This is a genomic window from Desulfitobacterium sp. LBE (genome assembly GCF_007830365.1).
Classification (GTDB): Bacteria; Bacillota; Desulfitobacteriia; order Desulfitobacteriales; family Desulfitobacteriaceae; genus Desulfitobacterium; species Desulfitobacterium hafniense.
The window spans coordinates 4,118,313-4,348,998 of record NZ_VLKD01000001.1; the positions used below are offsets into that span (position 1 = coordinate 4,118,313).

A 230,686-nucleotide genomic window follows, 5' to 3' on the forward strand; every position below is an offset into this window, starting at 1 on the left:
GGAACCGCCACCGAACCCATCCTGGATTTTCTGGCTGAATGCTTGCGCTACGGGGTTTCCACCTGTGTGGCGGGAGCGACTTCATCCGGTAAGACTACCTTGCTCGGCTGGCTGCTGACCACCATTCCCGACGGAAAAAGAACTTTTACCATCGAAAACGGCTCCCGAGAACTGGCCATGGTGCGCCGGAAGAACGGCAAGGTCATCAACAGCGTTATCCATACCTTGACCCGGGACAGCGAGAATGAGCGGCAGCGGATTACCCAGACCACCCTGCTGGATATGGCCCTGCGCTTTAATCCGGATTATGTGGTGGTGGGGGAGATGCGCAGTGCGGAAGCCAATGCGGCCCAGGAAGCAGCGCGCACAGGGATCACCGTGCTGACCACGATTCACTCCAACAGCTGCGAAGCCACCTGGCGCCGGATGGTCTCCCTTTGCAAGCGGGCTGTCGATATGTCCGACGAAACCCTGCTGGGCTATGTCACGGAAGCGTACCCGCTGGTAGTGTTCTGCAAGCAGCTGGAAAACAAAGCGCGCCGGGTTATGGAGGTTATGGAGTGCGAAATCCGGCCGGACGGCACCCGGAATTTTCGGCCGCTGTTCCGCTACCAGATCACCGAGAACCGCATCGAGGATGGAAAGTTCATCATCAGCGGCCGGCATAGTGTGGTGCAGGGCATTTCGGAAAGCCTGCAAAGGCGCCTGCTGGAAAACGGCATGCCTCAGAGTACCCTGAAGCGAATCTTAGCGATGGGCGGTGGCATGGGATGACTGAATTTTTGCTCTTGGCCTGCATTGGCATGATTGCCGGTTTTTTTTTATTGCTGAGGATTACCCCGCTGGAGTTTACTGACGGGTTGTTCGGGTTTTTGACCCGGCCCAATAAGAGTATCCGGTCGGAGATCAATGAAGCCACCCGGCGGAAAAAGGCCGGTCTCCTGCGCCGGGAAATCACCGAGGTGCAGGAAATCCTCAAGCTGACCGGGCGCGGCGGCCGCTTCTCCATGATCTGCGCCGCGGCACTGCTGCTCTTTGCCGTGGGAGCGAGCCTGGCTATCCTGCTGGGCAATCTCTTTCTCATCCCCGTGCTGGCGGCCGGATTGATGTTCCTGCCCTTCTGGGCTATCCGGCTGACGGCGGCTCATTACCATAAGAGCGTGGCCGCCGAGCTGGAAACGGCGCTCTCCATCATCACCACCTCTTATCTGCGCAATGAAAACATCCTCACGGCAGTGGAGGAAAGCGTCCAATATCTGAACCCGCCTGTCCGCAATGTGTTTGCCGGTTTTCTGACTCAGGTAAAACTGGTTGATCCGGATGTGGAAACAGCTCTTCAGGCCTTAAAGCCGAAAATCCAAAACCAGGTCTTCCAGGAGTGGACCGATGCCGTCAGCGCCTGCCAGTACGACCGCAGCCTCAAGACCACCTTGACCCCGATTGTGGCCAAGCTCAGCGATATGCGCATCGTCAACGCGGACCTGGAATATCTAGTCTCTGAGCCCCGCAAGGAGTTCATCATCATGGCCCTGCTGGTGGTTGGCAATGTGCCAATCATGTATTTTCTCAACAAAGGCTGGTACCACACCCTGATGTACACCCCCGTGGGGCAGATCATCCTGGCGGTTTGCGCGGCGGCGATTTTTATCTCGGCGGCCTGGGTGATTAAGCTGACCAAGCCCATTGAGTACAGGAGGTGACGGAGATGCTGGCACAGCTGTTTATAACTGGAATCCTCCTGGCTGCCGGGCTGTTTCTGATTCTGGCCGATGTGCTGAAGCTTCCTGCAATGGGCGCCGCCAAAGCCATGCTGGGGGTGGGCAAAGAGAACAGGAGAGCTGCCAAAACCACGGAAGCCTGGCTGATGTCCGGTGCGGTGAGACTCGCCAACTCTATCCGGATGGATGAATACAAGCGAAGCCGTATGGCCAATGTCCTGAAAGCCGCCGGCATTGCCATGACTCCGGAGATCTATACATCCTATGCCATAGTCAAGGCTGGCACTATCCTGTTGGGTGCGCTGCCCTGCCTGTTCCTGCTGCCCCTGCTTGCTCCGGTGTTCATGATCCTGGGAATTCTGACCTATTTCAAGGAAACCAAAAGGGCGGAGGAGCAGCTCCGTGAGAAACGGGAAGAGATTGAGGGAGAGCTGCCCCGCTTTGTCGCTACGGTCGAGCAGACCCTGAAAGCCAGCCGGGATGTGCTGGCGATGCTCGAAGCCTATAAGAAAAACGCCGGTCCCGCCTTTGCTCATGAGCTGGACGTCCTGACAGCCGATATGCGGTCATCATCCTATGAAGCCGCGCTGATCCGGTTTGAAGCAAGGCTCAACTCGCCCATGCTGTCCGATGTGGTCAGGGGGCTGATCGGAGTTTTGCGGGGCGACGACAGCGCTGTCTATTTTCAGATGCTGGCCCATGATTTCAAAGCCCTGGAGCTCCGGCGGCTGAAAGGAGAGGCCCGGAAAATCCCGCCAAAAATCCGGGTGTTTTCTTTTGTCATGCTGATGTGCTTTTTGTTGACCTATTTGGTCATTATTGCCCTGGAGATTATGAATTCCTTCAGCAGCATGTTTTAAGGGCGCGCTGTTTTGGAAAGGAGAGAACCCATGGACCAAAATGATGGAATGAACATCCAGCGGGAGAAGCGGGACAAAAGCTTTCTTCCCACTCGAACAGTCGGCGCGCCTATAGTGAAACGGTTGCGTTCCCAACAGGGAGAAGGGTATATCGACGTGGCGGTACTGGTGCTGTGCGTGATGCTGGTCATTGCTGTTGCCGTCAGTGTCCTGCCGGTGTTCATGACCAAGAACAAGTTGGATACTTATGCGGCAGAGCTGTGTCGGGAAGCGGAGATCGCTGGCCGCGTGGGCAGTGAAACCACGCTGCGGGCACAGGTGCTCAGCGAAAAGACCGGCCTCAGCCCCGTGATTTCCTGGTCGAAAACCGGCAGGTTCCAGCTCAACGAGGAATTCACCCTCACGGTGACATCAGAAGCAGATCTGGGGCTGTTCGGCGGCTTCGGACACTTTCCTGTCACCCTCCAGGCCCGAGCCAGCGGCAAAAGCGAGGTGTACTGGAAGTGACAAATGGAAAATTATGCGTTATATTAAAAGATAAAAAAGGAACATCCTTCCCGCTCATCATCGCGGTTGCTCTGGTGTTTATCCTCATTTTCTGCGGCATATCCGAATATATCCGGCTGATCATCATTGCTCAGGGCGTTCGGGACGCGGTGCAGTCTGCCGTAATTTCTACCGTGAACGACAGCTATGACGATGTCTTTCACGGGGTTCGGGAAGGCTATGCCGGAGCTTATCGGCCCTCAGCGGCTGATTTTGAAGAAAGTTTGGATTATGGGGATATCTACGGCCGGCTGGACGAGCTGCTGGGACTTCAAGCCTCTGGGGGCTATCATGTGAAATACACGGGAGATGTGCTGGAATTTAAACTCTCAGAACTGACGGTGGACCTGAACAACGTGCCGCTGGCTCCCCACAACCCTGATAATAGTAACGGCTTTCTGGCCGATGCCGTGATCCGGCTGGAGGTTCCTGTCCGTTTCGGCGGCAGAATCCTGCCGGCGATGGACATCCGGCTTAAGGTGCAGGCTAAATATATGCCCCTGTTTTAATGAATGTAGGATTTCTCTAGACTTCCGAAAAAACCTGTAGTATGGTGTGTCATAAAAAACATCTATACTTTTACCCGAAGGAGGAATTTCCAATGAAACTGACAGACAAAACGAAAAAGTGGCTCAGCCTCGCCGGACTCGGCGCGGTGGGCGTGGTACTTGTAATAGCCATAGTCTCGCAATTTGGAACTGAGGAACCCAATGAAGCGGTAATCCAGCCATCACCGGCAGTCTCGGGAGACGTCAACCCCGGTGCAGAAATCCCTACCTCCTCAGATCCGGCCAAGGCGCCGGAGGTCAGTGTTCCACCCATTGATCCAACAACAGTACCGAATGCCGGCAGGGATACGGCTGATTCCAGCGGCATGGAGCAAAGTCTGCAGGTGGAGCCCAGCAAGCCCGCAGTTCCCGCGGCCCCGACACCCAAGCCGGAAAATTCCGTAACAAACCCCGGCAAGCCGCCTGAATATAAGCCTGATGATACGGTCAAAACCCAGCCCACCGAACCCAAGGGAGGGGAGACCAATAACCAAGGGCAGATCTGGGTACCCGGCTTTGGCTGGGTAGATGATGAAGGCGGAGGAGTTGAACAAAGAACTGTGGACGGAGAAGGCGATATAAACAAACCGGTAGGAATCATGGAATAAAGACCAATAAGAAAATATCAGAATAGAGTAGGGAAACCATTCTCATGGCTTCCCCCTCATCAAACCGCACGTGCCCTACTAAGGCATACGGCTTACCAATTGTGTTTTGTCGTTGGTTTAGGTGTATGACGCGATGCGCCAAGCATAGTTCATTTTGCGAACAAGGTCAGGAGTGTAGTACTCTTGACCTTTCTCTTTTGCTCGTTGGATTACCTTCGCTTTCTTTTCTTTGGCTTTTCGGGTTGTGTATTGGATATACTGTTCAATGCTATACCCGAATTGCTTGCTGTAGTACAACCAGTGTGCGGGGAGTAATCCAATATGTGCGAAGAATTCATTGTTCCATTTAACCTTCATCGCGTGACCTTTTCTCTGACTTGGATGGTGATGTAGCATTACTACTCTCAGTCTTTGGCGTGTGTAGGAGTCAATAGTTTGGAGTTCTCTTCCGTAAGAGTTGAGAAAACAACGACTCTCTTGCCCGTACTTTTCATTCTCTTTTATCGCTTTATAGACATTAAGGAAGAAATTGACCTTGCCTCGAATTATTGGATTGACCTGTTCAAGCCACCTCTTCTGACTAAGGGTTAAGGTCTTTCTCGTTCTATCCTTAATCTTTTGTTTGAAGTCTTTCCAGTTAGCTTCTGTTGGTTTCACTAGAAAGTATGCTTTTCCATCTTTCTTTCGATTCCTCCAGTGTTCAAAGGTAAAACCAACGAAATTAAAGTCGCCTTTATTGAAATCGACAAAACGAGTCTTCTCCATAGAGACTTCTAATCCTAATTCGTTAATTGTTTCCTTTGCTACTTTAGCTGCCTTTTCAATATCTTCTTTGGATTTTGCGAATAAGAGAAAATCGTCCGCATAACGAACAAATCGTATCCCATGTTCTTCAAGTGCCCAATCCAATTCATTGAGGTATAGATTCGCAAGTATTGGTGAGATGACTCCACCCTGAGGGGTTCCAGAGTCAGTTGTGTGGTACTTTCCTTCTTCCATATACCCTGCTTTAAGCCATGACCATATCATGTCTAAGACTGTTCCATCCGCTATATACTTCGTCAGCACCTTCATCAGTTTCTTATGAGGGATGTTGTCGAAAAAGCCTTTGATGTCGCAGTCATAGATGTGATTGTACCCCGTCTCAATGTTCCAAAGGATAATCTGCATTACTCTTTGTATTCCGAGATTGGTTCGGTATCCACAGGACCATTTATGGAAAATGTGTTCTTCACATTTTGGACTGATGACATTAACCACCGCTTGCTGTACAATTCTGTCCTCAATATTGGGAATACCCAGGGGGCGAAGTTTTCCATTCTTCTTGGGAATGTATTGTCTTCGTACTGGGGAGGGCTTGTAGGTTTTGGTTCTGAGCTTGTTGAGTAGGTCTGCTATTTTCTCTTCCTCGCGCTTCTCAAAACTCTTGATGGTTTCTCCATCAATTCCACCGGCACCGCCATTTTCTCTAACTTTCTGCCACGCTTCGTTAAGCTTTCGCTCAAATAGAATTTGTCCATAGATACTATGCCACTTGAGTTTAAGTTCCTTATTCAACGTCTTATTCCTTACCTTTCGCGCATCCTTTCGGGTCGTTTTTACCGAAGTAACGTTACCGTTTTCATGACACGTGAGTCCAGCAGGAGCCACAAAGGTCGGCTCCCTTCCGTTCAGCTACCGTTTGGTCAGTAGCTTACTTCCGTACTATAGAGCCGTCTGACTTCTCCTTCCGTGACAGCAACTTCGGCGTAACCTTATATGCCATCACCCTTTTTCAGGAATGGAGGAGATCTCACAGGGTCATCGCATCTTCCTTCTTGACATACCAAACACCATCACTCGATAAGTTACCCACTACTCGGCTGGCTCATTTGAGTAGCGGTCATCCCTTGGTATGGAGAGCTTCCCGTTATGCTCGCACAGTCGCTAACTTACCTAGCCGTTGTGTTTTACGCTTTCGCATTTCGGTCTGCCAAGCCGCTTATGGGTCTCTCGACTTTCCACGTCTCCTTCAGACAACACCTCACGATGTTGCCCTAGACTAAGCTTCCTGGTTCGCGCCAGCGCTCCCAGTGGAGGACTCTCACCTCCGAGAACTTCAGTGTTTCAGAACTCTTGGTCCGTTCTTACCAAAGGTAACGTAACCGCTGTTCCTAATAAACAAAGTGCCTCGTTAAACGGGGCGATGCGACTGCCTGTCGCACAAGCAAGAGCACCGAATCATCGGTGCTTTTGTTGTTCAAGGAGGTATTAAATGAAACGACAACTCAGTATTTTTCTCGTACTGATGCTAGTGCTTTCTGTGCTTCTGCCTGTTAAAACCTATGCCGAAGGCGATGGAAACATAGATCATGGAGGCGGTGGAGTTGGCGGCGGTACCAGCGAAAGCTACTGGGAACCCGGAAACGAGGGTGTCAGGATAACTGTTATTCGGGTAAGTAACAGGACCGCGGTCACCACTCCGGTTGATTTTACCAATAATACACCTGCGGTGGATGTTCATTTTGGGAAAGTGTCAAAGATTGCATATACCAATGGAAGATCGATTGCACCGACTACTTCAACGTATACATGTATAAATATTGAAATACCGCTTCCCCGCATCATCAGCTCCGCCAGTGGACAAGCCAGCATCGAGGAAATAAAACGCTATTTCTGCTCGGAGTATGTTCTGATGCGGATTGCCGACGTGACCGGTTTTGCCTATGATACCCTGATCAACGGCGACTACAAGCTTTTGCTGGAGCCCATCGTTTATCTGAGATTTCAAGGGATCGACATGGCAATGACTGCAACCGAAGCTGCGCTCTATGACCAGCAACTGGGTGGCGGGTTGAGGAACACAATGGGTTCGCTCACTCATAAAAACCTGCCGCTGGCCATGTTTCTGGAGGTTCCCGATCTGGGCTATCCGGCCTGGTCAGGTTCACGGACATCGTCAGCTGCTAATGCGGATATTATCTCAGCCCTTGGTATCGGCATCGTTCGGTTTAGGGAGGCACCGGCAGATCCGCCGGAAGTTACCACTTACGACTACGAATACAGAACTAATACCGAAGTGCTCACTTCCGTCACGGTACGCGGCGGCCAGGCGGATCCTGACCATCCGGTAACGGTGCATTTTACGATTGGCGGACAGACCTATACCGTAAGTGGCGTATATTATCCGGAAGGCGACAGCCAACTGGTCTGGGTGCGCTGGCGCACACCTTCCACACCGCAAACCATGAACATCAGTGTGTCGGTATCGGGCGGGGGCTCCGTAAGCCAGGGAAACATCACAGCGAGAATCGTCGATCTTTCCGGAAACGACCCGCCTAATCCGGTTGCCGATGACCGTAATGACAGCTATGTTAGGCCGGCCATTCCCAATAAGGTCCAGCTGACCTCGGCCTCCTGGGGTATCTGGCGGCCATGGTGGTATGCCTATTGGGTCTGGCACAGCAACTGGAACTGGTACAGCGACGGCAACGGCGGCGGTTTTTGGGTAGATAACGGTCAATGGGTGGATGAGGGCTGGTGGGAGTTTGATTGGGATGCCTACCAGGCCAGCCTTTCCGCAGCCATGAGCATTGTTCCGGACGCCAAAAATCCCACAGCCTCCGGAAAAAATATGAAATCCGGCTATGGCGTCAACCAGACCACAACGGCCAATGTCAGCACCAATCAGTCTTCGGCGGTGACCGGGGCGCAAACGGCTCTCACTTATTTTCCGGAATTTCTGTATGCTACGTATTGGCGGCTGCTGGAGCGCACCCAGAACGGTTATGGCTCCAAGTTTGAATTTGCCCCCAACAAGTACTCGACCTACAAGCGCAGGACGCATTTCACACCGGTCTATTTTCTCGATGGTGCCTACACGCCGTATACTTGGCTGGCCGATTGCTGGACACCCACAGGAATGCTCAGCGTCAACCTTTCCGACTCAGTGACTATCCACGGAACCTTATGGGATGACTGGCATATTGGGCCGGTCAAGCCATAACCAACAGAAGAAGAAACAGGATCCCAAGGCCCTGCGCTTTGAGATCCTGTTTCTTTTACAACGTTAATGAAAGGGAGGTGCCCTATGAAGCCCAAACAAACTCTAACAGTCCTCGGCCTGGCGCTCCTGCTGGTCTGTGTATTCAGTGCGGCTGTCTATGCCGCGCCTACCGGTGATGTGGCAGGGGCCATTGAAGGTACCTGGAACGAGGCTTCCGGACAGATCAAGACCGTGGTCAATAAGGTTGTCTTTCCGGCAATCGATCTGATTCTGGCCGTGTTTTTCTTTGCCAAATTGGCCATGGCCTATTTCGACTACCGAAAGCATGGTCAATTTGAGTGGGGTGCGACGCGTTCCTAGCTGAAAAGGTTAGGCACTAAATAATGAACGTGTAAATGTTCAGTTTAGGAGAACTGATATTCCGACAGGTGGAATGAAGGAGTAACGCCCGGAAACGCCTGCCTTGATACTCCGACGTGCAAAACGGCGTGTAATAGCTGTGTTGTACGAAGCTCGGTGAAGTCGGCAGAGAGCAACCGTAAGCAGATTATATATTCTATCTGCACGAAAGCTGTTCAGAGGTGAATGGTGTTGCCTATATGCCGGAGGTCAACAAATTGCCTATGGTGAGGATGTGAAAAATGGTTCACGGACGAACACCCGATGTAAAAAGTCTAAACGAATGGTGCATAGAAATGTGCATACGCCAAAACTGGCGGGTATGTGAGGTAAAGTAAGACACCATTTATGAAATACCTTATGCCGTTACAGGCGGCATCCAGCATACAGGCTTAGAGGGACACCTAAGGGCGATATGAAAATGATAGGAATATCGGAACGTGGAAAGGTTGGAACGTGGAGCGGATTACAGCGCTATGAGGCGTTTGCAGGGAAAGCTGTCCAAAACAGTATAACCTGCATTTATCCAACTGAAAGTAGAGCCGTGGTACCGATGAAGCGGTGATAATAAGCCGTGGAGGGACGGGCTCGAGTCGTTAAGGAATAAAACAAGTAAACACACAATCTCAAAGGTTCGAGTATGACTAAGAAAAGCAAAATCCCCCCGAGAGAGAGGATAATGCTGACTTTGACAAGAGCAAAACCGACAAAACGATCTGCCTTGCGTAATGCAGAATATTATGATTTCCAGGAGGTTTTCGACAAGCTGTATGCGGATAGCGAAAAAGACTGTCAGTTTAAAAAGCTGACCGAACTGATTTGCAGTCCTGAAAATATCTTGCTTGCCTTTCGGAACATCAAGAAAAACAGCGGAAGTAAAACCGCAGGAGTAGACAAAAAGACCATTACCCATTTACAGCAATGGGAAAATGCACAGCTCATAGCCTATATTCAGAAAAGACTAAGCAATTACATTCCTCAACCAGTGCGCCGTGTAGAAATCCCAAAAGGCAACGGAAAAACCAGGCCGCTTGGCATTCCGACTATTATGGACAGGCTGATACAGCAATGTATTCTGCAAATCCTTGAACCCATTTGTGAAGCGAAGTTCTTCAAACGAAGCAACGGTTTTCGCCCAAATAGGAGTGCAGAACATGCAATATCCCAATCCTACAAATTTATTCAGGGGCAAAATCTTCATTTCGTGGTAGACATCGACATCAAAGGATTTTTCGATAATGTCAGTCACGGAAAATTGTTGAAACAGATGTGGTCTCTCGGGATTCGGGATAAAAAGCTGTTGTCGATCATCTCTGCAATGCTAAAAGCAGAGGTGGCAGGCATTGGTTTTCCCGAAAAGGGAACGCCACAGGGTGGGATTATATCCCCCCTGCTGTCAAACATCGTCTTGAATGAGTTGGACTGGTGGGTGGCAAGCCAATGGGAAACTCTGCCTACACGAGTAGCGTATAAATGCAGGGTGCTGAAAAACGGGACTCTGGATAAAAGCAATGTCTATGCGGAGCTTAGAAACACTGGGTTAAAGGAATGTTACATCGTAAGGTACGCCGATGATTTTAAAATCTTTTGCCGATACCGCAGTGATGCCCAAAAGATATTCATGGCTGTAAAAGCCTGGCTGCACGATAGATTGGGACTTGAAATCAGTCCCGAGAAATCTAAGATAGTCAATCTGAAACGGCAGTATTCCGAATTCTTAGGGTTCAAAGTGAAAGCGGTCAAGAAGGGGAAGAAGTCAAACGGTAAAACCAAATATGTTGTGAAATCCCATATTTCTGATAAGGCAAAAGAGAAAGTCAAGCAAAAGGCTGTTGCTGCTGTAAATGAGTTGAAGAAAGTAGACGCAAAAGGAAATACCATTTTAAGATACAATGCATTGGTCATGGGCTGGCATAATTACTATCAATATGCAACACATGTCAGCCATGATTTCAGAGAAATTGCTTTCTTGGTCAAATCGTCTGCGAAAGGCAAGCTCGAACATCAGATGAAGAAGAAAATCGCAAAACCCATTACCAGTCCGATTTACATTAAATACAGTAAAAGCAGAGAAATAAGGTTTATTGGAGAAACTCCGGTACTGCCAATCGCTTATGTGAGGCACAAAAATCCCATTGACAAAAAGCGTAGCATTAACAGCTATACTGCTGAGGGACGTGCTGAAATACACAAAAAGTTGGCAACTGTCAACGTGACTATTCTCCATTATCTCATGAGGAATCCTGTCCGTGACAGGAGTGTAGAATACAACGACAACAGGTTGTCTCTGTATTGTTCACAGCAAGGGAAATGTGCTGTGACAGGCAGAATTTTGGAAATTGACAGGATACATTGCCATCATAAAACGGCAACATATCTTGGTGGTGATGACAGCTATGAAAATCTGGTGTTAATTGACGTTGATGTTCATATGCTTGTTCACGCTACACAGGAGAAAACAATAAGAAAATATCTTTCATCTCTGCAACTGAATGAAAAGCAACTGGGAAAGGTTAATAAACTGCGAGCTATTCTCTGTCTAAATAAAATACCCAAGTAACGGTTAAAAGCTACTTGTAAATTGTGTGAATTACTTTAAAACCCTTAACGATGGAACGCCGTATGAGGGGAAACTCTCACGTACGGTGTGGAGTGGGGGAAAATCCTGCGATTGTATCAAGGGATTACCTATCACTATCCGCGCCGGCAATATTGTTTGCCTGCCTGGTGTTTGCCCTGACGTGTCCATTATATATCTGGACTATTCTTGGCATGTAGACAAAGCAAGAGCCGTCGCGTCAAGTTAGATGCAACGGCTCAATTTCGTGATAAGTCAGATTTTATTGTGTAGGTGAAGTTAAACACTAACAGAGGGTGTGCTCATACCCTTACACAATGTTTTCACCCAAAATAATTTTTGGCATAGTGGTTAAGCATCTGTTCCACCGCTTGTAAAAATGCTCTAACCCTAACTTTGACACCCTTGCGTGAGTTTCTTCATCTCTAACAGTCCAATGTAAAACATAAGTGACTTTGCCTACATTGCGTGTGAGGCGAACAGGCAATGCCCCTTCTTTAACGGCATTAAAATCTGTTTGGCGGTGGGTGCGTTTGATATATCTAACTTCAATAACACCATCTTGCTCCATATAAAAGGCGGCAACCTCTTTCATAAGTTGCTCAATTTCCTCTTGCTTTTCAATCTTTGCCTCATAGATACAAATTTCATTAAACATTTATTGCACCACCTCGCACATTATATAAACTTGCTCACCGGGCGTTAATTTCCCATGCTACCGTTTCACAAAAGTTTTACACGGTAGATATATAAAGTGAGTTTACCATAGTAAATCGGAACTTTCAATCAAACAAATATGAACAATGGAAAGGACACAGATACTATGAAAAAAGTCCGTTCACCACCCTTATGCAAGGATACTCTGGCAGATACTTGGGATGTAGGCAAAAAAGAGCAGGCTGTCTCCACGCAATAGGAGTCAGCCCGCCCGCTAAATTGAAATTTATTGATAGTGTCTCTAAACAAAAATAATTATTAGGTCCTACGCCTTCTTTAAAAAGCCTAAACATTTCTAAATGTATTTAATAATCTTCCGATACAACCCGTTTAGTCTCGGCTGGCACATACTACTCAAGGCTTTTAAGCCAATATTTTCATGAACATTCCTACCTTCAACTTCAAATAGTCTATGAAAATCATCCTCTGCTCCAACATAGACTGATTTATCATAATTTAAGAAATTCGGATTATCTCTAAATTGCTCGCCAGTGATATCTATAATAGTCTGATTATCGGTCAATAACCATGCATGAGACTGAACGTTTTCAAAGGAACCATCCCTATACATACCACAGACATAATATGTTCTGATACCGTTTTCCAACAAAAACTGAGCTAACAAATCACAAGCATCACCACAGCATCCACGCGGGAATTTGTAAAATGAAAAGTCTTTATCAAACTCACCTGCATCCCTAGCTACATCTATAGCATCTCGAAATTGATTGACCAATCGTTTAATATCCATCATCATATCCCCTGACAAATTCCTGTTTGTCAATATCGTACCATATGTTACAGCTTCTTGCCAAAGCCTTTACTCGGTATCACCTGACTCTCGGCATGTAGCTGTATACGAATATTCGGGAGCCTGCAGAATTCAGGCTCCTATTTTTATGTACAAAAAGGGAGGAAAGGACCGTGTTTATCTGGGACTTCGCGGCCGATGTCGTGCTGGAACAGATCCTCGACTGGATCTATGGACAGCTCATCGGCTTCCTTGGCAACTTCTTTGCCGAGATGGGCAACATGGGCGCCGACCTCTTTAAAATGAGCTGGGTCCAGTCCATCATCCTGTTCTTCGTTTATCTCGCTTGGACGCTCTATGTCATCGGGCTGGTGGTCTCGGCATTTGAGTGTGCCATCGAATACCAGTCCGGCCGGGGCAGCGTCAAAGATGCTGCCCTCAATGCCTTGAAGGGTTTTATGGCGGTGGGTTTGTTTTCCACTGTGCCGGTGGAGCTGTATAAGCTGGCGATTTCCCTGCAGGGAAGTCTGACCGCCGGGATCACCGGCTTTGGGTCGGGTATCGATACCGTCGCCGTGAACATCATCCGTGATTTGTCCTCAGCAGGAAGCCTGGAAAGTGCGGGCAGTGCCGGTGTTTTCGGCGGGATTGGAACCGTCACCAGTCCCGTCATGATGCTGTTTATTTTAATTCTGATGGGCTATGCAGTCATCAAGATTTTTTTCAGCAATCTGAAACGCGGAGGGATTCTGTTGATCCAGATTGCTGTGGGCAGCCTGTATATGTTTTCTGTTCCCCGCGGGTACATTGACGGCTTTACTTCCTGGTGCAAACAGATCGTCGGTCTGTGTCTGACAGCCTTTCTGCAGGCCACTATTCTCACAGCCGGACTCATGGTGGTCACGGACCATGCCTTGCTGGGACTGGGGCTGATGCTGTCTGCTGGAGAAATCCCCCGCATCGCCGGGGCTTTTGGCCTGGATACCAGCACCAGAGCTAATTTCATGAGCGCCGCCTACACCGCCCAGGCCGCGGTTAATATGAGCCGGACGGTTATCAGGACGGTGACGGCTAAATAAAGAAGCCGGTATATCTGTTCCCTCGATGACATCCCCATCCGAAACATTTCCACTCACCAAATCCAAGGAGGGATCCCCATGAAACAACACGGTATCCAGGTGCGCCGGAGTGCCGCCTTAGCTTGTGATCCGGCAGAAGTATCTTCCACCGGTTTGGAACCGCGGCCTTGAACATTACCTTGACTCTCGGCAGCCTGTTTGACGGGATCGGAGGATTTCCTCTGGCAGGCAGTCGCCAAGGCTTTATTCCCCTATGGGCCAGCGAAATCGAACCTTTTCCCATTGCAGTCACCAAAACCAGATTTCCCGAAATGATTCATCTGGGGGATATCATGCAGCTGAAGGGTTGGGAACTGCCACCCGTGGATGCTGTCTGCGGGGGTTCACCCTGCCAGGATCTCAGTGTGGCCGGCAAGCGAGCCGGCCTTCAGGGCCAACGCTCCGGGCTGTTTATGGAACAGATCCGCATCATAAAGGAGATGAGGGCCTATGACAAAGCATGCGGCAGGGCAGATGTCGCTGTTCGACCTCGGTATATGGTCTGGGAAAATGTACCCGGAGCCTTCTCCAGTGCAGATGGGGAAGACTTCCGGGCGGTCCTTGAAGAAACCTGCCGAATTGCTGACAGTACCGTATCTGTACCTCGACCTCCGGGAGGGGTATGGAAGTCTGCTGGGGCCATATTGGGATATGAATTCTCTGTTGCTTGGAGAGTTTACGATGCTCAATACTGGTCCGTCCCCCAGAGGCGCAGGCGTATCTTCCTTGTCGCAGATTTTGGAGGCCGCACCGCACCCCAAATACTATTTGAGCAAGACCGCCTGCTTGGGGATTTTGCGCCGGGCGGAGAAACGGGGCAAGGAGCTGCCCCCGGTTCTCAGGCAGGCGCTGGAGATCCAAGCCGGTATCCGGCCGGTGACAGAGGAACAGACAGAGAAAGCCTGACATCGGGGAAGCGGCAGTACCCGGTTGCTTTCGCCTGCAATCAGCGGGACGAGGTCCGGGACTTGCACGATGTGGCCGGAGCGGTTCAGGCCCAACCCGGCTTGAAACAGCAGACTTTTATCGCCGCTTTTTCCGCAGGGCAGGGAGCGAAGGCCGGCGGCATCGGGTATCAGGAAGAATGTGCGCCAACCCTGAAAGCTTCGGAAAGCGGCACCAACATGGTGCCAAGCATCCTCTGCCTCAACGACCAGGGCGGCAACCGCATGGATGTGACCGAAAATATTACGGCAACTTTACGGGCCCAGATGGACGGACACCCACCCCTTGTCTTGGGCGGCGAGCCGGAGCTGTTTGAAAATCACGGTATTGACTCCCGCTATACCGGGCCCCATGAAGTGGCGCCAACCATGTCCGCGCGGTACGGTACCGGCGGCAACAACGTGCCGCTGGTATCGCAGCCTTCTGTATTTCCTAGGGATTCCGGGAAAGATACGCCGCCTGAGGAAACTTACTGCATTGCCGGAAATACCATCGACCGGCAGGATCATAACGGCGGCAACGGCATAGGTTTCCAGCCTGATGCCAGCGATACCTTAAACGCCGCAAACCGGCATTGCGTCTTTTCCCAGCAGCGCAGTGACGAGTACCTGCCCAATCAGGTGACCAGCACCCAAAGTGCCCGGCAGCACAAGGAGGCGACGGACCCTGTGTGTGCGACGGATATTGCCGGGTTGGATTGCCGCAACGGGACGGAAAACGGAGGTCTGTGCGGGACACTCCAGTCCAAAACGGACGGAGGATATTCCCTCAATAATGTGCACCCTGTCCGGATCGGCAAGCTGATCCGGCGACTGACTCCACGTGAGTGTGAACGGCTCCAAGGATTCCCCGACTATTGGACGGATATCCCCAGCGCCTCGGACAGTGCAAGATACAAAGCCCTGGGCAATAGTGTAGCGATTCCCTGTGTGGAGCATGTCCTCCGGGGGATCGCTTATTTTTTGCGCCAGGCCAAAGAAGAATGGGAGGAATCCAAATGTACACCTACATCTACCCCGACAATCTGAAATCCAGGGCCGTGTTGTGGCTCTGGCAGCTCCGAGATATCGGCATCATCGGCATCGGTCTGCTACTTTCTGTGTTTGCCCTGGCCCAGCTGAAGTTTCTGCCACCCCTTGTTATCACAGCCCTTTATGCTTTCTTGACGATCCGTTTTGATGACACCAGTATCCTGGATTTTATCCGCTATGCCGGCGCTTTTTTCCTGACTAAACAGCAGCTCTATGAATGGGGGTATGACGAACCATGAGTATAGCAGAAAAGAAAAGGGGGAAGCAGAAGCAGCATACCCGCCAGCTTATCAATACCAAGGCCGTCACCGACCACAGCCTGGCAACCTTCAGGGGAGATGAGCTGGTGTATTTCATGATCAAACCGACGAACATTTCCGTTTTATCCGAAGCCAGCGTAGCGGCACGGATTTATGCCCTGATGACGGTGCTCAAGGGGATGGCGGAGCTGGAATTTCTGTGCCTCAACAGCCGAGAAAGCTTTGAGGGCAACAAACAATTTTTGAAAAACCGCATGATCCAGGAGAATAATCCGGCTGTCCGCAAGCTGCTGGAGCATGATCAGAACCACCTCGACCGGATCCAAGTCCAGATGGCGACAGCAAGGGAATTTCTGGTGGTCATCCGGCTCCGCAATGAGAAAGAAAGCGAAGTGCTTTCTTATCTAAGCCGTATTGAAAAAACGCTGCAGGATCAGGGGTTTGCCACCAAGCGCGCCGGCAAAGAGGACATCAAACGCCTGCTGGCCATCTATTTTGAACAGAATGTCACCACCGAACGGTTTGAGGACTTTGACGGGGAACGCTGGATGATCCCGAACGATTGAGCCGGGGTATGCTATAGGCTGGGCTTTTATCATCGAAGTAAAGCCCAGCCTACGTCTTAAATGGAGGATATGTGTTGTCATTTTTCAAAGCCTTTTAGGAATTAAATTAAAATCTGAGCTCAATTCATCAAAAATCATTTTGTATACAGGTATTTGTAATGTATTCGCAATTTTAATTATCCTGTCTGCATAGGTCGGCATGCAGTTCATACCAATATATATTTCTTTTGGTACTGCTGACAGGTAGGGCATTCCTTCTGCCGTTGCCCCTGTAGTACATCTGAATTCATTTTCATAACTCCATGAAAGGTGTTTTATATTACAAAAAAGTGTTGACACAAATACTAATGATAAATCATCCAATAATATCTGTTTTTTTCCTTTTGCCGATTGAATTTCAATTTCTCGAATCATTTTTTCCACTTGTTGAACCATTAAGCTCGTGATATCAATGCGTTGGTCAGTATATTGAACTGGAAAGGTACAACTGGATAATGGCATATTCTTTTTCATATCATATGAAACACAAAAGCCTGTATGGTTGTTTGCATAATGTGCCCACATTGGCATTGAGTTTACATGGTTAGATGTTAATGCCGATATTTTGGAAAGGGATGAAAAATCATCAATCAGCTTCCCATCATGGGCAGCCAACCTTTCATATTTTTTTAGCTCGTCAGATTTATAAAAATAAGCTTTATTATCAAACGGATCATTCAAATATCTTGTGTCAGACATAAAAATTTTCTTTTGTTCCAATGTACGGAGTTTTTGTTCATTTAAAGAAATATTATCTGTTAATGAATAATATTTGAACAATATGTCTGGTATGTATAGACGCGTAACTTTATAAATAGTTTTAAAAACTTCGCTTTTATTTGTGGATGTATTAATTAAAAACATTGCTTTAAGATAATCCATTGGATTGTCTATTCGCCATTTCTCAATATCGAAATCCTTCTCATCAATTGGTTTTTCTGGAATTGTATATTGAATATCTTCTAATTTCACAGACATCTCTCCTCACAGGATAATAATCCAATATCTTAACTTTGCAGATATAAATAATTGGGAATGTGATTATTCAATAAAAACTACATTGTTAGTCTCATTATACCTCAGTTTTATATATAAGTAAGCCAATTTTCCTTGGGCTGCCACAAAGTGTGGCGGCTTTTTCTTTGTCTAAAAACAAATTCAGAAAGGAAAAATTTCTATGGCAAGAAAAACCAAACCACAGTTTTCAGCACAAGAAGATGCTCGTATCCAAGAATTCCTCGACATGATAGCCCCGTCCGTGATCAAGTTCTTCACAGACTACTTCATCTGCGGAAGCACCTTCCGGAGTGTGTGGGCCTTGCGTGAATATCCGACTGCCACCGAAGAACAGGCGATTCTCCGCTACCTTGGGGAAAAAGATGGTGTCACCCTGCATATTTACACCCGCCATGTGACCCCTGTTGAGGAGCGAAAAATTATCAGCAATGCCGCCAATAAAAATCGCATGCAAAGAAGCAGCACCCAGGATCTGCAACAAACGGTGACGGCTGAATCCAATCTTCAGGACGTCACCACCATCGTGGCCCAGATGCACCGAAGTAAGGAACCGCTCCTTCACGCTGCGGTCTATATCGAGTTGTCCGCCCATGATCCCGACCAATTGAAACTTCTCCAGACCGAGGTGCTGACCGAACTGGTGCGGAGCAAACTCAATGTAGACCGGCTTCTGCTCCGCCAGCAGCAGGGCTTTCTCTCAGTCATGCCTTCCGGCTGGAATGTGTTCGGGGAACAGTTTGAACGGGTGCTGCCCGCCAGCTCCGTCGCCAATCTCTATCCCTTTAACTACAGCGGTAAGACCGATCCCAACGGCTTCTATCTGGGGAGAGATAAATTCGGCAGCAATATTCTGGTGGATTTCAACCGGCGTGACGATGACAAGACCAACGCCAACATTCTGATTCTCGGGAATTCCGGCCAGGGTAAATCTCATCTGCTTAAGCTCATTTTATGTAATCTCAGGGAATCCGGCATGCATGTGATCAGCCTGGATAGTGAAATGGAGTTTGAGGAGCTGACCCTGAATCTAGGCGGCTGCTTTATCGATCTGATGAGTGGCGAATTCATCATCAATGTGCTGGAACCCAAGACCTGGGATGAATCCGGCGACCCTAAGGATACGGAAGCACCACAAGCCTTCCGCCAGGCCTCCAAGCTCAGCCAGCACATCAGTTTTCTCAAGGATTTCTTCAGAGCCTACAAGGATTTCAGTGACCGTGAGATCGACACCATCGAGATTATGCTGGGCAAGCTCTACCACAAGTGGGGCATCACCGATCACAGTAATTTCGATCGTCTCAAATCCGTAGATTATCCCATCTTGTCGGACTTGTATGAACTAATCGAAGAAGAATACAAAACCTTCGATGAAAGTCACCGCCAACTCTATACCGCAGATATCCTGCGGGAAATTTGTCTTGGACTTCACTCCCTGTGCAAGGGAGCGGAGTCTAAATTCTTTAATGGGCATACCAACATCACAAACAGCGAGTTCATAACCTTCGGCGTCAAAGGGCTTTTGCAGAGCAGCAAAAATCTGAGAAACGCCATGCTGTTCAACATCCTGTCCTACATGAGCAACGAGCTTCTGACTACCGGTAACACAGCCGCTTCCATCGATGAATTCTACCTGTTCCTTTCCAACCTAACCGCGGTGGAATACGTCCGCAACTTTATGAAGCGGGTCAGAAAGAAAGACAGCGCTGTAATCCTCTCCTCCCAGAACCTTGAAGATTTCAATGTCGAAGGCATCAGAGAGTACACTAAGCCGCTGTTCTCTATTCCAACCCACCAGTTTCTGTTCAATGCGGGTACGATTGATGCTAAATTCTATACCGATACCCTTCAGCTGGAACCAAGCGAATACAATCTTATCCGCTATCCCCAACGGGGTGTTTGCCTCTACAAATGTGGTAATGAGCGCTATAATCTCAGGGTTCAGGCTCCGGAACACAAGGCGGCTCTTTTCGGAAATGCGGGCGGACGATAAAAATCTGACAAGCAATTTCCGATCGGAAAGGGGGTGATCAATCATGGACATGAAGGAGCAGCGCTTTGGCATAGAGATCGAAATGACAGGTCTGTCCCGCCAGCGTGCCGCAGATGTACTGTCGAATTACTTCGGACGGCCAGTCAACTATAGCAGCGGACACGATGTATACTCCGTACTGGATGACAAAAACCGGCGCTGGAAGGTTGTGAGTGACGGCAGTATAGCCCCAGAAAGAAGAGAAGGGCGGCAGGTAATACAAGCTGACCGGACCTACCGCGTAGAGTTGGTAAGCCCCATCTGCCGTTACGAGGATATCCAGACTATCCAGGAGCTTGTGCGTAGGCTAAGGGGCGCCGGAATGCGGGTTAACAAATCCTGCGGCATCCATATTCATTTGGATGCCTTACCTCACAATGCCAGCACCCTGCGCAATATCACCAATATCATGGCCTCCAAAGAGGATCTGATCTACAAAGCCATGCAGGTGGAGGTGGCAAGAGAGCGGCAGTATTGCAGGAAGGTGGAGCAGAGCTTTCTGGAAGAACTGAACCGGAAAAAGCCCCGGACCCTGGACGAGGTCAGCCGTATCTGGTACCAGGGCAATGACGGCCGCCGGGAGCACTACCACGACAGCCGATATCATTGTCTGAATCTGCACAGCGTGTTCCAGAAAGGTACTATTGAATTCCGGCTTTTTAACTCCACCACCCACGCAGGCAAGATCAAAGCGTATATCCAGCTTTGTCTGGCTATTTCGGCTCAGGCTCTCAACCAGCGCTGCGCCAGCCGCCAGAAAACCCGAAGCACCAACGAAAAATATACTTTCCGTACCTGGCTCCTGCGGCTGGGGCTGATCGGGGATGAATTCAAAACCGCAAGACTTCATCTGCTGGAACATCTGGACGGCTGTATCGCCTGGAAGGACCCGGCCCAAGCTGAACAGCAGAAGCAAAGACTAAAAGAGAGGAAAGAGAGGGAGCTGGCTGAAGCGGCACAAACAACAGCGGCCCAGCAGGAGCAGGCAACTGAAAATGCACAGGATCTAGCCGGGGTGGTGGATGAAAGCCCCGGCTTTTCCCTGTCAATGTAGCAAGGAGGAATGGACAAGAAATGAAATCTGAAACCCTTTGTATTGCCTATGGCAGCAATCTCAATCTACCACATATGGCATCCCGCTGTCCCACAGCCAAGGTCATTGGGGCGAGTGAAATCAAGGATTACGAACTGCTGTTCCGAGGAGGGCGCGAGAGATCCATCGCAACGGTGGAGCCGCTCAAAGGATCCAGGGTTCCAGTATTGGTATGGTCCCTGCAGGAAAGGGACCTGCAGGCCCTCGACCGTTATGAGGGATATCCCCATCTTTACCGCAAGGAAATCCTGGATCTTGAACTGAAAGGCGGAACGCTTTCGGCCATGGTCTATGTTATGAACGAAGTCCGCCCTTACGGTTCACCCTCGGATTACTACCTTAATGCTATTATGGAGGGCTACCATGCTGCGGGCTTTGACACCGATCTGTTGGAGCGCGCCGTGGAAAGATCTGTCCAGCTGGCACAGGAGCAACAGAAAGCAGAACCGGAGCAGGGCACAATGTTCGGTCCGAAATGGGGGTGATGATCCTTGGCAGATCCTGCAGCACTCGCTCTGGCAGTCAAAACCGCCATCGGTGCCGCCAGGGATGAGCGGAGCTGGAAGACCATCAGTGTGGTCATCGCAGCCATCCTGACTCCTTTTATCCTCATCATCGTGATGATTACCAGCCTTCTCTCCGGCACGGCTGGCCACAACAATACGGCAGTTCAGCAGGTTTTTCATAGCGGTGTAATTAACGGGAAAGTACCGGAGGACTTCCGCCGGTGCATCGAAGAGATGCGGGAAGCTTTTACCGAATTGGATGCCGCTATTTCCGAAATGACACTCGTGAGCGAGGAAGGCAGTCTTGACCTTACCCAGGTCAAGGCCATTTTTTATGCTCTGTTTTTCGGCACCGGCTCGCTGCACGGCATGGATTACCGGGCATTCGCCGACTGTTTTGTGCGGTATGAAGAACGCACCCGAAGTGGAACGGGCCAGGATGGCGGTGAAACCGTGGAGTCCTGTATTGTGGCTGTTCCGCTAGAAAGCCTGCTGGAAATCTACGCTAACCTTGAGAGGACTCTCGGCAGGGGGATCTCTTCTGAGGATCAGGCCAATGCTGCGGAAATCTATGACCGTGCGCTGTACGGCACCGGCAAAACAGCATCCGCCGGTGAATTCATCTCTCCACTGGGAAGCGGCTGGCGGTCCATGGTCACCTCGGAATTCGGCGGCAGGATAGACCCATTTACCGGATCATGGTCGGGGCATACCGGCCTTGACCTCGGCGCTGCCAAGGGTACAGCCATCCGGGCGGCTCAAGGAGGTACTGTAGAAAAGGTGAGCTATGACAGCCGCGGATATGGTTATTACCTGACCATTGCTCACGGCGGCGGGATGGTAACTCTATACGGTCATTGCTCTCAAATTCTTGTGGTCGAAGGGCAGGCCGTGAACGTCGGGGATGTTGTTGCCAAGGTAGGTTCCACCGGACGAAGCACCGGAAATCACCTGCACTTTGAAGTCATCGTGAACGGCATCAAGGAGAATCCGAGGAATTACCTGCCTTAAAGTCGCCAGCTCTTTGAACTTGGCACTAGATAAAAATCTTGGGCAATTCCGGTAGCTTTCTTGTTTTTGATGTTATATAGTAATGCTAACTAAAGAGAAGCTTGGAGATGAAGCCAATGATCTTCCACAACATAAAACCGGAACGGGTCGCTCCCTATGGATACAAATGGACAGACCAAGGCTTGGTGCCTGATCTTTACCAGAGCAAGGTTGTTACCCTGATTTTCAGCTTGGCGGGTGCGGGAGTGACCTCCGACGAAATATATTATCTTCTCCGTAAATACAAGGTATCCAAACTTACGGAAGAAAGAGAACTAGATTTTGAACAGCTCCGAAGGGAAATGCTTGAACTGATACAGGCATGGAGGATTGAATCGGGCGCCAGGCCCATCGAGATGAATTAATGGACGCCTGATTTTTATACGTTAACATAATGCTTAAAGCGATCTGTAAAAGGATCGCTTTTTTTATGCCCTTTTTTATACCCATGAAAAAGAGGATGAAATATTTGGGTCAGCCAGGAGCCGGACGCTCCCGACACGACCCTAAAATTTGAAGGAGGAAAAACCTATGAGTATGACGGAATTGAAACTTACTTTCCCCACGGAGAAGCTGAATGCTCTCCGTTTTTTTATGGAAAAGAAGCAGCAAACCCCTGAGCAGGACCTGCAGGAGTACCTCGATAAGGCCTATGAAAAGATGGTTCCCGCTCAGGTAAGAGAGTATGTGGAGAGCCATATGGAGCAGCCCGCGGTGCAGCAGCCAACCCAGGAAGCAGGACAGACTCCTGCCGGCAGGGGACGCCCGGCGCGTCAGAGCCGCCGTCAGCGGGAACAAACCATCTCCTCAACACCTAACGCTACGGAGGTTCAGGTCGGAATGGAAGGTCCGGGTGAAGAAGAAACTCCGGGCATGACCATGAGCATGTAACCCCAGAAAAGAAAGAAGGAGGGTCTGCTCATGATCAAGCTTGGCGTGGACAATGGAAACTATAACACCAAATCCTCGGAGGGGATGCTCTATGCCTCCGGTTTCGCGATAAGTGACAAGGAATTCGTCACACCGGAGATGCAGGTTTATTTCCAGGGCAAATATTACGCTGTTGGGGAACGGCGCATGCGTTTCCAGCAGGATAAGACCAAAGAAGAGGATGCGTTTATTCTGACTCTGCCGGCTATCGCGGATGCTATGAAAAAAGCCGGAGTGACTTATGGGGAAATCACCCTTGGCGTTGGGCTGCCTATTGACAGCTACGGCATGCAGAAGGATGCCTTCCGGCGCTATTTTCTTCGGGATAACCTATCGTTCCGGTTCGAGGGAGAATTTTACCGTTGCCGGATTGCAGAGTGCAGGGTGTTCGCCCAGGGCCATGCGGCGCTGTGCCGGTATTACTCCCAGCTGAAAAATTACCGCAGCATTACGCTGGTGGACATCGGCGGGTATACGGTGGATATTCTTACCCTCCATGACTTCCGGCTGGACCGGTCCAGCTGCGCCAGCCTGCGTATGGGCACCATCACCCTGTACAGCCGGATTCAGGATACCCTTCAGCGCAGTGGCATCATCCTGTCGGACGAACTCATCACCGATGCCATCCGTGGGGAGAGCCAGCATGCTGACAGCAAGCTGATCGGGGCAGTGGTGGAGCAGGCCGTGGCAGCCTACTGCAAGGAACTGCTTAACGCTCTACGGGAACGCGGGCTGGATTTGCGGCTCCCCACGGTGTTCGCGGGCGGCGGCGCTGAACTCCTGAAGCCCATGCTGTACAGAGATGATCTCAATACAGTGGCTGTGCTGGACCGGTTTGCCAATGCCGACGGCTACAAGCTCCTGATGGGGTGAGCCTATGTCCAGGAGAAAACGCTACTATCTATCCTTTGATCTGGATAACCCAATGCATCGGGAAGCTGAGGCCCTGTTGGCGGGTCAGGCCAGCCGGCGGCGTACGGAATTTGTGGTTACTTGTATTCTGGCGGCAAGTCAGAAGGAAGGTCTGGAGCAGACCATCCGACAGGCGGTCAGGGACGAGCTGCGCCATATCAAGCTGCCGCTATCCAATAGACTAACGGAAGAAACAGACAGGGATGTTCAGCTGTCCGACCTCCCCGGCAGCCTTATTCATGCGCTGGAGGAATTGTGACCATGTTGGCTCACTTTCCCGTCCCTGATAAAAGTGCATACAGGAAAATACACCAAGATGGCTCACTTTCCGATGAACCCGCAAAGGAGTGAAATTGCTATGAAAGTGTCAAGCATCCTAATCCAGTATGACAAGGAGAAACTTGAAGCCATCCGCCGCTGTCTGAAGGATGAAGCAGAGTTGCAGACTGAGCTGACTGGCCGGCTTCAGACCCTGTATGAAAAGCATGTCCCGGAAGAAGTCCGCCAGGGCATCGAAAATCGGGAAGGATGATGTAACTGGTGAAAGAGTATAAAGGAAAGACAGGAAGCACAGCGAGAACTATGCGGACCCTTTTTATATCTGCCGTTCGCCCCTGCGGTCAAAAATGTCAGTACTGGGTGATAGGTTACGATGGATTTTTAAACCAATTGGAGCAGCAGGTGCCCCATCGGCGTCCAGGTAGCACCCCAAGTAAGCAGGCCTTCCGGGTTGGATTATGCTGCACCAAAGACAGCCCGCTGTGGCCGCCTGTTTGCCCCCGTGTGGCTTTAGGCGGCGGGGGTGGCACAGTAACACCTGCAGGCAGAGCCATGCACAATGTCAGGGCTTTGTGAAGGAGCCGGGGGAACTATCCTCCGGGCATTGGCTCATAAATTGATCTCTTTCAACTGCCGGTTTTAGGGGTGAACCATGGGGTCGAAAACGATGCTGGTTAAAGGCAGGTGGTCGCTTCGCGCCCACCTGCCGCCTCACACCGCCCCGCAATGCGGGTCGGGGACGTTCCGCCGGGTACACCTAAATAGGGTGTTGGTCACCTCCTGGGTGGTCAAAACCCTCTCAAACCTGCCGCTTGCCCTAGAAAACAAAGGTCTTTCGGAGGTACACCTGTTAGGTGGTTCCGGAGCTTTTTGGATAAGGAGGATCTGCTATGACTGAAGAAATCAAAACCCGCATCCCGCTTTGGCTCTATCCCAGCACCATAGAGGGTATGGATGCGATCCTGGCAAAGAATAACTGCAAAAGCCGCAGTGAATTTATTGAAAAAGCGATCCATTTTTACAGCGGATATATTTCCGCAGGAGACGGTATGAAGTATCTGCCGACCGCCATTACCTCGGCTATGTCGGGCATTGTCAGCTCATCGGAAAACCGTATGGCACGGCTGATCTTCAAGCTGGCGGTTGAAATGTCCATGATGATGAATATCCTCGCAACCACTGCGGACTTAGATGAAAACACCTTGCATCGGTTGCGGGGCAAATGCGTAAATGACGTGAAAAAATCGGTCGGCTCTGTTACCTTCGAGGATGTCGTAAAATTCCAGAAGGGTGATTGACCATGCCAAGGATTATCTTCAAATGCAGCTACATCAAAAATAATCCGGAGCATGTAAAGAACCTAATCGAGTATGTAGGAACGCGGGAAGGCGTGGAAAAGCTCCCACAGTTCAAACGGGACCAACCCGCTACCTCAAAGCAAATAGAGCGTATCGAGGATATACTTACCTGCTTCCCTGATTCCAAAAGCCTGTTTGAATATGAGGACTATAAAAATAAGCCGACTCCCGAAAATGCATCGGCGTTTATTACCGCCGCCATTGACCATAACCTGGATCAGCTGACACACCAAGAGGTCTATGTCAACTACATTGCCACCCGTCCCCGGGCCGAAAAGCTGGGCGGCCACGGCCTGTTTACAGATGAGGATGGGCCGCTGGCGCTGTCTCAGGTAGCCGAAAGAGTGGCGGAGCATACCGGAAACATCTGGACACCCATCATTTCCATGCGGCGAGAGAACGCGGCCCGGCTGGGATACGATAACGCCTCCGCATGGATAGCTCTCCTCCGTCAACAACGCAATATATTTGCCGAGCAGATGAAAATCGCACCGGAAAACCTCCGCTGGTATGCCGCCTTTCATGACGGTGCAGCGACACGTTGTCGCAAATAAACTTGAAGCGGGACTTACCCTGTGACAAGGCAAAAGTGACGGGGAAACAGTTTGTTTTCCTAACTGGTATTTTGAAGAGTGGAATGAGAGGGTAACGCCTTGAAACGCTCTCCCTGAATTGCGGCAAAAGGAATGGTGCGCAACCGCCAACCCTGATGCAGCCCGCTGAAGTCGGCTGAATGCACTCGCTGTGTACGTTATTGGAAACAAGACGATACGGCAAAAGCGAGCCAGAGGTGGCCGCGAGTGTTAGGCCGGGGGTCTATAAAATATCTATGGTGAGAATGCGGTCATGACCCGCTGACAAATGCCCGGATGTACGAGTCTAAAGGAAGAAGTTGTAGAAAATGCGACTGCTGTGAAAACAGCGCGTGTGGGGTAAAGTAAAAATCGTTGTTATGAAATACCCTGCGGTGTTACAGGCGCCGCCCAGCACGCAGGCTCATAGGGCAGCCTAAGGATATATGCAAAGATAGAAATACCGGAACGTGGTAAGGTTCGGAACGTGGAGCGGTTGCACGCTATGAAGCGTTGATTGGGAAAGCGGTCTCCAAAGACTGTATAACCAACCTTAATCCGGCTGAAAGCGCAGCCACAGTACCGATGAAGCCATAGAAATATGGTGGAGGGATAGGCTGTAGTCATTGGCATATTGTAAACATTTATCATTCTAAGCAAACACTCATAGGTTCGAGTAAGACTAAGAAAGGCCGAAATCATTAGAAAGTAGGTCGACTATGGCAACAAAAGGCAAGGTAAGAAAGCGTTCAAATCTGCGCCATGCGGAATATTACGATTTTCAGATGATTCAGGATGAACTGTATGCGGAGAGTTTAGGCGGCAAAGTCTTCAAAAATCTCGTTTCCATCATAACGCTGCCGGAAAATATAAAACTCGCATATCGTAACATCAAGAAAAATCATGGCAGTATGACTGCTGGCACAGACGGAAGAAACATCAAAAATTTAGAAAAGCTCTCTGATGAAAAGCTCATATCAATCGTTCAGCAAAAATTCGCATGGTATGTACCGCAATTCATAAGGCGTGTGGAGATTCCCAAAAGCAACGGAAAAATAAGACCGCTCGGCATCCCGACGATTTTGGACAGGCTGATACAGCAATGTATATTACAGGTGATGGAGCCTATCTGCGAAGCTAAGTTTCACGAGCACAGCTATGGCTTTCGTCCAAATCGCAACCAAGGCCATGCCATTGCGGAAGTAAACAGGAAAATGCAGATGCATGGTCTGCACTATGTTGTGGACATTGACATCAAGGGATTCTTTGATAATGTCAGTCACGGAAAATTGCTAAAACAGCTATGGACGCTCGGAATACGCGACAAAAAGCTGCTCAGTATTCTTTCGGCTATGCTTAAAGCAGAAGTGGCCGGAATCGGGTTCCCCGAAGCCGGTGTTCCACAGGGCGGTATCATCAGTCCGCTGTTATCGAACGTAGTGCTCAATGAATTTGACTGGTGGATTGCCAGCCAATGGGAAGAAATCCCCACGCGACACGCATATACGCGGTATGCAAAATCAAATGGCCTTCTCGACCACGGCAGCAAGTTTCGTTTTCTGCGTCAAACCAATCTGAAAGAATGCTGGTCAGTAAGATTTGCTGATGACTTCAAAATCTTTGCGCGGAGTTATCAGGATGCAGTCAAGCTGTTCCATGCGGTGAAAGGTTGGCTGAAAGACCGTCTCGGACTGGAAATCAGTCCTGAAAAATCCAAAGTCGTAAATCTCAAAGAAGAGTATTCTGAATTTCTTGGATTTAAGATGAGAGTAATCAAACGGGGCAAGCAGAAAAACGGAAAACCCAAATATGTGGTCGAAAGTCACATCAGAGAGAAGTCCCAGGAACTCATTGTTAAAAATCTTCGGAAACTGATTCATGATATGGAATTTCCAAGTCAGGGGTCAAGAAGTGAATATGCAGCGCTGTCGAGGTACAACTCCTATGTCTTAGGCATTCATAATTACTACAGCCTTGCGACGCGCATCTCCGAAGACTGTGCGAAAATTGCCTTTCGAATCCAAAAGAGCCTTGAAGTGAGGTTGCGAGGGCGAATCAAATCTGCCAAGCAAATGAAAAAGCGAAATATTCCATGTAAAACCCCACTATACATTCAGGAAAGGTATGGGACAAGCCAGCAACTGCGATTTGTGGATAAATGTGCGCTCATTCCTATGGGATACGCTCAGCACCGCGTCGCTATCAGCAGAAAACGCAGCATTAACGCATATACGCCGGATGGAAGAAGTGAAATCCACAAGCAGCTACAAAATATTAATATGGATACACTTCACTATTTGATGAGAAATCCGGTCATAAACCGGTCGGTCGAGTATAACGACAACCGGCTGTCACTGTATGCTGCGCAGTCAGGTAAGTGTGCGATCACAGGAGAAATTCTGGATAGGCACAACATCCACTGCCACCACAAAGTTCCACGATATATGGGTGGCAATGATACTTACCAAAACTTGATGTTGGTCACTGAAACTGTTCACCGTCTCATTCACGCCCAAAACGCGATTACCATTCAAAAATACATGGACATGATTCATCTAACCAAAAAGCAGACTGATAAGCTCAATCACCTCAGAAACCTTGCAAATGTTGAGAGTTGCTTAAATGTAACACAATAATGTCAATGATGGAAAGCCGTGTGAGCCGAAAGGTTCATGCACGGTTTGGGACGGGGGAAAATCTGAAGATAACATCAAAGGATTACCTATCGTCATAGAGCCATCACCCGCACTGCCATATGATCATTTACTCGACCGATCCCCGCAAGGGATACGTTACAAAGTCCGCGATTGAAAACATGCGGAGCAGTCTGGCACGGGAAATTTTTCGGCAGGACTTACTTCAAATTTACTCAGAGCAGACGATCCAGCGCAACACGCTGACAGAGCAGAGCCGGAATACCCTGCGGGAGCATTTGGAGCAGATGCGTACAGGAACCTATAGGAACACGGTGATTGAGGATCTGATGTCCAGGCTAGCGGAGAAACTGAAGCATACCACAGGAAAAAAGCAATATGGCTACCTGCAGATCCCGCTGAAAGAGCTGGTCAATAAGATTGTGGATGAGCTGGCAAAGGATGAGCGAGTCGCGGCAGCTTATGCTAAGTGGTATGAGCTGCGAAATGAAGTTCTCCGCACCTACAAGGACAAGTTGCCAGGGCCGATCCCGCTCTCACAGCAGAAGGAATTCAAGCAAATCAAAAACATCGTGATTGCCGAGGCAATAGACCTCGGCAATCATCGTCTCACTTTTGAAGGGGATGAAAATGCCGAGCCAACCCATGAGGAAGAAACCGCCGGCGGAGATGACACACCGGGTCCGCCCATGGCAGAGCCGGAAGTTGTACTGCATGAGGTGGTGGAAGATCAGGATTACAACTTTTATGATACCCCAAGCCCTACACCCGCATCGGATTCTGGTGACGAAGAACCTGGCAAACTGCATATTGCTTGGAACGACCGATATAAAGAGGCCCGAACACTTCTCTATGGCAACGATGATATGGAGCCGAACTTCGAGCAAGCCCTACAGCTGTTTTCGGAGGAAGCCGAGGACGGCAATGCTCTCGCCATGCACGACCTTGGCCGGATGTATATGGACGGGTTGGGTGTGGAGATGGATACAGATGCAGCCTCTTGCTGGTATGAAAAAACTCTATCGGCCTTTATGGATATCGAAACAGAAAAAGAAAACCGGTACATAGAATACCGCATCGGCAAAATGTATGCGGCTGGACTTGGCACTGCACAGGACTATGAGGAAGCGGCCGGCTGGTTTAATACGGCTGTTTTACAAAATCACAAATATGCGCAGTATTCGCTTGCCGGACTTTACTACCGGGGGCAGGGTGCTGCGCAGGATTTTTACACCGCCTTCGAGTTGTACCGCCGAGCCGCAAGGCAGCAGGTACCTTATGCCGATTACGAGCTGGCGAAAATGTACCGGGATGGGGTTGGTACCGAAAGGAATGCTGAGGAAGCGGAGCTGCATTTTGAAGAAGCCTTTTACGGATTTAGGAAGCTGGAAGAACAAAACCACGACGATAAGCTCCAATACCGTCTGGGACAGATGCTCTACACCGGTACCGGGACGGAGAAGGATGTGGAAGCAGCCATCGGCTATTTTGAAAAATCGGCACGACTCGGCAATGTTCATGCACAGTACATGCTTGGGAGGATTTATCTCGACGCAGACAGCGGTCATGAAAACGTCCTGCAGGCTATCCTGTGGTTGACAAAGGCTGCGGATAATGGCAACGATCTGGCGCAATACGCCCTCGGCAAGCTATACCGGGACGGAAATCATGTAGAAATGGATATACAGAAAGCCATTTCTCTGTTTACCCTTTCAGCCGAACAGGACAATTCCTACGCGGCATATGCCCTTGGTAAGCTGTATCTTACCGGAGTCGAGGTTCCCAAGGATATCGACTCCGCTATTAAATGGCTGACGCTGTCCGCTGAGCTTGGAAACCAATTTGCTCAATATACGCTGGCGAAGCTGTACCTTGCCGGCGAGGATGTAGTAAGTGACATCCCAAAAGTATTGGAGTTGTTCCTAAAATCGGCGGAGCAAGGCAATCAGTACGCCCAATATCAGCTGGGCCGGTTCTACCTGAAGGGCGAACATATTCCCAAGGATGCGAAGGCCGCCATTAAATGGTTAACCGCCTCCGCAGAACAAGACAATCAATACGCACAATACCAGCTAGGCAAGCTCTACCTGTTGGGCAAGGATGTTTCCCCTGATCGGGAAACTGCAGTCCACTGGCTTACGCACTCCGCCGAACAAGGCAATATCTATGCGCAGTTTTTTCTTGATCATCTGGACTCATTCCGTGATCCTTCCCTTCTTCTTGCGGCTACAAGGCTTCTGCATCATTTAAGCCGGATTTTCCATGAAGAAGAACGTAGGCTTCCTGGTGGACCGAGTATACAAGTTGAGAGCAAGCTGCGGCGGAAGATCAGGGAGAAAAAGCTTGCCCAAGGCCATGCTCCGGACGATCATGAACAGAAGATCACCACTTATTAAAGCAAAGGAGGGCTCCCATGAAGAAAAGATATCTTAGTCGGCAGGAAAGGAAAATGCCGCCTGATGAGAAAGCCAATCGTCTTACATTTACACCACCCGCTAGGCAGCGGGTGGCTTTTTTTCGCCGTTGCGGAAAACGCAGGTATTGATGAAAGGGGTGCTAAGGAATGGCATATGTTCATTTTACCGACGAAGAAAAACAGCGCGCCAACTCCGTCGACCTAGTGGATTTTCTTAAACGCCAGGGGGAGCAGCTCATCCGCTCCGGCCCGGAGTGGCGCTGGAAACGTCATGATAGCGTGACCATCCGCGGTAGCGAGTGGTTCCGCCACAGCCGGAAGGAAGGCGGTCGCGCTATTGATTTTGTTCAGGGGTTCTATAACTTGAGTTTTCCTGAAGCAGTACAATGGTTACTTGGTGGTGAAGCCGGTGTGGAATGGAACCAGACCTCCAAAAGCTCACCGGCACCTAAAAGGGAATTCGCGCTGCCGGGAGTCAATTCTGATATGCGCCGGGTCTTTGCCTATCTTATCAAGCAGCGGTTCATTGACCGAGATGTGATTACGCATTTCGCCCATGAAAAACTCATTTATGAGGATAAGGAATACCACAACGCCGTATTCGTAGGTTTGGACGAAAATGGTACCGCCCGGCATGCCCATAAACGCGGTACCTATACCCAAGGCGAAGCTTACAAGGGCAATGTGGAGGGCAGTGATCCGAGGTACAGCTTTCACTGGATCGGCAGGAGCAGTAAGCTGTATGTTTTTGAGGCCCCTGTGGATATGCTGTCTTTCATCACGCTCCACCGGCCGGGCTGGAAAGAACACAGCTATGTCACGCTGGACGGGGTATCAGAACATGCTATGCTTCAGCAGCTCCGGCAAAATTCCCACTTAAAGGACGTTATTCTCTGCCTGGACCATGATGAGGCGGGAATCGAAGCCAACGGAAGGCTGAAGGACATGCTTGCGGAGGATGGGTACACAAACACGGCGGTCAGGCAATCCATCTATAAGGACTGGAACGAGGACTTAAAAGCCAAACACGGTATGGAGCCGATTCCTGCCGAAGAACATCCTAAGCTGATACTCCTTCCGCAGGTGTGCGCCGTTTTGCCCGATTTGTGCTCGGCCCTTGGAACGCACAGGGATATCCGCACATTCCTGATCGATTGCTTTCAGAGATTGGAGTCTCTCGTAAATTCTCGAAAAACCGCACCGGAGAACACTGACACCGTTAAAGAATGTCTGGAGTGCATGGCGGCAGGTTCGCTGTTTTTGGCTAAGGAGTTATGCCGGCAGATGGGGCGTCCTGTGACTGCAGAACAGCTCGTTCAAAAACTGCAATCCAGCTACCGCCCCCATGTGGACAGGGGTTGGCTGCGCACCCGGATGGAGGATATACGACGGGATCTAACAGATATAGACCGTATCACACATAAGCCCGGAATCCGGGGGGTGGAAGACCAGAGGTACCTTGGCAGTTCCTATCTTCGCCTTGCTTTGGACTGTGTTAGGACGAGGATGTTCATTGAACTGGGGCCACAGGTTATGCTGCCGAAACAAGACCAAACCCGAAATTTGACCATGACAATGTAAGGAGGGAGCACCGTGCAGGCATCCCAAATCATTACGCTGGTCGCCGTGGCGCTGACCATGTTCGGCGTGATCGGCTTTTTATCCTTGCTGGCCCACTATTACACACTCAACGGTATAAAGTCCAAAACCGTAGGTGACGGGCAACACGGAACAGCTCGCTGGGCATCAAAGGGAGAAATCAAAACCACCTATACGGAAGTCCGGTTCGAACCGGAAAAATGGCGTAAGGGAGAGAATCTCCCTACTGCCCAGGGTCTGGTTGTTGGCTGGCGAAGGGCCTCACTGTTCGATCACACAGCGCCCCATGGCTATGCCCTGGTGGATGACGATGACATCCATTGTCTGATGATCGGCGCGGCTGGCGTCGGCAAGACTGCCAATTTTCTCTACCCCAACCTGGAATATACCTGCGCCTGCGGTATGAGTTTTATCACGACGGATACCAAAGGTGATCTCTACCGCAATTACGGTAGCATCGCCAAGGAGTTCTATGGCTACCAGGTAGCCGTCATTGACCTGAGAAACCCCACCCGCTCGGACGGCAATAACCTTCTCCATCTCGTCAACCGGTACATGGATTTGTATCTTGCCAATCCTCAGAATCTGGCGTACAAAGCCGGAGCAGAAAAATACGCCAAGATCACCGCCAAAACCATCATCAACTCCGGAGGCTTTGATGTGGCGTCTGCAGGGCAAAACGCCTTCTTCTACGATGCGGCAGAGGGGCTTCTGACCTCTGTCATCCTTTTGATTGCTGAATACTGCGAACCAAAGCAGCGGCACATTGTGTCTGTGTTCAAGCTCATTCAGGATCTGCTGGCACCCAGCGGCGTTAAGGGACGCACCCTGTTCCAGCTCCTTCTGGCTCACCTGCCGGACGAACACAAAACCAAATGGTTTGCAGGCGCGGCTCTCAATTCCGCGGAACAGGCCATGCAGAGCGTCCTCTCTACCGCCCTTTCAAGGCTCAACGCCTTTCTGGACTCCGAACTGGAGCAGGTGCTGTGTTTTGATACGGCTATCGACGCTGAAAGGTTTTGCACAGAAAAAAGCGCTATTTTTTTAGTTATGCCGGAAGAAGATAACACGAAGTATTTCATCATCAGTCTGATCGTTCAGCAGCTCTACAGGGAAATCCTCTCGGTGGCCGACGAGTATGGCGGCAGGCTCCCCAACCGGGTGATGATGTTCCTTGATGAAATCGGCACCATTCCTAAGATTGAATCCGCTGAAATGATGTTTTCCGCCAGCCGCTCAAGACGTATGTCCATCGTTGCCATCATCCAGAGCTTTGCACAGTTAGAGAAAAACTACGGACGCGAGGGTTCCGCAATCATCATCGACAACTGCCAGGATACAGTGTTCGGCGGCTTTGCACCCAACAGTGAATCGGCACAAATATTGTCGAAGGCCCTCGGCAGTAAGACGGTTATGAGCGGCTCTGTCAGCCGCGGGAAGAACGATCCCAGCCAATCCCTGCAGATGATCGAACGGCCACTGATGACCCCCGACGAGCTGAAATCCATGCCCAAGGGCCATTTTATCGTGACTAAAACCGGGGCCTATCCAATGCGGACACGGCTAAAGCTCTTCCTTACATGGGGGATCGTCTTCGGCAAGCCCTATGAGATTGCGGAGCAATCCGCCAGAAGAGTGGAGTACGCCGACCGGTTCACCCTGGAGGAAGAAATCATCCGGCGCCACGCCGCCTGTGTTGACGTGCCGAAAGAGCCAAAAGCTCCCGAGTCCGGATCAGGTGGAATGCTTCATACGCCGGGACCAGCAATCAATCTTGATCCGTTTGTTCAAAAGCAGGAGTCCACAAGGAGGTGACGCTATGGGGTACTTTACCTCCCTTTATTCCTCCGAACTGCCGCACCGCGCAAGGTCCGTCTATATGTATCTTTCCGACCGCTCCGATAAGGAAGGCAAATGCTATCCGGCGATTGGTACCATCGCCAGGGAGCTGAAGCTGTCCCGGAGCACCGTCAAGCGCGCCATTGCTGACCTGGAGAAGAACGGATATCTTCGAAAGGAGCAGCGGTGGCGCGAAAACGGTGGAAAGAGCAGTAATATGTACTATGTGAAGCGGCCAGATTCCGGGTAGGCGGGTATAAAATACAGACCTTCCCGTCAAGGGGAAGGTCTGACTTGTAAGTGAACTAAGGAAGGGTTCACGGTGAACCGTGAAGGTGAACCGCTCACTTTACGATATTTTATCAGCAGAAAAAGAATAATAAAAGGTAGATTATTAGAGATTAGCTTTTTCCCTAATGGAGGCCACCTCTGTAATATTTAGATGGATGGAGATGCTCTCCTCTTTTTCTGCCTGATTACACACCCCAATCATATCGAAATCAGGAATACAAAGGTCACTCTGCATACGTTGGTAAAGGCAATAGAGTGGGGATTGTTTTTTATTAAAATAATCTAAGTCAATACACAAGCAGAAAGCATATTGACGAAGATCGATATGAAGCATATACTATAACATATCGATAAAAATAGATGTGATGTGAAATTTATCGGAACCAATTATAAATAATCGACTATGAGAGAAATTGCAATAATTGAAGGTTTTGGAAAATAGAAATTACTTGCGCCCTGTTTAATTTTGCTGCGTCGTTATATAAAAATAAATAATACAAGGAGTTGGTTCATGGTGTTAAGGAGTAATGGTTCAACAAGCTGCGACTGTGGCCCTAGTTGCTGTGATGCCTCAAAAGATGTCAAAATGGGAAAAAGACGCATCATAATAGATTTTTTGTTTCTTGATGTAAGTGTCTGTACACGCTGCCAGGAAACAGATACAAGCCTTGATGAAGCTCTTTCAGAAGTATCAGCGGTTCTCAAGGCAACGGCTGTTGAAGTGGTTGTAAATAAAATCAATGTAATTACTGAAGAGCTCGCTAAACAATATAAGTTCGTCAGTTCCCCTACCATTCGAGTGAACGGTCATGATATTCAAATGGAGGTCAAAGAGAGTTTATGCGAATCTTGCGGCGATTTATGCGGCGAAGAAGTTGACTGCCGGGTTTGGGTATATCAAGGAAAGAACTATACGGTTCCACCAAAAGCAATGATCATTGAAGCAATATTAAAAGAAGTGTATGGAGGAGACAGCAAGGAGCAAGAAGTAGTGAAGGAGTACTCTCTTCCAGATAACTTGAAAAAATTCTATGAAGCAATGAAGAATAAATAGAAATTTATAACCGATACGGAAGTGGCTGTCGCTTGGCTGACCGTATCAGCGGAGCAGAGCAATCAGTATGCACAATATGCTCTCGGCATTGATGAAAAAGTTGTATCGTATAGGAAGGTTTAAAACCTAAAGATATTGTCAAGATAATAGGAAACGCAAAGTAGAGGTTTGTGTCATCACTAGGGCTGCTATTTTTATTACTAAGACTGATCAAAAATCGCCCTTATTGAATTAGGGAATATCCTGACATGACAGGTTTTTCCCTGATTGTTAAATGAAGAAAAGTCCGTTAAAATACCCTTGTGATATTGGCACGAAACAAAGAAAGAACCTTTTCGGACCCGGAAAGCTTTTCGATGTTGGAAAGGCCTTAGGATGGGGAATTAAGGAGTTCAAAGCTGAACCGAATGGGGAAAATGCTGTGAAAAATGAAATGAAAGATAAGCTGCAAGATCAAAATGACAATGTAGCGAGCTGAAAAACAGGATGATCGGCCCGAGCCTCGTAGCTAACTACTGGGTTCGGGTTCTTTACTACACGGAGATAATTGTGACCCTGTTTGGTATCCTATCATTACAAATAGTTAAGGCCTAAAAAGAATGATATACTTGTTGTGAAAGTTATTATGAAGAAGGAAAATATCTTTATAAAGACTTGGCTAAAGCCTGTTCTAGAAAGAAGGTTGGTACCGGTGAATAAATGCAGATCCGGTTTCTATGTCAAGCTCGTTATTCTACTCGTCTTTTCGATGCTGATTCTATCCGGTTGTCAAGGAACGGCGAATTTACCCCAAGTGAGTATCAAGCCGTCGGATCATTCCCAAACGAATCCACAACCGCTTGAGAATAAGGATGTCTTGAAGGTGGGGATATCCTCCGTCCTCTCGCCGAGAGAAACGGTTGAAAATTATCAACCCTTTGCGGATTATCTCCAAAAGAAGATTGGACGTACGGTTCAACTGGTGCAGCGTCAGACGTATCAAGAAATTAATGAATTAGTCAAGAACCAAGAGGTAGATGTTGCTTTCATTTGTTCGGGTGCTTATGTTGTCGGGGAAAAGGATAATCTGGAGTTGCTCGCAGTCCCGGAAGTAAACGGTAAATCGACCTATCAATCGTATATTATTGTGAATGCCAACAGCTCGATCCAGCAAATTATGGATTTAAAAGGTCAAGTTTTTGGTTTTACTGATCCGATTTCATTTTCCGGGACCATTGCACCCACTTATATGGTTACTCAGCTTAAAACAACGCCTAAGGATTTTTTTGGCCGGGTTGTTTATACCTACAGTCATGATAATTCGATTAAAGCCGTTTTAGATAATGTCGTAAGCGCGGCAGGGGTGGATTCCTTAGTCTATCAGTATGCCGTGAGCAAGGATCCAACGCTTAAGAACAAATTGAGGATTATCGTTGAGTCACCGGAAGTGGGGAGTCCTCCTGTTGTCGTGAATCATCAAATTGACCCCAATCTTAAAACAGCCTTACAGGAAGCCTTACTCCAGATGGATAGTGATCCAATCGGGCGGAAGGCTTTAAAAGCACTGCTATATGATCGGTTCGTTCTCCCCAACCCTAAGGCTTATGAGCCGATTGAAACAATGGTTAATGCCATTCCTGCCCTTGCTCAACAGGAGCCGAAAGGATAAGTTGATTTATGAAACAACGAATGACTCAACGAGTAATTCAATTTTTGATGAAAATAAAAATTCAATATAAAATCCTTGGTTTAGTGGTTGGGGTTGTTGTGCTTTTAACAACTATGATGGTTTGGCAAATGGGAAATGTTTTAACGACGAATCTGCGGGATCAACTGGATAAACGGGCCGTTTCAATTGGGAGTGATGTAGCTGCCCGGGCGACCAACGATTTGCTCATTAATAATACGTATTCGGTCTATGAGATGATTAAAGAAACTGTTAAAAACAATCAGGACGTTCAGTATATTTTTATTGTTGATCCTCAGGGAAATGTTCTGGCCCATACTTTTGGGGAGGCTTTTCCGGCAGAACTACTGAAAGCCAACCCCGTGGATTTACAAGAGAGATATCACCTAACGGCTTTTCAGACAGAAGTAGGGGTTATTCGGGATGTCGCGGTTCCTATTCTTAACGGAAAGTTAGGGATAGCCCGGGTGGGGATGGAAGAGGCTGGGCTGCGCAAGGCCGTTTTATCGATGGTTTGGAGTTTCCTGGCCATTGCTTTATTTGTGTCGGCTGTAGGTATTATGGCAGCGGTTATTTTAACACGGGTTTTAACCCATCCAATTCATAACTTGGTTTCTCTCACTCAAAAGGTTGCCCAGGGCGATTTAAAGGTTCAAGGTATTGTGCATTCGGTAGATGAAATCGGCGTTTTGACGAAAGCCTTTAATCAGATGACGACAAGCTTAAGTGAAAACGACCAAGAACGTGAGGAACTTCTCCAACAGCTTAGAGAAAAAGAGGAGATGCGGGTTCAACTTCTGGAAAAAGTGATGACAGCACAGGAAGAAGAGCGAAAGCGAATCTCCCGTGAACTTCACGATGAAACGAGTCAGGCACTGACATCGTTAATGGTCAGTTTAAAAGTGCTTGAATCCGAGGCTACTTTGCGGTCAGTAGGTGAGCGGCTTCAAGAGATGCGGCAAGTGGTTTCTCAGACGCTGGAGGAGGTTCATCATCTGGCCCGTGAGCTTCGACCGAGTATTTTAGATGATATGGGTCTTGTTCCGGCACTTGAACGCTATATCCGGGATTATGCCCAGAAGTACGGGACTGAGGTGGATTTCCATACAACCGGTTTTGAGGGGCAGAGAGTTTCAGGCCCTGCTGAGGTCGCTCTCTACCGGATGATTCAAGAAGCTCTAACCAATGCAGCCAAATACGCGAAGGCTCAATCGATTTCCGTCCTCTTAAACTGGAGAGAAAACTGGGTTACGGCCATTATCGAAGATGATGGGGTTGGGTTTGATCCGGGAAATGTGACATCGAGTCCCAGTCATGGATTAGGGCTTTTCGGCATGCAAGAACGAGCGTCCTTATTAGGAGGCTCTCTAAAAATAGAATCGCAGCCCGGCACAGGAACCACGGTTTTTATCAAGATCCCTGTCAAGGCCGACCTTGCTGAGTAGCGGAAAGGGGGTATGAGAATGGATAAAAAATTGAGAATCCTTTTAGCAGATGATCATGCGGTGCTTCGGGCTGGCTTAAAGGTTCTTCTCAATGCCGAGCCGGATTTTCAAGTGATTGGAGAAGCGGCTGACGGAGAGGAAGCAATCGCCCAAGTGGAGGCACTGCGACCGGACCTGCTGCTTCTGGATTTGACGATGCCGAAGTTAAACGGAGTGGAGTGCATTGAAACACTTGTTAAGAAACATCCGGATCTGAAGATTTTAGTACTCACGATGCACGACGATGAAGAATACCTTAAGGCGGTGCTCAGAGTTGGGGCAAAAGGGTATGTCTTAAAAAAGGCCGCAGATGTCGAACTTCTATCCGCCATTCGTACCGTCGCTCGTGGCGAGATGTTTATTTACCCTACGATGGCAGCCGCTATTATGTATCGCCAGCTAGTCGGCCCGGCTGAACCGAAAAGGAAAGATAAGAAGCTCAAGCAGCTGAGTGAACGGGAGGAAGAGGTTTTGCGGTATCTAGCTTTGGGGCATACCAATCAGGAAATCGCCGACTTGCTTCATGTGAGTGTTAAAACGGTCGAAACGTATAAAGCCCGTCTTATGGAAAAGCTTGAAATGCGCAAGCGTGCTGATTTGGTACGCTATGCGATAGATCATGGAATTATCGAATAAGTGCAATGTCTTGTTCGAGTCAGGAAAAAGCGCTTAATATCAGGGAAATACCTGACATTAAGCGCTTTTTTTTATCGGGAGAAGGGGAACTTTTTATAGGAGTTTACCTGCTACATAACTCTGCAGAAGAATTTAGAATAAGGGTTGATGAGAACATTCATCAGCCTCCGAGTTCATTTCAACGACATGTAGAAATGAACCGATAGGGTGCAAAATCAAGGTTTTGTGCCTGCCCGTATTTGGCGAAGGTGGCGAAAAAACATAAGGAGTTGAGAAAATGGGAAAACGGTATGCTATGGTGATTGACCTACGCAGATGCGTAGGCTGTCACGCCTGCCAAGTGGCTTGTAAGAGCGAGAATAATGTACCCCTTGGCGTCTTCCGTAACTGGGTTGATGAGCTTGAGACCGGCAAATTCCCCAATGTCTCCCGCCATCGTCTGCCCCGCCTCTGTAACCACTGTGAGAACCCGTCCTGTGTGAAGGTTTGTCCGGTGAATGCCACAACACAAAAAGAGGACGGAACGGTGGTTATTGACTACAGTCGTTGCATCGGGTGCAAATACTGTATCGCAGCCTGCCCTTATGATGCAAGGTTTATCAATCCTGAGAGAAAAACAGCTGAAAAATGTGACTACTGCTATGCCCGGGTAGAAGCAGGGTTGCTTCCTGCCTGTGTCAATACGTGCATCGGTGGGGCTCGTGTTTTCGGTGACTTAAATGACCCAACCAGTGAGGTTGCCAAATTAGTCGCTACCCAGCCGGTGAAAGTCTTAAAACCGGAAACCAACAACGCTCCTCAGACCTATTACATTGGGGCCGATGAAAAAGCGATTCGTCCTAACTATACTGAGATAGTGGGAGGTAAGAGATAATGCCTACTATTCATTTGTTCCAGATAACCCATGAGATGCCTTGGGGCTTACTGATCGCCATGTACCTTTTCTACACGGGAATTAGTGCCGGTGCGGTACTAGTTACGAGTTTAGGACCTGTCTTTGGGGTCAAGGAGCTCAAGAAAACGGCTCAAGTCGGTGCCATCATTGGACTCTCCTTACTCATCATTGCTCCGATTCATTTGATCTTCGACTTGGAGCAGCCGCAACGTTTTATTAGTCTCTTGTTTAATTTCCATGCGACTTCGCCTATGTCCTACGGAGTCTTTATTCTCCTTCTTTATGGAATCGCGTTACTCTTCTATCTTTTGAACTTGAAGCAAGGGAATGAAAAGAATATCAAAACCTTTGGTATGGCTTCTTTCGTATTAGCTTTAGGCTTAGAAGCGTACACCGGTTTCCTCATTGGTAACGTCCAGGCTCACGCCCTTTGGAATACCGCATTAATGCCTGTGATCTTTCTTTTCTCTGCTCTCGCTTCAGGGACAGCAATGGTTCTTATTGTTCTGAATTTCTATGAAAAAACGTCAGGAAGTTCCTTGGCGAATGAACGACAAACCTTAGCCCAATTTTTCAAGTGGTTTACTCTTGCAGACTTTTTACTGATGGTTATCCTTGTCATTGTTCTTCTTAACGGAAACGATGCTCAATATGCCAATGCATACTATCTCCTTCACCAAGAAGGTCTTACATTTATTGGCTTAGAAAACGGGATCGGTCTACTTTTACCGTTTGTTCTTCTCTCACTTGGTTCTTCAAAAAAGTCCTTTGTCAATGTATCGGCCGTTTTAGTCATTTTAAGTGCTTTGGTTATGAGAATTACCTTTGTCGTCGGAGGTCAAACACTCCCCATGACGGGCAATTCGCTGATGGAATACTCCCTTAAGTCCAGCCACCTTATTATTGCGATTGTTTTGGCAATTGTGGGACTTGGCGCGATGGGTATACTTCTTAAAACCTTCGTCGCAAATAAGCAATCGACCATCTCGAATACCAAGAAGGGGGTTGTTTCTCAATGATTGTTACACGCCGTAAGTTCTTACAGGGAGCTGCTGCTTTAGGTACCTCCTTAGCCGTTGCTCCATTGGCCTTTGCCAAGTCGGATTCGGATATTCCCAGTTGGAAACAAGGTTCCCCAGTAAGTGATACGTTAGATACCGATTCCGGTGTTCAATTAGTCTATTCTACGTGTTTAGGCTGCCGCAGCGACTGTAGTCTTCGCGCTAAGATTAAAGACGGTGTCCTCTTAAAGCTTGATGGTAATCCCTATAGCCAGATGACCCTGGATAATCCATTGCCCTATGCTGCCGATCCTCAAGAAGCTCGTAAAGCTGCCGGTAAGCTATGCTCCAGAGGTCAAGCGGGTTTACAGCTTTTATATGATCCTTTACGAGTTCAACAACCCCTTAAAAGAGTTGGTAAACGCGGCGAAAACAAATGGCAAGCCATCAGTTGGGAACAAGCCTACAAAGAGATCATTGAGGGCGGAGACCTTTTTGGTGAAGGGAACGTTGAAGGGTTAAAAGCGGTTCGCGATTTGGAAACTCCCATTGACCCGGCAGCCCCTGAACTTGGGCCGAAGGCAAACCAATTTATTTTCTTAGCGGGTCGGATTGAAAATGCAAGGGCTGATTTTTCCAAACGATTTGTCAATAATGGTCTTGGTTCGATAAACTGGTTTGATCACACCACTGCGTGTGAACAGAGTCATCATATTTCATCTGCTCAAACCTTTGCCGGGAAAAATAACTTAAAACCGGACTTCGAAAACGCAAAATATATTGTAAACTTCGGTGCCAACTACGGAGAAGCCAATTTCCCGATGAACGGACTTAGCCGAAAGTTAGCTAACTTTCGTGCCAAAGGCGGAAAGCTGGTCACTGTTGATCCTCGTTTCTCTGTCTCAGCATCCCAATCGGATGTTTGGGTGCCCATTCTTCCTGGCGCGGATGCGGCCTTAGCTCTAGGTATGGTTCAATGGATCATTGATAACAAGCGCTATGATAAACCCTTCTTGGAAGCACCTTCTAAAGATGCCGCCGCCAAAAAAGGTGAAAGCAGCTGGACCGATGCGACGTACCTGATCCGCGAAGATAATGGAAAGTTCTTACGCGGGGATGAGCCTGGCCTCGGCGGGACGAAAGAGGATTATGTCATTTTGGTGGGCGGAACACCGACACTCGCGGGGAAGGCTGATGCTGGGGACCTGCTTGGTGAAGTGGCTGTCAATGGCCTCGCTTGTAAAACGGTCTTCCAGAGACTCAGTGAACGTGCCAAGGAAAAATCCCTTGAAGAATACGCTAAACTCTGCGGAATTCCCAAAGAACAGCTCATTCAAGTTGCGGATGAATTTAGTTCTTATGGAAAATTAGCTGTGGCCGACTATTATCGCGGACCGGTCCAGCATACCAATGGCTTCCAGAATGGTCGGGCAATTTGCATCCTCAATCTCCTTGTAGGGAATATTGATCATAAAGGAGGGTATCAGGTTGGCGGAAGCAACGTAAGTTACGCCGGAGATAAAGGACCTTATACCATCTCTAAACTTAACCCTGGTTCGGTCGCACCGAAAGGGATTCGCATCTCCCGGGAGCAGGCAAAGTATGAAGACAGCTCGGAATTCAAGGCTAAGGGTTACCCGGCTAAACGTCCTTGGTTCCCCCTGACGAGCAATGTTTATCAAGAAGTTATTGCAGGAATCGCGGATGGATATCCCTATCCCTGTAAGATCCTTTGGCTGCATATGGGTACGCCGCTCTATACTGTACCGGCCATTAAAGAAGCTTTGACACCGGCACTCAAGGATACGAAAAAAGTTCCACTCTTTATCTCGACAGATATTGTCATCGGCGATACCACGATGTATGCAGACTATGTCCTGCCCGATGTTACCTATCTGGAACAGTGGTGTGTTACAGGGGCTGCTCCGACAATCTTGGGTACATCGACTTCGGTTCGTCAGCCTTTGACCAAGGTTTTCCCGAACGCGAAATCAGTAGAGAACATGATGATCGATATTGGAAAAATCATGGGTCTTTCCAACTTTGGGGATAACGGATTCGGCCCAGGAATGCCTCTCAATAAGGAAGAGGACTGGTATCTGAAATTAGTGGCTAATCTTGCTAACACTTACGCTAAGATTCCGGGTGCAAGTGAAGCCGAACAAATTAAATACATTCTGGACCGTGGTGGAATATTTGCTCCAGATGGGGCCTACGACGGTTCGCTGATGAAAAACAAGATTGGAAATCTTTGTAGCCTTTATGCAGAGAAAGTTGCCACAACGAAAGATTCGATGACGGGCCAAAACTTTGATGGGCTACCGCTTTATCAACCGATCATGAATGCCAAAGATGAAGAGATTAAAGATGATGACTATCCGTTTATTGCTACGACGTACAAGACTGCTTTCCATACTCAAAGTCGTACTGTAAGTGCTCCCTGGCTGATGGAAATTCTTCCTGAGAATTTCATTGAAATGAATGACGAGGATGGCACCAAACTTGGACTGAACAATGGAGATACGGTGAAGGTGAGCGGCCCAACGAGTAAAGAGGGAGTCCTGGGCAAAGTCCTCCTTCGCCCAGGAATTCGCCCAGGGGTCATCAGCGCTTGTGTGGGATTTGGTCACTGGCATTACGGCGCTGCGGATACCATCATCGATGGCAAAACGGTAGCCGGCGATAAGACTCGTGGTAAAGGAGTTAATATCAACTACGCGATGCGTCTTGATGAGTCCATCGGGAACGTTTGCCTGGAAGATAAGATCGGCGGGAGCTGTTCCTTCTATGATTCCCGAGTTAAGGTTGAAAAGGTATAATCAACGTCAAAGGATAATGATACCGAAATAAGTAAACCCCATAAATTGCACCCCATTATTTGCAAGGGATCCAATAAGTCAATTAAGATGGTGCAGAGAGGGCTCTGCACCATCATTGCATCTAAGTGGAAAAGGGAGATTTTGTGTTATTAATGGTATTGCGGGATACTATCGTTATAGATATAAATCGGGGAGGGTCCCAGTATGGAGCATGAAAATACGGAGCAAACATCTTTGCCGGGAATTAAAGAAGCGGAGACTTCTCGTGCAGTCCTCTATAATCTCTTCGCCACACTTCTCGCTCGTAAGACAGATGATACTTGGCTAAATCCTCATTTTCAAAAGCAACTTCAGTTCGGACTTCCTGATTCCGAAGGGAAAACAGAGGTTTTAAGCGCCCTGGAAAGGGCTCGAAAGGATTTGGGCTATTATCAGGAGCTTCAACTCGATTATGATCGATTGTTTATCGTACCCGGACCGAATCTGACCTTTCCCTATGAATCGTGCTACATCTGTCGGAATATCGACGGAACGTTTGGCCGGCTCTGGCAGGAACCGGCTCAGGATATGCAACGAATTCTTAAGGAGTGGGAGATTGAATTCGCTGAGGGTTGGGATCTAATTCCGGATCATATAGCTGTTGAGCTATTCTTTATGTCTGAGCTTTGTCAAAGACGTGCGAATGCTAAGGGACCGGATGATGGAGCGGCTATCAGGAATTGGCAGGTAAACTTTTTCCGTAAGCATTTGTCGCCTTGGGTTTTTGAATTTCTTAATAGTCTGGAAGAGAAGGCTGAAACGGCTTTTTATCGAGGTGGAGCGAGACTTCTGTATGAGTTTCTGACAGAGGAAAAGATAGATCTTGTTTTGGATGAAGAAGAATAGTTAATCCGAAGAATGTCCATTTAGAAGGTATACAGCAGTGGGATGTTAAGCTTTCTTGGTGTAGTGAACGTTGCTCGGAAAGGGATGCTAACCAAGCAATATATAGAAAAGTTAAAGATGACAGTGGTCGTGAGTATGTCTATCTTTTGGATGAAGCAAGCGGGAGTCATGTAAGTTATATCTTATTTTGTCATAACTTATAACTATAATTGTCGTAAAATATCATAACCGTTTGTCATAGAAGCTACTAATCCCATAACGATGAGTCACTCACCGTTATGTTTTTTTTATTAAATAACTATTTTATGGAATTACTAATTTAAAAATGATTGCTGTTGACATTATGAAAACCTGTATGAACCAAGAACGATCTAGATTAAAGTAGTAAATTAGGCTATTATTAGCCTGATGGGAGGTGGAATGATGTCCAATAAGCTTTTTACACGCAGGGAGGCAATCTGGATTGGGACCCTTAGCCTGTTACAGGTGGGTATTCTTACTTCTACTTCTGTAGGCTGGTGGGACCTTAAGCCTAAAAAAAGTCAAACTGAAATAAGCTTTACAGATCTGAAAGAACCCCCGAAAAGCCAATCGCATAGTGAACAGGCACTTCTTCGTATCGCCGTTGCATCAGTTATTTCCCCCATGGAAAATGTGGATCTTTACGGGGATTTATTAAATTTGCTCGGTGAACGGCTTGATATGCAGGCGCAAATGGTCCAACGAGGAAATTATTCGGATACTAACCTTCTCATTGAGAATGGGGATGTTCAAGTTGCATTTATATGCTCTGGTGCCTTACTTGGTAAAGAGAAGGCCGAACAAGCCGAACGAATCTTGGTTGCCCCGGAGATTGCAGGGTCATCCAAGTATAGATCCTATATTATTGTTCCTTCCCATTCGCAGGCTCATTTTTTAAAGGATTTACGTGGACAGACCTTTGCTTATACTGATCCACTCTCTTTCTCTGGCCGCATCGCTCCTCAATATATGATAAAAAAGGCCGGATTCAATCCTACTACCTTTTTTAATAATACAATTTACACTTACAGCCATGATAATTCTATAAAAGCTGTTGCCGAAGGACTTGTTCAAGGGGCTGCGGTAGACAGCTTAATATATGACCTTACCATGTCTCGACGGCCGGAACTTTTGGACAAAATAAAGATTATCGACCAGTCAGAGGAAGTAGGCAATCCTCCCGTTGTGGTTTCCTCTCAAATCGATCCAGAGCTGCGGGCTCGTATCAAAAACGTCCTCCTCACCTTGCACTTAGATGATGAAGGACGTAAAGCCTTAAGACTCCTTCAATTTGACCGGTTTGTTCACGCAGATTTAGATCTTTATGATCAGGTCTGGGAAATGTCCCGTGAAGTGGGGGGAGGTTAATGGTCATTATTAAGAAATTATTTTATTGGCCCCAGTCTGCCCCCATTAAAATAAAGATTATGGGCATTGTTATGCTTTTTGTCTCTTTATTGGGATTGATCGTAATAATGGAAACTCGCTCACATATGCAGCAGATTTTGAGAGAGCAGTTAGAGCAAAGGGGACGTGCCATTGCCAGTGATGTAGCAGCAAGAAGCGCTAATCCCTTGTTGGTAGGGGATTCCTTTAGCCTATATGAAATCGTTCAAGGACTTTCATCCCATTATGAAGATGTCCGATATCTTATGATCTTTGATAAGAATGGTGAGCTTTTGACGGATACTTTTGGCGATGGTATCCCTAGTGGGCTCACTAATTTAAGATCTATTCCAGCTAACCTTTCTTATGATGACACCTTCTCCTTTAACTCAGATGAGGGAGAAATTATCGATGTTCTTGTCCCTATCGCTGAGGGAAAAGTAGGTTGGCTGCGGCTTGGTATGTCAGAAATCAGCATTTATAGCAGTATTGATCAATTATCTCAGCTGCTCCTTATTACGACCGTCATTATTTCGCTATTAGGAATCTTAGGTGCAATTCTTATCTCTCATTTAGTGACAAAACCGATTCGCGATCTGGCCACCGCTAGCCAGGGAATTGCCTTAGGTGACTACAGCTTACGTGTATCCACTTATGGTGCCGATGAAATAGCCGATTTAGGACACAATTTCAACGCAATGGCCTCCAGCATACAAACTTACGCCAAGGAAAGGGAAGCTTTGGTAGAGGAGCTACAAGCCAAGGAGATTGTCCGCCAAGAATTGCTCAAGAAGGTCATTTCTGCCCAAGAGGATGAGCGTAAGCGCATTTCTCGGGAGCTACATGATGAAACCAGCCAAAGTCTAACCTCTTTGATTCTTGGCCTAAAATATCTCAGTGAACTAGAGGAACCAGTCAAAAATACAGCAATGGCTTCTGAACTTAAGGATCTGGCTTCCTCAACCTTAAAGGAAGTCCACCGCATTGCTGTGGAACTTCGTCCAACAGTCCTTGATGATATGGGCTTGATTCCAGCCATTGAACGATTTGTAAACTTTTTCAAAAGTCAATACCGCATAGATGTGGATTTCCACGTCCAAAATCGCATTGAAAGCCGTTTACCTAACGAAATCGAAATCACTCTTTATCGGATTGTTCAGGAAGCCCTCACAAATGTGGCCAAGTATGCGGAAGCTCAAAACGCAAGTGTTGTCTTGGAGATCAAGCCTGAATATGTAAATCTCATAGTGGAAGATGATGGAAGAGGCTTTGATATAGATCTTGACTATAAGTCTTCGGCCAGCGATAATCATCTGGGAATTGCCGGCATGCAGGAACGAACTTCACTCTTAGGAGGTGAGTTCACCATCGAGTCCTCCCCAGGTCAAGGAACTACGGTGTATACCCGTATACCTATGGAAAGGAGATAGATAGATGACTCGTCAAATCAGACTATTCCTAGTAGATGATCACTCTGTTTTGCGTAGCGGACTGAAGATGATTCTTAATTCCCAAAAGGATATGGTGGTCATCGGAGAAGCAGAATCCGGTTCAGATGCCATCGCTAAGATCAAGCAAATCAATCCAGATATAGTTTTATTGGATATTTCCATGCCTAAGATGAGCGGCTTAGAAGCTTTAGAGAAGTTATCAAAAGTTAGCTCGGCAAAGATTTTGATGCTCACCATGCATGCTGATGAAAAGTATCTGCAGGAAGCTTTAAAAGCTGGAGCCAGTGGCTATGTGCTTAAGCAGGCCGCTGATACTGAATTACTTCAAGCCATACGAGATATCGCCCAAGGCGAGATCTACCTGGACTCTAATTTGGCACAGAACCTGGTAAAGTCTATTTATAGCCCCCGGAAAGAAAGCAACAGCTCGGATTCAAATCTGACTGAACGTGAAAAAGAAGTCTTGCGCTATATCGCTTTAGGCTATACTAATAAGGAGATTGGGGAATCTCTATTAGTCAGTGTTAAAACTGTAGAAACGCATAAAGCCCGCATCATGGAAAAACTTCAATGTCACAAACGATCCGATCTAGTCCGCTATGCTCTTGAACACGGGTATATTTCCACCTAAATATTAAGATTTTAGTAAAAATTATTAAAATAATTTTGGTTTAACGAGTAGGGGTTTTCCCCTATTCGTTTTTTTGTATCCTTAATCTAAAGTCCATGAACAGCAGATTTCCATGAATAGTTTTCGGGTTAACTAGCGAACCACACTGTTTTGCAGTCAGGGTATTCCCTGACCCTTCGGGGTTCTTACCGATTTATCTTACTTTTATAATTGATAAAATCAAATATGAAAGTAATCACAAAATATTAAAGGAGGTCACAGTATGGAATTGCATGCACCATGGGACATCCGTGTAACACTGGATTTGTTCCTCGGTGGGTTGGGAGTCGGATTATTCCTCCTCTCAGTCCTGCTCACAGTCTATGACAAAAATCGTTATCACAAACTCGCTGCAATGGGGGCCTACTTGGCACCGGTGCTAGTCGGTGGAGGGGTTCTTTTCCTTCTATCGGAACTTGGTCGACCAGCACGTTTCATTTACACACTTCTTAATTTCAATCCCCAATCTATAACCTCCTGGGGAAGCGTTGTCCAAATGATCTTCGTTGTTCTTTCCCTCATCTACGCCTGGCTTTATTTCAAAAACAATACCTCCGGCTCTCTATTTAAGGGTGTAATGGGATTGGGTGCAGTATTCGCTCTCTTTGTCGGGGGATATCATGGTCTTTTACTTTCATCCCTTGGTCGTCCCCTTTGGGTAGGAGGTATGGTAACCGCTCTTTTCTTAGTTTCCTCTTTATTAGGAGGCACTGCCCTCATGTTGCTTATCAAGGCACTTGGTCTATCCGTTGGAGTTCCCAAAAGCGCCTCCAGCGAAGTCGCTTCTGCATCGGAAGTCAAAGGCTTTAATTTCGGTTTCTTGGTGTGCATTCTCAGTGCACTGCAGCTGGTTCTATTAATAAGCTGGCAGGTCTCTCTGACCAGTAGTGGTTTGGAACCAGCCGCCACTTATAGCAGTCTCATGGACCAATATAGCGGCCTATGGATAGGTTTGGTCCTGATCTGTGGTTTGATTCTTCCCCTTTCCGGCAGCCTCTATTCCTTAATCAAAGATAAGACGGCAGAAATGTCCAAGGGGATGGGCCTCGTGCTTTCAGTCCTTATTATCGTTGGCGGCTTTACCTTCAAGCATCTTGTCCTGTTAACCGGTCAGATTAGGCTGCCTTTCTTCTTCTAAAACCCCTAATCAATAAAACACTTGCATGAATGCAATACCCGTGAGCAATAAGAAAATAATGTGAGGTGGACTCAATGAAAATTACACGCAGAAGATTTCTGCAAGCTTCGGCAGCGACAGGGCTCTTAGTTGCTGGAACCGCAGGTCTTCCAGCACTGCAAGCTCTCGCCCAAGGCGAGAGTACAGCCTCCAGTGAAGGAAAATGGGTGAGCACCCTCTGCCAAGGCTGTACCTCCTGGTGCGCCATGCAAGCCTATGTGGTCAATGGCCGGGTGGTCAAAGTCAGAGGAAACGAAAACAGTAAAGCCAGTCACGGCAAAATCTGTCCAAGACCTCATCTGGCTATCCAACAGGTCTATGATCCAGATCGGGTCAAGGTTCCCATGAAGCGCACTAACCCTGTCAAGGGACGTAATGAAGATCCAAAGTTTGTCCCCATCACCTGGGAAGAAGCCATCGATACCATTACCGACAAAATGATGGAACTCCGTGAGAATAACGAACCCGAGAAATATGTCTATTTCCGGGGCCGCTATGGGGGAGCCACCGATATCTCCTATGATGCCACCACCAAGGTCTTTGGCTCTCCTAATAATATCTCCCACAGCTCCATCTGTGCGGAAGCAGAGAAATTCGGCCCCTACTATACAGAAGCTTATTGGGACTATCGGGATTACGATTTAGCAGAAACCCGCTATGTCCTCAACTGGGGAGCAGATCCCGTTGCCTCTAACCGCCAAGTCCCCCATGTCATGAATATATGGGGTAATGTCGCGGATCAAGCAACGATTGTAACCATAGACCCGCGTCTTTCCGCCTCGGCCGCTAAATCCCAGGAGTGGATGCCGGTTATTCCAGGGGAAGATGGTGCCCTGGCTGTAGCTATTGCTCATGTTATTCTTACTGAAGGGCTATGGTATAAGGACTTTGTCGGAGACTTCAACGAGGGCGTCAATCTCTTCCAAAAAGGAGTGACCGTTCCTGAAGAAGCCTTTACCGAAAAATATACTTCCGGCGTAGTTAGGTGGTGGAATCTGGAGCTGAAGGATCGCACACCGGAGTGGGCAGCTGAACGTGCCGGAGTACCTGCAGAGCAAATCATCCGCGTTGCTCGAGGATTCGCTAAAGCCGCACCCCGTGCCATTTCCTGGCTGTCCCCCGGCACTTCTATGCAGGTTCGTGGAGCTTATTCCACTATGGCGGCTCATGCCCTCAATGGTTTGGTAGGCTCAGTCGATAACGTGGGAGGAACCTTAAGAGGCTCCAGTGTACCCACCGGCAAAATCCCTAGTTATGAAGCTTACCAGGACGATATCTCCAAAAAGGGAACCAAGGCTAAAAAGATTGACCAAAGGGGTACTAAAGAATTCCCAGCCTTGAAGGATGGTAAGTCCGGTGGTGGTGTTCTTACAAACCGTGTAGCCGATGCCATGCTGGATAAAAATCCTTATGAAATCAAAATGGCGATTGCCGATTGGTGTAACCTTCCCTTCTCCTGTACCGGTGCTCAGCGCTGGGAAAAAGCCCTGGAGCAGCTCCCCTTCCTGGCCCATATTACCACTAATCCTTCTGAAATGACCCAGTATGCAGATATCGTTCTTCCCGCACCGATGCATGTCTTCGAGAAGTGGTCCTTCAACAAGAGCAAAGCCAATAAATATGGATTTGCCTCCATTCAGCAACAGGTTATCGAACCTCTTTGGGATGTAGTCAATGATGAAACCGGTGTCTCCTGGCTTATAGCCGAGTCTTTGGCTAAGAAAGGCTTCCCCAACCTCCTGGATTATTTCAGCAACGAATTTAAAGATCCCGAAACCGGTAAAGCACCAAGCAATCACGAGGAATTCACGATGATAACTCTCAAGATGCTAACTCATACCCTCTGGGATCCCAGTGCCGAAAAAAAGGGAGATAAACTCAATGGCTGGCTGGATTTCGTGGACAAGGGAGTTTGGAATAGCGTCGAACCACCTTATTTTAAAAACTGGGAAAGCTTTGGCACCAAGACAGCCAAGTTTGAGTTCTATAGTGAAACTCTAAAAGCGGCTCTCGAAGGTCATGCTGAAAAGCATAATACTACAATCGATGATGTTATGCAGGCAACCCACTACCTGGCCCGGGGAGAGCAAGCCTTTGTTCCCCACTATGAAGAGCCCTTGCGCCATGGAGATGCCGCAGAATACCCCTTCATTTTCTTCGAGCATCGTTCAAGACTGAATCGGGAAGGCCGCTCGGCCAATACACTTTGGTATCAAGAATTCAAGGATGTTGATCCCGGTGATGAGCCTTGGGATGACGTTGCTAAAATCAACCCTGCAGACGGAGCAAGCTTGGGTATCAAAACCGGAGATGCCATCCGTATTACCTCTCCACAGGGAAGCATCACTTGTACCGCCAAGCTCTGGGAGGGTGTTCGCCCCGGAACAGTGGGCAAATGCTATGGCCAAGGACACTGGGCCTATGGCAAGATTGCCTCTTTGGAATATGGCAAAAAGCCCCGGGGAGGCAACAACAACGAAATTCTTCCCTCAGACTTCGAGCGCTTAAGCGGAAGCACTGCCCGTCACGGTGGCGTAACCCGCATCAAAATTGAAAAAGTTTAATTCACAAAACGCGGAGGTGAATAACATTGGCACGATATGGAATGGTCATTAACTTGCATAAATGCGTCGGCTGCGGAGCTTGCGGCATTGCCTGCAAGAATGAAAATAACGTGGATCAGGGGATGTTTTGGGCCCATCACATTAAACAGACAACCGGTGTCTTCCCCAATGTAACCTACGAATATGTCCCTACTCTTTGCAACCACTGTGATCATGCTGCCTGCGTCAGAGCTTGCCCCACCAAAGCCATGTATAAGGATAATCAAGGGCTGACCCTTCATAATCCTAATAAATGCATTGGCTGTAAGAGCTGTATGCAAGCCTGCCCCTATGAAGTGATTAACTACAACTCTAAGGAGCCCCATGGTCATTGGCGGGATAAAACCTCTGTCATTGCGCAGTGTACAACCAATGGTGCTGAAACAGCCGAAAAAGTCGGCGAAAAAATCCCCTACTACAACCCTGACCGGGCAGCTACCTATGACGGCATTCGCCCCAAGGGCATCGTTGAAAAATGCACCCTGTGTGATCACCGCCTGGCCAAGGGAGAAATCCCCTACTGTGCTGCTTCTTGCCCTGCTGATGCTCGAACTGTTGGTGATTTTGATGACCCCACAAGTGAAGTTAGCCAGCTAATCGGCAAGTATGGTTATAAGCAATTAAAACCAAATGCCGGCACTCAGCCCAAAGTATTTTACATCAGGAACTTCCACCATTCATAAAGATTCATGAAAAATTGCAAACGGGTCAAAATCGGCCCGTTTGCACAATGCTTAATTGAAAGGTTGGGTTAGGAATGGTTACTCACCTAGATACTGGCACTATAACCCAAGCAGCAAACTCCTATAAGCTTCTCTCCTTGCTGTATGGTTTCCCCTCTGAGGCAATGGAAGAAGTGCTATCCCTTCTTAAAGAAACTCTTAAAGAGCATAGACCTGATTTGATTCCTGTGGTATCCGAAATGGAAGACTACCTTGTTGGCATAACAGATTTTGAAGTTCTGAAAATAGAGCATGCAAAATTATTTGTTGGACCTTTTGATCTATTAGCACCACCCTATGGCTCAATTTATATAGATGGGCAGCGCAGACTCATGGGCGATTCCACTATTAAGGTATTAGAAGCCTATGGAGACGCTGGGCTTAAGTTATCTGATGAATTTAAACAACCTCCTGATCACATTATTACTGAGCTTGAGTTCGTCTATTACCTTATAGCGAAATACCTTGAGACGAAGGATAATCAATGGCTTACTATGAAAGATACTTTTATGGACAAATATCTAAAGTCTTGGATAGCTGACTTTACCAACAGAATTGAAGAAAATGCCCAAAGTCCTTTTTACAAAGGATTAGCAAATTTAACTTTAGAATTGGTCAGCTAATTAAGACATTAGATAAATATATGGGGTTAAGCAGAGTGCTGAGTAATGTTAACAGCATAGACAAAGGCCAGAAAAAACGACATAAATGTGCCGTTTAATCTGGCCTGTTTTATATCTTTTCATAAGGTAGTGATTGCATTCTGGAATGCCAGATCCGTTCAGCCGTGCAGCCTATTGTGAGTGGAAATAATTCGCGTTAAGAATATATTTGTTGGACTAATTTCTTCATATTGACGCTCTTCGATATGAGGCGTATAATAGACATATCGATAAAAATGGATATGAGGTGTCGACATGAATATGGAAAATAAATATCAAAATAACGCAAAAGTCTTTAAAGCGCTTTGCGATCCGAATCGGCTGATGATTATGGAAATGTTGCAAAGTGCTGAGAGATGTGCCTGTGAAATCCTTGAGGATTTGCAGATCGGACAATCAACCTTATCACACCACATGAAGATTCTCTGTGAATCAGGACTTGTGGATAGTCGGAGAGAAGGAAAGTGGATGTACTATTCTTTTAATAAGGAGGGGTGTGAAGCTGCAAAGAATCTGTTGGCTGAAATAACAAGTCAAAAAGAAAATAATAATGTGGGAGGTCGTAAATGTGAATGTTAAGGCTCCAGCGAAGTTATCTATTCTCGATCGCTTTCTAACTCTATGGATTTTTCTTGCCATGGGGATAGGGGTGTTAGGGGGATACCTCTTTCCAGGCCTTGCTAAGACTTTAGAGAGTATGAGTACTGGTACGATTTCATGGCCTATAGCCATCGGTCTTATTATTATGATGTATCCACCGCTGGCAAAGATAAAGTATGAGGAAATAGGCAAAGTAGCCCAAAATAAAAAGGTTCTCCTACTGTCCTTGGTTCAAAACTGGATAATCGGCCCTGCGTTGATGTTTATCTTGGCTGTCTTATTGTTACCTGATATGCCGAATTATGCCATTGGTCTTATTATTATTGGTCTAGCACGTTGTATAGCCATGGTTATTGTCTGGAATACGTTGGCCAAAGGAGATAATGAATATTGCGCTGCTCTAGTCGCCTTGAATTCTATCTTCCAGATCCTACTGTATTCGGTATATATATATTTCTTTGTCACCGTCTTACCTCAATGGTTAGGACTTTCCTGGGGTGGGCAAGTGGTTCATGTTGCCATGGGGGATGTAGCTAAGAGCGTTTTAATCTATTTAGGAATTCCTTTTGCAGCTGGTTTTTTAACCCGATTTATTTTCTTAAGAATTAAGAACAAAGAGTGGTATGAAAAGGTCTTTATTCCTAAAATATCGCCTCTTGCTTTAATAGCTTTGTTATACACCATTATTGTGATGTTTGTCTTAAAAGGACAATTTATCGTGGCACTTCCTTTTCATGTGGTTCGTATTGCCATTCCGCTGTTAATCTATTTTGCCATTATGTTCTTGATCAGTTTTTATATGTCCTATAAGCAAGGTGTCAACTATGAGCAGACAGTAACCCTTGCCTTTACCGCAGCCAGCAATAACTTTGAGCTTGCCATTGCTGTTGCAGTTGCTGTTTTTGGAATCGCATCGGATCAAGCCTTCGCAGCCGTTATTGGGCCACTCGTTGAAGTGCCTGTGATGATTGCTTTGGTTAATCTCGCTTTTTACTTTAAGAGAAAGTACTTCGATAGAAAAGGGGTTGCAAATTCTAGTATCTAAAGAAAAGAAAAATAATGTTTGGGTATTAAATAATTTTACAAATAAATAGGAGTGATTAAAATGAAGAAAATACAAATCTTTGAACCGGCGATGTGCTGTCCTACAGGCCTTTGTGGTGTCGGCGTTGACCAAGAACTCCTCAGAATTTCAACGGTCCTCAGTGCCTTGAATAAAAAAGGTATCGAGGTTGAGCGATTCAATCTTACAAGTGCCCCAATGGAATTCGTTAATAATAAAACCATTAATGACCTCCTTAATACTAAAGGAGTCGATGATCTACCGGCTATCGTACTTGACGGGGAAATTGTCTTAACAGGAAGATATCCTTCCAATGATGAATTTTGTAAAATTTTGGATTTACCCAGTGGAACTTTAAACGAAAAATCTAATCCATTTGAAGTCACTACCAAAAGTAGTTCAGGTTCCTGTGATTGTTCAGATGGGGGATGTTGTTAAAATGAAGGCATTTACTCCTGAAAAGATTAAATTGACAAAATATCTTTTCTATACGGGTAAAGGTGGTGTCGGCAAGACTTCAACAGCCTGCGCTACCGCGGTGAGCCTTGCGGATAATGGCAAAAAAGTTTTGCTTATTAGTACTGATCCTGCCTCCAATCTTCAAGATGTTTTCAAAACTGATCTTAGTAATAAGGGTGTGGCAATTAAAGAGGTACCTAATCTTGTAGTGGCTAACCTTGATCCTGTACAAGCGGCTGATGAATACCGCGAAAGCGTGATTGCACCTTATCGGGGTAAACTTCCCGAGGTCGTTATCAAAAATATGGAGGAACAGCTTTCAGGGTCTTGCACCGTTGAGATTGCAGCTTTTAACGAGTTTTCGCAATTTATAACGGATGAAACAATGCAAGAAGAGTATGATCATATCATTTTCGATACGGCACCGACAGGTCATACGCTGAGAATGCTTCAGCTTCCCTCGGCGTGGAGTCAATTCATCAGTGAAAGCACGCATGGGGCATCTTGTTTAGGGCAACTCTCTGGTTTGGAGAGTAAAAAGGAAATGTATAAAAAAGCTGTAGAAACCTTAGCAGACGGTGACTTGACAACCCTTATTCTGGTTTCGCGTCCCGAAGAAACTCCGCTAAAAGAGGCTGTGCGAGCGTCGAAGGAGCTGGCGGATTTAGGAGTAAACAATCAAGTATTGATATTAAACGGAGTCCTTGCTTCCTATGATGATGCAATTTCCGAAAGTCTTTATCTCAAGCAACAGAAGGCACTTGAAGAAATGCCAAAGGGTTTACAGAACTTACTCACCTATACGGTGCCACTCAGAGCGTATAATGTCACGGGGATAGAAAATGTCCGAGCTTTGCTCACCCAGGATAACTTGATTATTCATAAAGAAAGAATTCAGGAAGAAACCATTCCGCAGCTTAAAGATGTCATTGATGATCTGCATGACACCCATAAAAAGGTCATTTTTACGATGGGGAAGGGCGGGGTCGGTAAGACAACGATTGCAGCGGCCGTTGCCTTGGGATTATCGGAAAGAGGGAAAAAGGTGCATCTTACGACCACAGATCCTGCGGCCCACCTCCGATTTGTCATCAATGAGAAGAGCGGGATTACCTTAAGCCACATTGATGAGCAGGCAGAACTCCAAAAATATCAAGAGGAAGTCCTTTCTAAGGCAAGAGAAACAATGTCGGAGGAGGATATTGCCTATATCGAGGAAGACTTGCGTTCTCCTTGTACCCAAGAGATTGCAGTATTCAGAGCGTTTGCCCAAATTGTCGAGAAAGCCGAAGATCAAGTGGTGGTTATCGACACCGCGCCGACAGGGCACACTTTACTTTTACTGGATTCCACCCAGAGCTATCACCAAGAAATTAAACGTTCACAAGGCGATATTCCGGAATCGGTGAAAAAACTTCTTCCGAGACTTCGCAATTCAGAGGAGACGGAAGTCATCATTGTTACCCTTGCGGAAGCTACACCGGTCTACGAAGCGATGCGTCTTGAAGGAGATTTGAAACGGGCAGGGATTGCGACGAAATGGTGGGTTATTAACTCTTCTCTGTATCGTACAGGAACCACCAACCAATTATTGGCGGCAAAGGCAAGCCATGAGATCGAGTGGATCAATAAGGTCGATGAACATGCAAAGGGGAATTTTGCTGTGATCCCGTGGAGCGCCGAAGACATTAAAGGAGATAAACTGCTTGAACTCTAATTTTCACCAATGACTAAGTGAGGGAACTAATAATGAGTAAAGTAAAGGTTGCTTTTGTCTGTGTACACAATTCTTGTCGTTCACAGATGGCTGAGGCTCTGGGTAAAAGATTCGCTTCAGATGTTTTTGAGTCGTACTCAGCCGGTACCGAGACAAAGCCTGCTATTAATAAAGACGCCATTCGGATCGTAAAACAGCTTTATGATATTGATATGGAAAAGACTCAAGTTTCCAAGTTGATTCAAGATATCCCAAAGCCGGATATTGTGATTACGATGGGGTGCAATGTTAATTGTCCGTATGTACCGTGTAAGTACCGAGAAGACTGGGGTCTTGAAGATCCAACAGGAAAAAGCGATGATGAGTTTATCGAAACGGCAAAAGTCATCGAAGATAAAGTTTTGAAACTTAAAGAACGGATAATGAGCGGTGAAATTAGTGCTTAAGTATTAAAAAAGAATTATCTGGCTTGGACACTTGGATTCTAATCCCTGATACCAAGGTATTATTGTATGGTGTGCTGCTGGTAAAGGGATCGTTGGAACGACCGAAATCTTAAATCCTCTGGCCATTGCAACTCGATAAAGCGATCTCTCATCGAACGCTGATCTTACCCCAGTTGGGTGCACCGGGCGTAAGTGCTCATGAGGTAACCCGGCATTCTGGGTTGAAGGTTGTTTACGGTTCGATAGAGGCCATGGCAGAGATGTGTTTAGTAAAACTGAATAAAGTCAAGGGCAAACCTGCCTAAAGGCAGGGACGCAAAACCGTAGGATCTAAGGTGCTTAAAAGGCGCTATGATAGCCTGGTTGCCAATGTTGCAAGCCTGTCTTTTAGACAGGCTTTTGTTGTATATGCTTTACAACATTGATTAATGCTTCTCAGGTCTGCCTTTTGCTGACATTTGTACTTGGCGAAAGGGGGCCTCAGGATTCATTGCCGCGCTTACCGTTATCAATTCATCAGGAGGTCGAAATAAAGACAGAGCACTTTGTCTATACGGCCTCCCATCAATTCAATACCGCCGAAAACCAGCACTTCGCTTATTGCAAAGTGCTGGTTTTTTCTTAGCGGTTAATTTCACAATATTCAGGCAATTGGGTGCGAAAAACTTTACATGCTGCACCGCTTTCTGCAAAAGCACATCAGTTCCGAATTGCCGCTCACCTCCGCTTGTTCTTCATTTCCAGATTTAAAAGATCGCGAAATGGAGGACAAGCCGATGGCTAAATTAGAAAAAAGGGTGAACTATCGTAAACAGTATCCCGGTTTAAGCGATGAACAGATTGAGGCACTGGAAAAAAGCGACCGCAAGATGGAGTACCAACAATACGACCTGAAAGCAGAGCGGTACCGGATTGACTATGTTAAGCGGACCGTTGCATTCGTTCCCAGCCGGGAAGACTCCTATGAACGGCTGCTGGAGGAAAACCGGCAGTTTGCCGATGAGCGGGTAAGCGTAGAGAATGCTGCAGTGAAAGCGGTCATGCTTGAGAAAATGCAGACTTGCCTGGAACTCCTGGCACCGAAGGAAAAGGAGCTGATCACTGAGCTGTTTCTTAAAGGCAAGAGCGAACGGCAGCTGTCAAGGGAAACCGGTATTCCTTATATGACCATTCATGACCGGAAGATTAAGATTCTGGGCAAATTAAAAAAACTCATGGATAAGTAAAAATAGTTCCGTGCAACCCCCTCACTCAACGTGGAAATAAGTGAGGGGGTTTCTTTATGCCCTTTCTGTTCTTTGAAAACTAAAAATCCGGCAGCATAAATACATGAACTGTCCAGCCGTGCTGAGCGGCAGCGACGTTGACAGGCGCGCCAAGACTACCTGCGGATGGGTGACAGGTATCCGTCGAACCGATGGCATCGAAGGCGACGAGCGGGAATGCCCGGTCATAAAACAGCCCGTGGTGGGCTGTTTCGCAAGGAAATGGACAGGGATAATGCTACTTCCGTCCAGCCACAGCCCTGCTGCAAGCAGGATCAGGCAATGGGGGCGGCTCGCAGAGATCCTGGGAGAGGTGAGATTCCTATGGTGTTTGCTTAACCGGCAGACTGTTTATGCTGCCGCCCTGTAAGAATCATGGATTCTTTTGTGCTTCGGGAAGTAGTGTCGAATAGAGGCACGGCAACTGTTTTGGAAATGAAGAACAAACTCATCACTTTGATCTTAGATACTGCGCGGCGGGGCTTAAAAGTTCCGCCGTGTAGAATCTAAGCTAAATCTTATATATTGGTGGGATAAAAATGACGGATGATAAACAAAAGGCCTGGGCTTACCTGCGAGTTGGAGCTTCCGGGGATGCAAATTATTGCCTGAAAAAGCAAAGCGAGGTACTCTCGGACTATGCTAAATGGCAGGGATATGAGGTCGTCGGAATAGCTCAGGATATCGGCAGTGGCCCGGATTTTAAGCGCAACGGTCTGGCTATAGTGGCGGAAGCCGCTGCTGCAGGCGAGATGAAGGCTCTGTTCATTGCAAGTCTTTCCCGGCTTGGCAGGGATGAAGTTCCAACCATTGACTTTCTCCGGCGGCTGAATGAACAGGGCATTAAGATTTTTTCGGCCAAAGAGGGTGAGATCAATGCTGCTCTCTTTAAGATACTTTCCCCGCAAGTGGTTGACGCTTTGATGAATTTAGCGAATCCGCGAGTCCTGGAACATCCTTATTTAGTGGCTTATTCTGAGCGGGATGACATCTACGTTCCCCATGTCTTAAAGGTAACTCCGAAAAATATCGCAGCCTTTATTGCTCAAAGTACGACCGGAGAAGGAGGTGACGTGCTTATCACCACACCCAGTGATGTGGCCGTTATTTCAACCCATGATGGCGTTATCGAATATTGCTCGGATCGGGATTTTTTAGAAAATAAACTACTTCCTATGCTTACTTCTATGCAGCAGGGGGATATGGAGATCCCTGATGTGGAGGAAATGGCTGAGGGAGGTGTTCTTGATTCCCGGCAGGAAGCTGATCCGGAACGGACGGAAACAGATGATCAGACTCTGGAGGATAATCCGAGCATGACTCTTAAAATGGAATATTAGGCGTTGGGCTAAAATCTTACTTCCGTCCGGTCACTGTCTGCCTAGAATCAGGAGCGGTCAATGGGTTATTTTCGGAGGTTCCGGGGTATCACTCATTGCCGGATCCTGGATGAGTTGCAGTTTCTAAGGGGGGGATGAATCGGCAGCCCGTTTATACTGTCGCTCTCCAAGATTAGGGATTCTTATGCTGTTTTGGAAAGTAGGCGTATTGAAGCGCGGTAATTGTTTTGGAAATGCCTGCAGGGAGATCCCTTTGATCTCAGATAGCCGCGGCAGAGGAAATTCTCCTGCCGCATCCATGTGAGATTAAAGGCCGAAACTAAGGAGGAATCGCAATGAAAACGTCAAGACAGAACGAGATTATAGACGAAGACCGGGTTATTGGCTATGTATACGGCTATGACTGAAATCTGAGGGCATTTTATTTTGAAAATACCATGGCCAGCATCACTAACTTTATTATGCTCCACGGGGAAGATGAGGATAAAATGATTTTGACGGACAGACTCGATCGTCTGACTCTAAATACCTTCGGAGCAATCATCAACCGCTGCCCGGATCAGACACTGCTTCAGGAAATTCTGCAAGACCTGATCCCCATGCAGATGGGGAAAAAGAGCCTGAGAAAATTCTGTGCGCGGATGAAGCAGATTTCCAAGCTCTTCTGGCGGGGGAAGAAGAGCAGTTTGCTGAAAGTGAGCTTGGATGCTGTAACGACAACTGTCACCGGAAAGCACGGAATATGAAAATAGCTGAAGCGGCAGGAGAGAGTGCTCCTGCCGCTTTCCCATTAAGTAAGAAAATAAAAATGGGGGAGATTGTGATGAAGGAATGGACACGCGCCTGGACCTATGGCCGAATTGATGCGCCGGAAGATACCCGCGGCAGTTTAAAAGGCCAGCGGGATGACCTGTTTGATTATGCCCGACAGATGGACCTGGAGGTTGTGGGATCTTCTCAGGATACCGGAAGCAGTCTGGAGTGCAGCCAGAACGGGCTGCTGGAGATGATGAAGGCTGCCAGGGACGGCAAATTTGAGGTACTGCTGATCATAAAGATTGACTGCCTAAGCCGGTATCCCGGAAAAACCCTTGGGTTACTCCGGGAGCTGGAGAGGTTGAACATCCAGGTTTTCTCCCCGCTAGAGGGCCAAATCCATTCGGACTCGTTTAAGATTTTTGCTGTGCTCAGGGGAGGTGAGTTGGGTGTCCAAGACCCAGGAAGCCAATGAAGTGAAATACAAGGTGGCACTCAAACTGCTGGATATCATGCTGAGCAAGGGCCTGATTACCCTTGCTGAATACCGGAAAATAGACGCTTTGAACCGGCAAACCTTCACACCGGAACTTGCCGAAGTATATGCGTAATAACACTAGCTATCCTGAAAATGGTGTGGTAATGTGTGTTGCTGACAGAGGTCAAAAAAGGTCAAACCAGAAGGGAAGGAGAAAGCCATGGCCAAGAAGATCACGAAAATTGAGCCTGTTCAGCACCAGATTGCCCTGCAGTTACAGCCGAAAAAGCGGGTTTGCGCCTACTGCCGGGTCAGCAGCGACTCCTGGGAACAGCAGAATTCTTTCACCGCCCAGTTGGAATATTATCAGCCCCTGATCAAAGGGCGGGAAGACTGGGAATTCGCCGGGATCTATGCCGATGAAGCAAGAAGCGGAATGAAGCTGCAAAAAAGAGATGACTTTTTAAGGATGATGAAGGACTGCGAAAAGGGCCGGATCGACATGATTATCACGAAATCCGTGACCCGCTTCGCCCGAAACACCGTAGACAGCATCCAAGCGATCCGAAGATTAAAGGAACTTGGCATTGCTGTCTTTTTTGAAAAGGAAAACATTAACAGCTTGTCAGAGAAAAGCGAACAGATGCTGACCATCTTAAGCTCGCTGGCCCAGGGGGAAGCCGAAAGCGTCTCCACCAACAACAAATGGGGTATTCTCAAACGTTTTCAGGACGGCACCTATATCATCAGTACACCGGCTTACGGCTATACCAACAATGGAAATGGAGAACTGACCATTCAGGAGGTAGAAGCTGTCGTGGTCCGCCGTATTTTCCGGGACTACCTGAACGGCAAGGGGACCCACATAATCGCTAAAGAGTTATCGGAAGAAGGCGTCCCCACCATCTGCGGGGCTGAAACATGGCAGGCCGCAGTGATCAAGGAGATTCTCATTAATCCGGTTTATACCGGAAATTTGCTTCAGCAGAAAACCCTGACCACAGAAGTGATTCCCTTTAAGCGCAAAAGAAACCGGGGCCAGTTGCCTCAGTACCTCATCGAGCATAACCATGCGGCGATTATCCCTCAAGAGGCGGCCAATGCGGTGATTGACATCTTTGCTTACCGTCGCAAGCAGATGGGCTTGGATGATCCGGCGAAGTGCCAGAACCGCTATGCCTTCAGCAGCAAAATACACTGCGGTGAATGCGGCGGTATTTTCCATAGACTGAAGCTTTACGTCGGCAAGCCTTACGAAACGATCCAATGGGGTTGTATCCGGCATATTAAGAACGGCGAGCAATGTGGTCAGAAGGCGATCCGGGAAGATGCCATCCAAGGCGCTTTCACCGTGATGTGGAATAAACTCATAACCAATTCTGACAAGATCCTCATCCCGCTGCTGGAGATGCTTAAAAAGCTCCGGGTCGATGAGGCGCAGGAACAAGAAATCGGCGCATGCCATAACCGCATCATGGAACTGACAGAGCAGGTCCATATCCTCAGCCGCTTGGCCGCGAAAGGATATATGGACCCCGCTGTTTTAATCGAGCGGCAGAATGCTCTGGCCATCGAGCTTGCCGCAGTGAAAAAGAAAAGAAACCAGCTTCTGGATAATAACGGCTTTGACCGGGAAATCGCCGGGACGGAATTGATGCTGGAGCTGATCAGAATAAATCCTCACGTGATTGAAAAATACCGTGAGGATTTATTTTTGCAGGTCATAGATAAAGTCATCATCCAGAAAAACGGGCAAATCACCTTCCGCCTTATCAACCAGCTGGAGCTGTCCGAATCCTGTCGGAAGGAGGGAGCACAAGATGATACAAGGCAATATGCCGTTCGGCTATAAGCTGGCGGAGGGAAAAATTCAGTTTGATGAACCCAAAGCCACGGTGGTCAAAACAATATTTGCCGATTATCTCGCCGGAAAATCCACTCGTCGGATTGCCAAACAGCTGGCCGAAAGGGGATGTTTGAATGGAAATAACAAGCCCTCATGGAGTCATGGGTCTGTGGGCAATGTCCTGGAGAATGTCAACTATCTGGGAGATGAATTCTACCCGCAGCTGATTGAGCGCGGATGCTTTGAACAGGTCCAGAAACTCCGGAAAGAACGCCGTGTACAGCTGGGAAGAGGCATTCACCCCAACAGCACCAATCACCAAGAGACTTTCAGCGGCATGCTCCGGTGCGGACAATGCGGAGAGGGTTACCGCAAGTACAAAGAACGCAGCAGTCGTAAGGCCAAAAAGTCCGTCTGGAGATGCAAACGGTATCTCATCAAAGACAGAGTGTGCTGCCGCTGCGGTTTCCTCACGGATGAACAGATCGAAAAGGCGTTTGTGGCTGTGGCCAACCGCATTTTGACCCGTATGCAAATCCTTGACCGCAAGCCAGCCAAAGCCCCTGTCCTTTATAACCGTGAATTTCATCGCTTGAACCAGCGCATTCAGGAGCTGGAAGCCGAAGGGCGGTATTCGTCCCCGGAGCTTCCGGCTCTTCTTTTTAAACGGGCCCAGGCTTGCTATCAAACAGCACAGATTGATGACACGGATTATCAGACCGGGAAGCTGAAACAGGCGTTTTCAGGCCGGCAGCTGCTCGGAGCATTTGACCGGGAGCTGTTTCGGGCAACGGTCAAGCAAGCCACAGTCTATACCGGCCAGCGGCTGGTGTTTGAATGGATCAATGGTTTAACCATGGAAACCGGATATTGAGCAAGGAAAGGATGAGAGCATGCACAAGCGCAAGCCTGAAGCAGAAAAAAAGGCTCAGCCCTCAAGGATAGCCTGCTATGCCAGGACCGGCAAAGTTGAGCAATTAAGCCCTGAAGCTCAGAGGGGTTATGTTAACGAACGGCCCGAAATTGGCGGGAAAGGAGCACACCATGATGCAGACGGCGGCAGTTAAGAAGAACATCTCCGTGATACCGCCCCAGCCGGAATATGACCGGAGCATCAAGCCTCAGTTTAAGGCTCTGCGGGTTGCGGCCTACTGCCGCGTCAGCACTACTATGGAACAGCAGGAAACCAGTTACGAAGCCCAGATCTCATACTATACGGAAAAAATCAAAAGCAATCCCAACTGGAAGTTCGCCGGGATCTATGCCGATGACGGAAAGTCTGCAACCAATACCAAAAAGCGCGATGATTTCAAGGCTATGATTGGGGACTGTCTGGCCGGAAAAATCGACATGGTCATCACCAAGTCGGTGAGCCGCTTCGCCCGAAACACCGTGGACAGTCTGCAGAATATCCGCAAACTCAAGGAGAAAAACATCGCCGTCTTCTTTGAAAAAGAGGGTGTCAATACGCTGGAGGGCAGTGGAGAGCTTCTGATCACCATCTTAAGCAGCCAGGCTCAGGAAGAGAGCCGGAACCTGAGTGAAAACACCCGCTGGGGCCTGGTCAGGCGCTTTGAAAAGGGCATCGTCTCGATCAACCATAATAAATTCTTAGGCTACACTAAGGACAAAAACGGCGAGCTGGTCATTGTGCCGGAGGAAGCGGTGCTGGTCCGGCGGATTTTCCGGCTTTATCTTGAAGGGAAAAGCCTTGCTAAAATCTGCAAGATTTTAGAGTCGGAAGGGATCAGAACCGTCACTGGTTTAAAGAAATGGCGCTCCGGCGTCATTTATAAGATGCTGAGCAACGAAAAATACATGGGTGATGTCCTCCAGCAAAAGACCTATACCATTGATTACCTCAATAAAAAGCGGGTCGAGAATAACGGCATTGTTCCACAGTATTACATCGAGGATGATCATGAAGCCATCATCCCCAAAGAGCTTTTTTACAGAGTACAGGAGGAAAAGGCCAGACGGGCTGGTCTAAACAAAACTACCGCTGCCCGCAGGGCAAAGCAGGAGAAGGAGAAAAGCAAATACAGCTCTATATACGCCCTGTCGGATATCATGGTCTGCAAGGAGTGCGGCCAGCCATACCGCAGGCAAATCTGGTCGAAATACGGACGGAAAAGTGCCGTGTGGCGCTGCGAGAACCGCCTGAAGAACGGCACCAAACACTGCAGGCACTCTCCGACCTTAAAAGAGGAGGTCCTGCAAGGTGCAGTCATGACCGCCATCAACAGTGTGGTGGAGAATCGCGGTGAGTTTGTCGGGGCCTTTCGGGAAAATGTGATCCGGGTCATCGGCAGTTACTCCACTAAAAACGTACCCACCCAATATGACGGGGAGATTGAAAAACTGCAGAGCCAGATGCTGGCCTTAATTGAGGAGAATGCCAGGAAGGGCTCGGTCGCGGAAGAGTTTGACCAACAGTATCAGGGAATCGCGATGCAGATCAAGGACCTCAAGCAGAAGAAGCTGGAGCTGGCCCGGGAACGAAAGCAGGCGGAAAACGTTCAACAGAGAGTGGTCGGTATGGATGCCTACCTGAACAGGACCACCTGGGAGGTGCGGGAGTTTGATGACGACTTAGTCCGCAGGCTTTTGCAGAACATCAGGGTCATCAATGATGAACTGCTGGAAATCCAGTTCAGGTCCGGGATTGTCATGAAGCAGCGGGTGTCTTATTTCGATTGATCCAAACGGCAGGAAGGGCTGACCCTAGCTGTTCCTGCCGTTTTATTCATGGAGAAGGTGGTATGGAACATGATGTGTGACTCTAAAAAAGTGGGGCGGCTTAAAGAACGATATCCCGAAGGAACCCGCATCCGGTTAGCAGCCATGTCCGGAGAAGCGGATATGCCATCGGGACTGCAGGGTACCGTGGATCTTGTGGATGATATCGGTCAGCTTCATATGAAATGGGACAACGGCCGTTCCCTGGCCCTCGTTCCCGGTGAGGATCACTTTACAGTTATCTCAAGACCGGAGCTGAGGCAAGGGCAGAAACGGAAACCGGATGCGCCGCTCATCGGTGCCAACGGCAATATATTCAACCTGATGGGCATCGCTTCCCGGACTTTGAAAGAAGCCGGACTAGGAAAGGAGGCTAATGAGATGTTCGGGAGAGCCAGTGCCTCCGGCAGCTATGCGGAGGCGCTGAGTATCATCGGGGAATATGTGCATTTCACCGAAGTGAAAGGGCTGGATCAGTCAGAAAATGAGGTCGAACAATTCGGCCTGAACATGGAATGAGAGGATGCATTACTAATGAAGAAAAAAGATTTGCAGGTAACCTATATTGAGCGCTTAAATACTGTGCTCCCGACGGTGGATCTGAGGAAACTGGATCAGTCCTGCAATTCCACCAAGGATGAGTATGCCAAAGCTATACTGAAGCAGATGCATGATATGTTTGTCGAAGTCTATGGTACAGACTATCTGGAAGTCGGGGGATATGAGTTTGCTGAGCTTCCGGCGGTGATACAGGGGCGCAACACCGGACATATCGGCCTGGGGATCGTCACCCTTGACCTGGAATCCTCCGGAGAGCATTGGGGCACTTTCTTTTTGACGCCGCTGGGCGTAATTGATCAGGAAAGAAAGACCCCCGCCCAAGCCAAATACTTGTCCACGGTTTATATCCCTTATGACTATTGGTACACCGTGTCCCTGGAACGTGATCATCATGTGGATTTTGACAATGTGCCGGAAAAGATAGCGGACTTGCTTAGGGCGTGCTATGGGGGGCAGCAGGAAATGGAAGATAGCCTCACCCGGGCTGATGAGCAGGGCAAAGCAAGCATTCCGGAATCGGAGCAGCCGAATGGACCCGTTATGAAATGAGGAAGGAACTGTTGATAGAAAAACGATGCAACGACCATCTGGCTGGGGTTATGCTGCGTCCGAGTCCGAAAAGGTATGACTTGAAAAAAAGGATGGCCCAGATGTCCTCAAAGAAAAGCATGGGATGCGCTACACCCAGTTGCATGGACTGAAAAGAGTTAAGATGCAGGTCACGCTTACATTTGCGTGTATGAATTTAAAAATGTTGGCCATCTAGAAACGAAGAAAGCGGATGCTTCCGCGGATTTTGTTATCTCTTGAAGGGTGAACCCAGCTTTTGTATTAATTCAGGTTCATTCTAAGACAAAGCCTCCAGTTAAACATTAACTGGAGGTTTTAGGTTTCAGGTAACTAAAAGTTAATATTCAAATCAAAGTCAATATGCCCCGAAAAAATAATAGATCCTTTATCAAGAGATAGTGCAGTTGCCTTAAATGAAACCCCTACTTCATCAAAAATTGCACTTTCGATACAGAATTCGCCAGCCTCGTCCCCAACGGTTGCTTTATAAGCCGGTTCGATGTGTGACTTTAATAAGTCCTCCGCCGCAAATTGGGCGTCTTTACCGATCATTTTAGCATCCATCTCGTCGCTCCAATGCCACGGTATCATCTTTCGTCCTTTACGCCATCTCTCAACAAGGTGTACATTCTCGAGGCCGTTTGCAACGCTCTGACCTGCGTGTTCACTTACAATGACCTGCAAAATTCCATTTGTTCTTTTGATACCTGAAGTTAATGCTTGAAAAACTTTGTTTACAGCCTGTAATTCTTCATTCTCTGAATCCTCTTCAGTATCATCAGGAAAGTGAGTTTGACTCGGCTGATCAATAACTAATAAGCTCGGCACATAAGGGATTTCTTGGCTGATGAAAAGTTCATGCAAAGCTAATAATGTGGTCACATGATATCCTAGCCAGTTAGCCCCACTACCAATTTCACGTAGCCATGCGGTGCCGCCCTTATCGTTAATGACGCGTATGGTTAGCTTATTAGTATCAAGTTGGATTAGATCGTCACCTGTTTCAAGATCCAAAATCTCCCCATAATGACCAGCAAATCTTGAGAACTTAAATAGGGCTGTTTCTTTCCGTTGAGCAAATGCTTCGAGGTCGACCTCTTTCAGCAACTGTTCCTCTTCTTCTTTCAAAGCTGCAATTTCTTCTGCAAATATCCCTTCATCTGTAAGTGACTCGTACAGACTAATGAACTCTGCGGTTCTTCCGATAAACATTGCGCGTTGTTCTCTGGTAGCCTGCATTTCTTCGGTTTCTTGCTGAATATACCCTCGTTCCAACCTAACCTGGCGGAGTTCAGAGTCCTTAGCTGTAATTTGCTTCTGAAGAGCCACCTCTTCTGCATCCAACATTGGCGGAACAAGTTCCACTGCTTTCCATTGGGCTTCAACTTTTTGAGTGGACTCAATCAGCTTTTTTAGCTCTTTGGTGGGCGAATCATTGTTGTTTCCACAGAGTGGACAAGTATGATCAGAACTAAGTCGTTCGACAAGCCATGATGTTGAGGAAAGTCTATCGCGTTTTCTAGAGATATTAATTTCCGAAGTTGCCCGTGCTAAGGAAAGCTCCCTTAATTGAGTAAGCCTTACCTTTAGTGTTGTAATTTCTGAATAAAAGGCGGCTTCCCGTTCAAGTAACCATGATAATCTTTCGATATTGATATGCTGACCATCTGAATCCCAGTAAGTCGGATCTTTCTTCCATGTAGCGACGATATCCTTTAGTCGTTCAAATAAAACCTGTGTACTTATACCATCTACCTGTAAAAATGACACTAAGCCATATTGTGCCGCGGCTACGTATCTGCCTCTTACTTCACCTGAGAAGTTCTCAATGTTTATTTTTAACGCTTCAAGCTGCCTTTGTTTCCGCTCAATTAAGCGTCTAACCTCTTGCAGGCGATGTTGTTTTATCAAGGTCTCAGCATCTACTACACCTAAAACCAATGGGAAGACTTCGCGTAACTTTCTGGCGTGCTCCTCAACATCTGCTTCAAAGAACATCGTCTCATTGTTAGCAACTATCCGTTGTGGCTGAAACATAAAGGCAGTCATATCTGCGATTGATGCTCTTCCTTTAAAGCCACTACTTGTTTCATTAAAGTCGGAATTGGATTGAGGTATTTTTGCCAGCCTTTCTAAGATACCTTTGGCATTGTCACGGTTAGCATTCTTCTCAGGAACGTCCGGAATCGAAACTGTTACCCCTTCGGCGATCATGTAATCATCGGTGGAGTTCTGCCCACCAGGATCTCTACGCGCAAATAGCTTCTCTCCCTCTACCGTACTAAACAACAACCCATACCACGATGAAGTGCGTCGAATTGGACCGATCTTAGGAATGGAGCAACCTCCCGATCCAAGACAATAATCGATTATTTCAATAATTGCTGATTTCCCGCTTCGACTCGAACCTGTTATATAGTTTATTGCTCCTGGTTTAAACTCAAGAATACGCGGAGCCTTATTTGAATTTTTAGACCATATGATAATTTTTAAAATAGAAAATTTCATTTTAACGGCTGCACTCCTAGTATTGTCAGATATTCAAAAGAGGACATACTTCCTGCCCATACTCCTAGCTTGTAAGCTGCCTTTAAAACATTCTTTGTTTCATCGGATATCTGCTTAGGAAGTTTGTAGGGGACATTCGACGTAAAATATCCCTCTTCAAGGGCAATAAGATTACAAGCAATGGCTAAGTTTAAGGAGCGGAATGTTCTATTCTCCATTGCCTTCAACCGGTTATCAATATTAAATATGGTCTCATTCTGTGCTATTGAACTCGCAGGATCGCGGTCAAGAATAGAACGTAATCCAGAGGTTTGTTTTCTTTTTATAATCATTTTGCGACTCGTGTCATGAAATACCAAGGGAAGCACACTGACTAAGTGCCACAAAGTCAAAGGCTGAAGTTCCTCTTCTGGATGGGAGATGAACCCTTGAGTAAATGCCCAGAGTGCATTTGCCCCTAGAGCAGGATTCTGCATTATTTCATACTCGCGTAAAAGGGCTCCACTCATGACTTAGGGCTTCCTTTCGAAAAACTTTTGAAGTTAGGGTGCCATCCTATAACCGGGTCCTGATCATCGATGAAGTGTGCCAAGGTGTGAAAATTACCACAGGAGATTGATTTTGGCATGATCTCATTATGAATAAATGTGTTCTGTTCCAAGGTTAGATCTAAACATTCTTGTCCTTTTAGTTCGTCTGTAGGGAAGTGTTGTCGATAAGCTCGCCTACTTGCAGTTTCCCAGCATTTTTTCAAGTCCTTCTCGTATTGTTGAAGTGCTGTCTCGGAGACCACATTATTATCTGACCATTTTAATCGCGTATCTTGTGCATGTAAAAAGTCTAAAATGGCTTCTCTTATTACATCTTCATTCACGCTAATCCAATCTAGCTGTTTTACAAAGCCATGCGATTCATATTGACTGATGTCAACATCCATGTCGAATGGTTCAATGATTGCAGACAACCGAGCTACTGTCACTTTTCTGAATAAACCCTGCAACTCTTTATCAAAATCAGCTCGGGTTATTCGAGGTTGTTTGCCGGTCTCAACCAGTTCTCTAATCTTACGTTTTACCCAGCCGTTCATTTGGTCGAAAAGCCCAACCTTCATGCCTGGCTCAAATACCCTAAGAGCCTGAAGCTCTTCAATGTTACCCCCGAACTTCGCGCTCAACTTATCGAAAACAGAAATCTTTATGATTAAATTACATAGCTGTTCGTCACTTAGTATACTTAGTGTCTTTCCGAAAGGAATTAGATCCTCCCTTAGGCTCGGAATCATATCCCTTAATTCTCTGCAAATAACTTTTGTGGATTCTTTATCTGTTGCTCGATTGATCCGACGCGCTAAACATTTTGCTGAGAGTGAACCGTTTGTAGCGAGATGAAATTCTGTAGTATCTATAATCGATGGTGCATCGAGAATCATCTCTGCCCAGATGTGAAGAGTCTTCCATAATGCAACACTTCGATCGGAGAGTGGCGATCCTGAATTGACTGTAGACTTGTCCTGTTCCAGGATCACACCGTTATCAAGATGAACACTTACATCATCTATATCTTCGACTCCTATTTCGACAACATCAACGCCAGACTGGAAGAGTCTATACGTTGCACGATCAAACTGATACACATATCCTAGAGCTTGACTTGAAGCAGAATGATCGGTACTCATCGGTTACCTCCAAATAATGAAGATCAAAAGTCCTATATACTTAAATACGACATTTTACTTATATTTCCTGCCTGGTAAGCGAAATTTCCAATATAATGAACACATGGGGGATATAACATCCCAAACAAAAAATTACCGGTTTTCTCGGCAGCCGCAGAACGCCATAAATGACAAATTATGCGATCTCTTGTCTTCAAAGTAATGCTCAGCGTTTCAATTGCAAAGCTTATATAAGTCCATCATCTCCGGCAGAACTTTAGGTTGAAATGTGCAAGTCTATTTGGACCAGAAAATATAAGGGGAAACGGGCTTTCTAAGAGCAATTCAGGAAGCCCGTTTCCCTATGGATGGAGGAACTCAAGCTGGGCCAATTCTTCACTGGTGACGCCTGCACGGCCATCAGGTGAATCCAACGCCTCAGAAATGTGGTAGCCGTCGAAGCTTGAAATGCCAGCCGGTTCGTCATTTACAATGGCGGTGTCGCGGAGTAGCCGTTTGAGACGGGATGTCTTAATATCATTGAAATCCATCTCGACGACTTGGAAAGCTGCGCGAGGCCGTCGGGCCTCCAGAAGGCAGTCGATTAGTTCGGTAAACTCGGTGAGTATATACCGATCCCAGGACGGCGGGATATCGTCGCGGATGTTTTCACCATAACCGGCCAGAAGGCGCCAAGAGGATCCCTGAAATATTATTCTGAACACTATGTGGGCATTGTTCGCCAGAGAAATCAATGATGATATTCTGAAAACTTAGTCAAATACATTGACGTTCAACAAGTTTTACCAGAATCTATGATATAATTATGTCTATGTGAACATGAATTAGGCTTATACGAAAGTAATAAAGGAGAAAATCATGAAAATTAGCAAACTAAAGATATGTAGATTTCGTTGTTTCGGTGATGAAGAAGAGACCATCCAATTTGATGAATTGACTAGTTTAATCGGAAATAATAGTTCAGGAAAAACCGCGGCATTACAGGCTTTACTAAAATTATTTTCTGATAACTCTGGCGATAGAAGTTTTCAAAGAAGTGATTTTTACTTGCCAAAAGGCGTTAAGCCTGATGAGCTGAAAGAGCAGAATCTTTACATTGAAGCTGTGTTCAATTTCCCTGAGTTAAAGACTGAGGGAGAAGAAGGCAAATATGTTGTACCTGTATACTTTGAACATTTTGTAGTGGAAGAACCGGGTGGTGCACCATATTTGAGAGTAAGGGTTGAGGCTTCCTGGGAAAAAGGAAATAATGCTGAAGGTTCAATAGAAAATAAAATCTATTACATACTCTGTGCAGAGGATGAAGAAATAAAAGAAGAAAACAAACGGAGTACAAATCGTCATGACTTAGATAAGATCAGAATGGTATATGTTCCTGCTGTACGAGATCCATCTAAACAGTTAAGGAATGTTTCAGGAACCATGATGTATCGTATTATGGAAAGCATAAATTGGAGTGAGGAGATTAAAACATCTGTTGAAACAAAAGTTGGAGAGTTGAATGAGGCTTTTATTCAAGAATCAGGTGTCTCAATATTAAAAAATGCAATTCATACTCAATGGAAGAACTATGATGCTGATTATAGGTATACAAATGCAGAAATGAGATTCAACAATACTGATATGGATTCCATATTGAAAAAATCAGAAGTAGTGTTTTCTCCATCTGTTACAGGAAGAAAATATGGTATAGATGATATGGGTGATGGCTTACGCTCACTGTTTTATATCTCGATGGTTGATAGCATGCTTGAAGTGGAAAATGAAATTAGAAAAGAAGTTGCGGAAGGAAAAGAAAAGCGGTCGTTTAACACCACTCCACCTGTTCTGACTATTGTTGCGGTTGAGGAACCTGAAAATCATATCTCTCCCCATTTAGTAGGCAAACTAATCAATAAATTCAAAAATATTTCTAAAAGGGAAAATGCACAAACAATCATTGCGACCCATTCTCCTGCTATAGTTAAAAGGATAGATCCCGAAAACATCAGATATTTAAGAATGAGTATCGATGATCTATCAACTAAAGTTAAGACGATAAGTTTCCCATCAAAAGAAAAACATGAGGATAAGTATAAATATGTAAAAGAAGCCGTACAAGCTTATCCAGAACTCTACTTTGCAAAGCTTGTAGTTTTGGGTGAAGGAGATAGTGAAGAAATACTGATTCCTAAATTGCTGGAACTATGTGGTAGAAATATTGACAGCAGTGGTATTTCTGTCGTTCCTCTTGGAGGAAGGCACGTAAATCACTTTTGGCGGTTATTGAATGATTTAGAGATTCCGTTTGTTACATTACTAGATCTGGATACGGAACGAGTTGGAGGTGGTTGGGGCAGAGTAAAATATGTTCTGTCTCAGCTTTTAGAGATTGGGGTGCCGAGAAAAGATTTACTAAAAGTAGAAAATGGTATTCTTTCTAAGGATGAGTTCGAAAAAATGCATACATGGGATTTAGAAAAAGATAATAAAATCCTTAAAGGATGGGTTAATTATTTGGAGTATTATAATGTCTTTTTTTCTTCGCCATTAGATCTTGATTTTATGATGCTTGAGAACTTCGGTGATTGCTACAAGGATATTTTAGAAGAGAGTGAAGGTCCTTATATTCAGGGCAAAAAAAAGGGAGAAAACAAGATTTCTTATATTGAAGTTAACGATCCATTGGATAAAGATTATATAGCTAGAGTTTTAAATGATGTGCATTGTACATTAAAAGAGAATGGTGGCGATGGTTTTACATATAGTGATGCTCAAAAGCGGTTGATGGTTTGGTACAATTATTTTTTCTTGAATAGAGGAAAGCCTAGCACACATATTCTTGCTCTATCAAAAATAAATGATGCAAATTTAAAAGATAATGCACCTGATGTCCTAAAAAGAATGATATCAAAAATCGAAGAATTTCTGGTAACTGCTGAATAAGTATAGGAGTTTTGGCATGACCAATAAGATAGTTAGGGATACAGAATGGAAGCCGATTGATGGAATGAAATTGGAAGAAAGTGCATTGAGCGCGGTTCGAGAAAATAATAATGTACTGGTTACTGCCGGACCTGGAGCCGGAAAGACTGAACTATTAGCTCAAAAGGCATGTTATTTATTGCAAACAGATAAATGTATTAACCCGAGAAAAATTCTTGCAATAAGCCTTAAGACAGATGCCGCCGATAACTTAAAGAAGAGAGTAGAAAAACGTGCAAAAGAAACATCTGAACGATTTATTTCCATGACATACGATGCCTTTGCTAAAGGATTATTAGATCGTTTCAGAAAGGGATTGCCAGAAAAATACCGCCCAAAACCAAATTATTTAATCGGCGAAGATGCAGATATACATATACAATTAGCATTTGAAAAAGCTGGATTTGTAAACAGGAAGAGACTGTCGCCCAGTAAACTGAAGTCTTATTTTCACAATCAACTTGCAGCGGTAACGTTACCAATAACAAGTAATACAATGAGAGAAAAAGTTTGGCTCTTATTAATAAAGGGTGATGCTGATATTAGACCATGTCTAACATTTCAAATGGTCTCAAGGTTAACTGAATATATAATTAAAACTAATCCGACCTTGAAATATTCAATATTATTAACCTATTCCCATGTTTTTTTAGATGAATTTCAAGACACAACGGAAATTCAATATGAATTAGTAAAAACCTGCTTTATGAATACAAATACAAATATTACTGCAGTTGGCGACAATAAGCAAAGAATCATGGTATGGGCGGGCGCGTTGGAAACAGCCTTTAACGATTATCGTTCAGATTTTTCATCAATAGACAAAACTTTATTGATGAACCATAGATCTGCTCCAAAACTTGTCGAATTGCAAAGAATGATGTATGCATCTTTACAAGATGATCCTAAGGAAATATATTGCTCGGATAAGTGGAAGCAAGATGAGGGTGAAGTAAGGCTTTTTAAATTTGACAACACAGTTACAGAAGCTAAAAATATTGCTGCAGATATTATTAATTTGTATACCCAAGGGGTTGAATTAAAAGATATTTGCATTCTTACAAAGCAACAACCCGAAAAATACACTGTGGATCTGATTAAAACATTAGCTGAAAATGGCATTAGGGCGAGAGTCGAGACTGAATATCAGGATCTGTTGAAAGAGCCAATTTCGTTACTTATCATCAATTCACTATATTTAATAGTTAAAAAGAAAAACCCCGACAGCTGGGAGGTAATAACAAATTACCTTAACAAAGCATATTCAGGACAAATAAGTTGTAATTTTGATTATCTTATTGATAAACAAACTGAGTTGACAGCTATATTAAAAGGCCATAAAAAAGACTTGCTTCAATGTGAAGAAGATAAATTATTTATAGATATAATTGATAGCATATTGGACTTCTTCAATGTTGATATTATTAAGTCTATGTACCCCGCTTACGCTCAAGGAGCCTATTTTGAAAAGACGAAGAAAAAACTGATAAGTTTATTATGGAATGAATATGAAGGGGCAAATCATAAGTGGGAAATTGCATTGGAAAACTTTGAGGGAATACATTCTATCCCTATAATGACTATACATAAGAGCAAAGGGCTAGAGTATGATACCATCTATTTTATAGGATTAGAGGATAGTGCCTTTTGGAACTTCAGAAACCAACCGATGGAAGATAGATGTGCCTTTTTTGTTGCACTCTCTAGAGCGAAAAGAAATGTTAATTTTACGTTTAGCGAGGATAGAAAAGTTGGATTTAACGATGTTCAAACTCATATAGTTATAAACGAGTTCTATGAATTATTAGAGAAGTCAAAAATAGTTGATGTAATAGAACTACAGAGTATGTAATTTAAAGAACAATGGTTGAGAAAAGATGTACAATTTAGTAATTAATTAAGATAAAGGGAAGAGTGCTGACATTGAATCATAAAGATGAATTTATTGATATTTATAATAGATATATAAAACGCGATGGTTCAGAAAAGTTACTAGAATACTTATTATCTAAATCAAGCGATTTTTTCGTGTCACCGGCTAGTACTAGATATCATGGCTCTTATAAAGGTGGTCTTGTCGAGCATAGTCTTAATGTGTACAGTTGTTTGACGGATTATTTATCGAGAGAACGGACTAAAGATAAATACAATATGCGCTATGATGATGAGAGCATTGCTATAGTTGCACTATTACATGATATTTGTAAAATTAATTGTTATAAGCCGGGGACTAGAAATGTAAAAGACGAAAACGGGGTATGGAAGTCGGTTGCAACATATGAATATGAAGACAATTTACCATATGGGCATGGTGAGAAATCTGTCTATATAATTTCAGGTTTCATGAAACTAACAAGGGAAGAGGCTTTTGCAATTAGATATCATATGGGTTTTTCAGGGACTGAGGATAAGCGAAGTATTGGGGATACATTCAAAATGTTTCCTTTGGCATTCGCATTATCTACAGCTGATATGGAGGCCACTTACTTTCTTGAGTCTAAAAGTAATTAAAAGCGCATTTTTTCGCTTGGCATAGGCCTTAGTATCTTTTCTTCATAGCAAAATTTGATATGGATGCCACCCTATTGCTTGGGATAGGTTTACGTTAAAATAATATTTCCTCTGTCATATATTACTCCGCATTGGAGGGAAATAAGATTGTTTTATCATCAAATTTTGTGGGAGAAAATGGAGGGGAGTATCTCTCGTTCGAGAAGATATTTACACTTATATCTTTCATAGATGGAATACCATTTGGAGAATTTCATAATCGGGATATAAATTAGGACTCGAAGAATGGATTACCAGGAGAGTAGCGATTCCGGGACTGAGTGAACTTGATGTCCAGCATTGCTATCGTGCTAGGATTTTCTTTTGGAATCTGAAGAAGAGCTTCAGCGTGAAATTTTCAACGCGGTTGCAGATCTATTCAATTTAGAAGTCGATCTTCTCTTCACGTCAACCTATTTCGAAATGGATGAGTGGGATGACGAAGAGTTTAAGCTGCAAGACCACTCGAAGGATAGCCGTCCAGATCTTCCTCAAATTGTGATTGGATTGGCCGTTACACGGGATGGAAATCCCATCCGCTGTTGGTCATGGCCGGGGAATACTTCCGATATGTCGGTTATCCCTGAGATTAAACGAGAGCTTGTGGGATGGAAACTTGGCCGAGTTATAACAGTGGCCGATCGCGGTTTCTCTTCTGAAGTTAATCTGCGGACATTACAACAAGCAGGCGGTCATTATATTGTCGGCGAACGTTTAAGCGCAGGAAAGCCTGAGGTTGAAAAGGCTTTATCTCATCCAGGTCGTTTCCGTAGTGGGGTAAAGGCACTGATAATGTAAGCATACAGGATAAAATTTCAGGAGGAGAAGCATGGGTAATAGAGAACAACTTACAGGCAAAGAATTTAAAGAAATCAAAATGCTGGCCGATAAAGCTGTAAGTGCTAATAATAAAAAATCAGCTGAGCTTTTTATAAAGCGCTTAGATTTTATGCAAAGAACTCTGGATATTGAGCCTTATAAGAGGAATGTGCTCGCTGAACTTATATCCTATGTAAGAGCTGCATCAGGACGAGTAAGCGACAAAGAACATTGGATAGATGCTATGAATCAAAGCCTTTTCAAGTTAGAACCTTCTACAGAGGATATGGGAGAGACATAAAATGAGATACTCAAAAAAAGAGTTGGAAGGTCTGCCGATTCCCAAAGAGATAGTTGTAAGGGATTTAGCAGAGTATATAAACTTGTTTTCAAATAATGAATTTGAAAACTACATATTTCGTGGTGAGCCCACGAATTACCATGATACAATATCCTCTGCACTTAGAAATAAGGAGTATCCTTTCATTCAAATGAAAAATGAGTTTAGACGAGAGATATTCCATAGACTTACCCCTGATGAGCGCAGTAACTTTTTGGCTTTTGCTCAACACCACGGAATACCAACAAACCTTATTGATTTTACAAGGTCGCCTTTGGTTGCATTGTTTTTTTCGTGTCAACCGTTTCATAGTTCAAATAGATCGTTTGAACAAGAAAGAGGATTTGTATATCTACTGAAAGATGAACTGATTGATATCACAGATTTGCTTTCACGTAATGAGGATAAGAATTTCCTTGATCTTTTTATACGAAATGAAAATAATATTATTTTGGATTTGTATAGGGGATTTGCTGATTTCTATAAACGACATCCTGAAAAATTCTACTATTATTTCAAGCAGTTAGCTGATGACTGGCAGTATTACTTTGTTGATAGGCAACCCCGTATCCCTAAAAACTCTAAATTCCCTTTGTACAATAATGGGGAATATTTAAGAGGGTTGCCCTATGAATATGTAAAAGACAGCAAAGAATTAATTGCCGAAATAAAGCGTCAATATGGGTCAATAGAATTGGTTGCGCTTGAATACACATTAAAACTGCAATCCTTCTTAAAACAAACTCTGGCCTTTGAAGCAACAGTTTGGTGGCTTAACTGTATTCCCAATTTCCTATACACGCCAATATTATCCTTTGAAAGAGGACGAAATCAGCAAGGTTTATTTATCTATCAGGCATACCTTTCCTTTGACGAAAGGACTTATAAAACACGCATCCTTTCCCAGCAAAGGGTCTGGCCTGATGTTATAATTGTTATTGAGAATAAGGAAAAAGTACTGCATGAGTTGGATTTTATGGGTATCAATGAAAAGCTCATATATGGTGATTATGATAGCATTGCAAGGTATATAAAGAAAAAGTATGACTGAAGAAATGAACGGGGATACACCAGCCAATTGGTGGTCGTTGTATCCTCTGTTTTTATATAATGCTTCACAAAGAATGACCTATAAGAATTCTCCTTCAATGACGGGTTTATAATGGAATGAAGTCGGTATTAAGTATTTAATAAGTTTAGGCTTGTGTGGGTTCGGTGCGATATTTACAGACAATCAAAGGTTAGCTTCATTTGGTTAACTATGAAATGAGGGCAGTTGAACAATGAACCGAATTAGTGAGATAACCAAACGAGACATTCTCGATTTGTTTCGTAGTGGGATTGATATCGGCGATTTTTTTGATAAGAAAAGAGTCACCTATCTTTATTTTTGTGAATGTCAACGAATTTCTTTACCACGTGACAGCGAATTAGTTTACCAGTAATGACAATGAATTTGTTTACCATGTTTAAGTTTTTGACAGTGAAAAAGTTTACCACTTAGCTTCTAAAGATAGGGAAACACCCTTGCAGGTATTTCCCTTGGCTTTAATTACTCGTGTTAGAATACTCGGCTCTATACGGATGATCAGAATTCATATTCAATACATGGGATCTGAACGTCAGTCGGTCAATAAGAGCCGTAACCATGGTGGTGTTTTCAAACATGGTGACCCAATCGGAGAACTTTAGGTTGGTTGAGACGATCACACTCCGGCGTTCAGCTCTGTCCGCAATAACTTTGAACAATAATTCCGATTGATGCCGATTAAAGGTCAGGTAACTTAATTCATCAATAATTAGCAGGTCAGCCTTAGCAAGCTGCTTCTCAATCTTAAGGAGCTTCTTGTATTCCTGAGCTTCTATCAGCTCATTAGAAAGGTTAGCTGCAGTATAAAACTTCACATTCATCCCTTGCATACACGCTTTAACACCGAGAGCTATACTCAGGTGGGATTTACCTGTCCCGGGGTTTCCAATCATCACGATGTTCTGTCGTTTACTCACAAAGTCGCAGCTTCCCAGTTCATGGATAAAGGCTTCGGTAAGATGTTCAAAGTAACTGCAGTCCAGCTCGTCAATGGTCTTGATGTAAGGAAAATGAGCTGTTTTAATTTTTCGGCGCTGGCTGCTTTCCATGCGAGAATCCAGTTCCATTTTCATAAGGGCGAGAAGAAATTCGTCATAGCTTTTGTTACTTCCCAGTTGACGAATGACATTCTCATAATGATTGAAGGTAGGTAGCCTTAATTGCTTGGCATAAAGTTCAATGGTCTGAGACTGGATGGTGATCATTGGCTTGCTACCCCGTATTTCTCATCATATTTCCGCAAATCTGTTTGGGTAATACTAATCTCATTTTTAAGATAGATGATAGACGATTCAGCGGGTTCGTTTAGATAGGTTCTGACCATATCCACAGTAGGAACCATCTGGCCAGGGATGCGTTTTTTAATGGCCAGAATTCGATCTTCTCCATAATCTACACAGAGCCTCAGAAGCTTAACCATTTCTTTATTCCCACCCGGCAATTGACTTCCCCAGGTCAGAAGCTCTTGGGTCAGTGTCTCCTTGACCGGCTTAGCGTTTTGAACAGAACGAGGCTTCCTTTCTAAAAGATCGATGTAATGCTCTAAACAATATCGAGTGTTACCTGAGCCATACTGACGGGAGAAGGTAGCGATTTCTGTTCCTTCATGGAGAATGCGAAGGGTATTGGCGTATCCCTTAACGGTCACATTCTTTCGAAGATATCTTGTGGGAACGGAGTAGTTGTTTTTCTCATAGCGTACTGTGGAGAAATCGTCAACTTTGGCTAGCGCCGTTTTGCTCGTATCAAATCTAAATCGGGGTAGGGGATTTAAGAGATTCGCTTCTTCCTGGTACATTCGGTTTACAGGGTGAGTGCGGTGTTGTACCTTATGGTTCTCACGGTAATGGATACAGGCCTCCCGAAGCTTACGATTCAGTTGCTCAATATCTGCTACTCTGGGAACCGGGACGAGGAAGTTTCTTCTGGAATATCCTACAAGATTTTCAACCAGGCTTTTTTCATTACCCCTTGCAGGATTACAAAAGTCTAGGGAAAAGGCATAATGGGCGCTAAAGGAAAGGTATTTGTTCTGGGGTTTGGCATACATCCCAAAGCCCTCTTTTACAGCCACCTTGGCATTATCAAAGATGAGTCGTCTCGGAACTCCGCCAAAGAAATCGAACATAAGCTGTTGAGCCTCTAAGAAGGTTTCTTCATTGCTGGCTTTGTAGACCTGAACAAAGATGTCGCAACTGTAGCATAATCGCCCACAAAAGGTATATAACTTGGTTTTCTGTCCATCAAGGTATACTGTCGCTTCGCCCCAGTCAATTTGTACTGCCTCTCCTGGTGCATAAGAAAGTGGGATACTGCTTTGCGGGGGAACTGTTCTTTCGGTTTTTAGAAGTCTAACGGCTGTTCGTATGGAGGAGTAAGATCCTTCAAAGCTCTCTTCTGCGACCAATCGGTCATAAATTCGTTTGGCTGTATGTTTTTGCTTTTTAAGATTCTCAGCTTCATCTTCTTTGAAGCAGCTCAGGATGAACGATTTGACCTCATCATTGACGACTTCGGATTCTCTTTGGTAGGTTTTCCGTACTTCTGGATGGGTTGAGCCTTCGCAATATTTTTTTACAGTTTGTCTGGAAATACCCAGGATTTTGGCAATTGAGCGAATGGATTCGCCGTCGGTATATCGAGTACGGATGACTGAGTATAGGTCCACTCCAATGATCACACCTTTCATTCCTCCTTGCAAAATATTAGATACTATTTTACAAGGATTCTTATGTTAGGTGGTAAACTAATTCATTGTCAAAAGGTCTTGGAGTGGTACACTTTTACATTATCATTTACATTTATTTTGGTCGGATGGAAGAGATTGAGTTTATCAAAAGATTATATGATTTGAAAAGTATGCAGAGTTTTGACTCAAGGTTTCCGGATGCTGAAGGTGATATCTGGCAGCATACTGTAAATAATGATGATTATCCATTGTGTTGGGTATTTGAAGATGAACGGTTTCAACTGCAAAATGGAAGCGATGAATTGTACTTGAAATTCCTGTGTGAAATCTTTCATCCAACAGTTAGGGTTGAGAAAGGATATTGGAAAGAGTTTCTTGCTGAGGTAAATAGATTGTTAAAAAATGATGGGTACGAATTTTATCCAGCAGAAAAAATATCTAACCGTGATGTCTATGGATGGAGAATCTTTCAGCCAGAAGAAAATAAGATGTTTATTCCTTACTCTCAACGAAATGAAAAGGCTATAAAAGAGAAAAAAATAAAGTTTACCATTAAGCGCAGTGCAAGACATCAGATTTACCAACTTCTAGAAAGGTATAATGACATTTATCAAGAAACTAGTGAAACAGGATGGTGCTATAACATCTCAACAAGCGATGAAGTTTTTAAGGATATGCGGCAGTTTTATACCCCTAAGTACTTTAATAAACAAAAGCAGTATGTTAAAACAAACAGTCTACAGGATTTTATATACTCCAGTTCTCCTTATTGTGTAATAGATGCAATAGAGTTTTTCGAGAAATACAATCGCTCCAACGATTTTGAAACGCAAATTAATGAAATATTGAAGCTGAATGAATTTGCTTTGAAATTAGATAATGGTAAAATCTTAAACACTCTTGATAGTCCAATTAAAAACACTATGCTAGCTTCAATTCAAGAAGCCGGGCTCAAAGAATTGTTTCAAGAAGCCAATACATATTACGAAGACGGGAATTTAAAAATTGCTGTTGAGAAATTATGGGATGCTTTTGAAAGACTGAAATCATATTATTCTCCAACTTTAGATAAGAAGAAATCCATAGATAGAATCATTTGCGATATGAGCGGCAATAAAGCCCCTTATAAAGAACTGTTTGAAGAGGAGTTCCGCGAGCTTACGACAATTGGGAATAATTTTAGAATACGTCATCATGAGATGACAAAAACAGATATTGAAGACAATAGGCATTACGACTATTTTTATAAACGCTGCCTATCATTAATTTCAGTTGCTATTCAATATTTAGACAATGGTAAAGGCCCAATGAAATCTTCAATCAAGTCATTAGAAAAAAATGAATGAAAACAATTGTTTCCGTTAAGGCAGTAGATTAGACAAAATAACCTGGATCGTTCGGAGGTGTGATTTTGCAAACCAATCTGATTGCTCACAACAATCATTATATCCCGCAATTTTACCTGAAAAATTGGAGCCAAGACGGCAATAGTATTTTTGTTTATAATTTGCTTGTATCTGATTCCAGAATCCCTCATTGGAACCGTAAAAAAATAAAATCGACTGCCGTATGGAATGATTTCTATACGCGAAATGAGGGTGAAAAGGAAGTCGACGATTTTGAAAAGTGGTTTGATAAAGAATTTGAATCGCCTGTAAAAACGGTTTTTGATAATCTGATAAAAGGTCATAACTTGGATGAAGATGAATCAAAGAAGCTGTCTCGCTTTGTTGGCGCTCAATATTTAAGGACGCCGGCACGTCTTAACGCTTTAATGGCACAATGGCGTACAGAAATGCCCCAAATACTTGAAGGCGTTTTGCAAAAAATATCGACACAGTTTGAAATAGAATCAACTTCTCAGATAATTAGCAGCCAACCACAAATATATGAAGACGCAAAACTGTTACCAATTAAAGTATCGGTTGATAAAGAAATGAGCCAGGTGAAAGTTGATTCACTTGTTGGTAAAGGAATGTATCTATTTGCATTGAAGCATCTGCTTACAAAAACGGTAAGCGTTTTAGGGAAGCACCGTTGGCGCGTTATTCACGCCTCAGACAGCGTATCATTTCCGACGTCAGATGATCCTGTAATATGCTTAAACTATAGTAGTGAACATGAATATGATTTCAAGGGTGGATGGGGCAAGAAAAACGGTAATATCATTATGCCGCTTTCGCCAAAGCTCTTATTGATAACTCAAATAGGTAGTTATATGCCTATTAAACAATTGGATTATTCAGAGCGTTGGAGTAAGTTTTTTCGTAAAATTATTATTGAGCATGCTCATCGTCATGTATATGCAATCGAACCGCAAAAAGGGATGCTTGCTATTAATCCCAGGAGGGTTGATGCAATTTTGTTCGAAAGGGAAAAGAGCATCATGGGTGGTTGGCATGGAGAACAAATGGAAATGGAAGCTCAACTAAGATAGATTAAAAGTAAGACTGGTGATAACTGCTAAATGTAAACTGTAACGAATAAAGCCTTCAAGATTTGAAGGTTTTATTGCTTACAATTGCTTGAATTGTAAAGCTTAAGTGGACTTATATTCCCAGCAAAAAATGGATAGATGCAATGAATTCTGAAACTTACCATGCCGCCAAGGGAATACCAGACGTGTACGGCATCTTTTTTGTATCCTCAAGGCAGGAGGGAGAGAAAGAATTCATGGATGGAGAGCCGAATTCCGGACCCAAAGCCATTGCCTTTCAGGATGAAAACCGTGATTCTGAGTAAGGAAGGAGACGTGTCTGAATTTTCCTTGAGTTTTAAGGATTAAGATCATACAATTATAATAAGAAGTAACCGTCATAGTTCCCATGGAGCAAAAGATCGGCAAATGAGAAGGAGAATGGTTCAATGACTCAAGAGGATAAAAAATTGAGCTGCACGGATTGTGCACTTTTAAATTGCCATAAGAAAGATAAGACCTTTCCTCATTTCTGTTTAACAACCCATACCCCTGAAGAAACCATCGAGGGGGTAAATGAGCTGTACCGTAAGGACGACTTCGTGGCCAAATTCTCCAATGCGGCCGCCGAAATCGAAGGGACCTATTATGGCAAACTCACCCGGGTGGAAGAAATCATGGCCTTTGCCAAACGAATCGGGGCGAAAAAGATCGGTATAGCTACCTGTGTGGGACTGATGAGCGAAGCCAAGATCTTTGCCAAAATTCTCAAAGCAAAGGGACTGGAAAGCTACGGTATCATCTGTAAAGTAGGTGCGGTGGACAAAACCCAAGTGGGAGTGCCTGAAGAGCTCAAGGTGAATAAGGGCTGTCATGAGTCCTTATGCAACCCTGTCCTGCAAGCCACTCTTCTCAATGAGGAAAAAACCGATCTCAATGTGATCGTAGGGCTATGTGTGGGGCATGATTCCCTGTTTATCAAATATTCCGAAGCCCCTGTCACCACCCTGATCACCAAAGACAGAGTGTTGGGGCATAATCCGGCGGCAGCTTTATACGCCAGCGGCTTTTACTACAGAAGATTGCTCCAGGAAGGGGACCTATAATTAATATTGTTCCATGAGTGATTTAAACCACATATTAAGTGCGAAAAATTGTGTATCCTAAAGGAGAGGCGACAACTATCTGAGCGTAGTGACCGTCCCTCCTTTTTGCAGTGGTCAAGAGGGAGCTCAGTTTTTACAGTGGAAAATCAAAACTTTAGAATAATTATAAAATAGTGTATAATGATCTTAAAAGAGAGCTCAGGGAGGAGGAAGGTTATGATGGTCGAAGAATCCTTGCAACTGCAAAACGAACTATTGAATAAGCTGGTTCAAGGTGGTGGTCTTAAAGAGCTTGTCGACAGCGCTGCTCACTTTGTTCAGAGAGAAGTTGTGATCGCCAACACCTCAAACCGGGTTTTGGAATCCACCTTCAGCGAAGGATTCGGTCAAGGAGAATTCTTCGCAGTCTTGCCTCTCCAGCCACCCGTTCCTGGTCGGGTTCAACTCCAGGCCGGGGAGAAAAAGGCAGAGGCTCTGGTTGTTGAGCTTAGTCATGACGCCAAACGCTTGGGCTTTCTGTTTATATGCGATCCGGGAGCCGATGAAGACAACCGGCTCAAAGTGCTGATTCATCAGGCTCGCAATGTCTTTGTTCTGGAACTGCAAAAAAAGGCGGAGCTTTTGGAGAACAGCCGCAACTATCAGGATGCTTTTCTGTTTGATTTGCTCTATGGCAATATAGAAGATAATGCGGATATTATCGCCAGAGGGAAGCTATGGGGCTGGGATTTGAGTCTGCCCCATGTGGTCACAGCTTTTGAGCTGGAGGATTACGAGTCCTATTCTCAGGATCATTATCTTGTCACCACCTTGCATGACATTATTCAATCCGTAGCCCAATCCCTGGATAAGACGGTGATTCTTATGGAGAAAAACGAAGAAGTCGTCTTAGCCCTGCCTGTTGAAGCCAGAAAGCGCCGTGATTTTAAGGCGTATTTAAATATGATTATCAATCAAGTGCTGGCTCAGGCAGAAGAACGCCTGGCACCCCGGGTGATTCGGGTGGGAGTGGGCAGGAGATATGAGCAGCCTTCGGAACTGTTTCGCAGCTATCAGGAGGCCAAGGTAGCCGTTAAGCTTAGTGCCCTCCTTAAAGATAAAGGTCCCATCGTTTATTTTCGGGAACTGGGAGTAGAAAGAATTCTTTACAGCCATGATAAACAGGAGCTGCTGGAGTTCTATCGCGAGATTTTAGCTGAACTGGAAGCTCAGGATAAACAAAAGAATGAACTGATCGAAACCCTGGAGAACTATCTCGTCTATCATTGTGATTTGAAGGCTACGGCCGACGCTCTTTTCCTTCACCCTAATTCCCTGCGCTATCGGCTCAAACGGATCGAGGAGATTTTGGATCTGGATCTGGAGGACTTTGATACCAGGGTATCCCTGGTCATCGCCTTTAAGATCAAACATTTAATCCATTCTAAGGAGAGGTTATAAACATGGATAAGCAAATTTTCCATAATGTCTGCCCTCGTAATTGTTATGGAACTTGCGGGATTCTCTCCACTGTGGAAAACGGGAAGCTCCTTAAGGTTGAGGGGAATCCTAAGCATAGTTATACCCGCGGCCGGCTCTGTGCCAAAGGCTATGCCTACACGGAATATGTCTACAGCCCGCGGCGCCTCAAGTATCCTTTGCGCCAATTCCCCAGAGGTTCAGGAAATTGGCAGCGCCTAAGCTGGGATGAGGCCTTGGAGATCATAGCCTCGAAAATGATCGAGCTTCACGACCGTTACGGTTCGAATCTGGCCTGCGGCTATAATAAATTCTCCGGCAACCTGGGAATTCTTCATTACGCCACGGAAGGAATGTTCAGGGGCTTGGGATCTTACACCAAGGTCCATGGCGATTTATGCTTGTCGGCCGGAGGGGATGCACTGAACTATAATCGGGGCCGGGGGGAGCTGCTGCGGGATCCTGAAGATATGGCCAAAGCCAGGGGCATTGTGCTGTGGGGGGTTAATCCCGCCCGCACCGCTGTCCATCAGTGGAGTTTTATCAACCGGGCCAGAGATAAAGGGGCTAAGCTGTTGGTCGTCGACACCCTGTTTACCCCCACGGCTGCTCAAGGGGACAGTTACCTGCAGATTCGGCCGGGTACCGACGGGCTGCTGGCCATGGCTGCTCTTAAATATTTATGGCAAATGGATCGCCTGGATATGGATTATATTCAGGAGCATGTTCATGGCTGGGAGGCTTTTGCAAGCTATCTGCAGGAGGAGGTCTCCCTTGAAGAAGCCAGTGCCATCACCGGAGTGCCTCTTGAGGGAATCAAAGAACTGGCTGAAATGTATCTGGAATCCCCCTGCGCTACCTGGGTAGGATTCGGTCTGCAGCGTTATTCCAATGGGGGCCAGAGCGTGCGGGGCATCGATGCTTTGGTTACATTAACCAAGAATCAGAACCAACCAGGCGGGGGATTATACTATTTTAATTTCCTCGATATCTTTCCCCTTCATATTAAAAACTTTCCCCGCCCCACTGAGCAGGAAAAGGCCTCTGTACGAAGCCTCAATATTATCCATTTTGCTCAAGAGGCGTTGGCATTGGAAAATCCCCCCTTAAAGCTCCTCTGGCTGGCAGGCCATAATCCTTTCAGCCAGGGCCAGAATTTTCAATATTGGCAAAAGCTTGTCAACCAATTGGAACTCATGGTGGTAGTGGATTTGTTCATGAATGAAACCACGGCCCAGGCCGACATCGTTTTGCCGGCGGCCAGCCCTTTTGAAGAGTATGATTTGCATGCCGGTTACTGGCACCAATGGATCGCCATCAATCAAAAAGCTATCCCGCCTTTCTATGAAGCCCGCAGTGACTTGGAGATCGCCCGCAGTCTGACCCAAGTCCTGAACAAGCTCCGGCCCGGCTTCTCCAGCTTTCCCTGGCAATTAAGCGCTTTGGACTGGATTGAAGGAGAGCTGACCCCGGAGATCCTGGCACGATTGGAGATCGACACTTGGCAGGAGCTCCTTCAGGGTCCCCGCAAATACAAGCTGAACGGGAGCCGGGGCGGCCAAAGCTATCCCACGGAGACCGGGAAATTCCAGCTGATGTCCAGAGATGCTAAAGAGAGCCAACTCCCCGCCTTGGTGCGTTTTCAGGAACAAAGAATTGAGCCTCCCTATCCTTTGCGTTTGCTCACCCCCCAAAGCCTGTTAAGGCTTCACTCCCAATACCGGGAGTTAAGCTGGCTGAACCTTGAAGAAAAGACGGACACCGTGGAGATTAACCCTCAGGACGCAGAGCAGCGGGGGCTCAAAGCCAAGGATCATGTCACAGTATTCAATGATCGGGGCTCCTGTTCCCGCAGGGTGGAGATCAATGCTTACCTACCCCAGGGAGTTGTGGTCATGGCTCAAGGGGAAACCACCAACCAATTGCTGACCGGACAAAATACCGATATGGGGATTCATACGACGGGAGCCCGCGGGGCAGCCTTTTATGATTCCTGGGTAGAGGTGAAAAAGAAATGACAAAGCTCAACACCAAAGGGTTTCTTTTCAATGTGGATCGCTGTATTGGCTGCCATGCCTGTGTCCTCGCCTGCAAAAATGAAAACAAGACAGCGGCGGGAGTATCCTGGCGCCGCGTCACCAACACCGGCGAAGGGCACTACCTCTCCATTTCCTGCAATCACTGCTCAAGTCCGGAGTGTTTTCGGGTCTGTCCGGAGCATGCCTATATAAAAAGAAGGGATGGCATCGTTCTGATCGATTCCAATCGCTGTGCAGGTTGCCAAACCTGTGTGGGAGCCTGCCCTTATGGGGCGCCCCAGTTCGACCCCGTCGCCGACAGAACCAGCAAATGCGATTACTGTATTGACCGGCAAAAGGCCGGCCTGCTTCCAGCCTGTGTAACCGCTTGCCCTACCGGGGCCCTGCAGGTCCATGAGTTCGATAAATACAGTGAGAAGGATACAGTGCCGACCGTAGAAGGATTTCCGGATATCCGCCTCACCAAACCCTCCATCCGCTTTTATCCTCCTAAAGAAAAAAAGCGGTACTGGCTTAAAAATTAAGCCATGAAATCTTCAAGGCTGTAGTCAAAAGAAAGGATACATTTCTTCTGACTACGGCTTTTCTGTATTTCCAATAAATAAGGAGTGATTTAGATTTTGTATTAATTCTAAATATTCAAAGAAAATACAAAAAAATATGCCGTAATTTTTGTAACTTCGTACAAATCCTTTTCTGGGATAATGAGATTACAAAGGGGGGTGAAAAAATGAACAAAGACAATATTTCACAGATTGAACCCTTACTTGAAACCCGAGCCTTTATTTATGATGTATTACGAAGAGCTTTTCTCCAGGAACCTACTCTTGAATTTCTCACCTTTTTAAATGATGGAAGTTTACTTGAGAATTTTCCTTTTCAGGAGGAGCAGCAAGATATCAGAGAAGGGGTAGAGCAAATTCTTGCTTTGATTCATGAGAAGGATTTAACAAAAGCGGAAGTTTTTGACTCTCTGCATTGGGATTATACCCGCATGTTCATCGGGCCTGACCGGCTCCCTGCCCCACTATGGGAATCAGCCTATCTGAGCAAAGAACGGCTTCTTTTCCAGGAACAGACTCTCAAAGTCCGGCAGGCCTATCTCAAGTATCAATTCCTGCCCAGAAATTTTATGCAGGAAGCCGATGATCATCTGGGGCTGGAGCTGGACTTTATGTATCAGCTCACCTTGCAGGCCCGGCAAGCCATGAATGAAGGGAATATAGAGAAACTGCAGCAGATCTTTACCGATCAAAAAGATTTTTTGGAAAACCATTTACTGCAGTGGGTTCCCGAATTGGCCCTTAAGATCAGGGAAAATGCTCAATCCAGTTTTTATCCTGGCATCGCTAAGATTCTTAAGGGATTCCTGACTTTGGATCTAGAGGCTCTTGAAGAGCTTATGGATAGTACTCAGTGTTGTGTGAAATAATTTGGAGGTGAATAAGGTGGCTAATCTCATTGATAAAGCAAAGAACTATACAATGAACAGAAGACGTTTTCTGGGATGGACAGCAACCGTGACAGCCGGAGCGGCAGCAGCGGTGACCCTTCCCGGGTGCGGATTGACTGCTGTAGATTCCACCACAGCTTCAGCGGATCTGGCTGGAAAAGAAGGGGAATGGGTACCGGTAGCCTGTTGGCATAACTGTGGAGGCCGTTGCTCCAACAAAGCCTATGTGGTGGATGGTGTTGTGGTTCGTCAAAAAACCGATGACACTCACCAGGATACTCCCGACTATCCTCAGCAAAGAGGTTGTAACCGGGGGCGTTCCCAAAGAATGCAGGTATTCGGCGTGGATCGCCTTAAGTACCCCATGAAGCGGAAGAATTGGGAGCCTGGCGGCGGCAAAAAAGAACTTCGCGGCCGTGATGAATGGGTCCGCATTTCCTGGGATGAAGCTTATGAAATCGTCGCCAGTGAAATCAACCGCATTAAAGATCAGTACGGCAACCGGGGCATCTTTGCTTCCAATGCCGGAGATTTCGGCCGGCTCCTTTCTTTAGCCGGCGGATATATCGGTTCCTGGGGAACCAGCTCCTGGGGATCCTGGCGTTGGGGTCCGGAAAAGTTTGGTATGGCCGAAGGATTTTTTGAGCAAAGTATCAACGACCGGATGGATCTGCGCAACTCTGAGCTGATCGTCATCGTCGGCGGCAACTCCTCCTGGAGTGCCGGTGGCAATCCCACTTATCACTATCTCCAGGCTAAAAAGGCCGGAGCGGAATTTGTTTTCATCGATCCTATCTATTCCGACACCGTGGAATTGCTGGATGCCGAGTGGTTTCCGATTATGCCCAGCACAGACCATGCTATGTTCCTGGGAATGGCCTATACCCTGCTGAAAGAGGATAACCCCGCCACCAATCCCTTGGTTGACTGGGATTTCTTAAACAAATACACGGTTGGTTTTGACAGCGATCATATGCCGGAGGGTGCGGATCCTAAAGAGAACTTCAAGGATTATGTCCTCGGCACCTATGACAACACACCGAAAACCCCGGAATGGGCAGCGGAGCTTTGCGGAGTGCCTGCCGACAGAATCCGCGGCTTAGCCTTAAAGATTGCCAAAAAGGATCGGGTAGCCCTTTTAACGGCTTGGGGACCGGCTCGTACCCATAATTCCGACTCCTGGCCGCAAATGTTCATGACCTTCGGCGCTATGACCGGCAACATGGGCAGATCCGGCGCTATGACCGGAGTAAGCTGCCACTATGCCACAGCCAATGGCGGACCCAGCCTTATTCCCCCCGGAGCCACCGGACTTCCCCCTGTGGCCAACCCTATTAAAGAAACCATCAACGATAATGAAATGTGGCTGGCTATCCTTGACGGGCATTATGTGGCCGGAAAAGGCGATGTCCGGGATGTCAATATCCAAATGATCTACCATGGCCCGGAAGCCCATCTCCAAACCCGTTCCGGTCAAACCAAGGGGATTGAAGCTCACCGTCATGTGGAGTTTGTTCTTTCCACCAGCCATTTCTTAACCACTAACAGCAAGTTTGCCGATGTAGTGCTCCCGGTGACCACGGAATGGGAAAAAGTCGGCGGTTTCGGCAGCTTCATCAACCGGGAGGCTCTCGTTTTCTGGCGTCAAGTGACCGATCCTCTTTATGAAGCGAAAAGCGATCTTCGTATTGCTTACGAATTAGCTGAAAAAATGGGCCTGGATGCCAAAAAGGTTCTGCCTATCGATGAAAAGCAAATGTTCTACAACCAAATCGCCGGAGCTAAGGTAGTCGGTGCCGACGGCAAGACCATGGAGACTTTGGTGACCTTGACCGAAGCCGATATCAAAGAGATTGGCGCCACCGGAATTCCCCAGCAGGGCCGCATCTCCTATCAGGAGCTGAAGACGAAAGGGGTTTACCAGATCGAGCGCAAGCCCGGAGATAATTTTGGTTTCATCGCCTATGAAGACTTTGTCAAAGACCCTGTGGCCAATCCCCTTAAAACAGCCAGCGGAAAACTGGAAATTCATTGCCAGGCTTTGGTTGACTTCGTCAACGGCAAAGGGTTCAGCGAAATCCGCCCCATTCCCACCTACAATCCGGCACTGGAAGGCTATGAAGCAACCTATAAAGACTTCAAGAACAAAGTCAAAGGGGATTATCCTCTGCAGGTGATCAATCCTCACTACCTGAGACGTTCCCACAGTATCTTCGATAATGTATCCTGGCTGAGAGAAGCATGGCCCAACCCTGTCTTCCTGGCTGCTAAGGATGCGGTCGAACGGGGCATCAAAGAAGGGGACACCGTCCTTATCTTCAGCAGTCATGGTAAAACCTTGCGTCCTGCCCATATCGTCGAATGGATTGCCCCGGGAGTCGTCGGTCTGCCCCATGGAACATGGGTGGAAATCGATGAAAAGACTCAAGTGGATAAAGCAGGATCCGATAATATCCTCACCGGACCTCTTCCCACCGGACAGGGAATAGGTGCTTGGAACTCCACCATTTGCCAAGTGGAAAAATGGAACGGAGAACCTTTGCAAGAAGACGTAAAATGGCCCCATCGGATCGTTTTATAGAAAGGAGTGAGTGATCTTGGCACAAAAAGGATTTTACTACGACCAAACTACCTGTATCGGCTGCAAAGCTTGCCAAGTGGCCTGTAAAGATAAAAACGACTCAGCCGTCGGCGTTCGTTATCGCCGGGTCTATGATGTCGAGACCGGAAAATTCCCTAATCCTCGTCGTCTCCATTTCTCCATCAGCTGCAACCATTGTGAGGAACCCAAATGTGTAGCGAACTGCCCCACAGGTGCCTTGGAAAAGCGCAAAGAGGATGGCATTGTCATTCATCACTACGATAAATGCATCGGCTGCCGTCTTTGCACCTGGTCCTGTCCTTACGGCGCTCCCCAATACAGGGAGGAAGAAGGAAAGGTCGGTAAATGCGATATGTGTGCTGACCTGTTGGCTAAAGGAGAAAACCCCGCTTGTGTGGATGCTTGTGTCATGAGATGTCTCGACTATGGAGACATTGATGAGCTCCGCCAGAAACACGGCCAAAATGCCGATGCTCCCGCATTGCCGAGCTCCAAGACGACCAAACCCAACATCGTGATTAACGTAAAGTCTTAGGAATTGAATGGAGGTAATGCTATGATATTCGCAGAAGAATGGCCATTGATGACCTTTACTTTATTAAGTCAGTTGGCTATCGGTATGTTCATCGTGCTGATGCTGGTCAAGGCCGGCGTAGGCAACCAGGATTCCCAGGTCTCCAAAGCAATCCGCAGCGGATTTACTGCTGTAGGTCCCCTTACAGCGTTGGCTTTAGTTTTCTCACTGTTCCATCTCGGCGATCCCTTGGGAGCACCCCGCTCCATCTTGAATCTGGGGTCCTCCTGGTTAAGCCGGGAAATCATGACCGCCGGCGGATTCTTCGCCCTTTGGTTAGTGTTCTGGTGGTTATCCCGCAAAGGCAAAGAAAGCAACGCCTTAGGCTGGGTTACTGTTCTGATGGGGTTAGCTGCCGTCTTCAGCATGGCCAGTATTTACAGCTCTTCCATCCGGCCTGCCTGGGATAATGTGAACACCTATATCGCCTTCTATGGTGCAACCTTAGCCATGGGCGTCTTAGGTGCAGCCGCTGCCACTGCCTTTGGGCTTAAAGGACAAACCTCGGCAGGACTTATTAAAACCTTGAGAAATATGGCCTACCTGGGAGCGGCTTCCGTCCTCCTGCCCCTGGCTTATCTTCCCGTCTTCACCTCCGGCTTAAATGGGGGTGGAACTGCGGCAGAAGCTTCTGCCCAAATTCTGACCGACAGCATGGGTGTGTTGGCCGGCAGAGGAGTTCTCTCCATAGCGGGCGTAATCCTGCTGGTAGCGGCTCTTAACAAAGGAGCAAAAGGAAAAACCCTTTCCACAGGCACCGTTTATCTCGCTTTGGTCCTGGTTATCGCAGGTGAATTCATCGGACGATATCTCTTCTACGCCATGGGAGTTACGCCGATGATTGGAACCTAAGTCTCACTGGACGAGACAGCTTTCCATGATAGTTTCTTTTAAGATAAGATGGAGTTATGAGTCCCAGGACTTATAGCTCCATCTTTTTGTGGTTTTTAGCCGCGATTCCAAATTTCGGACAGGCAGAAAGAAAAGAAATACTAAAAACTATTGACATTTATAATAATTATAATATAATAATATATGTAATGAGCGACAACAACATAGCTCACCATTTAATCAATGTAAGATAAAAGGAGAGAATTGAAAGATGAAAAAATTTGTTTGTGCAGTTTGTGGTTATATTTATGAAGGCATGGAAGCTCCCGAGCAATGTCCACAATGTAAAGTAGGTAAAGAGAAGTTCATTGAAAAAAGCGAAGAAAACCTTCAATGGGCCGATGAGCATAGAATTGGGGTTGCCGAAGGTGTGGATCCGGAAGTGATCGAAGGCCTGAGAGCCAATTTTATGGGCGAATGCACTGAAGTGGGAATGTACCTGGCCATGAGCCGTCAAGCCGATCGTGAAGGGTATCCTGAAGTAGCTGAAGCTTATAAACGGATCGCTTTCGAAGAAGCGGAACACGCTGCCAAATTCGCCGAACTTTTAGGCGAAGTGGTCGTGGCCGATACCAAGAAAAATCTCGAAATGAGAGTGGAAGCTGAATACGGTGCTACTCAAGGCAAAAAAGACCTGGCAACCTTGGCTAAGAAGCTCAATCTGGATGCCATTCATGATACCGTTCATGAAATGTGCAAAGATGAAGCTCGTCATGGCAAAGCTTTCTTGGGACTGCTTAACCGTTACTTCAAATAAGATTAGACAAGCAATATTAGTCGAATAATATTAGCCAAGCGGGCATAGGGAACATCCTTCTGGGGACAGTTCCCTATTTTTTTATCTATATCAGGCATGGGCGTTTTTTTAAGAATGGATAGAATTACCGGGAATTTCAGCCTGCTCGTTAAAATCTTTACACCCTTCACTAAAAAAATCTATGGTATAATCAACTATATTTTTTGTTTCAATCTGTAAAACTCAACAGAGAGAAAATCTAAAACCTTAAGTATGAGGGGAGATAAAAGTGAGTAAGATGATGAAATTTGAATCTGGATTCAGTCAGGAAGAAGCTCTTGCCGAAGCCTCACGTTGTCTCCAATGCAAAAAACCCTTATGCCGTCAAGGTTGCCCGGTGAACAATGCCATACCCCAGTTCATCCGGGCCTTAAAAGAGGGAGAGTATGCTCAAGGTTTGGAAGCTATCTATCGTCACAGCTATTTACCGGCCGTTTGCGGCCGGGTATGTCCTCAGGAAAAACAGTGTGAGGCAAGCTGCATTTTAGCCCGCAAGGGTAAAGCAATTCGCATTGGTAAGCTGGAGCAGTTTATTGCTGACAACGCCACCGAGGTAGGGTTTCCTAAAGTGGCTGCCACCATGGGGGCCATTGCCGTCATTGGCTCCGGACCGGCAGGTTTAGCGGCGGCAGTCCAACTGGCCCAGCTTGGCTATGCCGTTACCATCTTCGAAGGAGAGTCGGAGCCCGGGGGAGTGCTGCTCCACGGCATACCGGAGTATCGCTTGCCTAAGGATGTTGTACGCCGTGATATAAAAAAGATTGAGAACCTGGGTGTGGAATTCAGGCTCAATACTTTAGTCGGTGTGGATCTCTTTCTGGACGATCTGCTGACCCAGGGGTATCAGGCGGTCTTTATCGGTACAGGTGCCGGGCTGCCGAAAACTCTGGAACTTCCCGGAGAGTATTTGGAAGGGGTCATATCGGCCCTTTATGTCCTGCAGACCATTAATCTCTATAATTCAGGCCAATTGCCTGAGCAGGAACTTCCGGTGGAAAAAGGAGAACATGTGGTGGTGATCGGTGCCGGCAATGTGGCCATGGATGCTGCCCGCACTGCCAGCCGTTTAGGAGCGGAGGTAACCGTCCTGGCGCGCAGAGGCTTGAATGACATGGCCGCCCGGGATATTGAGCGGGACGAGGCCATAGCCGATGGTGTTAAGATCCGCACCTATGCGGCTCCTTTGGCCATATTGGGAGAGGAGAATGTAACGGGCATAAAATGCGTCAACACCATGGTGTCCCCAGAGGGTAAAGCTATCATTAAGGAAGAGGAAAGCTTTGTTTTGCCGGCGGATAAAGTCATTTTTGCCATTGGCCAAAGGCCCTACGCCCGGATCGTGACCACTTCCCAAGGCTTTGAGATTAATAAGCAGGGCTTACTGATTTGCAATGAGCACGGCATGACCACCCGGGAGGGGGTCTTTGCAGCAGGTGATGTGGTTCATGGCCCGGCTACCGTAGTCAAGGCTATGGGGGAAGGAAGACGGATTGCCATAGAGATGCACGCTTACCTTTTAAGGAAGAGATTGCAAAGTGCCAAGTGAATCTCGCCGACCTAAATGCGCTAAGAGGATCTTGCTTGAGATTCACTTGAATCTCAAGCTTTTTTGGTTTTAAAATGCTAAGGGCATCATAATGTTTTCTAGGAGTTAAAGTTTTGTGAATTTTCTAACCACATAGGAAAAATGAGCAGGAATATGAATTTGCTTGAAGAAGTTTAGCGTTGGGAATCAATAGAATCTGGCAACCAGAGGATCATTACCGTGATGGAGGAATGAGAATGCAACAGGATGTCCAGGATGTCAAGCTCATAGCTGTGCTCAACCTTCTTAATCAACTCAGCAACAAAAACTCTCTTGAAGAGTACCTCAACGGAGTTATTGATTTTCTCTCAGGATGGACCGGATGTGAGAATATTGGTATTCGGGTGCTTAGAGAGGCCGGCCTTGCTCCCTATGTAGTGCATCGGGGGTTCGATAAGGATTTTATTGCTTCGGAAAGCTGCATCTCTGTCGAAGGGGATGAGTGCGTCTGTTTGCGGGTCTTAAAGCAGCAATTTAAAAGTGAGGATCAAGATCATATCTCGGCAGCGGGCACCTACTATGCACCGAACTTCTATCGCTATGTCGAAGAGTTGAGAGAGGACCAGCTTTTAAATTTCCGCGGCCTCTGTGCCCATAAGCAATTCAAAAGCTTAGCCGTTATCCCCCTCCTTCATCAAGGGAAGGTCGTAGGGGCTATACATATTGCCGACGTCAAGGATGGGGTGTTTTCTGAGGAAGATATCCAGTTCATCGAGACCATACGACCTCTTGTTGCGGAAGCTATCTATCGGCACAACCTGGAGAAGGCCTTGGAAAGCACTGTTCGCCGGTATGAAGCTGAGGAAATGGTGATTCGCAAACTGAAGTTTGAAGAGAGATTGGCCAGTATCTCCGCCCGCTTTAATCAGCAAGAGGATTTTAAAGCAGCTGCGGAAGAGTCCCTTAAGGATATTTTAAAGTTATTTAAGGCCGAGGAAGTCTGCCTCTATCTCGGCGGGAATTTGAAAGAATACGTCAGCGTCCGTGAACATGGCCAGCAAGCTTGCGGATGTGCGATTCCTTCCGACACCTTTGCCGAGTTAAGAGGGCGCTGGAAACAGGGCGAAATCTTATGCCAGAAACCTGCTCTTCAGGATGAGTTCAAAGAGATCGAGTATTTTGCCCAGGAAGTGTTCAGTAAAGACTCCATTTTAACCATCCCTCTTAATTTTAAAGGCTCCTTGCTCGGTGTGCTGATCATCGTTAACATATCTTCTGGCGGGCTGCCTTTTAAAGAAATCCTCAATCCCCTGAAGCTGGTTACAGAGACCTTTGCCAATGCAGTAGAGCAAGGCAGGATTCAATATCAATTAATGTGGTCGGAAAATCGCTACCGCACCATATTTAATCATTCAGGGAGCGCCTTTTTAATCGTTGACGAAAACTTAAAAATACTGCTCTCCAATCCTCAAGCCGAAAGGCTTTTAGATTTACCCAGCGCCAAAATTGACAATATAGCTTATCTTACGGATTTTCTGCCCGACACTGAAGTAGGGCGGCTGAAAGAATATAACCGGAGAAGACTCCAAAAAGATCCGCAGATACCCCGTCAGTATGAAATGAAGTATAAAGACAGCCGGGGCAATCTAAAAGATGTCATCGTTTCCGCGGAGGTCATCCCCCAGACCACGCAAACGGTTCTCTCCATTATCGATATTACCGAATGGAAGAAAACCGAAGCCGAGCTGCAATTCTTAAACCTGCATGATCGATTGACAGGGCTCTATAACCGTGTCTACTTTGAGCAGGAGCTGCGTAGGTATGAGACAGACCCCGGCCAGGAAGTTGGCTTAATTATGGCCGATGTCAACGGCTTGAAGCTGATCAACACAACCTTCGGCAGCGAAGCGGGAGACCAGGTCTTAGTGACGACGGCAAGGCTTTTGAACGAGTGCTTTGAGGAACATCTTGTCGCCCGCATCGGGGGGGATGAATTCGCGGTGCTCATCGAAAAAGATAAGAATGTGGATCTGGAACAAGCCTGCCAGCTATTCCGCAGGAATGTAGAAAAATATAATAAGGATCATGACGGATATCCTTTGGATATCTCCCTGGGGTATGCCTGCTCCGGAGCCGACGGCGTGAACATGAGCGAGCTGCTGAGAAAAGCCGATGATGCTATGGGCAGGGAAAAGCTGCACAGCAATAACAGCACGCGGAATTCCCAGGTTCAGATCCTTTCTAAAGCTTTGGAATGCCGGGACTTCATTACGGAAGGCCATGCGGAGCGGGTGCAGAACCTGATTATCAGCACAGGGCAATTGGCCGGCTTATCCGAACAGAGACTCTCCGATTTGAAGCTTTTTGCTCAGTTCCACGATATCGGCAAAGTAGGAATTCCCGATCAGATCCTGTTTAAGAAGGGGCGCCTGACTGGGGATGAGTGGGAGATCATGAAACAACATTGTGAAATCGGTTATCGCATCGCCCAATCTACGCCGGATATTTATCCTATCGCCGATTGGATTCTCAAGCATCATGAGAATTGGGACGGTTTGGGGTATCCTTTAGGCATAGCAGGAGAAGAGATTCCTATTGAGTGCCGGATTCTGGCCGTCGCCGATACCTTTGACGCCATGACCAATGATCGGCCCTATCGGAAAGCCCAATCCACTCAAGCCGCCATAGAAGAAATCCTGCGCTGTGCCGGGACCCAATTTGATCCCCATATTGTTGAGCTTTTTGTCAAGACAGTTTAGAGCTCAGGTTTATCGGTGGGTTAGCCAGCTGTTAAAACGGAATAAAAGCAGCCCCTGGAAACAAATCTGAACTTTTAAGGGTTCGCATATCTCCTGTGTACGGCCAACATCCCATCGACCAAGCAACGCCCTAATCTCACCATAAAAGTGGGACTAGGGCGTTTAGAATTCACTCAAGCGTTTTCCAGGGAAAAAATCCTCAGGGAAGAGTTGCAAAAAGACGGGAAATAATACTATAATTTATAACAATACATCGTAATTCATAATAATACATCAAAATGCATCATGTGCTAAGTCACAGGAGTTTTCGCGGTGTATAAGGCCGACCAACACGAAGCGGCGTTTTCGGGGGTTACTTCGGGGGTTACGATAAGAAAGGGGACTGGAACTATGGCTCAGATCAATGAGAATTACTTAAAGCTGCCGGGGAGTTATTTGTTTTCGGAAATAGCACGGAGAGTCAATGAATTTAAGGTTCAAAATCCTGATGCGGATATTATCCGCCTGGGAATCGGTGATGTGACGAGACCCCTTGCTCCCGTCGTTGTCGAAGCCATGAAGCAGGCTGTGGAGGAGATGGGCAGGGCGGAGACTTTCCGGGGATACGGCCCTGAGCAAGGGTATGATTTTTTGATTGAGAAGATCATTGCCAATGATTATGCCCCTCGGGGAGTTCAGCTGGGAATGGATGAAGTCTTTGTCAGTGACGGTGCCAAAAGCGATACAGCCAATTTCCAGGAGATCTTTGGCGTGGATAATATCATGGCTGTGACCGATCCGGTCTATCCCGTCTATGTCGACAGCAATGTCATGGCGGGAAGAACAGGGAACTATGATACAGAGAAAGGGCAGTATGGCAGAATTATCTATCTGCCCTGTACTGAAGAAGGGGACATGAAGCCTGAATTGCCCACGGCACCTGTGGATATGATCTACCTTTGCTTCCCCAACAATCCTACGGGAATGACCTTGACCAAAGAAGAACTGAAGGTATGGGTGGATTATGCGCGGGAAAATAAGGCCATCATTCTTTTTGACTCCGCCTATGAGGCCTTCATCCGGGAAGAAGGAGTGCCCCGCAGCATTTACGAAGTAGAAGGAGCGCGCGAAGTGGCTGTAGAATTCCGCAGCTTCTCCAAAACCGCAGGCTTTACCGGAACCCGCTGCGCTTATACTGTCGTTCCTAAGGATATTATGATCTATGACTCCACAGGCGAAGGACATAGCTTGAATAAACTTTGGCTGAGAAGACAGACCACCAAGTTCAACGGAGTCTCCTACCCTGTCCAAGCGGGAGCCGCAGCTGTCTATACTGAGGAAGGAAAAAAACAGATCCAGGCCACCATCGATTATTATATGGAAAATGCCCGTATCATCCGGGAAGGCCTCCAGGAAGCCGGCTTTAAAGTCTTTGGCGGGGTAAACGCCCCCTATATCTGGATGAAGACCCCCGGCACTATGGGATCCTGGGAGTTTTTTGATAAACTGATGACAGAAGCCCATGTGGTCGGCACCCCCGGTGCAGGCTTCGGAGCCAACGGCGAAGGATTCTTCCGCCTCACAGCCTTTGGAACCCGTGAGAATACCGAAAAAGCCATCGAGCGCATTAAAGCTCGGATGAAGTAAAGCCGCTCGGATCAAGTAACTTGCACTCTATCTCCCACAACGCCCCGCTCACTCAAGCCCGAAAAGCAGCCCAAGGATTTTGCTTTACAAAAGGGAGCGAATTTAAGCGAGCGGAAACAAAACTTCGCGAAAAGCACGCAGCGGAGTCGGGTTGGAAACAGGACGTTTCCAACCGGCTATGAGGCAGGAGCCGATTTAGCCGGGAACCCGACGGAGCGGAGTGCTTTTCGCGTTAGTTTTGTCCGCGCAGCTTATGGAGCGACCGGTGTAAAGCAAAATTCTGGAGACTCCGGACTCTCTCAGAACCGCAAGAGCCTTTTCCAGCACAACAAAAAAGCCAGTCCTCTTCAAGCTAAGGGGGCTGGCTTTAACTATTAGGCCCGGAAGGAAGCTAAGCTTCCCCCATAACCTTACCCATATCGGTGATATCATACCCGCCAATTCCTGCGACTTCATTGCGGAAACTTTCGGACTTCAAAATACTCAGCAGAGCCTGGAAATGAGGCTTCGCCAAATCCTCCTTGCGAAGCACCAGGTCGTAGCGTTCCTTGTGCAGAGGTACAAAATCCAAAGAGCTGACTTGCATGGCGGCCTTTTCAATACCCAGCCCCACATCGGCTTCACCCCGGGCTACCCGGCTGGCCACGGCCATATGCGACATCTCTTCATCCTCATAGCCCCGGACACCGGCATGGGGAATATGAGCAAGACGCAGCTGCTCGTCCAGAAGTACCCGCGCCCCCGAGCCCCGTTCACGGTTGACAAAACGAACATCGGCTCGTCCTAAGTCACTCCAGGTCAGAATCTGCTTAGGGTTTCCTTTGGCTACATAGAAACCTTCCATGCGGTAGACCAGGTTGATAATAAGGGCCGGGTGCCCAGGCAACAATCTCCGCACATAGGGAGTGTTGTATTCGTTGGTGTCGCTATCCCATAAATGAGTGGTAACCACATTAGCCTGACCCCGATAGAGAGCGATCAAACCATCAATACTGCCGCTGTATTGGCGAAGAAAACGGACTTGAGAAAATTGTTTTTCCAGATGCCGGGTCAAAATATCCAGGACGATATCCTGACCGCAGATGACCAGGCCTTGCTCCAGAAGTGTAGAACCTGAAAAGGCAGAATGCGGGTCAGGAGTGATTCTCTCTTCACTGCCTGTAAAGCCTGACAGAGCATTGGCCGGCAAAGCAAGGTTCGTTGTATTCCCGGCAGTGGGTGTGGAACAGTCTCCCTTGGATTTACGGATGTAATTCTCTAAATCCGTGTTCTCGATGCGAAATTTGCGACCGATGCGGTAAGCGCTGAGATCGCCCCGCTTAATCATTTCGTATACTGTAAATTTAGAGATTTTTAGAATGCCTGCAACTTCCTCAGGAGTATAAGTCACATTGGACAAGGAAATCTCTCCCCCCATATTTGCACTTTTAAACAATTGAGTAAAAGACTGGCGAGTGCTTGCATTAATATCTTGATAATGATTATACCATACTATATAATAGACCTGAAGTTCAGTTGTGTTTATTTATGTTGATTGATAAATAGTATTCGTTGAGGATGATTTATATTTTGATTCTGGTAGTAGTTTGATTATGTTGGATTTAATTGTTTGATTTAGGGTTTACTCCTTTAATTTGCAGTTTTTTTAACATTTTAATACTAGAACAAAAATTGAGGCCGAAATGAAAAATATTGAGGGCTTGGCTTTTTAATGCCGGAGCCGATCAATTTACATAAATAAACGAAGGGAAGAAAAAAGATGATTTTCAGGAGGTTTAAGGATGAAAAAGTGGATTAAAGCCCTATTGATTTCCGGTATGGTACTTTCTTTAGGCTTAACCGGATGCGCCAACAACGGCGGCAGCAGTCCTAACAGCGGAGATAGCGGTGATAAGGGAGCAGCTCCCCAAGAGCCTGCGAAACAAGTTGAGCTGATTGTTTCCGCAGCAGCCAGTTTAAAAAATTCCTTGGAGGAGATTCAGAAGGATTATGCTGCCAAAGAGCCTAATGTCAAACTGACCTTTAACATGGGTGCTTCAGGAACCCTGCAACAGCAAATTGAACAGGGAGCTCCGGCCGATCTGTTTATTTCAGCGGGAAAATCCCAGGTGGACGCTCTCTTGGAAAAGAACTTAATGGATAAAGACAGTGTTGTCGATCTGCTGGGCAATGATTTGGTTCTTGTCGTCGGCGCCAACGATACCAATGTTAACTCCATACAGGATCTGTCCAAGGAAAGTGTGAAGCAGATCGGTATCGGCACTCCGGAATCCGTCCCCGCCGGCAAATATGCCAAAGAGGCCTTCACCTCCCTTAAGCTTTGGGATACCCTGGAACCCAAATTTGTTCAGGCTAAAGATGTCACTCAGGTGTTGAACTATGTGGAGACCGGCAACGCTGAAGCGGGAGTCGTCTATAAATCTGACGCTCAAGGCTCAACAAAAGTCAAAGTAGTGGAAGCTTTCCCCGCCGACAGCCATAAAGCCATAACCTATCCGGCCGGAATTGTTTCGGCAACCAAGGAAAAGGAAGCGGCTAATGCCTTCTTAACCTATCTGAAAAGCTCAGACGCTCAGGACATCTTCGCCAAATTCGGTTTTAAAACCAACTTAAGCAAATAAAAACTGGAAATTACTTTAGATAAAAGACAAAATAAAGTACAAATACAGTGCATTTAAAGGTATAATTGGTCTTGGCATTGTTTTTCTTGCTGAGGCTGATTATACCTATGGTTTTTACTGACTTCCGATAAATTTGAGGGAAAATTTGAGGGAATAGAGATGAATTTTAATGTTTCACCCATTATCTTATCTGTAAAAGTTGCCGTGGCCGCTGTAGTGATTGTGGTCTGCTTTGCTATTCCCATTGCCACGCTGATGGCCAAGCGCCAGTTCACAGGAAAGGCCGTTGTGGAATCCATTCTGACCTTACCCCTGGTTCTGCCGCCCTCTGTGGTCGGATTTGTCTTGCTCTATACTTTTGGCAAGAATGGACCTGTCGGCAAGCTCCTGGGAGAGGTGTTTGGTGTGACGGTGGTCTTCACCATTTGGGGAGCGATTATCGCCGCGGCGGTGGTATCCTTCCCGATGATGTACCAGTCTGTCAAAGCAGCCATCGAGAGCGTGGATCCCCAACTGGAGAAAGCGGCCCGAACCCTGGGGGCCGGGGAGTTAAGGGTCTTCTTCACCGTCACCATTCCTTTAGCATGGAATGGCTGTGTGGCAGGTTTTGTATTGGCTTTCGCCCGTTCCCTCGGCGAATTTGGAGCAACCCTCATGCTGGCCGGCAATATTCCTGGCCGGACCTCCACCATGCCTTTGGCCATTTATTTTGCCAGTGAAGCCGGAGACACCCGTCAGGCCTGGATTCTCGTCTCGATTATGGTGTTGTTCAGCTTTCTGGTCATTTTCGGACTTAATCATTGGGGAAAAGGTAAGAGCAACCAGACCAAGCCTGACAGGAGGATAGCTTGATGATCAAGGTGAATTTCCAGAAAAAGCTGCCCTCCTTTACCTTGGCAGTGGATTTTGAGGTGGATAACCATATCCTGGCCATTGTCGGTCCCTCGGGAGCAGGGAAGACCACGGTCCTCCAGTGCTTGGCAGGGTTGCAGAACCCTACCCGGGGAGATATTTGGATCAATGGTAAAACCATCTTTTCTTCTGATCAGAAAATCAATATCCCGGTTCGCAAACGCCGGATTGGCTATGTCTTTCAGGATTACGCCCTGTTTCCTCATATGACCATCGAAAAAAATGTCCTCTATGGCAAGCCTAAGCCGGCAGAAGCGGCCGCAGCCTCCCATAAAGCCATGGGTGTGACGGAGCTTCTGGACATCCTTAAAATCGGTCACTTGCGGAAGCGTTATCCTTCGCAGATATCTGGAGGAGAAAAACAGCGGGTGGCTTTAGCCCGGGCGCTGATGACGGAGCCGGAACTCCTCCTCCTGGATGAATCCCTCTCGGCCCTGGATCCCGATACCCGGGCCCTTCTCCAGCAAGAACTTTTAAAAGTCCAGAAGCACTGGCAGATCCCTTTTATTATGGTCACCCATGATCCCCGGGAAGCGGAGATCCTCGGCAGCCAAATCATGAGAATCGATAAAGGTGTTCAGGAAATACTCAAGCCGACCAAGGCGTAGGTGAAAAAAGGGGACAGGTCCCGCTTTTCAGAACGAAAAGCGGGACCTGTCCCCTTTTTTCACTTTTTTATGTCTTAAACACTCACCCATCTTCGGGGGATTCAATACACTATTACAGATAGTGAAAGTGCTGAGTGCAAAAAGAAGGGGGGAGGGGCCTTGAGAAAGGTTGTGGAATTGCATAACCTTGGCATGAAATATCAATCCCTTAACGGAGAAATCACAGCCCTTGAAGAGATCAACCTTGATGTTTATGAAGGTGAGTTTGTCAGTATTGTCGGTCCCAGCGGCTGCGGCAAATCAACCCTTCTATCCATTATCTGCGGATTGATTTCCCCCACAGCAGGAAGAGTTCTTGTGGAGGGTGAGGTGGTCGCAGGAACATCGCCCAAGATTGGCTATATGCTGCAGAAGGACCATCTCTTTGAGTGGCGGACTATTTTACAGAACATCAAGCTGGGGCTGGAGATTCAAAAAGCCCTGACACCGGAGGCCAAAGCCTACACAGAGCACCTCCTGCAGACTTACGGGCTTTATGAATTTCGTAATAAATACCCCAATCAGCTCTCGGGAGGGATGAGGCAAAGAGCAGCCCTTATCCGCACCCTGGTCACCAATCCGCAAATCCTGCTTTTAGATGAAGCCTTCTCGGCTTTGGATTATCAGACCCGCCTGGCTGTTAACGAAGATATTTACACTATTATTAAGAAAGAGAACAAAACAGCCATTATGGTCACTCATGATATTGCCGAGAGCATCAGTATGGCGGATCGGGTGGTAGTGCTCAGCAAACGGCCGGGTACGGTCAAGAAAATCTATGAGATTCACATGAATTGCGGAAAGAGAACCCCTTTAAAATCCAGGGATATGCCGGAATTCCAGACCTACTTTCAAGAAATATGGAAGGAGCTGGATGTCCATGTCTAATAGTTCTCCGGAACATAGAGCCTATCTGAAAAAGGTAAGACATGAAAAAGTCAAAGTCAGAGTGACTCAGGCTTTAATTCTGATCATCGCCCTGGGCTTATGGGAGATCTGTGCCCGGGCCGGCATTGTGGATCCCTTCATTACCAGTCAGCCCAGCCGTGTGCTGAAAACCATGATCAACCTTCATCAAGAAGGTGTATTGCTTCATCATATAGCCATTACCTGTATGGAAACCATCGTCGGCTTTATCCTGGGAACGGTCTTGGGAACGATGATCGCCATCGTCCTGTGGTGGTCTGAATTTATCTCCAAAGTCTCAGAACCTTATCTCGTTATTCTTAACAGTCTGCCCAAAATTGCCCTGGGTCCCATCTTCATTGTCTGGATCGGCGCCGGTCCGGCAGCCATTATCGTCATGACCCTGGCTATTTCCCTGATTGTCACTATTCTGGAAGTGCTCAACGGTTTTTTATCCATAGACCAAGAGAAAATCAAGCTGGTTCAGACCTTTGGCGGCACAAAGATTCAGGTGCTCACCAAAGTTCTTCTGCCGGCCTCCTTTCCCACCATCGTCAATGCTCTGAAAATAAATGTCGGACTCTCCTGGGTTGGGGTTATCGTCGGTGAATTCCTCGTCTCCAAAGCGGGGCTGGGCTATCTCATCGTTTATGGAGGTCAGGTGTTTAAGCTGGATTTGGTTATGACCAGCGTCTTCATCCTGGGCATAGCTGCGGCATTAATGTATCAGGGGGTGGTTTTGTTCGAAAAGATCCTGGTCAAGAATTCAGATTCATAAAGGGAGGGTTACTATGAAACGCCGATTAGGCCTACTTATGTTCCTTGTGTTAGTGGTATCTCTAATATTAACAGGGTGCGGCAACACCGGTGGCAAACAAGACCAACTCACCAAAATCCGAGTCTCGGAGGTCACCCATTCCATCTTCTATGCACCCCAATATGTGGCCCTGTCTCAAGGCCTTTTTGAAGAAGAAGGACTGGAGATTGAGCTGACCAACGGAGGCGGAGCGGATAAAGTCATGACCGCCGTCTTGACGGGTCAGGTGGAGGTTGGTCTTGCCGGTCCGGAAGCCACCATTTACGTGTACAATGAAGGGAAAGAGGATAATGCCATCGTCTTCGCTCAGCTGACCAACGGGGACGGAACCTTCCTCATCGGCAGGGAGGAGGACCCTGACTTCAGCTGGAGCGATCTTAAAGGAAAAACCATTATTGGCGGCAGAAAAGGGGGCATGCCCGAAATTATCCTGCAATATGTGCTCCGCAATAACGGATTGACCCCGGGAAAGGATGTTTTCATCGATACCACCATGCAATTTAACGCCATGCCCGGAGCTTTCCTGGGTGGTCAAGGGGATTATGTCATTCTTTTCGAACCTACAGGCTCCATGATGGAGAAGGAGGGGAAAGCTTACATTGTGGCTTCCCTGGGCAAGGAAAGCGGCGAAGTGCCTTACACGGCTTATTTTGCCAAGAAGAGCTATATGGAGAGAAACCCTAATATCATCCAGAAGTTTACCAATGCAGTCTACAAAGGCCAACTCTGGATAGAATCCCACTCACCGGAGGAAATCGCCCAAGCGATTAAAGCTCATTTTCCAGATACAGAAGAAGAGGTTTTGACCACGGTTGTGAAACGCTACAAGGAGCAAAACAGCTGGAAGAAGGATCCCATCTTGCTGGAAAAAGATCTCCATGTTCTGCAAAAAGCTCTGCAGGATGCCGGCGAATTGAGTAAAACCGCACCTTATGAAAAAATTGTCACCCCCGTCTTTGGCGATGCTGCCATAAAAAATATTAAATAAGTATTTGAATAATTCTTGAGAGAGAAGAGCTGTTTGATTCTATTTCAAATAGTTCTCTCCTCTCTTATTCAGCCGGATAGCGCGGGCTCGGCCCCTTTTTCCAACAGCCGAATTGTTAATGATTTGTTAAGGATTAGCTGATTTTCAAAACAATGGTTTTGAGATAGAATTAAGGTATACAATCAGCATAGGTATTTTAGAGGGTGTTCTTATGTCTTATGGGCTTATCATCGTTTTGATGATTATCCTTGGCATCGGCTTATGGCATACTAAAAAGTATCACCGGGCCGTGGTCAACCAGGTTGCTCACGTATGGATTACGAAAAATGCCTTTGAACACACGGCGTTAGGGATGGCGATAGTCAGCCCTGATTGCCGTTTCCTGAAAGTCAACCGGGCCTATGGGGAGATTACCGGCTATACGCGGCCAGAGTTGTTGAAGATGGCTGTTAAAGAACTGACTCACCCGGAAGATCAGGAAAAAGATACTCCCTACCTTCAAGAAGTCTTTGCCGGCAATATCCATTCCTTTACCACGGTTAAGCGCTATATCCATAAAAATGGCAGCACCATTTGGGTCAGATCAACTATTTCCGCCGTCCGCACCGAACGGGGCAACCTCAAGTATTTTGTCGCCCAGATCCAGGATATGACCATTGCCAAAAATGCCGAGGATGAGCTGCGTAAGTCCCGGGATAATGCTGAAGTCCTGGCCCGTACCGATTATCTGACCAAGACCCTGAACCGCAGGGCTTTTATCGAACGGCTTCAGGAAGAGTTGGAACGAACCAAGCGCACTCAGGAAGGCTTTGCTATGATCTTGGTCGATATTGACTATTTTAAGAAAGTCAACGACCAATTTGGGCATTTGGCAGGAGATTATGTTCTTCAGAAATTTGCGGATTGCTTAAGCAATAACGTAAGGCCTTATGATTTTATCGGGCGTTACGGAGGAGAAGAGTTTATTATTTGTTTGCCGGATACCGATGTTGAGCAGGCTGCCCTGGTGGCGGAACGCATGAGGGAAAGTGTGGAAGCCCTTGAGGTAGATTATCTGCATGCCCAGATTAAAGTCACAGGCAGCTTTGGAGTAGCGGTTTACGACAGCCATTCCTCCGATACCCTTGACGAGCTCATAGAAAAAGCCGATGGGGCCATGTATGTGGCCAAGAACCATAAAAACACGGTCTATCAGTGGGTGTCATAAGAAATTTTTTATCTGAAAAATTTTATTGATTCCCTCGCCATAGTATGATAAGATGTTCTAAACTGTTGATGGGGAAGTAAAACCGCAAGACCAGCTTTAAAGAGAGCCGGGGAAGGTGGAAGCCTGGCAAGTAACGGAGCGGGTAAATGGGCCCCTGAGGGCGGAGCGAAAAGCAATGAGTAGCTTACGACGCATAGCCAGCGTTATTGGGCTAAGGGTGTGATGGCACCCTGCAAGAGAGGATGTATGGTTTATTCATGCATCAATTAAGGTGGTACCGCAGGTTATACGCCTGTCCTTAAGTTTTGACTTAGGGGCAGGCGTTTTTGCTTTGGTACGGCCTGATCCCGGACATTTCCGCGGATGGAAGGGATATTGCAGGGAAGAACCCTCGATCTTAATCTTAATCAAAAGAAAGAGTGGAGGAATCTTCAAATGAAAAAGAAATTTGCGGTGATGTTAAGCGGACTATTAGCCCTATCGTTACTTCTCACAGGCTGTGGTTCGGCACAAGGAAAAGCGGATAGCGGCAAAAAAACCGTAGGGATTGTGCAAATTGTGGAACACCCTTCCCTGAATACCATTCGTGAGGCCACGATTGCCGAACTGGCAGCCCAGGGATTTAAAGATGGCGAAAACATCATCATTGATTATAAAAATGCCCAAGGGGATCAAACCAATCTCAAAACCATCGCCCAGCAATTTGTCAAAAATAATTATGATTTGATCATTGCTATCGCCACCCCCTCAGCCCAAGCGGTAGTCAGTGAGACCAAGGAGATTCCCATCGTATTTTCAGCAGCCACCGATCCTGTGGGTTCAGGGCTTGTCAGCGACATGGAAAAACCCGGCGGCAATGTGACCGGCACCTCGGACCGGGTTTCCGCCGAGAAGATCATGGAATTGGCAGAGCAAATCACCCCGGGGATCGAAACCGTCGGAGCCCTGTACAACACCAGTGAGACCAATTCCGTTTCCGTAATCGATAATCTCAAGGAATATGCTGCCCGGAAAAATATCCAGGTAGTTGAGGCCACAGTAACCAATAGCTCCGAGGTGCTCCAGGCCGTCAATTCCCTGACCGGCAAAGCCGATGCCATCTTCATTCCGATCGATAACGCTGTGGCCAGTGCCATGCCCGCAGTAGCCCAATCCGCCAACAAAGCGCAAATCCCCGTTTATGTGGGAGCAGACTCCATGGTTAAAGACGGAGGCCTGGCCACTTATGGCATCAACTACACTGTGCTTGGTCAAGAAACCGCTAAAATGGCGGCCGAAATTCTCAACGGGAAAAAACCCGGCGATATCCCCGTAAAATCCATGACCGATATGGACATTTACCTCAATCAAAAAACAGCCGATACCATCGGCATAACCATCCCGGAAGACGTTCTCCAGAAAGCTGCCGAGGTCTTTACCGAATAAAACGGGACCTGTCCCCTTGGTTCACACAACTGTTAAAGGAGAGACCATCACCTTATGAGTATCTTAGCCTTGCAAGGCTCCTTTGAACTGGGAATAATCTATGCCATCATGGCCCTGGGGGTATTCTTATCCTTTCGTACCTTGAACATGCCCGATTTGACGGTGGACGGGAGCTTTGTCACAGGGGCGGCCATCTCTGTTGTTTTATGCATGAGCGGCCACCCTTTCCTCGGGCTGCTGCTGGCCTTTGTTTTTGGCTGCGGTGCCGGGTGCATCGCCGCCTTTCTCTACACCAAACTCAAGATTCAGGCCCTGCTGGCAGGGATTCTGGCTATGCTGGCCCTCTACTCCATTAATTTAAAGATTCTCAGCGGCCGGGCCAATATCGCCCTTTTAAACAAGGCCACTGTCTTCAGTGAATTTGAAAAGATAATGAGCGGAGAATACAGCCGGCTGACCCTTGCCCTGCTGGTGATGCTTCTCTGCCTGATCCTGCTTTTTCTTTTTCTGAATACCCGTTTGGGCTTCCTGGTAAGGGCTACAGGAGATAACGATCAAATGGTCAGAGCTTTAGGTGTGAATACGGATCTGACCGTATTTGTCGGTCTGGCCGGGGCCAATGGCTTTGTAGCCCTCTCCGGGGCTATGATCGCCCAATACCAATCCTTTGTGGATGTAAGCATGGGTGTGGGCATGGTGGTTATCGGGTTGGCTTCCGTGATCATCGGTGAAGTGGTTTTCGGAATACGGACCCTGCTGCGCCGGCTCATTGCCGTGGTTTTGGGCTCCGTACTCTATCGCCTGATTATTGCCTTTGCTCTGGAATTAGGAATGCCGGCTACCGATCTCAAACTGGTATCCGCCATTATCGTGGCCTTAGCTATGTCCACTCCTGTTTTGAAAAAGCAGTTTGCGGTCATGAAACGTAAGTTTTTTTCTCACCGGGGAAGCAGCAAAGGGAATGGGCAGTGGCAGTGAAAGGAGTGAAGGAGCGCATGCTTAAGCTCAGAGGAGTCGGCAAAACCTTTGGCATCGGAAGCAGCAATGAAAAGAGGGCTCTGGACCATATAGACCTTTCCTTGCAGTCCGGTGAATTTGTGACGGTCATCGGTGGCAACGGAGCAGGAAAATCCACCCTCTTTAACTGTATTTCCGGAGTCTATGAAATAGAGGAAGGGCAGATTTTGCTTGATGACCTGGATATTACCTATCATCCCGAATATAAACGTTCCAGGATGATTGGCAGAGTTTTTCAGGATCCCCTCAAAGGCACTGCCTTTGATATGACCATTGAACAGAACTTAGCCATTGCCCTGGCCAAAGGGCAGCCTGTCAGCCTGCGCCCCGGGGCAACCAAAAAGGAATTGGCCCTGCTTAGAGAACGGCTTGCTGTACTGGATCTTGGCTTAGAGGATCGTATGAAGCATAAGGTCGGGCTTTTATCCGGAGGGCAGAGGCAAGCCTTAACCCTGCTGATGGCCACCTTGGTTAAGCCTAAAATTTTGCTGCTGGATGAACATACCGCAGCTCTTGATCCCGCGATTGCCAAAAAGGTGATGGTCTTGACCCGTCAGATCGTCGAAGAGGATAAGCTGTGCACCCTGATGATCACCCATAATATGAAGGCTTCCCTGGAATTTGGCTCACGGACGATGATGATGCATGAAGGAAGAATCATCATGGACCTTCAGGGGGAGGAAAGACGGCAAATGACTGTGGACCACCTCATCGAGCAGTTTGAGAAGCGCAGTGGGACCGAGTTGGCTAACGACCGCATGCTCCTGGCCTGAAAATAAATAAAATCCTATAAAAAAGGACGAAATCATAAGCATGATTCAGCAAAACAAGTCTATCCTGCAATAATGTGCCGGTTTACCCTTTTATCTCTTTAGCGTATTAAAGTAAAATAGCATCAAGATATAGTGAGAGAGAAGGGGTTGTTCCTAATGAAGAAGTGGGTAGCAGTTGCCATGACTGTCCTTATGTCAGGATTATTATTAGCGGGTTGTGGAAGCTCCAGCAGTGCGGGAGACGCCAATGAGCCGGGCAAGGCGAATACAGAGCCGGAAAAAGGCGCCGTACAGCAAAAGATTGTCATCGGGCTGGACGATACCTTTGCTCCGATGGGCTTTAGAGATGACGGCGGCAATCTGGTGGGCTTCGATGTCGATATGGCCAAAGAAGTGGCCTCACGCCTGGATATGGAAGTTGAGTTCAAGCCCATCGACTGGAACAGCAAAGAAGTGGAGCTTAACAGCAAAAAGATTGATATGATTTGGAACGGGCTGACCATCACCAAAGAAAGATTGGAGAAAATAGCTTTTTCCAAGCCCTATATGGCCAATCGTCAGATCGTCGTTGTTCTGTCCGGTTCAGACATTAAGACCAAAGCAGATTTAGCCGGTAAGGTCGTCGGTACCCAGGAAGGAAGCTCCAGTGTGGATGCCCTCAATGCCGAACCCGAAGTGACAGGCACCTTTAAGGAGTTAAGAACCTATGCGGACTTTGTGGCGGTTTTAAATGAATTGTCCATCGGCCGGGTTGAGGCTGTGGTTGGGGATGAAGTTGTTTTAAAGTATTACATGAACAAAAAGCCGGGTACGTTTACAGCTATTGAGGATAATTTTGGCGAAGAAGAATACGGTGTTGGTTTGCGCAAAGATGACACCGAGCTCTTAGGCAAGCTTCAAGGGGCCTTGGATGCTATGAAGGCGGACGGTAAGTCCGCTGAAATCTCCAAGAAGTGGTTCGGAGAAGATATCGTCAAGTAACAGGAACCAAGGGAAGGGTAGGGAACGCCTCCTGGCATAGAGGCGCTCCCTACCCTTTGAAAACTCATGAGGAGAGAAGTCATGGACTATATTTTGCAAATACTGGGCCCCATGTTAAACGGTACAGGAGTCACTTTAAAAATGTTCTTCGTCACCATCGTCATGTCCGTACCCTTGGGATTGATGCTTAGCCTGGGCCGTATATCCCGGTTTGGAGTGCTTCGCTCAGCGATAGGGGTCTATATATGGGTTTTTAGAGGCACCCCTCTCATGCTTCAGCTCTTATTTGTCTATTTTGGCCTGCCCTTTATTCCGGTTATTGGGGAAATTCTTATTCTCACAGATTTTCAAGCCGCCATACTGGCTTTCGTCCTGAATTATGCCGCTTATTTTGCAGAAATTTTCCGGGCGGGAATTCAGTCTATCGAACGTGGGCAATATGAGGGAGCCAGGGCTTTGGGCATGACCTATGGTCAGCTCATGCGCCGCATTATCCTTCCTCAAGTCGTTAAACGGGTACTGCCGCCGGTAAGCAATGAGACCATCACCCTGGTCAAAGACACCTCCCTGATTTATGTACTGGCCATGAATGATTTGCTGCGTACTACGAGAGCCCTGGTTCAGAGAGACTTTACCATGACCCCCTTTATCGTCGCCGGAGTGTTCTATCTGCTGATGACCCTGGTTCTGACCTGGGGCTTCCAAAGGCTTGAGAAACGCTATGCGGCCTATGATGAATAGGGAAAGAAGGTGAATGGAATGAAAATGATCAGTGCCTTAAATATTGAGAAGAACTTCGATAAGCTGGAAGTTCTCAAAGGAGTCTCCCTGGAAGTGTTCAAGGGAGAAGTAGTAGCTGTCATCGGCCCTTCCGGCTCAGGCAAAAGCACTTTTTTACGCTGCCTGAACCGGCTGGAAATGATTGACGGAGGAAGCATCACCATCGAAGGGGATGAATTGGTCTCCACCACGGCAGAAGGAAAAGTGGCTTATGCAGAAGAATCCCAAGCGCGCATGATCTGCCGCAGAATGGGCATGGTCTTTCAGCAGTTTAACCTGTTTCCTCATCTCACCGTTTTAGAAAATGTTATTGAAGCCCCCTTAACGGTTAAAGGGGTAAAAAAAGACGAGATCATCCCTGTAGCCAAGGAATTGCTTGGCAAGGTGGGCCTTCTCGATAAGCTGGATTGCTATCCGTCCAGGCTGTCCGGCGGGCAGAAACAACGGGTAGCCATCGCCCGCGCTTTGGCCATGAATCCTGATATTATGCTTTTTGATGAACCCACTTCAGCCCTTGATCCCGAATTGACCGGTGAAGTGCTGAAGGCTATGCGGCAGTTAGCTGAAGAGCATATGACTATGATTGTGGTGACCCATGAAATGAGCTTTGCCCGTGAAGTAGCCAATCGCGTTATCTTCATGGACAAGGGAGAGATCGTCGAACAAGGGGACCCGGAAGCCGTGTTTGGAGATCCTAAGCAGCAAAGGACCCAGGCTTTTCTCAATCACATGAGCGCCAAGTAGACACTATTCACCAATAAGAATGTTCAGGCCAGCAAATAATTTTTGCTGGCATTCTTTTATCAGGAGACAATATAATTACTTATGGTGAAAAAAAGGATTATTTAAGAATATGGCGAATTATCAGAGGAATTAGGAATTACTTATTATTTGGTTGATATTAGAATAATTATAAAAAACTGCTAAAAAACTATTTTTGATCTATAGCGATTTAAGTGATGTTTAGAACAAGCATAAGGGCTAAGCCGAAAGGGAGAGTGAGTGGCTTGAAAAAATTTGTTCAGATCTTTACCAAGCTGTTCATGAGCCATGCCCCTTTGATTCTCTCCCTATTGGGTATCTTACTGTGGCTCTTAGCCTATTTTATTTATTGGTTTTTCCCTCTGCATCAGGCACGCTGGGTTTGGCTGTCCGTCGTGGTCGTTTTAATTTTTAATGGCATCTCCCTGGGTGAATTTGTTAAGACTTTGGCGGTTAAGGGGTATACAGACTCCATGACGGGGTTGCCCAATAAGGGTTTTATGTACCTGCGCCTGAATATTGATATGGAAAAATACGCAAAGCAAGAAAAAGAATACTCCCTGGCCATGATTGATATCGATCGCTTTAAGAATATCAACGATACTTATGGCCATCTTGCCGGGGATAAGGTGATTAAGGAAGTCGCCGGGCTCCTGCGTAAAAATGTCAGGGCCAGTGATGAAGTCATCCGCTGGGGCGGCGAAGAGTTTGCGATTTTATTGCCTGAAACCAGCGAAGAGGGAGCGGCTAATCTCATTGAGAGAATCCGCAACCTTATGGAAAATCATGACTTTGGCCCGGAGATAGCTTCCCAAAAAGTAACCTTTAGTGCAGGCGTGGTTTCTTATAAGAAGCTGGAAGAAGTCAAAGCCAGAGAGAACAGGCTTACCAACAATACGGATCTCATCGTAAATTTCTCCGACCAGGCTTTGTACCAGGCCAAGAAGACCCGCAATACCGTCTGGCGCTTTAGTCAAGGGATTATTGCTTAAGGATTTGTTGACAATTTTGCTTATAAGCTTTTAGAGGGACTGGACCCTGAATGGGTTTAGTCCCTTTATTATTCATCAAAAATTGGTTTAAGCCCACACCATAAGCTGATGAACCAATACGAAAAACCGCTCTCCTTGAGGGCGGTTTAATTATATGTGGAAAACTTTCCACATATGCGGCTAAAAATAAAGGCTGCTCTTATTCCGCCTCATTAAAGTGCGTTGATTCCAGATCAATGGGTTTGCTTTTATGTAAAGGTTGTTTTGCCAACTTAGAATAATCAGTGGACAAGAGAAATGCTGCGTTAGCCATAAGAATCTGCTGCTCCATACCATTCATGAGATTGAACATCTCGATTAACCTTTCGTGTTCAGCATTTAGATAAATGGGCAGAGCCGGTGTATTTCCGGTTAATAACCAATCGGCTGAAACATTGAAAAATGAGGAGATTTCATAAATGAATATAGCCGACGGCATAACCTCACCATTTTCGATCCGTCCCAAATTTGCGCGAGAAATACTGGGAAGATGTCTTGAAAGATCCGCTAAGGACAATTTGCCATTTTTTCTAAGCTGTTTGATTCTGGTGCCTAGAGCTTTTTTAAATGATTCAGCATTCATAAACTTTCCTCCATCCAATACGGTGCAGAGATATAAGACGTACAATTGTCTAATATTTGCGCTATTATCTATTGTATCGTCCCACATATGAGCCTATAATATTCATAGGGAAATTCTTCCGCAAGACAAGTGTAATACAGCACCAGCTAAGGTACAATGGTTGAATTTGTCGGTATCTGGTAAAGAAAAAATGTGACACCTGAAGATCTGTGTAAACCGATGCTGCCGAAATGGAAAATTTATCTCATATATGGGAGGTAGTGATCTGTGCGCTTAAAAGAACTGACCCCGTTCGGAGTTGAAGTGAAAAAGAGACTAATCGACAGGCGAATGAGCAACAGCGAATTTTGCAAGAAGTACAACATACCCATGAACCGCTTCAGCGAAATTCTCTACGGCAGCCGCCCCGGCAATAAATACCGGGACAGGATAGCTGCGCTGCTGGGGATTGAAGAAGCGGCCTAGCCTGACAGTAATGATGTTCTAGGCTCAAAGAGATGAAGAAGGTAAATGTCGTAATATGTCGCAAAAAGAATTATCTGGTAATTAAAGATAGTATTGACATATTTATAGTAGTATTAAATAATAAATCGTGTAGCAAAAGAGAGTGAGTGATTACTTACCTGGCTTGAGGATGTAACTTAAAATCGATTAGATACAGGGGTTTCCCGATGAAAGGATCAAATCATGAGGAAGAGTAGTATATTGGCCCGGAATAAAACCATTGCTAAAAACGAAAAGAAACACAATCCTGGCGAAAGTTATGCATTAAAGAACCTGCAAAGACGCTTTCAAGTATTAGTGCAAGACTCTCATGATGTGTTTGAGATTATCAACTCTGATGGGACCATTCAATACATAAGCCCTGCTGTTGAAAAGATACTCGGTTACAAACCCGAAGAGCGGATAGGTAAGCCGGCCTACGAACTTCTTGAACCAACAGAAAAATATAAATTTAAGCAGATGCTGAGTTTAGCCTTCAATCATCCTGATCAAGTGGTGCAAGAGGAAATAAAGATAAAGACGAAAGCGGGACAGGAAATTATCTTATCCTGCGATATGCGCAATAAGCTATCGGAACCCTCCATACAAGGGGTAATCCTCAATTGGCGAGTGTCTTCTTCAGATCGCAACAGAGAGGATAGCCAGGCCAAAGCCCCGGCAACCCTGGATGAACTGACCAGGCTTCCCGCTCGGGGCGCCTTTGAATCACTGCTGAGCCAGCATATGGCGGAGGCCAGGGGAGAAGAAGCCTTGGCACTGATCATTGTGGACATTGATCGATTCAAATACATCAACAGCTACTTAGGCTATGAGCATGGGGACCAGTTGCTCAGGCAAATCAGCCGGCGTCTGCGCTTGCTGTGCACGGATCAGGTGCTGCTTTGCCGCTTTTCCGGGGACCAGTATGCCATAGTGGCTGCCCGGGGAGAGGGGCAGGATGATTATCTCCCTTTGGTTGAAGAGGTTCTGCGCCTTTTTGATGCCCCCTTTATAGTGGATGAGCATAAACTGGATATTAGTGTGAGCCTGGGTATTAGTCTCTATCCTCATGATGCCCAAGATAGTGAGACTCTTGTTAAGTCTGCTTACGCCGCTTTATTACGGGGCAAAGCGGCCGGCAAAAAGCACTACCAATTTTATTCAGCTGATGTGGAGCATAAGAATTACAGAGAATTTCTCCTGCGCCGTGACATGCAGAAGGCCCTTAAGGAAGGTCAGTTTGCGGTGCATTATCAACCTATAGTCAATCTATATACCAATGAAGTCCTGGCCGTAGAGGCTTTGCTGCGCTGGAAACACCCTTTATGCGGAATGATTTCCCCCGCTGAATTTATCCCGATCATGGAAGAAACCGGTTTTATAGTGGATATGGGAAAATGGCTGTTGGAAGAAGTATGCCGCAGCCATAAGCAATGGCAAAAGGAAGGACTGCCTCCCCTTAAAGTATCCATCAATTGCTCCTCCGTGCAGTTTGCGGAGGAGTGCTTTGTGGAGAGCATCCAGGCCATTCTTGACAAGATGCAGCTCGATCCCCGCTATCTCATTATAGAAATCACGGAAAGTGTCCTCATCGATAATGCCAAGAAGGTCATTGCCGATCTGCAAAAACTTCAGGAGATCGGCATTTTGGTTGCCGTGGATGACTTCGGTACAGGTTTTTCATCCTTATCGTATTTGCTTACCTTTAATATAGATATTATAAAAATCGACAGCTCCTTTATACAGAACATCCCTACCAATAAAACCAGCACGATTATTACCCATTCTGTGATCAATCTGGCTCGTGAACTCAATATCAAGCTGGTGGCCGAGGGAATTGAAAGTCCGGAGCAGCTGTCCCACCTGAAGCGGTTCAACTGTCACACCGGTCAGGGGTATCTCTATAGTAAGCCCATACCACAGCATCAGCTTGCTGAAATTATGGCCAATAAAAAATGCGAGCCCCAAATCAACGCCGAGGCTCTGGGGATTTAATTAAAATGAAATTGGAGGACTGTGTGTTGAAAAGTATCAGAACACAACTGGTCATTTATTTTTCCATACTTGTATTGCTATCATCTTTAGCCCTGGGATATCTGTCTTTAGCCAAGGCCAGCAATGCCCTGACGGCTGAAGCAGAAAAAGCTTTAGGCACCCTTGCCGCCGACTCGGCTAAACTCACGGAAAGCCGCTTGGAAACCCAAAAGAAAACCTTGGAGATGATCGCCTTAAGGGAAGATATGCAAACCATGGATTGGCAGGTACAACAACCTATCTTGCAAAGACAACTCCCCAACACCAATTTTCTTGATCTTGGGGTCGTTCAGCTGGACGGTTCCGTCAGCTATTCCGATGGGTCAACCAACCAACTGGGAGACCGGGACTATGTGCAAAAGGCCTTAAAAGGGGAAACCAATGTATCCGACCTGATCATCAGCAGGGTGACCAACAGCCTGGTTATTATGTATGCCACACCGATTGTCAACGAAGGGAAAGTGGTGGGGGCATTGATCGGGCGCCGTGACGGCAATGCTTTAAGCCTGATCGCGGAAGACACAGGATATGGTCAAAATGGTTATGGATATATGGTTAATAGCCAGGGAACGGTTATTGCCCACCCGGACAGGGAAAAAGTGTTCGCTCAATTCAATCCTATCGAAGCAGTCAAAGAGGACCAAAGTTTAATGTCCACGGCGACGATGATTGAAAACCTGCTGCAGAGCGGTCAGGGAGTCAGCTCCTATACTTATAACGGTCAGGACTTATATGCGGGATATGCTCCTATTCAGGGCAGCGATTGGACCTTCGTTATTACGGCCAGTCAGGAAGAAGTTCTGTCAGCCATCCCTGCTCTCCAAAAGGATATTTTAGTTACCGGAGTGATTATTTTTTTCATAGCTATGGGCTTTGTCACCCTGATTGGAAATTCTCTGGCTAAGCCCATTATGAAAGTGACGGAGAGTGCCGAGAGAATTGCCCGCTTGGATGTGACCCAGGATGTACCTGAAGGGTTGCTCAAAAAAGCCAATGAGATCGGAGCCTTGGCCAAAGGAATCCAAGTCATCACCGCCAGCCTGAGAGAGTTTATAGGGGACGTCAAAGAGTCCTCTGAGAAAGTCGCCGCTGTGTCTGTGCAGCTGACAGCGTCAACCCAGCAAAGTGCCATCACTGCGGAAGAAGTATCGAGAGCAGTTACGGAAATTGCCAGAGGAGCATCCGAGCAAGCCGGCAATACGGAAGAGGGAGCGCTGAAAGCCGTCCGTCTCGGACAAGCCATTGAGAAAGATCTTGAGTTGGTGGAAGCCTTAAATGTGGCATCGAACAGGGTTTCCGCTGTTGTGGAGGAAGGCCTGCAAGAGATCGATAACCTCACCCGTATCTCTCAGGAAAACAACGGAGCCACTGAGGAAATCCGTCAAGTAATTTTTAAAACCAATGAAAGTTCCCAAAAGATTGAGCAAGCCAGCAATGTCATTGCTTCCATAGCAGAACAGACCAATCTCCTGGCCTTGAACGCAGCTATCGAAGCAGCCCGGGCAGGGGAAGCCGGACGGGGATTTTCCGTGGTGGCCGAAGAGATTCGCAAGCTGGCTGAGCAATCTTCCGCTTCCACTAAATCCATTGATCTCATGGTGAAGGAGCTGCAAAATAACTCTCAGGATGCGGTCAAAAACATGGAGAGAGTATCCCAGATAGCCAAGGAACAAGCGGGAAGCGTTATGACCTGCCAGGATAAATATCGGGTGATTGCCCAATCCATGGAGGAAGCTATCCAGGCCGTGAACGAGCTCAATGCTTCGGAAGCGGCAATGGACAAAATTAAGGATGACATCCATTCCACATTACAAGCTCTCTCGGCTATCGCCGAAGAGAATTCTGCCGCCACAGAGGAAGTCACCGCTTCCATGGAAGAGCAAACCGCATCTGTCCAGGAAATCGCGGCTTCCAGTGAAGGGCTGTCAGAATTAGCCCAAAGTCTTCAAACGGTTATCATGAAATTTAAACTATAAAGCAGCTGGTCTTTGGAAAAATGTGCTACAATGAAGAAAGGTTACGAGTTTTGACGAAATAAGGAGAATTGATGTGGATAGCAATCTTATACACAGAAAAGAGAGCCTGGTCATTACAGCTATCTCCCTGATCAATGAAAAGGGCTTGCAAGGCCTTTCCACAAGAGAAGTGGCCAAACGGGAAGGGGTTTCCGAAGCCACTATCTTCAAGCATTTTAAATCGAAAAACGAACTCGTATCAGCCGTTCTTGAGCACTCTTCCCAATATGATCATGCTTTGTTGGAAGCAGCCCTGACGAAGGACTTAACTCCCAAAGAGAAGGTTCTTCATCTTATCGACAGCTATATAACCTACTGTGAGAACTATCCGGAAATTACGGCGATCCTTCTGGCCTACAATGGCTTGTTGTACGAAGAAGAGCTTAAGGACAAGGTTATGGAGATTATTTGCCGACGGTCAAAAGACATCCAATCTTTAATTCATAGCTCCATCGCAATGGGTGAACTGAATCCATCCGTTCATAGTGAAAGTTTAACCAATATCATTCTGGGGATGCTCCATGAGATCATTCTCAAGTGGCGAATGGCGGAGTTCAGCTTTTCCTTGCGGGAGCAGACTCTTGCTTCGGCAACCATGCTTTTAGAGGCTTTCACCATGAGACATGAAGCCAAACTATAGAGAGGAGATAGAGAAGGGTGGATTCCAGGCTGCATTTAGTGGATAATCTCCCAGCCCTGCTCTGGAGCAGCGACCGGGCAGGAAACTATGACTATGTTAATCAGGCCTGGTTGGAATTCACGGGGCTGACCTTTGCGGAAGTCCGTGGTGAGGGTTGGTTGAGCTGTGTTCATCCTGAAGATTCTCCGGGGGTCATGAACGTGCTGGAGCATAGCCGCAGACATAAGGCGCCCTTTGAGGCGGAGTACCGTTTGCGGCGGTATGATGGGGAATACCGTCATTGCCTGAGCCGTGGTCAGCCTTATGATGATCCTAAGGGAGAGCTGGCCGGCTACACCGGTGTGATCATAGATATCACAGAGCGCAAAGCAGCGGAAATTATGACACGAGAAAACGCAGAAAAATTCAGGGAGATTTTTAATCGCATTACGGACTGCGTGTTTATCCATGAAGTTAAGGATGATGGACAGATCGGCAAAATTCAGGAAGTCAATGATATGGCTTGTGAGCTTATTGGCTTGACCAGGGCGGAGATTATCGATCTAAGCCGAGAGGTGATCAAAGTCAAGAGCCCTCTGACACTGGCCAATGAGTTCACCCAGAAATTATTGAGCAAAAATTACCTGGTTTTTGAAGGAATGCTCTTGACCCATCAGGGCAAGGAGATCCCTGTGGAAGTCAAGGCCCATTACCATGTCTTAAACGGCCGCAGGATGCTGCTTTCCATTGCCAGGGATATCAGCAATCAAAAACGGATCCATAAAATCTTATTGGCAAGCCATAATAAATACCGCCAGCTTTTTGATAACATCACCGATGCGGTTTTTGTCTATGAACTGCAAAAGGATGGCTATCCCGGGCTGTTGATCGAAATAAACGAAAAGGCCAGGAGGCTTATGGGTTATCATGAAGAAACATTCATGTTTTCTGCAGGACCCTGTATCCGGCCATCCTCACCTCAATTAACCCTGGACGACGTGTGGCAAAGCCTGGAAAGAACCCATTCAGCAAGTTTCGAAGGGATCTGTACCAATCTGGAGGGCGAGGATATTCCCGTCGAAGTCAATTGCCATACCTTCCCTTTAAACGGCAGCAAGGTGATGCTGACCCTTCTTCGCGATATTACCGAGAGAAAGCAAATCGAACAGGAACGCAAACGGACTGAGGCGGAGTTTCAGCAGGCCAAGGAGAAGGCTGAAGCAGCCAATCGGGCCAAAAGTGAATTTCTGGCCAATATGAGTCATGAAATTCGTACACCGATCAATGGGATCATCGGCATGATCGATCTCACCCTCTTAACCTCCTTAGAGAAGACCCAAAGGGAGAATCTGAAGATTGCCAAAAACTGCGCTTACTCTCTGTTCAAAATCATCAATGATATTTTGGATTTTTCCAAAATCGAAGCCGGAAAACTAACGGTTGAAGAGATTGAATTTAACCTTAAGGAAGTCATCGAACAGATTATCAAAACCCATAGTCCTGAAGCTGAACGCAAAGGTCTGGATTTGGCCTACACCCTCTCGGCCAACCTCCCCGATTACTATAAAGGAGATCCGGAACGGATTAAGCAAGTCCTCAATAACCTGCTCAGCAATGCTCTCAAGTTTACCGAGCGGGGAGAGGTTTCCCTGGCGGTCAAACGCCTGCAAGGGGACGAGGACGTTTCGGATTTAAAATTTACTGTCATGGACACGGGAATCGGCATAGCCGAAGAGGATCAGCTGCATCTTTTTGAAGAGTTTAACCAAGTGGACGGCTCCATTACCCGCAAATATGGAGGAACCGGTTTAGGGTTAGCCATATCCAGAAAACTGGTTGAAATGATGGGGGGAAGAGTCTGGGTCGAAAGTGAAAAAGGGAAGGGGAGTTCCTTTGGCGTTGTTTTAAGGCTGAAACATGGCGACAAAGACACGCTGCGCTTCAAGTCCACCCAGAATAACGATCAGTCAAGGGAAGGATCAACCGCAAGGTCTTACCGAATCCTTTTAGCTGAAGATCATATCGTGAATTCCATCGTCATCACGGAAATGCTCAAAATCCAAGGCCATCGGGTGGATATCGCCATGGATGGAGAAGAGGCCTTAGCCCTTTATCACCAAAATCCTTATGATGTCATCCTGATGGACATTCAGTTGCCCCGTCTGGATGGGATCGAAGTGACGAAAAGAATTCGGGCAAGTGAAGGGGCTCAAAGCCGCACTCCGATCATTGCTTTAACCGCCTACGCCTTGCAAGGGGATCGGGAAGGATTTCTCCAGGCCGGTATGGATGAATACATCCCCAAGCCCGTAATGATGGAGGAGCTGATCATGGTCTTGGATAGAGTGGTGACCAAGTTCGCTTCCCCGGAGGGCCAAACCCAGCAGGAAGAGGTTGTTATTACCGATGAGGGTGTCTATTTCAAGGATATGCCCTCCTCCCCGGAGAGCGTCAATAAGGACCTTGAACTCAGCGAAATGGCCTATGATTTTAAAAAACTGCGCATCGCCCTCCACAATGGCGACAGTGTCGCTCTGGAGCATATCGCCCATCGCATCAAAGAACGGTGTTCCGTAATCGGAGCCCATAAATTAAAGGCCCTGGCCTTTAAGATTGAACTGGCCGCCCGACGTGGCAATCCCGGGGAAGCAAAGGACTATCTGCACGATTTGGATAGTGAATACAATCAATTGAGTGGAGGAATGTTGAATGAAAATACTCGTAGCTGAAGATGATTTAGCCAGCAGCGCTTTTTTGGTCCAATTCCTCACCCAATATGGAGAAGTCGACCGGGCGGTGGATGGCTTGGAAGCACTTGAAGCCTATTCCATGTGCAGGCAGGAGCTGAGGCCTTATGACATCATCTTTCTGGATATCATGATGCCCAAAGTCGATGGAGTCACGGTCTTAAAGGCCATAAGAAATTATGAAACCAAAAAGAGGGTTAAACCGGAAAATAAAACCAAGGTTATCTTGACCAGCGCCTTAACAGAAACCGATTATGTCAAAAAAGCCAGGGAAGTCGGTTACGAAGGCTGCCTATCCAAACCCCTCGATACACAAGAAGTCCACAATATCATGCAGCAACTCATATGAATCAAGGGGACAGGTCCCGTTTTTCAAAAATGAAAAACGGGACCTGTCCCCTTGATTCAGTGTGAGTTTTATCACACTCCTAAAAAACTGAAGTCACAGAATTGTTCCTCACCTTGCGATAAGATAATTGCAGACGGTTGGCATAAGGCTGACCTGTCAAATGACACAATTCATGATCAAAATTTATTAATAATGGATAGGGAGGATTCGCAAAGATGAGTATGTTCTGTTTTCAATGTCAGGAAACCGCTAAAGGAACCGGCTGTACCATCAAAGGAGTATGTGGAAAGACTGCAGATGTCGCTAACCTGCAGGATCTTCTGCTCTATGTCATGAAAGGAATCGCCATCAACAGCCTGCAAGCCCGTGAACTGGGGATTGTCCGCCAGGACGTAGACAAATTCGTTATGGAAGGCTTATTCGCCACCATTACCAACGCTAACTTTGATAACGCTCGTTTCGTAGCTCTGGTTCGTGAAGGTCTTGCTTTACGCGACAGCTTAAAAGCCGACATCGTCAAAGCCGGGGGAGTTCTGCCCGCTAATCTTCATGATTCAGCGACTTGGACTGCAGATTCTGCGGAAGAATTTGATCAAAAGGCAGCACAAGTAGGTATCTTAGCCACTGAAAACGAAGATGTACGCTCCCTTCGTGAACTTTTAATCTATGGACTTAAAGGAATGGCAGCTTACGCAGAGCATGCCTTCGCTCTTGGCTATGAAGATAACAGCATCTTTGCCTTTATGATGAAAGGCCTGGCTGCTACTACCGATGACAGCCTTTCGGCAGACCAACTGGTCGCTCTGGTACTCGAAGCTGGAAAATACGGCGTCGATGTCATGGCTCTGCTGGATAAAGCCAACACAACTTCTTACGGCAACCCCGAAATCACCAAGGTCAATATCGGCGTACGCAATAACCCTGCCATCCTCATCAGCGGCCATGATTTGAGAGATTTGGAAGATCTCTTGAAGCAAACAGAAGGAACCGGGGTGGATGTTTATACACACGGCGAAATGCTCCCCGCTCACTACTATCCGGCCTTCAAAAAGTATGCTCACTTTGTGGGTAACTATGGCAATGCCTGGTGGAAACAAGACAAAGAATTTGATTCCTTTAACGGAGCTATTCTTCTCACCACCAACTGTTTAGTACCCCCCAAGGATTCCTATAAAGACCGTCTCTTCACCACCAGTGTCGTTGGCTACGAAGGTGTAAAACACATCCCTGCCCGTGAAGCGGGCAAAGTCAAAGACTTCTCGGCAGTGATCGAATTAGCCAAAACCCTGCCGGCACCTACCGAGATCGAAACCGGAGAAATCGTCGGCGGCTTTGCTCATAATCAAGTCTTTGCCGTAGCTGATAAAGTGGTTGAAGCTGTAAAATCCGGAGCTGTAAAACGCTTCTTCGTCATGGCCGGTTGTGACGGACGGATGAAGAGCCGCGATTACTACACAGAATTCGCCAAAGCCCTTCCCCAAGACACCATCATCCTCACTGCAGGTTGTGCAAAATATAAATACAACAAACTGGCACTGGGAGACATCGGTGGTATTCCCAGAGTCCTGGATGCCGGACAATGCAACGACTCCTACTCCCTGGCCGTTATTGCTCTTAAGCTTAAAGAAGTCTTCGGCCTTGACGATGTCAACCAGCTTCCTATCTCCTACAACATTGCCTGGTATGAGCAAAAAGCAGTCATCGTACTCCTGGCGCTCCTCTACCTGGGCGTGAAGAATATCCACTTAGGACCCACTTTGCCTGGATTCCTCTCTCCCAACGTAGCCAAAGTTCTGGTTGAGAACTTCGGAATCGCCGGTATCACTACCGTCGAAGACGACGTCAACCTCTTCATGGGTGCATAATCGAATCAAGGGGACAGGTACCATTTTTCAAAGAAAAATGGTACCTGTCCTTGTTTTTTGTAGGAAGCACCAGGCATTAATGTTATAATCTTACTGAGGTGGTGGGAATGCCAAGGACACCGAGAGAGAAAAGTCCGACGGGTATTTATCATATCATCATGCGCGGGGTTAACCGGCAACGGATTTTTGAAGATCATGAAGATCGGCAGAAGTTGCTTGAAAAACTGTTTAAGTTTCGCGGGGTCAGTGGATACAGAATTTTTGCTTATTGTTTAATGGACAACCATATCCATATTCTAATTCAAGAAAACAAGGAGCCCCTCGGCAGGGCGATGAAAAGGCTCAGTTCAAGCTATGTCATGTATTTCAATCATAAGTATGAAAGGGTAGGGCATTTGTTTCAGGAGAGATACAGGAGTGAAGTGGTGGATAATGACCGATACTTATTGACGGCGTTGCGCTATATTCATCAAAATCCGCTCAAGGCGAAAATGGTGGAGGATGTCACCTCGTATCGTTGGTCCAGCTATAATGAGTACCTTAACGACGGTTATCTGGTGGATAAAGATTTTGTCCTGGAGCTCTTTGGCCCTAGCCGTGAAAAAGCCCTTGCGCAATTTATAGCATTTCATGGTGAAATCAATGATGACAAATGTATAGAGATTGAAGAACCGAGAATGAATGATGGACGCCTTAAGGAGATAATAAGGGATCGGATTGGCATGGATGCCTCGGATATCGAAAATGAGGATAAAATGCGGCAAATCTCTATTTTAAGAAAGCTTAAGACTATTGACGGAATCAATACCCGGCAGCTTTCACGCCTTACCGGTATTCCTTATATCCGGGTTTGGCGGGCATAAAAGAAAAAGCGGATGAAGCCATGTGTACGGCGTGTTCACATGCTTCATCCGCTTTTTTTGCCTGATCGAGAAGACTTATTGTCATAAAAAGACCTGTTGTAATAAGCAAAGGGAAATTAAAATGAAAAACGGGACCTGTCCCCTTGATTCACCCTTGTCCCGCCCTAGCGGCCGTGGAATTTGGGTTCGCGTTTTTCAAGGATGGAGTCGACGGCCTCTTTTTTGTCTTCCGTACCCATACAGAAGGTGGAGCCGGCCTCCTCATACATCAGCCCTATTTCTAAAGGAGCATCCACAGCCAGGTTAATGGCCTTCTTGGCAAAGCGGATGGCATAGGGAGGCATGCCGGCGATCTGCTCCGCCATCTTTAAAGCCTCATTCAATAAATTCTCCGGCTCCACCAAAATATCCACAAGCCCGATGCGGGCTGCCTCCTGGGCATCGATCCGCTCGGCGGTAAAGATGAGGCGCTTGGCCTGGCTGGGGCCGACGGTCCGTGTCAGACGCTGGGTTCCTCCCATATCCGGGTTAAGGCCAATCCGCACTTCGTTAATGGAAAAAAGTGAGGAACTCGAAGCAATGCGGATATCCCCGCATAAGGCCAGTTCTAAACCGCTTCCTACGGTAATGCCGTTGATTGCCATGATCACCGGTTTGATAAAACGATCCCAACGGGTGTTGATCCCTTGATAGCGATACAGATCACGGGAGATAAAATGAGGGGTAAGCTTGGCTAAAAGGGAAAGATCGGCCCCGGCACAGAAGAATTTATCCCCGGCCCCGGTAAAGATAACCACCCGCACCTCATCATCATAGTGCAGGTCCTCCTGAATTTTCTCCATCTCCTGGTAAGTATCCAGGGTCCAGGAATTCCCCTTATGGGGACGGTTTAAAGTAACCAGGGCAATAGCCCCTTTTTTCTCCACTGTGAAGTCATTGTATGAACTCATCAATCTTACCCCTCTCATGGGTTGGCAACCCTATTTATTTAGTGTATCAACTTTAGTGTATCAACGTTCCTTATTCCTGGGCATATCCGGCCCGCCCCAAACTAAGTGCTGCCTTATATCCGGCATGGACTGCATCCAGAACTTTGGCTGGCTTAGTGGCGTCTCCGATCTGCTGCAGGGTCACATGGGCAGGCAGCTTATCCTGGAGAGCCTTCAGCAGCTCTTGATTAGCCACAGAGCCAATGGCCGCTACCACGGTATCTCCGGGGATCAGGCTTTCACCCTCCGGACCCTCCACCCAGACCCCATCGGCACGGACCGCTTTCACCATGGTATTGGTTAAAACCTTGACCTGATGACGCTGGAGATCGGCCAGCATTGCCCAGCGGGTGCTTGAACCCAGATCCCGGCCCACGCCCTTGGTCATTTCCACCAGAGTAACCCGTTTTCTTCCCTGGAAAAGCAATCTGGCCAAGGTCTCCGTGCTCTCCGCCTGATTGACGATCAGAAAGCGGAGGGTTTCGGCATCCAGGGTTCCCTGACCGGCCAGATAGAGGGCTGTTTCTACCCCCACCGAGCCGCCTCCGACAATCACCACATGTTCCCCGGTTTCTTTTCCGGCCAGGACATCCCAGGCCTGGGCAATCCCCACCCCTTCCTCCACAGGGAAGGGAGGGGCCATGGGCAGGGCACCGGTAGCAAGGATAATGTCGGTAAAGCCCTCCTCCGCAATACCTGCCAAAATATTCTCCACATCAGCTTCTTGGTTGGTATAGATATTGACTCCCTGAGCCTTACAAGCCTGAGCCAAGTATTCCGTAAAGCGATGGAAATCCTGGCGATCAGGGGGCGCCGCAGCCAAATTAAGCTGCCCGCCCAGCAGGCCGGATTTTTCCCAGACCGTTATATTATGTCCCTGTGAGCTGGCTGCCCGCGCGAACTCCAGTCCGGCGGGACCGGCCCCTACGACGAGAACCTTCCTGGAGGATGAAGAAGCTCGCCGGACCTTGAGCTCAGCTTCCCGTCCGGCCTCCGCATTGACCAGGCAAGCTACGGGTATTCCCCGGAACACATGATCCAGGCACCCCTGGTTGCAGGCGACACAGGGACGGAGGGGTGAAGGATCTAAGCCCTGGGCTTTTAAGGGCAGGTTGGGATCCGCCAGAATCGGCCGGGCGAACCCTACCAAATCCGCATCCCCGGAAGTAAGGATATCCCGGGCCAATTCAGGGGTGGTAATGCGGTTGGAAGCAAACACCGGCAGGTCAACCACTTGTTTAATTCCCCGGACTAAATAGCGGAAGGCGGCCGGGGGAACATTCATGGTAATCTGGGGGACGAGGGTCTCATGCCAGCCCCCTGTTACATTGATGGCATCAACCCCTGCTGCCGCCAAGGCTTTAGCAAAGGTCCGGGCCTCTTTATTGGTATGTCCCCCCGGAATAAAGTCATGGCCCGCAATCCGGACAACGACAGGGAAGTCAGGCCCCACTCCCTGGCGGATGGCCGCCATAATTTCCAGGGCAAAACGCATCCGGTTGGGCAGATCCCCGCCATACTCGTCCGTCCTCTTATTGGTTGCCGGAGAGAGAAACTCCGAAATGAGATACCCCGTGCCGGCTAAAATCTCCACCCCGTCAAACCCTGCCTTTTGAGTACGAACAGCGGCCTGGGCAAAAGTTTGCACCAGTTCCTTAATTTCCTCTACGGTCAGTTCGTGAGGGATTTCTTTCGTTAATTTGGAAGGGAGGGGAGAAGGGGCCACTGGTTGATTCCCGGTTAATAGAGAAGATGCATAGTTTCCCGCCTGATAGAGCTGGGTCATGACCTTGGCGCCTTCCTGATGGACAGCCTCCACAAGTTTCTGCAGCCCGGGGATATAGCGATCCTCATCCAATTGAATCATGCCTAAAGTATTGCCGACCCGGTCGATGCCGCAGCCACCGACAATAACCAGGCCGACCCCGCCCCGGGCGCGCACCCGGTAGAATTCAATGAGCCGCTCTGTGACCTCCCCGTCAGGGCAGTAATTGAGATGCATGGCGGGCAGCACTATACGGTTTTTCAGCTCCATTTTCCCGATGCGAATCGGTGAAAAAAGAGGATCTTGGTTTGACATAGTTGGCACCTCCAAAAATGAATGACCATTCATTACTGAACAGCATATCATGAAAAACTCAAGAGGGAAACATTTTTTTGAGAATAATCAGATAATTAAATAAATATAAAATATTTTTGAAATGGTATTCCGTTTTGTCCGGGAATTTGATATTATATTATAAAAATGAATGAGTATTCATTCATGGATGAGGAGAAAGGGGAAACGAGATGAACATATTGGTTTGTCTGAAACAAACATTTGACACCGAAGCGAAGATTGTGATCAACCCACAGGGTCAAATCGACTCGACCGGGGTAAATCTCATCATGAATCCTTATGATGAGTTTGCTGTGGAAGAGGGAATCCGCCTCAAAGAGAAATTCGGCGGCGAAGTAACCGTATTGAGCATGGGTGGCCCCAAAGTCAGTGAAGTGCTGCGTACAGCCCTGGCTATGGGAGCGGATAAAGCGGTTGCCATTCAGGATCCTGCTTTAGAGGGCAGTGACGAATTTGTTACGGCGGTCGTTCTCGCTAAAGCTGTTCAGAACATTCCCTATGATATCATTCTTTCCGGACGGATTGCCATTGATGACGGCTCCAGCCAGGTGACCGCCCGTCTGGCAGAGTTGTTAGGCGTGCCGTCGGTTTCAACTGTCTCAGAGTTGAAGGTGGAAGGCATGACCGCCACAGTGTCCCGTGACATCGACGGGGGTACGGAAGTCGTCGAAGTGCCCTTGCCGGCTGTGATCACCGCCCAAAAAGGGTTGAACGAGCCCCGCTATCCTTCCGTGGCCGGAATTATGAAAGCCAAGAAAAAGGAATTGAAGACTTTGACCTTGGCTGATCTTGGCCTGACGGCGGCTGAAGCCGGTACCCAAGGGGCGAAGATGAAGGTGGTCAATATGAGCCTGCCTCCTGCCCGCCAAGCTGGCCGCCTGATTCAGGGAGAACCTCCTCAGGCTGTTGCCGAATTGGTCAATGCCTTGATGAATGAAGCAAAAGTAATTTAGCTGACGGAAAACAAGGAAAGAGAGGATTGAGCAGGATGCCTAAGGGAATTTTAGTTGTACTTGAGCAGTATAACGGGGAGCTTCGCAAGGTCTCCCTGGAGCTTCTGAGCGAAGGCCGGCGTTTAGCGGACATGGCCGGATTGAAGGTCACAGGGGTATTATTGGGCCAAAACCTTAAGGATTTGGCTGCGGCGGCAGCATCCTATGGTGCCGATAAAGTGATCGTTGTGGATGACCCGGCTTTAAAAGATTACACCACCGGTGCCTACACCTCCGTACTCAACCGGGTGATCCGGGATGAGGAGCCGGAAGTGGTGGTAATGGGCAATACCGGGATTGGCCGGGATCTGGCTCCCCGCCTGGCCCAGCGCCTGGGAGTGGGATGCGCGTCAGATTGTGTGGCCGTTAGCGTGGACCCTGCCTACAAACTGCGCTTTAAACGCCCTGTCTATGCCGGTAAGGCCTATGCGGAAGTAGCTACTGAGGCACGCCCCATTCTGGCCACCATCCGCCCCAACAGCTTCAGCGTGACCGCCCCTAATCCGGACCGTCAAGCCGAAGTGGTGGAAGTTGCGGCAAGTATCGATGCCGCTGATCTCAGAGCCATCGTCAAAGAAGTTATCCGTCAGGCTTCCAGCCGCCCCGAACTTACCGATGCCAATGTGATCGTTTCCGGCGGGCGGGCCATGAAGAATGCGGAAAACTTCAAGATTCTTGAGGACCTTGCCGATACCATAGGAGCCGCTGTCGGGGCTTCCCGGGCAGCCGTTGATTCCGGATACCGGGAATATAAATACCAGGTAGGTCAAACCGGCAAGACAGTTTCCCCAACCTTGTATATTGCCTGCGGAATTTCGGGAGCTATCCAGCATTTGGCGGGAATGGGTTCCTCTAAGGTGATTGTAGCGATCAATAAAGACCCGGAAGCAAACATCTTTACCGTGGCGGATTATGGCATTGTCGGGGATGTCTTTGAAATCGTCCCCTTGCTTACTGAGGAGTTCAAAAAGCAACTGGCTTAAGCAAAACAGAGCACTGCCTGGAAAGGGATGAAGAGGATAAACAGGTCCGCGGCCTCGGGTAACCCTACTGAAGAAAAGGAGAGCTTGACAAGTTCGATAAGAAGGATGTCTAATTAAGTCAAAAAAGTAAGTAAAGGAGACGAAGTATGGCTGTTTCCCGGGAAGACAAATATGAAAGAATTTTAGATGCAGCAATAGAAGCATTTGCAGAAGTTGGCTATCATTCGTGTCAGGTATCGAAGATTGCCCGAATTGCGGGAGTGGCTGACGGGACGATTTACCTCTACTTTAAGAATAAAGAAGATATCCTCATTCGTCTCTTTACGGAAAGAATGGGAGATTTTATCCAACTCATCCGCAGCAGGATGGAATCCTGTCAGGACACCCGAAGCCGCCTTAGGGCAATTGTCCACACTCATTTGACCCATATGGAGAATAATCGTGCTCTGGCAACCGTTACCCAGGTCGAATTAAGGCAGCCTAATTCAAATCTGTACAGTGCGATTGCGGTGCCGCTGCGAGAGTACTTCCGACTGGTTGAGGAGGTGATTGAAGAAGGAATAAAGCAACAGGAAATTATTCCTTCACTCAATATCCATGTCGCCCGCCAAATGATTTTCGGCACCATCGATCGGGCGACTACCGACTGGGTTTTTGCACGGTCTGAGCGCTCTTTAAGCAAGGAAGCAGACTGCATGCTGGAGCTGTTTTCAGGAGCTCTCGGGCTGCCCAAGGAATAAGCAATCCCCTTGCAAATTTTCTCAGGGAAAGTCATGAGCTTAGAGGATCTGAGGACTTTCTCTCGAAGTAAAAGACTGAATATTCATAAATTTAAAAATCATACAACAAAACCAAATGAGAGAAGGAGGATGAATATGGCCATCTATAAAGTGGCGGTTTTAGGCTCAGGGGTTATGGGAAGCACCATCGCGGCCCATCTCGCCAATGCCGGGATTCCCAGTATACTGCTGGACATAGTACCCCCTAGTTTGTTGCCGGAGGAAGAAGCGGCCGGGCTGACCTTGGCATCCCCCCAAGTCAGAAATCGTTTTGCCGCATCCAACAAAGCCAAACTCATCAAGATGAACCCTGCTCCGCTGTTTGTGCCGGAATTTGCGGATCGCATCGAAGTCGGCAATTTTGAGGATGATCTGCCCCGTTTGCAAGAAGTGGACTGGGTTATTGAAGTGGTCGTAGAGCGTTTGGACATCAAAATCGACCTCTTTAAGAAGGTGGCCCAGCATGTCCGCCCGGGGACCATTGTAACATCCAACACTTCCGGTATTTCTTTAAAATCCATGACAGAAGGGCTTCCTGAAGAATTTACCAAGAGCTTTTTCGGCACCCACTTCTTTAATCCTCCCCGTTATATGAAGCTTTTTGAACTGATTCCCGGACCCAACACGGATCCGGCCGTTATTCAGGAGATGGAAGAGTTTGCCGAGCGGGTGCTGGGCAAAGGGGTGGTCTATGCCAAGGATACTCCCAACTTCATCGCCAACCGCATCGGCGTCTTTGGCTTGGCGGCAACCATCAGAGAGATGCAGCGTTCCGGCTTAACCATCGATGAAGTGGATGCTTTAACCGGACCGGTGATGGGACGTCCTAAGTCAGCCTCCTTCCGGACCGTGGATATGGTGGGTCTGGACACCTTTGTCCATGTAGCCAATAACGTGGGAGATAATGTACCTGAAGAAAAAGAGTTCTTCGTCATGCCGGACTTTATTCATACCATGATCAAAAACGGCTGGCTGGGAGATAAGAGCAAGCAGGGGTTCTATAAAAAAGTCAAGACAGCAGAAGGCAAAGAAGTACTGGTTCTTGATCCCCATACCATGGAGTATGTTCCCAAGAAGAAAGTCAAATTTGCCTGCCTGGATAAAGCCAAGAATGCGGGCGGTCTTAAAGATAAGATGAAAACCTTGGTCAACGGCAAAGATCCCGGGGCTGAATTCGCCTGGAATGTCTTGAAGGAAGTTCTCCTTTATGCGGCCCGCCTGGCTCCCCAAATCGCCGATGATCTGACAGCTCTTGATGCCGGTATGAAGCTGGGCTTCAACTGGGAAATGGGACCCTTTGAGACCTGGGATGCCTTAGGCGTTAAAGCCACCGCGGAGCGCATCGTAGCTGAGGGCGGGACCTTGCCTGAGATCGTGGCAAAACTGCTGGCTGAAGGCAAAGACAGTTTCTATGAGAAGACCGAAGGCGGGGACACTCTGTACTATGCCGGAGGCGAATATAAGGAAAAGGCCGCCAGCCCCTATTCCTTCTCCCTTAAAAAGGCCCATAAACAAGGCAAAAAAATCTTCGGCAATTCCGGTGCCAGCTTAGTTGATATGGGTGACGGTGTAGCCTGCCTGGAATTCCATTCGCCTAACAACTCCATCGGCGGGGATATCATGAACATGATTCACAAGTCTTTGGCAGAGGTGGAAAAGAACTATTTAGGTATGGTGATCGGCAGTCAGGGTAAGAATTTCGCCGTTGGTGCCAACCTGATGCTGATTATGATGGAAGCGGAAGAAGGCAATTGGGATGACCTGGATCTCATGGTCCGCGAATTCCAAAGGGGAACCATGGCCCTGAAATACGCCAAGAAGCCTGTGGTAGCCGCTCCCTATGGCATGACTTTAGGCGGTGGAACTGAGGTTTGCCTCCATTCCCATGCCATCCAGCCTGCGGCTGAGACCTATATGGGTCTGGTCGAGCTGGGCGTGGGCCTCATCCCCGGCGGCGGCGGTACCAAGGAAATGGCCCTGCGCGCTATGGAAGGAATTCTTCCCGGTGTGGTCGTTGCTCCGGACTATTTCTTCGCCAAACGCTTCGAAGTAGTGGCCATGGCCCAGGTTTCCACCAGTGCGGAAATGGCCAGAAAACTTGGTTTCTTAAGGCCAAGTGATCGCTGCAGCATGAATGCCGACCATGTCCTCCTCGATGCCAAAGCCCGTGTCCTTGATTTGGCAAGAGATTTCCGCCCCATCATTCCTCAGAAGGTCAAAGCGGCAGGACCGGGGGTCCGTGCCTTCCTGGAAATGGCCCTGTATGGCATGAAAGAAGGGCGTTATATCTCCGAATACGATGCCCACTTAGGGAAAAAACTCGCTTATGCCATGACCGGCGGCGATGTTCTGGCCGGAACTTTGGTGGATGAGCAATATCTCCTCGATCTGGAAAGAGAAGTGTTCTTAAGCCTTGCCGGAGAACCCAAGACTCTGGATCGCATCCGGCATATGCTCACCAAGAATAAGCCATTAAGGAATTAGGAGGTGAAGGATCATGAAAGAAGCATTCATTATTGAAGCGAAACGTACTGCCATCGGCAAAGCCGGCCGGGGCTCCCTGGCTCATATGCGTCCGGATGATTTGGCAGCCTTTGTTATTCAGGATGTTTTGAAAAGTGCCCCCAATCTAAATCCGGCAGATATTGATGATTGTGTCATCGGCTGCTCCTTCCCCGAGGGAGAACAAGGGATGAACATGGCCCGGGTGATTGCCCTGCGGGCAGGTCTTCCCATTGATGTATCCGGGCTCACCATCAACCGCTTTTGTTCCTCGGGACTGCAGGCTATCTCCCTGGCAGCGGACAGAATCCGTCTGGGAGAAGCCGATGCCATGCTGGCCGGCGGAGCAGAAAGCATGTCCGCGGTGCCCATGGGCGGCGGCAAACCGGCCCCCAATCCCTACATGATGGAGCATTGTCCGGAAGTCTACCTCTCCATGGGACTTACCGCTGAAAATGTAGCCAAGAAATATGAAATTACCCGGGAACAACAGGATGAGTTCGCCGCAGCCAGCCATCAAAAGGCCCACGCAGCCCAAGTCGGCGGCCGTTTTGAGGAAGAGATCGTTCCTGTCCTCATCGCCGGCGGTAAAAAAGGTGAAGTATGGTTCAGTAAAGACGAAGGAATCCGTGCCGATAGTACCGTGGAATCCCTCAGCAAACTAAAGCCGGCCTTCAAAAACGGCGGCTGCGTCACGGCGGGGAATTCCTCTCAGACCAGTGACGGCGCCGCAGCCACCCTCCTTATGTCCGAGGAAAAGGTCAAGGAGCTGGACCTGAAACCCCTTGCCCTATGGCGCGGTTTTGCTGTGGCAGGGGTCGAGGCGGAACTCATGGGAATCGGTCCCATCAAAGCTATCCCCAAAGTTCTCAAGCAAGTGGGCTTAACCCTTGAGCAGATAGACCTCTTTGAACTCAACGAGGCCTTTGCCTCTCAGTCCCTGGCCATCATCAAGACCCTGGGCATCGACCCGGCCAGGGTCAACCCCAACGGCGGCGCCATCGCTTTCGGACACCCCCTGGGCTGCACCGGAGCTAAGCTCACCGCCACCCTGCTCCATGAAATGAAACGCCGCGGTCTCAAGTACGGTATGGTGACCATGTGCATCGGCGGCGGTATGGGAGCCGCAGGAGTCTACGAGCTTCTGTAAAGGGGGACACAGGGACAGGTGGACTGTCCCAATGGGCCCGCATTGAGAGCAGCCAACGTTTAATCGGTTCTATTTTTTTCTAAAATAAAGTGAAATCAGAAATTGGGACAGAGGACCTGTCCCTCTGTCCCACTCAGAGAGAGGAGCAAATACTATGGAATTGGAATTAGGCCTCAAAGGCGGCGGCTTTCTGCTTGCCGAAGTAACTCCCGAGCAAGTCTATGTCCCGGAGGAATTAAACGAGGATCATTTACAGCTTAAGAAAATGACCCGTAACTTTGTGGAAAAAGAGATCGGACCCAAGATCGAAGCTCTCGAAGAGCAGGAAGACGGCCTCATCCGCGATTTCATGGCCCAAGCCGGTGAGCTGGGACTGCTCGGCTTAGAGGTTCCCGAAGAATTAGGCGGCATGAGCATGGATAAATTCTCCACTGTGGTCGTCGGTGAAGAAATCCCCCGCGGTGCTTCCTTTGCCGTAGCCTTCATGGCCCATACCGGAATCGGAACCCTGCCCATCGTCTATTTCGGTACCCCGGAACAAAAGGCCAAATATCTCCCCGGTCTGGCTACCGGAGAAAAAATCGCCGCTTACTGCCTTACCGAGCCCGGTTCTGGCTCCGACGCCTTAGGCGCCAAGGCTACGGCCGTTCTCAATGCCGAAGGAACCCACTACATTCTCAATGGAACCAAGCAATTTATCACCAATGCTGGTTTTGCCGATATCTTTCTGGTCTATGCTAAAGTGGAGGGCAAGCTTACCAACTTTATCGTTGAGCGGACGATGCCTGGGCTTTCCTTCGGACCGGAAGAGAAGAAGATGGGGATCAAAGGCTCCTCCACCCGCCAGGTCATCCTGGAAGATGTGGCCGTTCCGGTGGAGAACATCGTCGGTGAATTGGGCCGGGGTCATGTGGTTGCCTTCAATATTCTGAATGTGGGACGTTTCAAGCTGGCTGCCGCAGCCATCGGCAGCGCTCAGCTTGCGTTGGAGATCTCTCTGAAATATGCGGCTGAGCGCAAGCAGTTCGGCGTTCCTTTAAGCTCCTTCGGCGCTATTCAAACCAAATTTGCCGAAATCGCCGCTCAGACCTACCTGGCTGAGAGTGTGGTCTACCGTACTGCCGGGCTGATGGAAGAAGCCTGCCAGGATTTGGATGTCACCGGCGATTGCCGTAAAGAAGCCGGCAAGGCTATGGAAGAGTATGCCATCGAGTGCTCCCTGAATAAAGTTCTCGCCTCTGAAGTGCTGGATCTGGCTGTGGATGAAGGGGTGCAAATCCATGGCGGCTATGGCTTCATTGCCGAATATCCCATTGAGCGTATGTATCGGGATTCCCGCATCAACCGTCTCTTCGAAGGAACCAATGAAATCAACCGTCTGCTCGTTCCCGGCACCTTGCTCAAACGGGCGATGAGCGGCGAGCTTCCCCTCCTGGCAGCGGCGAAGAACGTCAGCAAAGATCTGATGTCCGCCGGTTTAGGTTCAGAGGAAGAAGGATTGGCAGCTCTTCTGGATATGACCCAAAAAGCTAAGAAGCTTTGCTTAATGGCCGCCGGAATTGCCGCCCAGAACCTGGGCATGGAGCTCAAAGACAATCAATATGTGCTTCTGGGCCTGGCCGAAATGGTTCTCCAAGTCTACGCTATGGAAAGCGGTGTTCTCCGTGCTCTGAAAGTTCAGGATATGGATGTCACCGATGATCATAAGCTCTTTGTGGAAAAGGCCGCCACCCTGGGTGCTTATAGTGCTATGAATATCATTGAGCAGCATGCTAAAGAAGTCATTTGTGCCGCCGAGCAGGGTGACTCCCTGAGCACCGTTCTGGCAGGAATGCGCAAGCTCTTACGCCGCCCCACCGTTGATATGATCGGACTTCGCCGGGAGATCGCCAAGCTGGTGGTGGAAAAGGGCAAGTATCCGGTCCGCTAAAGTTCTCAGCTATTCCCGGAGGAAGAAAATTAGGAACGGTTAACCGCAGATGGAAGCGAGCTTAGGAATGTGCCAAAACCTAAGCTCGTTGTCCACCCAAACCGGAGCAACAGAAAGAGAAAGCCCGGTTTGACTGGATTGTAAGGAAAGAAATGGGGAGGATTCAATATGTCAACATGGGTAGAAGAATACCGTAAAAAGTTAACCACTCCGGATAAGGCGGTAGGGGTAGTGAAGAGCGGGGATTGGATTATTTATTCCTATGCCGCCAATACTCTGCCTGTTCTCGACATGGCTTTAGCCCAAAGAACCCCTGAGCTGCACGATATTCAGCTCCTGGCCGGAGTCTCCATGCGTCCCCATGCCGTCGTTAAAGCAGACCCCAGGGGAGAGCATTTCACCTGGGATTGTGTGCATTTCAGCGTGATTGACCGGAAGTATTATGAGATGGGCCGGGCCTTCTATATACCCTTAAGATACTCTGAGGTTCCCCGCTACATCGCGGAAAACATCAGCCGCATTGATGTGTTCATGGTTCAGGTAAGCCCCATGGATCAACATGGCAATTTTAACTTTGGCCCCACAATATCTCACTATCCGGCAGCCGCAGCCAAAGCCAAAACCGTTATCGTGGAAGTCAATGAAGATATGCCCATCGCCCATGGCGGCTATGGCAACTACATTCATATTTCCGATGTGGACTATATTGTCGAGGGCGGTCATACCGGCATGCCTCAGATTCCCTCCGCACCCGTCACCGATGTGGATCAGAAAATCGCTCAGTATGTTCTCGACGATCTGCGGGATGGGGACTGCATCCAATTGGGAATTGGGGCTATGCCCAATGCCCTGGGTCAGATGATCGCAGCTTCCGATCTCAAGGATCTGGGAGTTCACACGGAAATGCTGGTGGACAGCTATGTGGATATGTGGGAAGCCGGCCGGATCTCCGGGCGCAAGAAACAAATCGACAAAGGACGGATGGTCTATACCTTTGCCGGAGGAACCCAAAAACTCTATGATTTTATCAACAATAATCCTCAGGTGGCGGGATATCCCGTGGATTATACAAACGATCGCTTTATTGCCAGCCGCAACGATAATTTGGTTTCGATCAATAACGCTCTAGAGATCGATCTTTCCGGGCAAGTATGCTCGGAAACCATTGGACCCCGCATGATCAGCGGAGCCGGGGGACAATTGGATTTCGTCGATGCAGCCTATAACTCCAAAGGCGGCCGCAGTTTCATATGTATGGAATCGACCTTTACCGATGCCGAAGGGAAAAAGCATTCCCGAATCCGCCCCCTGCTGACTGAAGGCGCCGTAGTCACGGATACCCGGCCGATGGTGCAATATGTGGTCACTGAACACGGTAAAGCGAATCTGAAAGGCGCCACGACCTGGCAGCGTGCGGAACGCCTCATCAGCCTGGCTCACCCCGATTTTCGTGAAGAGCTCATTCAAGAAGCCGAGAAATTGAAAATCTGGAGAAAATCCAATAAATAATTAACAAAAAAATTTTTAAAGCTTTATTTAGTGGATGGAGCCGGCGCATAGTGTCGTTAAGTCGTTAAAAGGAGGTCGGAATGTATGACTCCTACGCGGGAGATCTATTGGAATATTGATTATCACCTCGTCATGTATTTTTTTGCAGTCATTATGCTGGGAACCTTCGTTTATGGCGTTGTCCGGCGTTATCGTCTCTGGAAAATCGGGCAGCCGGAAACCCGGTGGAAGGACAGCTGGCAAGGGATAAAAGACATCATTGTCTATGGTTTTGGGCATAAGAGAATTCTCAAAGACTTTACGCCGGGAGTCATGCATCTGGCTGTTCTGGTCGGGTTTGTTTTCCTTTTCTTTGCTACAGCCATCATCACCTTGCAGGCAGACTTTGGGATCAATATTTTCAAAGGGGCGCTGTATGTCTTTATTAAGATAACCACGAATCTCTTTGGCTTGTTGGCCACCCTGGGGGTGCTGTACCTTTATTACCGCCGTTATGTCAAACGCCAGGATAAATTGGACAACAAACAAGATGACCTTATTGCCTTAACCCTTGTCTTTGTCATTTTAGTCACAGGCTTCCTGCTGCAAGGCTTGCGGATGGCCGGAGAGCACGATCCCTGGGCTGTTTATGGCTTTGCAGGTTATTGGATGATTGAGCCCCTCCAGGCCATGTTCAGCCAGGAACAACTGCTGGCTATGCATAAATTCACCTGGTGGTTCCATATGTTCGTTGCCTTTGGGTTCATCGCTTATTTGCCTTACTCCAAGCTCTTTCATATTTTCCTGGGACCCCTTAACCAGTTTCTGCGCAAGCGGGAACCGATGGGTGTCCCTGAGTTGATCGATTTTGAAGACGAATCCCAGGAAACTTTCGGGTTAAGCGAATTCAAGCAACTCTCCTGGAAGGCTATATTCAACTCGGATGTCTGCATCCGCTGCGGACGCTGTCAAGAGAACTGTCCCGCCACCGTCAGCGGTAAGCACCTCAACCCTAAGCAGATCATCCAGGATATTAAAGTCCGGGCTGAGGAAGAGTATCAAGCTGTTTGCCAAGCCAAAAAAGAAGCCAAACAGGCAGGCCGGCAAGCAGGTGTGATGGCTTCCGGGGAGACAGCCACGGCAGTGGAGGGGACTGCTGCCTTAGCAGTACCTCCCGGCCGCGGCTTGATCGGCGAAGTGATTCAGGAGCAGGACATTTGGGATTGTACCACCTGCCGTTCCTGTGAACAGCAATGTCCCGTCTTCGTAGAGCATGTGGACAAAACCGTGGAAATGAGAAGAAATCTTGTGCTGATGGAATCCCGTTTCCCCAGTGAGGCCCAGCTTGCTTTCCGCAATATGGAAAACAACGGCAATCCTTGGGGCATCGGCTGGAACAAGCGGGAAGAATTCCTGAAAGGGCTGGATGTTCCCACCCTGGCAGAGAACCCTGAAGCAGAAATTCTCTATTGGCCTGGTTGCTCCGGGGCTTTCGATGCCCGCAACCAAAAGGTGTCCGCAGCCCTTGTTAAACTCCTGCGGGCAGCCAACGTGAATTTCGCCATCCTCGGCAATGAGGAAAAATGTTGCGGAGACTCAGCCCGCAAGCTGGGCAATGAATTTCTCTACCAAACCTTAGCAGCTGAGAACATTGAAGTGATGAACGGTTACGGTGTAAAGAAGATCATTACCCAATGCCCTCATTGTTTCCAAACCCTTTGCCATGATTACCCTCAAATGGGCGGTAAGTATGAGGTTGTTCACCATACCACCTATCTTAAAGAACTTCTGGACAGCGGAAAGCTCAAGCTCAAGGATTTAGCAAGCCTGGGCAAGGATCTTAAAGTAACGTATCATGACTCATGTTATCTGGGGCGTTATAATAAGATCTACAGCGAGCCCCGGGAAATCCTTAAGGCGGCCGGGTTAAAGGTTATCGAGATGAAGCGGACGAAGGATAAGAGCTTTTGCTGCGGTGCCGGCGGCGGACGGATGTGGCTGGAAGAGCACGGCGGAGAGCGCATCAATGAACTGCGTACCAATGAAGCCATGGCTACCGGGGCTGATATCATCGGTACAGCCTGTCCTTTCTGTCTCACTATGATCAATGACGGCATCAGCGCCAAAGAAGAGGCTGGGGACAAAACCAAAGCCTTGGATATCGCTGAAGTTCTCGCCCAAAGAGTTTAGGTGAAAAAGTTTAGATAAAAAAGAATAGATCCTGAATCCAGGTAAAAGGTAAAATAAGAGAGAGAATAATGTGTTCAGGCTAAATAAAAAGAGACGGTCATGGATTCATGACCGTCTCACCTTAAATGCCGTCGCACTTGTCACATTTGACTAAGAAAACTTCCCCATCCTTGCCGGAATAGCTGATGGTCTTTTGGCACACTGAGCAGACCACTTGAAAGGGATGCTTTACTTCCTGCTCAGCTTGGGGAGGAGTTGTTTGTGGTGAGGTTTGTAAATTCATCGAGAAGAAGGCCTCCTTAGAAAATTAAAAATAGATAAATATATTGTACTACATGTTGCAAGCATACACAAATAAGAGTGGTCCGGATTGAATAGACTAAGGAGAAAAATAAGGAAATCCTGAAATGAAGAGGCTTTGAGGGGAGATATGAGATGGAATTAAAAGAAATTGCGCCTGAGATCTTTTGCCTGAAAGTTGCAATTGATTTAAGCGAAGAACATGTTAACTTGTACATTCTCCGTGGTAAAGTCCCCACATTGATCGATGCGGGAACGAATACCCCTGAAGTTTATCAAGCCATTCAAGAAGCCTTGCAGGAATTGGGTATCCAGCGCCTGGAGCAAGTCCTGCTTACCCATTGGCATGTGGATCATGCGGGGGGAGCTGAGAACTTAAGAAAAGACGGTGCCCGGATTCTGATCGGGAAGCGGGATTATGAAGAATGGGTTGATTTCTGCAGCGGCAAAAGCTTTAAGGTTTTTGAAGAATATGCGGGGCAGGTTTGGGGAGTGCCCCCAGAGCAGCTGGCCATGATTTTAAAATACAATAAAAAACTGGCCTATCTCACAGCACTGCCGGAGGAAGTCGCCAAGATAGAGGTTGGGGAAGTGATCCCAGCCGGCAACGGCACCCTCAAGACCATCCTGACCCCCGGGCATACGGCAGGTCATATGTCTTATTACGAAGAAGACCTGGGGCTGCTCTTCTCCGGAGATTTCCTCCTGCCCGATGTGGTTCCCTATCCGGGAGCATGGCTGGAAAATGGAGCAATAGTCAGCGGACTCCCCAGTTATATGCGTGCCTTGGAACGGGTAGAATTCCTGGGTGCCAAAGCCTATTTCCCGGCCCACGGCAATGCCCGGAGAACCCCGGCATCACGCTGTATGGAGATCCGCAACCAAATCCTCAGGCAGATTGACCGCTACACACCCTCAGGATCGGTCTATGCAGGAGGCCTGGAGTTAAGCAAAGGCCATTTTAACCCCCTTTCCGCATTTGCCTATATGCATTATGTTTTTGGCTGGGATTCCCTGAAATTCCCCTCAACTGCCTCAAAAACAGCTTCAATGAGTTAGTAAAAAACTAAGGCCTCTCCTTTGGAGAAGGTCTTTTTCATACTCCGAAAAAACGTGGTATACTAAGAAAGATTAATCCGGCTGCTGAGATTTTTCATAAATACCAGTACCCGGCAACACTTGAAACTCGCCTTGCCCGGCGGAAAATTTGCGTATGACACTAAATTGCGTATGACACTAAATATTGATAAGGTGAAAAAGATGATAAACAACGATCAATTCCCCATCCCCAAAGAAAAAAGAGCCCATGGCGGCACCTATCGCAAGGCCAATATCGCTCTCGGCCTTTCAGCCCTTGGCTTAGCTGCAGCCTATCCATTCCAGAGCGCCTTCTGGGGAGGGCTTGTGACGAGCGGTTGTTCAGCTGCCTTAGTGGGGGGGCTTGCCGACTGGTTTGCAGTCAATGCCCTGTTTCGGCGTCCTTTGGGAGTACCGGCAGGAAAGGTCTTCCGTACAGAGATTATCCCCCGCAACCGGGAACGAATATTTCTGGCTTTACGGTCCATGGTGGAAAATGAATTGCTTTCCCATGAGGTTTTGAAAACCAAAGTGGAAACCTATGATTTTGCCGCTCCTGCCACTGCCATCTGGAAGGCGCTGGATAGAGATTCCCTGCAGGACATTCTTACCCGGTGTCTGCAGCAGCTCCAGGAGAACCTGAGAGACAGTGTCCAGGAATTGCACCAAGAGAGCCTGGCGCTTTTGGAGCAGACAAGCATACGGGAAGAGCAGTTTATCCCTTGGGCTGAAAAAGCTTTCCATAATTTATTAGCCGGCCAGGAGGGAAAAAAGGCTGTTGCCGCCCTGCTGGACAACCTTAGTCACTGGGTTCAGGAGACCGAGATTCATCTTTGGCTGACCCGCTGGCTGGAAAAATCCATCGAGCGCTATATAAGCCAGAGTTCCTCCCGGAAGTTCCTGGCCATGTTTCTGCCGGACCCTTCTCAGCTGGCCCACAGTCTTCAAAAACAGCTCGCTGATTATCTGCTGGAGGACCAAACCGCTGCAGAGGTTCTGGAGTGGTTGAAGAAGGCGCACTTAGCATCCACAATGTATTCTAAGCTGGCTGAGACCCTCACTGCAGATCTTATCCAAAAGCTTCATACCCCGGAAAGTGTCCTTGCCTTAAAGAAGCAGCTTTGGCGAAGCTTGGATGAAGGTGTTCTTTCCCTAAATGAAAGCCCGGAAAAACGCCATGGTTTTAATCAGCATGTCCAAAGTCTCTTGCTTCCTTTTCTCGATAACAAACATGAGAAAATCGGCGAGATCGTCCATGAAGGACTGGAGAAATACTCCAATGAGATGCTGGTGGAATTGATTGAATCCAAAGCCGGGGATGATTTGCAAATGATTCGGATTAATGGTTCTGTAGTCGGAGGGGTAGCGGGTATAGCTATCTATCTGGCAAGTCAGCTATTGGTCTGAGCAAGGAGGACTAGCATGGACTATCATCGTAAAGCCAATAGAGTTCTGGGAAGCGTTTTTATAGTATTTCTCATTGCCGCAGGATTAAGGTTCACCTATCCCACGGCTCCAGGGGTTCACTTCTTTCTCTTTGTCAGTGAGGCGGCCCTTGTCGGGGGACTGGCGGACTGGTTTGCCGTGACGGCCTTGTTCCGCAAACCTTTAGGCTGGCCCTATCATACGGCCTTGATTCCCCGCAATCGGGAGAAGATGGTGGAAGCAATAGTAATCATGGTTCAAAACGAACTGCTCAGTGAGAATCTCCTGCGCCAAAAAATACAAGGCTTCCGCCTCAGTCCCTGGTTGATCAGTAAAGTAGAAAAATCCGGAGGAGCAGCATTTCTTGCCGAAAAGCTGGGCACAGCTTTAGGGAAAGAGTGCCAAAACCTGAAGATACCTGAGTCTGCTGCAGTTTTAGAATCTATGATCAGAAATAAGCTTATGGATTCAGGATTAGCGAAACTTTTTCTTGCCAAGCTACGTATCATGGTTGAAAAGGATGAACTTGACCCCTTGCTCAAGGAGGGAATCGACAAAGGTATCGACCTGGCCACCACACCCCGGGCCAAGGAACTGTTGATCCAAGTTCTCGGGCAAATCCAGGAAAAACAAATAGGCAACGGGGGCAAGCTTCAGAAAACGATCCTGGGGCTGTTTCAGGTCACCGACGGCATCAATCTGGATGAGGCAGCAGAGGATCTGCAGATCGAGCTCATCCTCCATTTAAGAGAGCTCCAGGCCCCTTATCATCCCGTAAGAGGTCAGCTAAAGGAACTTATACTTGAGAAACTGCAAAGCTGGGAGCGGGATCCTGATGCACTAAATACCCTGGAGAGCTGGAAAAACACCCTGCTCGCGGAAACCACACTTCAGCCTTTTCTGGAAAGCCTTCTGGAGCAGGTGCAAGTCAGCTTGCAAGCAGGAAGGCTTCCTTCCGGTCAGGCACTTGACCATGTACTGGAACCAATGCTGGCTGCTTGGTGGTCTGCTCTGAAGGAAGACACTCATTTCCATGCTCTGGTTGATCAATTTGTTCAGGATGTGCTGGCCCAAGCCTTACAAAGCGAACATGCAGTGATCGGCCAAACCGTCCGTGATACTCTGGAGAGCTTAAGCAATGAGGAACTGAACCATTTCATCGAAGATAAAGCAGGCAACGATCTCCAATGGATCCGTATCAATGGCTCCCTGGTGGGGGGGATCGTGGGAGGACTTCTTTTTGTAATCTTGAATTACGGCTACAGCCCTTTGCTGGAGTTAATAAAGCTACATTAAAAATAGATTAAAAAATGGAATTTAATTTGACTCCACAAAGCATCTGGCATTACAATAATATAGACTGACCGAACAGTCGGTTCTGAACAGATGGATAATTTAATAATCTATATTATTTGCGATTGCAAAGATAGGTAAAGCTCCCATAGGCTTGCCGAAAATGGTCTTTCAGAAGGGGGGATATGAGAACCAAGTGTGAATCCAAATGTGATCAAAAAAAGCGTTTACCTGACAAGGGAGAAAGTGGTCGGGTTCGCTTGGCAAGAATTAAAACGGAGGATCCTTAACGTGGGAAAAGAAGAAAAGCGCATAGAAATCCTCAAGGCAGCCCTCAAAGTTATTTCCGGGGTAGGATTTGAGGGGGCAAAGATGGAGGATATCGCCAAGGAGGCGGGGGTAGGAAAAGGTACGATTTACGAGTACTTTGACAGTAAAAATGCCTTGTTTTTAGAAATGATTCATTATTGTACCAAGTGTTTCCAAGAAGGGCTATTAAAGACCTTGGCGGAAGGGGAAGACATGTTGGGGAAGATTAGGAACTTATCCATGTATGGTGCAGAATTCCTGAACGCTCATGCCGTGCTGATGAACTCACATATTGCCCATCAAGCCCTGCCCGAAGACATGAAGACACAGATGAAGAGCGACTGGAATTTGGTCTATAAAACCATCGAAGATGAGGTCAGAAAAGGGATGGAAATCCAGGAGATTCGTTCTGATGTCGATCCGGAGATGGCTGTTGCGGTAATCATCGGAGGAGTGAATCAATACGTATTCAAGAAACTTATTGAAGAGAACTTTACGCCTCAGGAGATCGATCATACAGGGATCGCTAAGACCATCCTTACAGGCCTCCTTTACTAAAACCCGCCGCCTTGGTCATCAGCATACATACTCATTACCTAAACCTTATTCTCGACCTTATTATTAAAAAAAGAACATGACAAAAGAGCAAAAGTTCCTTACACATCAAAAACTTAGGGCTTAGACCCAAATGGAGGATTACGATTATATGAAGTTAAGGTTTCGTTTATTATCAACTGCCCTAATCATCGGCTTGACCCTGACCGCTACGGGGTGCGGTTCCCAAGCAGCCCAGGCGGTAGTTGAAGAAGAATCCTATATTCCTGTTGAAGTTCAGCCGGCTGCGGCCAAGACTTTAGTAGAGACGGTGGTTTTCAGTGGGAAGGTAATCTCAGATCAAGAGGTCTCTATCGTTCCTAAAATGCCGGGAAAGGTTACCAATATTAACGTCAAGGTAGGGGATACGGTCCAGGCAGGACAAGTGCTCTTCACGATGGATACGGTTGACCTGCAGAAATCTGTCGATACGGCGGCTATAGCCGTAAAAAGTGCTGAGCTGTCTTATCAGATGACCAAGGATTCCCTGGATTCGGCCAAGGAGAATCTGGAACGGCAAAGAGCCCTTTACGAAGCCGGAGCTATTTCCAAAGTCCAGTTTGAAGGTATCGAAGATCAGGTTACCTCCTTGGAGAATAACCTTAAAGCAGTTCAGCTCCAGGTGGAGCAGGCTCAACTGGGCTATAACCAGGCTCATGACGCTATATCCGATATGACCGTAACGGCACCCGTCAGCGGAACCGTTGCCGCTCTTAATGTAGTGGTGGGGCAAATGGCTTCTCAAGCCATGGCAGCCGTGACGGTTACCCAATTGGATGCTCTTTATGTTTCCTTAAGTGTTCCTGAGAATATTGTCAATACCCTTAAAGTGGGACAAGAAGCAACCGTCATCATTAATTCCGCCGGGCAAAAGGAGATCAAAGGCGTCTTAACCAGCCTTGCTCCGGCAGCGAATCAACAGCTCGGCCTCTATCCTGTTAAAGTGACCATTGAGAATACAGAAAATCTGGTTAAGCCGGGCATGTTCGCTAAAGTTGAGATTCCCACCGCAACCAAAGAGAATGTCCTTGCTGTCAACAGTGAAGCCGTTGTTTTGAAAAACGGAGAATATGTAGTCTTTGTGGTTGAAGAGGAGCGCGCTGTCGCCAAGAAGGTGGTCTCCGGCCTGGATACCGGGGCTGAAGTGGAGATCCGCGAAGGCCTGCAGGCCGGAGAGCAAGTGATTGTCAAAGGCCAAACCTTAGTTGAGCAAGGAAGCAAAGTCAAGCTGGTAGGGGGGAGCGAATCTTGAAACTAGCGGAAACCTCCGTCAAGCGCCCTGTTACCATTATCATGACGGTTTTGATCGTCATTCTCTTAGGAACCGTCTCCTTGACCCGTCTGCCCATTGACCTTTTTCCGGAGTTTGAACTTCCCATGGCCATCGTCATGACCGAATACTCGGGAGTTGGTCCTCAGGAAATTGAAAAATTGATTACGAATCCTATTGAAGGAGCCGTATCTTCCACCGAAAATATTGATATCGTAACCTCCACCACCACAGAAGGTACGTCCATCGTCATGGCCTCCTTTAAAACGGGAACCGATATGAACTTTGCCACTCTGCAAATGCGCGAAAAGGTGGATATGATCAAATTCGCGTTGCCCGAAGGGGCCGGTTCACCCATGGTTCTCAAAATCGACATCTCCATGATGCCCATCATGCAACTGACCATGTCTTCGGCAAATGTGGATTTAGCCCAGTTGCAGGCCCTGGCTGAGGATGAAATCAAGCCGCGGATTGAACGGGTCAAAGGGGTTGCCTCAGTCTCCATCAGCGGTGGCTACGAAAATGAAGTAAAAATAAAAACCCATCAGGAAAAAATGCAAGGCTATGGTCTAAGCATCAGTACTCTGTCCGGTATCCTTGCGGCAGAAAACCTTAATTCTCCCGCCGGGGAAGTTAAAAAGGGAAACCAGGATCTAACCATCCGTACCACAGGTGAGTTTCAAACTCTCCAAGAGATAGAAAACCTCCTGATTCCTCTCAACACAGGGGGGCAGGTCCGGTTAAAAGATATTGCCGATGTGGAACTTGGCCACACGGATGTGACCACTATTTCCCGCACCAACGGCTTACAAAGTGTCAGCATTGCTATTCAGAAACAATCCGGAGTCAACACCGTGGCCGTTGCCGAAGACATTACCAAGGCTATCGGCGAATTAAAAGCAGAATTTCCGGAACTGACCCTGGACACAGTCTATGATGAATCGGTGTATATCAAAGAGACCATTAATACCGTGTTCAAAGAAGCCCTTCTCGCCGGTATTCTGGCCATCGGCATCCTTTTTGTCTTTTTCCATAACCTGCGCACCACCTTTATTACAGCAACCGCCATCCCCATTGCCGTTATGGCGACCTTTGCTTGTCTGTATTTTATGGATGTCAGCATCAACATGATGACCTTAGGCGGTTTGAGCCTGGCCATGGGCCGTCTGGTTGACGACAATATCGTAGCTCTGGAAAACATCTACCGCTTCCGGGAGGCCGGGCATTCCAAATTTGATGCCGCCATTAAAGGGGTGTCAGAAGTAGGAATGGCGATTACGGCCTCGACCTTGACCACCGTAGCCGTATTTTTACCTATTGTCTTCGTTGAAGGCCTGACAGCCACCCTTTTCCGGGATCTTGCTCTCACCGTAGGGATATCCTTAGGTGCTTCCCTGCTCGTATCCCTGACCTTGGTTCCCGCCTTATCCGCTAAAATCATGAAGGTTGGGGAGATTCCTGTGGGCCGCAAAGGGCTCAGAGGCCTTTTTGACGGCTTTGGCCGGGGCTTTGATAACGGCTTTGGCCGGATTGAGAAAAGCTATCGGCGCTTTCTTCACTATGCTCTTGGTCATCGCAAAACCATCGTCGTGGGCTCCATTCTCATCTTTGTTCTCTCCGGAGCTACCACTTTATTTGTGGGAGCAGAATTCATGCCTTCCTCTGACGCGGGACAGATGACAGTTAGTGTAAAACTGCCTGACGGAGCTCAATTAGAGGATACAGATGCCGCCATTGCCGAAGTGGAAAAACACCTGGAAGGAATTGAGGAGGTCCAAACAGCCTTCGCTCAGGTCGGAGGGGGAGGACTGATGTCCTTCGGTGGTGCATCAGGGAATTCAGGCTCCATTACAATCCAGCTGGTTCCGCTTATGGAGCGGGAGCGCAGTGTTGATGAAGTGGCCGAGGAACTTCGTGCTTTGACTAAGGATATTCCCGGAGCCAAAATCGAAGTCGCGGTGACCGATATGATGTCCATGGGAACAACGACCCCTATCGATATAGCGATTAAAGGGGACGAACTCGACCAGCTGCAGCAGATTGCCACAGATATTCAGGCCATGGTGGCCTCTGTAGAAGGAACCCGGGAAGTAAAAACCAGCATGGGGGAAGGAATTCCTGAAGTCCAGGTGGCAATTGACCGGGAGAAGGCCTCTAAATACGGGCTTACCGCCTATCAGATTGCCAATGGTCTGAAAGGTACTCTTTCCGGGACCACGGCCACAAGATATCGCTATGAAGGAAAAGAGATCAACGTGGTCATCACGGGTGATGATACCTTTAAGCAATCCCTATCCAATTTAGAACAAACCCCCATCACAACACCCCTTGGTACAGATGTGCCTTTAAGCCAGATCGCCGAAGTGACCATTGAACGCGGCCCCACAGCCATTGAACGTTCAGGCCAGGCTCGTGTCGTTCATGTGAGCAGTGATATTGTGGGCCGGGATCTGGTCAGCGTCACCAATGATATTCAAGCCAAGCTCAACAATTATCCTCTTCCCAATGGCTACACCTATGATATGGGCGGAGAAAATGAAGAAATGGTTAAATCCTTCCAAGACTTAGGGATGGCTTTAATCCTGGCGATTGTCCTGGTCTACATGATTCTGGCCGCTCAGTTTGAGTCCCTGATCCATCCCTTCACGATTATTTTCTCGCTGCCCATGGGCTTTTCGGGAGGAATGCTGGGCCTCTTTATTACCAGGAGTACGATCAGCGTTCCGGCCTTTATCGGGCTCATTCTCCTTACGGGTATCGTAGTAAGTAATGCCATTGTCTTGGTAGACTATATTAATAAGCGCCGTGAGATGGGCGATGGCCGTGAAGAAGCCATTGAGAATGCCGGCCCCATCCGTTTGCGCCCCATCATGATGACCTCACTGGCTACAGCGCTGGGCCTTATTCCCATGGCTGTGGGCATAGGGGAGGGCGCAGAGACCATGGCTCCCATGGCTATCGTGGTTATCTTTGGTATGACTCTATCCACCCTTTCCACCCTCATTCTGGTTCCGGTAATCTACACTATCAATGAAGACTTTAAGAATTTCCTGAAAAGAAAGGGTAAAAGAAAAGCAGCCTCAGAATCCAGTGAAACCGTCACAGTCTAGTGAATCATGGGGACAGGTCCCGTGATTCATCCTAGGTGAATATGATTCACCTGAGTTATTAAATGAAAGAGGAGGGCAAAGCGCCCTCCTCTTTCATTTGACCAGGTTAAGTGTTATTCTTCCTCTTCCCGATACTTACCCAGCGCCAACTCCACTTTGCGCAGGTGTTCATAGGTCAATTTGCGGGCCATATCCGCATTTTGGTCCCGGATCATTTCGTAAATATTTCGGTGATCTTCAAAAAGCCGGTATGAAGTACCTTCGGTGGTAGCCGACATCCAAAGGGCTCGGGTCACTTGCAAAGTCTGGCCCATAATTTCCTGAACAGTATTCATCATCCGGTCGAGGAGAGGATTCTCGCTGGCCTTGGCTAAGGTCAGATGGAATTTTAAATCAAGGGCCTCACTGTTCTGGGCATCCGGCAAATCATTTTCCATCTGCTCAATGAGTTCTTTAAGGGTTGCCAGCTCTTCCTCGTTGCGGCGCAGGGCGGCTAAACCGGCAGCTTCCACTTCCAAAGCTTTGCGGACCTCAAGAATATTCTGCAGCTTATTCTTTTCCAACAGGAGAATAAAAGTCAAGGGCTCGATAATAGCGTTGGAGGCATTCGCCTTGACATAGATGCCGCCCCCTTGGCGGATCTCTAAAATTCCTGTTAAGCTCAGAGCAGCCAGGGCTTCCCGGACCGAAGTCCGTGAGACCTGAAAACGTTCCGAAAGTTCATTTTCGGTAAGGAGCTTATCTCCCTGAGAAAGTTCGCCTTTCACAATAAGCTCTTTAATTTGATCTAAGATAATTTCAGTGGTCCGTTTGCTTTTAATCGGTCGAATATCCATTTCTTTTACCTCGCAATTTAGATCATTGATCACCGCTTGTTTTTTTTAATAATTCTTACTTGCGTAAAAATTATATCATATTGCACAGGGCAGGGGCTAGTACCCTGCAACATCTAATTCCCCGCACATTTCCCTCGCCGGGCTGGGCAAACTCATTCTCAAATCTGAAAATGCGAATAAATGAGGTATAATCAGAAAGTTTTTTTTAATCGAAAAGTTCTTTTTTTCCCAATGTAGGAATTTATCAAATCTCACCGAATAGTATAGTGTAATAACACAGCGTATCATAGGATGGTCAGACCAGTGGATACGTACTCATTATAGCTTATTCATTATTTTAATTCCACATAAGGAGGATTTATTGTTATGTTAAAAGCGGAAGCTTTGAATGAACTGATCCAAGTCCTGGGCAAAGAGAATGTGGTCACGGAGCATGAAGAACTCCTGTCTTACTCTTATGACGCCACAGCAGCTATGCCTCATCAAACTCCGGATGTCTTTGTTACCCCAAAGACCACGGAACAAGTCTCGGAAGTCATGAAGATTGCCACCAAGTATGATCTTCCCGTTTATCCGCGGGGATCGGCTACCAACCTCAGCGGCGGGACCATTCCTATTGAAAAAGGAATCGTTATGTCCATGCTGCATATGAACCAGATCATCGAGGTGGACGCTGAGAACCTGACGGCGACTGTTCAACCCGGTGTGATCATTCAAGATTTAAATGATGCGGCCTTAGAGCATGGCCTTTTCTATCCTCCCGATCCCGGTACAGTAAAAACTGCCACCATGGGCGGTTCTGTCTCCGAGTCCTCCGGTGGTCTGCGTGGGCTGAAATACGGGGTGACCAAGCATTATGTGATGGGCATGAAGCTGGTTCGCGCTAATGGGGATATCATCAAATGGGGCGGCAAAACAGTGAAGAATGTGACCGGCTATGATCTGACCGCTTTATTTACCGGCGCTGAAGGGACCCTGGGTATCATCACCGAGATCATTGTCAAGCTGAATCCCGTACCCGAAGCCAGAAAAGCACTCCTCGGCGTATTTGATGATATTGATAAAGCAGGAAATGCCATTGCCGCCATTATCCGCAACAAGGTTATTCCCGCAACCCTGGAAATCATGGACAATATCACCATCCGCACGGTAGAAAACTTCACCCATGCCGGACTTCCTGTGGATGCTGAAGCAATTTTGCTCTGTGAAGTAGATGGCTATAAGGAAGCCGTTGAGCGTGAAGCAGCTCTGGTAGAGAAGATTCTTAAAGAGCAGGGCGCTGTAGAAATCAATGTGGCTAAGACCGATGAAGAACGGGACAAGATCTGGCTGGCTCGCCGGAATGCCCTGCCTGCCCTGGCTCAGCGCAGACCGACCACTGTACTGGAGGACGCTACTGTTCCCCGCAGCAAGATTCCCCACATGATTAAAGCTATCCGCCAAATCGCTGAAAAATATGATCTCTTGATCGGAACCTTCGGTCATGCCGGTGATGGCAATCTCCATCCCACGATTCTGACCGATGAGAACAACAAGGAAGAAATGGAACGCGTCGATAAGGCTGTCGAGGAAATCTTCCAGGTAGCCGTATCCTTGGGCGGAACTCTTTCCGGTGAGCATGGTATTGGCATGGCTAAAGCCAAGTTCTTGCCTCTGGAATTCGGTGAGGCCGGTGTAAAGCTCCTGAAAGATATCAAAGAAGCATGTGACCCTGATTATCGCATTAACCCTGGTAAAATGGTGAGGAGGGACTAAGGTGAGTATTTACAGTTCACTTGACTCCATCCAAGACGAATTAAATAAATGTATGAAATGCGGAAACTGCCAAGAAGTTTGCCCCATCTACAAAGAAAACCGCCGGGAAGTCTCGGTGGCACGGGGGAAAATCAGCTTGGTTCAGATGGTCATGAAGGGTGAGGTGGAGATGACAGAAGGCATTGCCGACCGTCTATCCCTCTGCACCACCTGTATGGCCTGCAATAAGATTTGTCCTTGTGGAGTTCGCTTTGATAAAATTATTCTGGCCGCCCGGGCCGAAGCCGTTCGTAAAAAAGGCCTCCATCCAGTCAAGAAGATTGCCTTTACCGCCCTTAAAGCCAACCGTCTCTTTGACTTTGGTATGAAGATGGGAAGCACTTTCCAAGGGCTGGCTATGAAACGTGTTCACGGCAGTGATAAAGGAGCCCGTCTCCGTATTGATATCGGCATCGGTAAGGAAAAGATCCTGCCCAACCTTGCTCCCCGCCCCTTAAAAGATGAACTTCCTGAAGTCACCAAAGTAAAAGAGCCCAAAATGCGGGTGGGCTACTATATCGGCTGTATGACCAACTACTTCTACACCGATATGGGTAAGGCCGTCGTCGATGTCTTAAAGGAAAACGACTGTGAAATTGTCGTTCCTAAAGATCAAGGCTGTTGCGGAACTCCCGCAGCCGTCAATGGGGATGTGGAATCGGCCAAGGCTTGCGCTCGCCGCAATCTGCTGGCTTTTGAAAAGCTGAACCCTGATGTGATCATTTCCAACTGTTCCTCCTGTGGGGAAGCATGGAAGCACACTTTCCCGCAGATTTTCGAAGAGGATTCGGAAATGAAAGCTTTAGCGGACAAATGGGCAGCCCGGACCTATGATATAGCGGAATTCCTGATTCATAAGGTTCCCTATAAGAAAGAAGGGCTGGGACCTGTTCAACGCAAAGTGACCTATCATGATCCCTGCCACTTAAACCGTGGTCAAGGGGTCAATCAAGAACCCCGTCAGATCCTCAACTCCATTCCCGGTCTGGAATTTATTGAGATGAAAAAACCGGATCGCTGCTGCGGCATGGCCGGATCTTTCTACCTGGTTCATCCGGATCTGTCCGGTCAGATCGGCGCCAAGAAAATTGCGGACATTGCCCAAACTCACACCGATACAGTGGTCACCGGCTGCCCGGCCTGCCGTTTACAACTGACCAGTGGTGTGATGAATGCCGGCTTGCATGAAAATGTCATGCATACCGTTCAAATTCTCGCTGAATCCTACCAAGCAGGTAAAAAAGGAGCAAAACAAGCAGCCCGCTAGGGGGCCTTGCTCTTTGTTCTCCATAATGTGTTCAATAAGCTGAAGACGATTCAGGGGAAAAAGTTGGGACTTAAGCAGTGCAAACTTCGGTTTGCACTGCTCTTTCGCATTATTGGCAGATACTTTTATTACATAATAAAAAGGAATATATATAGTATATCAAGAATGCTTTGACAAGAAATTCTGAAGGCAATCCTCACCATGCCGAATATTAGTTAGGATATTCTCTGAATATTCTTTTATAGCATGTACAGCAAGAACAGATAAAGGGGTGCGACGATGGAATTAACTTCGGCTATCGCCAATAGAATTGTAGAATTTATTTATGAACAAAGCGGGTACCATAGTATCGTGTGCGATCCTTCGGCCCGCATTATCGCTGACTCGGCTAAAGCCCGGCTGGGTGTGATCCATGCAGGAAGCCAAAAGATTTTAACCAGCAGCCAGGATACCGCGGTGGTTACCGCAGAAGATGCTGAACGCTCAGGAGGAAGCATGAAGGAAGGGTTCAGCCTGGCGATCAAGCTCAATGGAGCCAAGATCGGAAGCTTTGGCATTGCCGGGCCCTTAGCCATTATTACACCTATTGCCAAGGTGGCTACAGGTATGGTCGTTACCACCATCCGGGATGAAGAAATTAAGGCCACCATTCGGGAGCAGGTTCAAACCCTGACAGCATCCATCGATCAGGCAGCGGCAGCCATAGAAGAAATGGTCGCCTCCTCCCATGAGGTAACTTCGATTGGGGTAGCGGTGGCAGAGCAGGCGCAGAAAGGCCATGAGCAAGTTAAAGCCACAGAAGAAATTCTCGACTTTATTCGGCGGGTCGCCAACCAGACCAACTTATTGGGGCTTAATGCCGCCATCGAGGCTGCCCGGGCGGGAGAGCAGGGTCGGGGCTTCCAAGTGGTGGCAGGAGAGGTGCGCAAGCTTGCCGAAGACAGCAGCCGTTCGGCCAATGATATCCAGGTCATTCTGAAGAACTTTCGGGATACCATCGAAGCTGTGGCAGCAGGTGTGAGCCAGAGCGGCAGAATCAATCAAGAGCAGGCCGGCAACACCCAGAATATCGCCGCTATGGTGGAAGGGGTAAAAAAAGTCGGTCATTACCTGAGTAAGCTGGCCGATGAGTTATAATTTGTCGCTAATTTATATTTGACCTTTATTGACCTTTGTACTAAAATAAGAGTATCGGGAAAGGATATAGTGAGAACAATTAACGGTTACTGGTTAACAACAGACAAGTTACTGGTTAAAGAACAGACAAGGAGGATTCTTAATGAGCTATTTAGTGCCAATGGTCATTGAACAAACCAATCGTGGCGAGCGTTCCTATGATATTTATTCAAGACTGCTTAAAGATCGCATCATCTTCTTAGGGGGACCGGTTACTGATGATGTAGCCAATCTGGTCGTCGCCCAAATGCTTTTCCTGGAAGCGGAAGATCCTGAGAAGGATATTTTCTTATATATCAATAGCCCGGGAGGATCCATCTCCGCAGGGATGGCTATCTATGATACCATGCAATACATTCGCGCCGACGTCCATACTATCTGTGTCGGTTTGGCGGCCAGCATGGGAGCTTTCCTCTTAACCGCCGGGGCTAAAGGCAAGCGCCAGGCTCTTCCCAATGCCGAGATCCTTATCCATCAGCCCTTAATCGGCGGCGGCGGCATCTCCGGCCAGGCTACCGAGATCGAGATCCATGCCAAGCATTTACTCCGGGTCAAAGAACGTATGAACCGCATTCTCGCTGAACGCACAGGCCAAACCATCGAACGAATCGAAGCGGACACAGACCGTGATCGCTACATGACGGCGGAAGAGGCCAAGGAATACGGCCTGATTGATGAAGTCCTGGAAAAACCCAACCAACCTAAAAAATAAGAACCATTGTGAAGCAAGGGAACTATTCTCTTGCTTCACTTTTTTTACCCAACTCATGATGAGCTTGAGTAAGATTATGGATAATATATACAAACCAGCAAAATCCAGCTATAATTTACATATCTGTTGATAGATATCAAAACACATGCGAACGAATTAAAAAGGAGTAGAGGAATTGAGCACGCGACGGATTAGAAAGGCCATTATTCCGGCAGCAGGCTTGGGAACCCGGTTTTTACCCGCTACCAAAGCCCAGCCCAAAGAGATGCTTCCCATCGTGGATAAACCGACTATTCAATACATTGTCGAGGAAGCCGTTCACTCCGGAATCGAAGATATTATCATTGTCACCGGCCGCAATAAGCGGGCCATTGAGGACCATTTTGATCGCTCCATAGAATTGGAGACCTTTCTTCAGAAAAGTGAGAAGGAAGAACTCCTGGACATGGTTCAGGATATAGCCCGGATGGTGGATATTTATTATGTGCGCCAGAAAGAAGCTTTGGGGCTGGGACACGCTATTTATTGTGCCAGGAAATTCATCGGCAAAGAGCCCTTTGCCGTCCTGTTAGGCGATGATATTATCCATTCCGAAGTACCCTGCCTCAGGCAGATGATGCATGTCTACGAACGGCATGGGGCCAGTATCGTTGGCGTCCAACAGGTACCTCTGGAAGATACCTCAAAGTATGGAATTGTTGACGCGGTACCTCTCGATGATTCCTTATACCGGGCTCTGGACCTGGTGGAAAAGCCACAGCCTGAGGATGCTCCTGAGGCCCGTTTGGCTATCATGGGCCGCTATATTCTTAATCCCGAGATTTTTGGCATCTTGGAGAGTATCCCCCCCGGCAAAGGAGGAGAGATCCAGCTTACGGACGGTTTAAAAGAACTGGCCAGGTTCCAGGAGATTCTTGCTTATGAGTTCGACGGACAGCGTTATGATGTGGGGGACAAGCTGGGTTTTGTTCAAGCCACCATTGAATACGCCCTGCGCCGGGAAGATCTCGCCGAACCTCTCATGCGCTACCTCAAACAACGGATTGAATCGGATGAATAGCGGAGAGAGTGAATACGAATCACAGGGACAGGTCCCTTGATTCTGGGGTTGCTCACTATAAATAACGTGATTTTTAAAGAGGGCACAGCCCTCTTTTTTGCTCCATAAAAATCCCATACTGCCGGCACGATAGAATTTGCTGTTCTTTTTTCGCGAAAGCTTGTACCCCTGGGTAGACTTATGCCAAATCGGACAAGCTGAGGACGGAAAAAGGGTCGGGACATTCAGGAAAAGCGACAGGTTTTATTCCTAAAAATTGGTAATATAGTAAAGAACTATATTCCATTAAAAAGGAGGGAGATTCATGGAGTTCGACAAAAAGAAGGTCCTTACTCTGGCGGGAACCCTCGTACTGGCCGGTGCGGTGGTTGTCGGCGGAATCTATGGACCGAGTGCCTGGAAGGTCTTTATGAATAAGGCAGCGCCCGAAAAAGATTCTGTCGTTATTCAAGCTCCTCCTGTTGAAGGCGCGAACCCTCAGGATCCTAATGTAACCGAAAGTCCGCCTGGACAATCCCCCGGGGTTAGCCCTGCTGTAACAGTGACAGAACCGCCAGGTATCAATGCCACTCCACAGGGAGATGTCTCAGGGCCAAAGAAATATAAAGAGCCCGATACAAAAGACATCAATTTAGCCCCATCTGTCGCCGGCTTTTTTGGCGAGAATGGCTTGAGCCAAGATGCCCAGAATCTGGTTTTTGGTGCAGCTTGGAATATCCATCAGTATGTGGATGGGTATTTATTTGGACCTAATGCAGGTCCCCAGATGAATGAAGAAGACATTAAGCGCTATATCGTATTCCACAAATCCCTGTGGGATCAACGCTTAAAGGGCGAGACCAACCCAACGGCACAATTTAGTGAATACTTCAGTGCCTTGCTGAATCGTGGAGCCGATGCTTTTGATGCGAAGGACAAAGTTCGCATTGAGCAGTTCCATCAGGAACTTCATGATTTGGACACCCATCTCATGCGTGATGATCAGAGTTCGAAGATTTACGGGGCCACTCCATTTGCCACAAAACGGTAGAGGGTTCGACTTTTTACAGGGACTATAGGAAGGAAATGCACTATGGAAAAAGTAAAGAGTATGTCAAAGATTGCGGCTGATTCTCCACGAAAGATCGAATGCAATACCGTGACGGGCAGAGGACCGTTCGACGTAATGATGAGCAAAAGCATTGAGATAGAGTTCAAGTCAAGAGGACAACTGAATATGGCACAGGAAGAACGTTTTTACGTATGAAGAAAACCCTAAAGGGGTTTTGGTCTGCAGAACGATTTTGATTCAATCGATGCTGCAGGTATCAGGAAAAGCAACGAAAGTGCGCACCAGCCGGCGTAACAATAGGCTGCATCACTTGAGAAAGGATCTAGCTAAGTGAGAAGATCTTCTCCATGGAGCATTGCCGGCCTTGAGCGCTTAAGGCCGAAATGCTCATAATGGTCAGAGAGGTTGAAGCGGTGAAGTAGATTCGCTTCATGGTGAATAAAATGAAAATAATGCGCGCTTTAAAGAAACAAGATCTGACCGACGGGTCAGGTCTTGTTTCTTTAAGGCGGGACAGATGCACCAGATTTTACCGAAGGGTTACGCCGGCCTTCCTGTTGACGTATAAACTGCAATGGGTTAAACTAATATTAAGATGATTAGAAAATTATCTAAATATCTAAATGCACCTAACCTAAGGGGGGATAATATGTCTCCGCTCAATGAAACCTTTAAAGCCCTCTCAGACAAAACACGCCGTCAGATTCTTAAACTCCTGCGGGCCGGAGATTTAACAGCCGGAGAAATCGCCGATCATTTTGATATGACCAAACCAAGCATTTCCCATCATTTAAATATGCTGAAGCAGGCTGATCTCATCAGCGATCGAAGGCAGGGACAGAATATCTATTACACTCTCAATACTTCCGTTTTCGAAGGCATTATGGGTTGGTTTCTGGAATTTACAGGCAAGCAACCTGAAGAATTGGAGTTTTTTCATGATGACCACGATGCTGATGAAACTCCACAGAAGACAGCCAGGACCCGCAAGTAGATCATTTAAATCAAAGCCATAGGGGGAATATGTATGGAAAAAACAAACACCAGCACTCATGGAAGACTTCTTAAAGTCATAGCAGGCATACTTGTTATCATTAATATTATCATTGGCATTTGGGCTTATCCCCGGCTCCCTGAACAAGTTCCCTCCCATTGGAACCTTGCCGGACAGGTGGATGGGTATTCCGGTGCTTTGACCGGCGCCTTTCTTTTGCCCTTGATCACCCTGGGGGTCTATATCTTGTTTTGGATCATTCCCCGGATCGATCCCCAAAAGGCCAATTACCTTAAGATGGGACGGGTTTTCTGGATCGTCAGCACTACCCTGGTAGCATTTTTGTCCCTTATGTACTGGGGAACTATAGCAGTGGCCCTGGGTTATTTGGAGACCCTGCCCCGCTGGTATTTCTCGGGAATTGGCATTATCTTTATTCTATTGGGCAATTACTTCGGCAAAATCAAATTCAATTATACCTTTGGTATCCGGACTCCCTGGACCTTGGCTAATGAAGAAGTCTGGGCAAAGACCCATCGTTTTGCCGGACCTATCTGGATCGTCGGAGGTATACTCATGGCCCTGGCCGGAGTTCTCCCTGCAGCATGGACGGAACCTCTTTTTGGCATCGTCATCGTCCTCATTGCGGTGGTTCCCATGGCCTATTCCTATCTCGTCTATCGCAGGCTCAGTATTTAATGCAACCGACTGGGATCAGGGAGCAGCCTTCCTTGGTCCCGGCTGAATAATGGGACCTGTCCCCCGATTCAAAAAATAGTTAGGGGCTTGTGTCTAAAATCTCTTTTCCATGGTCAAGCTATGAATAGAATCCAGGAAAAGGAGATTTTTGTTATGCGTAAGATGTATTTACTCATTGGGTCTGTAGCCCTTGGGGTGGGCTTAGTCATCGGAGTCGTAGGCCATGCCCTGGCAACCACACCGGCGGATGGAAATCCGCGGCTGGCTTTCTGGAATAAGGACTCACAATCCACCACCGGGGCCATAGGGGGTATGTTAAATGATTCTACCTCAGGTTCCGCTTTAAGCCCGAATAACCCCGACAATGGATTAAATCCTTTCGGATCAGGCGGTTTGACTCCCCAGGCCGGCATGGATGGGCTACACCCCTATAGCCCGGAAGAAGAAGTTTTGGACCCGGCGGAATTAGAGCCGGGAAAGGCAACGAACAATGTTCCTGAAGACCTGGCCCAAGCGATCCTGACCGATTACAAACTTAATGTAGCCACATTATTTGAAGCCTGGAAATCCCCGGATATGACCGCTTTCCGGGCCAAATTGGCAGAGGCTTATACTGGAGAGCTTTTTGAAAAACATGCCCGCCAGGCGGAACCATTCATCGCTCAGGGCGTGGGGATGGAAGTCAGTTCTATTCGCTTTGACGAACTAAAAGTGGACTCCGCGGCCTCGACCTCGGCGACACTGACGGCCGTTTATAGTTATGTTGCACAAGACTATGATATCGGCAATCAAATGACCCTGGGAGAAAGCACCAAGCATCAGGTTAAAGTGCGAGCCAATTTGGTGAAGAAAGATACTCGCTGGCTCATTACCGGGGAGACTCTCTTAGAACCCTAGAGCCCAAAAGCACTTCTAAATCTATTATAAGCTAGGCGTTCAGCCCAGCCGTCGGTTTCTAAATTTAGGAATCAATGGCTGGGCCTGTTTCATTCGTTATGAAAATTTGCTAAAATGGGCTTGGTAGAATACCAATTGTTTAGTGATGGGGAGGGCTTAGGGTTGGAAGAGAAAATCTTAAGCATCTTGGGTGAACTGCTTAAAGGTCAGGAAGAGTTAAGGAATGATGTTACAGCTTTAAAAATCGGACAAGAAGCTCTGACGTCGGAAGTGACTCACATTAAACTAACATTAGAGAATGAGACTAATGTTAAGATCCAGGCCTTATTTGACGCCCGGGAAGTTCAGAAGGATGTCAATCAACATATCTTTACTGAATTGGATCAGATTAAGGGAAAGCTTGATCGTTTGCAGATCGAAACAGCCCATGTAAGAGTAGTTAAATAATAAGCATTAAGGCTTAAACGATAAAGCACGCCACTAATCGCCTGGTTTTGTTCTTCGGCAGAACAGAACCAGGCCTTATTATTTCCGCAGAATCTCCAACTTTGAGGAAGGAAACAAGGAGAAAATGTTGAAATAAGTACAAATCGACACGAATTAGGAGGAGTTGCCGTGATTCGACGCTATGCCATAACCGGTATGATGATTTGTGCTTTATTAACCACGCAAACTTTAAGTCAGCCTGCCACCCTTTATGCTGCGGCAAATCCGGAGAGTTTATCTCAAACAACGGGCGATATCTATGTTAATCCATCCTATGATGAGATCAATCAAATGATCGAAGAGGTAGCCAAAGAAAAAGCAATCCCCAGCATAATACTCAAAGCCATCGCCTTTAAAGAAAGTTCCTGGCGTCAATTCGATAAAGAAGGGAACCCTTTGTTTTCAAGACCAGAGCATCCTGCCATTGGGATTATGCAGGTGGCAACCTATAATGATAACGACCTTGAAACCATCCATAAACTTAAAACGGACATTATGTTCAACCTCCGTGTGGGTGCCGAACTTCTCGATGAAAAATGGCGCTTTACGCCAACCATCGGGGACGGGGATCGCAATAAACTGGAAAACTGGTATTTTGCCTTATGGGCCTATAATATCTGGACGGACAAAAACAACCCCAATACTCTCGCCGCAACAAGCCCTGGTACTTTGACTTATCAAGAGAAAATTTTTAACGTTCTGGCTCACCCGGAGGGCTTTTTAGCCCGGTACATCGATCCTGTGGAGGTCACTTCCATTCCCGCGGAACTGCTTCCCGCTGCGGGAATTCCCCTCAAGACGGATAGCTGGATGACTCCGGAACCTATCCATTATGGAGATCTCAACTCAGCGGACACTCCCGGCGGCGAGCCCGCCGATCCCGGTGACCCTAATGAGCCGAAAAATCCGGATGATCCCAATAATTCCAATAATCCTGTCGATACACAAGACCCCCCTTACGAAGAAGAAGTACCCGATCCGCCCCAAACGCCTGTAGCTTTGGAATTGATCCGTTTAGCCGGCAAGGATCGGATTGATACAGCCATTGAGCAAGCCTTAAAGGGATGGCCGGACGGGGCGGGAACTGTCGTCCTGGCCCGGGCTGATCATTTTCCCGATGCTTTGGCCGGCGCTCCTTTGGCGGCTCAATATGACGCGCCTATTCTCCTGACTTCCAGCCAAGCTCTGGAAGCGCGGGTGGCGGAAGCCATCATGGCCTTAGGCCCGGAAAAAGTGATCCTGCTGGGTGGAGAAGGAGCCTTGAGCCAGAAAATATCAGCCAAGCTGGAAGACTTAGGCTGGGACAGTGAGCGGCAGATACGGGTCAGCGGCCTCAATCGCTATGAGACGGCGGCGAATATTGCTTTGGCTACATCAGGAATAGCTCAGTCTCTGTCGGCGGGTTCCATCGAAGCCGTCGCCCTTGCCACCGGACAAAACTTCCCCGATGCTCTCAGTATCGCTTCTGTCGCCGGAATCAAACAAATGCCCATCCTCCTTACAGAAGGAAAGACTCTACCCCGGGAAACCCTGGAAGCCTTAAAAGATTTAAATCCGCAGAAGGTGTATTTGATTGGCGGCGAAGGGGCGATCAGCCTGTCGATTCAAGATACAATCCAAGAGCAGCTCAGTTTACCTTCCTCACAACTGGTGCGATTATACGGAGATTCCCGCTACGATACCATGGCCGCAGTAGCGGAGGCCTTTGCAGGAGAAAGCCAGGGTTTATGCTTTGCTACAGGGCAGGAATTCCCGGATGCCTTAGCCGGTGCCGCTTTGGCCGCCCGCCTCAATGCCACGGTCATCCTGCTTCCTAAAAGCTCCATCGAGGATTATCCCCGGCTGAAAAATGCCATTGCCCAATACCCCTGTAATTTTGAAACCCAGCCGTATATCTTTGGGGGAGAGGGAGCGGTATCCCCTGAGCAGGTTGCCGAGCTTAAGGAGCTATTGGAAAATACTTATGTAGCCGTCAACCTGACCGATTAAGATGGAGCAGGGGCCATTTCCCGCCCCCGCAGACAAGGTATGTCATGTTGTAAAATGGCAGAAACTATAGTAAACTGAAGAACGGTGTAAATAGTTTGCCGGGAAGGGATCATTTTTACCATGATATTGCGCAAAAGGACTCTACTATTAATGGTTATTGACGCTGTGTTAATTAATCTGGCAGTGTTTTTAAGCTTTTATATTCGCTTTGCTGTGGATGGGGACGGAACCATACCTGAGGAATATCTGCTCACACTGACTCATTCCGCCTGGACGGCAACCCTGATTTACTTAAGTGTGTTCTATATTTTCGGCTTGTATAACAAGCTCTGGCAATATGCCAGCATTGGCGAGCTCATATCCATCATCTTTGCCGTGACCGTCGCCGCAGCAGGGACAATCACCGTAGTGTATTTCATTGCTCCCATGCGTTTTCCCCATACAGTATCGGCTCTTATGTGGTTCAGTACTCTCTTCTTAATTGGCGGCTCCCGTTTTATTTGGAGAATCCTTCAGGACAATATTTTTACTCCCCATGTGCCCGGCTCTCAGAATCAAGTCCTGATTATTGGCGCAGGGGATGCGGGAGTGATGGCCGCCCGGGAGCTGAAAAACAAAAACTATCGGGAAGGCCGTCCTGTGGGCTATATCGATGATGCAGCCACCAAGCAAAGACTGCAGCTCATGGGGATTCCTGTCTTAGGCACCCGCCGGGATATCCCCCGGGTCGTTAAAAACCATAATATTGATAAGATTATTATCGCCATGCCTTCGGCTTCCGGGGACGTCATCCGGGAGATCGTGGGCATCTGCGAAAAAACCGGTGTGGATCTGAAGATCATGCCCGGTGTGTTCGACGTGGTCAGCGGTAAAGTGGATACCAAAGAAATCCGCCAGGTTCAAGTGGAGGATTTGCTGGGGCGTGAAGCCGTCACCGTCGATCTGGAGGATGTAGCAGGTTACCTTGCAGGTGAAGCGGTCCTGATTACCGGCGGCGGCGGGTCCATCGGCTCGGAGCTTTGCCGGCAGGTCGCCCGCTTTAACCCGGCTAAACTGGTTATCGTGGGCCATGGCGAAAACAGCGTCTTTGACATCGAACAGGAACTGCGCTCGGAAAACCCGGGGTTGGATGTGGTCACGGAGATTTTGGATATCAAGGACCGGGAAAAAGTCCATCTCGTCTTCCAGCGCTATAAACCGGGTGTGGTGTTCCACGCCGCGGCCCATAAACATGTCCCTCTCATGGAAAAGAATCCGGAAGAGGCCATGAAAAATAACATTATGGGTACCAGCAATCTGGCCGAGGCAGCGGATGCCGCCAAGGTCAAGACCTTTGTCCTGATTTCCACCGATAAGGCAGTCAATCCCACCAGTATCATGGGGGCCACCAAGCGGGTGGCGGAGATGGTGATCCAGAGCATGGACAAGCGTTCCGACACCAAGTATGTGGCGGTACGTTTTGGCAATGTACTGGGCAGCCGGGGAAGCGTTATTCCCACCTTTAAGCGTCAGATTGCCAAAGGCGGGCCGGTTACAGTCACTCATCCCGATATGGTTCGCTACTTTATGACCATACCTGAAGCCTCCCAGCTGGTGATTCAAGCCGGCTCCATGGCTCAGGGGGGAGAGATTTTTATCTTGGATATGGGCCAGCCGGTCAAGATTCTGGATCTTGCCCGGGATCTCATCCGCCTCTCCGGGTTTGAACCGGATGTGGATATCAAGATTAAATTCACAGGGATGCGCCCCGGTGAAAAACTCTTTGAAGAACTCCTTACCGCAGAAGAAGGAACTTCAGCGACGAAACATAAACGGATTTTCGTAGCCAAACCCAATAATATCAATGTTTCACAGCTTGAGGAACTTATTCACCTCATCCGTGAGCGGGGCTCCTATCTCACCCGGGAAGAAGTTATGGGACAGTTGCAAGCCATTGTGCCTACATTTAGAAAGCAAGCTTCCAAGGCAGTTGCCAATCAATAAGGGGGAAAAAATTTCATGTTGCGTATGAAAGAAGTCATTACCAGTGAAGATGTTTTAGCAAAGAATCTAAAAGACAAACTCCAGGACCATTCTGCAACAGTGGGGGTTATCGGTCTTGGTTATGTAGGACTCCCCTTAGCCGTAGAAAAGGGAAAAGTAGGCTTCTCAGTCATCGGGTTTGATATTAACGCCGCTCGCGTAGCCAAAGTCAACGCCGGAGACAATTACATCGCTGATGTCAAAAATGAGGAACTTCTGGAACTGACCCAAAAAGGAATGATCACAGCGACCACGGATTACGCGAAGCTCGCTGAGTGCGATGTGGTTGTCATCTGTGTCCCTACCCCTCTGACCATCACCCGGGATCCGGATATCTCCTATATTCAGGCCTCTTCCGAGCAGATCGCCAAATACCTCAAGCCCGGACAGTTGGTAACCTTAGAAAGCACCACCTATCCCGGCACCACTGAGGAAGTCATTCTCCCCATGCTGGAACAAAGCGGCCTTAAAGTGGGCAAAGACTTCTTTCTGGCCTTCTCACCGGAGCGGGTCGATCCAGGCAACAAACGCTTTACCACCAACAATACCTCAAAAGTTGTGGGGGGTATGACCCCAGTCTGTCTGGAAGTCGCCTATACCTTCTATGCTCAGACCATCGTCAATGTGGTTCCCGTATCCTCACCGGCTGCCGCGGAGCTCACTAAAGTCTTTGAGAATACTTACCGTGCCGTGAACATCGCTTTGGTCAATGAGCTGATGCTGCTTTGTGATCGCATGGGCATCGATATCTGGGAAGTAGTGGAGGCCGCAGGAACCAAACCCTTTGGGATTCAAACCTTCTGGCCCGGCCCGGGAGTGGGCGGACACTGCATTCCTATCGATCCTTTCTACCTGACCTGGAAAGCCCGCGAGTATGACTTCCACACCCGCTTTATCGAGCTGGCCGGCGAGATCAATGTCGAAGTCTCCTACCATGTGATCAATAAAGTCATTCGTGCTCTCAATAATGAAAATAAGAGCCTTAAGGATGCCAAAGTTCTTATCCTTGGGGTAGCCTATAAAAAAGACATCGACGATGTCCGTGAGTCACCGGCCCTTAAGATCATGGAGCTGCTCAGGAAAAACGGAGCCAATATCGCCTACCATGACCCCTATATCCCTGTTATCGAGCCTCACGGCGGCTCCACAGTCCATCTGGAAAACACTGAGCTGACCGACGAAGCCCTGGCTGCGGCAGACTGCGTCCTCATCCTCACCGACCACAGTGTTGTCGACTATGAGCGGGTCGCAGAAAAGGCCCCCCTCATCGTCGATACCCGCAACGCCACCAGAGGCGTCGAGAACAACAGAGAAAAGATCGTCAAAATCTAAGGCGTGAATCATGGGGACAGGTACCGTTTTACATTAATAACAAAAGTCTAAAACTAAAGGGGAATCGCAAGATTCCCCTTTTTAAAAGAAACTTCATCCCATGAAGGCCATCATGAATGCTATAATAAATGAAGTCAATTGCCGCATAGTCTGCGGAAGTCTTTCGTATAAGCTGAATTGTTTAAGGAGTGAGACTATGGATAAGAAAATGCGCTTTGCCATTATTGGCTGTGGAAGGATTGCCCCCAAGCACGCGGAATCCATCGTAGCCTTAGAAGAGGCCGAGTTAGTGGCAGTCTGTGACATTGTTCCGGAGAGAGCCCAAGCCTTTGCCGATAAATACGGTGCCAAGCCCTATACCTCTTATGAGGAGATGCTGGCAAAGGAAGAGATCGATGTCGTAACCATCGCTACAGAATCGGATCTTCATGCACCCATCGGCATCACCTGTGCCAAAGCCGGCAAACATGTCATGGTCGAAAAACCCATGGCCATGACTTTGGCAAGTGCCGACGAGCTGATTCGCACCTGCCATGAGGAAGGGGTCAAATTGTCGGTTATTCATCAAAACCGCTATAACAAATCCATTAAACTCATGCGCCAAGCCCTGGAAGAAGGCCGGTTCGGCAAACTGACCCACGGACAGGCTGCCGTGCGCTGGAACCGCAACGATGCCTACTATGCTCAAGCCCCCTGGCGGGGAACAAAGCTCCAGGACGGCGGCGTTCTCATGAACCAGTCGATTCATAATATTGACCTGCTGCAATGGACCCTGGGTCCTGTGGAGTCGGTCTTTGGCTATACCCGCACTGCCCTGCGCAAAATCGAGATGGAGGATGTAGGGGTTGCTGTCATCAGATTTAAAAACGGCGCTCTGGGTGTGATCGAGGCGGCCTCGACTATTTATCCTAAAAACATCGAAGAGACACTGAATATCTTTGGAGAAACCGGGTCCGTCATGGTGGGCGGAATTGCGGTGAACCGCATTGAGACCTGGGAGTTCCCCGACAGTGAAGAGGAGAAAAAACAGATCTTTGACAGTCAGGAAAATGATCCCCCCAATGTCTACGGGTTTGGCCACCGGGAAGTGATGAAGGATATGATCGATGCTATCCGCGAGGATCGGGCACCGGCTATTCCCGGGGAAGAGGGGCGGAAGGCCCTGGAGATCATCCTGGCTATTTATAAATGCCAGGAGACAAAGGAGCCTGTGGTCTTTCCTTTGTCTGAGTAGGGTTCCTGGCTTTGCCGGATCGCCTCTCTGGGAAAATCGTGCGCTTTTATGCGGGAAGCTGCATTTAGCGGTCCAGCTGGGCCTGCTTTTAAAGACTCTTGAAATGAGGTCATACCTATGTCGGATCAATATATTAAAGCGGATCAACCTATCGAAGCGGAAAGACCAGCTTACCAAAGTGCCCCTGTCTACATCGATACTACGGCTAAGATCCCTGCCAGTGTAACGGTTTCACCCTTTTGTGTGATCCAGGCTCATGTTACCTTGGGTGATCAGGTCACTCTGGGTGTGGGCTGTGTTATCGAAGAGGGAGCTGTCATCGGCGCGGGTGCTTCTCTGGGCCATTATGTCACGATTGCCGCCGGGGCGATCCTGGGGGAAGGCTGCCAGATAGCCGCTCATGTGAGCATTGGCTCCGAAGCACGCATCGGGGCAGGGACTCGCATCGGCGAGCATGCTGCGATCTATCCCCGGGCAGTGTTGGGTGAAGAGGGTTTTATCGGGAGCAGTGCTTCCGTCGGACGTTTTCCGAAGGCGGCAGCGACCAGCACTGTGAAGGCCCAGACGGATTTGCCTCCCTTGAAGATGGGGAACGGTTATACCATAGGCTGCTCAGCAGTGCTCTATGCCGGGACCACTTACGGAGATCAGGCCTTTCTGGGGGACGGAGCTCTGGTTCGCGAACGCTGCACCATCGGTAAAAACGTGGTTATCGGCAGCGGTGCGGCAGTGGAAAACGATACCCGCATCGGAGATTATACCAAGATCCAGACCGGTTCTTACATAACCGCTTATATGGAACTGGAAGAGCGGGTTTTCATCGCTCCCATGGTGACCACCACCAACGACAACTATATGGGCAGAACAGAAAAGCGCTTTAAATCCATCAAAGGCCCGACCATTTGCCGGGGGGCCCGGATCGGCGGCGGCGCCATTCTTTTGCCGGGAATCAGGGTTGCCCCTGAGACCTTTGTGGCAGCAGGAGCATTGGTGACCAAGGATACCGGGGCCAAACGTGTGGTCAAAGGTTTCCCGGCCAAAGAGCTAAAGGAGGTTCCGGAGGAAGAGCTGCTTCAGGAAGAGTAATATAGTTAAAAATCAAGGGATCGTCTCATGAAGTGAGGCGATCCCTTGATTTATGGAAGGAGTTAAAGCTGCTCAATATTAAGTTAATGGAATTTCGATACCTGTTTTGATTATTTCTTCCACCACACCTAACGAATCCTTATAATCATCCATTGTGAATGCAAGGGGTTGCAGATCTTTATCATAACTAAGTGTCGGCATGAATAGGAGTTTAAATGCATCTATACCTTCAAGATTGACAAAGTAGTCTGAAAATATGGCAATATCAATATCACTTTCATCGTCATAATTTCCCTTTGCATATGAGCCAAATAGTATTGCTTTTTCAATAGGAATCTGTTTTCCGATCTTCTGTACATAGCTTTCTATTATATCTTGTACTGACTCAGGGATTTTAACCACTCAAATACCCCCTTCGATTTATCCAAAACTTCCTTAGCTTTCTCTTGATCTATAAATGAAGATAATTTCTGTTTATATGTTGGATACCTCTCAGAAATATAGAAATAAATTAACTCAGCAAAAAACTCAGTGTTCGCTTCTTTAATCTTATCAAATTCGGCGTCCTGAATTAGTTCCCTATTAGTTGGCTCATCAAATATTGTATTAAAGATCCTCACGATATTATGGGTTCGATCGGCCTCTTTATTAAGATATAAGATATAAAGCCCCTTTACTATTTTCTCAATTGCTTGTTGGCACATAAATACTACATATAGATATCTTCCCGATTTATAATTAGCTTCGGCTGTTTCTAGATCATATTCTGAGATATCTAACCAGTACTCATATTTTTCCCAGCTATCCATCGCTAATCACATCCTCTAATTTTATTATATCCAGTTATTGAGGATATTTCACTAGCAAAAGACTAATCTGCAGAGTTAACTTATAATATATTATTATCACAGTAGGGAAATAAATAGCCAAGAGATCAGCTCATAAATGAGGTGCTCCCTTGGCTTATTTTTAATACGCATCCTTCCCCAGGAGCACGACAAAAATAGTTTTCCAGAGAATCTTAATATCCGCCCCCGGGGACCAGTTCTTCACATACTGAACATCATACTTTAAGGTCTCGGTCAAGGTCAAGGCGCTGCGGCCATTGATCTGGGCCAGGCCGGTGACACCGGGAGGCATATTCAGCCTTTGGCGTTGTTCAGGGGTGTATTGCTCCACAATCTCCGGCACCTCAGGGCGAGGCCCCACCAAGCTCATGGTTCCATTGACGATATTGAGGAGCTGGGGAAGTTCATCAAGGCTGGTTTTGCGCAAAAAGCGGCCGCTTCCCGTAATCCTGGGATCATCTTTTTCCTGGAAAACAAATTCATCCGCATTGAATTTTCCTTCTTTTTTCAGTTGCTCGATCTTGGCTTTCATCACTCGATCCGCATCCGGTACCATGGTGCGGAATTTATAAATGGTAAAAGGCTCTCCTCTAAGGCCTATCCGCTGCTGGCGAAAAATAGCCGGGCCTGGCGAATCCACTTTAATCCAGATCACAATGAAAAGCCAAAGGGGCGAGATAAATATGAGCAACGGTATGGCGATGATGAGGTCCAAAAGGCGTTTAAAGCCCATCAGTTTGCCTCCTTACTTGAGTCCAGCTGCTTCAGCCAATTGCGGATGAGGCTGTTCCAGGAATAATGTTCTATTACATAAGTCCGCCCTTGCACGGCCATTGTCCGGCACCGTTCGGGATCCCTTTTCAGCTCGAGGATGGTGCGGGCCAGAAGTTCAGGATTCTCGGGTTCCAGAACCACGCCGCCCCCGCTTTCCTTAACGATCTCGGCGCCTTCTCCCTCACCCACATAGATGAGAGGCTGACCACTGGCCAGAGCGGGGAAGACCTTTGAAGGGCGTACCCCTTCAGAGAGCTTGTACCGCCTCAAGGTGGAGAGATTAATACTGCTGAGGGAGTAATAGCGGGGGATAACTTCTAAGGGCTGAAAATCGATAAAACGCACATTAGGCAGCTTTTTCTCCCGGGCTATCTCCTCCAGCCTGGGACGCTCGGAGCCATCTCCCACGAAAAGAAAGAAGAGCTCCTCATCATTTCGTAAGATATCCGCCGCTGCCAAAGCGGTTTCTATACCGTGGGCATAGCCCATAGTTCCCGCATAGAGGATCACGGTTTTGCCTGCAAGCCCCAGACTTTTTTCCAGATCCTGATCCTTTGGCCGTGGTTGAAAAAGCTCCGTATCCACGCCATTGGGGAGAAAGAGGATATCCTCCGGGGGAATGTTTTTGCGTTGCAGCCCCGTTACGATGCCCTGGGTTTGTGCAGATAGCTTATACGCTTTTTTGTAGAAATATCCCTCCAACCATTCGGTGGCCCGGATGATGGTTTGGTTGGTGACCAGCCCCAGCTGCACAGCAGATTCCGGCCAAAGATCAGAGACATTGAAGATATAAGGCGCCTTTTTCAGCCAGGAGGCAAACATGGCGGAAAAGCCAATAAAAAGGGGCGGGGACTCCACAATGATCAGATCCTGTTGGCCGGAACGGGCAATACCATAGAGGGAAGAAAAGACAAAGGAAAAATAATTAAGCAGGCGCAGCCAGAACCGGCCTCTCTTTACAGGGTAGATCCAGGTCCGCAGCACTTTGACCCCTGCCATCTCTTCCTGCATAAACCGCTTCCCTTGGTATTCCTCAGGGATGATTCCCGTGGGATGATTAGGGAAGGCAGTGACGACAGTAACCTCATGGCCTTGATGATGCAAGCCTTTCGCCAGCTCCCAAAGGCGGACCTGGGCAGCTCCTTTTTCCGGTGGGAAGTATTGAGTTAGCAGCAGAATACGCATTGTGGATATCTCCTAAACTTAAATTCGGGTCTATTCACTTACTCTGTACCGATAGCTTTCCTGTCGTAAGCCCAGGAAGACGAGGCCGGCACAGCTGAGCCAGAGGACGGGATCCTCAAAGAAGCGGCCTTCTCCCTGGGAGCTGATGAACACGGTCATCGCCCAGAGGAAGTAACCGGCGGCTACAGAATATTTTTCGTTGGTTTCGCTGAATACGCTGAGGTGGGCGCGATTTAGGTTGTATAAGGTATAGAGACGGCCCAAGATAGCCACCCATAGTGCAGTTAAGACCAGAAGCCCTAATACCCCCAGTTCAGAGGCAATGGTCAGGATGGTGGTATGGGATAAAGTCGCTCCGTCGGGAATATTTTTCAGATGGATGTAATCCTGGAGAAAGACCGTTTGGAAACTGCCTAAGCCTGTGCCAAGCCAGGGGTGATCCGTAAAAATGGCAATCCCGGCTTGCCAGAGGTATAAGCGTTGCGGGCTGGATACCTCCAGATCCTGAGTAAACAAAAGCATCCGTTCCCAGATTTCAGGACGGATCAAGAGCAGCACGACCGCACCCAAGGCGCAGGCACCTAAAAAGTAAAGGGTGTTCTTTTTATTGGGCAGGAAGAAAAGGGCCAGTATCAGCACCATCCCTAAGGTCAGGATACCTCCCCGGGAACCTGTCAAAAGCAGCTGGACCAGCAAAAGGGGTAAGCATGCCCAATAAATAAGCTTAATCCGCCGGTTGTGAGTAAAGATCTGGATGACGAAGTTAGCCACAATGCCCAAAATGAGAAAACGGGCATAAATATTGGGGTCGACAAAAGTGGCGTTAACCCGTAAAGTATGTTCTTTTAAGAGGTTTTCTCCCTGCCAGATTAGATTTCCGGAGATTCCTTCATAAAGAGCCAGTGGCAGCAGGGCCAAGGCAGCGAGATGAATCCCGTGGAAAGGCAGAAGAATGGAGTCCTGATCCAGAAGCAGGGCAATCGAGAGAAATACGGCAAAAAGCACCAGGAGGCGCAGGATTTCCTTTACAGTATTGCCCATATCTGCTGAATATACTAAGCTTAAGGCCCCATAGGCTATATAAAGCAATAGAATCAAGGTTACCGGGTCCTTGAAGAAGGCCATAAGCCTGGCCCGTATCTCCACTTCGAAAAACACCCGTAAACAAGCCGCCAGAACAATACTGATACTGGTAAAGCGGGTCAGAGATACTTCCCCCAAGACCTTTTCCAGGATACCAAGATCCGGATACCAGGTGCTGGAGATCTCCAAGGCCACGGCTGCCCCCAGTAAGGGAATCAGCCAAAGGGGCTTTTTCACAATGAGAAGACCAAGAGCGAGGAGGGTTAACAGCAATACTGTCCACTGAATCATGGGTTATCGGCCTCCTGTCACACGTTTTAGAATGTATACACCGATTCTGCGGAAATCCTTATCCAGGATGGCAATGGCCAGGCAAAAGACGACCCCAGCCAGGGAAGCGGAGAGCAGAGGATGAAAGCCAATCAAGAGCCAAGCGGTTCCCGCCATAAGCAAAGAAGAAATCAATGTGCCGGGCAGCTGCCGCCAGATGCGAATTTTATAGACATTTTTTCTGATCATGTAGTAATAGGCGAAAAAGATAAAGATCTCAGCGATAATGACCGCATAGGCAGCTCCGTAAATACCCATTACAGGGTTTAAAGCAAAGGTCAGCACTGTAAGCAGCAGCAGGGCCAGCCCCTGAACCAGAGTTCTTTGCATTTGGCGGCCGGTGGTGGTAAGAATGTCGCCCAGAGAAAAACTCATACACTCCAAGGCCAGCAGCCAGGCCACAATCATGAAGATGGGAATGGCATCATTGAATTTCCCGTCATATAACCATTCCATCAGGGGTCCCGCCAGGACAAACATCAGCATACTGCCGGCAATGCCCACAGCAGACAGGACCTTAAAGACCTTTTCGATTACATGCTGATGCTGGCTCCGGTCCGTGTCTCCCAATTGGTAAAGGATGGGATAGAGAGCGCTGGTCATGAGACTGGGAATAAAGATCAAAATGAGAACCAGCTTATAGGCTGCGGAGAAGATCCCTACTTCCACATTGCTGACGGTTAAAGAGAGGATAAGAATACTGAATTGAGTAAAAAGGTAATAGAAAATCCGGTGCACCCCAAAAGGCAGTCCATTCCAAACCATCCCTGCCAAATGGGGGAGATCCGTCCGGGGTTTGATTTCTTTCCGCAGAGCCAGATAAAGGAGGATGGTAATGATGATGTAACTGAACAGATGGGCGAAGGTAATGGAGACCACACCTAACCCGGCTACCAGAACGATGATGGTAAAAAGGGCGATCAGCAGGGTGGTGAGAAATTGAAAGGATGCGGAGAGATAGATCTTCTGTACAGCCTGATAATAATTATAAATCGATTGGTTGATGGCGTTAAAGCAGACGGCAACTCCCACAAAGACGATCATCAGTCTTACGGTTTCATTGTATCCTGCCGGAAACATAAAGACCAGCATGGCCAGATAACATAAGACGCAGAGCAGGGTCTTCAGCAAAAGGGTGTTGCCGAAATACCGGGGCAGAACAGCAGGATCCTTGGCTCCTTCCTGGACCATCAGCTGGCTGATTCCCAACTCGGCAAAGAGAATGAAGGTTCCTACATAAGCATAGGCTGTAGAGTAATCCCCATAAGATTCCGGGCCTAAATAGCGGGTAACCAGGATACCCAGGACAGCGGCGATGGATTTGGCCAGAATGCTGGAGATTCCTAAAGCGGTGGCATTTTTGGCAAGGAGGCGAGTATCCATTGATTTCACTTCCTCACTTCAAGCCGGGCATAGAGGTTGAGGAGCCGCTCCTCCATCTTTCCCCAGTTATAGGCTTCCCTAACCGCTTTGAGGCCATTGGCCCCCATTTCCTGACGCAGCTTGGCATCGGCAAGCAGGGTTTTAAAGGCCTGAGCGATCTCCTCCGGTTGGGTAGGATCCACGATCAGACCGCTGTGATAAGGAGTAAGGAAGCGGGTGATGGGCGGCAGGTTGCTGCCTACCACAGGGATGCCACAGCTCATGTATTCAAACTGCTTGATCGGGATATTCTTGTAATACTTCGGCAAAGGGAGCAGGGTTACGGCACCGATCCGGGATTTGCGCACGTAATCTTCCACTTCCACATGAGGAACCTTGCCGGTAAAGAGGATATTGTCCTCCAGGTGATATTTGTGGATATAGCCGTCCACCAGGCGCTGACCTGACCGATCGTTAAAGGGACCTACGAAGATCATCCTGACCCCGGGGTAATCTTTTTTGAGCAGGTGGACGGCTTGAACCAAATGATAGGCGCCGCGTTCTAAGGTAATGCCCCCCTGATAGATAATGTCATACTCTTTCTCCAGATGAACTTCTTTAGGCTCAAATTCTGAAAAGTTATAGATCACATCCACATGGGAGTGATAAGGATCAAAACGCTCCTTCACCGCATCATCTGCCGTAATGATCTGGTCAAATTTCTTGGCTAAGAGGATCTCGCTCTTATCCACGACAAAGGTGGCCAAAGGCCGCAGCAGCCGGGGAATCTTCTTGGACATGCTCATCATATCAGGATAATGCTCATGGACATCATAGATGAGCTTGCAGTGAGGGAGGGCCTTTTTGATCTTACCCACTTTATAAATCAGTTCAAAATCATGAAAATGATAGACATCAGCCCCGACTTCGATAGCCTTTTGCACTACCGTATCCCCCAGCTGGAATCTGCCGTAGAGGGAGTTGGCCCGTTTCACACCGATAATGCGCACACCTTGTTCCATATATTCTTCCCGCTCATCGGGAACGATTAAAGTGATGTCATCATAGTTCTTCTTCAGGGTCAGGGCTTGTTTATAGAATATCCTGTTATCCAGGGCTTGGTGCCCTGTGGTGAGAATACATAGTTTCAAAGGTGCTTACCTCCGTTTTTGGAGTTTTATTTAAGGTTGTTAATTCGGGTCAGGTCGCGTGGCTTTGCGCACAACGCTCACTCAGTAGCTCCGGGGCTGGTCAACTCGCTTTCTTAACAGCTACACCAAACCTCCAGGTAATACCTGATGTGAACCAGTGGTTTCGCTATGTTAAGAAAGCCTCGTTAACCCGACCGCCCCTCCGCTAAAATCCTTCGCTCTTGTGCGCAAAGCCACGCTTACGGGTCCCTAATCAGCGCTTTTTTGGGGATTTCTACGAGGCTTTTCTGGGGTTTTAGAATGGGGTAACCGCTGTATTGGCAACATCGGCAGATGGATGAAAAAAGCTTGCATGGGTCGTTAGGTAGCTTACCCCATATATGTACCCACTCAGACTCGAAAAGCAAAATCCTGGAGAATGAAAAGAGAATTACAGCAACAAACTCCTATACAGCTCAATCGTCCTCGCTGCATTATGCTCCCAGGTAAAGCCTGCCAGAACCGTAGCCCTACCGGCTACAGCCAGTTTCCGAGCATAGTCGGGAGACTTCAGGAGAGACTCCAGGGCTTCCGCCAGGTCCTCCACCTCATGAGGGCGGACCAGCAGTCCGTTTACTCCAGGGTCGATGACGTCCTCGATCCCTTCTCCTTTGACTCCTATGACCGGAATCCCCAGAGCCATGGCTTCGATATAGACCACGCCGAAGCCCTCCTGCCAGCTGGGCAGGCAGAAGATATCCGCCTGGGCCATCTCCTGGAGAGCTTCCCGATGGGGGAGTTTTCCCAGGAAGAATACATGGTTGCCCAGATCCAGACTCTCTGCCAGGGTTTCTAAATTCTTGCGTTCCTCCCCGTCCCCTACGATTCTGTAGGTCAGGTTAGGATAGGTTTTCACCAAAGAGGCCAGGGCTCGGAGGTTCAGATCGATTCCCTTGGTCTTTTTGAGGTTAGAGACACTGAGGATGGTAATTTGATCCCGGGCTCCTGACCGGCCCACTTCGGCTCGGTCAATCTCAGCAAGATGGATGCCATTATTAATGACCTGGATTTTAGGATAGTAAGGCTCATCCTTAACCAGGTTTTTCAATTTGGTGCTGACGGTAATCACGCTGTCCATACCCAGCAAGACTTCCTGCAGCCTCTTCCGGCAGGCAGGTCCTTTATGTAAAGTGGATTGAAAATCCTGCCCATGGATGGTGACCACTGTGGGAACGGGAAACTCTTTTTTCAGACTATAAGCGGCATGTCCATCAGGCAAAGCGACATGGGCATGGATCAGATCGAAGGGAAACTCTTTATCAATAGTTTTAACCAGATTTCTCAGGCCCAGATACATCAAAGCCCCGGAATGCTCCAAAAGGTAAGAACGGGGGAATTCCGGGTATCTGGGATAGAACACCTCAATCCCGTCCACTCTGTCCTTTGCTGGTATAGAAGCGTAAGCCTGCCACTTTTTTTTCAAGACAGGAAGAGGCCAAGGGGCATAGGGGACGGGAGAAATGACTTTGACCTCACAGCCTCCTGCCACTAAAGCCTTGACCTGCTCATGAACGAAAATTCCGTAGGTAGGATTTTGAGTTGAAGGATACATATGGGAGATGACTAAGATCTTCATGATGGAACCTCAGCCTTCTTTAAAGTAATCCGCGTCGTCTTTTCAGGGAATTGTAGGCCAGTCCGATGGTGATGGAAAAGAGAGTCATCAGCTGGAGATTGTAGAATATACCGGCCATAAAATTATAGACGAAGATGGAGGGCAGAACGGCCACATAGGCCGCGATCAGCTGTGAAGGCAGATCGTAAGAGCGTCCGTGCACCAGCATCTGAGTTTGTCTTCTCAGATGCATAAACCCTTTGATAAAGGGCAGAAGGAAGAAGCTCAGATAAACCACCAGCCCGACAAAACCATAGCGTCTGGAGAAGAGGGCATATTCATTATCTACCAGAGTGGTCATGACATACTTCTGGGTACCCCAGCCCAAAATCGGCGATTGGGAGATGCTTCCCACGGCGACTCCCCAACGATCCATATGTCCTTGAAAAGAAGTGCTATTGGAGAAATTCAGCCCCTCGGTAAGCCGGTAGAAGAAGTCCCCGGAGGCCGTGGCAAAAAGGATGATAGTCAGCAAGAACAAGGCCCCTATTTTGATCATGACCTCTTTACTGCGATGGTGATAGAAAAAGGCCCATGCGCACAGAATGATATAAAGCAAAGCAATGCCAAAGAGAGCCGTGCGGGAGATGGTGAGAAACTCCAGTTTGATGACCAGGCCGATAAGAACAAAGATCAGCCAAGGGAATTTGCCCAGATGTTCCCCGAAGAAATAGTGAACGGTGAGGTAAGACAGGGTAATCACCGTAAAGATACCGAAGACATTAGGATTGTCAAAAGTCCCCAGAACCCGGGCCGGGTTACCCAGAATCAGGGTATCCCAGTGCAGGGGGTTGAAGAAAGGGGAGATCCAGGTATTCATATTAAATAAATTGAAATGCTGTCCCCAGCCAAAAAGGATGAGAAAGCCTAAGGCTCCTAAGAAGACGTTCTTAAGGAAACCGAACTCGCCTTCTTGCAAGTCAATGGACAGAACCAGGGTGATTACCAGAAAATGTTTGAAGAAAGTGACCAGTTCCATCACGTCTCTCAAGCCGTAGTAGCCGGCTCCCAGAATCACCACGCCATAGAAATTGGAAATGGCATAGGAAAGGGTAAGAAGCCCCCAAAGGATCAGAACCCATTTGAGTACCGGCTGCTGTGCCCGAAGCTCTTCCCGGGCATCAGGTGAGAAACGGAACCCCCTGGCTATAAAGGCTAAGAGATTTAAGCCAAAGATTCCGAATAAAAGCACCTCATCCACCCGGATATTGGGTAAAGAAGGGTGAACTTCAAAGGAGGGGAGAAGCATCGCTGATAGCATCACCAGTACCAGTAAAATCAAACGACTCTCATTGCGTCGGGTCAGTCCATTATTCCAAAACATAGGGGCCTCCTCAAATGCTTACTTATTTTGCATCTATCTAATCAACAAACCTCGTATTCCTGTTATTAATTTACCCTAAACCAAAAATATCATGAACTCAGCCTAACGTCTTTAACAGGATGACCGCAATTTCCTCTTGCTGTTCCTGAGTTAATTCCGGATAACAGGGAATAGCCAGGGCTTGCTCACAAGCTTCTTCGGCGATGGGGAAATCCCCGGCCTGATAGCCCAGATAGGCTAAGGCTTTTTGCAGATGCAGAGGCACCGGATAATAAACAGCATTGGCCACGCCCCTCTCTGTTAAAGCAGCCATAAGCTTCTCCCGCTGAGCCGTCCGCACCACATAAAGATGGAAGACATGTTTATTCTCTCCATCTGTAAAGGGGAGAATGACCTGATGAGTGTCTGCTAAGGGAGCCAGCAGTTGATGGTAGACGGCAGCCTTTTCAGCCCGGGTCTGATTCCACTGATCGATGTAACGGAACTTAACCCGGAGGATAGCTGCCTGCAGTTCATCAAGACGGCTGTTATACCCGATCTCATCATGATAGTATTTGGTCTGGCAGCCATGAAAACGCAGCATGCGGGCCTCCGCGGCCAAGGCATCGTCATTGGTGACGATCATCCCGCCATCTCCATACCCGCCTAAATTCTTGGTGGGGAAAAAGCTGAAGGTTCCCGCATCCCCAAGAGCTCCGGCCTTATGTCCTTTATATTCTGCCCCTATGGCTTGTGCTGCATCCTCAATCACCTTTAACTGATGTTTTTGAGCCAGAGCCAGGATGGGATCCATATCCGCCATCTGGCCAAAGATATGGACAGGGATAATTCCCTTGGTTCGTGGGGTAATCTTTTCCTCCAGCTTAGCCCCATCCATATTCAAAGTACGGGGATCCACATCTACAAACACCGGCGTAGCACCCACTTGAGCGATGGCTTCCGCAGAAGCAAAAAAGGTGAAAGGGCTGGTGATCACTTCGTCGCCAGGGACTATGCCACAGGCTTTTAAGGCAATCACCAAAGCATCGGTGCCATTGCCTACAGCTATGGCATGCTTGGTCCCGCAGTACAGGGCCATCTCTTCCTCAAAGCGCTTCATCTCGGGACCGAAAATAAATTTGCTGGAATCCAGAACCGCCAGGACGGCCTGATCTATTTCCTCTTTAATAGAAAGATATTGAGCCTTCAAATCCAACAGGGGAATAGACATAGTATTCTTCCTTTCATCATATAATGTCTAATATGTTTAAAATTCTACACTTAAGGGTACAACGAAAAAGGGCATATTTCAAGGCGTGAGCCAGGATTTTTAGTTCATTGACAAACGACCCACGAACGTAATACTATGTATTACAAAGGAGGTTCGGTATAATGACTATTTCAATTAGGCTTAGTCCTGCTGAAGCAGAACTTATCAAGGGATATGCAAAAATGAAAAATCAAAGCGTATCGGATGTGATGAGAAAGGCAATCCTTGAACAAATAGAAGAAGAATATGATCTTGAGCTGTATGAAAAAGCAATGACAGAATACCTAAAAGATCCTGTGACCTATTCCCTCGATGAAGTGGAAAAGGAATTGGGTATTCGCTGATGTACAAGGTTGCTTTTACTGAAGAAGCGAAAAAGAACATTAAGAAGCTGGATAAACCTATTGCCCTCCTTATTCTAGCATGGATACGCAAACATTTGGAGGGGTGTGAAAATCCACGTCAACACGGAAAGGCACTTAAGGGTAATTTGGACCATAAGTGGCGATATCGGATAGGTGACTATCGTTTGCTTGCAGAAATAAATGACCGTCAAATCACCATACTCATCGTGGCTGTAGGCCATCGTAAAGAAGTTTATAAAAAGCAATAGCACAAAGGGAGTGTCCAACTGCTGTGAAGCAGCCAACGACACTCCCTTATCTATTTGGGTTATCTTCCTAGCGAAGATGCTGATTGAGCAGTGGAAACAGGCCTTCAGCCGTATTCTCATCCACCCAGCCCATCGCCCAGGGGCCTACTCCGGCCAGTCCGAATTCATTGATGATGGAGAGCTTGGCATTCCAGCTGGTATAATCATCGAAGAATACGGTGTGCTCCACACCCTTCTCATCGGTGTACTTAAAGGTCGGTGTCCCTACAGGATCTGCATCATTGTATTTGGAGTAGGTGATGGTTGCGCCATAGGAGTCGGCGAGCTCTAAAGCCTTGGAATAGCCGAAGGCTGTAGAATTATAGGTGGGATTGCCATTGGCATCTTTGCCGTCAACCACCCAATCCCGTCCGTAATAAGGAATTCCCATCAGAACCTTGCTCATGTCTACCCCTTGACCCTGGATATAGGTCAGAACCTGCTTAATCCAGGGATAAGGGGAGATGGGTCCGGGAGCAGAGGTCCGATAATGATGATCATAGGTCATGACATGGAGATAATCCACAGCCTGGGAAAGAGCTTTATAATCATAGGCATCCAGCCAGTACTGAGAAGAAGACATGCGGGGCATGACGGCCATGACTACCAGCTTATTCATAGACTGCAACTCAGAGTGGAGGGATTCCATAAAGGCGGTTAAATCGTTTCTTACTCCATCATAGGGATCCTTGGCATCCCCGTAATCCAAAGGAGTCTCAAAATCGATGACCACTCCGTCCGCATTGGTATTCTTAAGCAGAACCACGATCTCGCCGATCAGCTTCTCCCGGGCGGCCGGGCTTTTCAAAAGAGTGTTCAGGGTTGCCCCGCTGCCATTGATCAGAGGTAGAACTTTCATGCCCAGCCCGTGAGCCATATTGGTCAGCTGCTTATAATTGCTGGAGCCTTCGTCCCATACCAGCTTCAAGCTTCCATCCGTACCGATGGAACCGCGCCAGTTCGGGGACACATAGTCCACATAATCAGTAGCCTTGCCGGGAATCAAAGAAAGTTGCCGAAGATAGGTCTCATAGCTGGCATAACCATCCCAGTATTGGAGGGAAATCTTCGGATTCACATTCCCTGTGCGAATAATGCTTTCCATGCCATAGCTAATCACGCCCCAGCCACCCAGCAGAGTGAAGGAAGCTCCCTCGTCACGGCGGCTGCCCAGGTAGCTCATGCCCTCTTCGCTGAAGGCCTTGGGCGGTGCTAAGACGATGGGGTGATTGTTCTGAGCTGCCAGGGCGGCTCCGGCCAGGGCATCGGGGAATTTCGCCCCTGTAGCGATATAGACAGCCTCTGTGTTGAAGCTTAAGCTGTTGAGTATTTCCAGATTGGTTCCGTAGCGGTCTGCGCCGGAGAGACGATCCACGGTATAGTCCAGGTCCTCCAGCTGCGCCTTCACTTCAGGAAGGATGACTCCCTCCCCGCCGACTAAAGTCACTTCGGAGACGCCTAGAGCTTGCAGAGTTTCCAGAGTCACCTCAGGAACAGATTTCTTCTCTGTTAAAAGTAGGGGGATTCCCTGAGCGGCAGCGTAAGAGGAGATGCTCAAGGCATCGGGAAAATCACTGCCGGAAGCCAGGAAAACTTTTTCGGACTGAGGAACGGCTGCTTTAGCGATCTCACCGGCCGTCCCATAACGATTGGTCCCCTCAAGGCGTTCCACGGTTAAGCCTTGATCGGTCAAGGTATTCTCGACCTTCTCAGATACGGCACCCGGGCTGCCCAGGATATAGACCTTAGTCGCCCCCAGACGTTGGATTTCTTCCAACACACCTTCGCTCAACTGAGCGGTCTCGGTCAGGAGAAGAGGGCCATTGACCAGGGAACTCTTAGCCAATACCACACCGGCCAGAGCGTCGGGAAAGTCATCCCCCCGCGCCAGAACCACCGCCTCGGCATAATTCCAGCCTGATTGGGAAACTTGAATAGCTGTATCATAACGGGAAGTCCCCGCAAGACGCAACGGCTGGGTCATGGAGGTTTCCGCTTTAACTTCCTCAGGTATTATGGGAGTAAACATGGGACTTGTGAATAAAAGGGTGAATGCCGTCAGAGTCACAACGGCTGTTTTGATGCTCTTTTTCATCTCTCTCTCCTTCCATACTTCTCATCTGGCCGACTAAGCTCCATATCAGCTTGTGAGCCAAGCTTACCCACCTATTGCTCAGCATCCTGAGCGTAATAATTAATAGGCAAAGTCTTTAGAATAGGTAAAGTCTTTAGTCATAGACTAGAGCAGACCACAAAATCTGACATGTTTTTGGATACTTGAAAAATAATTCGTGACAAAAGGTCAAATACCTTGTAGAAATAATAGGGAAATTTAAAAGTTAATAAATTATTAACATATATAGAGGAAGAAAAGCTTATTTTTTTCTGTCTATAAATAAAGGGCAGATAGACCTTATTAAACCTTATTAATTTGAAAGAAGTCTCATTAAATGGTCGGAATTTCCAAGAGGATTAAAGTGAAACCTGTCGAAAGTCCCAAGGATACAAAGTACACAAGGAGGGTTTTCTGTGTGGCCACGACGAAAAAAATGGAGCCTGGTCCTGGGTGCTGTCTTCAGCTTTTGGCTGATGGGGCAAGCCAGTGTTGATGCGGCTCCCTTAACTGCGGAAGTAACGCGCATCTATGGAGAGACACGCATCGAGACAGCCATACGGATTTCTCAAGAAGGTTGGAACGAGGCGAATACTGTAATCTTAGCCCGCTACGATGATTTTCCCGATTCCTTGGTCTCGGTGCCCCTTTCCAAGCGTTATGACGCGCCCATTCTTCTGACGGCCTCTAAAGGTTTGGATGAAGGCGTCCTGGCGGAAATCAAGCGGCTCGGAGCCCAGCATGTGATTCTTTTGGGGGGCACGGGAGTTATGGGAAATCCCATTACCAAGGTTCTGGAAAAAGAGGAACTGACCTGGGAAAGAATCGGGGGCGCCGATCGTTATGAGACTGCAGCTCTGGTGGCGGAGCGCTTAGGCGGCAATGGTCAGGTAATTCTCACCAGCGGGGAGAACTTTCCTGATGCTCTGGCTATCGGCCCTTATGCGGGGATTACCGAAACGCCCCTTTTGCTTACGAAAGCCAAAGACCTTCCCGAGGTCACTCGTCAGAAGCTGGTGGAGTTGGGGGCTTATCAACTGAATCAAGAGTCGGAAGCCGTAACCAAGACTACAGTAGTCGGGGGAGAAAAAGCGATTTCCCCGGAAGCAGTGGCCGGACTGACGGGAATGACCCGTATTGCGGGAGATAACCGGTATGAAACAGCAGCTAAAGCTTTCTGGTTTACTCAAGAGGAATTTGGATCAGATTTTGCGTCCGAGACCCAGAGAACTTTTTTAGTGACAGGGGAGAATTTCCCCGACGCTCTGGTTACAGGTGCCTTGGCTGTTAAACAAAATGCTTACTTATTTATGGCCTATCAGGAAGACTTACCGGCGGTGACCTACTCGGCTCTGGGCAATGCGGCAACGGCTCAGGCTCAGCTCCTGGTTACCATCATCGGCGGGGAAACCGTGCTTTCCGAACGGGTCAAAGGGATCGTGGCAGGAAGCATTCAACCTCCCTACCTCCTGGCGGGACTCACCGTCGTAGTGGACCCGGGACATGGAGGCAAGGACCCGGGGGCGTCAGGTCCCGGCGGGTCTCATGAAAAGAACTCCACCCTGCCGGTGGGACTTTACTTAGCGGATCTTTTGCGGCAGGCCGGAGCGAAAGTTGTCATGACCAGGACGGGAGATACCTCCCCCGCCGGTGCTAACTATACAGAATTAAAAGATTTACAAGCCAGAGTAACCATAGCGAATCAGATTCCGGCGGATCTTTACGTCTCTATACATAACGATGCCTTTTCCAACCCGGAAGCCGGTGGGGTGACCACCTACGTCTCCGCAGAAAATCCTAAAGCCGAGGAGGGAAGAAAGCTTGCTTCCGCTGTTCAACAGGAATTGATCAAGCAGGTGGGGCTCCAGGATCGCAAGGTGAAGACCGCTAATTTTTACGTGATCAAGAATACCACCATGCCGGCCATCCTTGTTGAATTGGGTTTTATCTCCAATCCGGTGGAAGAGAAACTCATCAACGACCCGGAATTTCAGAGAAAATCTGCTCTGGGAATTTACCGGGGGATTCTCGTTCACAAGGGATATTAGCTCAAATAAAACGGTAATTAAGAAAAAGTTTATAAAAAAGTTTACAAAGGGTCTGGAAAAAAGCTGAGTTTTTAGTTAGAATTTAAACATGCGCTCGTATAATTCTTAACTCCGAGATTTTCTAAGATTTTCTAAGAAATTTTTTCGGAGATATGCAGGAATATTAAATCCGGCATCGAATAGTTTATTACGAGTGTAGAAACTGTCAAAGGTTTCTTCATTAGTTCTGTCTAAAGGGTAAGCCACCCGCGAGGCGTGAGCCTCTCAGGGGGGACGCCCCCTTTAAGGGGTGGGATGCCTTTAGATATTGCGCAATGTCTAAAGATTTGCGGCTTATTTAAGGGGGTGAGTGACGACCACTGATCAGCAAAGGTGAGGAGTCTGGCACAGAACTTCTTAATTAAAAAACGAACATGACTGCCGTGACTTCGGAAGACAAAAAACGTTACCACAAGAATGAGAGGAGAAATTCACTACATGAACAAGACAAAAAAGGCTTTAGCCTCCTTAGCTATCGCCGGTATGGTATTGTCAATGGCTCCAGTCAGCGTATTTGCTGCTGACGAGGATACCCGTTTAGCGGGTGCCGACAGATACCTAACCTCGATCAAAATCGCAGAAAAAGCGTATGCTTCTGCAGACACCGCAGTTGTTGCTGCCGGTAACCCCAATAACCTCGTTGACGCTCTTGCTGCAGCTCCCCTGGCAGCTCAAGAAGACGCTCCGATCTACCTGACCGACAAAGCTGACATGAATGACGATGTCGTCAAGTCCATGAAAGCTCTCGGCGTTGACAAAGTCATCGTAGTTGGTGCTGCTGCCAGCAAAGCTGTTGTTGACGAACTGAAAGCTGCCGGCTTCAGTGTTGAAGAAGTTAAAGGTGCTGGCCGTGTTGAAACTGCTGAAGCTATCAACAAGAAGTTAACTGCTCCTGCAGGAACCTTCGTTGTTGGTTATGACGGCGTTGCTGACGCTATGTCCGTTGCTTCCTACGCAGCTGCTAACAACTATGCCATCGTAGTTGCTAACCAAAACGGTACTCCGAACGGCACTGTTGATGCTGACTACATCGTTGGCGGAACCGCCCGCGTTAAAGACATTGCCGGTGCAAAACGTCTTGCCGGTGCTGACCGTTATGACACCAACAAACAAGTCATTGCTGAACTCGACTTCGATTTCGGTACTGTCTATGTTGGTAACGGCCTCACTTTGGCTGATGCCCTCGTAGGTTCCGTGCTTGCTGCACAAACCAATTCCCCGATTGCTTTAACTGACGGAAAAACTGTCAAAGCTGACATCGCTTCCAACCTGGATGCAGACAGCGTTGTTGTTGCTCTGGGCGGAACCGCTGCTGTTAGCAATGCAGTAATTGATGCTGTGAAGAATCCTCCTTCCACCGGAGAGTTCAAAGTTGAGAGCATCAAGGCATCTGCAGCTAACGCTATTAAAGTAAACTTCAGCAAGGCTCCTGCCGATGTTGAAAAAGTAACATTTACCGTTGAAAATGCCGGAACTGCCTTAACTCCGACGGTAAACTGGAATGAAGCCAAAACTGAAGCGACTTTGGCCTACAGTGCTAACTACCCCAATGGCAACTACACTGTAAAAGTTGTTCAGAATGACAAAGAATTGGCTACAAAGGAATTGACCTTCGAGCAACAAAAGGTAGCTAAGATCGAAATTACCTCTGATGTGCTTTCAGTTGACCCAATGACCGGCTTGGGTTATGCTACCTATCAGGTCACCGACCAATACGGAGTGGATATCACCTACCTCCCACTGGCCAATAATATTACATGGCAGCCGGGAATTGGAGCCAAGGAAAAAGAACCACGGGATGGCGTAATCATCATTAAGCCGCTGAATAATATTCCGTTGCTCACTTATCAGACAGCTGTGATTACAGCTTATGATACCAACTCCTTCGTTACCACGACTGCGACTTTGAGCGTATCCCAATCAGCAGGAACCATCAGCAAACTGACTTTGAATAAGCTTTACAGTCTTAATGATGATGAGTTCAGCACCTCAAACACTACAGGTCAATGGTACATTGACTATACAGCTCTGGATGCCAGCGGCAATCCGACAACCAGCTATGAATTAATTAAGAGCGGTCTTCTTCTGAATCAAAACAGCACCACTTTCAATGCTGGACCGTTCCTTATTGGCGAAGTTGTTCAAGACCCTAAAGACAATAAGAAAGCTGCTATTTCCATTAAGCTGGATACTACTAATATTAGCACTCTCGTCTCTGATATGCAGATTCCTATCAATATCATCCTTAAGAATGGTCAAACGGCTAACCTAAATGTCACGTTGAATATGGGTTCTAGAGTAGAATCCATTACACTGTACTCGCCCACAGATACCGTGTCATCCGAGGAAGAGGTTACAATCCCCTTCGTGGCTTATGATCAAAAAGGTAAAAAAATCACATCTTATACTAAGCTGAACGGTAAGCTCGACGTTAATATTTCCAATACCGGCAGCAGTTGGGATCTGGTAGCAGATGCCGATGGTTCTGCCAGATTACTTGTTGATGTGGGTACGCTTCCTCCTAACACCAATTCAATGCCTGTCTATGTAACGGCTACAGTTAAAGCTACAGGAAAGACCAGCCAGTTGAACATTAATGTTCAGAAAAAGGCTGAAGCAGCTACCCTGTCAATCGACAGCGGAGAGTTAGTCCAAGCTATGCAACTAGGTGGAGCAACGCAAGAAATCACCTTCAATTCTACCAGTCCTGAGCTCATGGTCAAAGACCAATATGGTCGCAAGTTTGATATGGTAGCTCAAAGCGACTACAAAGTAGTAGCTAAAACAACAGGTAGTGCAATTAAGCTTCACGACAGCACTGTCACTACGGTTCCAACCACAGAGGCAACTTCTGTAGATATTACAGGCACTGCAAAAGCAAAGGTTACTTCTGTCGATGCTAAATCACAAGTTGTTACTTTCGAATTGGTGAAAGCCGCTACTGGTGAGGTAATCGATAGCAGAAACTACTCCTTCATTGTGGTGAGAAATCAAGATATCGTTGACTATACACTCGAGAGCGTAAACAAACTCTATATTGCTCCTACAGCTTTCCAAGCCGCTTATACTGTGGAAGCAGATGTCTTTGGTAAACTAAATAATGGAGCTAAAGTAGTTCTTGCTGAAACCGTTAACGGTAACGCCACCGTTCAAGGTGCTTCTACCACCAACACTAATGATTTCAATGTAAGTAAAACTGATACAGGACTTGCAGTCTATGCAAAAACCAATGGTACAGTGAAGTCAGCGACCGGAAAAGCAACTGTAACGGTGTATGGTACAGATGAGCGAATCTATAGCATCTCTGCTGACCTGACTTCTTCTGATGAAGCGCCTGTAGTTGAAAGCGTTAGCTATACTGCAAGCAAAACAAAGGCAACAGTTACTAATGACAGAATTAGCATCGCACAAGCTGACTTGAATGGCAGCCAAGTTGTAGAATATGACAAAGATGGAAACAAGCAAAGCGGTTCTAACTTCTACTTCTCCGGCAAGGATCAATACGGTAAAAAAGCTGCTGAACTGAACGTATATGTATCAAACAAGAGTGCTACAGGACTGACTGTTTCAGTTGATCCTACCACTAAAGTGATTAGCGTCAGTGGCGGTGCTTCAGGTGATTCCTTCACTCTGACTGCTGTAGCTGGATCCGGTGCTTCCAAAGCGGTTGTCATCACCCTGAAGTAATTCACAAGGTTTTGAGTAACCGATAGAACAATAGGATAAACGATTGACAGACCCGGCCATAATTATGGCCGGGTCTGTTTTTAATGAAAAATTAATAGTTTTTGAAGTGGGGTAAAGCTTTCAAAACAATGGGATCTTTGATAAACTGAATAAAAAGGACATAACAGAGGAGGAACATCGTGAAAGGGAAGGAAGACAAGGAGATAGGCTGGTATTATTTATTACCGCTGATGTTTATAATATCTATTTTGCCTTTAATAGTTTATTTGAAGGTTATGCCTTTGACGGGACCGAGCTTTGATTTTTGGGTTGGGGCTTCTGAGAATTATGACTTTTTTTCTTATTATAAGGGGATGTGGTTGCTGGTCGCTGCTTCATTGGCAATAGGCATAGTGACCATACGAATATTTCAGAATGATCAGCGTCTAATCAAAAGAGATCTAAAACCTTTTTATGCCGCTTCAGCTGTCTATGCGGCTTTTGTGTTGATTTCCACCCTCGCTTCAGATTACCTTGGCGTTGCTACGACAGGATTCCCGGACCGTTATGAAGGTGCTTATGTTCTTATAGCTTATATTGTAGTTTTTTTAGCAACCACTGCTTTGGTATCTTATGAGGGACAGGTTAGGCTGCTGGTTTACTCATTACTTATGGGAGCTTTGGCAATTTCAATAATCGGCGTATTGCAATATCTTGGCTTAGATCCGCTTAGAAGTGATTTTGGAAAACATCTGATTTTACCTGAGCAATACATAAATATTGCCAATGAACTGGAGTTTTCATTTACTAAACATACAATCTATGCAACCTTATTTCATTACAATTATGTGGGCAGCTACGGGGCCTTGGTATTTCCTCTTTGTTTATCTTTGTTCATCCTGACAAAGGATAATCCTTTCTTCAAGTCACTAATGGGCATTATGTCTGTATTGGTGGGAATCTTAGTTGTAGGCTCGAATGCACGTTCTGGTTTAGTGGGAGTAACCCTGGCCTTATGTATATTTTTGATTGCGATTAATAAAATATTAAAAAAATACTGGAAGGTTTTTGCTGCCAGCCTTATACTTCTTTTGGCGATTGCTTTGGGACTTAATCAATTATCTGAGGGGTACCTAGGAAAAAGAGTCTCATCCCTTTTTTATGATGTCAAAGTTGTCTTAGGTATAGAAAAAGTGGCGGAACCTGGTGCAGAAGAGATCCCTCTTAAGGGAATAACCCTGGAGAAGAGCCGTTGTATAGTGGAGACTGTTACAGAAACGTTGAGCTTTCATTATGAAAACGAAACCCTCGGCTTTTTTGATGGAAATAATATACCGGTAGAATATACATATGATAAAGGGAGTGGCAAAATAACTCTCCATAATCCGGCGTTCCAGGATTACGCGTTAGCAGTTGGTAGTTTTGCCAACAAACTGATCTTGCAATTGGAAAAAGGCAAAATTAGTTTAATGTTCGCCCTTGAGTCGGACCGTATTGCATTGGTGGATAATAAGGGGAGTGAAGTAAGCCTGGAGCCTGTTGAATCCTGGGGTTTTGAAGGCAATGAGAAACTGGGTTCCTCTCGCGGATATATTTGGTCTCGTTCTCTTCCTTTACTTAAAAACACGCTCTTCTTTGGCTATGGTCCGGATACTTTTGCTATAGCTTTTCCTCAGCATGATTTCTATGGAAAATTATATGCATATGACGATATGTGGCATCTGGTGGATAAGCCACATAATCTTTACTTACAGATCGCCATTAATACAGGGATAATATCCTTATGTGCTTTTCTCTTTTTGGTAGGGTTGTACATCTATAAGAGCTTTCGTCTCTATGTATCAAACCCCTTTGATACTTTTCTGTCACAGGCAGGAGTTGGAATATTTGCTGGAATTGTTGGCTATTTAGGAGCTGGATTTTTTAATGATAGCGTTGTGTCGGTAGCTCCTGTGTTTTGGTGCCTTTTGGGACTAGGTGTAAGTATAAATCATATGCTTCAGATAAGAAAAACATTGTAGTTATGGGAGGATGAGATTAATTGATCAGAAAAAAAATATTTAGTGTTACAAAGTTCACATTAGCTTTAATATGCATGAGCATAGTAATATTGTGTGTTTCTAACGATGCTCTTGCATCTACGTCTACATCCAGGCTGGCGGGAAATGATCGTTATCAGACGGCGATTGCCGTTAGCCAGGAAGGTTGGTCCTCTGGAGCGGGGGCAGTAGTCCTCACGACAGGTGAAAATTACCCTGATGCACTAAGTGCCGCCTCATTAGCGGGCAAATATGATGCTCCCATACTTTTGGCCAGTTCAAAAGGGCTAAGTAATGAGACATTGGCAGAAATTAAGCGGCTAAACCCGAAAAGAGTATATATCGTGGGCGGCGTAGGAGTAATACCAGGCAATGTGGGAACGCAATTATCCGCTTCAGGAATTTCTGTACAGCGCCTTTCTGGAGAAAATCGTTATGACACTGCTTTGGAAGTGGCAAAAGCAGTAGGATTGAGCAAGGGGATTTTTATCGTATCCGGAGAAAGCTTTGCGGACGCGCTATCAGTTGCTCCGATCGCGGCTGCTGAAGGGATGGCTATTATTCCGGTTCCTTCGAGCGACTTAACCGACAGCTATAAGAAATATTTTGCCCGAGCTAGATTAAATCGTACAATTATTGTGGGAGATAAAAAACAGATCCCAGAAAAAATACGAAGTCAATTCCCTTCAGCCGAAATCATTGAGGGGGAGGATCCCTATTCAAGGAATATAAGCTTAATCGAATACTTTGAGAGCGGCTTAAACAATGATACAATATGTATAACTACAGGACAGAATTATCCGGATGCCCTAGCTGCGGCGGCTTATGCCAAGAAGAACAAACATCCCCTGGTTTTAGTTCAGGGAAATAATATTCCAGCCTCAGCGCAAAATTATTTTGCGAAGAGGATTGTGAGTAAAGTTCAGGTTTTCGGTGGGGAAGGGACGGTTTCATCTTCTACGATTTCCCGACTTGAAGACTATGTGCCATCCGTAGTTAAAGTTGACGATATTAATGTGACCGTAGTGGAAAATCAAAGCTATGAGTTGCCTTTAAAAGTCTGGGGTAAAACCAGTTCCGGTAATGTTGCAGAAGTTCCTGTGAAATGGAACCTAACCAATGTATCGACCAGCAAAGCAGGAACGTACTATTACCTAGGTTCTGTAGAAGGGTATGAAGAACCGGTACAGTTAACATTGACTGTGGAAGCTGCGCCGATAAAGGTAGACACATTTACGGCAGAGATCATTCGTGGAAGCTCGTACACCCTTCCGGAAAAAGTCGCTGTGACAATGAGTGATTTAACTACTCAGGAAATAGAAGTAATCTGGAGTACCACACCAAATGTAGCCATGCTTAATAAAGCCGGAAACTATACCTTTCAGGGAGCGATAGAAGGAACCGACTTAAAAACCAGTGTGAATCTTAAAGTGTCAGAGGACAGGGCAGTAAATTTTGAAGACGACAGCTTTAGATGGGCAGTGAAATTCACTTTAGGAAAGCCTTCATCGACACAACCGGTATACTTGAGCGAAGTTTTGCAAATAACAACGTTGAATCTTAAGGGCTATGGAATCAGAGATCTTACAGGTTTGGAAGCATTCACTAATTTAGTTTCTATTGATCTAAGCAATAACTTCCTTGAGAGCAGCGCTCTATCACGCATTCAAAACCTTAAAAATCTGGAACATTTAAATCTGCGCAATAACAAAATTGAACAGATATCAGCATTAAGTGGATTGAATAAACTAACAGAGTTAGATTTGAGTTTTAACAAAATTAAAGATTTTTTGCCCATCAGAGACTTGACGAGACTGACGTCTTTATACTTGAGTGTCAATGAAAGCCAAGACTATAGTCCTGTGCGCTTGTATTATCATCAATTGAAAAGTAAGGACTTTAGCTTGTAAAATTATGACGATTTATTTTTGATTGGAGGGATAACTATGAGAAGGGGACGTTCAGCAGCAATTGCTTTGTTTTTAATCGTTTCACTGCTAATGTTTCCGATGACAGCTTTGTCTGCCGTAAGTCTAGCGGCTCCTGCCAATGTGAAAGCAACAGCCGCTAGTCCCAGCCAAATAAATCTGACTTGGGAACCAGTGAATTCTGCTACGGAATATCATATCTATCGGGCTAATCAGTTGGGCGGTACTTACACTTACATCGGTACGAGTAGATCTACGAGTTACTCAAGCACCGGGTTAACTCCGCAGACCGTATACTACTATAGGGTACAGGCACTAAACAATGCCGGGGCAAGCGATTATTCTGCAGAAATTTGGACTGTTACTTTTACAGGCACTGCAAGTTCAGGTAATACGGCGGCTGGTTTAATGGAGCGGGTTTCCGGAAATGATCGCTATCAGACAGCTATTGAGATTGCTAAAGCAGGGTGGAGAACTTCCGATTACGCAATTATTGCCAGTGGGGAGAATTTTCCGGATGCACTATGCGCTTCCCCTTTAACCCAAAAGTACCAGGCCCCGATTCTCTTAACGTCAAAGAATGTGTTGCCGACAGAAACTCAAAAGCAGCTTCTGGAAATGAAGGTTAAAAATGCCATTCTTATCGGGGGAACTGGAGTGATTTCTGAGAAGGTAGCAGGAGCTATTAAAGAATTGGGCATTAGCGTTTCTCGATTGGCAGGAGATGACCGGTATGGAACCTCTCTGGCAATAGCTAAAGAAATAGGTAAGTTTGATAAGGCAATTATTGCTTCAGGTCTAAACTACCAGGATGTTATTTCTATTGCCCCCATAGCAGCAAAAGAAGGAATGCCGATATTGCTTACGCCTAAAGACAGAATAGCTAATGAGTTAAAGACTATGATTAACAACTATGCGGAAGAAACATATGTCCTGGGAGATGCAGACATCATCAGTAATCAGGTTTTTAATCAGCTGGTTAATCCGAAACGATTAACAGGATCTGATTGGTATAAGCTGAATATTAATATTATTGAAACGTTTAAAGATACTCTGGATCTGAGTACATGTTATCTTGCTACAGGAGCCGCTTATCCTGATGCCCTGGCCGGATCTGTATTCGCTTCACTTAGCAGCTCCCCGGTGATATTGGTTAAGAATCCATTGGATAAGACGACTCAGGGATTTTTTGAAAAATACAGCAATGAGATAAACCAGGTTGTGGCTTTTGGCGGTACCAGTGTTATAACCGAGAGTCTGCTTAATGTTATTGAGGAGAAAGTAGAAGCCGGCAATGGCGGGAATCTATTGGTTACAGACTTAGCTGCTGCTCCGCAGAGTGCCAGTCAAATAAATCTTAGTTGGAAGCAGGTGAACGATGCAAACGTTTACCATGTATACAGATCGCTATCCTATAACGGAGCATATGAGAAAATAACGACAACAGTAGTTCCCTATTATAATGATAATTACTTATCTGGCGGAACGACATATTATTATAAGATTCAGGCTGTTGGGAATTCGAAAGCGGGAGATTATTCCAATGTAGCCTATGCGACAACATCGGCTGCCAGTGGTGATTTGACGCAGCCAAGTGGTGTAAAGGCTACCGTTGTTAATGGTAATCAGATAAATTTATCATGGAATACGGTCAATAATGCACTTTACTACAATGTACACAGATCAACAATCATTGATGGTCCGTATTTAAACGTAGCCTCTGTAGCGACTCCTTACTATTCAGACAACAATTTGGATTTAGGGTCGACCTACTATTATAAAATTCAGGCACTTAATAATACTTATGCAAGTCCATATTCGGACATTGTGCAAGCTCAGGGGTCATCAGGGGGGACCCAGTTAACTGCTCCCACTAATGTGAGCGCGACTGGATTAAGTGCTACGCAGGTATATTTGAATTGGGACGCTGTCCATAATGCTACATTCTATAATGTTTATCGTTCTACTTCATTGAATGGACCGGATAATTTAGTAGCTTCAGTCAATTCTCCATCTCATTTGGATGCTTCTTTATCCTCTGGAATCACATACTTTTATAAAATTCAATCAGGGAATGCAAAAGGCGTGGGAGGTTTCTCCACTGTCGTTGTAGTAACAACTCAACAGAATACAAGTAATTTGGGGACTCCTTCAAATATAAAAGTAACGCCTTTAAATTCAACCCAGATGAATATAACCTGGGAGCCCGTTCCTAATGCAACCTATTATACAGTCTATCGGGGAACAACGCTCAATGGAAGTTATGATATCATTGGGTCGGTAAATACTCTGTTTTTCACAGACTCGAACTGCACAGCAAAGACAACGTATTACTATAAGATCCAGGCTGGGAATAACTATATTACGGGTATTCAATCCGGACCCGTAGTCGGAACAACCAATTAAGCTATAGATACAGAAAAATCTGACAGTTAGAGGAAAAAGGAGGATTTACTTGAAAAAGATTTTTTCATTGGTTCTACTCGTTGCTTTTATAGTGATCAGCACTATCCAGCCGGCACGTGCTTCCACGGATGCTGTTTTGGATATAGAAAGAGTAGCCATAAAAACTGTTGAAAACTCTCAAGCTATAAAGCTCACTGGTGAATATGTTAATTTGATGCAAAAAGCGTATTCTGGTGTGAAAAGCGGGGTTGATCAAGCTAAATGGATGGTGCAATTCGTTAACTCGTATGAGCTTCTAGAATCAATTGTGTTGGCCCCTAAGCTAATGGAGCATGAACTTAACAAAACGGTCAGGGAGCAAGCGGTTGTGACCAATGCGATGCGGCTTTCTGCTTATCAAAGTTATATTAACCTTTTGAAAGGCGATTATGCGGTCAAAACCCGCAGTGAGTTAATGAGTTCTCTATACGACGATTATAAAAAGATTCGAACTCAGCAAGAACAGGGGATGGCTGCGGAATCTGAAGTAAGGCTGGCTGAGATAGCTTTTGAACAAGCCCGTTATAATTACTTAAATGCTCAGAACAGCATGGACTCATCCTATATGACGATAAACCAGATGATGGGGGAACCTCTTTCTAAGAAATATTCTGCATTGAAAGACAATAATATCATTCCTGCGCAAAAAATCGGCTCCCTTGAGGATTATATAGCTAAAGCTTTGACTAATCGTGTTGAAATCCTCAATGCTCAAGGTGATCTTGATGGCAAAAAGGAACAACTAATTTACGGACTGGTTAAGTCCCCTATCGGTTCAGAGTTTTATGAGCAAGAACAGGAATATGAGATCGAAAAAGCGGAAAATCAGCTGGAGCTTTCGAAAATCAATGTACAAATGAATATTACCGACCTGTATACCGGCCTGGAAGCTGGTATGAAGAATTTAGATGCTATGCGGCACCTGGCTAAGCAGGCTGAGTTGAATTATAATGCTGCATTAGTGCAATACGAAAACTCAATGATAACTCTGCCGGAATTAAATAACGTCAGAATTGCTAAAGCTGAAGCAGATATTAACTTGAAAAACGCGGAATTAGATGCCTGGTTTATGCAGATGATGATGGGGATGGCCTGTGACTTAGGATTCCAGTCCGCTAATGGAGCTGCTTGATGATTATGATAGTGATGACTAATTTAATTAAATCCAGGAATCAAAAAAGATAAATTAATTGACGGGGGTGCCTAATTGAAAAAGCGAGTTCTTAAAATAATTGCTATTACTATAGCTGCTTCTATGGTGTTTACATCCAATACCATCCTTGCAAATGATGATACTCCAGGAGTATCAGACACGGCTATTGAAGAAGCTGCTGTGACTTCAGATTCAGCTTCAGATGCGGTCAGCACGGTGCTCAATCTTTCTCTCGAAGACGCTTTAAACAGAATAGAGACTGGTAATAGTACCATGAAATTGACTGACAGCAAGATTGCTGTTTATGAAAAACAATATGAGCAAGCCCTGGCGAGACATGATGCTAAATATACAGAGGTCGATGAAAACTCTGCTAAGGTAAATAAACTGAATCATAAACGTGCTTTATGGAATTTAGAAAATGCCAAATACGATCGTGAAACACAATTAAGCGAGTTAAAGGTTCAGACAACTAACCAATATCAAAATATTTTAGCGTTGCAAAAGCAAGCGGATAATTTACGAATTCAATTAAGAAACGTAGATACTATGATTGGTCAAGTTAATCTCCAAATGGAATTGGGGCTGCTTACTGAATCGCAAATATATGCCTTAAATGCCCAAAAGGGCTATCTGGAAGCCGGTTTAGGAGCAGCCGAAAATAATATTAAAACCGCCATGATTGCCTTAAAGCGAGATTTGGGAATAGATATTAACCAGGATGCAGTATTGACCTCCTCTTTATTGCCCTATGAACCTTTCGACGACTCTAAACATGAAGAACGTATAGCAAATGCTATCGCGAACGACTACACTATTCAGCGCCAAGAAAAAGATATTGAATTAACCCAAATAGAATATGATATCGCTAACTACTATGACAATGCTTCGGCAGATCAGCTGGAGATTAGTATTAAGAATAAAAAAGAAACCTTGGAATCTTTGCCTGTAACCAAGGAAGTTAACCTGCGGACGGCATACAACACTATTAAATCACTTGAAAATACTATTAAGGCGTCCAGGCTGCAGGTTGAGGCGGATACTATCAATGTTGATATTATGCAAAAGAAAATCGACGCCGGCGTTTCAAGTAGTATTGAAATAATTCAGCTGCAAAACCAACTGCTTAATGATGAATATACTTTGGTGCAAAATATTAACGCCTATATGTCGGCGGTAGCCAGCTTTGAAAATAGTCTGGAAAGATAATAATTAGTTCCTAAGAAGCGATGGTTCTCCTTCAAGAGCCATCGCTTCTTAGAGGTTTTGCATATTATGCGGAGCAGTTTATGTATTAAAAAAGCCCCGATTTTCGTTTTGGAAAATCGGGGCATCCATTACCATTCCATCCCATAAAGGAAATCCGGCTATAAAGCTTTTAAAATTACTTGGCAAATAATTTGCTTATCACATTATCGCTGACAACACCTTGGAGCCCAAAAACATAAACATCATCGGTTTGTTTAAGAGATTTAGTTGAATATTGGGTGGTTACAGATTTTAGATTATTATTATCCACTAATACGATAGCGGAGGATAACTTCGCTGCAAGAGCTGAACCGGAAAGAGCGTCGGGAAAATCAGCTCCAGTAGCTACACATATTTTTGATAAATCAAGATTGCTTTCAAACTTTTTGAGGATATTGATGTTTCTTTCATATTTGTTACTCCCTTCGATTCGTTCTGAACCGGGAAGCTGATTTTTTACTTGGTTGCTTATTAGATCTGTACCGCCTAAAATATAGGTTTTATAAAAGTTATTTGAACCCACAAATGTTTTTACAGAATCGGGAAAAACATCTTTATCTGTTAATAGGATGGGGGTGCCGTTTTTAGCGGCAATAGGTGATATGGATAAGGCATCAGACCATTCATAACCGTTTACTAGTATTAATTCGCCTGATGTGGCACCTAACTCCTTAGCGATAGAGACAGAAGTTTCATAACGATCCTTACCCTCAAGCCTCATGGTGGTAATTCCCATACTGTTAAGCTGATTTTCAATAGTCTTAGATATAGCACCTGTGCCGCCACAGATAAAGATTTGTGAGGGGTTTAAACGTACGATTTCGTTTAATGTGACCTGGGGAAGTGTTTTATCTGTAAGTAAAATAGGGGCAGTGTATTTTTGAGCTAAAGGGGCAGCGCTTAAGGCATCAGGGTAATTATTCCCTGTCGCGAGTACCGCATAGGGTGAACCGTTTGGCCAACCCTCTTTGGATATTTGAACTGAAGTTTCATAGCGGTTTGCTCCACCTAGTCGGCTGGCATTAAGGCCGGTTTCAGTTACGGTAATATTACATGTAGCGCGGCATGAACCATCTGAGGCAATAGCAGTAATAACGGCGGTTCCTAAATTCACTCCCGTTACTACTCCTCCGGATACCGCCACTATGCCAGGATTGGAGGATTGCCACATTAGATAAGTACTATAGGGAAGTGGTGGTGATACGGTAGCGATTAAGGTTTTTGACTCTTTAAGAGCTAAGGTAAGGTTGCTTTTATTTAATGTGATAGAAGCCGGAGCATCAGTGACTGTGACCATACAGGTTACGCTGTTGGAACCATCCGCAGCTGTGGCGGTAATCAAGGCAGTTCCAGCCTTTTGCGCCATCAATACACCATTAAACACTTGAACGATCTCAGTGTTTGAGGATGTCCAATGTACTGCTTGACTGGGAGAAATAGTAACGGTTAAAGTTTCCGTAGAGCCGACGGTGAGAGTGGAAGAGGTTTTATTGATCTTCATATCTGAATTGGGCTTCTTGACAATGACGTAACATGATCCATAATTGCTGTTTGGTGAAGGATTCATGGCAGTAATATAAGCAGTCCCTTCACTGAGGCCCATGAGTACTCCGTTAAATACTTTGACGACATTGGGGTTGGAAGAAATCCAGGTCACGTTTTTGTTAGGTGCATCTGCGGGAAGAACCGTTGCGGTTAAGGTATCTGTTTGGCCGATAGTAAGGACTATCGTACTTTTATCCAGAATTACAGATGTTGAACCAGTATTTGCTGATACAGGTATGCTTATTGATAAAAGTGAAAAAATCAGCAGAAAGCAGAGTAAGGGAGTTGAGTATTTTTTTTTCATAAGGTCCTCCTTAAATTAACTAAATAATGTTTTTATTAAAAGTAAACCGTTTAACATCAAAAGTTTGCACACATATACATTAATTTTTATTTCAACTTAAATCCCCCCATATGTTTTCCTTGGCTTTATCGGGATAAATCTATTGTCCTCGGCACCCTGAAAACAACGATATTGTAATTAGAAGTTCTACGTTAAGATGTTAATTCCTTTAAAAAACGTCATATTTATACTACTTAATGTTATTGTTCGACAACAGAAGCCTTCGGTGGAGTGAATAGCTCACACAAAAATTAAAAGGATTTTCTGTATAATTGTCGAATAGGAAAGAAGTATTAGAACACGAGAGAGTATTGGGATTAACGATATTATCGGAGAGAAGTAGATGATCAGGGAAAACCAGAAAACACTGAATATGATTCAGGTCATTCTTGATTTAGTTATGGTAGTTGTTGCCTTAGTTTTTGCGTATTTGTTCAGGTTCTCGAATTATGAAGGGAGTCACCTGAGATTTGAAAGCTATGTCCCTACGCTGGTCCTCCTGGTGCCTTTGCATTTCTTTCTCTATTACTTTTTAGGTCTTTATGAACCAAGGCGACGAAAGAGCTTATCTTTTGAAGTAGGAAAAATTATACAAGCTAACTTGCTAAGCACTATGATTCTTTTTACACTTCTTTATATTATTAAAGAGATTCATTATTCCCGCCAGGTTCTTGTTTATTTTGTAATTTTTACGAGTATCCTTACTATAACCGAACGGGCGGCGCTTAGGGCAGCACTAAACAATATCCGCAAAAAAGGGTATAACAAAAAGCATATTCTCATTATCGGTACAGGCAGATTAGCGAAAAGGCTGATTATGGCTCTCAAAGAGAATCACTATCTTGGTTATGAGATCATCGGGATTGTGGATGAAAATACCACAGTGGGTAAAAATCTGGCTGGGGTAACCGTAATTGGTGGAATCAGCGATCTGGAAAACATTATAACAGAACGCAAGATTGATGAAATTTTCATCACCATCAGCACCAGAGAGTATGATGTCTTCAGGAAAATCATCAAAATTTGTGAAAAAAGCGGTGTCCGCACTCAGATCGTTCCGGATTACGCCCGCTTCATCCCGGCCAAGCCTCAGATGGATGAGGTGGAGGGGATTCCCCTTATCAATATACGGCATGTGCCTTTAGATAATTTTTTAAAGGCTTTTGGCAAGAGAGCGTTTGATGTTGTGGTATCTCTGGCAGGATTAGCCCTGTGTTTACCTTTATTTCTCATCATAATCATTGGGATTAAGCTCGATTCCCCGGGGCCTATTCTTTTCTCACAGGAGAGAGTAGGGCTTAATAAGAAGAATTTTATGATGTACAAATTCCGGACGATGAAAGTCCAGTCCGCTGAGGAATCGGACCAGGAATGGACGACAAAAGAAGACCGCCGCAAAACAAGGCTTGGCAATATGCTTCGCAAAACTAGCCTTGATGAGCTGCCCCAGCTTTGGAACGTCCTTAAAGGAGATATGAGTTTAGTAGGCCCCAGACCAGAGCGTCCTTTTTTTGTAGAGCAATTCAAGGAGAAGATTCCCCGCTATATGGTCAAGCACCATGTGCGGCCGGGTATAACCGGCTGGGCCCAGGTTAATGGCTGGCGGGGGGATACTTCGATTCGCAAGAGGATTGAGTGTGATATCTACTATATTGAGAATTGGACATTTATGTTTGATTTGAAAATTTTGGCGCTGACGATATTTAAGGGATTTGTGAATAGGAATGCTTATTGAGAATATTATTGCCAAAGGATGGAAAAATGAGCGGTAGAATTCTGTATTGTGCTTCAACAGCGTCACATATTGTGAATTTTCATTTGCCGTATCTTAAGCATTTTAAAGGGCAGGGCTGGCAAGTGGATGTGGCTGTTGGGGGGACTGCCAGGCCTATTCCCTATGCGGATCAGGTCATAGAGCTTCCTCTGGAAAAGAGTTTGGCAGCTGTCGGCAATTTACAGGCAGTCCGTTCGGTTCAGCGTTTGCTTGTTGAGAACCGATATGACCTAATCAGCACTCATACAGCTTTGGCAGGGGCGGTTGTCCGTCTGGCGGTAAAGCGAGCCGGAAAGCAATACAGAGGTAAAGTCGTGCATACTTCTCATGGATATTTTTTCAATGGTAGAGGAAGTTTAGCTGAAATGGCTTATCTTGAAGCAGAGAAATACCTTTCTTCTGTAACGGATATGCTGATGGTAATGAATGAAGTGGACCATCAGCTTGCGATCCAATATCAACTCGGTAAGAGGATTGTATGTATTCCCGGTATGGGCATTGATCTGAATAAATTTTCCGTAGCGAACCCGGGGGAGAAGGAAATGCTGAAAAGAGACGCCGGGTACCATGTTACGGATTTTTTAATAGTTTACGCTGCTGAGATGAGCAAGCGAAAAAACCAAAGGGAACTGCTCCGGACCTTTGCTATGGCATCATCTCAGGAACCGTCCATGCGCTTAATCCTGGCAGGGGATGGGGCATTGATGGCTGAATATCAGGAATTGGCGAGGAAGCTTAGGATTGGGGGAAAAGTTTGCTTTCCCGGCTATGTTCGTGATATGGCTTCTATATATAAGATGTGCGATCTGGCGGTCACCACAAGCAAATGTGAAGGTCTGCCTTTCAATGTGATGGAAGCGATGGCTTGCAGCTTGCCGGTAGTGGCATCAAAGATCAAGGGGCATATGGATTTGTTAGGGGAACGTAGTGAATATCTCTATTCTTTAGGGGATGAGCAAGCGTTAACACATCTGATGCGGGCATTTTTTCAGGATAGCTCTTTAGGTGAAAATGCAGGGGATAACAACAGGCAAAAAGTTCTTGTCTATCAACTGGAGAGGGTTGAGCCGGTGATTGAAGGTGTCTATGAACGGGTATTTAGGGGAGGGAGCAGGAAGCATGAGTGAACTGATCTAATGAATTACTACAGCCATCTTTTAATAATAGAGGGAAGTTAGTCATTGTTAAGTCTGCAATTTTGCAAGAACAAGAATTGGAATAATAAAGTAGTTTTGTTAATATGAACCTTTGCTGTACTAGCAACCAAGGAGTTAAATACAAAACTGTTACTTACTGGTGATGGGATAATGATGGATAAGTATTTTGAATTAACACGTGATGGTGGCTATGGAGAGCGTGTTTTATTTTTCGGGCACGTCTCTGATATAGCTTCACTATATGTAATGTGTGATCTAGCAGCTTCAACAAGTCGCTGTGAAGGGTTACCGTTTAATGTCATGGAGGCTATGGCTTGTGGTCTTTCGGTTGTTGCATCTCGGATAAAAGGCCACATTGATCTGCTAGATGGTTTGGAGGAGGATTGTTTATATGATTTGGGAGACGAGCAAGCCCTAGTTAATCGAGTAGAGGCTTTTTATTTACACAAAGAACTAAGGGAGCAAGTTGGGCAAGCAAATTTAAGAAATGTATGTCGGTATAGCATTGAACTAGTGAAACCAAAGGTAATTGAGGCTTATAAGTCGGTGCAATCATGATTAAAGTATCAGTAATAATGGCAGTATATAACACAAATAGAGAAATAATAGAACTAGCAATAGATTCAATATTGAATCAGAGTATCAAGGAACTAGAACTAATTATATGCGATGATGGTTCATCTGATGGAATATATGAGTCGTTAGAGGAGATATCCAATAAAGATGATAGGATAGTTTTGCTGAGAAATCCAAGAAATATGGGTGCATCAGCGGCAAGGAACAGATGTATAGCTAAAGCAAAAGCAGAATTTATTGCCATAATGGATGCGGATGATTATTCGGATGAAAAAAGGTTGGAAAAGCAAATTGAGTTTCTTGAAAATAATTCTGAGTTTACTTTTGTTGGGGTATCAGGACAATATTTTAGTGATTTAAAAGGAATAAATGAAGAAAAATATTACTTTTGTGAATATCCTCAAAAAGAAGACTTTTTATTTACTCTTCCATTTGTTCATGCATCCCTATTATTTCGGAAAAAAGCACTGATGGATGTAAAGTGTTATAAGGAAGAGTCTATAGTAACCCGTTCTGAGGATTATGATTTAATGATGCGTCTGTATGCGAAAGGCTATTATGGTGCAAACCTAAAAGAAGTACTATATTTTATCCGCCTAGATAAGAGCTCCTATAAAAGGAGAAAGTACAGATATCGCCTACTTGAATCTGTGGTAAAATATAAGGGCTTTAGGAGTTTAGGCCTTATGCCCAGAGGTATAATTTATGCATTGAAACCTCTGATTGTAGGCCTAATACCCATAAGAGTGTTAAATATGTTGAGAAGAAAATATTACGATTCTAAAAGACAGGGTGAAATATGAGCAAGTTTTTGATTATGATTTCCGGCTTTATCAAATATAAAGATCTTCTTTATGAGTTGGTTATTAGAGATATAAAAATACGCTATAGACGTTCCGTGTTAGGGCTTTTATGGACATTGCTTAATCCAATATTAATGATGACTGTATTGACAATTGTTTTTTCTCAACTTTTCAAATTTGAAATCGAAAATTTTCCTATATATTTTTTTGCTGGCAATATAGTGTTTACCTTTATGACAGAGGCTACGACAAATTCGTTATACTCTATTGTTGGAAATGCAAGCCTAATAAAAAAAGTATATGTTCCTAAATATCTATTTCCTGTTTCAAAAGTATTGTCAAGCTTAGTAAATCTTTTTTTCGCTTATATTGCGATGATGGCAGTTATGGCTGTGACGGGGGTATCATATGGGTCTGCAATGCTATTAACCCCTCTGTTAATAGTTTATCTTGTGATGTTTACGACGGGATTAGGGTTGATCCTAGCAACGGTGATGGTCTTTTTTAGAGATACAGCTCATTTGTATAGTGTAGTGACCCTTGCCTGGATGTATTTGACTCCTATTTTTTATCCGGGTTCGTTATTAGGTGAAAAAATGGGTTGGATACTCACCGTTAACCCTATGTATCACTATATTACTTATCTAAGAACACTCGTTTTACAAAATCAAGTCCCTGGCATTGAGGCTAACATCACCTGTTTTCTAATAGGATTTGTCTTCTTTATAGTAGGGCTTTATACTTTTTACAAAAAACAGGACAAATTTATTCTGTATGTCTAGCCGTGGATAGGAGTTGCAGTCATTTGAGTAAAAATATTATTGAAATAAATAATATATCAATGATGTTTAATCGGAGTAAAGAGCAAGTAGATAATCTAAAAGAGTACCTTATTAGATTAAGTAAAAGGAATCTCTTTTTTGAAGAGTTTTGGGCACTAAAGAATATTTCTTTTAATATTGAAAAAGGTGAATCTATAGGCATTGTTGGACTTAATGGCTCGGGAAAGAGTACGTTATTGAAAATAATAGCCCAAGTCATGAAACCGACAAATGGTGAAGTTAAAGTTTATGGTTCTGTTGCGCCATTAATAGAATTGGGTGCCGGATTTGACATGGATTTGTCGGCAAGAGAGAATGTTTTTCTCAATGGAGCTGTTCTTGGACATAGTAGACTTGAAATGCGTAAAAAGTTTGATTCAATTATTGATTTCGCCGAATTGTGGGATTTTGTCGATGTGCCTATAAAAAATTTTTCTTCAGGCATGATTGCTCGTTTGGGGTTTGCGATCGCAACAGCAAACAGTCCTGATATATTGATTTTGGATGAGATTTTGGGAGTAGGAGATTTTAAATTTCAAAAAAAATGTGAGAGTAGGATTAGGGAGATTACGGAAAATGATGCAACGGTAATTTTTGTCTCACATTCTATTGAACAAGTTATGGAATTATGCAAAAAGGCAGTTTGGTTAAATAAAGGGCAGATGGTGATGTATGGAGAGGTTAATGAAGTTTGCCAACAGTATAATAATAGCTAAGCAAGAGACTTGTTTTTAAGCATTGCTGAAAATCAAAGATAGGAAGGAGGGTAAAAAGATGGGATTTAACTTTAGCTTAGAGCCTGGAAAAGTTTTAAGGAAGCGATATGGCGAGATAAAAGAGAAGCCACTTGTTAGCGTGATTACAGCCTATTATAATGCAGGGAAATATTTTGAGCAGACATTTAATAGCGTTTTAAACCAGACATTTCCGTATTTTGAGTGGATTATTGTTAATGACGGAAGTACAAATGAAGCGGATGTAAGGCTGTTAGAAAGTCTGGCACAAAGAGACAGTCGAATTAAAGTTCTACGTAAAGAAAATGGTGGTGCTGCGGCTGCACGGAACCTTGGTATTAAGGTAAGTGAGACGGATATTATCGTTTTCTTGGATGCGGATGATTTGATTGATAAAAGGTATATTGAATATACCTATTTTGTGTTACAACAGAATTCTGGGGTAACATGGGCATATACGGATTCACTTGGCTTTGAAGAGCAGGAATACCTGTGGCAGAAAGAATTTAGTTCTGAAGCCATGAAGAAAGAAAATATACTTCCGTATGTATCGGCGATCCGAAAGGATATATTTTTAGAAGAAGAGTTATATGATGATAACTCAAAAAACATGTGGGAAGATTACCAGCTTTGGTTGAAGCTTTTAGCTAAGGGCCATTATCCCGCCCATATTGAACAGGTTATGTTTTGGTATAGACGCTTAAATAGTGGTGCACTAGCAAAGATTGAAAAAGATGAGCAGTTAAAAGAAAGTCTAAAAATGCGTATTCAATCGCTTGTAAGGGATGTTCCTGATGGAATCCGGGCCGTAACTTTTGGTGGTAAACGTACCAAGGAATTTGCAAGGCCACATAAGTGGGAGTGGGATAGAATCCTTCCTTTTGCTGAGGAAAAGACGAGGATCTTGATGCTTTTGCCGCATATGGAGTGCGGTGGGGCAGATAAGTTTAATTTGGATATCATCAAGAATATTAACAAGGAAAAGTATGAAATAGGCATCATTACAACCGTTCCTGCCGAAAGTGAGTGGAGGCAACAGTTTGCTCAGTATGCAGACGATATCTTCGAGCTGCCTTCTTTTCTAGATATGAACGATTGGAGTGCCTTTATTCATTATTATATAAAGTCAAGAAACGTTAAAATTTTATGGAATATCAGCAGTTACTACGGCTATTATACTCTTCCGTGGTTAAGAGCACAGTTTTCCGAGTTGGCTATTATTGACTGTGTGCACGCGGAAGGGCAATATTGGAGAGCCGGGGGATATCCCCGAGTATCGGCGGCAGTAGATGGTGTTTTGGAAAAAACCTTTGTAACGAATGAATTTACACGCAATATCATGATAGAACGCTATGGCAAAGATAGGTCAAAGACTCAGGTAATATATACAGGTGTAGATGAAACAGAGCTTGATCCTGATAAAGTGGATTGTAGCGGAATTAAGAAGCAATGGGGAATTGAAGAAAAGCGGCCTGTTGTGCTTTATTTATGTCGAATAGCCCCAGAGAAGCGTCCGTTTTTAATGCTGGAAGTCGCCAAGGAAGTAAAAAAGCGGAACAAAGATATTTGTTTTCTTGTTGTGGGTAGCGGTCCGCAGAGCGAAGAACTTCAACAAAAGGTTAAGTTGGAAGGCTTAGAAAATACCGTTTACATCCTAGGGAAACAAGCCGATATTAAGTCTTATTATAAAATATGCGATCTGTTTTTATTGACATCGATTAAGGAAGGATTATCAATTACCACCCTGGAATCAATGGTGATGGGCAAGCCTGTAGTCAGTGCTGACGTAGGCAGTCAGTATGAGCTTGTAAATGATAAAACGGGGAGACTTATTCCATGCCGACAAGATGAAGCGAGAGATTTTGACAGTCGAAGTTTCTCAAAGGAAGAAATTACAGATTATGTGGATGCGATTGACGAACTATTAAGCAACAAGATAGAATTAGTGAAAATGGGGAAAGCATGCCGAGAAAAGATTTTAGCTGGGTATACCCTGAATTGCTTAATGGAAACACTTGATAAAGAGTTCACTGATCTGTTACAGCCTGATGCGATGGAAAAGAGGGCACGAATAGCCGAAGCACTTAAATTGTTGGATGGTGTATGCGAGGAGTTTATGACAATGTATATTGAATATGAAAGTGTGCAGTTGGATTTTAGGAGTGCCTATAAATTTATGCGTTATTTTAGAGAACTGGTTACATTTAAACGAAGTATTTTTTCCGTCATGAGAGAACTAACTGCGAAAAAGGGTAGTCCAATTTTAAAGCGGCTTATTCGAGAGCTTAGATCACAATAGAATAGGAAGGAGGGTAAAGATGGGATTTAACTTTAGCTTAGAGCCTGGAAAAGTTTTAAGGAAGCGATATGGCGAGATAAAAGAGAAGCCACTTGTTAGCGTGATTACAGCCTATTATAATGCAGGGAAATATTTTGAGCAGACATTTAATAGCGTTTTAAACCAGACATTTCCGTATTTTGAGTGGATTATTGTTAATGACGGAAGTACAAATGAAGCGGATGTAAGGCTGTTAGAAAGTCTGGCACAAAGAGACAGTCGAATTAAAGTTCTACGTAAAGAAAATGGTGGTGCTGCGGCTGCACGGAACCTTGGTATTAAGGTAAGTGAGACGGATATTATCGTTTTCTTGGATGCGGATGATTTGATTGATAAAAGGTATATTGAATATACCTATTTTGTGTTACAACAGAATTCTGGGGTAACATGGGCATATACGGATTCACTTGGCTTTGAAGAGCAGGAATACCTGTGGCAGAAAGAATTTAGTTCTGAAGCCATGAAGAAAGAAAATATACTTCCGTATGTATCGGCGATCCGAAAGGATATATTTTTAGAAGAAGAGTTATATGATGATAACTCAAAAAACATGTGGGAAGATTACCAGCTTTGGTTGAAGCTTTTAGCTAAGGGCCATTATCCCGCCCATATTGAACAGGTTATGTTTTGGTATAGACGCTTAAATAGTGGTGCACTAGCAAAGATTGAAAAAGATGAGCAGTTAAAAGAAAGTCTAAAAATGCGTATTCAATCGCTTGTAAGGGATGTTCCTGATGGAATCCGGGCCGTAACTTTTGGTGGTAAACGTACCAAGGAATTTGCAAGGCCACATAAGTGGGAGTGGGATAGAATCCTTCCTTTTGCTGAGGAAAAGACGAGGATCTTGATGCTTTTGCCGCATATGGAGTGCGGTGGGGCAGATAAGTTTAATTTGGATATCATCAAGAATATTAACAAGGAAAAGTATGAAATAGGCATCATTACAACCGTTCCTGCCGAAAGTGAGTGGAGGCAACAGTTTGCTCAGTATGCAGACGATATCTTCGAGCTGCCTTCTTTTCTAGATATGAACGATTGGAGTGCCTTTATTCATTATTATATAAAGTCAAGAAACGTTAAAATTTTATGGAATATCAGCAGTTACTACGGCTATTATACTCTTCCGTGGTTAAGAGCACAGTTTTCCGAGTTGGCTATTATTGACTGTGTGCACGCGGAAGGGCAATATTGGAGAGCCGGGGGATATCCCCGAGTATCGGCGGCAGTAGATGGTGTTTTGGAAAAAACCTTTGTAACGAATGAATTTACACGCAATATCATGATAGAACGCTATGGCAAAGATAGGTCAAAGACTCAGGTAATATATACAGGTGTAGATGAAACAGAGCTTGATCCTGATAAAGTGGATTGTAGCGGAATTAAGAAGCAATGGGGAATTGAAGAAAAGCGGCCTGTTGTGCTTTATTTATGTCGAATAGCCCCAGAGAAGCGTCCGTTTTTAATGCTGGAAGTCGCCAAGGAAGTAAAAAAGCGGAACAAAGATATTTGTTTTCTTGTTGTGGGTAGCGGTCCGCAGAGCGAAGAACTTCAACAAAAGGTTAAGTTGGAAGGCTTAGAAAATACCGTTTACATCCTAGGGAAACAAGCCGATATTAAGTCTTATTATAAAATATGCGATCTGTTTTTATTGACATCGATTAAGGAAGGATTATCAATTACCACCCTGGAATCAATGGTGATGGGCAAGCCTGTAGTCAGTGCTGACGTAGGCAGTCAGTATGAGCTTGTAAATGATAAAACGGGGAGACTTATTCCATGCCGACAAGATGAAGCGAGAGATTTTGACAGTCGAAGTTTCTCAAAGGAAGAAATTACAGATTATGTGGATGCGATTGACGAACTATTAAGCAACAAGATAGAATTAGTGAAAATGGGGAAAGCATGCCGAGAAAAGATTTTAGCTGGGTATACCCTGAATTGCTTAATGGAAACACTTGATAAAGAGTTCACTGATCTGTTACAGCCTGATGCGATGGAAAAGAGGGCGGAGTTTTCTAAGACCATAATGTCTCTTAAGAATATTGTAGAGGATTATTTAACATTATATATAGCATATGACAATAAGGAATTAGAGGCATCAGAAATTTGGAATGCAAGAGAATGGTATCGAGGTCTATACGCACAGGAATGTGCAAAAAAATGTCAATTAGAGACTGCGGTGAGTCCTGCTCCGGAGCTATCAGGAAGAATTAGTAATGATTTTGAACGCTCTCAAGCAGAATTAATACTGCAGGAAGTATACCAAATGCGAAGTTGGAAGCTAGTTGAAAGGTATCGGCGTTTCATGGATTATACCTTTATTGGTAAAATCCTTCGAGGATTTAGAGATGTTTTACGTCCTAAGTAGAAGGAAGGAATAACGATGAATTTTAAAACCTTTAATGAGCTATGTCAACATGTTAATGAGCATTCAGTCGAAGATATGTTATTTCCTATTTTGAGAAATCAAATAATCATGTACCAAGGCGAGATTGATGACTCTCATGATATTCATAAATTGATTTTTCAGTTGAATAAACTAACTGAAGGCAAATATACAATTATCCTAGGTGATACTATTCATTCAGAAGTTACTGATATAAAAGAAAACCTAATGGAAATTCAAAATCTTTATCAGCTGTTAGGGGATAAGAGATCAAAAGATGTGCTTTTTAATATTTTGGCATATCGATTAACGCGACGAGAGAAGTATATTTTAGATGCTTATTCATATGATAGTGAACAATATTTTGATCCAAGTGTGACGCTATTTAAAGAAGATTGTGTGTATGTTGATTGCGGAGGACTAGACGGTTATACAACGGCTAAATTTATGCTTCATTGTCCGTCATATAAAAGGATATATCTATATGAGCCAATAGAGAGTTATTATCAGGATTGCGTTAAAAATATTCAAACATTACAGGTAAATAATATTAAGGTAAGGCAGGCGGCTGTAGCTGACAAGAATGGCACACTAAAATTTAGTGTTAATGTCAGAGGTAGCTCTAAAGCAAACGATTTGGGGGATATTACTGTTCAAGCAGTTTGTTTAGATGAAGATATTAGTGAGCCCGTGAGTTTTATTAAGATGGATATTGAAGGTAGTGAAAAGGCTGCTTTAAAGGGTGCAGAGCAACATATAAAAAATGATACTCCTATGCTCGCAATCTGTGTTTATCATTTGCCGAGTGATTTATGGGAAATACCTATTATGATTGCGGAAATGAATCCAAATTATAGTTTGCTTATTAGACATCATCAAACTAATGCTGATGAGACTGTTTGTTATGCAATTCCAAATAATTACAAAGATATATCGGTAAATCATGTTATCTCGTTATCACCTAGTACCGAGCTTGCGTGTCGTCGGCTCATTAATGATTTAGAAAGTACGGAGAATCTTAATCTCTTGAAAGTTAAAGCTCATTTATTAAAGCAAGTTGAAAATTATCAAAGAAGTAACTTTAAGCAGCTTTTAGTTATTAGTGAATTGCAAGACTGGTCGCAACAATTGAGCGAGGGAAAGAACTACTTAGAAGAACAACTTAAAAATAGGGATAATGCCATTACGGAATTACAAGACTGGTCGCGACAATTGAGTGAGGGAAAAAGCTACTTAGAAGAACAACTTAAGAATAAGGATAATGCAATTAAGGAATTACAAGATTGGACAAACCAATTGGAGGAAGCCAAGAAATTCTTTATTGATAAGGTAAAAACTTGTGACGAAGAACTTGTTAAATATCGTGAGACGATTGCCAAGCAAGAACAAACTATTGGTGTCTTGATTAATGAAACGAAAAAACTACAATTCCATTTAAACGAAGAAATAAGTAAACCATGGTATAAAAAAGTAGTTGAGAAGACCAAAGAATAGGATTAAATTTAATGAATTATTAAATTGAGCGAGGAGAGTTCAAATGGCCATGTTTACAGGTAAGAACATTTTAGTGACAGGTGCAGACGGGTTTATCGGTTCCCATTTGACAGAGATGTTAGTTGAAGAAGGGGCGAAAGTAAAAGCTCTTTCTCAATACAATTCTTTCAATAATTGGGGTTGGTTGGAGGACATTGACTATCTCAATGAAGTTGAGGTTGTTTGCGGTGACGTGCGTGACTCTGCATACTGTAATACAATATCAAAAGGACAGGATATCATTTTTAATCTTGCAGCACTCATTGCAATTCCCTATTCCTATGTGGCCCCTGAAAGTTATGTGGATACCAATATCAAGGGAGCTCTAAATATTTGCCAAGCGGCAATTTCTAATAATGTTTCTAAGGTTGTACAGATCTCCACCAGCGAGGTTTATGGTACAGCGAAGTATGTACCGATTGATGAAAATCATCCATTACAGCCGCAATCTCCTTACAGTGCAAGTAAAATTGGTGCCGATTCTATAGCTATGAGCTTTCACAATGCTTTTGACCTAGATGTGACTATAGCCCGTCCATTCAATACCTATGGCCCTCGTCAGTCAGCAAGAGCAGTAATACCGACGGTGATTACTCAGATTGCCTCAGGAATGAAGAATATAAAGATTGGAGATGGGACCCCAACGCGTGATTTTAATTATGTGGTCGATACCTGTTTGGGGCTCTGCTTGCTAGGTAACAGCGATAATGTTAATGGCGAAATTGTCAATATAGGGTCTAATTATGAAATTAGTGTTCTTGACACTCTAAATAAAATTCGTGATATTATGGGCAGTGATGCTCAGATAATTTGTGATGAGAACCGTATTCGCCCCAAGAACAGCGAGGTTTTCCGCCTATGGTGCGATAACACCAAAATTAATAAACTAACGGGCTTTATACCTAAATATAGTATTGATGAAGGATTAAAAAAGACCATTGATTGGTTTGTAAATAGTGGCAATCTCAATAAATATAAGGCAGGGATTTATAATGTCTGAAAGATGTGCTGTAATATTAGCAGGTGGAAAAGGAACAAGGTTACGGCCATATACGATTACAATGCCTAAACCATTAGTACCTGTAGGAGATTATCCTATTTTAGAAATAATTATTAGACAACTTTCTAAAAAAGGATTTAAAAGAGTTATTATCACTGTTAACCACCAAGCAGATCTAATCAAGACCTACTTTGGGACTGGAGATAAATGGGGAGTGAACATTGAATATTCTTTGGAAAATAAACCACTAGGAACTATGGGGCCGCTTAAAAATATAACAAACTTGCCTGATAATTTTATTGTTATGAATGGTGATATCTTAACTGACTTAGACTATGGAGTTTTATTAGATAATCATATAAAAAGGAAAAGTATTTATACAATATCTGCCTTTCGAAGAGAACATAATGTAGATTATGGAGTATTAAATTTAGATGATAATAACCTTCTTACTGGGTTTGAAGAAAAACCTAAGCTTCAATACACTGTCAGTATGGGAATATATGCTGTTTCGAGGGATGTGTTAAAGTATATCCCTAAGGATGAATATTTTGGATTTGATACATTAATGTTAAAACTGATTGAGAGCAATGAAAAGGTAAGAGTTGATGTGTTTACTGGTTATTGGTTAGATATCGGACGCCCAGAGGATTATCAAAAAGCAACGGATGATTTTGATGAAAAGAAAGGATATTTTATCTAATGCGTATTTTAGTTACAGGTGCAAATGGCTTTATCGGCAGCCATCTCACACGAACTCTTGAAGCTAAAGGGCATGAGGTAATGAGCCATACCAGCAAGAATGGTGATATCACTGAGAAAAATGCGCTTGATTCCTTTAACGACATAGAACATGTATATCACCTGGCTGCAAGGACCTTTGTACCTGGTAGTTGGGACAATACTCATGACTATTTTAGAACAAATATTATGGGTACTATAACCGCATTGGAATTCTGCCGTAACAATAATTGTTCGATCACTATGATGAGTACTTATGTCTATGGGGAACCCAAATACCTACCAGTGGATGAGAAGCATCCCGTTGTCGCGGTATCACCGTATCATAAAAGTAAGATTACTTGTGAGGAAATCTGTGCCTTTTATAGCGAAAAATTTGGTGTCAGAGTAACTGTGTTGCGTCCCTTTAATGTATATGGAAAGGGGCAGAGTGAGGCATTCCTTGTGCCTAAGATTTATTCCCAAGTAGTGAATGATAGTGTCAAAGAAATTTCGATAATGGATTTAGAACCAAAGCGTGATTATGTTTACATTGACGATGTAATAGACGCGCTAATTGCTACGTTGAATGCAACAAAGCTTTTGGCCTTTTATAATGTGGGAAGCGGTACTTCAACTAGTGTTGAAGATGTGATTTTAAGTACTTTTCAGGCGGCAGGAATTTCTAAGCCCTATCGTTCTACAAATGAAAAGCGTTTTTCGGAGATCTCAGACTGTATTGCTGACATTTCAAGCATACACGCCGATTTGGGATTTGTTCCAAGATTTACGCTGCTAGAGGGATTAAGAGCATGGTATGAGGAGAAGTAGTATGAAAAATTTTGTGGTTATGCGGGATTTTAATGAAGGAAGATAAAGCCGGCTGGATTAGATGTGCCGAATTCCACTAACAGCAGAACTCCGTTTAGTTTGCAATGTGGAATTTTTGCGGGAATATAGTTAGCTTGCATTAGATAACAATACTAGAAAACTAAATTTTGTCACAGAGCAGATAGCAATTTCTTAGCCGCATAATTTATGAAGAGAGATAAATGTTTATACGAGATTGCTTAAAAGTGTACCTATTTACGAATTAAAAACATAGCATTCAAAACTTTTTGACGGAAAGTTGGGTGCATTTTTGGCGAGGAGTACGGTTGGGATGGCATCAAGTGCTTTGTCACAGATAGATGTGTCAGTACTTATAAATTCGCGGAAGAAATTTATAGATGAATATAAAATATTAAGGGTCCTGGCAACAATTATGGTTGTTTTAGGACATAGTACTTATTTTGTTATCGAAGGAAGTCTTGGTGGAGTGGAATACATTGTTCCTGAGGGAATTCTACTTAGCAGACTTTATAACTTTTTTTGTTATGCACAATATATTATCTATAAGTTCCATATGCCACTATTTTTCTTTTTGTCGGGATGTCTCTACTATGTCAGCAATTTCAAAAAAGAATATACGATTGCTTTCTATCCCTTTTTATTATCTAAGGTTAAACGACTACTTTATCCTTATCTTATAGCGGGTCTTTTGTTTTTAATTCCTGTCAAATTTATTTCTGGTTATTATTCAAATACAAAAATTATAGATGCAATATGGTATGGTTTAATATTAGGACGAGATAGTGGACATCTATGGTTTTTAACAACACTTTTTTATGTGTTTATCACTTTTTTCATTATCGAAAAATTTATTATAAAATATAACTTTTGGGTTGGAGCAATAACTATTTTCTTATTATTTTTTTTAAATGATAAATTATTAGTCCCACTCCCCTGCTTTATAAATGTGTTTAGATATCTATTTTGGTTTTATATCGGCTTCCTATTTGAGAAGTACAGATTAAAAGTGAATGACATTATAATAAGATATCCTACTATAAGTGTCAGTAGTACAATTTGGTCATTCGCTATAATAAATTTCCTTACAATGTATGCAGACAGAATTGATAATTTTACAATTTTTTCGACTGGTGCAGTTTTTATTATGAAAACATTGTTAACCTTTTTGGGAATCCTTGTCACATATGTGATCTCATTGTTGCTTTCTCAGTGGCAATTTTTTAATTGTAGTAAGGTCGTTTCTATTTTAGACAAATATAGTATGGATATTTACCTTTTTCATGATCCTTTAAATTATTTTATTTTGTTTGCCATTTCAATTTTGAATGATTTTTTTATTTTACAATATAAAAGTGGAATTCTGCTATTTCTACTTTTAAGAACAGTTGGCGTGATAATTGTAGCAATAATTATTGCCCTTGGCCTGAAAGAGATAAGAGGCCTGAATCATAAGGAGCAAGTAAAATGTTGAATACCTTAAAAACGCGGAAAGTAATCACTTTAATGATAGTTTTTTTACAAATTGTTAGCGTAATAGCGCTTACTAGAGTTCATAGGGGGAATTTTGATTTGCTTATTGCTATAATCAATAATTCAACACAGCTCTACGAAGACGATAAACATAATAGCATTTATTTTAGCAATAACATGTTTTATTATATTTTAGATAAATCGCATATTGGCCCAAAGGACTTCTTTTTGCATGTGTTTCCTTATGACAAGGAGGATCTACCGGAAGCTATGGGTGATATTGACTTTGAAACCCTCGATTTTGATATGAACGACAAAGAAGTCCCATTACCATTCTGGAGTAGTTATAAAATGATAAGAGTAGACGCACCTAGTTCGTATGCGATTCGAAGCATTGTTACAGGGCAATTGCTTAATGGCGAAAAAAAGTGGAGTGCTAATATCAACTTTCAAACAGTTTTTGACGAAATTTCCTCCATTACATTAGCAAATTTCACAGACAAGAACTGGACTGATGGAGTTAACAACGTCAGTGATATCTTATTGCTATATAACAATCCTAAAAACTTATGGGCTTTAAAAGGCGCAAAACAATTAAAAGCAGGGGGATCAATTATAGATGTAATGAACGTTACTTCTGATAATCAATGGATTCATGTCATATGTCCAGCAAAATCTGATTTATCCACATTTGGTTACCCAAATACTATTGAGATAATAAAATAATCAAATCTTTACATATTTTGGTGCGCTAACAATCAAGATAAATATATAATTTTGTGCAACCTACTAGTGATTTTGCCCTGGATCAGAAAATAGAGGGAGTTTTAACTAGTATTACATTCGAATAAGCTGATGAGTGTTATAATTAAGATTAAGGGAGATTGTAAGCCTAAATGATAAAGGAAGAACAGGAAGAACAAAAAGGTTTTTTTAATAGGAAAAGTATTATTTTTATGATTATCAGCATTGTTTTGCTGACTTTATGCCTGTTCCAGAACTTAGCATTAAGAACTACTAATAGAGGAGTGGAGCGTTTCGATTTTTACTCCGATGGCATTATGATTGCAGATTTGCTTTATCATAATACGTGGGAAAATGATAGTCAATTTCAAAAAGTAATTAACCCAGATATGAAGTTTCTGGATGGTTCAACCGGGGTATGGGATGAAATTAAAGAAAACTATCTGAATAATCATAGCTATGCACAAGAGCAATATGCAAACTATTATTCAAATTTGACTTTTCATCGTTTTTTTTATAATGCCATTGACTATTTAGTTAGCGATAAAGAATTAGTCCTTTACATCTTATACTTTATCAATGCTATGCTTTTAGCCATTGTTGTCAGTTTTCTATTATTATGGCTGAAAAAGATTACTAATACTTTAACTGTGTATGGCACATTAATATTACTAGCATTTTTCGCCCCTAATTTTATTATGTATGGTGTTAATTTGTATTGGGCTGCTTGGAGCCTATTTTTACCGATTATTTTTTCTATTTTTGTAATAGAAAGTGAGTATTTTGAAAGGAGCGAAAAGAAATATTATTTACCGCTGATAATAGCATTTTTGACATGTCTGTACAAGCAACTTTTTTATTTCGAATTTGTTTCAACCGTCATGATCAGCATGATGATACCATACTTTTACTATGCATTTTACATGAAGATGAGCATAAAGCAGGCCATAAAGCTATGGATGTATCCAATTTCAGGAGCAATGTTATCTTTTTTGGCTGCAAGTATCATTAAAATAATCATGCTGAGCGTAGAATTTGGGTCACTTCATAAGGCGCTTTCTATGTTCTTCGGACCAATTCTTGTGCGTATTATAGGCGATAGTACTTCTACAAATGATCTAATTTCACATGCTGCCAACGTTTCTAGGACGGAACTTGTCTATAATATGCTTGCTATGCCGGCATTTTCCATAAAAAATGTACTTGATATATCTCAGCTTGGGCTGATTGTGATTGTAAGCTTGATGCTCTTAATCATTGGATGCTCATATCCATCTTTTGTAGCTTTTAGAAAAAGCAAGGTCTATCCGCTGGCACTCAGCACCCTTATAGCTTGGACTGCACCTCTTTCGTGGTTTATTTTAGCAAAGCCGCACGCAGTTGTTCATCAGTTGATTTGCTCCATTACTTGGTTTGTTCCATTTGCGATTTTCGCTACCTCGTTGATAATTTATAGTATAAGCGATTTATTTATTAGAATATATCGGGGAGAAAATGTTTGGCATAATTTGATGACCTACAAAAAAAGGAGTACAATTCTTGTTATTTTATCCGTAATAGTATTTATTTCAGTTGGTGTATATACAATTACTAGAACAAGCAATGTAGAAAACATGAATGAGATCACACAGAATGGCGCTCTTTGGAGCCAATCAAGGCAAATGAAAGTTTACTACTATAAAGACAGCCTATATTATATTGCTGAGAGTAAGACTAATGATAAAAGCTATATTTATCTCCATATAGTACCAAGTGATCCGGAATTAGTAGAAAACTATAATGCAGAATTAGGTTTTGTCAATAGTGATTTTTTATTTGGGGCAAAAAAAATTAAGCAACAAGTATTTCGTAGCAAGGTTGCTAAGATAGAGCTTCCGGATTATGCGATTGGAAAAATTGAAACTGGTCAGCTTGAAAATAAACAAATTTTGTGGCAAGCAGAAATAGATCTATCTGCTCAATTTTTTTTACCGGATGACTATTCTATTACAACGGCTACTTTAACAGATAACAATTGGAGCAATGGTGTTCATATTGATGGGACAGTTCTATTATTATCTGGGAATAATAGGGCCAATTTGTCTTTAGTCGGGAAGAAAATAATAACCCCAGACGGGATAACTGTTGCCGTTACTAATGTTTTCTTTCCATCATCGGAATGGACCCACGTTATGCTGGAAAGCCCTATTGCCATACCTAGTGATAAGCCATATACATTTAAGATAATGAACTAAAGGATAAAAATATATCTAATAATCTGTGAATCAGTAGTTAGAAATGTTGTTTTATAGCCATCGATTATCTGAAATATTTCAAGGTGTTTATATTTAGGAAGGAAGTGTAATATGAAAAGTCTAGTAGGCTATACGGGTTTTGTCGGTTCTAATATTGCAGCAAAAGGCTATTTTAATAGATTATATAATACAACAAATATAAGCGAGGCATTTGGCACTAGTCCGGATTTGCTTATTTATGCTGGTATTTCCGCAGAAAAGTATTTAGCTAACAAGGAACCAGAAAAAGATTATAATACTATAAAAGAAGCCTTTGAGAATATTCGGAGAATAAACCCCAAAAGACTTGTGTTGATTTCAACTATTGACGTGTATAAAAATCCAGTTGAAGTAAACGAGGATGATTCTATTGAAATAGAAAATCTTCATCCCTATGGCCTGAATCGCTATTATCTTGAAAAAATGGTTGAGGATTCTGAGTTTGATGAATTAATAATTCGGTTGCCTGGGCTGTACGGAAAAAATATTAAGAAGAACTTTATTTATGACTTAATCAATATTATACCTTCGATGTTGACAAAGGAAAAATTCGAGGAATTATGTAGTAAAGATAACCATATAAAAGCGTTTTATTTAAAGCAAGATAATGGTTTTTATAAATTCAATAAGGTGTCTAGCGAGCAACGATTAAAAGCTAAACAATATTTCATTGATATTGGATTTAGTGCTATTAATTTTACCGACAGTCGAGGTTCGTTTCAATTCTATAATCTAGAGTTCTTATGGGAGCATATTCAAATTGCACTAAAGCATAATATTAAAAAATTAAATCTTGCCACAGAGCCGATAAAGATTTCTGGATTGTATAAGATGATCAAAGGAACGGAATTTGTTAATGAGATTAACCAAATTGTGCCGAAATATGATTTCAAGACAAAGTATGCAGAAATTTTTGGTGGGGGAAGAGGGTATATATTTAATAAGGAATATATAATGAGTGACATTAAACAATTTGTTAAAGAACAAGAAAGTTGTGAATAGATGAACATATCAATATCAAACATTGCATGGTCAAATGCTCAAGACAGTGATATGTACTCTTACCTGAAAGTTGAAGAGCTTACAGGCTTGGAGATCGCTCCAACACGTATATTCCCACAAGGACCTTATGAAAATATCGCCTCTGCGAGGAAATTTGCTGATGAGTTGTTCAAAGTTTTTGGTTTAATAATTCCATCGATGCAATCAATTTGGTACGGAAGAAACGAAAATATTTTTGGAAGTAATGAAGAACGTAGAATCCTAATTGACTATACCAAAAAAGCCATCGATTTTGCGGAAGCAATAGAATGTAGTAATCTAGTGTTCGGCTGTCCCAGAAACAGATCTTATACAATGGAAAAAGATATAGATATGGCAGGCTCTTTCTTTTTGGAACTTGGAGAATACGCAAAAAATCATCATACGGTTCTTTCCATTGAGGCAAATCCTGTGATATATGGCACAAATTTTATTAATACTACGCAGGAGGCATTTAGCTTTACTAGAGATGTGAATAGCGAAGGGTTTAAGGTGAATATAGATTTTGGCACAATTCTTCATAATCAGGAGAGTCTAGAACCGATTGAGGAAAATATTCATTTAGTAAACCATATTCATATTAGTGAGCCCAATTTAGTAGTTATTGAAAAAAGAAAATTGCATAACCAGTTGGCAGAGATTTTAAAAAAGAAAAATTATCAGGGTTTCGTGTCGATAGAAATGGGTAAGCAGGATAACTTAGTTCTTTTAAAGGATGTTATAAATTATGTTAAAGAGGTGTTTGCATGATTTATAAAGGAGTCACTGGTGTACCGGATTTTGAATGCAAAGAGTATGCGCCGAAAAAAACAAAATATTGCGTTTGTATTCCAATTATTAATGAAGGTAGACGTATACGGAAAGAGTTGGAGCGTGCCCAAAAATATCAGATAGATAGAATCGCAGATATTATTATCTGCGATGGCAATTCTACTGACGGGTGTACGGATAGTGAACAATTAAAACGATTAGGTGTCAACAGCCTGCTTGTCAAGTATGGTAAGGGCAAGCAGGGGGCACAACTTCGTATGGGAATGTGGTGGGCACTTCAGCGTGGCTATGACGGAATTGTTACTATTGATGGTAATAACAAAGATAGTATCGAAGATATTCCTAAGTTTCTTGAAAAGCTGGAACAAGGGTACGACTTTATTCAAGGTTCACGGTATATTAAAGGAGGACATGCAGTGAACACCCCCTTAATACGTCATTTATCAGTACGTCTCATACACGCTCCTATTATTTCTTTCACTGCAAAGTATTACTTTACGGATACGACAAACGCCTACCGTGCTCATTCAAGAAAATATTTGAAGCATCCTGAAGTGCAGCCATTTCGAGATGTTTTTATGACCTATGAATTACTTGCTTATCTTTCCGTTAGAGCTTCGCAACTGGGACTAAAGGTCTGTGAGATCCCTGTAACCAGAGCTTATCCCAAAGAAGGGAAAATACCGACAAAGATTAGCTTTTTTAAAGGAAATTTTGATCTCTTCAGTATTTTATTGAAAAATTTGAAGGGAGAGTATCAACCTAAGTGATATACAAAGGTAAATAAGGAGGACATGAGTTGACCTACGATAAAATTATTATTGGTGCTGGACTATATGGTTTATATTCTGCGTTGTACTGCGGAAAACGAGGAGAAAAGGTAATTGTTTTAGAAATCGACGATGGAGCGTTTAGTCGTGCGACATATATTAATCAAGCACGTGTGCATATGGGGTATCATTATCCGCGTTCCTACTCCACAGCAATAAAATCGGCCCACTACTTCGAACGGTTTTGTCAAGATTATGGCTTCTGCATAAACTCGAAGTTTGATCAGATATATTCTACTTCTACCAATTTTTCATGGTCAAACGCTGAGCAGTTTCGGAAGTTTTGTAAGGATTCAAATATTCTATGTTCAGACGTTTCACCAACGATGTTTTTTAATGATGATATGTGTGACGGCACTTTTCTTACTCAGGAATATGCTTATGATGCACAGGTTCTAAAAGAATTTTTTCTAACAGAAATCGCTAAACATTTAAATGTTGAAATTTGCTTCAGTGCTAAGATCAAAAGTATAGAGCAAAAAAGTACGCATTATCAAGTGGTTTTAAAGGATGGAGAAATATACCGGAGCGATTTTGTTCTTAATGCGACATATGCTTCGGTAAATCAAGTATCTAATTTATTAGGATTAGAGCCATTTAAGATTAAATATGAGTTGTGCGAGATTATTCTGTGTACTGTTAGTGATAACTTAAAAAATGTCGGATTGACTGTGATGGATGGCCCGTTTTTTTCTATTATGCCGTTTGGGAAAACCGAGTATCACTCTCTTACGTCGGTAACATTCACGCCACATGTGACAAGCTATAACAGCGTCCCCTCCTTTGAGTGTCAAAAGAAGAGCAACGGCTATTGCTCGCCTATTCAACTAGGAAATTGTAATAATTGTTTTGAAAAACCGCAAAGTGCGTGGGATTATATGTCAAATCTCGCTCGCAAATATATTAAGGATGAGTATGAATTTTCATATGTCGGCTCACTCTTTTCCATGAAACCTATATTAATGGCCTCGGAGATAGACGATTCACGACCAACGGTTATAAAAGAATTTACTAAGGATCCAACCTTTATTAGTGTGCTATCGGGCAAGATAAATACTGTATATGACTTAGATGAGGTGTTGAAAAATGGTAAGTAATATAGAAAGCAATTTTATTTCTGCAGTACTTTATATCCATGATAATGGGTATAAAGTGTCTAATTTTTTGCCTAAGCTTCACAAGGTTTTGACTGAAAACTTTAAGAAGTTTGAAATTATTTGTGTGAATGATTGCTCCAAAGACGAAAGCGTTAGGGAAATCCGTGCCTTTGCTAATACGGTTGACAACACAATGATTAGCATTGTAAATATGAGCGTTTATCAGGGGATTGAGCTTTCTATGAATGCAGGAGTTGACTTATCAATCGGTGATTTTGTATATGAATTTGATACCCTTAGTATGGAATATGATGAAGAATTAATTATGAAGGTTTATTTTCATGCTTTAAAAGGCTTTGATATAGTAACTGCAGCGCCTGAAAAAATGCGAAGGCTAACATCTAAGTTATTCTACCAACTATATAATAAATATTCGGGTAGCCCATATAAACTACGTAGCGAGGCATTCCGTATTCTATCCCGTCGTGCTATAAACAGAGTGAATGCCATCAGTAAAACTAATCCATACCGGTGTTTGTCAACATAGTTGTCGCTAAACCCCAAGATTCACATATAAGTTAAGGGAATTTCTTCTCCTTAATATTTTCAGGTTTAATACTCTCTGGATTGAGCCATACCTCTTGCTTCAAACTCCAATTGCGAACATCACGCGACCAGCGCTCCGGATGGGCCGCCTTAGCTGCTTCATAGAGTTTATGTCGCCTTTCGAGAATAGTTTGGTCCATTCCAGTGTGTCGTTGATGCGGTGTTAAGAACTTCAGACCACTATGTCTATGTTCGAGGTTATACCACCGCACAAAATCGAATACCCATGTTCTTGCCTGGGTCAAATCAGCAAATCCTGCTGAAGGATAATTCGGCCGATACTTGCAGGTTTTGAAAATAGATTCTGCGTAGGGATTATCATTACTCACCCGAGGACGGCTCCTTGAGGGAGTGATCCCAAGTTGATACAAGGTCTCTAATAGGGAGGCTCCTTTCATTGGACTCCCATTGTCAGAATGGAGAATAAGCGGCTTTAACGGCACGGAACGTTGCTCTGACAAGGCGGCACGCCGCACCAATTGACTCGCGTTTTCAGCGGATTCTTCCACCCAGATATCCCACGCAACGATTTTGCGGCTAAACAAATCCAGAATTAAATAAAGATAGAAGTAAATGCCTCTAGCAGGACCGGGTAACCATGTTATATCCCACATCCAGACCTGATTTGGTCCAGTAGCACAATGAGTTGAAATAGGTTTACTAATGGGAGCTTTACTACGACCCCGATGATGCTGGAGATTATGATGCCTTAAGGTGCGGTAGAATGTCGATTCGGATGCTATGTAGATTCCTTGATCTGCGAGCATTGGAACAATCTGACTGGGTGGAAGACTCTGATATTCCGGTTGATTCACAACAGAGACAATTTCTCGGGTTTCTTCTTGAGTTAGCTTATTCCGCGGAGAAGGCCGCTTGACAAAAGGTCGTTGATCCTCTAGAGGAGTTGTTTCACTTCTCCAACGTTGTAAAGTGCGTCGACTTATCCCCAATTCATTGCAAGCCATCGTTTCTCTGGCACCGGCCTGAGTGGCTTCTTTAATCAGCATGATGGCCTTTTTGCGATCCGAGGCGCTGATCAAGCGTCCTCGCTGTCCCCCCAAATCGCATTTGCCTTTTTTCTTAGAACTAACAAGGCTGCAGTCTCCGCAAGAGCTGATTCCTTACGACGAAGCTCCTGCTCCAATTTCTTAATCTCTCGTTCTCTCTCTCGCAGATCTTTCTGAAGACGTGACGCTTCTTGGGCAACTCCTCCATTGGCCTGCATACAGGCATCACGCCAAGCTTGAACCTGTTCAACATATAGCCCTTTGCCCCGGCAGTACTCAGCCATTTCCACTTCACTAAGGAGAGCAGTCTCCATGACAATCAGGAACTTATCTTGAGTGCTCCAACGCTCAACTTCCTGTTCCCCGCCGGGAACAGCCATACCCTTGGCTCTAGCTTGTCTTCTCCACACATGCAGGGTGGCTTCTGATAAACCAGTTTCCCTTGCAATTGCACTGACGGATTGATTCTGTGGTGGCATCATCTTTAACATAATTGAATGCTTAAATTCATCGCTATACTTTGCCATTGTTCTCCTCCTCCGAGTTCTCTTAACTCACTATACTTCTCTCGGAGGCCTATGACAACTATGCTAACATAGGGGGATACCGCAAAGCTCTATATGCTAACTGTGGTTTAAGGATAGATACTTTGCTTTATAAAGCGAAAAGTTTTCCCAACATAAACTATAACAGACAAGTAAGTGATAAGCGTCTAGATGTAGCTAGCAGCAGTCTGATTTTATTTACAGATGTAGCGTATAAAATATCTATTAGTCTAAGTATACTTTTGCTTCTATTTACCATTTCATCAGGTATATATACCTGTATAGTTTTTTTTGGACAAAATCGACCGGTTGCTGGCTGGACAACAACAATGCTGCTACTTTCAGGCGGCTTTTTCGGAGTCTTTTTATTGCTTGCCATTGTGATTAAATACCTTTCTGTACTGGTAGAATTAGTCTTTAAGCGTAAAGAGTATCTGATTGAATCTATCGAAAAGATTACGAAGTGAGTCCTATGAAAGAGTCTTTCAAGAAAAATAAAAAGGGTATTCTTTTAATGTTCCTTTCTTCGCTCTGCGTGTGTTTTGGGCAGCTTTTCTGGAAGTTATCTGGGGAGCAGGGTGTTACATTGATTCTTTTAGGGTTTGTATTGTACGTGATAGGGGCACTGGTGATGCTAGTTGCGTACCGCTATGGGAGCCTATCAGTTTTGCAACCTATGTTGAGTATGAATTACGCGTTTACTGTTATACTAGCATCGGCAGTTCTTGGAGAGACGATTGCTCCATTTCAGTTTTTGGGAATAGTTATTATTATTGTCGGTGTTATCTTAATTGGAGGCAGTGACGTGGAATGAGCAATGTAATATTATTAATTATTATGACGATGATGGGCTCTTTTGCTGCCTTTTGCTTAAAAAAAGCCTCCGATAACAAAGAATATAGTGTATTACTGAAAAATAACTTTTTTTACTATGGTGGTATATTATACTTTTTGTCCGCACTTATTAATATTTATTTACTACGAATTCTACCTTATTCTGTGGTTTTGCCACTAACATCAATAACCTATATTTGGACGATGGTGATTTCCTACGTTTTTTTAAAGGAGAGGATATCTTTCAAAAAGGTTTTTGGAGTAATATTTATTGTCTTAGGAGCCATGCTTGTTGCATTATGAGGAAAAGTTAAGCCAAAAGAGGGCGTGTCGAGAAACGTTTATGGTAGGTGCGCAATAAGTTGGTGTATAGAAACTCTTTGAAAACAGTGAGACAATCTCCTCTAAGTTAGAGTTTTTTTAGTCAACTTGAAGAACTCCAAAGGAGGAATTGAAGTTGAATACCCGGCAAGTCACTCAGCACTACCGCTTGAATCAATGGGTTAAACGTATCCAGGAGTGCCGGAGCAGCGGCCAAACCGTCACAGCCTAGTGTAAGGAGCATAACATTCGTCAGAGTAGTTATTTCTATTGGTTGAAACGGATCCGTCAAGCAGCCTGCGAGGCCCTTCCGTCCATTCAGCAAGGAGAGCATCCCATTGTCCCACTCACGCTTTCCACCCCTACCGTCGACTTCGGCCCCACGAACGAAGATCCCTCACCAGGTATTGTTGTCCACAGTGCCCACAGCCTTGTGGCTCATGGCTCTCATTTCCCGTGAAGGTAGCTCTCTTTTTCTGATAAAGGCCCATGCGCCGAAATATTCAATGATACCAGATATTATCTTAAAATGGGTGAAAGTAAAAATTTTTATTTTAAGCAGGAATAATTTACTATATGGCGAAAGTTCTTATAAATAATGCCAATATGCCCAATATTTAAGGAGGTAGCAAAATGAGTAAAACCAGACAAAAATGGTTGTCGGGTTGTATGGCTTTAGCATTTGCAGCAACTACTCTTTTTTCACCGGCACTTGCTATAGCATCTACGGACTCAACGACTGAAGGGGCTTTAAGGCTGAGCGGGGAAAACCGTTACGAGACAGCGGCTAAAATTGCCCAACAAGGATGGGAGTTCTCCGACTACGCTGTTTTAGCTGCAGGCATGGATGCCAATTTGGTTGATGCCTTAACAGCAGCCCCTTTGGCCAAAGAAAAAAATGCCCCAATCCTATTGACTGAAGGAAAAGCTCTGAATAGCTATGCCAGACAAGAATTGGCCAGACTGAATGTCAAAACGGTCTATGTAACCAGCGGCAGCGGAGTCATCGAAAAATCCGTTTTGGATGAGTTGGCGGGAATGGGAATCACCGTAAAATCGGTAGGCGGTAAGGATCGTTTTGAAACGGCTCTTAATATCGCCAAAGAGTTGACCGGAAAAAATGAACTTGTCGTTACTACGGCCTGGAAAAATGCCGATGCTCTGTCTGTGGCCTCCATCGCCGCAGCCCAAGGTATGCCTATTTTACTTACAGATTCCGAGGATCTGAATGCCGATGTCAAAGCTTATGTTGACAGCATTAAAGCTAAAGTCGCTAAAACCTATGTCATAGGTGGTAGCGGCGCAGTGAGCGATAAAGTCAAATCCATGTTTCCCAATGCAGCTCGTATTGGCGGAGCGACCCGTTACGAAACCGGTCAGGAGATCATCAAAGCCTTTATCGGCGACCTTAAGCCGGGTCAAGTGTTTGTGGCAAATGGCAATGATAACCACCTAGTAGACTCCTTGGCAGGTTCTCCTTATGCCGCATTAAGCAAATCCCCCATCGTCCTCATTGACGGTACACTCAACGACCAAGCAAAGGATTTTGTCAAATTGAACCTTCTTCCGAATAAATTAATCGTTTTGGGTGGCGAAAAAGTAGTCGGAAGCAATGTGTTGACAGCACTGAGCTCCGCTACCGTTTATGCTGAGGATAATGCAGTTAAAGGTTCCTCTGATGCCGCGAACCTTGATGTAGTCTCTGATGTAGTGAAAATTAATGCAGATAATGTAACCGTAAAAAATACTAAAGTCAATTACAGCGTCTCTATCCAAGGGAATAATGCTACTTTAGACAATGTAACCGTTGCCGGTACTGTTTTTATTGATCCAGGCTCCACAGGTACAGCTACTCTGAACGGGGTCAAAGCGGATAAAATCGTCGTTGTATCCGGCGGTAAAGACAGTATACATATCTCTAATTCCACAGCCGGAACGCTGATCGTATCCAGCGATACCCAAACAAGAGTCGAAGCTTCAGGAACGACCACTATTGGCAGCACTCTGGTTACATCTTATGCCATTCTTGATGCCAACGGCGGAAAACTGGGCGAAGTCCTTATTGTGACAGAACCAGGTAAAGATGCCATAGTAGAACTTAGAGGAACCTTTACAGAACCCGTTGTAGTAGAAGGTCAGGTTACTCTTAAAGCCGCAGCCAATGCCGTTGTTCCTTCCGTCGTCATCGCCACAAAAGATGCGGCTGAGAAAGTAACCTTGGATGGCAGCTTTAAAACGGTAGAAATCACTAGACAGGCCAATGTTTCTCTGGCAGATAACGCTATAGTTGAGTCTATGGAAACAAAAGCTGACGCCACCATTATCGTTCCGCCCACAGCCAAGATCGACAAGCTGGAAGCCGGCAATACCGCGACTAAAGTTGGCGGCGGCGGAAAAGTGAATAATCAAACCACCCCAACCACCCCAACGGCACCTCCATCCACCCCAACCACTCCTCCTCCGGCAGGTGGCGGTGGCCCCGTTGGTGGCGGCGGTACCCAAACGCAGCTCTCTGTAACTTCGGTAGGAATTTTAGGTGGGATTACGCAAACCAAGACAAATACGGGCTCAAATTCCTTTAGTTTTGATCTAAGTGGAGAAACGGATGACACTAAAAGAATCACAGCTCTAAAAATTGTAGCCAATGA

General features: G+C 46.0%; 192 protein-coding genes, 9 pseudogenes, 1 riboswitch and 1 other annotated feature (2 of these 203 only partly in view). Of the genes and pseudogenes, 172 read left to right on the forward strand and 29 right to left on the reverse strand.

What is annotated here, in order from left to right; genetic code table 11:
* From DESLBE_RS19475 to DESLBE_RS19500, 6 genes are all read left to right on the forward strand, one after another.
* Positions 1–774, forward strand: the 3' portion of a protein-coding gene (locus DESLBE_RS19475) for an ATPase, T2SS/T4P/T4SS family (RefSeq protein WP_144677968.1). The gene continues 669 nt to the left of window position 1, outside the view; the window shows 774 of its 1,443 coding nt (coding positions 670–1,443); its start codon lies off the left edge, out of view; it ends in the stop codon at positions 772–774.
* Complete coding sequence (locus DESLBE_RS19480; RefSeq protein WP_144677969.1) at positions 771–1,700, forward strand: hypothetical protein; 930 nt, start codon at positions 771–773, stop codon at positions 1,698–1,700. Before DESLBE_RS19475 ends, DESLBE_RS19480 begins: the two co-directional genes overlap by 4 nt.
* A gap of 5 nt (positions 1,701–1,705) precedes the next feature.
* A complete protein-coding gene (locus tag DESLBE_RS19485; RefSeq protein ID WP_144677970.1) occupies positions 1,706–2,578 on the forward strand; it encodes a secretion protein F in 873 nt (290 codons plus the stop codon).
* Positions 2,579–2,689: 111 nt separating this feature from the next.
* Entirely contained in the window at positions 2,690–3,085 is a 396-nt protein-coding gene (locus DESLBE_RS19490; protein ID WP_144678694.1) for a DUF4320 family protein, read from the forward strand.
* Positions 3,082–3,633, forward strand: coding sequence for a hypothetical protein (locus DESLBE_RS19495; RefSeq protein WP_144677971.1), 552 nt, complete (start codon positions 3,082–3,084; stop codon positions 3,631–3,633). Before DESLBE_RS19490 ends, DESLBE_RS19495 begins: the two co-directional genes overlap by 4 nt.
* A gap of 92 nt (positions 3,634–3,725) precedes the next feature.
* Positions 3,726–4,280 carry a DUF6550 family protein gene (locus tag DESLBE_RS19500; RefSeq protein WP_144677972.1) on the forward strand — a complete coding sequence of 185 codons (555 nt, stop codon included), beginning with the start codon at positions 3,726–3,728 and terminating at the stop codon, positions 4,278–4,280.
* Positions 4,281–4,397: 117 nt separating this feature from the next.
* On the opposite strand, the gene ltrA (DESLBE_RS19505) is transcribed toward DESLBE_RS19500, so the two are convergent.
* Positions 4,398–5,837, reverse strand: a complete 1,440-nt coding sequence (ltrA, locus tag DESLBE_RS19505; protein ID WP_144677973.1) for a group II intron reverse transcriptase/maturase — start codon at positions 5,835–5,837, stop codon at positions 4,398–4,400.
* Between the two features lie 697 nt (positions 5,838–6,534).
* Here ltrA (DESLBE_RS19505) and DESLBE_RS19510 point away from each other — a divergent pair.
* The 4 genes and pseudogenes from DESLBE_RS19510 to DESLBE_RS26795 form a co-directional block, all read left to right on the forward strand.
* The gene (locus tag DESLBE_RS19510) at positions 6,535–8,265 is read left to right on the forward strand and encodes a hypothetical protein (RefSeq protein ID WP_144677974.1); all 1,731 of its coding nucleotides are present in this window, start codon (positions 6,535–6,537) and stop codon (positions 8,263–8,265) included.
* Between the two features lie 84 nt (positions 8,266–8,349).
* Positions 8,350–8,607, forward strand: a pseudogene (locus tag DESLBE_RS19515) (DUF3852 domain-containing protein); the annotation flags it as partial.
* A gap of 736 nt (positions 8,608–9,343) precedes the next feature.
* On the forward strand, positions 9,344–11,224 hold the full coding sequence (gene ltrA / locus DESLBE_RS19520; protein WP_144677976.1) for a group II intron reverse transcriptase/maturase: 1,881 nt from the start codon (positions 9,344–9,346) through the stop codon (positions 11,222–11,224).
* Positions 11,225–11,361: 137 nt separating this feature from the next.
* Positions 11,362–11,442, forward strand: a pseudogene (locus tag DESLBE_RS26795) (DUF3852 family protein); the annotation flags it as partial.
* A 110-nt stretch (positions 11,443–11,552) separates the two neighbouring features.
* Here the strand turns inward: DESLBE_RS26795 and DESLBE_RS19530 are convergent.
* Together DESLBE_RS19530 and DESLBE_RS19535 are read right to left on the reverse strand one after the other, a co-directional pair.
* Positions 11,553–11,900: a hypothetical protein gene (locus DESLBE_RS19530; protein ID WP_018213991.1), complete on the reverse strand. Its 348-nt coding sequence runs from the start codon at positions 11,898–11,900 to the stop codon at positions 11,553–11,555.
* A gap of 354 nt (positions 11,901–12,254) precedes the next feature.
* Entirely contained in the window at positions 12,255–12,710 is a 456-nt protein-coding gene (locus DESLBE_RS19535; protein WP_144677978.1) for a hypothetical protein, read from the reverse strand.
* 173 nt (positions 12,711–12,883) lie between these two features.
* Here DESLBE_RS19535 and DESLBE_RS19540 point away from each other — a divergent pair, with 173 nt between their 5' ends.
* The 4 genes from DESLBE_RS19540 (at position 12,884) to DESLBE_RS19555 (ending at position 16,630) form a co-directional block, all read left to right on the forward strand.
* On the forward strand, positions 12,884–13,789 hold the full coding sequence (locus DESLBE_RS19540) for a conjugal transfer protein TrbL family protein (RefSeq protein WP_144677979.1): 906 nt from the start codon (positions 12,884–12,886) through the stop codon (positions 13,787–13,789).
* A 167-nt stretch (positions 13,790–13,956) separates the two neighbouring features.
* Positions 13,957–15,801, forward strand: a complete 1,845-nt coding sequence (locus DESLBE_RS19545; protein ID WP_144677980.1) for a DNA cytosine methyltransferase — start codon at positions 13,957–13,959, stop codon at positions 15,799–15,801.
* Positions 15,771–16,043: a hypothetical protein gene (locus DESLBE_RS19550; protein ID WP_144677981.1), complete on the forward strand. Its 273-nt coding sequence runs from the start codon at positions 15,771–15,773 to the stop codon at positions 16,041–16,043. The genes DESLBE_RS19545 and DESLBE_RS19550 overlap by 31 nt, the downstream gene beginning before the upstream one ends.
* Positions 16,040–16,630: a hypothetical protein gene (locus DESLBE_RS19555; protein WP_144677982.1), complete on the forward strand. Its 591-nt coding sequence runs from the start codon at positions 16,040–16,042 to the stop codon at positions 16,628–16,630. The genes DESLBE_RS19550 and DESLBE_RS19555 overlap by 4 nt, the downstream gene beginning before the upstream one ends.
* Before the next feature lie 84 nt (positions 16,631–16,714).
* On the opposite strand, the gene DESLBE_RS19560 is transcribed toward DESLBE_RS19555, so the two are convergent.
* Positions 16,715–17,641: a DUF2971 domain-containing protein gene (locus tag DESLBE_RS19560; RefSeq protein ID WP_172625458.1), complete on the reverse strand. Its 927-nt coding sequence runs from the start codon at positions 17,639–17,641 to the stop codon at positions 16,715–16,717.
* A gap of 205 nt (positions 17,642–17,846) precedes the next feature.
* Here DESLBE_RS19560 and DESLBE_RS19565 point away from each other — a divergent pair, with 205 nt between their 5' ends.
* The 52 genes and pseudogenes from DESLBE_RS19565 to DESLBE_RS19800 form a co-directional block, all read left to right on the forward strand.
* Positions 17,847–19,676, forward strand: coding sequence for a type VI secretion protein (locus DESLBE_RS19565; RefSeq protein WP_144677984.1), 1,830 nt, complete (start codon positions 17,847–17,849; stop codon positions 19,674–19,676).
* A 43-nt stretch (positions 19,677–19,719) separates the two neighbouring features.
* A complete protein-coding gene (locus DESLBE_RS19570; protein ID WP_144677985.1) occupies positions 19,720–20,769 on the forward strand; it encodes an amidoligase family protein in 1,050 nt (349 codons plus the stop codon).
* A gap of 20 nt (positions 20,770–20,789) precedes the next feature.
* Entirely contained in the window at positions 20,790–21,293 is a 504-nt protein-coding gene (locus DESLBE_RS19575; RefSeq protein ID WP_144677986.1) for a gamma-glutamylcyclotransferase family protein, read from the forward strand.
* Between the two features lie 6 nt (positions 21,294–21,299).
* Positions 21,300–22,325: a M23 family metallopeptidase gene (locus tag DESLBE_RS19580; RefSeq protein WP_144677987.1), complete on the forward strand. Its 1,026-nt coding sequence runs from the start codon at positions 21,300–21,302 to the stop codon at positions 22,323–22,325.
* A 107-nt stretch (positions 22,326–22,432) separates the two neighbouring features.
* Entirely contained in the window at positions 22,433–22,729 is a 297-nt protein-coding gene (locus tag DESLBE_RS19585) for a hypothetical protein (RefSeq protein ID WP_144677988.1), read from the forward strand.
* A 166-nt stretch (positions 22,730–22,895) separates the two neighbouring features.
* Positions 22,896–23,255 (forward strand): DUF6103 family protein, encoded by a 360-nt coding sequence (locus DESLBE_RS19590; protein ID WP_144677989.1) that lies wholly within the window; start codon positions 22,896–22,898, stop codon positions 23,253–23,255.
* Positions 23,256–23,285: 30 nt separating this feature from the next.
* Positions 23,286–24,167, forward strand: coding sequence for a ParM/StbA family protein (locus DESLBE_RS19595; RefSeq protein ID WP_144677990.1), 882 nt, complete (start codon positions 23,286–23,288; stop codon positions 24,165–24,167).
* A 4-nt stretch (positions 24,168–24,171) separates the two neighbouring features.
* Positions 24,172–24,465, forward strand: coding sequence for a plasmid segregation centromere-binding protein ParR (locus tag DESLBE_RS19600; RefSeq protein WP_144677991.1), 294 nt, complete (start codon positions 24,172–24,174; stop codon positions 24,463–24,465).
* A 99-nt stretch (positions 24,466–24,564) separates the two neighbouring features.
* Complete coding sequence (locus DESLBE_RS26650) at positions 24,565–24,738, forward strand: DUF6103 family protein (protein WP_172625459.1); 174 nt, start codon at positions 24,565–24,567, stop codon at positions 24,736–24,738.
* An 8-nt stretch (positions 24,739–24,746) separates the two neighbouring features.
* The gene (locus DESLBE_RS19605) at positions 24,747–25,061 is read left to right on the forward strand and encodes a hypothetical protein (RefSeq protein WP_144677992.1); all 315 of its coding nucleotides are present in this window, start codon (positions 24,747–24,749) and stop codon (positions 25,059–25,061) included.
* A 314-nt stretch (positions 25,062–25,375) separates the two neighbouring features.
* On the forward strand, positions 25,376–25,783 hold the full coding sequence (locus DESLBE_RS19610) for a hypothetical protein (RefSeq protein WP_144677993.1): 408 nt from the start codon (positions 25,376–25,378) through the stop codon (positions 25,781–25,783).
* A gap of 2 nt (positions 25,784–25,785) precedes the next feature.
* Positions 25,786–26,370, forward strand: a pseudogene (gene mobP3 / locus DESLBE_RS19615) (MobP3 family relaxase); the annotation flags it as partial.
* Positions 26,371–27,134: 764 nt separating this feature from the next.
* Positions 27,135–29,051, forward strand: coding sequence for a group II intron reverse transcriptase/maturase (gene ltrA / locus DESLBE_RS19620; RefSeq protein ID WP_144677994.1), 1,917 nt, complete (start codon positions 27,135–27,137; stop codon positions 29,049–29,051).
* Between the two features lie 101 nt (positions 29,052–29,152).
* Positions 29,153–31,465: pseudogene (gene mobP3 / locus DESLBE_RS19625) on the forward strand (MobP3 family relaxase); the annotation flags it as partial.
* 17 nt (positions 31,466–31,482) lie between these two features.
* Entirely contained in the window at positions 31,483–31,614 is a 132-nt protein-coding gene (locus DESLBE_RS27345; RefSeq protein ID WP_282433890.1) for a hypothetical protein, read from the forward strand.
* 18 nt (positions 31,615–31,632) lie between these two features.
* Positions 31,633–33,066 (forward strand): DUF3991 domain-containing protein, encoded by a 1,434-nt coding sequence (locus DESLBE_RS19630; protein WP_144677996.1) that lies wholly within the window; start codon positions 31,633–31,635, stop codon positions 33,064–33,066.
* Between the two features lie 12 nt (positions 33,067–33,078).
* The gene (locus DESLBE_RS19635) at positions 33,079–34,899 is read left to right on the forward strand and encodes a VirD4-like conjugal transfer protein, CD1115 family (protein ID WP_144677997.1); all 1,821 of its coding nucleotides are present in this window, start codon (positions 33,079–33,081) and stop codon (positions 34,897–34,899) included.
* Positions 34,900–34,903: 4 nt separating this feature from the next.
* Entirely contained in the window at positions 34,904–35,173 is a 270-nt protein-coding gene (locus tag DESLBE_RS19640) for a helix-turn-helix domain-containing protein (RefSeq protein WP_144677998.1), read from the forward strand.
* A gap of 552 nt (positions 35,174–35,725) precedes the next feature.
* The gene (locus DESLBE_RS19645) at positions 35,726–36,268 is read left to right on the forward strand and encodes a DUF2703 domain-containing protein (RefSeq protein WP_144677999.1); all 543 of its coding nucleotides are present in this window, start codon (positions 35,726–35,728) and stop codon (positions 36,266–36,268) included.
* 274 nt (positions 36,269–36,542) lie between these two features.
* Complete coding sequence (locus DESLBE_RS19650) at positions 36,543–36,746, forward strand: twin-arginine translocase TatA/TatE family subunit (RefSeq protein ID WP_144678000.1); 204 nt, start codon at positions 36,543–36,545, stop codon at positions 36,744–36,746.
* 213 nt (positions 36,747–36,959) lie between these two features.
* Complete coding sequence (phnD, locus tag DESLBE_RS19655; RefSeq protein WP_144678001.1) at positions 36,960–37,916, forward strand: phosphate/phosphite/phosphonate ABC transporter substrate-binding protein; 957 nt, start codon at positions 36,960–36,962, stop codon at positions 37,914–37,916.
* Positions 37,917–37,924: 8 nt separating this feature from the next.
* Entirely contained in the window at positions 37,925–39,379 is a 1,455-nt protein-coding gene (locus DESLBE_RS19660) for an ATP-binding protein (protein ID WP_144678002.1), read from the forward strand.
* A gap of 18 nt (positions 39,380–39,397) precedes the next feature.
* Complete coding sequence (locus tag DESLBE_RS19665) at positions 39,398–40,054, forward strand: response regulator transcription factor (RefSeq protein ID WP_144678003.1); 657 nt, start codon at positions 39,398–39,400, stop codon at positions 40,052–40,054.
* Between the two features lie 277 nt (positions 40,055–40,331).
* Positions 40,332–40,928, forward strand: coding sequence for a 4Fe-4S dicluster domain-containing protein (locus DESLBE_RS19670; protein WP_144678004.1), 597 nt, complete (start codon positions 40,332–40,334; stop codon positions 40,926–40,928).
* A complete protein-coding gene (nrfD, locus tag DESLBE_RS19675) occupies positions 40,928–41,968 on the forward strand; it encodes an NrfD/PsrC family molybdoenzyme membrane anchor subunit (RefSeq protein ID WP_144678005.1) in 1,041 nt (346 codons plus the stop codon). Before DESLBE_RS19670 ends, nrfD (DESLBE_RS19675) begins: the two co-directional genes overlap by 1 nt.
* Positions 41,965–44,769 carry a molybdopterin-dependent oxidoreductase gene (locus tag DESLBE_RS19680; RefSeq protein ID WP_144678006.1) on the forward strand — a complete coding sequence of 935 codons (2,805 nt, stop codon included), beginning with the start codon at positions 41,965–41,967 and terminating at the stop codon, positions 44,767–44,769. The genes nrfD (DESLBE_RS19675) and DESLBE_RS19680 overlap by 4 nt, the downstream gene beginning before the upstream one ends.
* Before the next feature lie 204 nt (positions 44,770–44,973).
* Positions 44,974–45,654 carry a molecular chaperone TorD family protein gene (locus tag DESLBE_RS19685; RefSeq protein WP_144678007.1) on the forward strand — a complete coding sequence of 227 codons (681 nt, stop codon included), beginning with the start codon at positions 44,974–44,976 and terminating at the stop codon, positions 45,652–45,654.
* A gap of 423 nt (positions 45,655–46,077) precedes the next feature.
* On the forward strand, positions 46,078–47,043 hold the full coding sequence (phnD, locus tag DESLBE_RS19690; protein ID WP_144678695.1) for a phosphate/phosphite/phosphonate ABC transporter substrate-binding protein: 966 nt from the start codon (positions 46,078–46,080) through the stop codon (positions 47,041–47,043).
* Positions 47,043–48,491 carry an ATP-binding protein gene (locus DESLBE_RS19695; RefSeq protein ID WP_144678008.1) on the forward strand — a complete coding sequence of 483 codons (1,449 nt, stop codon included), beginning with the start codon at positions 47,043–47,045 and terminating at the stop codon, positions 48,489–48,491. Before phnD (DESLBE_RS19690) ends, DESLBE_RS19695 begins: the two co-directional genes overlap by 1 nt.
* Positions 48,492–48,495: 4 nt before the next feature.
* Positions 48,496–49,143: a response regulator transcription factor gene (locus DESLBE_RS19700; RefSeq protein ID WP_144678009.1), complete on the forward strand. Its 648-nt coding sequence runs from the start codon at positions 48,496–48,498 to the stop codon at positions 49,141–49,143.
* A 262-nt stretch (positions 49,144–49,405) separates the two neighbouring features.
* A complete protein-coding gene (gene nrfD / locus DESLBE_RS19705; RefSeq protein ID WP_144678010.1) occupies positions 49,406–50,320 on the forward strand; it encodes an NrfD/PsrC family molybdoenzyme membrane anchor subunit in 915 nt (304 codons plus the stop codon).
* Between the two features lie 74 nt (positions 50,321–50,394).
* On the forward strand, positions 50,395–52,923 hold the full coding sequence (locus DESLBE_RS19710; RefSeq protein WP_144678011.1) for a molybdopterin-dependent oxidoreductase: 2,529 nt from the start codon (positions 50,395–50,397) through the stop codon (positions 52,921–52,923).
* Between the two features lie 26 nt (positions 52,924–52,949).
* Positions 52,950–53,645 carry a 4Fe-4S dicluster domain-containing protein gene (locus DESLBE_RS19715; RefSeq protein WP_144678012.1) on the forward strand — a complete coding sequence of 232 codons (696 nt, stop codon included), beginning with the start codon at positions 52,950–52,952 and terminating at the stop codon, positions 53,643–53,645.
* A 74-nt stretch (positions 53,646–53,719) separates the two neighbouring features.
* Positions 53,720–54,307: a molecular chaperone TorD family protein gene (locus DESLBE_RS19720; protein WP_144678013.1), complete on the forward strand. Its 588-nt coding sequence runs from the start codon at positions 53,720–53,722 to the stop codon at positions 54,305–54,307.
* A 300-nt stretch (positions 54,308–54,607) separates the two neighbouring features.
* Entirely contained in the window at positions 54,608–54,925 is a 318-nt protein-coding gene (locus DESLBE_RS19725; RefSeq protein WP_042339457.1) for a metalloregulator ArsR/SmtB family transcription factor, read from the forward strand.
* Positions 54,915–55,991 carry an ACR3 family arsenite efflux transporter gene (gene arsB / locus DESLBE_RS19730; protein ID WP_282433891.1) on the forward strand — a complete coding sequence of 359 codons (1,077 nt, stop codon included), beginning with the start codon at positions 54,915–54,917 and terminating at the stop codon, positions 55,989–55,991. Before DESLBE_RS19725 ends, arsB begins: the two co-directional genes overlap by 11 nt.
* A gap of 60 nt (positions 55,992–56,051) precedes the next feature.
* Positions 56,052–56,447, forward strand: a complete 396-nt coding sequence (gene arsD / locus DESLBE_RS19735; protein ID WP_144678015.1) for an arsenite efflux transporter metallochaperone ArsD — start codon at positions 56,052–56,054, stop codon at positions 56,445–56,447.
* 1 nt (position 56,448) lies between these two features.
* Complete coding sequence (gene arsA / locus DESLBE_RS19740; protein ID WP_144678016.1) at positions 56,449–58,185, forward strand: arsenical pump-driving ATPase; 1,737 nt, start codon at positions 56,449–56,451, stop codon at positions 58,183–58,185.
* A gap of 32 nt (positions 58,186–58,217) precedes the next feature.
* The gene (locus tag DESLBE_RS19745; protein ID WP_144678017.1) at positions 58,218–58,631 is read left to right on the forward strand and encodes an arsenate reductase ArsC; all 414 of its coding nucleotides are present in this window, start codon (positions 58,218–58,220) and stop codon (positions 58,629–58,631) included.
* A gap of 55 nt (positions 58,632–58,686) precedes the next feature.
* Positions 58,687–58,843, forward strand: a pseudogene (locus DESLBE_RS27350) (acetyl-CoA synthase subunit gamma); the annotation flags it as partial.
* 68 nt (positions 58,844–58,911) lie between these two features.
* A riboswitch (cyclic di-GMP riboswitch) is annotated at positions 58,912–59,002 on the forward strand.
* Positions 59,003–59,407: 405 nt separating this feature from the next.
* A complete protein-coding gene (locus DESLBE_RS19755) occupies positions 59,408–59,857 on the forward strand; it encodes a sigma-70 family RNA polymerase sigma factor (protein ID WP_144678018.1) in 450 nt (149 codons plus the stop codon).
* Between the two features lie 578 nt (positions 59,858–60,435).
* Entirely contained in the window at positions 60,436–61,236 is an 801-nt protein-coding gene (locus DESLBE_RS19760; protein WP_144678019.1) for a recombinase family protein, read from the forward strand.
* Between the two features lie 494 nt (positions 61,237–61,730).
* The gene (locus DESLBE_RS19765) at positions 61,731–61,982 is read left to right on the forward strand and encodes a hypothetical protein (RefSeq protein ID WP_144678020.1); all 252 of its coding nucleotides are present in this window, start codon (positions 61,731–61,733) and stop codon (positions 61,980–61,982) included.
* Positions 61,979–62,467, forward strand: a complete 489-nt coding sequence (locus DESLBE_RS19770; protein WP_243131353.1) for a recombinase family protein — start codon at positions 61,979–61,981, stop codon at positions 62,465–62,467. Before DESLBE_RS19765 ends, DESLBE_RS19770 begins: the two co-directional genes overlap by 4 nt.
* Positions 62,442–62,603 carry an SHOCT domain-containing protein gene (locus DESLBE_RS26655; RefSeq protein WP_172625461.1) on the forward strand — a complete coding sequence of 54 codons (162 nt, stop codon included), beginning with the start codon at positions 62,442–62,444 and terminating at the stop codon, positions 62,601–62,603. The genes DESLBE_RS19770 and DESLBE_RS26655 overlap by 26 nt, the downstream gene beginning before the upstream one ends.
* 87 nt (positions 62,604–62,690) lie before the next feature.
* Positions 62,691–64,322 (forward strand): recombinase family protein, encoded by a 1,632-nt coding sequence (locus DESLBE_RS19775; protein ID WP_144678021.1) that lies wholly within the window; start codon positions 62,691–62,693, stop codon positions 64,320–64,322.
* Positions 64,291–65,190 carry a recombinase family protein gene (locus tag DESLBE_RS19780; protein WP_144678022.1) on the forward strand — a complete coding sequence of 300 codons (900 nt, stop codon included), beginning with the start codon at positions 64,291–64,293 and terminating at the stop codon, positions 65,188–65,190. The genes DESLBE_RS19775 and DESLBE_RS19780 overlap by 32 nt, the downstream gene beginning before the upstream one ends.
* A gap of 19 nt (positions 65,191–65,209) precedes the next feature.
* Positions 65,210–65,383 carry a hypothetical protein gene (locus DESLBE_RS26660; protein WP_172625462.1) on the forward strand — a complete coding sequence of 58 codons (174 nt, stop codon included), beginning with the start codon at positions 65,210–65,212 and terminating at the stop codon, positions 65,381–65,383.
* Complete coding sequence (locus DESLBE_RS19785) at positions 65,364–67,016, forward strand: recombinase family protein (protein ID WP_144678697.1); 1,653 nt, start codon at positions 65,364–65,366, stop codon at positions 67,014–67,016. The genes DESLBE_RS26660 and DESLBE_RS19785 overlap by 20 nt, the downstream gene beginning before the upstream one ends.
* Before the next feature lie 69 nt (positions 67,017–67,085).
* Complete coding sequence (locus tag DESLBE_RS19790; protein WP_243131355.1) at positions 67,086–67,574, forward strand: DUF4314 domain-containing protein; 489 nt, start codon at positions 67,086–67,088, stop codon at positions 67,572–67,574.
* A 15-nt stretch (positions 67,575–67,589) separates the two neighbouring features.
* The gene (locus tag DESLBE_RS19795) at positions 67,590–68,165 is read left to right on the forward strand and encodes a hypothetical protein (protein ID WP_144678024.1); all 576 of its coding nucleotides are present in this window, start codon (positions 67,590–67,592) and stop codon (positions 68,163–68,165) included.
* Between the two features lie 109 nt (positions 68,166–68,274).
* A pseudogene (locus DESLBE_RS19800) lies at positions 68,275–68,382 on the forward strand (transposase); the annotation flags it as partial.
* 134 nt (positions 68,383–68,516) lie between these two features.
* Here the strand turns inward: DESLBE_RS19800 and DESLBE_RS19805 are convergent.
* The 4 genes from DESLBE_RS19805 to DESLBE_RS19820 all read right to left on the reverse strand — a co-directional run bounded on the left by DESLBE_RS19805 (position 68,517) and on the right by DESLBE_RS19820 (position 73,103).
* Complete coding sequence (locus tag DESLBE_RS19805) at positions 68,517–70,694, reverse strand: DUF3732 domain-containing protein (protein ID WP_144678025.1); 2,178 nt, start codon at positions 70,692–70,694, stop codon at positions 68,517–68,519.
* Positions 70,691–71,203, reverse strand: a complete 513-nt coding sequence (locus tag DESLBE_RS19810) for a three component ABC system middle component (RefSeq protein WP_144678026.1) — start codon at positions 71,201–71,203, stop codon at positions 70,691–70,693. The genes DESLBE_RS19805 and DESLBE_RS19810 overlap by 4 nt, the downstream gene beginning before the upstream one ends.
* Entirely contained in the window at positions 71,200–72,369 is a 1,170-nt protein-coding gene (locus tag DESLBE_RS19815; protein ID WP_144678027.1) for an ABC-three component system protein, read from the reverse strand. Before DESLBE_RS19815 ends, DESLBE_RS19810 begins: the two co-directional genes overlap by 4 nt.
* A gap of 341 nt (positions 72,370–72,710) precedes the next feature.
* Positions 72,711–73,103, reverse strand: coding sequence for a hypothetical protein (locus tag DESLBE_RS19820; RefSeq protein ID WP_144678028.1), 393 nt, complete (start codon positions 73,101–73,103; stop codon positions 72,711–72,713).
* 124 nt (positions 73,104–73,227) lie between these two features.
* On the opposite strand from DESLBE_RS19820, the gene DESLBE_RS19825 reads away from it, so the two are divergent.
* The 6 genes from DESLBE_RS19825 (at position 73,228) to DESLBE_RS19850 (ending at position 80,093) form a co-directional block, all read left to right on the forward strand.
* Positions 73,228–75,294, forward strand: coding sequence for an AAA family ATPase (locus DESLBE_RS19825; protein WP_144678029.1), 2,067 nt, complete (start codon positions 73,228–73,230; stop codon positions 75,292–75,294).
* A gap of 16 nt (positions 75,295–75,310) precedes the next feature.
* On the forward strand, positions 75,311–77,185 hold the full coding sequence (locus tag DESLBE_RS19830; protein WP_144678030.1) for an ATP-dependent helicase: 1,875 nt from the start codon (positions 75,311–75,313) through the stop codon (positions 77,183–77,185).
* Positions 77,186–77,256: 71 nt separating this feature from the next.
* On the forward strand, positions 77,257–77,844 hold the full coding sequence (locus DESLBE_RS19835; RefSeq protein WP_144678031.1) for an HD domain-containing protein: 588 nt from the start codon (positions 77,257–77,259) through the stop codon (positions 77,842–77,844).
* Positions 77,845–78,207: 363 nt separating this feature from the next.
* Positions 78,208–78,681: a hypothetical protein gene (locus DESLBE_RS19840; RefSeq protein ID WP_243131356.1), complete on the forward strand. Its 474-nt coding sequence runs from the start codon at positions 78,208–78,210 to the stop codon at positions 78,679–78,681.
* A gap of 31 nt (positions 78,682–78,712) precedes the next feature.
* A complete protein-coding gene (locus tag DESLBE_RS19845) occupies positions 78,713–79,003 on the forward strand; it encodes a hypothetical protein (RefSeq protein ID WP_144678032.1) in 291 nt (96 codons plus the stop codon).
* A 1-nt stretch (position 79,004) separates the two neighbouring features.
* Positions 79,005–80,093: an FRG domain-containing protein gene (locus DESLBE_RS19850; RefSeq protein WP_144678033.1), complete on the forward strand. Its 1,089-nt coding sequence runs from the start codon at positions 79,005–79,007 to the stop codon at positions 80,091–80,093.
* 497 nt (positions 80,094–80,590) lie between these two features.
* Here the strand turns inward: DESLBE_RS19850 and istB are convergent, their stop codons facing one another.
* Positions 80,591–81,337, reverse strand: coding sequence for an IS21-like element helper ATPase IstB (gene istB, locus DESLBE_RS19855; RefSeq protein ID WP_144676965.1), 747 nt, complete (start codon positions 81,335–81,337; stop codon positions 80,591–80,593).
* Positions 81,334–82,812: an IS21 family transposase gene (gene istA / locus DESLBE_RS19860; protein WP_144676967.1), complete on the reverse strand. Its 1,479-nt coding sequence runs from the start codon at positions 82,810–82,812 to the stop codon at positions 81,334–81,336. Before istA ends, istB begins: the two co-directional genes overlap by 4 nt.
* 74 nt (positions 82,813–82,886) lie before the next feature.
* Here istA and DESLBE_RS19865 point away from each other — a divergent pair, with 74 nt between their 5' ends.
* The 15 genes from DESLBE_RS19865 to DESLBE_RS19930 all read left to right on the forward strand — a co-directional run bounded on the left by DESLBE_RS19865 (position 82,887) and on the right by DESLBE_RS19930 (position 102,066).
* Entirely contained in the window at positions 82,887–84,167 is a 1,281-nt protein-coding gene (locus DESLBE_RS19865) for a hypothetical protein (protein WP_243131357.1), read from the forward strand.
* A gap of 65 nt (positions 84,168–84,232) precedes the next feature.
* A complete protein-coding gene (locus DESLBE_RS19870) occupies positions 84,233–85,258 on the forward strand; it encodes a DUF4238 domain-containing protein (protein WP_172625463.1) in 1,026 nt (341 codons plus the stop codon).
* Between the two features lie 143 nt (positions 85,259–85,401).
* Positions 85,402–85,563: a hypothetical protein gene (locus tag DESLBE_RS26665; protein WP_172625333.1), complete on the forward strand. Its 162-nt coding sequence runs from the start codon at positions 85,402–85,404 to the stop codon at positions 85,561–85,563.
* Positions 85,564–85,686: 123 nt separating this feature from the next.
* Positions 85,687–86,343: a DUF1847 domain-containing protein gene (locus tag DESLBE_RS19875; RefSeq protein WP_144678035.1), complete on the forward strand. Its 657-nt coding sequence runs from the start codon at positions 85,687–85,689 to the stop codon at positions 86,341–86,343.
* A 216-nt stretch (positions 86,344–86,559) separates the two neighbouring features.
* Entirely contained in the window at positions 86,560–87,783 is a 1,224-nt protein-coding gene (locus tag DESLBE_RS19880; RefSeq protein ID WP_144678036.1) for a helix-turn-helix domain-containing protein, read from the forward strand.
* A gap of 2 nt (positions 87,784–87,785) precedes the next feature.
* The gene (locus tag DESLBE_RS19885; RefSeq protein WP_144678037.1) at positions 87,786–89,819 is read left to right on the forward strand and encodes a molybdopterin-dependent oxidoreductase; all 2,034 of its coding nucleotides are present in this window, start codon (positions 87,786–87,788) and stop codon (positions 89,817–89,819) included.
* A complete protein-coding gene (locus DESLBE_RS19890) occupies positions 89,816–90,364 on the forward strand; it encodes a 4Fe-4S dicluster domain-containing protein (protein WP_005815828.1) in 549 nt (182 codons plus the stop codon). Before DESLBE_RS19885 ends, DESLBE_RS19890 begins: the two co-directional genes overlap by 4 nt.
* Before the next feature lie 206 nt (positions 90,365–90,570).
* Positions 90,571–91,272, forward strand: a complete 702-nt coding sequence (locus tag DESLBE_RS19895; RefSeq protein ID WP_005815827.1) for a molecular chaperone TorD family protein — start codon at positions 90,571–90,573, stop codon at positions 91,270–91,272.
* A gap of 16 nt (positions 91,273–91,288) precedes the next feature.
* Positions 91,289–93,874, forward strand: coding sequence for a molybdopterin-dependent oxidoreductase (locus DESLBE_RS19900; RefSeq protein WP_018212246.1), 2,586 nt, complete (start codon positions 91,289–91,291; stop codon positions 93,872–93,874).
* 16 nt (positions 93,875–93,890) lie between these two features.
* Positions 93,891–94,430, forward strand: coding sequence for a DMSO/selenate family reductase complex B subunit (locus DESLBE_RS19905; protein ID WP_005815824.1), 540 nt, complete (start codon positions 93,891–93,893; stop codon positions 94,428–94,430).
* Between the two features lie 21 nt (positions 94,431–94,451).
* Positions 94,452–95,321: a DmsC/YnfH family molybdoenzyme membrane anchor subunit gene (locus DESLBE_RS19910; RefSeq protein ID WP_144678038.1), complete on the forward strand. Its 870-nt coding sequence runs from the start codon at positions 94,452–94,454 to the stop codon at positions 95,319–95,321.
* A gap of 250 nt (positions 95,322–95,571) precedes the next feature.
* Entirely contained in the window at positions 95,572–96,117 is a 546-nt protein-coding gene (locus tag DESLBE_RS19915) for an NADH peroxidase (protein WP_005815821.1), read from the forward strand.
* Between the two features lie 268 nt (positions 96,118–96,385).
* Positions 96,386–97,702 carry an NAD(P)-dependent oxidoreductase gene (locus DESLBE_RS19920; RefSeq protein ID WP_144678039.1) on the forward strand — a complete coding sequence of 439 codons (1,317 nt, stop codon included), beginning with the start codon at positions 96,386–96,388 and terminating at the stop codon, positions 97,700–97,702.
* 236 nt (positions 97,703–97,938) lie between these two features.
* Positions 97,939–100,440 carry an HD domain-containing phosphohydrolase gene (locus DESLBE_RS19925; protein ID WP_144678040.1) on the forward strand — a complete coding sequence of 834 codons (2,502 nt, stop codon included), beginning with the start codon at positions 97,939–97,941 and terminating at the stop codon, positions 100,438–100,440.
* Between the two features lie 390 nt (positions 100,441–100,830).
* Complete coding sequence (locus DESLBE_RS19930) at positions 100,831–102,066, forward strand: LL-diaminopimelate aminotransferase (RefSeq protein ID WP_015945308.1); 1,236 nt, start codon at positions 100,831–100,833, stop codon at positions 102,064–102,066.
* A gap of 391 nt (positions 102,067–102,457) precedes the next feature.
* On the opposite strand, the gene DESLBE_RS19940 is transcribed toward DESLBE_RS19930, so the two are convergent.
* A complete protein-coding gene (locus tag DESLBE_RS19940) occupies positions 102,458–103,465 on the reverse strand; it encodes a helix-turn-helix transcriptional regulator (protein ID WP_018212256.1) in 1,008 nt (335 codons plus the stop codon).
* A gap of 382 nt (positions 103,466–103,847) precedes the next feature.
* On the opposite strand from DESLBE_RS19940, the gene modA reads away from it, so the two are divergent.
* The 14 genes from modA (at position 103,848) to DESLBE_RS20010 (ending at position 116,894) form a co-directional block, all read left to right on the forward strand.
* The gene (gene modA / locus DESLBE_RS19945) at positions 103,848–104,687 is read left to right on the forward strand and encodes a molybdate ABC transporter substrate-binding protein (RefSeq protein ID WP_005815808.1); all 840 of its coding nucleotides are present in this window, start codon (positions 103,848–103,850) and stop codon (positions 104,685–104,687) included.
* Positions 104,688–104,846: 159 nt separating this feature from the next.
* Positions 104,847–105,539: a molybdate ABC transporter permease subunit gene (gene modB / locus DESLBE_RS19950; protein ID WP_005815806.1), complete on the forward strand. Its 693-nt coding sequence runs from the start codon at positions 104,847–104,849 to the stop codon at positions 105,537–105,539.
* Positions 105,539–106,207 carry an ATP-binding cassette domain-containing protein gene (locus tag DESLBE_RS19955; RefSeq protein WP_005815804.1) on the forward strand — a complete coding sequence of 223 codons (669 nt, stop codon included), beginning with the start codon at positions 105,539–105,541 and terminating at the stop codon, positions 106,205–106,207. Before modB ends, DESLBE_RS19955 begins: the two co-directional genes overlap by 1 nt.
* A gap of 159 nt (positions 106,208–106,366) precedes the next feature.
* Complete coding sequence (locus DESLBE_RS19960) at positions 106,367–107,134, forward strand: ABC transporter ATP-binding protein (protein WP_015945305.1); 768 nt, start codon at positions 106,367–106,369, stop codon at positions 107,132–107,134.
* Complete coding sequence (locus DESLBE_RS19965; protein WP_144678041.1) at positions 107,127–107,930, forward strand: ABC transporter permease; 804 nt, start codon at positions 107,127–107,129, stop codon at positions 107,928–107,930. The genes DESLBE_RS19960 and DESLBE_RS19965 overlap by 8 nt, the downstream gene beginning before the upstream one ends.
* 13 nt (positions 107,931–107,943) lie before the next feature.
* Positions 107,944–108,957, forward strand: a complete 1,014-nt coding sequence (locus DESLBE_RS19970) for an ABC transporter substrate-binding protein (RefSeq protein WP_011461077.1) — start codon at positions 107,944–107,946, stop codon at positions 108,955–108,957.
* A 211-nt stretch (positions 108,958–109,168) separates the two neighbouring features.
* Positions 109,169–110,164 (forward strand): GGDEF domain-containing protein, encoded by a 996-nt coding sequence (locus DESLBE_RS19975; RefSeq protein ID WP_011461076.1) that lies wholly within the window; start codon positions 109,169–109,171, stop codon positions 110,162–110,164.
* A gap of 56 nt (positions 110,165–110,220) precedes the next feature.
* Positions 110,221–110,467, forward strand: a binding site (T-box leader).
* A 132-nt stretch (positions 110,468–110,599) separates the two neighbouring features.
* Positions 110,600–111,589, forward strand: coding sequence for an ABC transporter substrate-binding protein (locus tag DESLBE_RS19980; RefSeq protein ID WP_015945303.1), 990 nt, complete (start codon positions 110,600–110,602; stop codon positions 111,587–111,589).
* A 54-nt stretch (positions 111,590–111,643) separates the two neighbouring features.
* Complete coding sequence (locus tag DESLBE_RS19985; RefSeq protein WP_011461074.1) at positions 111,644–112,567, forward strand: ABC transporter permease; 924 nt, start codon at positions 111,644–111,646, stop codon at positions 112,565–112,567.
* 17 nt (positions 112,568–112,584) lie between these two features.
* Positions 112,585–113,379, forward strand: a complete 795-nt coding sequence (locus DESLBE_RS19990; protein WP_015945301.1) for an ATP-binding cassette domain-containing protein — start codon at positions 112,585–112,587, stop codon at positions 113,377–113,379.
* A gap of 156 nt (positions 113,380–113,535) precedes the next feature.
* Positions 113,536–114,360: an amino acid ABC transporter substrate-binding protein gene (locus DESLBE_RS19995; RefSeq protein WP_144678042.1), complete on the forward strand. Its 825-nt coding sequence runs from the start codon at positions 113,536–113,538 to the stop codon at positions 114,358–114,360.
* Between the two features lie 81 nt (positions 114,361–114,441).
* Positions 114,442–115,101 (forward strand): amino acid ABC transporter permease, encoded by a 660-nt coding sequence (locus tag DESLBE_RS20000; protein ID WP_144678043.1) that lies wholly within the window; start codon positions 114,442–114,444, stop codon positions 115,099–115,101.
* A gap of 18 nt (positions 115,102–115,119) precedes the next feature.
* On the forward strand, positions 115,120–115,884 hold the full coding sequence (locus DESLBE_RS20005) for an amino acid ABC transporter ATP-binding protein (protein WP_005815786.1): 765 nt from the start codon (positions 115,120–115,122) through the stop codon (positions 115,882–115,884).
* 215 nt (positions 115,885–116,099) lie between these two features.
* Complete coding sequence (locus DESLBE_RS20010; protein WP_172625464.1) at positions 116,100–116,894, forward strand: GGDEF domain-containing protein; 795 nt, start codon at positions 116,100–116,102, stop codon at positions 116,892–116,894.
* 199 nt (positions 116,895–117,093) lie between these two features.
* Here the strand turns inward: DESLBE_RS20010 and DESLBE_RS20015 are convergent, their stop codons facing one another.
* A complete protein-coding gene (locus DESLBE_RS20015) occupies positions 117,094–117,516 on the reverse strand; it encodes a helix-turn-helix transcriptional regulator (protein ID WP_015945297.1) in 423 nt (140 codons plus the stop codon).
* Positions 117,517–117,783: 267 nt separating this feature from the next.
* Here DESLBE_RS20015 and DESLBE_RS20020 point away from each other — a divergent pair, with 267 nt between their 5' ends.
* The 8 genes from DESLBE_RS20020 to DESLBE_RS20055 all read left to right on the forward strand — a co-directional run bounded on the left by DESLBE_RS20020 (position 117,784) and on the right by DESLBE_RS20055 (position 128,491).
* Positions 117,784–117,981 carry a hypothetical protein gene (locus DESLBE_RS20020; RefSeq protein ID WP_005815779.1) on the forward strand — a complete coding sequence of 66 codons (198 nt, stop codon included), beginning with the start codon at positions 117,784–117,786 and terminating at the stop codon, positions 117,979–117,981.
* A 240-nt stretch (positions 117,982–118,221) separates the two neighbouring features.
* Entirely contained in the window at positions 118,222–119,994 is a 1,773-nt protein-coding gene (locus tag DESLBE_RS20025; protein WP_242869864.1) for a GGDEF domain-containing phosphodiesterase, read from the forward strand.
* 26 nt (positions 119,995–120,020) lie between these two features.
* Complete coding sequence (locus DESLBE_RS20030) at positions 120,021–122,009, forward strand: methyl-accepting chemotaxis protein (RefSeq protein WP_144678044.1); 1,989 nt, start codon at positions 120,021–120,023, stop codon at positions 122,007–122,009.
* A 73-nt stretch (positions 122,010–122,082) separates the two neighbouring features.
* Positions 122,083–122,688 carry a TetR/AcrR family transcriptional regulator gene (locus DESLBE_RS20035; protein WP_018212268.1) on the forward strand — a complete coding sequence of 202 codons (606 nt, stop codon included), beginning with the start codon at positions 122,083–122,085 and terminating at the stop codon, positions 122,686–122,688.
* Positions 122,689–122,705: 17 nt separating this feature from the next.
* Positions 122,706–125,396, forward strand: coding sequence for a PAS domain S-box protein (locus tag DESLBE_RS20040; protein WP_144678045.1), 2,691 nt, complete (start codon positions 122,706–122,708; stop codon positions 125,394–125,396).
* Positions 125,377–125,763 (forward strand): response regulator, encoded by a 387-nt coding sequence (locus DESLBE_RS20045; protein WP_144678046.1) that lies wholly within the window; start codon positions 125,377–125,379, stop codon positions 125,761–125,763. The genes DESLBE_RS20040 and DESLBE_RS20045 overlap by 20 nt, the downstream gene beginning before the upstream one ends.
* A 215-nt stretch (positions 125,764–125,978) precedes the next feature.
* Positions 125,979–127,628, forward strand: coding sequence for a hydroxylamine reductase (gene hcp, locus DESLBE_RS20050; protein WP_144678047.1), 1,650 nt, complete (start codon positions 125,979–125,981; stop codon positions 127,626–127,628).
* Positions 127,629–127,735: 107 nt separating this feature from the next.
* Complete coding sequence (locus tag DESLBE_RS20055) at positions 127,736–128,491, forward strand: transposase (RefSeq protein ID WP_018305562.1); 756 nt, start codon at positions 127,736–127,738, stop codon at positions 128,489–128,491.
* Between the two features lie 164 nt (positions 128,492–128,655).
* Here DESLBE_RS20055 and DESLBE_RS20060 read toward each other — a convergent pair whose 3' ends face one another.
* Together DESLBE_RS20060 and DESLBE_RS20065 are read right to left on the reverse strand one after the other, a co-directional pair.
* A complete protein-coding gene (locus DESLBE_RS20060; protein ID WP_026198742.1) occupies positions 128,656–129,441 on the reverse strand; it encodes an enoyl-CoA hydratase/isomerase family protein in 786 nt (261 codons plus the stop codon).
* Between the two features lie 70 nt (positions 129,442–129,511).
* On the reverse strand, positions 129,512–131,560 hold the full coding sequence (locus DESLBE_RS20065; RefSeq protein WP_144678048.1) for an FAD-dependent oxidoreductase: 2,049 nt from the start codon (positions 131,558–131,560) through the stop codon (positions 129,512–129,514).
* 209 nt (positions 131,561–131,769) lie between these two features.
* Between DESLBE_RS20065 and DESLBE_RS20070 the strand changes: the two genes are divergently transcribed.
* From DESLBE_RS20070 to DESLBE_RS20105, 8 genes are all read left to right on the forward strand, one after another.
* Complete coding sequence (locus tag DESLBE_RS20070) at positions 131,770–132,552, forward strand: electron transfer flavoprotein subunit beta/FixA family protein (protein WP_005817158.1); 783 nt, start codon at positions 131,770–131,772, stop codon at positions 132,550–132,552.
* A 35-nt stretch (positions 132,553–132,587) separates the two neighbouring features.
* The gene (locus DESLBE_RS20075; protein WP_144678049.1) at positions 132,588–133,574 is read left to right on the forward strand and encodes an electron transfer flavoprotein subunit alpha/FixB family protein; all 987 of its coding nucleotides are present in this window, start codon (positions 132,588–132,590) and stop codon (positions 133,572–133,574) included.
* 146 nt (positions 133,575–133,720) lie between these two features.
* Positions 133,721–134,314 (forward strand): TetR/AcrR family transcriptional regulator, encoded by a 594-nt coding sequence (locus tag DESLBE_RS20080; RefSeq protein WP_005817154.1) that lies wholly within the window; start codon positions 133,721–133,723, stop codon positions 134,312–134,314.
* 135 nt (positions 134,315–134,449) lie between these two features.
* Positions 134,450–136,837, forward strand: a complete 2,388-nt coding sequence (locus DESLBE_RS20085) for a 3-hydroxyacyl-CoA dehydrogenase/enoyl-CoA hydratase family protein (RefSeq protein WP_026183924.1) — start codon at positions 134,450–134,452, stop codon at positions 136,835–136,837.
* Between the two features lie 13 nt (positions 136,838–136,850).
* Positions 136,851–138,005, forward strand: a complete 1,155-nt coding sequence (locus DESLBE_RS20090; protein ID WP_144678050.1) for a thiolase family protein — start codon at positions 136,851–136,853, stop codon at positions 138,003–138,005.
* Positions 138,006–138,159: 154 nt separating this feature from the next.
* The gene (locus tag DESLBE_RS20095) at positions 138,160–139,935 is read left to right on the forward strand and encodes an acyl-CoA dehydrogenase family protein (protein ID WP_144678051.1); all 1,776 of its coding nucleotides are present in this window, start codon (positions 138,160–138,162) and stop codon (positions 139,933–139,935) included.
* Positions 139,936–140,103: 168 nt separating this feature from the next.
* Positions 140,104–141,444 (forward strand): acetyl-CoA hydrolase/transferase C-terminal domain-containing protein, encoded by a 1,341-nt coding sequence (locus tag DESLBE_RS20100; RefSeq protein WP_018305569.1) that lies wholly within the window; start codon positions 140,104–140,106, stop codon positions 141,442–141,444.
* Positions 141,445–141,528: 84 nt separating this feature from the next.
* Positions 141,529–143,613: a heterodisulfide reductase-related iron-sulfur binding cluster gene (locus DESLBE_RS20105; protein ID WP_144678052.1), complete on the forward strand. Its 2,085-nt coding sequence runs from the start codon at positions 141,529–141,531 to the stop codon at positions 143,611–143,613.
* A 121-nt stretch (positions 143,614–143,734) separates the two neighbouring features.
* On the opposite strand, the gene DESLBE_RS26670 is transcribed toward DESLBE_RS20105, so the two are convergent.
* Positions 143,735–143,896 (reverse strand): hypothetical protein, encoded by a 162-nt coding sequence (locus DESLBE_RS26670; RefSeq protein WP_005817143.1) that lies wholly within the window; start codon positions 143,894–143,896, stop codon positions 143,735–143,737.
* 152 nt (positions 143,897–144,048) lie between these two features.
* Here DESLBE_RS26670 and DESLBE_RS20110 point away from each other — a divergent pair, with 152 nt between their 5' ends.
* From DESLBE_RS20110 to DESLBE_RS20135, 6 genes are all read left to right on the forward strand, one after another.
* Positions 144,049–144,972: an MBL fold metallo-hydrolase gene (locus tag DESLBE_RS20110; protein WP_005817141.1), complete on the forward strand. Its 924-nt coding sequence runs from the start codon at positions 144,049–144,051 to the stop codon at positions 144,970–144,972.
* A gap of 201 nt (positions 144,973–145,173) precedes the next feature.
* Positions 145,174–146,397, forward strand: a complete 1,224-nt coding sequence (locus tag DESLBE_RS20115) for a DUF445 domain-containing protein (RefSeq protein WP_058490550.1) — start codon at positions 145,174–145,176, stop codon at positions 146,395–146,397.
* Between the two features lie 15 nt (positions 146,398–146,412).
* On the forward strand, positions 146,413–147,711 hold the full coding sequence (locus DESLBE_RS20120; protein WP_058490552.1) for a DUF445 domain-containing protein: 1,299 nt from the start codon (positions 146,413–146,415) through the stop codon (positions 147,709–147,711).
* A gap of 288 nt (positions 147,712–147,999) precedes the next feature.
* Entirely contained in the window at positions 148,000–148,575 is a 576-nt protein-coding gene (locus DESLBE_RS20125) for a TetR/AcrR family transcriptional regulator (RefSeq protein WP_035214699.1), read from the forward strand.
* Positions 148,576–148,723: 148 nt separating this feature from the next.
* Positions 148,724–149,863, forward strand: a complete 1,140-nt coding sequence (locus tag DESLBE_RS20130) for an efflux RND transporter periplasmic adaptor subunit (protein ID WP_035242977.1) — start codon at positions 148,724–148,726, stop codon at positions 149,861–149,863.
* Positions 149,860–152,991 carry an efflux RND transporter permease subunit gene (locus DESLBE_RS20135; protein ID WP_018212284.1) on the forward strand — a complete coding sequence of 1,044 codons (3,132 nt, stop codon included), beginning with the start codon at positions 149,860–149,862 and terminating at the stop codon, positions 152,989–152,991. Before DESLBE_RS20130 ends, DESLBE_RS20135 begins: the two co-directional genes overlap by 4 nt.
* A gap of 113 nt (positions 152,992–153,104) precedes the next feature.
* Here DESLBE_RS20135 and DESLBE_RS20140 read toward each other — a convergent pair whose 3' ends face one another.
* Positions 153,105–153,827, reverse strand: coding sequence for a FadR/GntR family transcriptional regulator (locus DESLBE_RS20140; RefSeq protein ID WP_026183926.1), 723 nt, complete (start codon positions 153,825–153,827; stop codon positions 153,105–153,107).
* A gap of 366 nt (positions 153,828–154,193) precedes the next feature.
* On the opposite strand from DESLBE_RS20140, the gene DESLBE_RS20145 reads away from it, so the two are divergent.
* The 15 genes from DESLBE_RS20145 to DESLBE_RS20215 all read left to right on the forward strand — a co-directional run bounded on the left by DESLBE_RS20145 (position 154,194) and on the right by DESLBE_RS20215 (position 171,626).
* Positions 154,194–155,582 carry an FAD-linked oxidase C-terminal domain-containing protein gene (locus DESLBE_RS20145; protein ID WP_005817128.1) on the forward strand — a complete coding sequence of 463 codons (1,389 nt, stop codon included), beginning with the start codon at positions 154,194–154,196 and terminating at the stop codon, positions 155,580–155,582.
* A gap of 1 nt (position 155,583) precedes the next feature.
* The gene (locus tag DESLBE_RS20150; protein ID WP_011461049.1) at positions 155,584–156,888 is read left to right on the forward strand and encodes a (Fe-S)-binding protein; all 1,305 of its coding nucleotides are present in this window, start codon (positions 155,584–155,586) and stop codon (positions 156,886–156,888) included.
* 279 nt (positions 156,889–157,167) lie between these two features.
* The gene (locus DESLBE_RS20155; protein ID WP_144678053.1) at positions 157,168–158,025 is read left to right on the forward strand and encodes a sugar diacid recognition domain-containing protein; all 858 of its coding nucleotides are present in this window, start codon (positions 157,168–157,170) and stop codon (positions 158,023–158,025) included.
* 142 nt (positions 158,026–158,167) lie between these two features.
* Positions 158,168–158,776 carry an ATP-dependent Clp endopeptidase proteolytic subunit ClpP gene (gene clpP / locus DESLBE_RS20160; RefSeq protein WP_011461047.1) on the forward strand — a complete coding sequence of 203 codons (609 nt, stop codon included), beginning with the start codon at positions 158,168–158,170 and terminating at the stop codon, positions 158,774–158,776.
* Between the two features lie 175 nt (positions 158,777–158,951).
* Positions 158,952–159,836: a UTP--glucose-1-phosphate uridylyltransferase GalU gene (galU, locus tag DESLBE_RS20165; RefSeq protein WP_018305574.1), complete on the forward strand. Its 885-nt coding sequence runs from the start codon at positions 158,952–158,954 to the stop codon at positions 159,834–159,836.
* Positions 159,837–160,140: 304 nt separating this feature from the next.
* The gene (locus tag DESLBE_RS20170) at positions 160,141–160,866 is read left to right on the forward strand and encodes a hypothetical protein (RefSeq protein WP_005817118.1); all 726 of its coding nucleotides are present in this window, start codon (positions 160,141–160,143) and stop codon (positions 160,864–160,866) included.
* 670 nt (positions 160,867–161,536) lie between these two features.
* Positions 161,537–161,881 carry an autorepressor SdpR family transcription factor gene (locus tag DESLBE_RS20175; protein ID WP_144678054.1) on the forward strand — a complete coding sequence of 115 codons (345 nt, stop codon included), beginning with the start codon at positions 161,537–161,539 and terminating at the stop codon, positions 161,879–161,881.
* Between the two features lie 33 nt (positions 161,882–161,914).
* Positions 161,915–162,580, forward strand: coding sequence for an SdpI family protein (locus DESLBE_RS20180; RefSeq protein ID WP_005817114.1), 666 nt, complete (start codon positions 161,915–161,917; stop codon positions 162,578–162,580).
* Positions 162,581–162,733: 153 nt separating this feature from the next.
* Positions 162,734–163,477, forward strand: coding sequence for an ARC6/PARC6 family protein (locus DESLBE_RS20185; RefSeq protein ID WP_243131358.1), 744 nt, complete (start codon positions 162,734–162,736; stop codon positions 163,475–163,477).
* A gap of 162 nt (positions 163,478–163,639) precedes the next feature.
* Entirely contained in the window at positions 163,640–163,924 is a 285-nt protein-coding gene (locus DESLBE_RS20190) for a hypothetical protein (protein ID WP_144678056.1), read from the forward strand.
* Between the two features lie 168 nt (positions 163,925–164,092).
* A complete protein-coding gene (locus tag DESLBE_RS20195) occupies positions 164,093–165,952 on the forward strand; it encodes a cell wall-binding repeat-containing protein (RefSeq protein ID WP_144678057.1) in 1,860 nt (619 codons plus the stop codon).
* A 120-nt stretch (positions 165,953–166,072) separates the two neighbouring features.
* Entirely contained in the window at positions 166,073–167,935 is a 1,863-nt protein-coding gene (locus DESLBE_RS20200) for a nucleoside-diphosphate sugar epimerase/dehydratase (protein ID WP_041272023.1), read from the forward strand.
* A gap of 15 nt (positions 167,936–167,950) precedes the next feature.
* Positions 167,951–169,306: a nucleotide sugar dehydrogenase gene (locus DESLBE_RS20205; RefSeq protein ID WP_144678058.1), complete on the forward strand. Its 1,356-nt coding sequence runs from the start codon at positions 167,951–167,953 to the stop codon at positions 169,304–169,306.
* Between the two features lie 196 nt (positions 169,307–169,502).
* Entirely contained in the window at positions 169,503–170,540 is a 1,038-nt protein-coding gene (locus tag DESLBE_RS20210; protein WP_144678059.1) for a Gfo/Idh/MocA family oxidoreductase, read from the forward strand.
* 117 nt (positions 170,541–170,657) lie between these two features.
* Positions 170,658–171,626 (forward strand): N-acetyltransferase, encoded by a 969-nt coding sequence (locus DESLBE_RS20215; RefSeq protein WP_144678060.1) that lies wholly within the window; start codon positions 170,658–170,660, stop codon positions 171,624–171,626.
* 78 nt (positions 171,627–171,704) lie between these two features.
* Here the strand turns inward: DESLBE_RS20215 and DESLBE_RS20220 are convergent, their stop codons facing one another.
* The 10 genes from DESLBE_RS20220 to DESLBE_RS20265 all read right to left on the reverse strand — a co-directional run bounded on the left by DESLBE_RS20220 (position 171,705) and on the right by DESLBE_RS20265 (position 182,547).
* Positions 171,705–172,028: a nucleotidyltransferase domain-containing protein gene (locus tag DESLBE_RS20220; RefSeq protein WP_144678061.1), complete on the reverse strand. Its 324-nt coding sequence runs from the start codon at positions 172,026–172,028 to the stop codon at positions 171,705–171,707.
* A complete protein-coding gene (locus DESLBE_RS20225) occupies positions 171,995–172,435 on the reverse strand; it encodes a HEPN domain-containing protein (protein ID WP_144678062.1) in 441 nt (146 codons plus the stop codon). The genes DESLBE_RS20220 and DESLBE_RS20225 overlap by 34 nt, the downstream gene beginning before the upstream one ends.
* A gap of 160 nt (positions 172,436–172,595) precedes the next feature.
* Positions 172,596–173,207 carry a sugar transferase gene (locus DESLBE_RS20230; RefSeq protein WP_011461039.1) on the reverse strand — a complete coding sequence of 204 codons (612 nt, stop codon included), beginning with the start codon at positions 173,205–173,207 and terminating at the stop codon, positions 172,596–172,598.
* On the reverse strand, positions 173,207–174,433 hold the full coding sequence (locus tag DESLBE_RS20235) for a glycosyltransferase family 4 protein (protein WP_144678063.1): 1,227 nt from the start codon (positions 174,431–174,433) through the stop codon (positions 173,207–173,209). Before DESLBE_RS20235 ends, DESLBE_RS20230 begins: the two co-directional genes overlap by 1 nt.
* 30 nt (positions 174,434–174,463) lie before the next feature.
* Complete coding sequence (locus DESLBE_RS20240) at positions 174,464–175,807, reverse strand: O-antigen ligase family protein (RefSeq protein WP_144678064.1); 1,344 nt, start codon at positions 175,805–175,807, stop codon at positions 174,464–174,466.
* Between the two features lie 3 nt (positions 175,808–175,810).
* Positions 175,811–177,229: a flippase gene (locus DESLBE_RS20245; RefSeq protein WP_144678065.1), complete on the reverse strand. Its 1,419-nt coding sequence runs from the start codon at positions 177,227–177,229 to the stop codon at positions 175,811–175,813.
* 5 nt (positions 177,230–177,234) lie between these two features.
* Complete coding sequence (locus tag DESLBE_RS20250; RefSeq protein WP_144678066.1) at positions 177,235–178,359, reverse strand: glycosyltransferase family 4 protein; 1,125 nt, start codon at positions 178,357–178,359, stop codon at positions 177,235–177,237.
* A 430-nt stretch (positions 178,360–178,789) separates the two neighbouring features.
* Positions 178,790–179,974 carry a glycosyltransferase gene (locus DESLBE_RS20255; protein WP_144678067.1) on the reverse strand — a complete coding sequence of 395 codons (1,185 nt, stop codon included), beginning with the start codon at positions 179,972–179,974 and terminating at the stop codon, positions 178,790–178,792.
* Positions 179,975–179,993: 19 nt separating this feature from the next.
* On the reverse strand, positions 179,994–181,337 hold the full coding sequence (locus DESLBE_RS20260; protein ID WP_144678068.1) for an O-antigen ligase family protein: 1,344 nt from the start codon (positions 181,335–181,337) through the stop codon (positions 179,994–179,996).
* Positions 181,338–181,434: 97 nt separating this feature from the next.
* The gene (locus DESLBE_RS20265; RefSeq protein ID WP_144678069.1) at positions 181,435–182,547 is read right to left on the reverse strand and encodes a DegT/DnrJ/EryC1/StrS family aminotransferase; all 1,113 of its coding nucleotides are present in this window, start codon (positions 182,545–182,547) and stop codon (positions 181,435–181,437) included.
* A gap of 161 nt (positions 182,548–182,708) precedes the next feature.
* Here DESLBE_RS20265 and DESLBE_RS20270 point away from each other — a divergent pair, with 161 nt between their 5' ends.
* Entirely contained in the window at positions 182,709–182,930 is a 222-nt protein-coding gene (locus tag DESLBE_RS20270; RefSeq protein WP_018212301.1) for a DUF6290 family protein, read from the forward strand.
* Entirely contained in the window at positions 182,927–183,199 is a 273-nt protein-coding gene (locus tag DESLBE_RS20275) for a type II toxin-antitoxin system RelE/ParE family toxin (RefSeq protein ID WP_144678070.1), read from the forward strand. The genes DESLBE_RS20270 and DESLBE_RS20275 overlap by 4 nt, the downstream gene beginning before the upstream one ends.
* Before the next feature lie 67 nt (positions 183,200–183,266).
* Here DESLBE_RS20275 and DESLBE_RS20280 read toward each other — a convergent pair whose 3' ends face one another.
* A complete protein-coding gene (locus tag DESLBE_RS20280) occupies positions 183,267–185,333 on the reverse strand; it encodes a cell wall-binding repeat-containing protein (protein WP_144678071.1) in 2,067 nt (688 codons plus the stop codon).
* A gap of 434 nt (positions 185,334–185,767) precedes the next feature.
* Between DESLBE_RS20280 and DESLBE_RS20285 the strand changes: the two genes are divergently transcribed.
* From DESLBE_RS20285 to DESLBE_RS20315, 7 genes are all read left to right on the forward strand, one after another.
* Positions 185,768–187,399: an N-acetylmuramoyl-L-alanine amidase gene (locus DESLBE_RS20285; RefSeq protein ID WP_144678072.1), complete on the forward strand. Its 1,632-nt coding sequence runs from the start codon at positions 185,768–185,770 to the stop codon at positions 187,397–187,399.
* Between the two features lie 477 nt (positions 187,400–187,876).
* On the forward strand, positions 187,877–191,125 hold the full coding sequence (locus DESLBE_RS20290) for a cell wall-binding repeat-containing protein (RefSeq protein ID WP_144678073.1): 3,249 nt from the start codon (positions 187,877–187,879) through the stop codon (positions 191,123–191,125).
* A gap of 179 nt (positions 191,126–191,304) precedes the next feature.
* Positions 191,305–193,125, forward strand: a complete 1,821-nt coding sequence (locus DESLBE_RS20295) for an O-antigen ligase family protein (protein WP_243131359.1) — start codon at positions 191,305–191,307, stop codon at positions 193,123–193,125.
* Between the two features lie 20 nt (positions 193,126–193,145).
* On the forward strand, positions 193,146–195,053 hold the full coding sequence (locus DESLBE_RS20300; RefSeq protein ID WP_243131360.1) for a cell wall-binding repeat-containing protein: 1,908 nt from the start codon (positions 193,146–193,148) through the stop codon (positions 195,051–195,053).
* Positions 195,054–195,089: 36 nt separating this feature from the next.
* Positions 195,090–197,477, forward strand: coding sequence for a cell wall-binding repeat-containing protein (locus DESLBE_RS20305; RefSeq protein WP_144678074.1), 2,388 nt, complete (start codon positions 195,090–195,092; stop codon positions 197,475–197,477).
* Between the two features lie 49 nt (positions 197,478–197,526).
* The gene (locus DESLBE_RS20310) at positions 197,527–198,648 is read left to right on the forward strand and encodes a TolC family protein (protein ID WP_144678075.1); all 1,122 of its coding nucleotides are present in this window, start codon (positions 197,527–197,529) and stop codon (positions 198,646–198,648) included.
* A 75-nt stretch (positions 198,649–198,723) separates the two neighbouring features.
* Positions 198,724–199,878, forward strand: coding sequence for a TolC family protein (locus DESLBE_RS20315; protein WP_144678076.1), 1,155 nt, complete (start codon positions 198,724–198,726; stop codon positions 199,876–199,878).
* Positions 199,879–200,053: 175 nt separating this feature from the next.
* On the opposite strand, the gene DESLBE_RS20320 is transcribed toward DESLBE_RS20315, so the two are convergent.
* Positions 200,054–201,766 carry a cell wall-binding repeat-containing protein gene (locus tag DESLBE_RS20320; RefSeq protein WP_144678077.1) on the reverse strand — a complete coding sequence of 571 codons (1,713 nt, stop codon included), beginning with the start codon at positions 201,764–201,766 and terminating at the stop codon, positions 200,054–200,056.
* 382 nt (positions 201,767–202,148) lie between these two features.
* Here DESLBE_RS20320 and DESLBE_RS20325 point away from each other — a divergent pair, with 382 nt between their 5' ends.
* From DESLBE_RS20325 to DESLBE_RS20420, 20 genes and pseudogenes are all read left to right on the forward strand, one after another.
* A complete protein-coding gene (locus DESLBE_RS20325; protein ID WP_144678078.1) occupies positions 202,149–203,540 on the forward strand; it encodes an undecaprenyl-phosphate glucose phosphotransferase in 1,392 nt (463 codons plus the stop codon).
* A gap of 26 nt (positions 203,541–203,566) precedes the next feature.
* Positions 203,567–204,706, forward strand: a complete 1,140-nt coding sequence (locus tag DESLBE_RS20330; protein ID WP_144678079.1) for a glycosyltransferase — start codon at positions 203,567–203,569, stop codon at positions 204,704–204,706.
* A gap of 141 nt (positions 204,707–204,847) precedes the next feature.
* Positions 204,848–205,294 (forward strand): annotated as a pseudogene (locus DESLBE_RS20335) (glycosyltransferase); the annotation flags it as partial.
* Entirely contained in the window at positions 205,291–206,115 is an 825-nt protein-coding gene (locus DESLBE_RS20340; protein WP_144678081.1) for a glycosyltransferase family 2 protein, read from the forward strand. The pseudogene DESLBE_RS20335 and the gene DESLBE_RS20340, both read left to right, overlap by 4 nt.
* Complete coding sequence (locus DESLBE_RS20345; RefSeq protein WP_144678082.1) at positions 206,112–206,897, forward strand: ABC transporter permease; 786 nt, start codon at positions 206,112–206,114, stop codon at positions 206,895–206,897. Before DESLBE_RS20340 ends, DESLBE_RS20345 begins: the two co-directional genes overlap by 4 nt.
* 23 nt (positions 206,898–206,920) lie before the next feature.
* On the forward strand, positions 206,921–207,652 hold the full coding sequence (locus DESLBE_RS20350) for an ABC transporter ATP-binding protein (RefSeq protein ID WP_144678083.1): 732 nt from the start codon (positions 206,921–206,923) through the stop codon (positions 207,650–207,652).
* A gap of 58 nt (positions 207,653–207,710) precedes the next feature.
* Positions 207,711–209,969, forward strand: coding sequence for a glycosyltransferase (locus tag DESLBE_RS20355; RefSeq protein ID WP_144678084.1), 2,259 nt, complete (start codon positions 207,711–207,713; stop codon positions 209,967–209,969).
* A 19-nt stretch (positions 209,970–209,988) separates the two neighbouring features.
* Positions 209,989–212,376, forward strand: coding sequence for a glycosyltransferase (locus DESLBE_RS20360; protein ID WP_144678085.1), 2,388 nt, complete (start codon positions 209,989–209,991; stop codon positions 212,374–212,376).
* A 15-nt stretch (positions 212,377–212,391) separates the two neighbouring features.
* The gene (locus DESLBE_RS20365; RefSeq protein ID WP_144678086.1) at positions 212,392–213,888 is read left to right on the forward strand and encodes an FkbM family methyltransferase; all 1,497 of its coding nucleotides are present in this window, start codon (positions 212,392–212,394) and stop codon (positions 213,886–213,888) included.
* 43 nt (positions 213,889–213,931) lie between these two features.
* On the forward strand, positions 213,932–214,927 hold the full coding sequence (locus DESLBE_RS20370; RefSeq protein WP_202980550.1) for an NAD-dependent 4,6-dehydratase LegB: 996 nt from the start codon (positions 213,932–213,934) through the stop codon (positions 214,925–214,927).
* Positions 214,920–215,630 (forward strand): sugar phosphate nucleotidyltransferase, encoded by a 711-nt coding sequence (locus tag DESLBE_RS20375; RefSeq protein ID WP_144678087.1) that lies wholly within the window; start codon positions 214,920–214,922, stop codon positions 215,628–215,630. Before DESLBE_RS20370 ends, DESLBE_RS20375 begins: the two co-directional genes overlap by 8 nt.
* Positions 215,630–216,478: an NAD(P)-dependent oxidoreductase gene (locus DESLBE_RS20380; RefSeq protein WP_144678088.1), complete on the forward strand. Its 849-nt coding sequence runs from the start codon at positions 215,630–215,632 to the stop codon at positions 216,476–216,478. Before DESLBE_RS20375 ends, DESLBE_RS20380 begins: the two co-directional genes overlap by 1 nt.
* A gap of 331 nt (positions 216,479–216,809) precedes the next feature.
* Entirely contained in the window at positions 216,810–217,970 is a 1,161-nt protein-coding gene (locus DESLBE_RS20385; protein WP_144678089.1) for an acyltransferase, read from the forward strand.
* Positions 217,964–218,695 (forward strand): hypothetical protein, encoded by a 732-nt coding sequence (locus tag DESLBE_RS20390; RefSeq protein ID WP_144678090.1) that lies wholly within the window; start codon positions 217,964–217,966, stop codon positions 218,693–218,695. The genes DESLBE_RS20385 and DESLBE_RS20390 overlap by 7 nt, the downstream gene beginning before the upstream one ends.
* Positions 218,696–218,865: 170 nt before the next feature.
* Complete coding sequence (locus DESLBE_RS20395) at positions 218,866–220,947, forward strand: hypothetical protein (protein ID WP_144678091.1); 2,082 nt, start codon at positions 218,866–218,868, stop codon at positions 220,945–220,947.
* Between the two features lie 111 nt (positions 220,948–221,058).
* Positions 221,059–221,988 (forward strand): NAD-dependent epimerase/dehydratase family protein, encoded by a 930-nt coding sequence (locus tag DESLBE_RS20400; RefSeq protein WP_144678092.1) that lies wholly within the window; start codon positions 221,059–221,061, stop codon positions 221,986–221,988.
* Entirely contained in the window at positions 221,989–222,777 is a 789-nt protein-coding gene (locus tag DESLBE_RS20405; RefSeq protein WP_144678093.1) for a TIM barrel protein, read from the forward strand.
* A complete protein-coding gene (locus tag DESLBE_RS20410; RefSeq protein ID WP_144678094.1) occupies positions 222,774–223,568 on the forward strand; it encodes a glycosyltransferase family 2 protein in 795 nt (264 codons plus the stop codon). The genes DESLBE_RS20405 and DESLBE_RS20410 overlap by 4 nt, the downstream gene beginning before the upstream one ends.
* Before the next feature lie 29 nt (positions 223,569–223,597).
* Entirely contained in the window at positions 223,598–224,725 is a 1,128-nt protein-coding gene (locus DESLBE_RS20415; protein ID WP_144678095.1) for an FAD-dependent oxidoreductase, read from the forward strand.
* Positions 224,715–225,272: a glycosyltransferase gene (locus tag DESLBE_RS20420; protein WP_144678096.1), complete on the forward strand. Its 558-nt coding sequence runs from the start codon at positions 224,715–224,717 to the stop codon at positions 225,270–225,272. Before DESLBE_RS20415 ends, DESLBE_RS20420 begins: the two co-directional genes overlap by 11 nt.
* Before the next feature lie 31 nt (positions 225,273–225,303).
* Here the strand turns inward: DESLBE_RS20420 and DESLBE_RS20425 are convergent.
* Positions 225,304–226,865, reverse strand: a pseudogene (locus DESLBE_RS20425) (IS3 family transposase).
* Between the two features lie 122 nt (positions 226,866–226,987).
* On the opposite strand from DESLBE_RS20425, the gene DESLBE_RS20430 reads away from it, so the two are divergent.
* The 5 genes and pseudogenes from DESLBE_RS20430 to DESLBE_RS20450 form a co-directional block, all read left to right on the forward strand.
* Entirely contained in the window at positions 226,988–227,350 is a 363-nt protein-coding gene (locus tag DESLBE_RS20430) for a hypothetical protein (RefSeq protein WP_194239733.1), read from the forward strand.
* A 5-nt stretch (positions 227,351–227,355) separates the two neighbouring features.
* On the forward strand, positions 227,356–227,697 hold the full coding sequence (locus DESLBE_RS20435) for an EamA family transporter (RefSeq protein WP_172625468.1): 342 nt from the start codon (positions 227,356–227,358) through the stop codon (positions 227,695–227,697).
* Positions 227,694–228,020 (forward strand): EamA family transporter, encoded by a 327-nt coding sequence (locus DESLBE_RS20440; protein WP_144678097.1) that lies wholly within the window; start codon positions 227,694–227,696, stop codon positions 228,018–228,020. The genes DESLBE_RS20435 and DESLBE_RS20440 overlap by 4 nt, the downstream gene beginning before the upstream one ends.
* Positions 228,021–228,174: 154 nt before the next feature.
* A pseudogene (locus DESLBE_RS20445) lies at positions 228,175–228,348 on the forward strand (IS66 family insertion sequence element accessory protein TnpB); the annotation flags it as partial.
* Between the two features lie 323 nt (positions 228,349–228,671).
* Positions 228,672–230,686, forward strand: the 5' portion of a protein-coding gene (locus DESLBE_RS20450; protein ID WP_144678098.1) for a cell wall-binding repeat-containing protein. Its footprint extends 607 nt past the window's final position; 2,015 of the gene's 2,622 nt are visible here — the first part of the coding sequence; its start codon is at positions 228,672–228,674; the stop codon falls past the right edge of the window.

Bases quoted from the DNA above. Each gene is read 5' to 3' on its own strand.
- DESLBE_RS19595 (WP_144677990.1), top strand. From the start codon at position 23,286: ATGATCAAGCTTGGCGTGGACAATGGAAACTATAACACCAAATCCTCG.
- DESLBE_RS20305 (WP_144678074.1), top strand. From the start codon at position 195,090: ATGAGAAGGGGACGTTCAGCAGCAATTGCTTTGTTTTTAATCGTTTCA.
- DESLBE_RS20240 (WP_144678064.1), bottom strand. From the start codon at position 175,807: ATGATTCAGTGGACAGTATTGCTGTTAACCCTCCTCGCTCTTGGTCTT.
- DESLBE_RS19990 (WP_015945301.1), top strand. From the start codon at position 112,585: ATGCTTAAGCTCAGAGGAGTCGGCAAAACCTTTGGCATCGGAAGCAGC.
- DESLBE_RS20115 (WP_058490550.1), top strand. From the start codon at position 145,174: ATGATAAACAACGATCAATTCCCCATCCCCAAAGAAAAAAGAGCCCAT.
- DESLBE_RS20400 (WP_144678092.1), top strand. From the start codon at position 221,059: ATGAAAAGTCTAGTAGGCTATACGGGTTTTGTCGGTTCTAATATTGCA.
- DESLBE_RS19755 (WP_144678018.1), top strand. From the start codon at position 59,408: ATGGCTAAATTAGAAAAAAGGGTGAACTATCGTAAACAGTATCCCGGT.
- clpP (WP_011461047.1), top strand. From the start codon at position 158,168: ATGAGCTATTTAGTGCCAATGGTCATTGAACAAACCAATCGTGGCGAG.
- phnD (WP_144678695.1), top strand. From the start codon at position 46,078: ATGTCCAATAAGCTTTTTACACGCAGGGAGGCAATCTGGATTGGGACC.
- DESLBE_RS20325 (WP_144678078.1), top strand. From the start codon at position 202,149: ATGATCAGGGAAAACCAGAAAACACTGAATATGATTCAGGTCATTCTT.
- DESLBE_RS19695 (WP_144678008.1), top strand. From the start codon at position 47,043: ATGGTCATTATTAAGAAATTATTTTATTGGCCCCAGTCTGCCCCCATT.
- DESLBE_RS19830 (WP_144678030.1), top strand. From the start codon at position 75,311: ATGACCAATAAGATAGTTAGGGATACAGAATGGAAGCCGATTGATGGA.
- DESLBE_RS19665 (WP_144678003.1), top strand. From the start codon at position 39,398: ATGGATAAAAAATTGAGAATCCTTTTAGCAGATGATCATGCGGTGCTT.
- DESLBE_RS20145 (WP_005817128.1), top strand. From the start codon at position 154,194: ATGTTAAAAGCGGAAGCTTTGAATGAACTGATCCAAGTCCTGGGCAAA.
- DESLBE_RS19645 (WP_144677999.1), top strand. From the start codon at position 35,726: ATGGTGTTAAGGAGTAATGGTTCAACAAGCTGCGACTGTGGCCCTAGT.
- DESLBE_RS20270 (WP_018212301.1), top strand. From the start codon at position 182,709: ATGACTATTTCAATTAGGCTTAGTCCTGCTGAAGCAGAACTTATCAAG.
- DESLBE_RS19805 (WP_144678025.1), bottom strand. From the start codon at position 70,694: ATGAAATTTTCTATTTTAAAAATTATCATATGGTCTAAAAATTCAAAT.
- DESLBE_RS19670 (WP_144678004.1), top strand. From the start codon at position 40,332: ATGGGAAAACGGTATGCTATGGTGATTGACCTACGCAGATGCGTAGGC.
- DESLBE_RS20085 (WP_026183924.1), top strand. From the start codon at position 134,450: ATGGCCATCTATAAAGTGGCGGTTTTAGGCTCAGGGGTTATGGGAAGC.
- DESLBE_RS20140 (WP_026183926.1), bottom strand. From the start codon at position 153,827: ATGGATATTCGACCGATTAAAAGCAAACGGACCACTGAAATTATCTTA.
- DESLBE_RS20420 (WP_144678096.1), top strand. From the start codon at position 224,715: ATGGTAAGTAATATAGAAAGCAATTTTATTTCTGCAGTACTTTATATC.
- DESLBE_RS20070 (WP_005817158.1), top strand. From the start codon at position 131,770: ATGAACATATTGGTTTGTCTGAAACAAACATTTGACACCGAAGCGAAG.
- DESLBE_RS19575 (WP_144677986.1), top strand. From the start codon at position 20,790: ATGAAATCTGAAACCCTTTGTATTGCCTATGGCAGCAATCTCAATCTA.
- DESLBE_RS19845 (WP_144678032.1), top strand. From the start codon at position 78,713: ATGGGTAATAGAGAACAACTTACAGGCAAAGAATTTAAAGAAATCAAA.
- DESLBE_RS20100 (WP_018305569.1), top strand. From the start codon at position 140,104: ATGTCAACATGGGTAGAAGAATACCGTAAAAAGTTAACCACTCCGGAT.
- ltrA (WP_144677976.1), top strand. From the start codon at position 9,344: ATGCTGACTTTGACAAGAGCAAAACCGACAAAACGATCTGCCTTGCGT.
- DESLBE_RS20015 (WP_015945297.1), bottom strand. From the start codon at position 117,516: ATGAATGCTGAATCATTTAAAAAAGCTCTAGGCACCAGAATCAAACAG.
- DESLBE_RS20205 (WP_144678058.1), top strand. From the start codon at position 167,951: ATGTTGCGTATGAAAGAAGTCATTACCAGTGAAGATGTTTTAGCAAAG.
- DESLBE_RS19700 (WP_144678009.1), top strand. From the start codon at position 48,496: ATGACTCGTCAAATCAGACTATTCCTAGTAGATGATCACTCTGTTTTG.
- DESLBE_RS20405 (WP_144678093.1), top strand. From the start codon at position 221,989: ATGAACATATCAATATCAAACATTGCATGGTCAAATGCTCAAGACAGT.
- DESLBE_RS19570 (WP_144677985.1), top strand. From the start codon at position 19,720: ATGGACATGAAGGAGCAGCGCTTTGGCATAGAGATCGAAATGACAGGT.
- DESLBE_RS19725 (WP_042339457.1), top strand. From the start codon at position 54,608: ATGGAAAATAAATATCAAAATAACGCAAAAGTCTTTAAAGCGCTTTGC.
- DESLBE_RS26660 (WP_172625462.1), top strand. From the start codon at position 65,210: ATGCACAAGCGCAAGCCTGAAGCAGAAAAAAAGGCTCAGCCCTCAAGG.
- DESLBE_RS19685 (WP_144678007.1), top strand. From the start codon at position 44,974: ATGGAGCATGAAAATACGGAGCAAACATCTTTGCCGGGAATTAAAGAA.
- DESLBE_RS19930 (WP_015945308.1), top strand. From the start codon at position 100,831: ATGGCTCAGATCAATGAGAATTACTTAAAGCTGCCGGGGAGTTATTTG.
- DESLBE_RS26650 (WP_172625459.1), top strand. From the start codon at position 24,565: ATGAAAGTGTCAAGCATCCTAATCCAGTATGACAAGGAGAAACTTGAA.
- DESLBE_RS19590 (WP_144677989.1), top strand. From the start codon at position 22,896: ATGAGTATGACGGAATTGAAACTTACTTTCCCCACGGAGAAGCTGAAT.
- DESLBE_RS20200 (WP_041272023.1), top strand. From the start codon at position 166,073: ATGATATTGCGCAAAAGGACTCTACTATTAATGGTTATTGACGCTGTG.
- DESLBE_RS19955 (WP_005815804.1), top strand. From the start codon at position 105,539: ATGATCAAGGTGAATTTCCAGAAAAAGCTGCCCTCCTTTACCTTGGCA.
- DESLBE_RS27345 (WP_282433890.1), top strand. From the start codon at position 31,483: ATGAAGAAAAGATATCTTAGTCGGCAGGAAAGGAAAATGCCGCCTGAT.
- DESLBE_RS20385 (WP_144678089.1), top strand. From the start codon at position 216,810: ATGGCATCAAGTGCTTTGTCACAGATAGATGTGTCAGTACTTATAAAT.
- DESLBE_RS20365 (WP_144678086.1), top strand. From the start codon at position 212,392: ATGAATTTTAAAACCTTTAATGAGCTATGTCAACATGTTAATGAGCAT.
- DESLBE_RS20045 (WP_144678046.1), top strand. From the start codon at position 125,377: ATGAAAATACTCGTAGCTGAAGATGATTTAGCCAGCAGCGCTTTTTTG.
- DESLBE_RS20090 (WP_144678050.1), top strand. From the start codon at position 136,851: ATGAAAGAAGCATTCATTATTGAAGCGAAACGTACTGCCATCGGCAAA.
- hcp (WP_144678047.1), top strand. From the start codon at position 125,979: ATGAGTATGTTCTGTTTTCAATGTCAGGAAACCGCTAAAGGAACCGGC.
- modB (WP_005815806.1), top strand. From the start codon at position 104,847: ATGAATTTTAATGTTTCACCCATTATCTTATCTGTAAAAGTTGCCGTG.
- DESLBE_RS19710 (WP_144678011.1), top strand. From the start codon at position 50,395: ATGAAAATTACACGCAGAAGATTTCTGCAAGCTTCGGCAGCGACAGGG.
- DESLBE_RS19785 (WP_144678697.1), top strand. From the start codon at position 65,364: ATGCAGACGGCGGCAGTTAAGAAGAACATCTCCGTGATACCGCCCCAG.
- DESLBE_RS19760 (WP_144678019.1), top strand. From the start codon at position 60,436: ATGACGGATGATAAACAAAAGGCCTGGGCTTACCTGCGAGTTGGAGCT.
- DESLBE_RS19585 (WP_144677988.1), top strand. From the start codon at position 22,433: ATGAAGCCAATGATCTTCCACAACATAAAACCGGAACGGGTCGCTCCC.
- DESLBE_RS19485 (WP_144677970.1), top strand. From the start codon at position 1,706: ATGCTGGCACAGCTGTTTATAACTGGAATCCTCCTGGCTGCCGGGCTG.
- DESLBE_RS19825 (WP_144678029.1), top strand. From the start codon at position 73,228: ATGAAAATTAGCAAACTAAAGATATGTAGATTTCGTTGTTTCGGTGAT.
- DESLBE_RS19975 (WP_011461076.1), top strand. From the start codon at position 109,169: ATGTCTTATGGGCTTATCATCGTTTTGATGATTATCCTTGGCATCGGC.
- DESLBE_RS19915 (WP_005815821.1), top strand. From the start codon at position 95,572: ATGAAAAAATTTGTTTGTGCAGTTTGTGGTTATATTTATGAAGGCATG.
- DESLBE_RS20265 (WP_144678069.1), bottom strand. From the start codon at position 182,547: ATGTCTATTCCCCTGTTGGATTTGAAGGCTCAATATCTTTCTATTAAA.
- DESLBE_RS20380 (WP_144678088.1), top strand. From the start codon at position 215,630: ATGCGTATTTTAGTTACAGGTGCAAATGGCTTTATCGGCAGCCATCTC.
- DESLBE_RS20055 (WP_018305562.1), top strand. From the start codon at position 127,736: ATGCCAAGGACACCGAGAGAGAAAAGTCCGACGGGTATTTATCATATC.
- DESLBE_RS20345 (WP_144678082.1), top strand. From the start codon at position 206,112: ATGAGCAAGTTTTTGATTATGATTTCCGGCTTTATCAAATATAAAGAT.
- DESLBE_RS20375 (WP_144678087.1), top strand. From the start codon at position 214,920: ATGTCTGAAAGATGTGCTGTAATATTAGCAGGTGGAAAAGGAACAAGG.
- DESLBE_RS20370 (WP_202980550.1), top strand. From the start codon at position 213,932: ATGGCCATGTTTACAGGTAAGAACATTTTAGTGACAGGTGCAGACGGG.
- DESLBE_RS19895 (WP_005815827.1), top strand. From the start codon at position 90,571: ATGAACAAAGACAATATTTCACAGATTGAACCCTTACTTGAAACCCGA.
- DESLBE_RS19810 (WP_144678026.1), bottom strand. From the start codon at position 71,203: ATGAGTGGAGCCCTTTTACGCGAGTATGAAATAATGCAGAATCCTGCT.
- DESLBE_RS20330 (WP_144678079.1), top strand. From the start codon at position 203,567: ATGAGCGGTAGAATTCTGTATTGTGCTTCAACAGCGTCACATATTGTG.
- DESLBE_RS20000 (WP_144678043.1), top strand. From the start codon at position 114,442: ATGGACTATATTTTGCAAATACTGGGCCCCATGTTAAACGGTACAGGA.
- DESLBE_RS19850 (WP_144678033.1), top strand. From the start codon at position 79,005: ATGAGATACTCAAAAAAAGAGTTGGAAGGTCTGCCGATTCCCAAAGAG.
- DESLBE_RS19880 (WP_144678036.1), top strand. From the start codon at position 86,560: ATGATGGTCGAAGAATCCTTGCAACTGCAAAACGAACTATTGAATAAG.
- DESLBE_RS26670 (WP_005817143.1), bottom strand. From the start codon at position 143,896: ATGAATTTACAAACCTCACCACAAACAACTCCTCCCCAAGCTGAGCAG.
- DESLBE_RS20355 (WP_144678084.1), top strand. From the start codon at position 207,711: ATGGGATTTAACTTTAGCTTAGAGCCTGGAAAAGTTTTAAGGAAGCGA.
- DESLBE_RS20235 (WP_144678063.1), bottom strand. From the start codon at position 174,433: ATGCGTATTCTGCTGCTAACTCAATACTTCCCACCGGAAAAAGGAGCT.
- arsD (WP_144678015.1), top strand. From the start codon at position 56,052: ATGAAGAAAATACAAATCTTTGAACCGGCGATGTGCTGTCCTACAGGC.
- modA (WP_005815808.1), top strand. From the start codon at position 103,848: ATGAAAAAGTGGATTAAAGCCCTATTGATTTCCGGTATGGTACTTTCT.
- DESLBE_RS20005 (WP_005815786.1), top strand. From the start codon at position 115,120: ATGAAAATGATCAGTGCCTTAAATATTGAGAAGAACTTCGATAAGCTG.
- DESLBE_RS19925 (WP_144678040.1), top strand. From the start codon at position 97,939: ATGCAACAGGATGTCCAGGATGTCAAGCTCATAGCTGTGCTCAACCTT.
- arsA (WP_144678016.1), top strand. From the start codon at position 56,449: ATGAAGGCATTTACTCCTGAAAAGATTAAATTGACAAAATATCTTTTC.
- DESLBE_RS20245 (WP_144678065.1), bottom strand. From the start codon at position 177,229: ATGGATACTCGCCTCCTTGCCAAAAATGCCACCGCTTTAGGAATCTCC.
- DESLBE_RS20435 (WP_172625468.1), top strand. From the start codon at position 227,356: ATGAAAGAGTCTTTCAAGAAAAATAAAAAGGGTATTCTTTTAATGTTC.
- DESLBE_RS19985 (WP_011461074.1), top strand. From the start codon at position 111,644: ATGAGTATCTTAGCCTTGCAAGGCTCCTTTGAACTGGGAATAATCTAT.
- DESLBE_RS19600 (WP_144677991.1), top strand. From the start codon at position 24,172: ATGTCCAGGAGAAAACGCTACTATCTATCCTTTGATCTGGATAACCCA.
- DESLBE_RS19885 (WP_144678037.1), top strand. From the start codon at position 87,786: ATGGATAAGCAAATTTTCCATAATGTCTGCCCTCGTAATTGTTATGGA.
- DESLBE_RS19680 (WP_144678006.1), top strand. From the start codon at position 41,965: ATGATTGTTACACGCCGTAAGTTCTTACAGGGAGCTGCTGCTTTAGGT.
- DESLBE_RS19535 (WP_144677978.1), bottom strand. From the start codon at position 12,710: ATGGATATTAAACGATTGGTCAATCAATTTCGAGATGCTATAGATGTA.
- DESLBE_RS20110 (WP_005817141.1), top strand. From the start codon at position 144,049: ATGGAATTAAAAGAAATTGCGCCTGAGATCTTTTGCCTGAAAGTTGCA.
- DESLBE_RS19480 (WP_144677969.1), top strand. From the start codon at position 771: ATGACTGAATTTTTGCTCTTGGCCTGCATTGGCATGATTGCCGGTTTT.
- DESLBE_RS20060 (WP_026198742.1), bottom strand. From the start codon at position 129,441: ATGAGTTCATACAATGACTTCACAGTGGAGAAAAAAGGGGCTATTGCC.
- DESLBE_RS20175 (WP_144678054.1), top strand. From the start codon at position 161,537: ATGTCTCCGCTCAATGAAACCTTTAAAGCCCTCTCAGACAAAACACGC.
- DESLBE_RS19910 (WP_144678038.1), top strand. From the start codon at position 94,452: ATGATATTCGCAGAAGAATGGCCATTGATGACCTTTACTTTATTAAGT.
- DESLBE_RS20395 (WP_144678091.1), top strand. From the start codon at position 218,866: ATGATAAAGGAAGAACAGGAAGAACAAAAAGGTTTTTTTAATAGGAAA.
- DESLBE_RS19780 (WP_144678022.1), top strand. From the start codon at position 64,291: ATGATACAAGGCAATATGCCGTTCGGCTATAAGCTGGCGGAGGGAAAA.
- DESLBE_RS20180 (WP_005817114.1), top strand. From the start codon at position 161,915: ATGGAAAAAACAAACACCAGCACTCATGGAAGACTTCTTAAAGTCATA.
- DESLBE_RS20230 (WP_011461039.1), bottom strand. From the start codon at position 173,207: ATGGGCTTTAAACGCCTTTTGGACCTCATCATCGCCATACCGTTGCTC.
- DESLBE_RS19815 (WP_144678027.1), bottom strand. From the start codon at position 72,369: ATGAGTACCGATCATTCTGCTTCAAGTCAAGCTCTAGGATATGTGTAT.
- DESLBE_RS20410 (WP_144678094.1), top strand. From the start codon at position 222,774: ATGATTTATAAAGGAGTCACTGGTGTACCGGATTTTGAATGCAAAGAG.
- DESLBE_RS20260 (WP_144678068.1), bottom strand. From the start codon at position 181,337: ATGTTTTGGAATAATGGACTGACCCGACGCAATGAGAGTCGTTTGATT.
- DESLBE_RS20255 (WP_144678067.1), bottom strand. From the start codon at position 179,974: ATGAAGATCTTAGTCATCTCCCATATGTATCCTTCAACTCAAAATCCT.
- DESLBE_RS20155 (WP_144678053.1), top strand. From the start codon at position 157,168: ATGGAATTAACTTCGGCTATCGCCAATAGAATTGTAGAATTTATTTAT.
- DESLBE_RS19530 (WP_018213991.1), bottom strand. From the start codon at position 11,900: ATGTTTAATGAAATTTGTATCTATGAGGCAAAGATTGAAAAGCAAGAG.
- DESLBE_RS20170 (WP_005817118.1), top strand. From the start codon at position 160,141: ATGGAGTTCGACAAAAAGAAGGTCCTTACTCTGGCGGGAACCCTCGTA.
- DESLBE_RS20320 (WP_144678077.1), bottom strand. From the start codon at position 201,766: ATGAAAAAAAAATACTCAACTCCCTTACTCTGCTTTCTGCTGATTTTT.
- DESLBE_RS26665 (WP_172625333.1), top strand. From the start codon at position 85,402: ATGAATTCTGAAACTTACCATGCCGCCAAGGGAATACCAGACGTGTAC.
- DESLBE_RS20105 (WP_144678052.1), top strand. From the start codon at position 141,529: ATGACTCCTACGCGGGAGATCTATTGGAATATTGATTATCACCTCGTC.
- DESLBE_RS19720 (WP_144678013.1), top strand. From the start codon at position 53,720: ATGGTTACTCACCTAGATACTGGCACTATAACCCAAGCAGCAAACTCC.
- DESLBE_RS20065 (WP_144678048.1), bottom strand. From the start codon at position 131,560: ATGTCAAACCAAGATCCTCTTTTTTCACCGATTCGCATCGGGAAAATG.
- DESLBE_RS19980 (WP_015945303.1), top strand. From the start codon at position 110,600: ATGAAAAAGAAATTTGCGGTGATGTTAAGCGGACTATTAGCCCTATCG.
- DESLBE_RS19770 (WP_243131353.1), top strand. From the start codon at position 61,979: ATGAAAATAGCTGAAGCGGCAGGAGAGAGTGCTCCTGCCGCTTTCCCA.
- DESLBE_RS20120 (WP_058490552.1), top strand. From the start codon at position 146,413: ATGGACTATCATCGTAAAGCCAATAGAGTTCTGGGAAGCGTTTTTATA.
- DESLBE_RS19890 (WP_005815828.1), top strand. From the start codon at position 89,816: ATGACAAAGCTCAACACCAAAGGGTTTCTTTTCAATGTGGATCGCTGT.
- DESLBE_RS20080 (WP_005817154.1), top strand. From the start codon at position 133,721: ATGGCTGTTTCCCGGGAAGACAAATATGAAAGAATTTTAGATGCAGCA.
- DESLBE_RS20225 (WP_144678062.1), bottom strand. From the start codon at position 172,435: ATGGATAGCTGGGAAAAATATGAGTACTGGTTAGATATCTCAGAATAT.
- DESLBE_RS19650 (WP_144678000.1), top strand. From the start codon at position 36,543: ATGAAGAAAAGTCCGTTAAAATACCCTTGTGATATTGGCACGAAACAA.
- DESLBE_RS19970 (WP_011461077.1), top strand. From the start codon at position 107,944: ATGAAACGCCGATTAGGCCTACTTATGTTCCTTGTGTTAGTGGTATCT.
- istB (WP_144676965.1), bottom strand. From the start codon at position 81,337: ATGATCACCATCCAGTCTCAGACCATTGAACTTTATGCCAAGCAATTA.
- DESLBE_RS20010 (WP_172625464.1), top strand. From the start codon at position 116,100: ATGTTTAGAACAAGCATAAGGGCTAAGCCGAAAGGGAGAGTGAGTGGC.
- DESLBE_RS19550 (WP_144677981.1), top strand. From the start codon at position 15,771: ATGTACACCTACATCTACCCCGACAATCTGAAATCCAGGGCCGTGTTG.
- DESLBE_RS20360 (WP_144678085.1), top strand. From the start codon at position 209,989: ATGGGATTTAACTTTAGCTTAGAGCCTGGAAAAGTTTTAAGGAAGCGA.
- DESLBE_RS20215 (WP_144678060.1), top strand. From the start codon at position 170,658: ATGTCGGATCAATATATTAAAGCGGATCAACCTATCGAAGCGGAAAGA.
- DESLBE_RS20390 (WP_144678090.1), top strand. From the start codon at position 217,964: ATGTTGAATACCTTAAAAACGCGGAAAGTAATCACTTTAATGATAGTT.
- DESLBE_RS20095 (WP_144678051.1), top strand. From the start codon at position 138,160: ATGGAATTGGAATTAGGCCTCAAAGGCGGCGGCTTTCTGCTTGCCGAA.
- DESLBE_RS20340 (WP_144678081.1), top strand. From the start codon at position 205,291: ATGATTAAAGTATCAGTAATAATGGCAGTATATAACACAAATAGAGAA.
- DESLBE_RS19965 (WP_144678041.1), top strand. From the start codon at position 107,127: ATGTCTAATAGTTCTCCGGAACATAGAGCCTATCTGAAAAAGGTAAGA.
- DESLBE_RS19745 (WP_144678017.1), top strand. From the start codon at position 58,218: ATGAGTAAAGTAAAGGTTGCTTTTGTCTGTGTACACAATTCTTGTCGT.
- DESLBE_RS19500 (WP_144677972.1), top strand. From the start codon at position 3,726: ATGAAACTGACAGACAAAACGAAAAAGTGGCTCAGCCTCGCCGGACTC.
- DESLBE_RS20440 (WP_144678097.1), top strand. From the start codon at position 227,694: ATGAGCAATGTAATATTATTAATTATTATGACGATGATGGGCTCTTTT.
- DESLBE_RS19795 (WP_144678024.1), top strand. From the start codon at position 67,590: ATGAAGAAAAAAGATTTGCAGGTAACCTATATTGAGCGCTTAAATACT.
- DESLBE_RS19660 (WP_144678002.1), top strand. From the start codon at position 37,925: ATGAAACAACGAATGACTCAACGAGTAATTCAATTTTTGATGAAAATA.
- DESLBE_RS19875 (WP_144678035.1), top strand. From the start codon at position 85,687: ATGACTCAAGAGGATAAAAAATTGAGCTGCACGGATTGTGCACTTTTA.
- DESLBE_RS19995 (WP_144678042.1), top strand. From the start codon at position 113,536: ATGAAGAAGTGGGTAGCAGTTGCCATGACTGTCCTTATGTCAGGATTA.
- DESLBE_RS20280 (WP_144678071.1), bottom strand. From the start codon at position 185,333: ATGAAAAAGAGCATCAAAACAGCCGTTGTGACTCTGACGGCATTCACC.
- DESLBE_RS20210 (WP_144678059.1), top strand. From the start codon at position 169,503: ATGGATAAGAAAATGCGCTTTGCCATTATTGGCTGTGGAAGGATTGCC.
- DESLBE_RS19775 (WP_144678021.1), top strand. From the start codon at position 62,691: ATGGCCAAGAAGATCACGAAAATTGAGCCTGTTCAGCACCAGATTGCC.
- DESLBE_RS20290 (WP_144678073.1), top strand. From the start codon at position 187,877: ATGAACAAGACAAAAAAGGCTTTAGCCTCCTTAGCTATCGCCGGTATG.
- DESLBE_RS20130 (WP_035242977.1), top strand. From the start codon at position 148,724: ATGAAGTTAAGGTTTCGTTTATTATCAACTGCCCTAATCATCGGCTTG.
- DESLBE_RS19630 (WP_144677996.1), top strand. From the start codon at position 31,633: ATGGCATATGTTCATTTTACCGACGAAGAAAAACAGCGCGCCAACTCC.
- DESLBE_RS19640 (WP_144677998.1), top strand. From the start codon at position 34,904: ATGGGGTACTTTACCTCCCTTTATTCCTCCGAACTGCCGCACCGCGCA.
- DESLBE_RS19555 (WP_144677982.1), top strand. From the start codon at position 16,040: ATGAGTATAGCAGAAAAGAAAAGGGGGAAGCAGAAGCAGCATACCCGC.
- nrfD (WP_144678005.1), top strand. From the start codon at position 40,928: ATGCCTACTATTCATTTGTTCCAGATAACCCATGAGATGCCTTGGGGC.
- DESLBE_RS19510 (WP_144677974.1), top strand. From the start codon at position 6,535: ATGAAACGACAACTCAGTATTTTTCTCGTACTGATGCTAGTGCTTTCT.
- DESLBE_RS19565 (WP_144677984.1), top strand. From the start codon at position 17,847: ATGGCAAGAAAAACCAAACCACAGTTTTCAGCACAAGAAGATGCTCGT.
- ltrA (WP_144677994.1), top strand. From the start codon at position 27,135: ATGGCAACAAAAGGCAAGGTAAGAAAGCGTTCAAATCTGCGCCATGCG.
- DESLBE_RS19790 (WP_243131355.1), top strand. From the start codon at position 67,086: ATGATGTGTGACTCTAAAAAAGTGGGGCGGCTTAAAGAACGATATCCC.
- nrfD (WP_144678010.1), top strand. From the start codon at position 49,406: ATGGAATTGCATGCACCATGGGACATCCGTGTAACACTGGATTTGTTC.
- DESLBE_RS20185 (WP_243131358.1), top strand. From the start codon at position 162,734: ATGCGTAAGATGTATTTACTCATTGGGTCTGTAGCCCTTGGGGTGGGC.
- DESLBE_RS19610 (WP_144677993.1), top strand. From the start codon at position 25,376: ATGACTGAAGAAATCAAAACCCGCATCCCGCTTTGGCTCTATCCCAGC.
- DESLBE_RS20075 (WP_144678049.1), top strand. From the start codon at position 132,588: ATGCCTAAGGGAATTTTAGTTGTACTTGAGCAGTATAACGGGGAGCTT.